Source organism: Kribbella solani, from assembly GCF_014205295.1.
GTDB lineage: Bacteria > Actinomycetota > Actinomycetes > Propionibacteriales > Kribbellaceae > Kribbella > Kribbella solani.
Map to the genome: position 1 here is coordinate 1,031,018 of NZ_JACHNF010000001.1, position 230,686 is coordinate 1,261,703.

The window sequence follows — 230,686 nt, forward strand, 5'->3', positions numbered from 1 at the left end:
CTCGCGCACCGAGCCCCGCGCCAGTACCAGCACCCGGCGCCCTTGCGAAGCGATCTCGTCGGCTTGTGCGCGCGCATCCGCGGTGGCTGCGTCGTCCGTACGCGTCAAGACCATCTCGGGCGCGCCCAGCACCCACGTGTCGGTCGCGGTGGTCACGGACTGCCATTTGCGCGCCGACGAGAACGGTACGCGGGCGAGCGCGGTCAGCGTGGTGGAGGCGTACGACTCGGCGATCGCCTGCCCGGTAGCGTTCGGCCGATCGCTCACCGCGGCCAAGGCCAGCGCCTGCTCGGTCCGGTCGTCCGCCGCGAGCGGTACGAGTCGGTCGAGCACGATCTCACCGCTGGTCAGCGTGCCGGTCTTGTCCAGGCACACCACGTCCACGCGAGCGAGTCCCTCAACCGCCGGCAGCTCCTGGACGAGCGTCTTGCGACGGGCCAGCGTGATGATCGCCAGCATGAACGCCAGTGACGTCAGCAGGACCAGACCCTCGGGAATCATGCCGACCAGCCCGGCGACCGTACCGGTGACAGCCTCCTGCCAGGTCTTGTTGTCCTTGCTGCGGAACTGTGCCCACAGCAGTAACGGCCCGACCACCAGCAGGATCAGCGAGATCCGCCGCAGTAGCAGCGTCGTGCCGGCGACCAGCTCGGACCGGGTGACCTGGTACTTGCGCGCCTCGGACGCGAGCTTGGCGGCGTACGTCTCCGCACCAACTGACGTCGCAGTGAAGTCACCCTCGCCGGCGACCACGATCGCACCGGATCGCACCTCGTCACCGGGGCGCTTGTGCACCGGATCGGACTCGCCGGTCAGCAGCGACTCGTCCAGCTCCAGCCCTTCGGACCGCAGCACCGGTCCGTCCGCCGGCACCTGGTCGCCACTGCCGATCCGGACCAGGTCGTCCTGGACGACATCGGCGATGCCGACCTCGCTGACCTCGCCGTCGCGTACCACGCGGACATGCGTGACGTTCAGCAGCGCCAGCCGGTCCAGTGTCCGCTTGGCCCGGACCTCCTGGAAGATGCCGATCCCGGAGTTCGTCAGGATGACCAGACCGAACAGTGCGTTCTGCCAGCTGCCGGTGGCGATGACGGCGACCAGCAACGTACCCAGCAGGCCGTTGAAGAAGGTGAACACGTTCGCCCGGACGATCTGCCCGAACGTACGGCTCGTGCGTACCTGGATCGCGTTCGTCCTTCCGGCCGCGACCCGCTCCGCCACTTCCGCGGCGCTCAGCCCACGACCCATCAGACGTCCTCCTCGGTAGCGGGGGCGGGCGCGCACCACAGTACCGGGGTGACCGTGGCGGACGCCGGATTTGAGCTACTTGGCGTCGGCGTAGGTTTGCACGGTTGCCGTGGTGAAAGCGAAGTTGGTGGGGGTCGAGCCGAAGGTGAGCGTGCCGGCCAGATTGCCGGCTTGCTGGATGGCAGCTGTAACTTCCTCAGCTTCGCCGGCGGGGCAGTGGACGATCACCTCGTCGTGCTGGAAGAAGACCAGCTCGGCGGTGAGACCAGCCAGCGCCTGCCGGAGCGCGGCGAGCATCAGCAGCGCCCAGTCCGCGGCGGAGCCCTGGACGACGAAGTTGCGGGTGAAGCGACCCCGGGCGCGGGCGTGCCGCGGGTCCGTCGGCGGGACCTCCGTGTCCGGGTCGTCCAGCAGCACATCGTCCAGCCGGTGGCCGGCCGGCGGGCAGGTGCGGCCCAGGTAGGTACGGACCAAGCGGCCGTCTTCGCCGGCGCGCGCGGCGGCGTCCACGTACTCGACTGCTGTGGGGAACCGTTTGCGCAGCATCGCGAGGTTCTTCAGGCCATCGCCCGACGTCTGCCCGTAGATCGCCCCGAGAACGGCGAGTTTCGCCTGCGCCCGGTCCCCGGAGAACGCCCGGTCGGACACCGACTTGTAGAGGTCGCCAGGATCGCTCGCGACCTCCATGAGGGCGCGATCCCGGGAGATCGCGGCCAGGATCCGCGGCTCGAGCTGGGACGCGTCCGCGACGACCAGCCGCCAGCCGGGGTCGGCGACGACGGCACGCCGGATCACCTTCGGGATCTGCAGACCGCCACCACCGTTGGTGATCCAGCGCCCGGACACCGTCCCGCCCGGCACGAACCCCGGCCGGAACCGCCCGTCGCGGACCCAGTCGTTCAGCCAGCTCCACCCGTTCGCGGTGTAGATCCGGTACAGCTTCTTGTACTCCAGCAGCGGCGCGACCGCCGGATGGCCGAGATGTTCGAGCTCCCATTTCCGCGTCGACTTCACCTGGAACCCGGCCTGCTTGAACGCCTTCAGCACATCGGCCGGCAGCTCCGGCCGGACCCGATGCCCGAAGGCCGCGGAGATCTCGTCGGCCAGCTCGGTCAGCCGGCGCGGCTCGCCGGTACCGGCGAAGCGTTCGCCGAGCAGTTCGCTCAGTACGGCCCGGTGCTCGTCGGCGCTCCACGGCAGCCCGGCCAGATCCATCTCGGCGGCAATCAGCATCGCCGACGATTCCGATGCCGTGAGCAACCGCATCCGGTCCGGGTACTCGGTGGTGGTGTGCCGCTTCAGCTGATCCGCGTACACCCGGAGGAGCGCTTCGAACGGGATCGGCTCGGTCGGGAGGTCGAAGAGCGACGACTGATCGCCTGGTACGACAGCGCGGAGCGGGGGATCGGCCGGTACCGGAGCGCCGGTGAGCCGGGCCCACGCCGCGGCGGCCGATCGCGGCTGGCCGAGCCGGCCGGCATGACCGAGCAGCAGGCCCTCGGTGTTCTCGATGTCGTAACAGCGCTCGACCCGAACCCCCGCGGCGAGCAACCGCGGGTACACCTCAGCCGTCGACCGCCACACCCACCGCGTCACCGACGGCCGCGACGCCACCGCCGCCACCAGATCCACCTCGTGCCGAACCTCGCCCACGGGCTCCCCATCCGCCCGCAACCCCACCAGCACCGCGCCCCGACCGCCCTCCGGCGCGATCCCCCACCTCTCATCCACCCCCCGATCCTCACACCCGCCCCCGACACTTTGAGAACCCACCGCGCGTTTTCGCTGCCGGAAAGTGCGTGGTGGGTTCCCAGAGTCGGGTTGTAAGGCCAGTTGTGGCACGCTGGACTTATGTGGCGGGTGGGGGATTTGGATGCGATGGACGGGACGAAGACTGAGCAGGTCGAGGGGCTCGTCCTGCGGCGGATCGAGCGCGGCGAGCTGTCGATCGGTTCGCGGCTGCCCTCCGAGCGCGTACTGGCGGAGCGGCTTGGGGTGAGCCGGGTCACCGTGGTCCGCGCACTGGAGAACCTGCGCCGAGACGGCGTACTGGAGACCAAACGCGGTTCCGGAACTGTCGTACGCCCACTGGACCGCCTACTCGACCCGGTCGCGCCGGTGTCCACTGTCACGGCAGGGGACCAACCGGTGCTCGACCTGCGGTTCGCCACGACCGCTGCACCACATGACGTGGCTGAGGCAGCCGTGCAGATCATCGAGGACGGACTGCCGCAGGCAATGGGTGGCGACGGACCGCCACCGGGTGGCTCGCAAGAGCTACGGGTAGCACTGGCGGAGCGCCTGACCCAGGAGGGCGTACCGACTGAACCGAGTCAGCTGACGCTCACTGTCGGCGCAGCAGCCGGTCTGAACGCAGCGCTGGCCGGGCTGGACCTCGGGCCGGGCGTAGCGATCACCGAAAGCCCTACGTACCCGGCTGCCTTCGATCTGTTGCGTAAGCACCGGCTGGACGTTGCCGGTTGGCCGGCGGGTGTCTGGGACACCGACCAGCTCGCCCACCTGTGCAGACGGCACCGGCCGAAGGTCATCTATCTCCAGGCGGACAACCACAACCCCACTGGCCTCAGCCTGCCCGCAGATCGGCGTACGGCAGTAGTGGAGATCGCCCGACGCTACGGCGCTGCACTGATCAGCGACGAGACCATGCGGCCACTCTGGTTGGCGAGTGGGAAACAGGCCGAGCCACTCAGCCGGTACCCACGGACTGTCAGTGTCGGCTCGCTGTCCAAGACAGTGTGGGGCGGACTACGGGTCGGATGGGTACGAACCGGCAAGCAGCTGAGGCGGCGCATCAACACGGCCGCACAGCTCAGCGTGGCCTCACCAAGTGCGCTGGATGACCTGCTGGCACAGGCGATCATTCCAAAGCTCGACAAGGTCATCAGCCGGCGGCGTACGCGACTGCGCACCAATCTGAACGCGCTGGAGACAGGGCTCAAGTCACTCGATGGTGTGGTGTGGCCAACGCCTACAGGTGGCATGACGCTCTGGCTGGAGCTCACCGAGACCAGAGCACGGCGCGTACTGGAAGCTGCCCGTGAACAAGGGCTGCTGCTCGGTGCGGGCGACCTGTTCACGCCGGACGCGACCGACCGTCGGCACATCCGGATCCCGTTCACCGCGCCGCCGGCCACGCTCCGGATGGTGGTCGCCCGGCTGGGTACGGCGATCAGTCAGTCCACTTGATCCAGAGTGGACTGAAGATAGCTGCTGAGAAGCTCCTAACCTGGATGTGAGGACAGACCAGCAGAAGGAGTCGCAGTGACCGAGAACCAGAGCCCGCCCGAGACCGGTACCGCGAAGGTCAAGCGCGGGATGGCGGAGATGCTCAAGGGCGGCGTGATCATGGACGTCGTCACCGCCGAGCAGGCGAAGATCGCCGAGGACGCCGGCGCGGTCGCGGTGATGGCGCTGGAGCGGGTGCCGGCCGACATCCGGGCCCAGGGCGGCGTCTCCCGGATGAGCGACCCGGACATGATCGACAGCATCATCGGCGCGGTCTCGATCCCGGTGATGGCCAAGGCCCGGATCGGTCACTTCGTCGAGGCGCAGGTGCTGCAGAGCCTCGGGGTCGACTACATCGACGAGTCCGAGGTGCTCACCCCGGCCGACTACGCGAACCACATCGACAAGTGGCAGTTCACCGTGCCGTTCGTCTGCGGCGCGACCAACCTCGGCGAGGCGCTGCGCCGGATCACCGAGGGCGCGGCGATGATCCGCTCCAAGGGCGAGGCCGGTACCGGTGACGTGTCGAACGCGACCACCCACATGCGCCAGATCCGCCAGGAGCTCCGCAAGCTGCAGAACCTGCCGGAGGACGAGCTGTACGTCGCGGCCAAGGAACTGCAGGCCCCGTACGAGCTGGTCAAGGAGGTCGCCGCGCTCGGCAAGCTCCCGGTCGTCCTCTTCACCGCCGGCGGCATCGCCACCCCGGCCGACGCCGCGATGATGATGCAGCTCGGCGCCGAGGGCGTCTTCGTCGGCTCCGGCATCTTCAAGTCCGGCAACCCGGCCCAGCGCGCCGAGGCCATCGTCAAGGCCACCACCTTCCACGACGACCCCGACGTCATCGCCAAGGTCTCCCGCGGCCTGGGCGAGGCAATGGTCGGCATCAACGTCGACGAGATTCCGCAGCCGCATCGGCTGGCTGAGCGGGGCTGGTAGGTGGCGCGGCGCCGCTGAAGGTGTTGGCACTGCCCCAGGAGTTCCTGGGGCAGTGCCTTGTTTCAGGCTGTGCGGGGGCGGGTGGTGGACAGTTCCGGGGTTCGGCGGAGCATTTGGAGGGCTCGCATGCGCATGGGGCCGATGCTGCCGATCGGGAGGTTCAGGGCTTCCGCGATCTCCGTGTACGACGGGCAGCTGTCGGACATCAGCGCGCGGATCAGGCGCTGGTAGCGCGTCGGAAGCCGGCGGAGCGCCTGCTCGGTGGACGGTTCGTATTCGCCGTCGACCGGATAGATGTCCAGGACCGCCATCCGCAGGCCGTCGCTGTGTTCGGCGGTCGGGTCGGCGTACAGGAGGTACCGCTTGCGGCTGATGGCGAAGCGGAGCCCTTCGCGCCGGGCGGTGGCGGCCAGCCAGGCGGGCAGACATTCAGGGTCGCGGATCTGGCGGCCGTGCTGCCACAACCTTAGCCAGGTGAGCTGGGCGACGTCACCGGCGTCGCTGTGGCTGAGGCCGACGCCGCGGGCCGCGTGGGTGAGCAGGTGTCCGTAGCGTGCCTCCAGTTCCTTCCAGGCCGACCAGTCGGAGGCCAGGGCCCGGCGCAGGAGTGCCTCCAAGGAGTCTCCGGAATCGTAGTGATGGCGATTCCCGTCGGGTGTGCGTTCGATTGTGGGTGGCGAGATCGTCGACACGTTCCACGTCCTTTCGCTGAATTCCGCAAATGGGCGAACGACGTGGGAGCAAATGACGCAGGTAGGTCGGCCGAGGGCCGGCGGACGGTCGGCAGGCAGCCACCGGAATCCGCGCCGGATGAATCCTCACTCGGCATTACCGACCGTTGCCTCACCCGCCCCCAGCGGCCGTCGTCAGTGCTGCCTTCGCCGCCTATTCGATCACCGGGCCCGTCACCCAGGCGTAGTCACGCCGTCACGGAAGGCGTGTTCTCGCGTCACCGCTCGCGTACTCATCACCGGTCGGTAATTGCGCCGTCGCGCTGGGTTCGCGAACCGACGGTCCGAGCAGCCGGAGCAGCGGCAGCGTCATCATCGTGGTGACCAGCGCCATCATCACCAGGACGGTGAACGCGCCCGCGTTGATCAGTCCCGCGCCGAGACCCGCGGACAGCACCACTATTTCGGTGATTCCCCGCGCGTTCATCAGTACGCCGAGCCCGATCGCCGACCGGATCGGCAAACCGCCGGTGAGGGCCACCGGGGTGGCGCCGAGGAATTTGCCGGCCACCGCAACCACCAGCAGCAAGGCGCCGGCCGCGAAGACCTCGGGATGCGAGCCGGCCGCGTTGACGTCGGTCTTCAGACCGATCGAGGCGAAGAAGACAGGTACCAGGATGGCCTGGTTCAGCCCGCTGAGCTGCCCGGCGACGCGGGCCACCGCGGGGTTGTCCTTGGGCAGCACCAGGCCGGCCAGGAAGCCACCGAAGATCGCGTGCACCCCGATCGCGTCGGTGGCCGCGGCCAGCCCGAAGATCAGGGCCAGGACGGCCAGTACGAGGATCGCGCTGGGTAGGTGGCCGGCGTACCGGTCGGCGAGCAGGCGAGCAGCGGGTTTGAGTACGAAGACCGCCAGCGCGCCGACCAGGACTGTCAGGGTCAGGGCGACCAAGGACGTGGTGATGTCAGGTGACTTGATCATTGCCAGCACGATCGCGAGCGCACACCAGGCGAGTACGTCGGCGACCGCCGCGCAGAGCATCGCCAGCGAGCCGAGCCGGGTGCCGACCAGGTCGAAGTCCTGCACGATCCGGGCGAGTACCGGGAACGCGGTGATCGCCAGCGCGGTGCCGACGAAGATCACGAACGGCAGCCGCCCGGCCGCCGGACCGGCCAGGGTGGAGTACAACGGCAGTGCCGCCAGGACGCCGAGCGCGAACGGTACCGCCATGATTGCGAGGCTCGCGCCCGCGATCGCGCCGCGATCGCGGCCCAGTTTGCCGCGGCCGAACTCGGCGCCGACGGTGAACATGAAGATGGCCAGGCCTGCCTGGGCAAGCAGGTTCAGGTTCGGCAGGACTTCCGTCGGGATGATGGCGTCGAACAGCCTGGGCGCCAGCGTCGCGAGCAGGGACGGGCCGAGGACCAGCCCGGCGATGATCTCGCCGACCACCGCGGGCTGACCGAGCAGCTTGGCGAGGCGGCCGAACACGGTGGCCAGCGCGCAGACGACCGCGACGGCGATCAGCAGCCGCCACATCAGTGCGGCCGGGGAGGTGGACGCGGTCGGGCCGGTCGTGCCGGGCGGGGGTTGGTGATCGTTGTCGAGCCAGCCGAGGGCCGACGCGACGCCGAGCAGGATCGCGGCGGCCGCGACCAGCCCACCGGCAACCACCAGTCCACGACCGGGTTTGGGCAGCAAGGAACCATCAGTTACGGACATGGCGACCTGTCTGTTGCGCGGGTTCGGCGCGGCGGTGCGGTTCAGCGGCAGGCCGGACCGGCGCCGCCGTGTTCAGGAGGCGATCGTGCGGATCAGCGGTGCGGTTCGGCGGCCGCCGCAGCCAGTTCGTCCGCGGTGTCCAGTTCGTCCGCGGCGATCTGTTCGTTCGGGGCGGTGCGGTGGGCGAGGAGGTCGTCGGCGATGTCGCCGGCGCGGTTGCCTAGCACGCTGAGCAGGGAGTCCGCGATGCCGTGTGTCGCCTCGTTGACGCCCTGCAGGTAGCAGGCCGCGTCGGACGGTTCGTTCAGCTCCAGCCGGTACCGCCGGGTCACGTCGATCCGGTCCAGGCCGATCGCCGCGCTCAGGTCGCGGACCATCGCCGGCATCTCGCGGACGAACCCGGTACCTAGGAACACATAGTCGAGCCGGAGCTCATTCACCTGACCGGTACGCCGATCGGTCAGCTCGACGACGATCTCGTCGCCCTCCTCGCGGGCACCGGTGATGTCGGTCATCGTCACCAGCCGGCGCCGGTCGACGCCGTGCAGCTTGTCGAGGTACATCCCGGCGTACAGATCCTCCAGCAGGTCGGTCTCCACGCCGGAGTAGTTGGTCAGATGCATCTCGCGCAGGATCTGGTCCCGGCCTTCGGGCCGTGCCTCGAAGACCTTGTCGATGAACGACGGGTAGTACAGCTCGTTGGTGAACTTGTTCGTGTCGTACGAGCGCAGCCCGATCGACCGCATCACCCAGCTCACGTCGGCGGCCGGAAGATCGTTGCCCAGCGAGCGGAACATCTCGGCCGCGCTCTGCGCCGCGCCGATCACGGCGACCCGGTGCGGCGCGTCCGTGGCCAGCTCGGCGATCCGGTACCGGTACTGCGTACTGTGCACCAGCCGGTCGGCGGGCAGACCGGCCAGCACCGGCGGCACGTACGGATCCCGCCCCGCGCCGATCACCAGGTACCGGCTGGAGATCGTGCTGCCGTCGGCGAGCTTGGTCAGCCACCCGGTCAGTACGCCGGACGCGTCCCGCGCCGGCGCGACCGAGGTGCACTCGACGCCGAGCTCGAACTTCACCTTGCGCAGCGTCCGGGCGACCCAGCTGAGATAGCCCGAGATCTCGACCCGGTACGGCGTGAAGCTGCCCATGTTGATGAAGTCGTCGAGCCGGCCGACGCAGCGCAGGTAGTTCAGGAAGGTGAACTCGCTGCGCGGGTTCCGCAACGTGACCAGGTCCTTGGCGAACGCGACCTGGCTCTTCGTCCAGGGCAGCAGCAGGCCGCGCTGCCACTCGACGGTCCGGCCGCGTTCGATCACGAGCGAGTTCTCGGCCAGGCCGTCGATGCCGAGTTCTTCGAGCGCGACCGCCAGCGCCAGGTTTGCGGGACCGCCGCCGATGGCGAGCAGCTCGACCTCACGGTTTGTCATTCGGGCTCCTGGTCTCTCCGCTGGGTTCCGGCCGGTCGTGGATCACCACGGCCGGCCGGAGTACTCGGTCTCGTTCAGCGCTTCGTACTTCAGTTCGACCAGCCCGGCCGCGGCTGTCAGCCGGTCGGCGCAGGTGGCCGGGTCGGCGGCGGTACAGATCACGTACGCGTGCCGGCCGAGGTGGGCCCGTGGTGGCAGCCGCACGGTCGCGCCGGCCGGCGCCATCGCGCGCGCCTCCAGCAGGCCGGGGACGGCACCCGGCGCGGGCACGGTGATCTCCACCACCCGGGCGTCCTCGGGTGGGTAGCAGAACCGGATCCCGACACATTCGCGGCGATCCGGCGCGAGCCCGGGCTGCTTGCCCTGGGCGACGCCGACCAGGATCTCGCCAGGTTCGATGCCGGTGGCAAGCTTTCCCAGGTACGGAATCAGGTCGCCGCCGAGCCGGCCGTTCACCTCGATCACGACCGGCCCACGCGAGCCGAGGCGGAGCTCGGTGTGCGTGACTCCGAACCGTACGCCGAGGGCCGCGTGGGTCCGGCGCAGGAGTTCGCGCAGCGCCGGATCGGTCAGCAAGGGGTCGTTGCCGTCGACAACGTGGCCGGTCTCCTCGAAGTACGGAGGCGGCCCGAGTTCCTTGTGTGCCACGCAGAACGGCGTGTACTCGCCATCGACCACCGCTCCGTCGACGCTGATCTCCGGTCCGTCGGCGAACTCCTCGATCAGGGCGCCGCCTTGATAGGCGGCTGGTCCGCTGCGACTCGACTCGTCGGCCCGCGCGTATGCGTCGGCTAGGCCGTCCGCGCCGGCCACCATGGCGACGCCGATGCTGGCCGCCATGCCGCGCGGTTTGACCACCACCGGATAGCCGATCCCGGCGGCCGCGGTGGCGGCCGCTTCGGCTGTCGCGGCCACCGCGAACCGGGGTTGCGGAAGGCCGGCCGCGGTCAGGGCCTGTCTGGTCAGGGCCTTGTTCCGGCAGCCTTCGGCGCCCGCGGCGGTCAGGCCGGGGACGCCGAGCCGGTCGGCGACAAGGGCGGCGATGATCACCGACGGCTCGTCGTACGTGCAGGTGCCGACGACCCGATGCGACCGCGCGACCGCCTCGGCAGCAGCGAACAGCGCGTCGTGGTCGAGTACCAGACCCGCTCCGGTGAGCGGAGGGACGACAGTGCTGCCGACAACGTACGGCAGTTGCCAGTCGGCCGGCTCGTCGTCGATCAGCCAGAGGTGACTGCGCTTGGCGGCCGCCTCCAGCAGGTACTGGCGGTAGGGCTGGAAGCCGCTGCCGAACAGCAGTACGACTCCGTCGCCGGTGTCCTCGTCCACGTGGTTGCCTCCCGGGCTAGCACTCCCCAACGAGAGCGAACCGGGCGCCACGGGTGATACAGCGACCTGCCGAACGAATTCTCCTGGAACTGCCGGGCCCAATGCCTTGTCACCCATTAGCAGACGCTTCAGACTTCACGGCAGGTAATGCATGCGTCACTGCCGAGGAGGTCTCCGATGTCCGTGGGGGGAGAGGAATCCGGCAATGCCCGGCACGGTAACAGGGCGTCGCCTGTCAATTACACGAAGTGGGATTTTCGGCCCATGGGGGGCAAATGATTGATTTAATCGGTCCGGCCGGGAATCCGGATTCCGATTCCGATCCGGACGACAGTCCGCCGGCCGCGAAACTGCTGCTGCTGGACGGATTCCAGGTGCTGGTGGACGACCAGCCGCTGGCGATTCCGCTCAGCGCCCGCCGGGTGGTCGCGTACGTCGCGCTCCGCAGCCGTTCCAGCCGTGCGGAGGTGGCCGGAACGCTGTGGCCGGAGGTACCGGACTCGAAGGCGCAGGCCTGTCTGCGTACCGCGCTGTGGCGGCTGCGGCAGTTGAGTGACCATCCACTGGTGACCGGCGACGAGACGCTCTGGCTGGACGAATCGCTCGACGTCGACGTGAGTACGCTGATCGCCGCGATCCAGCGGGTGATCAACGAGGGGGAGTGCGGTGCCGATCGGGGCCTGCTGCCGACGCTGGCCACGATGGGCGAGCTGCTACCTGGCTGGTACGACGACTGGGTTCTGCTCGGCCGTGAGCGGCTGCGCCAGCTGCAACTGCATGCGCTCGAGCTGACCGCGCAGGGGCTGACGTGCGACGGCCGGTACGCCGAGGCGATCGAGGCCGCGATGGCCGCGGTCCGGCTGGAGCCGTTGCGGGAGAGCGCGACCCGGGTACTGATCGAGGTCCACCTGGCCGAGGACAACGTGGTGGAGGCGATGCGGCGGCTCGAATTCTTCCGCCGGAGCCTGGCCACCGAGCTCGGCGTCGAGCCGACCGAGGAGCTGGTGGAGCTCGTCCGCAGCCGGCAAACCGTCACGCATGCACGCCGCGACCGCCCGCGCATCCTCCGCCGCCACCGCAACCTGGCCTGAGGTCCTGGGTCAGCCCGGCGGGCTCCACAGGTCCTCGGCGCCCAGTGCTTCCACGTGGTACTTGCCGAGTGCGCTGGTGATCAACCGAAGCTCCAACGCCAAACACTCGACCAGATTGACCAGACCGTTGTCCGGGTCGGTGTCGACCGACAGCAGGGCGGCCCGCCCGAGCCCAGCCGCAGTGGCGCCCAGTGCCAGTGTCTTCGCGACCCGTGCCCCTTCCCACATCCGGCCGGACACCAGTAGGCAATTGCTGGTCGCACCGATCCGGTCGAGGCATTCACCGAGTGGTAGCCCGACCTGGTCGAGGAATGCGCGCGGCGCCCAGCCCGTACCGCCCTCTGCTCCGTCGACCGTGACCGCGTCGGCACCTGCCGCCCACGCGACCCGTGCGGCGGCCGCGATGTCCCGGGCCGGTGGCAGCTTCACCCAGATCCGGGCGCGCGGGTAGTTGTTCCGCATCAGCCGGACCTGCTGGCGCAGGATCTCTTCGGTGAAGCTTCCGGGGCTGCTGCTGCGTAGCACCTGGCCATTACCGACGACCGGGTCGAGTAGGTAGGCACCGGCCAGCCGAGTGGCCGCTTCGGCGCCCAACAAAGTCATTCCACCCAGGCCGGGCTTCGCTCCTTGGCCGACCTTGAGTTCGAACGCGAGCCGCCTGGATTCCAGCAGGGACAGGGCGTTCGGGTCGCTGTAGACCAGGTTCCACACCTCGGCATCGGCGTCTTCGGTGCTCTGCTGGACGACGACACCGCCGTACCCGCCGACGGCCTCGGCCTGGTACGCGGCGATCCGGCCGAGCAGCGAGCGTTCGGCGTCCTCGTCCAACCGGCCGTAGCTGTTCACCGGCATCACGTTCTCGCCGATCACCAACGGGATGCCGAGCCGCGCGGCCTGACGGCCGGCCGCGATGCCGAGCGCGACGCTCGCCGCCTCGGTCGACCCGAAGGCGGACACGTACACCGGCAGGGCCGACCGAAGCCCGCCGATCGTGGTCTCCAGCACGACGTCCTGGTACGTGGGTTCGCGCGCCAGCTCGACCAGCTTGGCGAACCTCTGCGGTACGAAGACCGGTGGCACCAGTCGTTGCCGGTCGATCGGGCAGTACGACTCACGGCCGCCCGCACCGAACAGCGCCTGACCGTACTGGTTCGCGGGCGGGAATGCGTCGGCGGCGCCGAGCTTGGCGCGGGCCCGGACGGCCGCCTCGGGGAACGTCTCGGCGTACAGGATGCCCTCCTCGGTGGATCGAACCTCCACCCGGACAGAGGCGGCGCGCGGCACCGGAAAATACCGGCCCGCCGTGACAGTCGCCGTGACAGTCGCCGGACGTTCGCCGTGACATTCGCCGGCCACTCGTATCAGCCGTGCCGATTCGTCCCCTCAGCATCAGCGGATCTGTTACCGATTTGGGCCGGGGGCAACAACGATGAAGTCTTTGCGCGCGACCACGTTGACGGTCGTCGTCTCCTTGAGCATTGGCAGCGTGGTGGCCGTCGGCGGCACCGCGGCCGCCTCGAATCCCTGCAGGCTGCCCTCGGGTGTCCTGGCGGCGAGCACGCTCGCGCAGCGCTCCGCGGTCGAGTGCGGCGCCGTCGGCCGGCTGGTCGACGCGGGCAACGGCGTCGCGCTGACCGTCCAGCCGCCGGGCAGCAGCGTCACGATGGACCTGCTGTTCCCGTCCGGTGACCGCACCTACACCGTGACCACCGACGACCAGGGCCGAGTGACCACCGCGTCAGCTCCCGCCCCGAACCAGGCCGCGAACTCGAACCAGCCGGCCAGTACGCGGCAACCGGCAAGCAGGCAGCAGTCGGCAAGTAAGGGACAGCCGGTGGGTAAGCATCCTCCGGTCAGTCAGTTCCCGGACCTGCCTGGCCCGACTGCCTGTGACCGGTCCACCTACGTGCTCCGCGACTACAAGTGGAACTCGCCCTGGTTGTTCCGGACGACGAAGGGCACCACCCTGGCGACCAACCGGCAGCGCGACTTCGACGCGGCGGTCCGCCGCTCACTGGCGAACCTGATCGACGGCCACAACACCTGCGGTATGGACGGGCGGACCCGTGCGAGAGGCGCCTTCCTCGGCCACACCCGGACCACAGGCAACTTCGTGTACGCCGACGGCCAAACCACCTGTGGCCGGCGAGACCACCAGAGCGTGATCGACGAAGGTGATCTACCGGGCGGATTCCTCGAAGCCACACTGGCGTGGACGTGTACCTGGTCGGAGACCCGGCACGGCGTGACCCGCGCGGTCGAGGCAGACATCCGGCTCAACAGCGCCGACTACAACTGGACCTACGACCCGGCCAACGACCCCAAGTGCCAACCGGCCCAGCCGCCCGACCAGGACCGCTGGCGGTACGACGTGGAGTCGGTAGTGACCCACGAGATGGGCCACGTGTACGGGCTGGTCAACCTCAGCGCCATCGAGGATCTCAACCTGACCATGTACCCGGGTGTCCGGCGCTGCACCGGACACATGCGTACCCTCGGCCGCGGCGATGTACTGGGCATGCGGGCGCTCTACGGACGCCGCTGACGTGTACTGAACCAGCGATAGCCCAATGCGGCCGTGGTGACGATGAGCGGCCAGATCAGGTACCGGCCGGACATCAGCAGGAGGACTACGACGGCCGCCTGCGCGAGGAGGGCAGCGAGGCGAGCCTTGCTGCCCTTCGGGAGCAGCTTGACCGCCGCGGCGACGCCGACCGCGTACACAGTGACGAACAAGCCAGTGGTGAGCAGTACCAGGGCTGATGGCGTGATGCCGACGGCAACGACTACCAAGGCGGTCAGCGTGGACATGCCGGCCAGTAGGGCGAGGCTGCGGCGCGGGATCTCTCCGGCGGCGCTACCGTGGGCCAGCCACGTCGGGAGTGAGCCGTCACGGGCCAGGGCGGCGCCGAGCTTGGAGGCGCCCGCGTAGTACGCGTTCATGGCGCCGAAGCTGAGCAGGAGCGCGGCGCACGCGGCCAGGACGCTGGGGTTGCCACCGAGGCCGATCGCCAACAGGTCACCGAGTGGTGCGTCGGTCTCGCCGGCGCCGGTACCGAGGACCGTGATGGTGGCGAACGCGACACTGAGGTAGAGAACGCCGACGACCACGACCGCGATGGCAGTAGCGCGTGGCACGTCGCGGTCAGGTCTACGGAACTCACCGGTCAGGTGGGTGACCGCCTCCCAACCGACGAAGCTCCAGACCAGTAGTGCCGCGGCCGATCCGATCGCCTGCCAGCCATGTGGCGCGAACGGGTGCAGGTTCGCCAGGTCCGCGTGCGGCAACGACAGAGCGACCGCCCCGACCAGGAAGATGGCGAGCAGTGCCGCCAGCGCGATCTGCACCCGGCCGGTCACCTGGATTCCGAACGCGTTCGTAGCCGGCACAGCGAGGATCAGGACGAGCATGGTCGCCAGTACGGTCCGGTCACCGCCACCGATGCCTGCCTCGACGTAGCCGCCGGCCCAGAGCGCGGCGGCCGGTCCACCAACAGGTACGGACAGGTAGAAGCACCAGCCGACGACAGCCGCCGCTTTGTCGCCGAACGCCAGCCGCGCGTACGTCGCGACGCCACCGGAGTCCGGGTAGCGGGCGCCGAGCGCCGCGAACGTCGCCGCCAGGGGAGCGGACACGATCGCCAGACCGAGCCAGGCGAGCAGCGAAGCCGGGCCGGCCACCTCGGCGGCCAATGCGGGCAGGGCGATCACCCCGGTCGCCAGGACGGCCCCGACGTACAGTGCGGTGCCCTGCCCCAGACTGAGCCGGCCGCCGGGTCGAGCGCTTGTCATGCGGGACATCTTCGCCCCATCCCGGGCGTCACGGCGACGCGATGCCCGGGACCTTCGGGAACGCGCTCGCCTGCCAGACCGAGTCCAGGCCCGCGACGTACCGGGTGAACCGCTCCAGCCCGAGCCCGAACCCCGCGCTCGGCGGTACGCCGTCCTTGAGCAGTTGCAGATACCAGGCGTACTTCGCGGGGTTCTCGGCTGTCTCGCGCATCCGGGCGACGACGGTCGCGTAGTCCTGCTCGCGCTCGGAGCCACTGCACAGCTCGCCGTAGCCCTCGGCCGCGATCAGGTCGAAGTTCCGCAGCGTCCCGGGCTGGTCCTTGCTCTCCTTGTCGTAGAAACCGCGCGAGCCCTTGGGGTAGTCGGTGACGAAGAACGGCCGGTCGGCCGGCTCCGACAGTTTCGCTTCGCCGACCCAGTCGAGTTCCGCGTCCGGGCTCTGGTCGTGGCCGAGGGCGCGCAACTCGGCAACGGCCCGCGCGTGCGTCCGCCGGCCGAACGATCCGGTCAGTACCTCGGCCAGCGCGCCGGCGTCGCGTCCCAGCGCATGCAACTCGGCAGGCAGGTCGGTGAGTACGCGCTCGACGACGTGCCGGACCAGGCCCTCGGCGAGCTCGATCGCGTCGTCGCGGCCGGCGTCGGCCAGCTCGCAGTCGATCTGGTGGAACTCGGCCAGGTGCCGGCTCGTGGACGTCGTCTCCAGCGGTTCGAGCCGGACGTTCGGGGCGATGAAGAAGACCTTGCCGAACGAGGTCAGCGCGGCCTGTTTGTAGAGGATCGCGCTCGTCATCAGCTTGTACCGGTGGCCGTAGTAGTCCACGTCGACCTGTTTGGCGCCGCGGGCACCGGGATCGGTGACCGGGCCGATGATCGGCGGCAGCAGCTCGATGAAGCCCCGGCCGGTGAGGAACTCGCGGGTGGCGGCCAGGATCCGGTTCTGGATCACCAGTACTGCTCGGGTGGCGGGCGAGGTCAGGTGCGCGCGTGGACCGGGCGGCAGCGCGGCCGGCGCGGGTGGGCTCCAGGTCTCGGTCATCTGTTGCTCCCTGTTGTTCGTCCGGTCAGATCGTCCGGGATGGCCCGGTACTCCTGCTCCAGGCCGGCGCTGTCGAACTTCCGCTCGATGTACGACAACGTGGCCAGCAGTCCCATCGCGGTCAGCTCGGTGGTACCGGTGCGGCGGACCGATGCGCGGATCGGCATCGACCCGACCGACGACCACTGCAGCCGGCCGTCGTCGTCGAGGTAGCTGCGCGCCCGGCCGGCGTTGTCCGGGTGCAGGCAGTAGGGCACGTCGAGGTAGCCGCGGCGAAAGGCGATCCCCAGCGCGGTACCGAGGTCCGCGTGCAGGTTGACCACCGCGTCGATCAGAGCGCTCGCCTCGGCGTGGATTCCGGTGTCCTCGGCCGCGCCGATGATCCTGGTACAGCTCGCCGCGGCCGCGGCCGCGGTCTCCAGGGCGGCGACGTTCTCGGCGAAGGTCGGGATTCGGTAGCCCTCGGCAACCGTCTTCACGATCAGCCGGGCCGACGCGGTCCGTACGGCCAGCCGCGTCGCCGCTTCGAGCAGCCGGGTGGCGCCTTCGGGGGTCCGTGGATAGACGCCCATGTAGGTGTAGACGACCACATGCCACTCGACGTCCGGCAGCCACTGCGCGGCCAGGCGGCGCATCGCGAGGATCGCCTCGGCGTCCTGATCCGGATCGGTCTGCTGGGCGTAGCTCAGTGACACGCTGCGCAGGCCGTGCTGACGGAAGAACATGCATTCCAGCACGCTCAGCGCGACCAGCAGGCCGGGCGGGCAGAGCTGGCCCATCGTGCAGCCGCCGAAGGTCTCCAGATGCGGTTCGACCCCGGTCTCGCGGATCTGGGTCAACAGTTCGCAACTGAGCGCCCAGTTCGGGATCGATTCACTCAGCGGTACGCGGCTGTACGGCAGGCAGTACGAGACCGGACCGCCTTCTGTTGCGTGCAGGCCGGCGGCCGTCAGCGAGCTGATGATTGCTGCCGGCAACGGTGAGCCGTGCCGCACCTGGACCGGGAAGCCGGGACCGGCGACGCCGTCCAGTACGCCCCGGGTGGTGGCCACGTCGTGCGCGACGATCGGATACCCGTTGAGGTCGATCCCGGCCGCCAGCGCGGCACTGGCGCTGTCGTGGTCGCCCACTCGGGTGTAGCTGTCCAGAGTGATCGTACCGACGGTGGTGGCCGCCGCGGCCTTGGTCAGCTGGAGGCCGGCGCGCATCTCGGCAGCGTCGCTGACACCCATCCGGGGCTGCACCACCAGTCGGCCGGCTTGCTGGGCACGTGCGACGAACTCGCCGAGGGCACCGGTGCCGGGCCGGCTCACGAAGTGACGCCCGTGGTCAGCTGACGTACGTACGCCTGGAACGCGGTCAGACCAGTACCGTCGTCGAAGACCGCGTCGAACCCGGCGGACAACAGCCTCGCGCGGCTGCCGTCGGAGCCAGGTCCGGTGATGCCGAGCTTGCCGCCGATCACCGCCGGGAGCTGAGTCAGCTCCGGCAGTGCCCGCAACTGGGTGATCACCCGGAGGCCGTCGTGGAAGCCGTGCCCGTTGACCGTGCTCACCACGATCAGGTCTGGCCGTAACCGCTCCGCCTCCGCGATCAGCAGCTCGTCCGGGACACAGGCGCCGAGGTTGTGTACCCGGTGGCCGAGTTCTTCGAGGACGAGTTGCAGGAAGACCAGGTTCCAGGTGTGCGAGTCCGACGAGACGCTGGTCAGCAGCGCGGTCAGGTGGCCGGTCCCGGCGACACTGCCGGCCGGGACGGCGGCGACATGATCCATGACAGGCAGAGCATCGATCCGCGCTGACCTGATACATCGTTGGTCCGTGGGCCGTTCAGTCCGCGGCGATCTCGTCGAGCTGGGAGACACCGGTGTCCGCCTGGGCGCCGTACCGCTGCCAGCGTTCGTGCAGCCGGATTCGCCCGTCGGGCAAGGTCTCGGGCGTACTCGCGCAGTGTCCGGCCAGTACGGACCCGTCGGCGAGCGTCATCGTGTACGTGAACTCGATCGACCCGTCCGGGTGACACAGCCCGGTCAGCGCGCCACGCCGTACGCTGCCTCCGCTGAAGTCGCCCCACAGCAGGTCACCACGCTGCCGGTACGTCGCGGACGGACCGTCACCCGCGGAGTACGCGACATCGCGGAAGCGCCTCCCGTCGTAGTCGATCACCAGATCGCTGACTGGTCGTGGAGTTCGAGGGTGCAGCACTTGACGCCGCCCCCGGCCAGGAGCAACTCGGACACGTCCATGCCGAAGGTCTCGAACCCGGCGTCGCGCAGCTGGGCGGTCAGACCGGCGGCGCCTTCGGGCATCAGCACGTGTTTGCCGTCCGAGACGGCGTTCAGGCCGAACGCCTCGGCGTCCTCGTAGCCGGCCCGGATCGCGGTCGGGAAGAGCTCGCGCAGTATCGCCTGACTGCCCGGGGTGAAGGCGCCGGGGTAGTACATGATCGTGCGGTCGTCGAGTACCGCGAGCGCCGTGTCCAGGTGGTAGAACTTGTCGTTCACCAGGGTCAGGCCGACCACCGGGCGGCCGAAGTACTCCTCGGACTCGACATGGCTGCGGCGGTCGGTCCGGAAGCCGTTGCCGGCCAGGAGCCACGGGCCGGCCGCCAGGTAGTCGCCCTCGCCCTCGTTCGGCAGCGTCGCCTGGCGGACCTTGAGGCCCTTGGCGGCGAACCAGTCGAGGTACTCCGCCGATTCCGCGTCCCGCTCCGGGAACCGGAACCGGGCCACCAGCGCGCGGTCCCCGTACACGGTGGCGCCGTTGGCGGCGAAGACCATGTCCGGCAGTCCTTCGAGCGGCGGGACGATGTCGACCGCGTGGCCGAGTCCGACCAGCTGGTCGTGAATCCGTTGCCATTGGTCGACGGCGATCGATCGGTCGGCCGGCTTGCCCGGATCCATCCAAGGGTTGATCGAATAGGTGACGTCGAAGTGGGTCGGCGGGCACATCAGGTAGTGGCGGGCGGTGGCCTGCCGCGTGGTTTTCTCCATGCCCACCAGAGGACGCCGGGGTCGCCCACAGATACCACCGCCGGCAAGGGTATTTCCCGCCGCCGGTGCCGGCCTCTTGCGAGTAGGAGCGGTCTGCTCCGCCCAGCCCACCCGGAGGTTCCGAACTATGACCAGCGGCTTGAGCCGAGCTGAACTCACTGCGCAGTACCTGGACGAGGTCAAGCGGCGCGGGATCTCGGCCGGCCAACTCACCAGCACCCATCCGGAGTCCGTCGGCCTGCGGTCGCTGTACGGCGGCCGCTTCCTGTCCCGGCCGCTCTTCCTCGGTGCCGAGGAGACCGAGCAGCTCGCGCACGACATGCTGACGATGCGCGCGGCCCTGGTCAGCCTGCCCGACAAGCTGTACGGCGGTGACTTCGCCGCGTTCGGCCGGGCCGTCGGGCTGAACGAGGCGCAGGTCTCGGCCGTACTGCGCAGCCGCGGTACGACCGTCACCATGCAGAGCCGGGGCGACCTGTACCTCGACGAGACCGGGTTCAAGCTGCTCGAGTTCAACATGGGCAGCGCGCTCGGCGGCATCGACCAGTCCGACATGGCGACCGCGTTGCTGGATCAGCCGGTGCTGCTCGAGTTCGCCCGCAAGCACCGGCTGAGTTTCGTCGACACGATGCGCGAGCAGGTCAACGACATGCTGGTGGAGTGCGGCTTCGCGCCCGGGTCGCGGCCGAAGATGGCGACCGTCGACTGGCCGAGCAGTTACGAGACGCTCGAACCGTACATGCGGCACTTCGCCGGACGGTTGACCGAGATGGGGATCGACACCGTCTTCGGGCACATCGGGCAGCTCGAGGTCCGTGACGGGGGTGTGTGGCTGGGCGACGTCCGGCTGGACATCATCCAGCGGCTGTTCATGCTGGAGGATCTGGCCGACCCCGAGTCGCTGGCGCTGGCCGAGCCGATCCTGGACGCGGCGGCCCGCGGTGAGGTGAAGATCTTCACGCCGCTGGACGCGGAGATGTTCGCCAGCAAGCGCGCGCTGGCGATGCTGTCCGACGAGGCCAACCGCAAGTACTTCGACACCGAGACGCTGGCGAGTCTGGACCGGATCCTTCCGTGGACCCGGGCGGTCCGCTCGGGTCCGGTCACGTTGGAGGACGGCAGCCAGGTCGAGCTGATCGACTACGTACTCAGTCATCGCGACGAGCTGGTGATCAAGCCGACCCAGCTGCACGGTGGGGACGGTGTACTGCTCGGCTGGCGCACTGACACCAGCGCCGAGCTTTGGGAAGAGCGCGTTCGGGCGGCCGTCGACGGTCCGTGGATCGTCCAGCGCCGGATCCGCCCGCTGTTCGAGTACTTCCCGATGCCCGACGGCGATCCCGAGCCCTGGGTGGTGAACTGGGGTGTCTACACCGTCGTCAACGGCTACGGCGGCGTGTACGCCCGGGCTGGCACGGTCGAGTCCGACCTGGAAGTGATCCGGCTGTACGGCGGCGCGTCGGTCGGCTGCGCCTTGCACGTGCTGCCCGAAGACTCCGACGTTGAACCAGGCACCGCGCTGCCCGTCAGGTAGCCCTTCAGCGAGAACGGCCGGCCCCGAAAGGGACCGGCCGTTTCGTCGTCGCGGAGTGCTTCAGGCTGCCGGTTCGGTGCTGGGGTCCGTGGTCGGGGTTGGCGCCGGCACCTTGGCCGGCTCGGCGTCCGGGCGGCGCATGCCGATCCGGGCACAGACGGCGGAGAGCACGGCGACGGCGGCGGCCCAGAGCCAGAAGCTCTGGCCGAGCTTGGACCAGGCCCAGACCCCGACGGCCGGGCCGACCGCGTTGCCGAGGCCGAACACGGTCAGCATGGCGCCGGAGTAGCGGCCCATCAGGTGCGGCGGCGCGACCATACCCGGGTACGCGAAAGTGGTGGGCGCGCCGATGATCTCCGAGGCGGTCCAGATGATCGTTCCGACGATCAGCAGGGCCGGGATCAGGGCGATCGCGTAGACGCCGTAGCCGACGGCGACCAGGCCGAAGCCGGCGATGGCGGTGATCCGCAACGGCCAGGTCTGCACGTACTTCGTCGCCGGGACCTCGCAGACCGCGACCACGATCGCGTTCGCCGACACGACCAGGCTGTACCACCACAGGCTCAGCCCGTCATCCACGATCGCCAGCGGCAGGACCGCGAGGTACTGGCAGTAGACCACCGTCACCAGGAACACGGCAGCCAGGTAGAAGTCGTAGCGCCAGTCGGCCAGGACCGCGCGGTAGCCATGCCTCTTCTCGGCCGCCCGCGCCGCGGCCTTGGCGGCGGCCTCCTCCGCGGTCGGCTTGCCGGGCAGGAACTTCCAGGCGATCGCGCTGTACAGCACCGCGGCGAACGCCTCGGCCCAGAACAGCAGGTCGTACGAGACCGACACCAGCGCCACGCCCAGGATCGGGGTGACCGCGGTGCCCAGGTTGATGGCCAGCCGGTACATCGCCATCGTCATCACCAGCTGACCGGGCTTGGTCAGCTCGGCCAGCATCGCCTGCGCGGCCGGCCGGTTCAGCATGCTGACCGTGCTCACCACCAGGATCGCGACCAGGATCAGCCAGTACGGCCGGATGTACAGGATCGAGACGATCAGTACGCCGGAGCCGAGCATGCTGATCAAGGTGGCTGCCCGGGCGCTCAGCCGGTCGGTCAGCCAGCCGCCGACGAACGTGCCGAGTACGTGCCCGGCGCCGTACACGCCGAGGGCGAAACCGGCCTGGCCGGCCGTGAACCCCTTGTGCGTCATGAACAGCACCAGGAAGATCTGCAGGAAGGCCCCGAGCCGGTTCACGAACACGCCGAACAACAGCGCCTTCGACGTGAGCGACGTCTGGCGCCAGATGGCGATCGGGCCGAGCCCGGCCCCGGGTCGTTCGGCCGGTGCCGGGTCGCGGTCGGCTTCTTCACTCATCGGTTCCATCACCCCAAGGTCTCGGGCCCGCTGTCGACGGGGCGCGTTCGGTGCCGCACGCTACTCCGCCGAACGCCACCCGGACAGGCCTTGTGGGCAACGAAAACTGACGTATCAGTGCCTTGTCACGAACGCCTCTCATGGGATGACGGCGACACATCCCGGAGCGCGGGTACGCCCTGCCGGCATGCCCCGCAAGGCTGGAGGATCGGACCACATGACCATCGAAATCCACCAGGGACTCGACCGGATCCCGGACGACTTCATGCAGCGGCCGTACGAGATCCTCGAGCCCTATCGCAAGGCCGGGCGCGTACATCATGTGGTCTTCCCGCACGGGGCGGACGTCTGGCTGGTGACCAAGTACGCCGACGTGCGCGCCCTGCTCCAGGACCCGCGCGTCAGCAAGGACGGGACCCGGATGAACGAGATGTTCGCCCGGCACACCGGTACCTACGTCGAGACCGGCAAACCCGACGTGGGCTTCGACGACGACCTGTCCCAGCACATGCTGAACACCGACGCGCCCCGGCACACCCGGCTGCGTTCGCTGGTCAGCAAGGCGTTCACGCTGAAGCGGATGGAGAACTTCCGCGATCGGATCGAGGAGCTGGTCGCGCGGTACCTGGACAAGCTGGAGGGCCGCGACGACGTCGACCTGGTCACCGAGTTCGCCCAGCCACTGCCGATCGTGATCATCTGCGACGTACTCGGCATCCCGTTCGAGGACCGGGAACGGTTCCAGCAGTGGGCGGTCGAACTGGTCGGCGCCGGGCATCCGCCGGAGGTGGTCGAGCAGGCGTCGAAGAACGTTCTGGAGTACGGCCAGGCGATCATCGAGATGAAGCGCCGGAACCCGGCCGACGACATGGTCAGCGCGATGATCGAGGGCTCGCCGAACGGTGACCGGCTGACCGACGACGAACTGGTCGCGATGATCTTCCTGTACACCGTGGCCGGGCACATCACCTCGCAGCACACGCTCTCGAACGCGATCCTCAGCCTGCTCAGCAACCCGGACGCGATGGAACGGCTGCGTGGTGAGCCGGAGATCATGCCGCAGGCGATCGACGAGCTGATGCGGTACGACGGCGGCGTCGGGGTGGCCACCTTCAGGTTCTCGCTGGTCGACCTCGAGATCGGCGACACGGCGGTCCCGGAGAACAGCATCCTGGCGTTGTCGATCCTGTCCGCGCACCGCGACGACGACCAGTTCCCGAACGCGAACACGCTCGACCTGGACCGCCGGCCGAACGGCGTACTGGGCTTCGGGCACGGCCCGCACTTCTGTATCGGCCAGCCGCTGGCCAAGATGCAGACCAACATCGCGCTGACCCGGTTGCTGGAACGTTTCCCGCACCTGCGGATGACGGCCGACCCGAGTTTCCTCGAGTGGGAGCCGAGCACGCTGCTGCGCGGCATGCACCACTTGCCGGCGGCAACCACCGCGCCGAAGAGCTGAACAGCGAAGAACCGCCGCCCGATCACCGGGCGGCGGTTCTTTCGTGTGGCTGGTGGATCAGTCCTCGACGTAGTACCAGTCCTCGGGGGTGATCAGCCCGTACGGGTTGCATGGCTCGACGCCGCGCAGGTTCTTCGCCACCTCGAACATCCGGTTCGGGAAGCCCGGCGACCAGATCGTCGGGACCTGCTCGGCGAGGTAGTCCTGGTACGCGTACATCGCCTCGGGATCGTCGCTGTGCACGGTCGCGTCGATCAGCTTGTCGGCGGTCGGATCGGAGTAGTCGCCGAAGTTGCTGCCGCCGCCGGTGGCGAACAGCATCTCGCCGGTCAGGTGCCCGTAGAACGACCAGCCGCCGTTCCAGGTGTTGAGCTGCCAGCGCCGCTTGGCCGGCTGGTTCGGCGCGTGGTCCTCGGCCACCATCACCGAGCCGTAAACGGGCTCCAGTTTCAGCTCGATCCCGGCCTTGGCCGCGTCCTCCCGGAAGATCTCCAGCAGCCTGAGCAACGCGTCCTTGCCCTCGACGTACCGGATCGTGAACGACAGCCGCGCGCCGATCTCGACGCCCTCGCCGGCGCACCCGTCGACCTCACCGGGCTGCACGCAACCGGCCGGCATCGTGCTGGTGTCCCAGCCGTGTTCCTCCAGCAACGCGCCGGCCGCCGCCGGGTCGAAGGGCATCGGGTTGTCGCGTTGTTTGGGCGAGACGTACGGGTTCGGCGGCGACTGCGGCACCGGCCCGTCCGTCCGGTAGGCGTTGCCGTTGAAGACCTCGGCGATGATCCGGTCCTGGTCCAGGCACAGCTGCAGCGCCTGCCGGACGTACGCGTGCCGGTAGATCGCCGCGGCGTCGGAGTCGTTGTCGAAGTTGAACGGCATGTACCGGAGCACGAACACGTCCTGCGGTACCACCCGGTACAGGTCCGCGAGCGGGTCCGGGTCGTCGCCGGTGGTCTCGAAACCTGGTGGTAGGTAGCCGATCTGGATGCCGTCCTCGGCGTCCGGGCCGGCCAGCAGCCGCTTGTACATCAGCTCGTCGGTGTCGTTCTGCACCTGCCGGAACTCGGCCAGCCGCGGCTTGTGCGGACCGGAGTAGTTCTCGTTCGGTACGAAGGTGACGAGCCCGTCGATCGAGTAGTCCTTCAGCTTCCACGGACCGCTGACGACGCTCCAGACCGGACTGTCGGCCCAGCGGCCCCGATGCAGGTTGGCCTCCTCGGTCCAGTCGCCGTTCTCCGACACCAGGTAGTCGTAGACGGCCGGGATGTCGGCCCGGTCGAAGGACGCCCGGGCCGGCCCGTGGGCGGTCCGGTCCCAGGCCTTCGGCATCGGGGTGATCAGGGTCAGCTGGTTCATCTCGACCCAGGTGCGGGAGTACACCTCGGCGAAGGTGAACCGGACCGAGTTCTCGGCGACTTTCTCGAACGACGTTAGGTTGTCCGGGAAGTACCCGGGCACGTAGTACCCGAGCCGATCGCCCTTGACCGCCATCATGTTGACCCAGAACATCACGTTGTCGGCGCAGATCGGCTCGCCGTTGGACCACTGCCAGTCCTTGAGCGTGACGGTGACGCTCAGGCCGTCCGCGCTCCATTCCGGCGGGTACGCCAGGCTGCGGTCGTGGTCGACCCCGGCGGCGCCGTCCTTGCCGAGCCAGTACAGCGGGCGGAACATCAGGATCTGGAACTCGTACAGGTTCCGGATGCCGATCCGTTCCCGCGGGGTGAACGGGAAGATCGCGGCCGGCGGGAAGCCCGGGTTGCAGGCCCAGGTGACGACACCACCCTCGACCGGCCGCCCGGAACTCGCTGTTGTGGACATCAGGTCACCTTTCGGGTCAGGGGTTTCAGGCCGTGGCGGGTTGCGTCAGCCGCACGTCGATCCGCCCGGCGAACTCGAACGCCGTGGCGATCGCCTCGTCGAACGTCGCGCCACTGGTACACAGGAAGCCGAGGATGTTGTTGCCGTCCGGTGGCCGCCGGACCAGGTCGCCGGGCTGCGCGGTGATCTTGAGGAAGAACACCCGCTCGGACCCCGCCACTTCGGGCGGGACGGTGATTTGCTCGATCCGGCCGGGTGCGGTGATCAAGCAGGTCCCGGCCAGGTGTACTCCGGTAGGATGGTAGTGCTGGACCGCGGGCTTCACGCCGGCGGCGACCGCCATCGTGGCGCGGATCGGGCAGTACCCCGTACTCAGCCGGGCGAAGTAGTCCAGCCCACCACCGCCCGGCCGGACCGCGATCTCCAGTAGATGCGGTTTGCCTTGGTGGAAACGCACTTCGGCGTGCAGCACGCTCCGTCGCAGCCCTTGCGCGTGGGCCGCGACGGTGACCACCTGGTGTACGGCGGCGAGCTGATCGGGGTCGAGAGTGGTCGGCGCCTGATGCGCGTCGTCGTCGAAGGTATCGCCCTCGATCGTGATCCGGTCGACGATCGAACCTAGGTACACCTCGCCGTCCCAGGCGAGCGCCTCGATCTGCAGCTCGCGCCCGTCCAGGAACGACTCGACCAGCAGCCCGTACGGCCCGAGGTCGATCCCGTCGGCCTCCATCCGGAACCACGACATCGCGGCCATCCCGTCGACCGCCTGCGGGAACCGGGTGCGCAGTTCGTCCGCGTCATTGACCTTGAAGACGAAGTTGCTCGCGGCACCTAACGTCGGCTTCAGGACGATCGGGTAGCCGAACTCGTCCGCGGCGGCCAGCGCGGCCGCCAGGTCGGGCACCAGCCGGTACTTCGGTACCGGCGCGCCGCCGCGTTCCTGGGCCTCGCGCATCAGTAGCTTGTTCCGGCTGACCCGCGCCGCCGCGATCCCGACGGTGGGCAGGCCGAGCGCCTCGGCGACCGCCGCGACGGTGAGGACACCGGACTCGGAGAAGGTCAGCACACCGTCGAACCGCTCGACCGCATGCCAGTTCCGGGCCGCCTCGACGATGTCGTCGAGGTGCTTGGAACCGGCGATCCGGTACCGCTCGGCCGGCCAGTAGCCCTCCTCGCCGAGGCCGTTGAGGACGAACAGCGTGCCCCCGAACTCTTCCACCTGCTGATAACGGGACAGGTAGTAGCCGGCGTTCTGCACGGCCTCCAGCGCGAGCAGTTTCATGACGACCTACTCCTCACCGACCGCGGCGAGCCGCCGCGGTCTGTCGATCGGGTCGAGGCCGGTCGGCCGCGGCGGCTGCCCGACGGCGCGATCGGCGATCGCCCGGGCGATCTGGGGTGCGAACTTGAACGACATTCCGCCACACGCCGCGTACGCCCAGACCACGCCGGCCTCGTACGCCGCGAGCAGCGGGCCGCCGCGAGTACGTTCGGCCAGGTAGTAGCCGTCGGTGGCGCCGACGACGCCGGCCGGGTCGAAGCCGTCGATCAGCTGGGCGAACAGCTCGATCAGGTGCCGGCGCTGCTGATCCGGTGTCTCGTGGCCGGCCAGCTTGTCGACCGGTCGGCAGGCGCTCGCCGCGCTCAGTCGCATCGGAGCATCCGACCGCGGCACCGTCGGCATGATCCAGGCGTCGCGGGCCGCGCCGAGTGCGAGCACCACAGGCATCCCGGCCCAGTTCCGCCGGTCGGTCGGTGGGCGGTACGACAGCACGCTCTGCCGGTACAGGATGAGTTCTGGCCCGACCACGTCAGCCAGTAGGTCGCGCGACCACGGCCCGGCCGCTACGACGACCCGGTCCGCCGACCGGGCCGACCCATCGGCGAACCGGACCACAGCGTCACTGCCGTCCTCGGATACCGCGACGACTTGCTGGTGGGGGAGCAGCCGCGTACGAGGGTGCTGGCCGAGCCAGCGGGCCATCGCGACCAGCGCGTGGTCGGCCAGCAGTACACCGGCGCTGGCTTCTAGTACGGCCGCGCTGCCGGCCGGGAAACGGACGTGCGGGTACCGCCTGGCCAGGTCCCGTGCTGACAGCGTCCAGGCGTTCACGCCTGTCTCGGTCAGCCCGGCGAGCTCACTGGATGCCTCCTCAGTGGGCAGCGCAGTGAGCGCGCCGGACGGGTGGTAGAACCGGGTGCCGAGCAGCCGCTCGACCTCCAGCCAGGCAGCGTGCGCGCCTGCGCCTGCTGCCGTCAGTACCGGGTCGCCTCGGTGTAGTGCGCGGGTCACCCGGAGGCGGTCGTTCGACGTGGCCAATGGTGACGGGATCGGGCCGGCGTCCACCAGGTCGACCTGATGTGCGCCGGGCGCGCGAACACATTCGATCGCGGTGAGCAGCCCGATCACGCCGCCACCGACCACCGTGATCCGCATCCGGGTTCACCCACCTCAGGCGAGCGCGCCGGCCGGCTCTGACGGCCCGAGGGGTGTCGTCGGCAGTAGTGGTGGGGCGAACGGCCGCACGTCGGCCACGTCGTACGCACCGGTGACCAGGACACCGCTGCCGTCGAAGACTCCAGCCTCCTGAGCTGCCGCGACCAGGTCGATCAGCAGCGGCGAGGCCGACGCCAGCAGTACCTTGACCTCCAGGAACAACTCGCCCCACGCCTCCGGATGCTCGTCAAGACCAACACCGTCCAGCACCGCCGCACGCTGCCGCAGCCGCTCGATGTGGACCAGGACCGTCTCGGCCGAGCGGTTCAGGTTGAACGTCGGCATCTCGTACCCGAGGTCGAACCGTTCCAGCATGGTGGCGACCCGCTCCCGCGCCCCCGGGGAGACCGGGAGCCGGATACTGTCGTCACCGGCGTTGGCAACCGCCTTGGCCAGTGATCCGGCCAGCTGGTTCCACGGACCGACCAGCCGTTCCTCGGCCAGCTTGTCCAGACCGGCCCGGCTGAAGGTGGACCGTTGGTACTCCGGCGCGGTCAGCGCCAGGTACAGCCGCGCGACATCACGCGGTACCTCGGTCAGCAACTCCTGCGGAGTCAGCACATGCCGCTTGCTGGTGGAGAACTTCGAACTCTCCAGTTCGTAGAACTCGTTGTTGATGATCGATTCCGGCCAGACGTACTTGTCGCCGTGCGCCATCAGCATCGCAATGTGCGGTAGGCAGAAGTAGTACGCGTTGTCGAAGCCGAGGAAGTGCACGATCCGGAGGTTCTCCGCCCGCTGCCACAGCTCGCCGGGTACGGTGTCGCGGCCGAGGTTGTTCGCGGCGTACGCGGTGGTGAACATGCCGGCCGGGATCAGTTCGAGCCACGCGTTCAGCACCTGGCCGGGGACCTCGGGGAACTGCGCGTCGATACCCCAGTTCAGCGGGAACGTGATCGGCACGTCCTGCAACGGCTGGGCCAGCAACTCGGCGATCATCTGCCGGACGTGCGGCCGGCGGTGCTCGGCGAGCCGTTCGTGGTACTCGGTCAGCCGCTCGCGGTACTCCTCCAGCGGCAGCACCATGATGGTCGCCTCGCGGTAGGTGAGCTTGTCGTCCGGGTTGATCGTCGAGTGTGGATTGAGCAGCTGGTCGAAGTTGTTCGGATGGCAGCAGGTCTCGCACAGGCCGCCGCGGCTGCTGGCCAGACAGACCGGGCAGTCGCCCTCGATCAGGCCCTCCACCATGTACTCGCCGGTCCGTTCCAGGTACGGCAGCCGGACGGTCTTGAGCTTGAAGACCCCGGCCGCGTGCAGCGCGCCGAAGTACTGCAGGACTGTTGCCTTGTACATCGAATCGAACGGACCGAACCCGTCGTACGAGATGCCGATCGCCCGCAGTGCCTCCTGAATCTCGGCCGTCGACCGTTTGCACAGCGCCTCGGGCGTGATCCCTTCGCGGCCGGCCGACGCGACCACGTACGTCTGGCTGTCGTCGGTCTCGGTGGTGAAGACGACCTTGCGGCCGCGGGCCCGTTGGTAGCGGGCGTAGACGTCACCGGCCAGGTACGGCCCGGCGATGTGCCCCAGATGCATGCCGCCATTGGGAGTCGGGTTGGGTCCCAGGACCAGGACCGGACGGTCGTCGTTCGTGGGCAGTACGCCGGTCACGCGCTGACTCCTTCACGCTCGGACTTCTCGATCGCCGCGGCCGTCGCCGCGTTCTCGGTTTCCTGCTCGCGGGCCGCGGCAGCGAGCCGTTCGGTCTCGGACCCGGCGTACTCGGCCAGGAACCGGTGCGCCATCTCCGGGTCCCACCAGATGCTGGTGAACACGAAGTCCTCGTTGCTGTGGTTGTGCACCCGGTGCAGCTGGCCGGGGGTGAAGTAGCAGACGTCCCCGGCGGCGAACGGCTGTCGTTCGCCGCCGCACTCGACCTCGACCCGGCCGGACACGGCGACGAAGATCTCCTGCTCGTGATGCGTGTGCAGCTTGGAGACCGTGTTCGCCCGGCAGACGGCGTAGGACAGTTCGAACGGCGCGTTCAGTACCGGCCACGGCAGCAGCCGCTGGGTATCCACGCTGTACTCGTGCAGCAGGTTGTCCCGGTCCAGCCGGGAGATGTGTACGACCATGGGTTACCGTCCCGAAATCTGCTCGAAGGTGTTCGGCCCGTTCTGGGTGTGCTTGGTCTCGATCACTGCCTTGTGCGGATCGCCCCGCAGAATCAGGTCGATCACCGGACCCTGCGTCGGGCGGCCGTACAGGACCTGGAGCCGCTCGCACTCCAGCCCGCTGAGGTCCTCGAGCCGGGCCGCGAGCTCCTGATCGGCGGTCACGCCCGCCAGCAGGTCGCGGATCTCGGTGAGCCGGCCGGCCAGGTCCGGGTGCTCGCGTTCGAGGAACTGTTCGAGGCCGGCGCCCTGCCCGATGAACGGCGAGTAGGTCATGCAGACCAGGTGCGATTCGGTCAGGGCGAAGGTCTCCAGCGCGTACTCCGCGGCCAGCTTCCGCATCCGCCGGAGCGCGTCGGGACTGTCGTACCGGGCCCGCATCATTTCGATCAGCCCGGCCGGGATGTCCTTCTTACGCATCAACCCGAGCGCGAACTCGACGTACTCGGTCATGCCCTCGTCGTACGAACGCTGGAACAGCCGCTCGGCCTTCAGCCCGCGCAGGTGCGCCATCAACGCCGGGTTGGCGCAGTCGGACTCGGTGAAGCTGAACGCCAGGTCGTCGAACTGGAAACCGAGGAAACCGGTCAGCAGCTCGAAGTGGTCACCGGCCGCGTAGTCCGTCTCGTCGTAGATGGAGAAGAACCGCAACCGCCGCGGCACGTCGGTACGAACCTGCCGTTCCGCGATCGCGGAGCTCGCGTCGGGGCCGAGGATGTCGGTGAAGTACGCGCCGGCGATGTCGTCGAGCTGGCCGAGCACGGTGCCGAAGCCGTTGCCGGTACTGGCGTGCTGCTTCGCCGGATTGTTGCCCGTGGCCCGGATCTGCCGCGCCAGCCGGCCGACCCACGCGGTGTACTGACGCTGCTCGCGCGGCGAATCGCCGGTGATGATCAGATCGGCTCCGGTACCGGACGAAGCGGCGACGCCGAATGCGTTGAAAACACTGAGATTGCAGGAATTGCAGAACGTCGGCCGGCCGTCGGCGAACGTCCGGTGGCCGGTCATCAGGATATCGAGCCGATTGCGCCGGATCACCTGCTCGCGCTGCGGTGAATCGACGAAGAATTCCGATACCTCGTCACCGTCGACCAAGAGCAGTTCGCAGTCCGGGTCGTCGTACAAACGTAGCGCCTGGTACTCGCGGTCGATGTTCTCCATCACCGCCCGGGGCATACCGGCATGCCGGTTCGTGGCGACCCGCATCCGGAAAGTACGGCCGTGTACGCGGTACAGAATGAGCTGCATCGCGCGGACAAACGCCAGTGTGTACGAGCTGTCCTTCCCGCCGCCGTACGCGACCATCACCAGATTGCGCTCGAGTTCCTCCCGGTACGGGAGCTCGGCCTCAAGCCGTACGGCGCAGCGCAAGGCCTCGGCCAGCGACATCGCGGCCCGCAGTCCTGCGAACGCCTCGTCACGGGATCGGGTCACATCGTCGAGCGGAGTCCGTTCCAGTTCGACCATTGCCATCCGGGCTCTCCTCGGGGTGCGTGGTTCTGCCACCCGTTAGAGCCCGGCGGCTCCGGTGCCTGATACAGCCGTGGCCGGAACCCGCGCGCGGTGCGCGATGAGGTCGCGGCAGATCTCCTCCGCCCGTTGCGCCAGCACGCTGAGCAGGGTGTCGGAGATGCCGTGGGTCTGCTCGTTCACGCCTTGCAGATAACAGGCCGCGGCACCGCCGGCACCACGTACGCCGAGTTCGAGCTGGTAGTTGCGGGTGACGTCGACCCGGTCCAGTTCCAGATCCGCGGCCAGGTCGCGGACCAGTCGTGGCATCCGGGTGTCGAAACCCGTACCCAGGAAGACCACGTCGCGGTGCAGCTCGGTGACGGCGCCCGTGCGGCGGTCGGTGAGGTCCAGTACCAACTCGTCGCCCTGCTCGCGGGCGGCGGTGATGTCGACCATCGTGACGAGCCGGCGCTCGGTGCGCTGGTTGAAGCGGTCGAGGTAGCGGTCGGCGTACAGGTGCTCCAGCATCGGGGGAGTGACGACCGAGTAGTTGGTGCGGTACATCTCCTTCAGGATCTGCTCGCGCGCGGCCGGCTGGGTCTGGTAGAACTCGTCCACGAAGGCCGGGTAGTACAACTCATTCGTGAACTTGCTCGACGCGTCGGAGCTGAGCCCGATCGAGCGCATCAGCCAGGCCACGTCGCTGTCAGGCAGGTCCTCTCTCAGCGCCCGGAACATCTCGGCCGCACTCTGCGAGCTCCCGACCACAGCCACCCGGTACGGCAGTTCGCCGGACAACTGGGCGACCCGTTGGCGGTACTCAGTGCTGTGGATGACTCGGTCGCGGGGCAGTCCGGCCAGTACAGGTGGGATGTTGGCCTCGCGGCTGCCGCCGTACACGAGGTATCGGCTGTTGATCTTTGCGCCGTCCGCGAGGGTGGTGATCCAGCCGGTCACCGCGCCGTGCCCGTCCCGCCGGGCGCGCATACTGACGACTTCCCGGCCGAGCTCGATCCGTACCTTATGCAAAGATTTGGCGACCCAGCGCAGGTATTCGGTGAACTCCACCCGATACGGAGTGAACGTACTCAGATTGACGAAGTCGTCCAACCGGCCGGTCTCGTAAAGATGATTCAGAAACGAAAACCTGCTGCGCGGATCGCGCTGGGTGACCAGGTCCTTCAAGAACGAAACCTGACTGGTCGCCCACGGCATCAACATCCCCTGCTGCCACCCGATCACCGCGTTCCGGTCGATCAGCAGACTGCTCTCCGCCAGCTCCGGCGCCAATTCCTCCAACGCGACCGCCAGCCCCAAATTGGACGGCCCGGCCCCGACCGCCAGCAATTCGACCTGCCCGACCTGACCCGTCATCCGCGCCACCTCAGCTCGAAATCCCGTACCTCCCATCGAGAGCCCGTGACCCCGTCCGGCTGATACATACCCGGACGCCGGCGAAACCGGTTGTTCTGCTGAGATTCCGGAGCCGGTCAGGTTACGAAATGGGATCGGATTCGGCGCGTCGGCCCGCTGGTTCGGTCCAGGACGGTAAGCGTTGAGTCGTGGATTGGGGAAGTTGTTCGGGGCGAATCGGCCTGCGGTTGCGGGGAGGACCCGGCACCGATACCTTGACGCCGAACGATTTTGGTCAAGACAATGCGTAATGCCTCGGGGAGCAGCGTGGCGGAGCTTGCCTGCTGCCGATCGGGTGGCTGGAACCTGGGCGGTCCGCGGCTAGTGCCGGTCGCCCGGTACGGACGGGGGACGCTGACCATCAGGGGCGGGCGTCATCAGCACCGTCGGGAATCGAGCGAGAAGAGGCGGGACCAATGAGCGAGACCAGCAAGTTCGGGCGACGGAGTCTCCTGAAGGGGAGTCTGGCGGCGGCCGCGGTGCTGCCCCTGAGTGGCACGCTCGCCAGTTGCGCGAGCAGTGGCAACTCGAACAGCAACAGCTCGTCGGGCGGGACGAAGAGCGACAGCAACCCGTTCGGGATGGCGGACAAGTCGACCGTGGACGCGGTCATCTTCAACGGTGGTTACGGCTACGACTACGTGTCGTTCGCGGCCAACATCGCGCAGCAGAAGCAGTCCGGCTCGACCTTCAAGGTCGCGCCGTCCACGCAGATCGCGCAGCAGCTGCAGCCGCGCTTCGTCGGCGGCAACCCGCCGGACCTGATCGACAACTCCGGCGCGAACCAGATCGGCTTCAACACGATCCTGGACCAGTTGGAGACCCTCGACGACGTCTTCGAGGCGAAGAACTACGAAGGCACGAAGATCGCCGACACGCTGTACGCCGGGGTCAAGGCGCCCGGTACGTTCGGCGACAAGTTCGTCGCGATCAACTACGTCCTCACGCTGTACGGCCTCTGGTACTCCGACAGCCTGTTCAAGGCGAACGGGTGGGAGCCGCCGAAGACGTACGAGGACCTGCTCGCCCTGGGCGCCAAGGCGAAGGCCAAGGGCAAGTACCTGTTCGTCTGGGGCAAGGAAGCCGCCACCTACTACCAGACCCTGGCCGTCGACTCGGCGATCAAGGAAGGTGGCGACCCGGTCCGGCTGTCGCTCGGCAACCTCGAGGCCGACTGCTGGTCCAAGCCGGAGATCCAGGGCGTGTTCAAGGCCATGGAGACGATGGTCAAGAGCGGCTACTTCGTGCCCGGTGGCGCCGGTACGCAGTTCACCGCCGCGCAGGCGAAGTGGAGCAACGACCAGCAGGCGATCCTGTACCCGTCGGGGTCCTGGATCGAGAACGAGATGAAGAAGGCCACCAAGGCCGGCTTCGACATGAAGGGCATCCCGGAGCCGACGCTGACGGCGAACTCGAAGCTGCCGTACGCGGCCCTGCGCAGCGCGGCCGGCGAGCCGTACATCGTTCCGTCCAAGGGCAAGAACGTGGCCGGCGGCAAGGAACTGCTGCGGGCGATGCTGTCCAAGGACGCGGCGACGAACTTCTCCAAGACGCGGCTGGCGCCGACGATCGTCAAGGGCCTGGTGCCCGCCGACGGCTTCGGCTCGACCGCGCTGCAGTCGCAGACGCAGATGCTGGACGCGGCCGGCACCGACGTCTTCGACTACCAGTTCGTCAACCTGTACGGCACGAACCCGGACCAGCTGGTGGTCTGGAACTCGTTCCTGTCCGGTCAGACCGACGCGGCCGGCCTCACGAAGGGCCTGCAGCAGATCACTGACAAGGTGCGCAACGACAGCTCCGTCAAGAAGATCCCGGTCACGAAGTGACCGCGACGCACGACGTCGCCCCGGGTGCCGGACCCAAGCGGTCCGGCACCCGGCGGCGCCGGCCGCTGACCTTCGACCGGGTCAGCTTCATGGTGGTGTTTCTGGGCCTGCCGCTGGCGATCTTCGTGATCTTCGTGATCTCGCCGTTCGTGCAGGCGCTGTACTACTCGCTGACCGACTGGTCGGGGTTCAGCTCGGGGATGAACTTCGTCGGTTTCGACAACTACGTGAAGCTGTTCCACGACGACATCTTCCTGCGGGCCGTACGCAACAACGTCGAGCTCGCGATCGTCGTACCGCTGGTGACGATCGTGCTGTCGCTGACCCTGGCCACGCTGGTCACGGTCGGCGGCTCGGGTACGGGTACGGTGCGTGGACTGCGCAACTCCGGCTTCTACCGGATCGTCTCGTTCTTCCCGTACGTGATCCCGGCGATCGTGATCGGCCTGATCTGGGCGCAGGTGTTCACGCCGGGCTCGGGCATCCTGGACGCGGTACTGTCCAAGATCGGGCTCAGCGGGTTCGCGAACTATGCCTGGCTGGGTGACGCGCGGACCGCGATGCCGGCCTCGATGTTCGTGATGATCTGGGGCGGCGTCGGTTTCTACATGGTGCTGTTCATCGCCGCCATCCGGGGCATCGACCCGGAGGTGTTCGAGGCGGCCCGGATCGACGGGGCCGGCCGGTTCCGGACCGCGATCTTCCTGACCATTCCGCTGATCCGCGACAACGTGCAGACCGCGTACATCTATCTGGGTATCGCCGCGCTGGACGCGTTCGTCTACATGCAGGCGCTGAACCCCGGTGGTGGCCCGCAGAACACGACGCTCGTGATGCCGCAGCAACTGTTCACCACGGCCTTCACCAAGGGGCAGTTCGGCTACTCGACGGCGATGGGCGTGATCCTGGCCGCCGTCACGATGCTGTTCGCCCTGCTGGTGTTCCTGGTGAACCGCCTGACCGGCGGAAGTGACCGGAAAGTGAAGGTGCGCCGATGACAACCACAGCCGGCGAGGCCGACGTCGTCGTACGCCCCCGGGCCTCCGGCAAGCGGGACGGGGAGGGCAAGGGCGTCGCCACCACTGCCCACATCGCGCTGATCCTGTGGTCGCTGCTGGTGATCCTGCCGCTGGTGTGGACGCTGCTGTCCTCGTTCAAATCGACACAGGAGATCCTCGGCAACCCGCTGTCGCTGCCGAGCAAGCTGCGCTTCGGCAACTACGCCAACGCGTGGACCACGGCCGGCATCGGCCAGTACTTCCTGAACACGGTGATCGTGGTCGGGTCCGCGCTGGTGCTGGTGATGGTCCTCGGCGCGATGTGCGCGTACGTACTCGCCAGGTTCCAGTTCTTCGGCAACCGGGTGATCTACTACTCGATGCTGGGCGGGCTCACGTTCCCGGTGTTCCTGGCGATCGTGCCGCTGTTCTTCGTACTGAAGAACTTCGGGCTGCTGAACACGCTGCCCGGGCTGATCATCACGTACGTCGCGTTCGCGCTTCCGTTCACCGTCTTCTTCCTGCACTCGTTCTTCAAGGCCCTGCCGGGTGAGGTGTACGAGGCGGCGCAGATCGACGGCGCGGGGGAGTGGCGGTCGTTCTTCTCGGTGATGCTGCCGATGGCCCGGCCGGGGATGGCGTCGGTCGCCATCTTCAACTTCCTCGGGCTGTGGAACCAGTTCCTGCTGCCGGTCGCCCTGAACACGAACTCGAACAACTACGTGCTCTCGCAGGGCATGGCGTCGTTCGCGTCGCAGGCCGGGTACGCGGTGGACTTCGGCGCGTTGTTCGCGGCCGTGGTGATCACCGTGGCGCCGGTCCTGGTCGTGTACATCTTCTTCCAGCGTCAGCTGCAGGTGTCCGTGACTGCCGGAGGCGTGAAGTAGGTACCTGAGGCTCGACTACGCTGATCACATGCACGTGGATGAGCGGACCGCACGGGAGTTGCGTGGGCTGGCCCGCGTCCTGGTGCGGTCCGGGTACGCCGACCATGCAGCGATCACGGCTGCGCTGACGGAAGCGGTCTCGGAAGACGCGCCGGCGATGGACCCGGACGCGTTGGTGCCGTTGCTGATCGGTGAGGCCGTGATGGACCTCTCCGAAGAGGCGAAGGGCTGGCCCGAGGCGACCGACCCGGACCGGCTGGACGCGGTACTGGACGAACTGCAGCGGCTCGGACTGGTGGTGGTTCGGTACACATCGGACCACCACGCCGCCCGGCAAGTGCTGGAGGCAGCCGAGCAGCCGCGGGGCCTGGTGTTCTTCACCGACACCGATGTCTGGCACGCGGTGGACTTCGGGATGCTGGAGCTGAAGCTGTGGCACCCCGACACCGCCAACGTAGCGCCCGGCGAGCCGCTGCTGGAGGACGTCTTGGCGTTGCTGCGGCAGCACGGTCTCCCCGCCGCCTTTGACGAGGGCCGCATCGAGGTGACGCTCGAATGGCACCGCCGGGTGACGTTGTGAAGCCGGTGATCGGCGTGTTCGCGCTGCAGGGGAACGTACGCGAGCACCTGGCGATGCTGACCGCGGTCGGCGCCGACGCGCGGCCGGTACGGCGGGAGTCCGAGCTCGCCCAGGTCGACGCGATGGTGCTTCCGGGCGGCGAGTCGACCACGATGTACAAGCTGGCCCGCTCGTTCGAGCTGTTCGAGCCGTTGCAGAAGCGGATCGCGGACGGGATGCCGGCCTTCGGTACGTGCGCCGGGATGATCATGCTGGCGAACGAGATCACCGGCGGGATCGACGGACAGGAGACGCTCGGCGGGCTGGACGTGACGGTCCGCCGGAACGCGTTCGGGCGGCAGGTGGACTCGTTCGAGGCGGACCTGGAGTTCCCTGATCTGGGGCCGACGTTCGCTACGCCGTACCACGCCGTGTTCATCCGGGCACCGTGGGTGGAGCGGGTCGGCGCGGACGTACAGGTGTTGTCTAGAGTGGGGACGGGCCTCGGCGCAGGGTGGGCAGGGCTGGGGCCGGAGGCAGGGCGCAGTAGGATCGTCGCGGTTCGCCACGATCGGTTGCTGGCCACGTCGTTCCACCCGGAAATGACCGGGGACGTCAGGCTGCACGGCTACTTCGCCGAGCTGGTCCGCGGCCTCTGAGTCAGTAGCAGCGGTAGAAGGGTTGGGTTTGCCATGTCGGGCCACTCCAAATGGGCCACCACGAAGCACAAGAAGGCCGTCATCGACGCGAAGCGCGGCAAGCTCTTCGCGAAGCTGATCAAGAACATCGAGGTGGCCGCCCGGATGGGCGGTGGTGACCCCGGCGGGAACCCGACCCTGTACGACGCCATCCAGAAGGCGAAGAAGTCCTCGGTCCCGAACGACAACATCGACCGCGCGGTCAAGCGTGGCTCGGGCGCCGAGGCCGGTGGCGCCGAGTACCAGACGATCATGTACGAGGGGTACGGCCCGAACGGCGTGGCGATGCTGGTCGAGTGCCTGACCGACAACCGGAACCGGGCCGCGGCGGATGTCCGGACCGCGATGTCCCGCAACGGCGGCTCGCTCGCCGACCCGAATTCGGTCGCCTACCTGTTCAGCCGCAAGGGCGTGATCGTCGTCGCCAAGGACCAGGACGGCAAGTCCCTGTCCGAGGACGACGTGATGGAGGCGGTGCTCGACTCCGGCGCGGACGAGGTGAACGACCTGGGCGAGTCCTGGGAGGTCGTCACCGAGGCCACCGACCTGGTCCCGGCCCGCTCCGCGCTGCAGGACGCCGGCATCGACTACGAGTCCGCCGACGTGCAGTTCGTCCCGTCCCAGACGATCGAACTGGACGCCGACGGCGCCGGCAAGATCTTCCGCCTGATCGACGCCCTCGAAGACAGCGACGACGTCCAGAACGTCTACGCCAACTTCGACGTCTCCGACGAAATCATGGCCGAGGTCGGCTGAACCACACATCTACAGAACGCTCGGCTGGGGATCCCCCGCCGAGCGTTCTGTTGTGGTGCCCGGCATCTCGACAGTACGTATACGTCCACTGAACCCACCCACCCCGCTCCACTGAGCGTACCGACCACCACAGCCCCCAGTACCTCCTGTCGCCCTGCCGATCCACCGCCGGACCCCTGACCGGACAGCAATCAGTCGGCAAGAAGCTGTCGCAGTGCGCTTGGGATGACCAGCTCGGGGAATTCTGACTGCTTGTCCGCAAACGCGCGTCGCAGCAACGGCACGTTGAAGCGGGCCGGCGTGATGGCGGCGATGGTTGCGTCGATCCGGTCGTGCTGTGCCCGCGCAACCATGGTGGCGAGCTGCGCCTCAATCGGGACTGTCGGCACGGGATGCCCACCACACGACAGCACGTCCTGCTCCGTCCAGACCAGCGGCGAGCGCGTCTCCAGCATCAGATCAGCCACCGCCGGCGCGACTATGTGTGCAAGCTCGACCTTCGTCCCGTCGATGATCCAACGCCCGAACGTCCACCGCTCGTCAGGCGATCCCCAACACGTCGTCGGCTCTGTCACGGTGCTCAACCAGACACCCAGCGCGGAGGCGCCGGGGGCTGGCAGCGCTGGGCTGGCGGGTGTTGGCGGCGCTGGGGTGGCGGGAGTTGGGAGTACCGCGGCGGCGCGGGTGAGGTCGGTGGCGGAGCGGATGGCGATGTCGATGTCTCCCGGGACGATCGCCACGCCGCGTAGGGCGGTTGCCGCGCTGCCGAGAAGCATCCAGTCGATTCGGTGCCTGTTGAGCACCTCGGCAACAGCGGTCAGCGCGGCAGTCCAGTGAACACTCACACCGCCGAACGTAACCGCCACCACCGACACCACATGCCCCGCGCCCCGCACGCGGTGCGTCACTGTTCGGTGGGGTTATCCATCCGTGTTGTGGGTTCTCCACTGGTGTATCGGTGGAGAACCCACAAGAACGGTGGATATCCGGCAGTACGTACCCGGACAGTGGCGGGCCTGTCGTTTCGGGGAGTGCCCGCTTGGTGCCAGGTGGGCGGTTCACGCAGGATGTGACTGGTGGGTAACCTTGGGGGATGGGTAGCCAGGTGCTGGGGTTGTGGGAGCGGTTGCGGGGGGTGCCGGGTGGGGAGTGGGTGTTTTCTTGGGGGTTTGCCTGGAAGGCGCCGTACTTTCGGTCGGTTCGGCCTCGGTTCGTGCAGGTGGGGGCGAACTACGCGGCGTTGACGGTGCGGAAGCGGCGGGCGGTGCTGAATCACCTCGGGACCGTGCATGCGATTGCCGTCTGCAACGGGTTGGAGGCGGCGATGGGGGCGCTGGCGGAGGCGACGGTGCCGCCGGGGAAGCGGTGGTTGCCGAAGGGGATGGAGGTCGCGTACCTGGCGAAGTCGACCTCGGACCTGACCTGCACGGCCGAGACCGATCCGGACGCGTGGGAAGCCGGGCCGGATGTGCCGGTACGGGTGCGCGCGACGCGCGCCGACGGGACGGTCGTCGTCGAGGGCACGATCCACCTCTGGGTGACTGCCAAGAAGACATAAATCATCACCTGCGTGCTGGAAATTGGTCGGCGGGGGCGGGCTGGTTGGACGTAGGGTCTGGGGGTGACTGGGTTGCGGGTGGTGGATGTTGTCGCGGAGCAGTTGGACGCCGTGTGGGAGGTTCGGATCCGGTCGTTCGGACCGGGTGGGGATCGGGAGGAGTGGCAGAAGAACGCTCGTCCGTTCCTGGACGACGGCCGGCTGCTCGGTGTGGTGGACGGGGATCGACTGGTCGCGGCCGCGCGGATCTGGCCGTTCGAGCAGTGGTGGCACGGCCGGCGCGTACCGATGGGTGGTGTGGCCGGTGTCGTGGTCGCCCCGGAGTACCGCGGGCGTGGTGTCGGCAGCCTGCTGATGCGCGGCGTACTGGACCGCTGCGCCGACAAGGGCTACCCGCTGACAGCGCTCTACCCGGCGACCACCGTGCTGTACCGGCATCTCGGGTACGAGTTCGCCGGCAACAGGTACAAGTTCTCCTTCGAGGCTGCCGATCTGCGTACGCTCGGCGGCAAGAACGTGCCGGTACGAAAGGCCACGAAGGCCGACGCGCAACTCCTGATCGACCTGGCGGGACAGGCGCATGCCGCACGCCGGTCGAGTGGTCCGCTGATCTGGCCGTTGAGTGAGATCGAGTCGTGGCTGGACGACGAGGACAACTTCGCGTACGTCGCCGATGACGGGTTCGTGGTCTACAACTGGTCCGACGGGAATCTGGCGGTGGACGAGTTGATCGCCGGTTCCGAGGAGACCGCCCGCGCGCTGTGGGCGACGGTCGGGTCCGGAGCGTCGATCGCGAAGAGCGTGCAGGCGTTCTGCGCACCGTTCGATCCGATTCACCTGATGGCCGAGCACGAGGCGGAGGCCGATACGCGGATCAACCGCTGGATGCTGCGGCTGGTCGACGCGCCGGCCGCGATCGCGGGGCGTGGATTCCCGGCGGGTGTCACCGCGGAGCTCGGCCTGCGCATCGACGACCCCGAGCTGCCGAAGAACGCCGGGGACTGGCAGCTGTCAGTCACCAACGGCACCGGCCGCCTCGCCCCAGCCGAATCGACGTCGAGCACCGCGACGACCGAGAGCACGCCGACCTCGGCAGGCGCGGGAGGTGCGGTAGGCGCGGGAGGCGCGGGAGGTGCAGGAGGTGCGGTAGGCGCGGCGCCTCGGGCGCCGGGTGATGCGGTTCGGCTCGGGCCGCGGGGTCTCGCCGCCCTGTACGCCGGTACACCGATGGCAACCCTGCGCGCCGCGGGGCTCGCGGCTGGTGGCGTACCTGTGGCTGAGGGTGCTGATTCGGGTGCCGTGGACGCGGTGCTGGATGCGGTGTTCGGGGGGTCTGAGCCGTACGTGCTCGACTACTTCTGAGTCGGCGCGTCGATTTCTGTCCGTGTGGTCGCTCCGACTAGGGTTGTCGAACAAACGTTCGGAGGTGGTCCATGCGGGTGCTCGGCGTCGACCCGGGACTGACTCGGTGTGGCCTCGGTGTGGTCGAGGGGACGCCGGGGAAGCCGCCGGCGCTGGTTGCCGTGGGCGTGATCCGGACGCCGGCCGACCTGGACGTGTCCAAGCGGCTGGTCCGGATCGAGGCCGAGCTGGACGAGTGGATCGCGCGGCATCAGCCGGACGCGGTCGCGGTCGAGCGGGTGTTCGCGCAGCACAACGTGCGGACGGTGATGGGTACGGCGCAGGCGTCCGGGGTGGCGATGGTGGTTGCCGCGCGGCGGGGGTTGCCGGTGGCGCTGCATACGCCGAGCGAGGTGAAGGCGGCGGTCACCGGGTCCGGGCGGGCGGACAAGGAGCAGGTGACGACGATGGTCACCCGGATTCTCCGCTTGAGCGAGCGGCCGACGCCGGCCGACGCGGCGGACGCGCTGGCGCTGGCGATCTGCCATGTCTGGCGCGGCGCCGTGACCACCAAGCTGCAGCAAGCCGCCGCGGGCCGGTCGAACCTGGAAGCCGCCGCCGAAGCACAATCACGTCTGCAGGTAGCCCGCCTCCGCGCAGCCGTCGCAGCCCAGCAGGGCAAAAGATGAGCCGTCCCACAGGCAAACGCAGGGTCGGCGGTGGGTTCGTGGTTTGTGGTGTTGAAGGGTTTGGTGGTTGGGGATGATCGCGTTCGTGCGGGGGCCGGTGGCGGCCGTCGGGGTGGACAGTGCGGTGGTCGAGGTCGGTGGAGTCGGCCTGCTGGTGTACTGCGATCCGGGCACGCTGGCCGGGTTGCGGCCGGGGCAGGAGGCGCGGATCTCGACCTCGATGGTGGTTCGTGAGGACTCCCTGACGCTGTACGGGTTCGCCGACGACGACGCGAAGCAGACCTTCGAGCTGCTGCAGACCGCTTCCGGCGTGGGTCCGAAGCTGGCGCAGGCCGCGCTGGCGGTGCTGAGTCCGGACCAGCTGCGGCACGCGGTCGCGACCGAGGACCTCGCCGTGCTGGTGAAGGTCCCGGGCATCGGCAAGAAGGGCGCGCAGCGGATAGTGCTGGAGCTGAAGGACAAGATCGGCGCGCCGTCCAAGACGGTGACCGGCCGGCCGCTGCAGGCTCAGGAGGCCTGGCGGGATCAGGTGCAGGCCGGCCTGGTCGGTCTCGGCTGGTCCGCGCGGGATGCCGAGGACGCGGTCACGGCGGTGTCTCCGCTGGCCGCGGACAGCCCCAACCCGTCGGTTCCCGACCTGCTCCGCGCCGCGCTCCGCGTGCTGTCCAAGGCGTAACGAATGGAAGACAACGTACGGCCGCTGGTCTCCGCGGATGCCGTGGACCTCGAGGAACGCAAGATCGAGTCGGCGCTGCGCCCGCGTACGCTCGGCGAGTTCGGCGGGCAGCGGCGGGTCAGCGAGCAGCTCGAGCTGGTGCTGCACGCGGCCCGCGGCCGGAACCGCACGCCTGACCACGTGCTGCTCTCCGGCCCGCCGGGGCTCGGGAAGACGACGCTGGCGATGATCATCGCCGCCGAGATGTCCGCGCCGCTGCGCGTCACCAGCGGCCCGGCGATCCAGCACGCCGGCGATCTGGCCGCGATCCTGTCGGGGCTGAGCGAGGGCGAAGTGCTGTTCCTGGACGAGATCCACCGGATGTCCCGGCCGGCCGAAGAGCTGCTGTACATGGCGATGGAGGACTTCCGGGTCGACGTGATCGTCGGCAAGGGGCCGGGCGCGACCGCGATCCCGCTGGAGATTCCGCCGTTCACGCTGGTCGGGGCGACCACCCGGGCCGGTCTGCTGCCGGGTCCGCTGCGGGACCGGTTCGGGTTCACCGGGCACCTGGAGTTCTACGAGGCGGCCGAGCTGGAGAAGATCGTGAACCGGTCGGCGGCCCTGCTGGAGGTCGACATCACCGCGGAAGGCGCGACCGAGATCGCGTCCCGGTCCCGCGGTACGCCCCGGATCGCGAACCGGCTGCTCCGCCGGGTCCGCGACTACGCCGAGGTCCGCGCGGACGGGATCATCACGCTCGCGCTGTCGAAGGCGGCCCTGGATCTGTACGAGGTCGACAAGATGGGCCTGGACCGGCTGGACCGGTCGGTGCTGGACGCGCTGTGCCGGCGGTTCGGCGGCGGTCCGGTCGGTCTTTCCACGCTCGCGGTTGCGGTCGGCGAAGAACGTGAGACCGTGGAAGAGGTGGCCGAACCGTTCCTGGTCCGGTCCGGGTACCTGGCGCGTACGCCGCGTGGCCGCGTCGCGACACCCGCCGCCTGGCGGCACATCGGCCTCAAGGTACCGAAGGGCGCGACCTTCGCGGACACGCTTTTCGAGACCGACGAGGACTGAGCCGTTGTTCAACAGTTCGGCCGCAATTGAACAGTGAAGCCGCCGGGGAACGACTGCCGGTGCCGGTACGTAGACACTCAGTAGGCCAGTAGGGCGAGTAACGCAAACGTGACCCGGTGTCATGAGGCACTTGTTGCCGCTCAGGGTTAGACTCCCCGGTGGCCTGACCTGCAGGTCATTCCGCTGCGACCTGCGCGCTTCAGCAGAGCGTGCGGGACGCCCGTACACCCGACCCGACGAAGGATTCTGAGACCCGATGCAACTCCTCGCCGTACCGATGGCCTCCTCCGGGGGTGGCGGCATCACGCTGCTGCTGCCGCTGATCCTGATCGTCGGAATGATTTGGTTCATGAGCCGCACGCAGCGTAAGCAGCGTGACCGGCAGGCAAAGACGGTCGCCGCGCTCACCCCGGGCACCAAGGTGATCACCACCAGCGGAATGGTCGGCATCGTCGAAGAGACCGACGACGAGTACGTGACGCTGGAGATCTCCGACGGCGTGCTGATCCAGGTCGTCAAGGCCGCGATCGGCCGGGTGATCCCGGAAGAGGACACCACCGACGAGGTGACCGCCGCCGACGCCGCCCCGGCCACCGCCGACGCGCGGCCGACCGCCGACGGCGAGTCCGCCGGCGACCAGGCCGGCGACCAGGCCGAGGCCGAGAAGGTCGACGTACCGGACACGGCGCGCGACCAGGCCGCGGCGAAGGCGGACGGCAAGGTGCAGGACGCGCCGAAGCTGCCGCCGACGCACACCGAGAACTGATTTCCGTCCCAACGGCCTGTGGCGCGGTGTTCGGCCCCCGGTGATGATCCAGTGCCTGTGATGATTCGGTGCTCGGGATGTCCGGTGACGGTGTGGCGCGCCCAGAAGTACAAAGGTTGAAACTGACGTGGCAACGAGTTCACCCACCCGCCCCGGGCGGAGCCTGATCGCCTTGGCGGTGGTCGTGGTCCTGCTGTTCGGGATCATGGCGCTGACCAAGACCTGGAAGCCGAAGCTCGGCCTGGACCTGCGTGGTGGCACCACCATCACGCTGACCGCCAGCACGCTCGACGGCAGCGGGAAGGTCACCGCCGACCAGCTGAACGAGGCCAAGAACATCATCGGCCAGCGGGTCAACGGTGCCGGCGTCGCGGAGTCCGACATCACCACCTCCGGCGGTACCCACATCAATGTGGCTGTCCCCGGTGCCACGAAGGAATCCCTGGTGGAGCAGGTCGGTCAGACCGCCCTGCTCTACTTCCGGATCGTCTACAGCGCGGACCAGGTCGCCCCGGCGACCCCGCCCAGTACGACGCCGAAACCCAGCACCACCCCGAAACCCAGTACCACCCCGAAGCCGAGCACCACGCCGAAGGCCAGTACGACGCCGAAGCCGAGTGCCACCGTCAAGCCCGGCACCCCGAGCGCCACGCCGAAGGGCCGGGGCTGGAGCAGCGTGCTGGCCGACGCGACGCCGACCCCCAGTGCCACGCCGAAGCCCAGCGCGGCGCCGAGTTCGGCGCCGAGCACGCCGGCCGCGACGCCAAGTACGCCGGCCACGAACGGCGACCCGCTGAAGTACACGCCGGACGCGGCCACGCAGGCCGGGTTCGCGGCGTACAAGTGCGGTGACAAGCAGAGCGACTCGCCGAGCCAGCCGCTGTTCTCCTGCGACCGGAACAAGCAGTACAAGTACCTGCTCGGCCCGGCGATCATGGCCGGTACGGACCTGTCGGACGCGAGCGCCGGCATCCCGCAGAACGGCCTGCAGTGGCAGGTCAACCTGAAGTTCACCGGCGCCGGTGGCGACAAGTTCCTGAAGGCCACCACCGCGATCTCGCAGCGCGGCCAGGGCCAGAACCTGTTCGCGATCGTGCTGGACGGCGAGACCATCTCGACCCCGAGCGTGAACAACCCGATCCCGGGTGGTCAGGCCGAGATCACCGGTACGTTCACCGAGTCCGAGGCCCGCGACCTGGCGAACGTGCTGAAGTACGGTTCGCTGCCGGTCAAGTTCGACATCTCCTCGGTGGAGACGGTGTCGCCGCAGCTCGGTGGTGACCAGCTGTCCGCGGGCATCTGGGCCGGTCTGATCGGCCTCGGCCTGGTGGTGCTGTTCTGCTTCCTGTACTACCGCGGTCTCGGCCTGGTCGTCGTACTGTCCCTCGGGGCCGCCGGCGTCCTGACCGGATCGCTGGTGATCCTGCTCGGCAAGGCGATCGGGTTCACCCTGACGCTGGCCGGTATCGCCGGTCTGATCGTTGCCGTCGGCATCACCGCGGACTCGTTCATCATCTACTTCGAACGGCTCCGTGACGAAGTGCGGGAAGGCCGCAGTCTGCGGTCCTCGGTGGAGACCGGCTGGGCCCGCGCCAAGCACACCATCATCGCGGCGGACTCGATCTCGCTGCTGGCCGCGATCGTGCTGTACGTGCTGGCGATCGGCAGCGTCCGGGGCTTCGCGTTCACGCTCGGCCTGACCACGCTGATCGACCTGGTGGTGGTCTTCCTGTTCACCAAGCCGGTGGTCACGCTGCTGGCCCGGACCGACTTCTTCGGCCACGGCCACAAGCTGTCCGGCCTCGATCCCGAGCATCTCGGCGTCGAACGACTGCCAGGCCAGACGAAACCGTCGGCCCGGCCGGCCCGGAAGCCGAAGACGCCGACGCGCAAGCCGGTGGGAGGCGAGATCTGATGTCGAAGCTCGGACAGATCGGTGCCAAGCTGCACCGCGGCGAGGTCTCCTACGACTTCATCGGCCACCGCAAGTTCTGGTTCGGCCTCTCGATCGCGCTGGTCGTGATCTCGCTCGGCGGCCTGTTCGCCCGCGGCCTGGCGCTCGGTATCGAGTTCCGCGGCGGCGTCGAGTACGAGGCGAAGGTCAAGGTCACCGATGCCACCGTGCAGGACTTCGGCGACGTGGTGAAGGCGACCAACGCCAAGGGCCTCGGCGACCCGGTCGTGACCACGATCAACAACGACAAGGTCCGGGTCCAGACCAAGCCGCTGGAGCAGAACGACATCGGCCGGGTCCGGGACGCGATCGCCAAGGAGGCGGGCGTACCGTCCGAACAGGTCACGTCGCAGCAGATCGGCGCGTCCTGGGGTCAGCAGATCGCGGACAAGGCGATCGTGGCGCTGATCGTGTTCCTGGTGCTGGTGTTCGCGGTGATCTGGCTGTACTTCCGCGAGGCGAAAGCCTCGATGGCGGCCATCATCGCGTTGATCCACGACGTCACGATCACGGTCGGTGTGTACGCGCTGATCGGCTTCGACGTGACGCCCGCGACGGTGATCGGCGTACTGACGATTCTCGGTTACTCCCTGTACGACACCGTGGTCGTGTTCGACAAGGTCCGGGAGAACACCCGCGGTATCACCGGGTCGAACCGGTTCACCTACTCGGACGCCACCAACCTGGCCGTGAACCAGACGGTGGTCCGGTCGATCAACACGACGGTCACCGCACTGCTTCCGGTCGGCGCGATTCTGGTCGTCGGTACGGTCGTGCTCGGCACCGGGCCGTTGAAGGACCTCTCGCTGGCGTTGTTCGTCGGTATCGCCGTCGGTGCGTACTCGTCGATCTTCATCGCCCCGTCGCTGCTCGCGGTGTTCAAGGAGCGCGAGCCGGGGATGCAGGCGCTGAGCAAGCGGGTGGCCTCGAAGAAGGCGCAGGTAGCTGCCGCCGCGGCCGCTCCGGCGGCGGTCGCGACCGCCGGCGCCGCGTCCCGTACAGCGGTGCAGGACACGCCACGGAAGGCGGAGCGGGCCACTGGCTCGGCGCCGACGCCGTCGGCGCGCCCGATGAAGGCGGCCGCGGCCGGACGCCCGCAGCCGACTCGCAAGCCGCGCTCGAAGCGCGGTAAGTGATGCGGACGCTGGAGCGGGTCCTCGCCGACGGCATCCGGGACATTCCGGACTATCCGAAGCCGGGGGTGGTGTTCAAGGACATCACCCCGCTGCTCGCCGATCACACCGGGTTCACGCAGGTCGTGGAGGCGCTGGCGGCGTTCGGCAAGGACGACGACGGGCGCGTGGTGGTCGACAAGGTGGTCGGGATCGAGGCGCGCGGGTTCATCCTGGCCGCCCCGGTCGCGCTCGCGCTCGGCGCCGGGTTCGTGCCGGTACGGAAGAAGGGCAAGCTGCCGGCGGCGACGTACGAGGAGTCGTACGCGCTGGAGTACGGCGAGGCAACGATCGAAGTACACCAGGACGCGTTCGTACCCGGTGACCGCGTGCTGGTCATCGACGACGTACTGGCCACGGGCGGCACCGTCGAGGCATGCCTGCGGCTGATCCGCCGCTGCGACGCCAAGGTGATCGGCACGGCGGTGCTGCTCGAGCTGTCGTTCCTGCCGGGCCGGGAACGCCTGCAGGGCGAGGAAGTCAGCGCGCTCGTCACCGTTTGAACGACCGATCCGGCCAGGTCAGTGCGACCTGGCCGGATCGTTGCCTTCCGGTAAGTATTTTCCGAACAGGCCGTGACGTTTCGTTGACCCGGCGTGTTGTCCACAGGTGGGTCTGCCGCGTTGGGCGCGGGCCTCTAGACTGGTGGTCTGTCGGCGGAGGGACACAGCGTGGGCGAAGACCCGGCAATGACTTCAGCGGTACCGAATGCAGTACCGCCGGAGCCTCCGCGCGCGCCGTCACCGGTGCGCCCGGCGCCCGTGTCGCCGCCACCCGTGTCACCGCCTCCTGGCCAGCAACCGCCACGGATCGCCCCGGCCCGGGTCCGGGCCCGGCTGGCCCGCCTCGGCGGCACCCGGCACCCGAACCGGGCGCCGATGCTCGAGCCGTTGTTCCGGGTGGTCCGCGCGACCCACCCGAAGGCCGATCTCGGCATGATCGAGCGGGCGTACCGGACGGCGGAGAAATACCACACCGGCCAGATGCGCAAGAGCGGCGACGCGTACATCACCCATCCGCTCGCCGTCGCCACCATCCTGGCCGAGCTCGGTATGACCCCGACCACGCTCTGCGCGGCCCTGCTGCACGACACGGTCGAGGACACGCCGTACACGGTCGAGGATCTGACCCGTGACTTCGGCGAAGAGATCGCCATGCTGGTCGACGGCGTCACCAAGCTGGACAAGGTGCGGTACGGCGAGTCCGCGCAGGCCGAGACCATCCGCAAGATGGTGGTCGCGATGTCGAAGGACATCCGGGTCCTGGTGATCAAGCTGTCCGACCGGCTGCACAACATGCGTACGCTCGGCTCGCTCCGGCAGGAGAAGCAGGAGCGGATCGCCCGCGAGACGCTGGAGATCTACGCCCCGCTGGCGCACCGGCTGGGTATGAACACGATCAAGTGGGAGCTCGAGGACCTGTCCTTCTCGACCCTGCACCCGAAGGTGTACGACGAGATCGTCCGCCTGGTCGCCGAGCGCGCGCCGTCCCGGGACGAGTACCTGGCGACCGTGATCGACCAGGTGCACGAGGACCTGCGGTCGGCCAAGGTGAAGGCCACCGTCACCGGCCGGCCGAAGCACTACTACTCGATCTACCAGAAGATGATCGTCCGCGGCCGCGAGTTCGGGGACATCTACGACCTGGTCGGCATCCGGGTCCTGGTCGAGTCGGTCCGGGACTGCTACGCCGCCCTCGGCATCATGCACGCGCGCTGGAACCCGGTCCCCGGCCGGTTCAAGGACTACATCGCGATGCCGAAGTTCAACATGTACCAGTCGCTGCACACCACGGTGATCGGTCCGCAGGGCAAGCCGGTCGAGCTGCAGATCCGCTCGTTCTCGATGCACCGCCGCGCCGAGTACGGCATCGCCGCGCACTGGAAGTACAAGGAGGACCCGACCTCCGTGGTGCCGGCCACGCCGAGCACCGACATCGGCGGGCCGAACGACATGCCCTGGGTGCGGCAGCTCGTCGACTGGCAGCGCGAGACGTCGGACCCGTCAGAGTTCCTGGACTCGCTGCGCTTCGAGATCAACAACGCCGAGGTGTACGTCTTCACGCCGCGCGGTGACGTGATGTCGCTGCCGGTCGGTTCGTCACCGGTCGACTTCGCGTACGCCGTGCACACCGAGGTCGGGCACCGCTGCATCGGCGCCCGCGTGAACGGGCGGCTGGTGCCGCTGGAGAGCACCCTCGAGAACGGCGACGTCGTCGAGGTGTTCACCTCGAAGGCGCAGGGCGCGGGGCCGTCGCGTGACTGGCTGACGTTCGTCAAGAGCCCGCGCGCGCGGAACAAGATCAAGCACTGGTTCTCCAAGGAGCGCCGGGACGAGGCGATCGAACACGGCAAGGACGCGATCGCGAAACAGCTCCGCAAGGAGGGCCTGCCTCTGCAGCGGCTGCTGTCGCACGAAACCCTCACCGCGGTGGCGAACTCGCTGCGCTACCCGGACGTGACCGGCCTGTACGCCGCCGTCGGCGAGCAGCACGTGAGCGCGCAGGCGGTCGTACGCCGCCTGATCGAGACGTACGGTGGCGAGGAGGGCGCGGCCGAGGACCTGGCCGAAGGCCTGCGGCTGCCGCAGTCCCGCGAGCGGCGGAAACGGACCGCGCGCGGCGACGCCGGTGTGATCGTCAAGGGCGCGACGGACGTCCTCTCGAAGCTCGCCCGGTGCTGTACGCCGGTGCCTGGTGACGAGATCATCGGCTGGATCACCCGGGGCGCGGGTGTTTCCGTACACCGGGCCGACTGCGCCAACGTGGAGAACCTGAAGACCCAGCCGGAGCGGATCGTCGAGGTCGAGTGGGCGCCTACTGCTCAGTCGGTGTTCCTGGTGGCTATCCAGGTCGAGGCGCTGGATCGGGCGCGGTTGCTGTCGGACATCACGCGGGTGCTTTCCGACTATCACGTGAACATCTTGTCGGCGGCGCTGACTACTACCCGGGACCGGATCGCGAAGTCGCGGTTCACGTTCGAGATGGGTGATCCTACGCATCTGGGTCACGTGTTGAAGGCGGTGCGGTCGGTGGAGGGCGTGTTCGACGTTTATCGGGTGACGCAGTAGGACAGCAGGTATGGGTGGTTTCGGGCGGCGGGTGTTGTTGATCGGTGGGACTGGGGTGCTGGCGGGATGCAGTGCTTCCGGCGGCAGCACCTCGGCAACCGCGCCGCCCACTTCAGCGCCCGCCTCCTCGGCACCAGCACCCTCCTCGGCGCCTTCGGCATCTCCTGGCTCGGCGCCTGCCACCTCCGCGCCTGTTAGCTCGGTGCCGGCGGTTGCTTTGCCGGCTGTTCGTGCCTGGACGCCCGGGGCGGGTGAGATCGAGCCGGCCGCGAAGGCGGTTGCCGTCGCGGCGGTGGTGAAGCTGCTGCAACCGGCCGGTACGCGGTCCGCGGTCGACGTCATCGACGCCCAGTACGGCGGCATCCTGACCGACACGGCCAGCGTGCTCGTACCGTGCCGCGTGTACACCATCTCCGGCGGCAAGGTGATCACCGGCGGCACCACGGTCGACGTACGCCTCAGCAAAACCAACGGCAGTTGGCGAGTCACCGCGCTGCACCCGGCCCAGCCCGGCAAGGCGATCACCGCATTGTCGACCGCGGCCCGGCAGGTGCTGAGCAACGGGCAGATCACCCTGCCGCCCGCGTCAGCCGCCGACATCCGCTCCGGTCAGGTCCACGACAGCGTCCTGACCACGATGCTGGAACTCGCCAAGACCTACCGGATCGGCGTCAGCGTGATCCGTTCCGGGCACCCGCTCGACGTCTTCGGCACCACCCGCCCGAGCGACCACCCGCGCGGCCGCGCCTTCGACACCTGGCAGCTCAACGGCCGTGCGGTGGTGTCACCAACGACCTCCCGATCGCTGATCACCGGCTACATGCACGCCGCCGAATCCATTGGCTCGTACAACGTTGGCGGTCCCTATCAGTTGAGCGGCGCCGCCTTCTTCTCCGACCGCACCCACCACGACCACGTACACGCCGGGTTCCGGACCTAGTCCCACTCCCAGGCGAGGCCGATGGTTCCGGCGGTCGCGGCCGGTTCGATCAGGTGGGCGCGGTTGTCCGGCGTGAGCATCAGTTCCCGGTGTACGAGGTAAACCCACCCCCCCCCACGCCTAACCCAGCCCCGTGGCGCCCGGCGCAACCCCGGGCGCCACCCCTTTCCGGAACAAAACCGCCGCCCACCGGCGCAACGCGCAGTACAACAGGTAGTACACCCGCGTACACCGTACGCGCCGTCGGCTGCCGTGCTCGGGTGTACTAGCTGCCGCCCGGGTACCACCTGTCGTTCGGCGCACCGCCGGCCAGCCGTGTGGACGACAGGGTTGCTGCGTCAGGCGGTGGGTGTAGTGCGTGTGCGGCGTACGACCTGGCCACGATTGCGCTCAGGTGTGCTGGGCGTGCCCAGGCACTACCCGTTGTTCGGTACGGGGGGCTACCAGCGGCGGGGGAGGCGGGGGTGTTGGCAGAGGAAGGCGCCTACGGCTAGTTCTAGGGCTGGGTAGGAGCCCCAGAGGTCGGGGCGGCGGATTTGGAGGATGTGCCAGCCGAGGGTGTCCAGTTCGGTGCGGCGGGTTTCGTCGCGGAGTTGCTGGCGGGTAGACGAGTGCCACTGGTCACTGTCGTACTCCAGCCCCAGGCGCCGGCCATCCACCGGGCGATCGGGGTAGCCGAGGTCCAGGCGGTACGCCCGGCCGTGGCCTTCAACGGGCACCTGTAGCTCGGGGCGGGGGAAGCCGGCGTCGAACAGGCGCAGCCGGAGCCAGGATTCGGCGGGGGAGGCGGCGCGGCCGTCGGCCAGGCGCAGGAGTTGGGCTGCTTGTGAGGTGCTGTCAGGCGCGAAGTACCTGGCTGCGGCGGCTTCGAGGTCCTGCGCTCGCATGCCGGACCGGAGCAGCGCGTCCACGGCCGAGAGCGCGAACGGGCGCGGGAGATGGCGTGCGAGCTCGATCGCGGTGGCGGCTCGGGTGGTGACCTTCAGGCCGTGGATTTCGGTACTTGGGCGCTCGGCGAAGGTCCATTGCGGCCGGAACGTGTCAGGGCCCAGCGCGGTGGTGTCGATGCCGTGCAGCCAGGCGGCGGCGCGGCCGCAGACGGTGGCGTCGGCGGGTACGAGGAGCTGCAGCGCGTCCGCTCGCAACTGCACGGTGTCAGGCACCCGGGTGTCTACGTAGATCCCCGGGATGAGTTGGCGGATGTCTCCTTGGGCGAGCAGCCAGTTGAGTTTTCGGCCCACCTGGTGTGCGCGGAAGGGGAGGCCGCAGAAGAAGTATGGGAAGTCGGCGGGGAGCATGCGGACAGGATCGCCCGAAGACCTGGTTCGGTGCTTGAAGTTGTCCACAGGTGACGCGCGGGTGCGCGTCACCTGTCTCAGCTGAAGTCGGTGAGGGCGTTTTGGGCCTGGGTGAGCCATTCGCGGCGGGCGGTGATGGCTTCGCGGGCTTCGGTGGCTTTGCGGGTGTTGCCCTGGGACTCGTACTTCGCGGCCTGTTTCTCCAGGTCGGCGATCAGCGACTGGAGTTGTTTGACGGTGGCTTCGGCGCGGGCGCGGGCCTCGGGGTTGCTGCGGTTCCAGACCTCGTCCTCGGCGGACTTGACGGCTTGTTCGACGGCGCGCAGGCGGCCGTCGATGGCGCGCATCGAGTCGCGCGGGACCTTGCCGATCTGGTCCCAGCGGTCCAGGTAGTCGCGGAGCTGGTCGCGGGCGGCCTTGGCGTCGCTGACCGGGAGGATGCCTTCGATCTCGGCCAGCAGGGCCTCCTTGGCCTGCAGGTTCTCGATCTGTTCGGCGTTCTCTTCGGCCTGGACGGCGTCGCGGGCGCCGAAGAACAGGTCCTGCGCGGCCCGGAAGCGCGCCCAGAGCTTGTCGTCGACCTCGCGCGGCGCGGGGCCGGCGGCTTTCCACTGCCGCATCAGGTCCCGGAAGCGGCCGGAGGTCGGGCCCCAGTCGGTGGACGACGCGAGCGTCTCCGCTTCGGCGGCGAGCCGTTCCTTCACCACCGCGGCCTCTTCACGCTTGGAGGAGAGCTCGGCGAAGTGCTGCTTGCGGTGGCGCGTGTACGTGGTGCGCGCCGACGAGAACCGGTGCCACAACTCGTCGTCGGACGACTTGTCGAGCCGGGGAAGGGCCTTCCACTCTTCGAGCAGCTCCCGCAGGCGGGTGACGCCGTGCCGCCAGTCCGTACCGGCCGCGATGGTTTCGGCCTCGGTGGCGATCTTGGTCTTCGCGGAGCGGGCTTCCTCGACCTTCGCGGCGCGTTCGGCCTTGCGGCGTTCGCGCTGCTGCGCGACCAGCGGGGACAGCGCCTCGAGCCGGCCGCGGAGGCCGTCCAGGTCGCCGACCGCCTGCGCGTCCTCGAGGGCGCTGCTGACCTTCTTCACCGCGGCGCGGGCGTCGTCGGGCGAGACGGTACCGGCCTGGACGCGCTGTTCCAGCAGTTCCACCTCGAACGCCAGCGCGTCGTACCGGCGGGTGTAGAAGGCGAGTGCTTCTTCGGGGTTCGCGTCCGGCCACTGGCCGACCGCCCGTTCACCGTCCTTCGTCCGTACGAAGACCGTTCCGTCCTCGGCTACCCGGCCCCAGTTCTCTCCGGCCACAACTCGCCCCTTCCGGCGGTATGCACTGCGCTCATGCCCATTCTGGTCAGTCCCCGGTCCAACCGCGCGAACAGGGCCTGTCCGGGCGCGTCGAGCCCGTATCTCGACGCTTATCCCTGAACAATCACAAACTCCCAGCTCAGGCGCAACGGTGTTGCGTCACAATCCGGTTCGTTCTCACCGTACGCAGACCGGTAGCCTTGGTGGGTCCCGAACCGTTCCAGGAAGGTGTGTCGTGCTCATCGCCGGGTTCCCCGCGGGGTCGTGGGGTACGAACTGCTACGTCGTCGCCACCGGCCAGGGCGCGGAATGCCTCGTCATCGACCCGGGGATGGACGCCGCCGCGGGGGTCGAGCAGGTGGTCCGGGAGAACAAGCTGAAACCGGTCGCGGTGCTGCTCACGCACGGTCACATCGACCACATGTTCTCGGTCCTCCCGGTCTGCGGTACGTACGACGCGACCGCCTGGATTCACCCGGACGACCGGCACCTGCTGGCCGATCCGATGGCCGGGGTCAGCCCGGAGACGGCCCGGATGCTGCTCGGCGGCAAGCACGAGTTCGCCGAGCCGGACGAGGTCGCCGAGCTGACCGACGGGCAGCGCGTCCAGCTCGCGGGCCTGGACTTCACCGTCGACCACACCCCCGGGCACACCCGGGGTTCGGTCACGTTCACCACGCCGTACGACGGGCCGGAGGACGTACCGGCCGTGCTGTTCTCCGGTGACGTGTTGTTCGCCGGGTCGATCGGCCGGACGGATCTGCCTGGCGGCGATCATCCGGCGATGCTGCATACGTTGGCCACCAAGATCCTGCCGATGCGCGACGAGATCGTCGTCCTGCCGGGTCATGGTGGCCAGACCACGATCGGCCGGGAGAAGGCGACCAACCCCTACTTGCAGGACCTGGAGATTCAGAACATATGAGCAGCAAGGTGACCCCACTGAGCGGGTTTCCCGAATTCCTACCGAGTGACCGGATCGTCGAGCTGGAGTTCCTCGACACCATCCGGGAGACGTTCGAGCTGCACGGTTTCGCGTCCGTCGAGAACCGCGCGGTCGAGCCGGTCGAGCGCCTGTCCAACCAGGGCGAGGACGCCGACAAGGAGATCTACGGCGTACGCCGGCTGGCCGCGAACGCCGATGAGGACGCGGCCCTCGGGCTGCACTTCGACCTGACCGTGCCGTTCGCCCGGTACGTACTGGAGCACAGCGGGAAGCTGGTGTTCCCGTTCCGGCGCTACTCGATCCAGAAGGTGTGGCGTGGTGAGCGGCCGCAGGAGGGCCGGTACCGCGAGTTCACCCAGGCGGACATCGACATCATCGACAGCGGCGAGCTGCCGTTCCACTACGAGGCCGAGCTGCCGCTGGTGATCGCGGACGCGTTCCGCAAGCTGCCGATCCCGGCGTTCCGGATTCAGGTGAACACGCGGCAGATCCCGGAGGGCTTCTACCGCGGCCTCGGCATCGAGGACATCGTCGGTACGCTCCGGGTCGTCGACAAGCTGGACAAGATCGGCCCGGACAAGGTCACGGACCTGCTGACCGCGGCCGGGCTGTCGGCGGAGACCGCGAAGCAGGTGCTGCGGCTGGCCGAGATCTCGAGTACGGACGCGTCCTTCGCGGATCAGGTGCGCGCGCTGGGCGTGCGGCACGACGTACTCGACGAGGGTCTCGAGCGGTTGTCGCGGATCATGACCGCGGCGAGCGAGCACGCGCCGGGCCTGCTGGTGGCTGACCTGAAGGTCGCCCGCGGTCTCGATTACTACACCGGCACGGTCTACGAGACCCAGCTGATCGGCGACGAGGGGTACGGGTCGATCTGCTCCGGCGGACGGTACGACTCGCTCGCGTCGGACGGCAAGACGACGTACCCCGGGGTCGGGATTTCGATCGGGGTGTCGCGGCTCGTGCACCGGCTGGTCGGCAAGGGCCTGGTGCGCGCGAGCCGGCGTACGCCGACCGCCGTGCTGATCGCGCTGAACTCGGAGGACGACCGGCCGGAGGCGATGCGGACGGCGAGCCGGCTCCGCGGCCGCGGGATTCCGGTCGAGGTCGCGCCGGCGGCGGCAAAGTTCGGGAAGCAGATCAAGTTCGCCGATCGGCGCGGGATTCCGTTCGTCTGGTTCAGTACCGGCGACGGCGCCGAAGTGAAGGACATCCGGAGTGGTGAGCAGGTGCCGGCCGATGCCGGGACCTGGGCGCCGCCCGCCGAAGACGTACGTCCGAGCATCATCGAAGAGGAGAAGTCGTGATCCGTAACCGTTCCGCAGGTTCGCTGCGCGCGTCCCACGCCGGCGAGACCGTGATCCTGGCGGGCTGGGTGGCGCGGCGGCGCGATCACGGCGGCGTGGCGTTCATCGACCTGCGCGATTCGAGCGGCACCGTCCAGGTGGTGATCCGGGACGAGGAGGCCGCGCACGGGCTGCGGTCGGAGTACTGCCTGAAGATCGTCGGCGAGGTGTCGCCGCGCCCGGAGGGCAACGCGAACCCGAACCTGCCGACCGGTGAGATCGAGATCATCGCGAGCGAGGTCGAGGTACTGAACGAGGCCGCGCCGCTGCCGTTCCCGGTCGAGGAGCACCACGCGACGCCGGTGAACGAGGAGATCCGGCTGAAGTACCGCTACCTGGACCTGCGCCGGCAGGGCCCGGGTGCGGCGATCCGACTGCGCAGCGAGGTGAACAAGGCGGCCCGCGACGTACTGGCCAAGCACGACTTCGTCGAGATCGAGACGCCGACGCTGACCCGGTCGACGCCGGAAGGCGCCCGCGACTTCCTGGTCCCGGCCCGCCTGCAGCCAGGCAGCTGGTACGCGCTGCCGCAGTCGCCGCAGTTGTTCAAGCAGCTGCTGATGGTGGCCGGCATGGAGCGGTACTACCAGATCGCGCGCTGCTACCGGGACGAGGATTTCCGCGCCGACCGGCAGCCGGAGTTCACCCAGCTCGACATCGAGATGAGCTTCGTCGACCAGGACGACGTGATCGCGCTCGCCGAGGAGATCCTGGCCGGGCTGTGGAAGCTCGTCGGGTACGAGGTGCAGACGCCGATTCCGCGGATGACCTACGGCGAGGCGATGGCCCGGTTCGGGTCCGACAAGCCGGACCTGCGGATGGGCCTGGAGCTGGTGGAGTGCACCGAGTACTTCAAGAACACGCCGTTCCGGGTGTTCCAGGCGCCGTACGTCGGCGCGGTCGTGATGCCGGGCGGCGCGGACCAGCCGCGTAAGCAGCTGGACGCGTGGCAGGACTGGGCCAAGCAGCGCGGCGCTCGCGGGCTCGCCTATGTCCTCGTGGGGCAGGACGGTGAGCTGGCCGGTCCGGTCGCCAAGAACCTGTCCGAGGAAGAGCGCGCGGGCATCGCCGACCACGTCGGCGCGAAGCCGGGTGACTGCATCTTCTTCGCCGCCGGTCCGGTCAAGTCGTCGCGGGCGCTGCTCGGGGCGGCCCGGCTGGAGATCGGCCGTCGGGGCGGGCTGATCGACGAGTCGGCCTGGTCGTTCGTCTGGGTTGTGGATGCGCCGCTGTTCGAGCCGGCCGACGAAGCGACCGCCGCCGGCGACGTCGCGGTCGGTTCCGGCGCCTGGACCGCGGTACATCACGCGTTCACGTCGCCGAAGCCGGATTCGCTGGACACGTTCGACACCGACCCGGGTTCGGCGCTGGCGTACGCGTACGACATCGTCTGCAACGGCAACGAGATCGGTGGTGGGTCGATCCGTATCCACCGCGAGGACGTGCAGAAGCGGGTCTTCAAGGTGATGGGTCTGACCGACGAGGAGGCGACCGAGAAGTTCGGCTTCCTGCTCGACGCGTTCAAGTTCGGCGCGCCGCCGCACGGCGGGATCGCGTTCGGCTGGGACCGGATCACCGCGCTGCTGGCCGGTACCGAGTCGATCCGGGACGTGATCGCGTTCCCGAAGTCCGGTGGTGGGTTCGACCCGCTGACCGCGGCGCCGGCCGCGATCACGGCGGCCCAGCGCAAGGAAGCCGGCGTGGACGCGAAGCCGGAACAGAAGGCGGAGAAGAAGGCCGAGCAGAAGGCCGAGTAGTTCAGCGCGGACTGCCGTACATCCCGGGATGTACGGCAGTCGGTCGCGCGCCTGACGACAACGGATCGTTCGGTCACTTAGCGTCATGACGTGACTTCTTCGAACCGTACGCGGGTCCTGCTGGTTGTCCTGGGCGCGATCGTCGCCCCGGTGGCCGGCCTGCTCGCGATGCTGCTGATGGCGGCGGTGGTGCCGGTGCCCGTGGTGTTCCTGGGCGCCGGGTTGCTGGTGCTGTTCCTGGTCGGCTGGCTGATGGCGCGGCTCGGCCGGTTACGCGGCGGGGTGCTCTTCGCGGCTGGGTGGTCGGTTGCGCTGGGGCTCGTGTTCTCGTTGCTGTTCCTGCGTCCGTTCCCGGATCAGCCCGTGGCGGCGGTCCCGGCTGGGGTCGCGTTCTGGTCGTTGCCGGACGGTACGCGACTCGCGTACGTACACAGTCCAGCGACGGGCGACGCGCGACAGCCGGTTCCGGTGGTGTTCTTGCATGGTGGGCCTGGTACGCCGCATGAAGGGCTGCCGTACGGCACGAAAGAGCTGAACGCGGCCGGGTACGACGTTTACAGCTATGACCAGATCGGCGCTGGGCGGTCGACCCGGTTGAAGGACGTCACCAAGTACACGGTGGCGCGCAACGTTGCCGATCTGGACACCGTCCGGACCGCGATCAAGGCCGATCGGATGATTGTGATCGGGCAGTCCTGGGGTGGGTCGCTGGCCGCGCAGTACTTGGCCGCGCATCCGGATCGGGTCGCGAAGGTCGCTTTCACGTCGCCCGGTGAGATCTGGCCGAAGGCGCATCCCGAGACCGAGGTGTCGCCGTGGAACCGGCTGACCGGGGCGGACAAGCAGCGGTACGACTCGTTGGTGTCGGCGCCGCGGTTCTTGTTCCAGGCGGTGTTGCTGGGGATCAATCCGCGGGCGGCGCATGCGGTCGTAGGCGATGCCGAGGCGGACTCGCGGTTGCATGAGATCGCGCTGACCGGACGGGGGCTCGGTGGGTGTACGGGCGGTCCTGAAGGTACGGGGCACAACAATCCGCAGGGGTTCTACACGAATCAGTTGACGAACGCTGACTTCGACCAGATCGCTGATCCGCGGCCGGTGCTTCGTACGCTCAAGACGCCGGCGCTGGTGCTGCGGGCCGAGTGCGACTACGTGCCGTGGGTGGACACCCGGGAGTACCGCGATACGTTGCCTGGGGCCACGATGGTGTACATCCCCGGGGCTGGGCACGGGATCACCGGGCAGGCCGGGCCGGCGTACCTGAACGCGATCACGCGCTTTCTGGCGGGGCAGCCGCTGACGGCCTACAAGGGCGAGGCCGACCCGGCTGGATGATCGACGGTGCCGAGCTGGTGGGGTGATCAGGCGCCGGGGCCGGGCTGAGCGTCAGGAGGCTGGGTCGGTCGCGGCGTTGGGGTCCGCGTTGGCGTCCGCCAGGCCGGCGCGGTGGCCAAGGATAACGAGTTGGACGCGGTCGCGGGCGGCGACCTTGGTCAGGATGCGGCTGACGTGGGTTTTGGCCGTGCCGAGGCTGATGTGCAGGTCGGCGGCGAGTTCGGCGTTGGTGCGGCCGCGGGCGACGAGGGCGAGTACTTCGCGTTCGCGGTCGGTCAGGCCGGCGAGCAGGCGTTCGGTCGCCGGGTCGGTTCGGGGCGCGCCGGGTGGGGTCCAGGTGGCGGCGATCCGGCGGGCGATACCCGGGGCGAGCAGCGCGTCGCCGGCCGCCGCGGTACGGATCGCCTGCAGGAGCGCGGGTGCCTCGAAGTCCTTCAGCAGGTACCCGCTCGCGCCTGAACGCAGCGCGATCAGTACCGAGTCGTCGGTGTCGTACCCGGTCAGCACGATGATCTTCGTACCGGCGAGCGCGGGGTCGTCGGTGATTGCTCGTGTCGCGGCCAGCCCTTCACCACCAGGCATGCGGATGTCCATCAGCACGACATCCGGCCGAAGCGCACGCGCGAGCCGCACACCCGCGGGCCCGTCCGCCGCCTCCCCAACTACTTCAAGATCGCCCTCAGCCGAAATCAGCGCCCGCAATCCACTCCGAACCAGCTCCTGATCATCAACAACCAAAACCCCAATCACAAACCCTCCACCCCAGTCGGCACGGTTGCGTGGACGCGAAAGCCGCCGCCCGGTCCGGGGCCGAGCTCCAGCCTGCCGTCGACCAGCGCGAGCCGCTCCCGCATCCCGCGCAACCCATGCCCACCGTCACTGAACTCATCAGCATTCGGGCCGGTGCCGTCGTCGGTGATGGTCAGTTCGATCGACTCGGCTGTCCAGGTCAGCTCGACCTGTACGGAGCGGGCCCGAGCGTGGCGGCGGGTGTTGTTCAACGCCTCCTGGGTTACGCGGTACAGGGTTACTGCAGCTAGCGCGTCGCCGGGCCGGGGTTCTCCGGTGACTTGATAACTGGCAGGCGGACCGTCAACACCGCTCGATTTCACCAGCTCCGGCAGATCGTCCAGACCCGGCATCGGGCCGGTTTCTTCGCTCCGGAGCACGCCGAGCAGTTCCCGGATCTCTCGCGACGCCCCACTGCCCGCGGTACGGATCCGCTGCAGCGCCGCCCGCGCCTCGTCGGGCCGGCTGTCGAAGAGCTGCAGTCCGACCATCGCCTGCATCGACACCGCCTCGACCGACTGGGTGATCACATCGTGCAGATCACGCGCGATCGCGAGCCGTTCCTCGGTCACGCGTCGCTCGATCGCCTGCTCGCGCGCGGTGCGTTCCGCGTCAGCCCGTGCAGTCAGCGCCGTACGCCGGAAGGCCAGCGCCCGCCCGATCGTTAACGCCAGCACCAGCCACCCGGCCGTACCGATCAGATCGCTGCCGGCCCGGGTCGTCGCGGCCGCGATCGCGAACGCCGGGAGCGCGGCGAGCGTGGTCCAGCCGATCGATCGCAGCCGAAGGTCCAGCGCGCCAACGGTGCCTACGGCAACAGCGAACGACAGCAGGAACGGCCCGTCCAGCAGGGGAGTGATCGGCGAGAGCTGACCGGCCGCGCCAAGCAGACCGATCAGCCAGGTCACGGGCAGCGGAGCGTACCGCCGCCACACCAGCGGCAAGCTCACGATCACGGCGTACGCGACGGCGGCCAACTGTTCGCCGGTCGATGCCTGATGCCCGCGCAGGGTGACGACGCCGATCAGCGCGATGAGCACGGCGAGGCCGGCATCGAGGAGTCGCGGTTTCGCCATGACGATCCTGAGTGTACGACGGCCTGTCGCGATGAAGTTGTTGTGGAAAGGGTTGAGGTATTCGAACGTTTGGAGGAAACTGGCGACATTGTGGGAATGCTTGGTTAGGTTTTCACAAGACCGCCTCCTCCTACCGCCCCAGGAGTTCTTCGATGCGTCGTCTTTTCACGGCTGTTCTTGCCTGTCTCGGCATCACCGCGACCGCACTGGTCGACAGCGCACCCGCGTACGCGACCGGGTTCACGACCTACGGCAGCGGCGTCAACGTCCGCGCCGACGCGTACCTGTCCGCCGCGGTCGTTCGTACGCTGAGCGGACCCACCTCGATCGACGTGGACTGTCAGAAGCACGGCGACCGGGTCAGCAACTCGGACGGAACCAGCGAGTGGTGGGCACACGTGCCCGCGCTCGGCGGTTACGTCACCGTCGTGTACGTCTCGGTTCCGCAGGACAAGCTCCCGGGCGTACCGGAGTGCGGTACGGACAACCCGCCGCCGGCCGGTGGCGACATCACCCTGGCCGACGTCCAGGCCATGTTCGGTACGCGGATCGCGAACCCGTCGATCGTCGAGACCGGGCTGCCGTCGCTGAACCAGGCGATGCGGGACGCGAACATCAACACCGCGTACCGCAAGGCGGCCTTCCTGGCGACGCTGGTGCACGAGTCGCGGCTGGAGTACAACATCCGCGAGATCGGCGACACCCGGCTGTACGGCGGCCGCGGGTACATCCAGCTCACCGGCGACTTCAACTACGGCCCGGCCGGTCAGTACTTCGGTATCGACCTGCTCGGCAACCCGGATCTCGCGATGTCGCTGCAGTGGAGCGCGCCGATCGCCCGCTGGTACTGGACGGTTGCCCGCAACATCAACCCGTACGCCGACAACCTGGACATGGGCCGGGTGAACGCGGCGATCGGCTACCCGGCCGGCGCGGAGGACCAGCGGCGCTGCGACTCGTTCAAGAACGCGATTCGCTACTTGACCGGGTCGGTGCCGTCCGGTGTGATCTGCACGCGTCCGTCGGCGCTGAAGGGTGACACCAGCAAGCTCACCCGCACCCAGTTCGACGACCTCGCCAAGAACGGCGGGGGACTGGGCTGAGCGTCCCGTAAGGGCCTGCGGCCGGCCGGTTGCCACCAGAGCACCCGGCCGGTCCAACGGCCGCTCCAGCTCAGACCGGCCGCTCCAGCTCAGACCGGCCGCTCCAGCTCAGACCGGCCGCTCCAGCTCAGACCGGCCGCTCCGGCCTAGGCCGGCCGCTCCAGGCCGGTTGGTCCGGCTCAGGCTGGTTGGGCGACGACCCAGACCTGGTCCGGGGTGAGGTAGCGGGTGCGTCGCAGGCCCGCCTCGGCCAGCTGAGTGGCCAGCTGGTCCTCGGTGAGGTTCTGGGTGAGGATCTGCTGCGACCAGGACCTGCCGCCGACGGTGTGGGTGAGCGTCGCGGCCTGGCGTCCGCCGGGGAGTTCTTCGAGGTCGGAGATCACCATCGTGCCGCGGTCGCTCGTCATCACGACCGGTCCACGCAACATGCCCGGAGTCTGCTGCTGAAGGATCACCGAACCACCAGGGCGTACGCGGTGGGCGCAGGTCCGCAGCAGGCGGAGCCGCTCCGCGTCGTCGGCGACGTTGATCAGGTACGACATCATCAGTACGAGATCGAACCGCCGCTCCAACCGCAACTCCCCAATGGTCGAACAGATCGTCTCGACACTTGGCACCCGGACGCGGGCGATCATGTCGGGTGACTCGTCGACCGCGACGACGTGATGTCCGAGTGCGGTCAGCGCGCGGGTGATCCGCCCGGTGCCGCAGCCGAGTTCCAGCACGCTGCTGCCGGGGGCGATTGCCCCGTCGATCAGTTCGTCCTCGCCGTGCACCGGCGTGACCTCGTACAACTCGACCGCGCTGCCGTCCGGCGTGTGCGGTCCCGGCCCACTACCACCCTGTCCGACTCTCATCGTTCCACCCTCGCGAAAGCTCCGCCCCACGCCGATTCTTTCGGCTCAGACCGAAGGCCGGGATCAGACCGAAGGTCCGGGTGATCAGGCCGAAGGGCCGGTGACGAGCGCGACCGTTCCGTCGACCGCCGACGCGAGCTCCGCCGCCGACTGGCCGGCGCGCTCGCGGACGCGCAGCCCCAGCACGAGCGTGAACACGAGGTCGGCCACCTGATCGACGTCCAGGTCGGCCGGAAGCTCGCCCGTACGGCGACCGCGGTCCAGCAGCGCCGTCAGCGCTGCCCGGGTCGTGCCGAACGCCGCGCCGATCCGCTCGCTCGCCCGCGCGTCGGAGTTGCCGAGCTCGGTCGCCGAGTTCACCACCAGACAGCCGCGCCCGTCCACGTGGCTGACCGTCCACACCAGCCAGTCGCGCAGCACCTCCGCGACCGGGCCGTCGGCGCCGAGCCGTTCCGCGGCCTCGGCCGACTCCGTCTCGCGGTAGTGATCGAGCGCGCGCAGGAACAGCGAATGCTTGTCGGTGAAGGTCCGGTACAGGCTGCTCGACGTCAGCTCCAGCTCACTGCCGAGGTCCCGGACCGAGGTCGCGTTGTAGCCGCGCCGCCAGAACAGGTCGGTCGCCCGCGCCACCACGTCCTGCTCGTCGAACTGCCGGGGTCGTGCCATCCGCTTGCCCTCACCTCAGTTGTGGATCGATCGTTTCCATATTATCGTACCGGTTTGGAAACGATCGATCCCAAACTAGAGTGGAGCTTCGAACGATGACAGTTACCGGCGTTGAGGTGGCGGTTCGTACGCGCTGGCCGGCGGTACTCGTGGTGACCCTTGGCACCTTCCTGCTGGTGACCGCCGAGCAGCTGCCGATCGGGCTGCTGACGTCGATCGGTTCGGCGCTCGCGGTGAGCGAAGGGACCGCCGGCCTGTTGGTGACCGTCCCGAGCATCGTCGCCGCGGTGTCCGCGGTGGCCGTTCCGCTGGCGGTTCGCGGGCTGGATCGGCGGCTGCTGCTGATCGGTCTGATGGGGCTGATGGTCGTCGCCAACGCGGTGTGCGCGCTGGCGCCCAACTTTTCGGTACTGCTCGCCGCCCGGGTCGGTGTCGGCATCGCCATCGGCGGCTTCTGGGCGGTGGCCGGTGGACTGGCGGTGCGGCTCGTACCGGCCGTGACCGTGCCGCGGGCGACGGCCGTCATCTTCGGCGGGGTCGGCGCCGCCAACGTCTTCGGCGTACCGCTCGGCACCGTGGTCGGCAACTGGGTGGGCTGGCGGGCCGCCTTCGCCGGGCTCGGTGGGCTCGCCCTGCTGACGCTGCTCGCGTTGACGATGGTGCTGCCCCGGCTGATCGCCGACGAGCCGATCGCCGTCCGCAAACTGGCCGACCAGTTCGGCAACCCGGGCGTACGCATCGGCATCCTCGTCACGGTCCTGGTCGTGACGGGGCACTTCGCGGCGTACACCTTCGTGAGTCCGGTGCTGCAGGACCTCGGCGGGGTCGACGAAAGACTGGTCGGTCCGCTGCTGTTCGGCTTCGGCATCGCCGGTCTGACCGGCAACTTCATCGCGCCGTGGGGGCTCGCCCGGGGCGTACGCGCGACCGTCGCGGTGATCGTGATCGCGCTGGCGGCGATCCTGCTCGCCTTCCCCTGGCTCGGAACCGGGGCGGCCGGCGCGATCATCCTGCTGATCGCGTGGGGACTCGTGTACGGCGGGGTGTCGGTCAGCCTGCAGACCTGGATGATCCGGGCCGCGCCGCAGGCCGTCGAGACGGCGTCCGCGCTCTGGGTAGCGATGTTCAACCTGGCGATCGGCCTCGGCGCGCTTGGCGGCGGCCTCGTCGTCGACGCGTTGCCACTCCGGGGCGTACTGCTCCTGGCCGGCGTCCTCGTACTCCTGGCCGGCGGGGCGGTAGCAGCCGCGCGAACCAGAACCTGACCTCGTTGCATGGGCGGCGTCGACGTTCCGATGCAGGAGTTCTACACCGAGAAGCTCGGGTGGTGGGTGGTGTGGGGTGGGGGTACGGCATGCTTGGTGGATGGAGATTTCTGTCGATCCGGTTGGGCTGACGCCGCCGTACGAGCAGGTGCGTTCGCAGATCGAGAACCTGATCCGGAGCGGCGAGCTGGCGCGTGGTACGCGGTTACCCACCGTCCGGCAGCTCTCCCTGGATCTGGGGCTGGCGGTGAACACGGTTGCCCGCGCGTACAAGGAACTCGAAGCTGATCACCTGATCGAAACCCGCGGCCGCAACGGCACCTTCGTACTCGCGTCCCGCAGCCGCGTAGACGACGAACCGTCCCAGACCGCCGCGACCGCCCTCGCCCAGGCCGCCCACCGCGCCGAACTCTCCCTGGCCGAAGCAACCGAACTACTCCGCCGCGCCTGGTAACCACGCTCCAGGAGTTACGAAGTCCACGCTGATCTCCAGACCACCTGATGGCAACGCCTGCACGGTCAGCGCGGCGTTGTGCGCGCGGGCGATCGCGGCGACGATCGCCAGGCCCAGCCCGTGCCCGTCGGCGTGTTCGTCGGTGTGCCCGGTGCGGGTGGCGTCAAGTCGCTGGAACGGCTCCGTCAGACGGGCTACTTCGGTCGGTGGGACGAATGGCCCGGTGTTGCTGATGGTGAGCCGGCCGGTGGCCGAGGTGGTCAGCTCCACCGATCCGTCGCGGTGGTTGTGGCGGATGGCGTTCTCGATCAGATTCGTGATCAGGCTCGTCGCCAGTGGGATGTCGCCCATCACTGTGCTCGGGGCGAGAGCGGAGTGGATGCGGACACCACGCTGCTCAGCCGCTGCCTGGTGCTCCACAGCCAGCTGCGCGGCCAGGTCAGCAAGGTCGAACCGCGTCCAGTGCTCGACACCTCGTTGACCGTTGGCGAGTGCGAGCAGTGCGGCGATCAGCTCCTCCTGCTGGCGTCCAAGTGCAAGCAGGTCGTTGCAGGCCGAGCGGAGGGTGGTGGCTGTGGCATCAGGGTCGGCCAGCGCGAGTTGCAGCAGCGTACGTTGCACGGTGAGCGGTGTACGCAGCTCATGAGATGCGTTCGCGACGAACTGGCGCTGTGCGGTGAAGGACTCGTGCAGCCGTAGCAACAGCCCGTCCAACGTGTCGGCGAGCTCGGTGAGCTCGCGGTACGCAGGTGGCGTCGGCAGTCGCGTAGCGAGGTCATCGGCGGACAGGCGCCTGGCGGACAAGGTCATCGCGTGCAGCGGCCGCAAAGCGCGCCCAGCGCTCATCCAGCCGACAGTAACCGACAGACCGGCCAGTACGAGGCATGCAAGGGCGGAGACGCGGAGTACTGTGGACAGGTTGCTGGTGTTGTTAGCGGCAGCCGTCTGTCCTGGGCCGGCGATCGTGTTGCTGCCGCCGTACAGTGCGACCGCCACGACGGTCAGTAGGACCACACCGATTCCGAAGACCAGACCGGAGTGCACAAACGCCAGCCGGGTACGCAGCCGGGGAAGTGTGTCTGGACTGGTCGCTGTGCTGGTCATCGGTCACCGATCCGGTAGCCGCCTTCGCGGACAGTCTCGATGGACGGCGGCTGTCCGAGCTTGCCGCGCAGCCGTCCGATGGTCGTCTTCACCGTGGTCGTGAACGGATCGGTTGCCTCGTCCCACACCCGCTCCAGCAGTTCTTCCGCGGACACCACCCGGCCGCCGGCGGCTAGCAGGTACTCCAGGACCGCGAACTCCTTCGGGCTCAGGTCGAGCCGCCGCCCGGCCCGCGAGGCGACCCGATGGCCCGGATCGACGATCAGGTCACCATTGTCAAGCACTGGCGGCACTGCCTGCGCGGAGCGGCGACCCAGCGCGCGGACCCGGGCCACCAGCTCGGCGAAATCGAAGGGCTTGGGCAGGTAGTCGTCCGCGCCGAGTCCGAGCCCTTCGACCCGGTCGCGGACGGTGCCCGCGGCGGTCAGCATCAGTACGCGCGTGGTGCCGGTGCCGGCGACGACCTGGCGGCACACCTCGTCGCCGTGCACCCCGGGCAGGTCCCGGTCCAGCACCACGACGTCGTACCTGGTGCCGGCCAGCCGCTCCAGCGCCGCATGCCCGTCCAGCGCGGTGTCCACCGCCATCGCCTCCCGGCGCAGACCGGTGGTGATCAAGGTGTTCAACGTTCGGTGATCCTCCACCACCAGCACTCTCATGTGCTCCACGATGCCAGGCCGTGGGTGACAGCGCGGTGACAGGTGAGCGCACCAGGCTGTCACCGGCTCCGGCGTACAAATCCGTGCCATGAGTGATGCAACGATCGAGGTCGCCGGACTGCGGAAGCGGTACGGGTCGGCGACCGCACTGGACAACATGACGTTCACTGCCCAGGCGGGCCGCGTGACCGGGCTGATCGGGCCGAACGGCGCCGGCAAGTCCACCACCATGCGGATCATTCTTGGGCTGCACCGCGCTGACTCGGGGAGAGCACTGGTCGGCGGACAGCCGTACCAGTCGTACCCGTGTCCACCGCGGTCACTGGGCGCGCTGCTGGACGCATCCGCGGTGCATCCGGCGCGGAGCGGGCGTAATCACCTGCTCTGGCTGGCGCAGTCGCAGGGCTTGGGGCATCGCCGCGTCGACCAGGTCCTCGAACAGGTAGGACTGGCGGGGGCGGGCCGGCGTGGCGTCGGTGGGTACTCGCTGGGCATGCGGCAGCGGCTTGGTATCGCGGCCGCGCTGCTGGGCGATCCACCGACGCTGATGCTGGACGAGCCGTTCAACGGCATGGACCCCGAGGGCATCGTCTGGCTGCGTGGCTACCTGCGCGGGCTGGCGGCGGAGGGGAGAGCCGTACTGGTTTCCAGCCACCTGATGAGCGAGCTGCAAGACATGGCGGACCACGTTGTCGTCGTCGGCCGCGGCCGGGTGATTGCCGACTCCAGTGTCGCGGCGCTGATCGCAGGTGTCTCCGATGGCCAGGTGAGAGTGCGCACGACCGCACCCGAGTCGGCAGCAGCGGTTCTGTCAACGCTCGGCGGGCAGGTGACGTACGCCGAGCCGCAGGTCCTCCTGGTGCGCGGACCGGGCGCCGAACAAGTCGCGGAAGCGCTGTCTGCCGCCGGACTCGGTTTCTCTGAGCTGGCACCACACCGGGCCACGCTGGAGGAGGCGTACTTCGCACTGACCGGAGACGCCGCCGACTACCGCGCGACGGGCGGTGTGGCGTCGTGAAGCTGCTGAAGGCTGAGTGGACCAAGCTGCGCTCGGTACCGGGATGGGTGCGCGGTCTGGCGGTGGCGACGCTGATGATTCTGCTCTTCCCCGTCGCCGGGTTGGCCAGCGGCGCGGCGGACCGGCCTGCACCACCACAGAGCGGACCGAACAACCAGCCGGTCAGCGCCGCGTTCTACTTCGTCCACCGGCAGCTGGCCGGCGACGGACAGCTCACCGTCGCGGTGAACCAGCTGGATGCCGACGCACCTTGGGCGAAGGCTGGTCTGATCCTCACCGTGGGACGAGAACCCGGCGCGCGCTACGCGGCGATCATGGTCACCAGAAAGCACGGCGTGCGGATGCAATACGACTACACGCACGATCGCGCCGCGCAGTCGGCCGTCAGCTCGGCGCGGTGGCTTCGGCTGACCCGTACCGGCGACACCGTCACAGGTGAAGCCTCGACGGACGGCATGAGCTGGAGTCGCGTCGACAGCGTCCGGCTTCCTGGACTGGCCGCTACTGTTCAGGCAGGTCTGTTCGTCGCCTCGCCACAGCTCGTGAACGGACTCGGTACTGCAGGCTCCGCAGCGACAGCGGAGTTCGGTACGCCGCGGGTGTCCGGCGACTGGTCTGCTGCCGAGTGGCGTGGTGAACAGGTGGGTGCCAAGACCAGCAGTTTCGCGGGCTATCCACCAGGAGCCTCAGGCGGATTCACCAGCTCCGGCAGCGGATTCACGGTGACTGGTGCGGGTGATCTGGCTCCGGCAACACGGGCAGACATACCAGTCGCCGCCGCGGCGGGTGACCTGCTTCTCGGTACGTTCCCGGCGCTGATCGTGATTGTCGTCATCGCCACGCTGGCGATCACCACCGAGTACCGGTACGGGCTGATCCGCACCACCTTGAGCGTCGGGGCATCCCGGCTTCGAACGCTCGCTGCGAAGGCCGCCGTGCTCGCCGGAGCCACGTTCGTCGCCGCCCTGGTTGGTCTGGCCATCGGATTGCCGGTCTGGTTGCGGCTGGTACGCAAGTTCGGCCTGTACGTCTTCCCAGCTACACCGGGCGATCAGCTCCGCCTGGTGGTTGGTACGGCGGCAGTACTTGCTCTGATTGCTGTCTTCGCACTGGGCGTCGGCACAATCCTGCGACGTAGCGCCACTGCTGTCACGACAGTGGTTGTTGTCACGGTGCTGCCGTACTTGCTTGCCATGACCCCGTTCCTGCCTGCGTCCATTGCATTGTGGCTGACCCGGTTCACTCCAGCCGCCGCCTTCGCTGTGCAGCAGACGCTGACCCGCTATCCGCAGGTCGATGCCGTGTACACGCCGGCGAACGGCTACTACCCACTGTCGGCTTGGGCGGGCTTAGCGGTGCTGTGCGCCTACACCGCTGTCACCCTGCTCGTGGCGGCCGTACTGCTGAACCGGAGGGATGCATGAAGCGGGCAGCCCACGCGGAGTGGACGAAGCTGCGCACCACCTCGGGTACCGCCTGGCTGCTGGTGGTGACAGCAATTGTCACGGCCGCACTGGGTGCCGCGGTTTCGGCCGCGTCCCAGTGCGCGGAGGCTGGTTGCGGGATCGATGCGAGCCGCCTTCTCCTCAGCGGCGTGTATCTAGGTCAGGCACCGGTCGCGGTGCTGGCGGTCCTCGCGGTCAGCGGCGAGTACAGCACCTCGCTGATCCGTACCACGCTGACCGCCGTACCAGCTCGTACGACCGTGCTTGTCGCCAAGGCGGGGGTTGTAGGCGCCGTTGTCCTGGTCGCGGGAGCGCTGATACTGCTGATCGCGCTACAGGTCACCGGCTTCGTCCTCGGCCGCCACGGATTCACTGCCGCGCACGGTTACCCGCACCTCTCCCTGGCCGACCCGGCGATCCGGCGAGCGACCGCGGCCGCCCTCGCGAACCTTGTCTTGCTTGCCGTCCTCAGCACCGGCATCGCCGCTGTCGTCCGCGATTCGGCCGCCGCGATCGGTGCCGTTCTCGGGTTGCTTTACCTGCCGCCGATCCTCACTCCGCTGATCGCCGCTCCGGCCGTCCGGCACGCTGTGGAGCGGCTTGCCCCGCTCACCGCCACCCCGCTCGTCCTGTCCGGCTGGGCGGCGGTCGGGTTGCTGGCCGGCGCGATGCTGCTGCGCCGTCGCGACACCTGAGCACGGATGCCACTTGCCCGCCAGGGGCGGAAACGATTCCAGGTTGCTTGCGACGATGCCGTGACGAACTCTGTACAGGCTGTCGCCGGGTTGCTACTGTCCGGCCAGATTTGACATCGATGTCAACCTCAGGGAGTGGTCACGATGGTTTCGAGACGGACGTTCCTGGCGGGCGGCGGCGCGGCGACGGCGGGTGGGTTCGGGTTGCTGCCCGGCCTCGCGACCGAGGCGCAGGCCGCGGTTTCATCGACGTCCGGCAGCCCCGCCCGGCTGCTGCCGGTGTTCAACCGCCCACGACACCTGGACTACGGCGACGTCAGCAAACTCAGCGGGGGAGACCAGACCCTGCTGACAACGTTGCAAGGCGTCGTCAACCGCACTGAGCCGGAGCTCTACTTCATCTACGACACCGGTACCACGAGCGTTCCGGACACCAAGTGGCTGGCCGACATGCGCCTGCCGACCAAGTTGTCCAAGAACCCGCTCGACCTGGTCGCCAAGTACCGGAACCGCATCCGCGGCGCGATCGTCCACGACCCGGCCGTACCGGACTCGCTGAACGTGGCGACGACCCTGGCCGGCCTGGAGAACGCGGTCGTCGCCGATGCGGATCAGGCCAAGGCGCACGGCCTGAAGATCGTGAAGGACCTGCGCGGGATGTTCGACGACGACCGCGTGAAGACGTACCGGTGGCAGCTGGACAACCTGTTCCCACGTGTCACCAAGCAACTGCTGGCGGGCCTGCCACCGACCCGAGTGGTGGACGTGGAGAACGTCCAGTGGCTGGAGATCGCCCGCGAGACCAGGCAGATCCGCGACTCGTCCAACCGCGGCACGTACAACCTGGACGTCTCCGCCAAGCTCGGTCAGGAGGCCGCGTACGTACGGTTCGCGGACTCGTTCGCCGATGACGGGTGGGGTGCGTCGGTACGGCACGTGGTGGTGACCGCGAACGGTACAGAGTTCGCCCGCTTCGAGCCGAACAGTCCGGAGGAGGCGCCGTACCTGTTCGACGGATCGCACTCCTCGATCGGCGGTGAGGGGAACCGGTTCGCCGACGGCGGCAACTACTGGATCTACCGCTTCGCACCACCCGCCGGTACTACATCCCTGGTGGTCACCGTGGAGATGTGGAACCAGTACCTGGTGTCCGCCACCGACACCGCGCCGACCCGGATCGAGCCGTTCGCGTACTTCCGGGACTACGTGGTGGCTACCAAGGCCATGGTGAGCTGGTTGCCGCCTGGTGGTGCTACGGGTGACTTGTTGATCGAGCACTTCGCGAAGTACCCGACGCTGGCTCCGTACATGGGCTGGTTCGCGAACGACGTCTCTGGTGAGTGGGACGGTGTGGACCTGGCTTCGAAGGGCGGCTCGCCAGTAGTGGCTGCCGACTTCTACATGAACGGCACAGTGCACGCCGGCTTCACCGCACCGATCTCCGACAAGCCACGTCCGATCCGGCGGATCAGCAAGCCGCAGAACAAGGTGTACCTCACGCTGACGTTCGGTGAGGGGGACAATATCCAGTACTGCCAACGGCGGCTTCGGGACATCTGGGATGATCCGAAGCGCGGTCAGGTTCCTACTAACTGGACGATCAGCCCACTGCTGGCGGAGACAGGTCCTGGTCTGTACAGCCACTTCCAGCGGACTGCCACGACAAACGACCTCCTGGTCTGTGGACCATCCGGTGGCGGCTACACGTACCCGGCGTCGTGGAAGGCGACCGAACTGACGCAGTACCTCAAGATGACCGGTGGGTTCATGCAGCGCACCGGACTGGACCTGGTGTACGCGTACAGCGGCCGGCAGAACGACCAGTGGATCCTGCTCTCAAAGGAGATCGCCGAGGGGTACGCCAAGTACACGCCGACCAAGGGGATCATGCAGACGTGGGACGGTGACCCGCTGACGACCCGCCAGGGCGGTATCCCCGTGACTGGTGGCTGGGGCCCGCCCGGTAAGGCAGCGGAGTTCAAAGCCGCTCTGGACCAGCGGATCGCCGGTTGGGACGGTGCGAGCCCGCTGTTCATCTCCGGGATGATCGGTGCGTGGTCCTGGACCCCGTCCGACATGGCTGAACTAGGGCCACTGCTGACCGGCCCGTACGAGTTGGTGCTGGCGAACGCGTTCTACGACCTGCTGAACCGCGTACTCGCGTAAACAGGTTGCGGTGGTGGAGCACGATGAGCAGATGACCCCTGACGAACTGCTAGACGTGTTCCACCGCCGCATCCGGCTGCCGGATGCCGATGCGATCCCAGGGTGGAAACAGGAGCATGTCGGCCTGGTGCATCGGTCGTACGTGGAGGGTGGCGAAGGCGCCGGCTTCGTCGAGACACCACGTGGTCTCGGTACTGATCCGGAGGCGGTGATCGCCCAGGAGCTGACGTTCTTCCGGGAGCGGGGTCTGCCGTTCGAGTGGAAGACCTACGCGTACGACGAGCCGCACGATCTGGGTGCGCGGCTGCTCCGGGCCGGGCTCACGAAAGGTGATCCGGAAACGCTGATCCTCGGTGAGGTGGACCGCATCCTGGAGCGCCCGTACGCGCTGCCGTCGAAGGTGCGGCTGCGTGAGGTCGAGGGGCCGGACGACTACCACCGGATCGGCGTACTCACCGACACGCTCTGGGGCAACGGCCTGGAGCGGATCGTGGAGCGGCTGGCGGGGGAGGCGCGGATGTTCCCGGACCGCTTGTCCGTGTTCCTGGTCGAGGACGCGCTGAAGGGACCGGACGGGCCGGCCGTGTCAGCGGCGTGGGTCCGGTTCCACCCCGGCACTGGGTTCGCCAGCCTGTGGGGTGGCGGCACGCTGCCCGGGTGGCGCCGGCAGGGCCTGTACAGCGCGCTGCTCGTCCACCGCGCCCGCCTCGCGAAGGACCGCGGCTACGAGTTCCTCCGCGTCGACGCGTCCGAAGACTCCCGCCCGATCCTGCAAAAACTCGGCCTGCACGCTGCTACAACCACAACACCGTACGAGTGGACACCCTGACTTAGGGCATGGCGGGTGCCCTGACCTGCGGAACGACGCACGGAGGCTGTACGTTGCCTGCATCATGGCCCTGAAAATCGCTTCCCGCTTCCGCCGGCTGCTGCAGCGCCCCGGCTCGATCGATCTCGGCCCGTACGAGCGGCTCACCCAGCTGGTCGGCGAGGCGGAGGAATCCGTCCAGTCCCTGACCGACGAAGAGCTCACCGAGGCGGTCGCGGAGCTGCGGACCACCGGCGGCCTGCACGAGGACGAGCAGATCGAGTTCCTCGCGCTGGCCCGGGACGCCGGCAAGCGGGCCATCGGCGAGCGGGCGTTCGACGGCCAGGTCGTCGGCGCGCTGGCGATGCTGCAGGGCCGGATCGTCGAGATGGCCACCGGTGAGGGCAAGACGCTGGCCGGCGCGATCGCTGCCGCCGGGTACGCCGTCGGTGGCCGCAAGGTGCACGTGCTCGCGGTCAACGACTACCTCGCCAAGCGCGACGCCGAGTGGATGGGCCCGGTGTACGAGCTGCTCGGCGTCACCGTGGGACACGTCGGTCAGGCGTCCACGCCGGAAGAGCGGCGCGCGGCGTACCAGGCCGACGTCTGCTACGTACCGGTGAACGAGATCGGCTTCGACGTACTGCGGGACCGGCTCGTCACCGACGTCACCGACCGGGTCACCGTGGAAGCCGATGTGGCGCTGGTCGACGAGGCGGACTCCGTCCTGATCGACGAGGCCCGCGTCCCGATGGTGCTCGCCGGGGCGACCCGCTCCGAGGCGCTGGACGACGACGTGGTGCAGCTGGTGCGTACGCTCCGGGCCGGTGTCGACTACGAGATCGACGGCGACGGGCGGACCGTCGCGCTGACCGACAAGGGCACCGACAAGGTCGAGGCGGCGCTCGACGGCATCAACCTGTACGACGACGAGAACCTCGACCGCCTCACCCAGGTGAACGTCGCGCTGCACGCCGAGGTGCTGCTGCGCAAGGACGTCGACTACCTGGTGCGCGACGGCAAGGTCAGCCTGATCAACAACAACCGCGGCCGGGTCGCCAAGCTGCAGCGCTGGCCGGACGGTCTGCAGGCCGCTGTCGAGGCCAAGGAAGCTGTTCCGGTCAGTGACTCCGGTGAGGTGCTGGACAGCATCACCGTGCAGGCACTGGTCAAGCGGTACAAGTCGCTGTGTGGCATGACCGGTACGGCAGTGGTGGTCGGCGAGTCGCTCGCGGAGTTCTACGAGGTCGACGTGGCAGTCGTACCGCCGAACAAGCCGAACGTCCGCAAGGACGACGAGGACCGGCTGTACCTGACGGTCGCGCAGAAGAACGAGGCGCTGGTCAAGCACATCGGCGTCGTCCACGAAAGCGGCCGGCCGATCCTGATCGGTACGCACAGCGTCGAGGAGTCCGAGCAGCTGAGTGACCTGCTGCAGGCGGCCGAGATCGAGCACGTGGTGCTGAACGCGAAGAACGATGCCGAAGAGGCGGCGATCATCGCGGAGGCCGGCGTACCCGGCACGGTGACCGTGTCGACGCAGATGGCCGGCCGGGGTACGGACATCCGGCTCGGCGGCAAGGACGAGACGCACGACAAGGAGAAGGCACTCGAGCTCGGCGGGCTGTACGTGATCGGTACCGGTCTGCACGCGTCGCGGCGGCTGGACGACCAGCTCCGCGGGCGTGCCGGGCGGCAGGGCGATCCGGGCGGCTCACTGTTCTTCGCGTCGCTCGCCGACGAGCTGGTCAGCCGGTACTCGGTGTCGTCCGGTCTGCGGCCGCATCCCGACGACACCGGGCGGCTCACCGACCGGAAGTCGATCGCGATGCTTGAGCATGCGCAGCGGGTGGCTGACGGCGCGAACGCGGAGCTGCACCGGACGACGTGGCAGTACAACCGGCTGACCGGGCAGCAGCGCGCGATTCTGCTTGAGACGCGCGAGAAGGTGCTGGCCGACGATCTGGCCGCGACCGAGCTCGCCGCGCGGGCCAAGGAGCGGTACGACGAGCTCGTCGACGAGGTTGGCGAGGACGTCGTCCAGAGCGCGGCCCGGCGGATCGCGCTCGGGCATCTGGATCGGCGATGGACCGACCACCTGGCGTACCTGGCTGATCTGCGCGAGGGGATTCACCTGCGGTCACTGGCCGGCGGGATCGTGCATCTGAAGCCGATCGACGAGTTCAACAAGTCGGCGATCGCCTCGTTCGAGACGCTGATCGAGGACGCCTGGAAGGACGCGGCCGAGACGTTCGCGGACGCCGAGATCACCACCGACGGCCTGAACGAGGAAGCCAGCGGCATCCCGCGGCCCACCGCCACCTGGACGTACCTGGTCAACGACAACCCGTTCGGCACCGAAGCCGACCGAATCCTCGGCCGCCTCCGCAACGCCATCAAGCCCGGCTCCGCCGCCGAACCCGAGGAAATCCTCCCCGAGGACTTCGACGAGGCCGACCTCCCCGAGGAACTCCGCGACGCGGACGACCTCCCGGAGGAGCTGCGGGACGCGGAGGATCTCCCCGAGGAACTGCGCGGGTCCGGCGGGTCCGGCGACGACGACCTGCCCGACGAGCTGCGGGACGCTGACGACAAGCCCAAGCGGTAAGGGCCGGACCTCCAGGTCACCGGGCTGGTTCCGGGTGCGGCCGGGGGATTCGACTTTGGTCTAGGGGTGTACGGCCGTCGGCCCGATGCTGGTCGGCGGTGGGGCGCGGGAGGCTGCGGGTATGCCCCGAACGAACCGTGGTCCCTGGTTGCTGATCGTCGACATCGGCGTACCGCTGGCGCTCTTCTACGGCCTCCGGGCACTCGGCGCGAGTGACCTGATCGCATTGCTCGCCGGGATCATCCCCGGGTTGATCAGTTCGGGCATCTCATTGGTCCGCGAACGCCGTACCGATCTGGTCGGCATGGCCGTCATCCTCAGCATGGTGGGCAGTTCGGTGGTCGCGGTCATCGGCGGCGACGCGCGGCTGCTGCTCGTACGCAACGCGTGGATCAGCCTCCCGTTCGCCGGCATCACGCTGTGGTCACTCCGGCACCCGCGACCCCTCTGCTACACCGTCACCCAGGCGATGATGCCGCGCCGGGCAGCCGTGATGGACGAGCTGTGGGAGACGAACCCCGGCTTCCGGCACGCGTGGAAGTGGATCACGATCTACTGGGGCATCGCGTCGATCGCCGACGCGGTCATCCGGGTCGTGCTGTCGTACACCCTGCCGATCTCGATCGTCCCAGCCACCGATCCGATCATCACGGTACTCACCATCGTCGTACTACAGATCCCCACCCAGGTACTCCTCCGCCGAACCGGCACCTGGCACCAGGTCTTCGCCCCCCGCCGCCCAACCCCCGCATAACCCTCCAGGTCAGGGGGCGGGGTGTGGTCGGGGTGGGTGGGGTGTCGGTGGGGGTGGTTAGGCTGCTGGGGTGAGTGATGGGTTGTTTGATCTGCCTGGGGTGCCGGCGCCGTCTCGTGGTGGCGGGAGCTTGGCCGACATGGATCACACGGCGGCTCCGCTGGCCGTGCGGATGCGGCCGCGTGGGCTGGACGAGCTGGTCGGGCAGCAGCATCTGCTCGCGCCCGGGTCGCCGTTGCGGCGGCTGGTCGAGGGGGATCAGCCGATGTCGCTGCTGCTCTGGGGCCCGCCTGGTACCGGGAAGACGACGATCGCGGCGGTGGTCTCGCACCAGACGAACCGGAAGTTCGTCGAGCTGTCCGCGGTGACGGCGGGAGTGAAGGACGTACGCCAGGTGATCGACGGCGCCCGGCGTGATCTCGCGCGGGCGGCCGGTCCGGTCGAGACCGTGCTGTTCATCGACGAGGTGCATCGGTTCACCAAGGCACAGCAGGACGCGCTGCTGCCAGGCGTGGAGAACCGGTGGGTGACGCTGGTCGCGGCTACTACCGAGAACCCGTTCTTTTCGGTCATCTCACCGCTGCTGTCGCGCAGTCTGCTGCTCACGCTGGAGTCGCTCACCGACGACGACATCTCCAAGCTGCTCGACCGGGCGCTGGTGGATGAGCGAGGCCTGAACGACGAGTTCACGCTGGCCGACGACGCGCGGGACCACCTGTTGCGGATGGCTGGGGGAGACGCACGGCGGGCGCTCACGTACCTGGAGGCTGCCGCCGGTGGGGCCCGCGCCAAGCACGAGCAGGCCCAGAAGTACGAAGCAGCAAGCGACGCCCGAGGCTCTGAACCGGTCAGCAAAACGGCAGAGGACGCGGCGCCGACCGGCGAGGGACCGGATGAGGCAGTAAGGCGCGACCGGGCGGAGTCGCCGGAGGCTCAGTCGGGTGGGGCGCCCGACAGCGGTGCGGGCCAGGTGGTGCCGGACGAGGTCGTACCGGGCCAAGTCGTGTCGGACCAGGTGGTGTCCGACCAGGTCGTGCCGGATGGGCTGGTGCCGGGGCGGGCGGTTATTGATTTGGTGACGTTGGAGACGGCGGTTGATCGGGCGGCGGTGCGGTACGACCGGGCGGGGGATCAGCATTACGACGTGGCGTCGGCGTTGATCAAGTCGATTCGGGGGTCCGACGTCGACGCGGCGATGCATTACCTGGCGCGGATGATCGTGGCGGGGGAGGACCCGCGGTTCATCGCGCGGCGGCTGGTGATCTCGGCGAGTGAGGACATCGGGATGGGTGACCCGGCCGCGCTCGGGGTCGCGGTCGCGGCCGCCGACGCGGTGCAGCTGATCGGGATGCCGGAGGCGCGGATCAACCTCGCGCAGGCGGTCGTCGCGCTCGCCCTGGCGCCGAAGTCGAACGCGGTGATCACCGCCGTCGACGCCGCGATCGCGGACGTGAAGGCCGGCAAGGTCGGTCCGGTGCCGCCGCATCTGCGGGACGCGCATTACGCCGGCGCGAAGAAGATCGGCCACGGAGCCACGTACCAGTACTCGCATGACGATCCACGCGGCGTGCTCCCACAGCAGTACGCGCCGGACGTGATCGACGGCACCGACTACTACACCCCGACCCGTCGCGGCGGTGAGGCCGCGTACGCCGACCGGGTCGCCGCGATCCGCAAGATCCTCCGCGACCGCAAGTAGTCCGCCGGCCACCGCGGGTGAGTTGGGTAGGCTGCTTCACGGCCTGGGGTGAAAGGTTCGGTTGTGAGGCAGCCTCGTCCACGGCATGTCCGGCGGCGCCCGTTGGTGCTGAAGTCGATCGCTGGCACGGCAGGCGCGTTCCTGCTTGCCGGTGTCCTGTATTTCGTTCCGTTCGGCGCGCATCAGTCCCGCGAGTCGGCGACGTCGCCGCCGGTGAGCAGTACACCCGCGCCGACGGCGGAGCGTACGGAAAGCACGTCGCGATCCACTACCCGGCAGACTCTTCCCGTCGGCAAACCCCTCGGCCCTTCGCCGGCCGCTTCCACGACACCGTCCACCAACTGGCCCCCGACAGCAGACCCCGGCACACCGGGCAACTCCAGCTCGCCGGGCAACTCCAGCTCGCCGGGCGACCCGGGCACGCCGGGCAGCCCCGCCACGCGCGGCACCAGTCGGCCGACCACCTCCTCCGGCGGCGCGACCACATCGCCTCCAAGCCCACCCTGGAGCCCGACCCGCCCCACACCGGCCACACCGTCGCCGACCCCCACCTTCTTCCCCACGCCGGCAACCACCCCGGCGTCCACCCCGACGCCCCCGCCCTCTCCCACAGCACCCGCCAGCACGCCCACCCAGAGCACTTCACCAACCCCATCACCAAGCCCAGGCTCCAGCACCACACCCGAGCCATCCACAACTCCCAGCAGCAGCACCGGCCCCGCACCAGGCTGAGAATGCACTCAACCGGCGAGGGGTGCAGCGTGGGGTTCTCCACTCGTGTTGTGGGTTCTCCACTCTCATACCGATGGAGAACCCACAACACGGGTGGATATCCACTCGCAGGTCGGGCCCGGGCGCGTGGGGCCGGGTGGTTTGGTGAGGGACTGTGATGTGCGGGATGGTGTCCTGGAGCGGGGTGGGATATGGCCGCGCGATAAGGTCGGGCGGTCCATGAGGTCGCTAGCGGAAGGCGGATCGTTTTCATGAGCGTCGGTGAAGTCGCGGGGCTGATAGCTGCCTGCGCGCTGCTCATCCTGGTGGGTCTGCTGGCCTATCCGATCCTGAAGCTCGGCAAGGTGTTCGACGAGACCCGGATCATGGTGAAGGGTGTCTCGGACTCCAGCGTGCCGCTGCTCGGCGAGGTGACCACCACGGTCGCGACCACGAACGCCCAGCTGGCGAAGGTGGACACGATCACCGACAACGCGACCACGGTGACCACGAACGCGGCGGCGCTGATGTCGCTGTTCTCCGCGACCGCTGGCGGTCCGCTGGTGAAGGCGGCCGCGTTCACGTACGGGGTCCGGCGCGCGCTCGGTGAGCAGCAGCGCAAGGACGTGTCCCGGCGGGTCAAGGACGAGATGAAGGCCGAGCGGAAGGCACGGAAGCGGTGAAGCGGATCTTCTGGCTGATCATCGGGATCGCCGTCGGCGTGTATGCCGTCACCAGGCTGAAGAAGAAGGCTCAGATCCTCGCTCCGGAGAGTGTCCAGGAGTCCACTGCCAAGCTGGCGGCGGCGGTCCGGCACTTCGGCGACCAGGTCCGCGAGGGCATGGCGGAGCGGGAGACCGAGCTCCGGGACGCGCTCGGCATCGAGAACACCAACGATCGTGAGGACTACCGGTAACACCCATGGAAACCAGTGAGATCAGGCGGCGGTTCCTGCAGTTCTTCGAGGACCGCGGCCACACCGTGGTGCCGAGCGCGCCACTGCCGTCGCCGGACCCGAACCTGTTGTTCAACGTGGCCGGGATGGCCCAGTTCGTGCCGTACTTCGTCGGTCAGCAGACGCCGCCGTACCCGCGCGCGACCAGCGTGCAGAAGTGCGTCCGGACGCTCGACATCGAAGAGGTCGGCAAGACCACCCGGCACGGCACGTTCTTCCAGATGAACGGCAACTTCTCCTTCGGCGACTACTTCAAGGAGAAGGCCATCGAGTACGCCTGGGAGCTGGTCACCAAGCCCCAGAATCAAGGCGGCTACGGCTTCGACGAGTCGGTCCTGTATGCGTCGGTGTACTACGAGGACGACGAGGCGATCGAGATCTGGAAGCGGGTCGCGGGGCTGCCCGACGACCGGATCGTCCGGCTCGGGATGAAGGACAACTTCTGGTCGATGGGCATCCCGGGTCCGTGCGGCCCGTGCTCGGAGATCCTGATCGACCGCGGCCCGGAGTTCGGCGCGGACCGGGACTGGGAGGCGGGCGACCGCTACCTGGAGTTCTGGAACCTGGTCTTCATGCAGAACATCCGCGGTGAGGGTGGCGGCAAGGACGGCTACCCGATCCTCGGCGAGCTGCCGAAGAAGAACATCGACACCGGCCTCGGCCTGGAGCGGGTCGCGTACCTGCTGCAGGGCGTCGACAACATGTACGAGATCGACGAGATCTACCCGGTGATCGAGAAGGCGTCCGAGCTGAGCGGCCGCAAGTACGGCGCCGAGCAGGTCGACGATGTCCGCTTCCGGGTGATCGCGGACCACGTCCGCAGCGCGCTGATGCTGATCGGCGACGGTGTCACGCCGGGCAACGAGCAGGGCGGGTACGTACTGCGCCGGCTGCTCCGCCGGGCGATCCGCTCGATGCGGCTGCTGGGCTACGAGGACCCGAGCCTGGTCGAGCTGCTTCCGGTCAGCCTGGAGCAGATGAAGAAGTCGTACCCGGAGCTGGTCACCGACTTCGGCCGGATCAGCCAGGTCGCGTACGCGGAGGAGGAGGCGTTCCGGCGCACGCTGACGGCCGGCACGACCATCTTCGACGTGGCGGTCCGGGACACCAAGGCGTCCGGAGCGCACCAGTTGGAGGGCGCGAAGGCGTTCCAGCTGCACGACACGTACGGCTTCCCGATCGACCTGACCGTCGAGATGGCCGCCGAGCAGGGCCTGAACGTCGACACCGAGGGCTTCCGCTCGCTGATGAAGGAGCAGCGCGAGCGGGCCAAGGCGGACGCGCGGGCGAAGAAAGCCGGTCACGCGGACACCTCGGGGTACCGGGAGCTGCGGGAGAAGGGCGTCACCGAGTTCACCGGGTACCAGGAGCTGGCCAGCGACTCGCAGGTGCGTGGTCTGCTCCGCGACGGCGCGGTCGCCCAGTTCGCCGAGCCGGGCGAGACGGTTGAGGTCGTACTCGAGAAGACCCCGTTCTACGCCGAGTCCGGTGGTCAGATCGCCGATGAGGGCGTGATCGTCGCCGACGGCGTGAGGCTGAAGGTGCTGGACGTGCAGCGCCCGGTCAAGGGCCTGATCGTGCACAAGGCCGAGATCCTCGAAGGCGTACTGCGCCCGGGTCTGGACGTGCACGCCGAGGTGGATCACGAGTGGCGCGTCTCGGCCTGCCAAGCACATTCGGGTACGCACGTCGTACACGCCGCGCTTCGTCAGGTGCTCGGGCCGAACGCGCTGCAGAGCGGTTCGTACAACAAGCCCGGGTACCTGCGGCTCGACTTCGCCTGGTCGTCGGCGCTGGACCCGGCGACCCGGTCCGAGATCGAAGAGGTCGCCAACCTGGCCGTACGCCAGGATCTGCCGGTGTCCGCGCAGTACATGACGCTGCCGGAGGCCCGCGAGTGGGGCGCGCTGGCGCTGTTCGGCGAGACGTACGACGAGCAGGTCCGCGTGGTCGAGATCGGTGGACCATGGTCACGTGAGCTCTGTGGTGGTACGCACGTGAAGCACTCGTCGCAGGTCGGCGCGGTGACGGTGACCGGCGAGTCGTCGGTCGGCGCGGGCGTACGCCGGATCGAGGCGTTCGTCGGCATGGAGGCGCTGCACTACCTCGGCCGCGAGCGGGCGCTGGTCCGGCTGCTGAGCGAGAACCTGAAGACCCGTCCGGAGGAGCTGCCGGCCAAGGTCGCCGACCTTGCCGAAAGGTTGCGTACGGCCGAGAAGGAGCTCGAGAAGGTCCGCGCCGCGGCGGTGCTGCAGGCCGCGGGTGAGCTGTCGGCCAACCCCAAGGACGTCTTCGGCGTCCAGTACGTCGGGCACCGCGCGCCAGACGGCGTGAACGGCGGCGACCTGCGCAAGCTGGCGCTGGACGTCCGCGGCCGGATCCCGAACGACAAGCCGGCCGTGGTCGCGGTGCTGAGCGTCAACGACGGCAAGCCCGGCGTGGTGATCGCGCTCAACGACACCGCCCGCGAGTGGCGGCTGAAGGCCGGTGACCTGGTCCGGGTGGCGGCCGAGAAGCTCGGCGGCCGGGGCGGCGGCAAGGACGACGTCGCGCAGGGTGGCGGTACCGATCCGGCCGGTGCCGACGCGGCGCTGGCGGCGGTCGAGCACGCCATCGGTCACCAGGTGACAGGCTAGATGAGACGTGGCGTGCGGATCGCGCTGGACATCGGGGACGCCCGGATCGGCGTCGCCAGCAGCGATCCGCACGGAATCCTTGCCACGCCGGTGGAGACGGTCCGGCGCGGGCCGGGCGATCTGGATAGGATCGCGGCACTCGCCGCCGAACTGGAGGCGTTCGAGATCGTGGTCGGGCTGCCGCGTTCCCTGTCCGGGGGCGAGGGTCCGGCCGCGGTGAAGATCCGGGAGACGGCGGAACAGGTGCGGGCCAAGGTGCACGAAGGCAACGCGGCGACGACGGTGCGGCTGGTGGACGAACGGTTCACCACGGTCACCGCCGAACGGATGCTCCGGGAACGCGGTAAGAAGGGTTCCAAGCGACGGGCGGTGGTCGACCAGGCCGCCGCGGTCGTGATTCTGCAGCATGCGCTCGACGTCGAGCGCGAGACCGGCAACCCGCCGGGGAGGCCCCTGTGAACGGACCATCGGTGGACTCGGACCTGAACGAGAGCGACGGCCTGGACGAGCGGGACGGCCGCGTTGGTCAGGGCGAGGGCGACGACCTCGGCAGCGGCCTCGGGCTGCGGGCCGAGTCGCGGGTCGAGCGCCGGGCGAACCGGCGCCGGGCCCGGTCCCGCCGCGCCTTCGGCTGTTTCGCCGGCCTGGTGTCGCTGATCGTCGTCGGCGCCCTGGTCGCCGGCGCGGTGCTCGGCTTCGGCAAGGGCAAGGACGCGCTGGCCAACCTCTTCTCCGCGCCCGACTACAAGGGCGAGGGCACCGGCACGGTGACGGTGCAGATCACCGCAGGTCAGAGCGTCTCGTCGATCGCGGACACGCTGGAGAAGAAGGAAGTCGTGAAGAGTGCCCGCGCGTTCGAGCGGGTGGCCCGCGACGATCCGCGGTCGCTGCAGATCCAGGCCGCGACGTACACGCTGCGCAAGCACATGTCCGCGAAGGCGGCGCTCGCGCTGATGCTGGACACGAGCAAGTCGGTGCTGGTGATGCGGATCAGCTTCCCGGCCGGCAAGACCAAGGCCGAGATCGCGCAGATCCTGCAGAACTCGAAGCTGAAACTGCCGGCGAACGCGGCCGCGGGCGCGCTGAACAAGCCGGCCTCGCTGGGCCTGCCGGCGTACGCGCACGGCAACGCGGAGGGCTTCCTCTACCCGGGTACGTACGACGTGCCGAAGGGCGCGACCGCGTACACGATGCTCAAGCTGATGACCGCGAACTACGCCAAGAACGCCGCTTCGCTGGATCTGGTGAACACCGCGTCCCGGAAGAAGCTCGATCCGTACCAGGCGGTGATCGTCGCCAGCATCATCGGCGCGGAGACGAACCGGCCGCAGGACTACGCGAAGGTCGCGCGGGTCATCTACAACCGGCTCCAGGCCGGGATGAAGCTGCAGATGGACTCGACCATCCACTACGTGGTCGGCCGGGACGGTGGCGTGTTCACCACGACGGAGCAGCGGCAGACGGACTCGCCGTACAACACGTACAAGTACAAGGGCCTGCCGCCGACGCCGATCAACTCGCCGACCCGGGACGAGTTGCGCGCGGCGATCAACCCGGCGCAGGGTTCCTGGCTGTACTTCACGCTGGTCAACCTGGACACCGGCGAGACCGCGTTCGCGAGCTCGGCCGCGGATCACCAGGCGAACGTGAAGAAGCTGCAGACCTGGTGCCAGGCGCACAAGGGCCGGTGTTAGGTGACGCGTTGTGCGGTGCTCGGTTCGCCGATCGCGCATTCGTTGTCGCCGGCGATGCACCGGGCCGCGTACGCCGAGCTGGGGCTGGACTGGGCGTACGACGCGTACGAGGTGGACGAGAACGAGCTGCGCGGTTTCGTCGCGTCGCTCGATGCGGACGTGCGCGGGCTTTCGCTGACGATGCCGTTGAAGCGGGTCGCGCTGGAGCTGGCTGACTCGGTCGATCCGGTGGCGGAGCTGATCGGCGCGGCGAACACGATGCTGTTCGAGCCGGACGGTACGCGATCCGTACACAACACCGACGTACCCGGCTTGGTGAACGCGTTCGCCGAGCGCGGGATCACCGCCGCGGAGAGCGCGGTCGTGCTCGGTGGCGGCGCGACGGCCGCGTCGACGCTGGCGGCGCTGCGGGGGATGCGGGTCACCGAGGTGACCGTCGTGGTGCGGGACCTGTCGAAAGCGGAGCGGCTACTCGATCTCGCCGCGGAGCTGGGACTCCGGACGTCGGTCGCGGACTTCTCCCAGGTCGAGCAGATCGGCGGTTTCGACCTGTGCGTCTCGACCTTGCCCGGCGGCGCGGTGGATCCGTGGGCGGAGCATTTCGCCGCTGTCGCCCCGGTCGTGTTCGACGTCGCGTACCACCCGTGGCCGACCAAGCTGGCGATCGCGGCGCATCGGATCGGTACAGAGCTGTTGAACGGACTTGACCTGCTCGTGCATCAGGCGACCCTCCAGGTGGAGATGATGACGGGTAGGTCGCCGGCTCCGCTGGCGGCCATGAGGGTGGCCGCGCGTGAGGAGTTGGGGGATCGTGAGTCTGCTTGACCGCCGTACCGTACTGAAGGCCGGGGGTGCCGCCGCCGCGGTGACACTGACCGGTTGCAACGCCGCGCCGGACGAAACCGGAGCGGGTACTACCAGTCCGCCGCGGTTGACGAACAGCATGACGTCCAGCTCCGGTAACTCCGTGAGCACTGTGACTTCGGCCAGTGAGTCCGCGCCGACGCTCACCGCCGCGCCGAACTGGAACTCCTTCGCCCGTTCGCTGAAGGGCCGCGTCTACTTGCCGGCATCGTCCGGGTACGCGGCCGCGCATCAACTGTTCAACCCCCGCTGGGACAGCGTCCACCCCGCCGCGGTGGTGAAAGCGGCGGACGTGGCCGACGTCCAGAAGGCGATCAATTTCGCCCGCGCCAACAAGCTGGTCCTGGTCCCGAAGAGCGGCGGCCATTCGTACGTCGGCGCGTCCACGATCGCGAACGGGATGCAGGTCGACGTCGGCGCGCTCCGCGGCCTGAGCTACTCGAACGGCATCCTCACCGTCGGCGCGGGCGCGCGGCTGTACGACGTACACGCGTTCCTGGACCGGTACGGCCGGTCGCTGCCGACGGGTACCTGCCCGACGGTCGGGGTCGCGGGCCTCACGCTCGGCGGCGGGATGGGCATCCACACGCGTACGTTCGGTCTGACCTGTGACCGGGTCGTGTCGATGGGCGTCTTCACCGCGGACGGCAGATCGCACAATGTCAGCGCGACCTCGGATCCGGAGCTGTTCTGGGCGTTGCGTGGTGGCGGTGGTGGCAATCTCGGCGTGGTCACCTCGTTCCGGTTCGCCACGATTCCGGCGACGAAGCTCGGCTTCTTCCGGTTGACCTGGCCGGAGGCGCAGGCCGCGGCCGTGGTTCGGGGCTGGCAGAAGTTCGCGCAGGCGGCGCCGACGACGGCGTGGGGCAATCTGCATATCGATGCCAAGAGCAACGGTACGTTGTCGGTCCACGTCCTTGGTGTCTCGACCACCGGCAACGCGTCGGCCGCGGCCGCGCAGCTGGAGTCGTTCGTCGGGGCGAAGGCGTCGGCGCGGTCGATCACGGTGAAGTCGCACCTGGAAGCGGTGAAGTACCTCGGCGGCGGCACGACCAGTCCGCGGACCGGGTTCCTGGCCGGCTCCGACGTGCTCAAGGGTCCGATGGACGCGGCCACGATCACCGCGCTGCTCGGCGCGGTGAAGGCTGCGGCGCGGGCGAAGACACCGGCCTCGGCGATCCTCGACCCGCTCGGCGGGCAGGCCGCGAAACAACCCGCGGGCGGTTCGTCCTGGCCGTGGCGCGGTGCGCTCGGCGTCGTGCAGTGGTACTCGTCCGCGCAGGGTACGGCCGGGCAGACGTTCATCGCGAACGGGCATCGCGCGGTTCGCGCGGCGTCCGCCGGCGCGTACGTGAACTATCTGGAAGCCGGTCGCGCGGTGGCGTCGTACTACGGCGCGAGCGCCGCGAAGCTCGCCGCCACGAAGAAGAAGTACGACCCCGCGAACTTCTTCCACACCCCGTACACGATCCGCTAGCTGGTTATCCGGCCCGGATCGTCTAGGCTCCTGGGTCGTGCCGGCTAACGAGTTGCTCGCTGCGGGGATCGGGGTGGCCGGCTGCGGTCCCGCGGCGGCCGTGCTCGGGCCGTGGCTGTTGCGGCGGATTCCCGAGCCGGTGCTGGACGAAGGCGAGACGAAAGTCCCGTACGCGTCGCTGGCCGGGCGGCCCGGGGCGATCTGGTGTGGCGTACTGGCGGCCGTGTCGGGAGGGGTGCTCGGCTGGTTGCTCGGGCTCGACGCGGTGCTGCCGGTGTGGCTGCTGCTGGCGGTCGCGGGCGCGATCCTCGGATACATCGACGCGCGTACGCGCTTCCTGCCGTCGGCAATCATCTGGCCGACGTACCTGATGGTCATCGTCGGCCTGGTCGTGGTGGCGCTGGCGACGGGGGAGTGGGGTTCGTTGCGGCGCGCGGCGATCGCCGGCGTGATCGGGTTCGTGGTGTTCTACGTGCTGTGGTTCGCGTTTCCGCGCGGCGTCGGGTTCGGCGACGTACGCCTGTCGGGGGTACTCGGGCTGGCGCTCGGCTGGCTCGGCTGGGGTCAGTTCGCGTCCGGTCTGTACGGCGGGTTCTTCTTCGGCGCGGTCGTAGGCATCGTGCTGATCGTCACCCGGGTGATGACCCGCAAGCAGATGGTCCCGTTCGGGCCGTTCATGCTGGTCGGCGCGCTGGCCGGCGTATTCCTCGGGGCTCCGTTGGAGCGGTTGTACGCCGGATAGCTGATCCGCACACTCAGCCAGATGGTTGATGTGCGCCCACGGCCGATCTTCCTAGGGTCGAGGTATTCGAACTCTCGGGAGGGAATCTCAATGCCAGTAAGTCGTCGTGGACTGTTGGCCGGAACCGCCGTCGCCGGCGCGGCACTCGCCGTACCAGGCACCGCTTCCGCCGCCTCGCCCAGCTCCGGCGCCCAGTTCGGTGACACGCTCAGCGACAAGATTCTGCCGAACGACGCGCGGTACCAGGACCTGGTCCTGCGCGGAACGAACCGCCGCTTCGTCGGCACCCCGCAGTACGCGCGGGTGATCCGCTCGACCGCGGACGCCGTCGCGGCCGTGCAGGACGCGGTACGCAACGGGAAGCGGATCGCCGTCCGTGGTGGCGGGCACTGCTTCGAGGACTTCGTGGACAGCAGCGACATCGAGGTGCTGCTGGACATGTCGACGTTCGACGCGGTGACCTGGGACCAGCAGTACCGAGCGTTCTCGATCGGCGCGGGCGCGACGCTGGAAACCGTGTACAAGGACCTGTTCTACGGCTGGGGCCTGACCGTGCCCGGCGGCGGCTGCCTCGGCGTCGGCGTCGGCGGTCACTTCAGCGGGGGTGGGTACGGGCCGCTGTCCCGCAAGTTCGGCTCGGTCGTCGACCATCTGTACGGCGTGGAGATCGTGGTCGTGGACGCGCACGGCCGGGCGCGCTCGGTGGTGGCGACCCGTGACAACGCGTACCGCGACCTGTGGTGGGCGCACACCGGCGGCGGAGGCGGCAACTTCGGCGTCGTCACCCGGTACCTGATGCGGTCCGCCGGCGCGTCCGGCCGGGCGCCGGCCGAATCGTTGCCCAAGGCACCGGCCGCGCTCCGGGCGACGGTGCTGGCGTACGACTGGAAGACCACCACCCAGGCCGGCTTCACCCGGATCCTGCGGAACTGGTTCGACTTCTTCGAGCAGCACAACACGGCCGACTCGCCGTACGCGACGCTGTACGCGCCGTTCATCCTCGCGCACACCACCGCCGGGGGTTTCCTGCTCTCGACCCAGCTCGACGCGAACGTGCCGAACTCGGCCGGCCTGATGGACACGTTCAACGCGGCGATGATGGCCGGCGTACCGGACCCGAAGCCGCGGCTGATCGACCAGGGCGTCGGGCCGTTCCTGAACCTGACGATGCAGCGATCGATCGCGGACACACCCAACGCGCAGCGCGGGAAGTACAAGGCGGGGTACCTGCGGAAGGGGTACTCGGACGCGCAGATCCAGGCGATCCATCGCGGACTGAACGACAGCAAGTACAAGGGCCCGGGCTCGTCACTGCTACTGGTGCCGTACGGCGGGAAGGTGAACACCGTCCCGTCGAACGCGACCGCCTCCGCGCAGCGGAACGTGATGGCGAAGATGGTGCTCGCGGCCGGGTGGGACGCCGCAGGCGAGGACAAGATGCATCTGGACTGGCTGCGCAAGATGTACGAGGAGATCTACAAGGACACCGGCGGCGCACCCGTACCGAACGCGGTGAATGCCGGGTCGTACATCAACTACCCGGACGCGGATCTGGCGGACCCGGCGCACAACAAGTCGGGTGTCCCGTGGCACGACCTGTACTACTTGGGCAACTACCCGCGGCTTCAGCAGGTCAAGGCGAAGTGGGATCCGCGGAACGTGTTCAAGCACAAGCTCTCGATCGAGCCGCGGTGAGTCACCAGCCTGGGTAGCGGGTGGTCCACTCGGTGTACGGGCCCCAGTCGCCGTGCAGGCGATCGCGCTGGGTGAACTCCAGCGCGAAGTCGTCGGCGAGCTGGAGGATGACCGGCCGGCCTTCGACGGTGAAGACGAGCTCCGCGGGGAGAGCCGTCTCACCGTGGAGCGTGCCGAGCAGGTTCCCGCAGATCGCGCCGGTCGAGTCGCTGTCGCCGGAGTGCGTGACTGCCAGCGCAACCGCGTCCAGGAACTGGCCGGGTTCCGGGTACGCGAGGGCGGCGTAGACCGCGATCGCGAGCGCCTCTTCGGCGATCCATCCGCCGCCGAGGCGCTCGACGGTGACCGGGTTGGCGGGCGCGGTCGCGGCCAGGTGCCGGGCGAACGTGAGCGCGGCGCTGGTCTCGTCGTGGCCGTCGTGCTGGACGAGGACACTGATGGCTCGGGTCAGTGCCTCGTCCAGGCCGGCGCCGGCGCACAGCTCGTGGATGATCACGGCGAGGGTGCCGGCGGCGAGCTTGCCGGTCGGGTGGCCGTGCGTGTACCCGGCAGCGTCCGCGGCTGCGTCGAACACCCACTCGGTCGGGTAGACGGCCGGGAGCAGGCCGAACGGGGCGACCCGCATGACGCCGCCGCAGCCTTTCGAGTCGTTCACTGCCGCCGCGCCGAACTGCGGAATCCGGTCGCCGCCTTTGCGGGCCTCGGTCAGTGCGTTCAAGCAGGTGTTGCCCGGGGCGCGGCGCGCGTACAGCCACTGCTCGCGCTGCAGCCAACCGTCCCGTTCGCCGCTCGGTCCGGGCAGAGTCTGGGTGTCGAGCCACCGGTCGTACGCGTGCTGGACGACCGCGACCGTGAAGCCGAGCCCACGGTCGGTGCGGACGCCGGCCCGGATCAATCCCTCGGCCGTGAAGAGCGTCATTTGGGTGTCGTCGGTGATCGTCCCCGGCGGCCGGCCGGGGCCACCGTCCACGAAGGTCCGGACCAGCTCAGGATGCTTCGCCAGGATCGACCGGCTGTCCTCGAACTCGACCGGCCCACCGAGCGCGTCGCCGATCGCCCCACCCAGCAGACACCCGCGCACCCGCGCCCGCCACGCCTCTGCCTCAGCCCGCTGCATGCCAGGACCCTATCGGGGGTAGCGCTGGCACCACCCCCAAGACGGGTCTCAGAGCCAGTTCGCGCGGCGCCTTCGGCTTCTACTGTCGTTGTACAAGGCAACCGAACCGAAGAAGGAGCGCACGATGACCCCCGCTTTCCGTCGTATCGCCGGGCGCCTGGCCGTGGCGGCAGTCGCCACTACCGCCCTCACCGGTGCCGCGATCGCCGGTGGTCAGGCAGCCAACGCCAGCACCACCTGCGCCGACTCCCCGATCATCAAGACCCTCGACATGGTCCTCTCCGTCCGCACCGGCCCCACCCCGGACAGCCGCACCTGCCGCTGAATTTGCCTTTCTGTCCAGTCTGTCTAGACTGTTTCCGACGAGGAGATGGTGATGACGGTTACGGCTGGACAGTGGCAGCTGCAAGAAGCGAAGCAGCATTTCAGCGAGCTGATCCGGGCTGTCCGCACCGACGGTCCGCAGTTCGTCACGAAGCACGGGCAGCAGGTCGCTGTCGTGCTGGACATCGTGGACTACCGGCGGATGACAGGAGCGGACGTGGTGGACTTCAAGAGTTTCCTGGGCTCGGTGCCGGATCTGAGCGAGCTCGACCTCGAGCGCTCGACGGCACCCGCGCGGACGGTCGAGTTCGAGTGAGTTATCTGCTCGACACCAACGTCATCTCGGAGTTCCGCCGGAAAACGCCGAACGCGGGTGCGAGCGGCTGGCTGGACACGGTTCGGTCCGGGCAGTTGTTCCTCAGCGTGCTGGTCGTCGGCGAGCTCAGGCAGGGCGTCGAGCGGCTGGCTCGGCGCGACCCGGCGCGGGCCGCGGCCATCGAGGACTGGTGCCAACGGCTGGTGAAGGGGTACTCCGACCGCATCGTCCCGATCAGCCAGGAGATCGCCGATACCTGGGGCCGGCTGAACGCCGCGAATCCGCTGCCGGTGGTCGACGGGCTGATGGCGGCGACCGCGCTCGTACACGACTGGACCCTGGTCACCCGGAACACGGCCGACGTCGAGCGCTCGGGCGCCCGGGTGCTGAATCCGTTCGCGGCCTGAGCAGCGCCGAGGAGTGCCGGTGAGACCGCTGTCCGGGTGATGGGTTCGGCGTGAAAGGATTGGGGCATGCTGCGTTGGCTCACGGCCGGCGAGTCGCACGGACGGGCGCTCGTCGCTGTACTTGAAGGTCTTCCCGCCGGAGTAGAGGTCACGACTGATGACGTGGCCGACGCTCTTGCCCGTCGGCGGCTCGGTTACGGCCGGGGTGCCCGGATGAAGTTCGAGCGGGACGAGGTGACCTTCGTCGGCGGCTTCCGGCACGGACTGTCGCTCGGTAGCCCGTGCGCGATCCAGGTCGGTAACACCGAGTGGCCGAAGTGGGAGCAGGTGATGAGCGCCGACCCGGTCGACGCCGACACCCTCGCCGGCCTGGCCCGGAACGCGCCGCTGACCCGCCCGCGGCCTGGCCACGCCGACCTGGCCGGCATGCAGAAGTACGGGTTCGACGAAGCCCGCCCGGTGCTCGAGCGGGCCAGTGCCCGCGAGACCGCGGCCCGGGTCGCGCTCGGCGAGGTCGCGGCCCGCTTCCTCCGCCAGGCGTACGGCGTGACGATCGTCAGCCATGTGGTCGAGCTCGGCACGGTGAAGGCGCCGTACGGCGTGATCCCGGCGTACGCGGATGTCGCGAAGCTGGACGCCGACCCGGTGCGCTGCCTGGACCCGGACGCGAGCAAGCAGATGGTCGCCGAGATCGACGTCGCGCAGAAGGCCGGCGACACGCTCGGCGGCGTGGTCGAGGTGGTCGTCGACGGCCTCCCGCCGGGCCTCGGCAGCTACGTGCACTGGGACCGCCGGCTGGACTCCAAGCTGGCCGGCGCGCTGATGGGCATCCAGGCGATCAAGGGTGTCGAGGTCGGCGACGGCTTCGACCTGGCCCGGACGCCGGGTTCGCAGGCGCATGACGAGATCGTCGCCGAGGGTGGTGCGGTCCGCCGGACCAGCGGACGCTCCGGTGGCACCGAGGGCGGCATGAGTACCGGCGAGACGCTCCGGGTCCGGGCCGCGATGAAGCCGATCGCGACCGTGCCGCGAGCGCTCCGGACCATCGACACCGCCACCGGCGAGGCCGCCGCCGCGCACCACCAGCGGTCGGACGTCTGCGCCGTGCCGGCCGCCGGGATCGTCGCCGAGGCGATGGTCGCGCTGGTGCTGGCCGAGGTCGCGCTGGAGAAGTTCGGCGGCGACTCGGTCAAGGAGACTGCGCGGAACCACCAGACGTACCTGGCGAACCTGCCGGCCACGATCACCCCGCGGGAGTGGGAGTGAGCCCGACCGTAGTCCTGGTCGGCCCGCCGGGATCGGGCAAGTCGACGATCGCCGCGGTGCTGTCCGCGCGGCTCGGCGCCAAGCACCGCGACACCGACGCCGATATCGAGGCGACCGCGGGCAAGCCGATCTCGGACATCTTCGTCGACGAGGGCGAGCCGCACTTCCGCGCCCTGGAGCGGGCGGCGATCACCGCCGCGCTGCAGGCCGACGGTGAGGTGCTGTCGCTCGGCGGCGGCGCGATCCTGAACGCCGAGACCCGCGCGGACCTGGCCGGCCAGCACGTCGTGTTCCTGGACGTCAGCCTGGGCGAGGCGGTGAAGCGCGTCGGCCTCGGCGTCGCCCGGCCGCTGCTGCTCGGGAACGTCCGGACCCAGTTGCGCACGCTGATGGAAGCACGCCGACCGCTCTACGACGAGGTCGCCAGGCAAACCGTGAGCACCGACGGCAAGACCCCCGAGCAGATCGCCGGCGAGATCCTGGAGAAGCTCGGATGAGCACCACCCGCATCCGCGTCGCCGCCGCCGCGCCGTACGACGTGGTGATCGGCAACAACCTGCTCGGCGAGCTGCCCACCTTGCTCGGTGCGGAGGTGCAGCGGGTCGCGGTGATTCATCCGCGCGCGCTGCGTTCCACCGGCGACGCGATCCGCGACGACCTGACCAGCGCCGGGTACACGGCGCACGCGATCGAGATTCCGGACGCCGAGGAAGCGAAGAGCGCCGAGGTGCTCGCGTACTGCTGGTCGGTGCTCGGGCAGGCCGGGTTCACCCGCTCGGACGCGGTCGTCAGCGTCGGCGGCGGGACCACCACCGACCTGGCCGGTTTCGTCGCGGCGACCTGGCTGCGCGGCGTGAAGGTCGTGCACATCCCGACCACTCTGCTCGGCATGGTCGACGCGGCGGTCGGCGGCAAGACCGGTATCAACACCGCCGAGGGCAAGAACCTGGTCGGCGCGTTCTGGGAGCCGGCCGGCGTACTCTGCGACCTGGCCGCGCTGGAGACGCTGCCGGCGAACGACTACGTCAGCGGTCTGGCCGAGGTGGTGAAGTGCGGTTTCATCGCCGACCCGGTGATCCTCGACCTGGTCGAGAAGGATCCGGCCGGCGTCGTCAGTCCGGCGTACGCGGCGACGGAGGAGCTGATCGCCCGGTCCATCCAGGTGAAGGCGGACACCGTCGGCGCGGATCTGCGCGAGCGGACCACCGCGGCGGGCGGCGCGATCGGCCGCGAGGCGCTGAACTACGGGCACACTCTCGGCCACGCGATCGAGCGGGTCGAGCGGTACAAGTGGCGGCACGGCGCCGCGATCAGCATCGGGATGGTGTTCGTCGCCGAGCTGGCGCGCGCGGCCGGCCGGCTGGACGACGCGACCGCCGACCGGCACCGGGCGGTGCTGGAGTCGCTCGGTCTTCCGGTCGCCTACCGGGCCGACGCCTGGCCACACCTGCAGGACGCGATGAAGCTGGACAAGAAGACCCGCGCCGACCGGCTCCGCTTCGTCGTCCTGGACGCGCTGGCCAAGCCGACCGTCCTGGAGGCTCCGGACCCGAGTCTGCTGGTCGCCGCCTACGGCGAGATCAGCTGATCGGTCACATCGCGGGCACGGGGTTGTAGTTCCGGGTACAGGCGTCAAGGATGCTTGGATCGCCTCGGAAAGGGCTTTCCATATGTCTGACCGCAGCTACCGGATCGCGATCGTCGGCACCGGCGGGATCGCCGGATCGCATGCCCGGGCCGTCCAGTCCCTGCCGGAGCGGGCCGAGCTGGTCGCGGCCGTCGACGTGGACCTCGGCCGCGCGAAGGAGTTCGCCGCCCGCTGGGACATCCCCGCCACGTACCCGGACCTGACTGCTCTGCTCGCCGCGGAGCAGGTGGATCTGGTCCATCTGTGTACGCCGCCGAGCTCGCACGTACCGCTCGCGGTGGAGTGCCTCGCCGCGGACGTCGACGTGTACCTGGAGAAGCCGCCCACGCTCTCACTCGACGAACTCGACACCTTGCTGGCGGCCGAGCAGAAGTCCGCCGCGCAGGTGGCATGCGTCTTCCAGCACCGGTTCGGCTCCGGCGCGGTCCGGCTGCGTACGTTGCTCGCGGACGGCGTACTCGGGCGGCCGTTGGTTGCCTTGTGCAACACGGTTTGGTACCGCGATGACGAGTACTTCGCGGTGCCCTGGCGCGGGACCTTCGATGTGGAGGGCGGTGGTCCGACGATGGGGCACGGGATTCATCAGTACGACCTGCTGCTGTCGATCCTGGGTCCGTGGCAGAAGGTGACCGCGTTCGCGGCGCGGCAGGCGCGGCCGACGCAGACCGAGGACGTGTCGATGGCGCTCGTGACCTTCGAGAACGGCGCGGTCGCGTCGATCGTCAACTCGCTCGTGTCGCCCCGGCAGACCTCGTCGCTGCGCTTCGACTGCGAGTACGCGACGGTCGAGCTGGAGCACCTGTACGGCTACCAGAACCCCGACTGGACGATCACGCCCGCGCCGGGCCACGACGAGGTCGCGACGGCCTGGTCGACCGATCTGCCCGACGTGGCGAGCGGCCACTCGGCACAACTGGCGGCGATCCTGGACGCCAAGGCAGCGGGTACTCCGGCGCCGGTCGCTCTTGCCGAGGCCAGGAATACGATCGAGCTGGCGGCGGCCATCTACGCGTCAGCGTTCACCGACCAGCCGATCCGCCGCGGCGACCTCGCCCCCGGCACCCCGTACGCCCACCGGATGGGCGGTCCGGGAGCTCCCTGGAGCTAGTGCGCCGTGTCGGACTAGCTCGTCCGGCAGCGGCCGGCTGTGTACGACGTCCAGTCGCGACACCGCCCGAGTGAGCACGACGTACAAGCGGTTCAGCCCGCGTGGTTCGGCGGCGATGATCTCGGCGGGCTCGATCACGATCACGTGGTCGTACTCGAGGCCCTTCGCGAGCGTCGCCGGGACGGCGGCGACCCGGCCGTCGTCCTCCGGGGCAGACACCTCGATGCCGGCTGCTTTGAGCGCGTCGGTCAGCGCCGGGAGCTGGTGGTCGGCGGCGATGACCCCGATCGATCCCTCAGAGCCGAGCGCGTCCTGGACGGCGGTCACGCAGGCGACGGCGAGGTCGTCGGCCCGCGTGATCGTCAGCCGCCCGTCGGAGCGGAACGATCTGGTCGGCGGGACGTCGACGTGGAGCGCGGTGAGCAGCCGGTTCGCCAGCTCGACAACGGTCGCCGGGACGCGGTATCCGGTGCTCAGGGCAACAATCTCCGCGGCCGGTTTGCCGAAGTGCGTGAGCTGCGCACGCCAGTCGGTGGCGGCCCATGGCGTCGTGCCCTGGGCCAGGTCGCCGAGGATGGTGATCGAGCTGTGCTCGCTGCGCCGGGTGATCGCGCGGCACTGCATGGGGGAGAGGTCCTGTGCTTCGTCCACGATCACGTGGCCGTACGTCGCGCCGCGCTCCAGGAGTGCGCTGATTTCGTCGAGCAGTACCGCATCCGCCGCGGTCCAGCGCGCGCTCTTCGCCTTGCGCGGTCGCGACCAGCTGATCGCCCGCTGTTCGTCCTCGGACAACAGGCCGGCCGCCGCAGCCGCAAGTTGATCGGCGTCGCTGAGCAGTTCGGCCAGTAGCTCGTCGGCCTTGAGGTTCGGCCAGACCGCGTCCACCTGCGGTGCCACCGCCCGCGCCATCCGGCGGAGCCAGGCGCCGTTGCAGTTCTGCCCGCGAGACTCGGCCTGCCGCTGCAGCGCGGCGACCACCCGTGCGATCACTCGCTCGCGTCCGGTCAGGTACGACGTCGCGTCGGCCTCCGCTTCGCTGACCATCTCGGCGAACTCGTGCTGGTTGACCCGCCACTTGTACGACTGGTCGCTCGCGACAACTGGCTGTCCCGGCCGGCCGATCCGCGCGTACACGGCGTTCCGGAGGACCTCGGCCATCCGTATGTCGTGCTTGACCACGGCACCCGCCGGCTCGTCGGTCGCGCGGACGTCGCGATCCAGTAGCTGCTCGATCGTGGTCTGCTCGACGTCCACCTCGCCGAGTGTCGGGAGTACGGCCGAGATGTAGTGCAGGAAGGCGCGGTTCGGGCCGAGGACGAGGACGCCGTTGCGCTGCAACCGGGATCTGTACGCGTACAGGAGGAATGCCGCGCGATGCAGGCCGACCGCGGTTTTGCCGGTTCCGGGCGCGCCCTGGATGCAGACCGAGGTGTCGAGCCCGGTCCGTACCAGCGTGTCCTGCTCGGGCTGAATGGTCGCGACGATGTCCCGCATCGGGCCGACGCGGGCGCGCTCGATCTCGCGCCGGACCAGCTCGCCGGTCGCGGACGGTACGCCGGTACGCAGGTGCTCGTCCTCGAAACTGGTCAGCGTGTTGGCGGACCAGCCGAACCGGCGCCGGGTGTCGATCCCGCGCGGCCGCACGTCGGAGGCCTGGTAGAAGGTCGCCGACACCGGAGCTCGCCAGTCGATCACCATCGGCGGGCGGCCGATCGCGTCCGCGATGTGCCGGCGGCCGAGGTAGTAGGTCTGGCGGCTGTGCTCACCGGCGTCCGCGCCGTAGCTGATCAGCCCGAAGAACGGCGGGTTGTCGCCTTCCTCGGCCAGGTCCCGGGCGAGCGTCTTCAGGCAGAAGCCGAGGCTCTCGGCGGTGAAGCGGTCGCCCCAGGTGTACTCGCCGACCGCCACGTTCTCCCGCGCGCCGGTGACCATTCGCCGCAACGCCGCCCGGCACTCGTCGGCGTACGCCCGCTCGGCGTCGATGTCTCGCATTGTTCTCCTTCGAAAAGATTAACTCGGTCAATCTTTTGCCTAGGTTAACATGTCTCCGTGACCGGACTTCGCGAGCGCAAGAAGCAGCAGACGTACGACGCGCTGTCCCAGGCGGCGATCGAACTTTTCCTCGAGCACGGCTTTGATCAGGTTGCCGTCGCGGACATCGCGGCGGCGGCCGACGTGTCCAAGCCGACGCTGTTCAAGTACTTCCCGACCAAAGAAGACCTGGTCATGCACCGGATCGCGGATCACCGGCAGGAGGCGGCCCGGATCGTCGCGGCCGCCTCCGGGCCGCCGGTGCGCGCGCTCCGGGAGCACTTCCTCGCCGGACTCGCCGATCGCGAGCCGACGACCGGGCTGAACGACCGACCGCAGGTGCTCGCGTACTACCGCCTCGTCTTCACCACGCCGGCCCTCGCGACCCGGCTGCGTCAGTTCATGGACGCCGACGAGCGCGCGCTGGCCGGCGTACTGGGTGACGTCCTGGGTGTCGATCTGGAAGCGGAGTTGCTGGCCGCGGAGGTGCTGTCGGCGCAACGCATCCTGGCGTACCGGAACTGGCTCACGATCTCCGGTGGACAGTCCGCGACCGCCCGGTACGCCGCGGCTGTGGCGGAAGCCGAGACCGCCTTCGCCCGGCTAGGGTGAGTGCCGTGACGGATGCGAGCAGGCGAGTGCTGGTGCTGAACGGGCCGAACCTCGGGCGGCTGGGGTCGCGGGAACCGGAGAAGTACGGCACCACCACCTTCGCCGAGCTGGTCGGCGTGTGTGAGAAGACCGGCGCCGAGCTCGGATTCGAGGTCGAGGTGCGGCAGACCGACGACGAGGCGGAGCTGGTCGGCTGGCTGCACGAGGCGGCCGACGGCAGTACGCCGGTCGTACTCAATCCGGCGGCGTTCACGCACTACTCGTACGCGCTGCGGGATGCGATCGCGCAGCGGACCGCTCCGCTGATCGAGATCCACCTGACGAACCCGGCGACCCGTGAGGAGTTCCGGCACACCAGCGTGGTCGCCGGAGTCGCGACTGGAACGATCGCCGGCTTCGGCCTCGACTCGTACCGGCTCGCGCTCCGCGCACTCGTCAGCCTGGAGTCATAACAAACCTGCCCTTTCGGGCATCGAGTAGGTATGACGGAACAACGCATACCGGTCTGGGTGAAGGCGCTGGACCCGCTGTCGCAGTTCGGGTTGGTCCACACGCTCCGGGTACGGCCGGAGGTCTGCCTGCTCAGTGACGACGAGCTGGACGTACTGGTGTCGCGGCGCACTGCTCCGCCGGTGGTGGCGTTGGTCGCTGTCGATGCGCTGGATACCGGTGCGGTCCAGGTACTGCGCGAGGTGGCGCACCGCGGCTGCCAACGCACCGTGCTGATCGGAGGCGCGATTGACGATGACGCGCTGCTCGGTGCGGTCGACCTGGGCGTGTCCGGCGTACTGCGGCGGGCGGACGCGACACCTGATCGGGTGGTGCGCCTGGTGCAAGCTGCTGCGACTAATGACGGCAGTCTGCCGCCCATGCTGCTTGGTCGGCTGCTGGGGAATGTAACGCGTCTGCCGGTGCAGCGGTCGACACAATCAGGGCAGTCCGTCCTGTCCGACCGGGAGACACAAGTGCTTCGGCTTGTTGCTGATGGCAAAGACACCCAGGAGATCGCCCGCACGCTGTCGTACTCGGAGCGCACCGTCAAGAACGTCCTGCACGACGTGACCAGCCGTCTGCAACTACGAAACCGCTCGCACGCAGTCGCGTACGCCCTGCGGCAAGGGTTCATCTAGCACCCGCCGGCGGCGGAGCTGGGCTGATACCAGCGCCGCCAGGACGATCAGGCCGCCCACGGCCTGTAGGGCGGTCAAGTGCTGGTTGAGTACCAGCCAGCCGAGTGTGGTCGCGACGACCGGGCTGAGCAGGCCCAGGAAGGTCACCTCAGTGGGGGCGAGCTCCCGGAGCCCGCGGAACCACAGGGCGTACGCGACGGCTGAGCCGAAGAGCGCCAGGTGCGAGTAGCCGGCCAGGTTCCGCAGTGTGAGTGTGGGGATGCCGCCCTCGACCAAGAACGCGACTGGGATCAGTACGAGACCACCGGCGACCAGCTGCCAGCCAGTGGTTGCCAGCAGGGGAGCAGGTGACGTCCAGCGCTTGCTGAGTACGACGCCGAACGCCATCACGGCCGCACCACCTACGGCAGCGAGTACGCCCCACGTGTCGAGCTGGGCGGTTGCACGAAGCACTAGGAGGCCCACACCGAAGACACCGGCCAAAGCGGTGAGGATGGTGCGTACGGAGAGGCGCTGGCGGAGCAGTCCGGCCGAGAGAAGAGCAACCAGCAGCGGCTGGATCGCACCGACTGTTGCAGCGACCCCACCGGGCAACCGGTACGCGCCGACGAACAGCAGGGCGTTGAAGGCGCCGATGTTGAGGGTGCCGAGGACCAGCGAGCGCCACCACCAGCTACCCCGCGGTAGGACTCGCGTGATCGCGACCAGCAGGAGACCGGCCGGCAACGCGCGGAGCAGCGCGGCCAGCAGGGGACGGTGTGGCGGGAGGAGCTCGGTGGTGACCAGGTAGGTCGTCCCCCAGAACATCGGCGCGATGGCCGTTGCCAGCAGGAGGATGAAGCGGCGGTTGCTTAGCACTAAGACAAACTATCTCACCGCTAAGTAAGTTTCAAATCTCTCATCGCTAAGCAATCTCGCGGTAGGGTGGGTGGATGGCAGATCACGTCGATCTGGTGCTCGAGCAGTGGCGCGAGCGGCGGCCCGATCTCGACGCCTCCCCGATGGGGGTGATCGGGCGGATGAGCCGGCTCGGCGCGCTCTTCGACGCCGAGCTGCGGCGCAACTTCGCGAAGCACGACCTGGACCGCGCGTCCTTCGACGTGCTCGCGACCCTGCGGCGCAGCAACCCCGAGCACAGCCTGACGCCGGCCGGTCTGATGCACTCCTCGATGGTCACCTCGGGCGCGATCAGCCAGCGGCTCGATCGGCTGGAGGCGCGTGGACTGGTCACACGGGCGCCCAGCGAAACCGACCGCCGCGGCGTACGGGTCACTCTGACAGCGGAGGGCCTGCAGCTGATCGACAAGGTGCTACCCACCCATGTGGACACCGAGGATCAGCTACTGGCCGGCCTGTCCACGGCAGAGCGAGAGCAACTGGCGGGTCTGTTGAGAAGCCTGCTGGAGTCGCTCGGAGACAAGCGGGGCTGAGCTGCCATGGGACCGGGTGACGACTCGCGGCAAGCGGCGTCGTTGCGAGCGGCCCTGATCCGGCATCTGCTCGCGGAGGGCACCCTGCACGATGAGCGGGTCGCTGCCGCGTTCCAGGCGGTGCCTCGGCATCTGTTCGTTCCGCAGGCGCCGTTGGACGTCGCGTACGCCGATGACGTGGTGCTGATGAAGCGGGACGAGACCGGTGCCGTGATCAGCTCGGTGTCTCAGCCGAGCATCATGGCGCTGATGCTGGAGCAGGCCGCGATCCGGCCCGGCGATCGCGTACTGGAGATCGGCTCGGGTGGTTACAACGCCGCGCTGCTCCGTGAGCTGGCTGGTCCGGACGGCGCGGTGACCACCGTCGACATCGACCCGGAGGTGACGGACCGGGCGCGGGCATCCCTCGACGAGGCGGGGTACGGCGACGTACGCGTCGTGCGGGCCGATGGTGCGTACGGAGATCCGGCCGGCGCTCCGTACGACCGGATCGTGGTGACAGTGACCGCGTGGGACATCGCGTCCGCGTGGTTGCGCCAACTCCGGCCGGACGGTCGCATCGTCGTACCGCTGCGGTTGCGGGCGCAGACGCGGTCGATCGCGTTCGACCGGGTCGGTGCGCATCTGGAGAGCCGGTCCACGACGCTGTGTGGATTCGTCAGCATGCAGGGCGCCGGTGCGCATTACGAGCGGACCAGTCCGTTCGCGGAGACCGGTCTGACGTACGACGAGGACCAGGAGCACGAGCCACGCCCGCCGGAGGAGGTACTGAAGCTGCCGCCGAAGCGGATGCCGTCAGGAGTGCACGTGGGTCGCGAGGAGCCTTTGCTCGACCTGTACCTCTGGCTGGCAAGCACCCTGCCCGGGTACTGCGTGATGACCGGAGGGGAGTGGTCGTGGGTTGCTGCGGCGACTACCGCGGACAGTCTGGTCTACCTGACTACCCGCGGCCGTCCGGGCGACCTACGGGTTGAGCTGGTGTGTGTAGGGCATGGGGCAGGTGCTGGTCGACTGGCGGACCAGATGCTGGCGCAGGTGCGGCTGTGGGACCGGCGGTTGAGGCACGGCGCTGGACCGGGGTTTCAGGTGCATGCGGTTGGAGCTGCGTTGCCACCGGGGTTTCACGTCGCTCGGCGGGACAGCTGCCTCACTGTGACTTGGGCGGAGTAGCGCCTGGACGTGGTGGGTTGCCGACGGTCTGCCAGAGCTCGTCGATGTCGGACCGGTCGTCCGGCTCGGGCTTGTCCACCCAGCCGCTGGCCCAGACGTTCTCGTCCCGGTCGTCCAGGTTGAAGATCGACTCCGAGATCGCGGCCGAGCCGATGTACCTGGTGTCGTCCTGGTCGGGTTCCTCGCCGGCCGGCGTCGCGGCGGCCGGCTTGGCCGTCGGTGCGACCAGCGAACGCGCGTACTCCTGGGCCGCGAGGATGCCGAGGTCCCGCTCGTCGCTCAGCAAGCGGATCGCGCCGACCTCGTTGCCCGCTTTCATCAGCTCCCGCACCTGGGCGTCCAGATCCTGCTTAGGCCGCGGCAGGTTGTTCTGCGGCGGCACATGTCCCGGCGGCCGCTGCTGATACTGAACGGGCTGTTGGTACTGCCCCGGCTGTTGGTACTGCACGGGCTGCTGGAACGGAGCAGGCTGATACTGAGCCGGCGGCGCGTACCCGCCGGGCTGCTGTGGCACACCGGGCTGCTGTGGCGCGGCGGGCTGGGTGAACTGGCCCTGGTGCTGCTGGGGTGGCTGGTTGAGGCCCTGCTGGGCCTGCAGGCGCTCGATCAGGGCCTGCATCTTCGGGTTCGGCTGACCGTTCGGCCGGGTGGACTTCTGCCGGGCCTTGGTGATCAGGCTGACCACGATCATCACCACGACGAAGATCACGAACTCCGTCATCGTTCGCCTCCCGGGGCCTCGGTGGACGGGTCTGAGGTGTCAGCCTACGGGCCGCCGGGTCAGCTGTCCCGGAGCGAATCGGAGGAACGGGCCTCCGGCCGCTACAATCTCGTGTAAGAGGGCATCTGAGGACCCTGCACCTACTGCGCGGTACTCGGCACGGCACCTCGCCGCACGTGAGCGAAGGGCACGATGCTCCGCATCGAACCCTTCGCCCCCGCGCGCCGAGCTACCGCACCGAGCACCTGCTCGCTACGGCGCAGAGTCCTCAGACGCCCTCTGACCGCTGATCGATTTCGAAGGGCTTACCCGCGTGGCAACGACGAACGACCTCAAGAACGGCATGGTGCTCGACCTGGACGGGCAGCTGTGGTCCGTCGTCTGGTTCCAGCATCACAAGCCGGGCAAGGGCGGCGCCGTCGTCCGCACCAAGCTGAAGAACGTGCTGTCCGGCAAGGTGGTGGACAAGACCTTCAACGCCGACGTGAAGGTGGACATCGCCACCGTCGACAAGCGCGACATGACGTACCTGTACAACGACGGCGTCGCGTACGTGTTCATGGACAAGTCGACGTACGAGCAGCTCCAGATCCAGCCCGACGTGGTCGGTGAGGCCTCGCACTTCCTGCTGGAGAACCAGGACGCGATCGTCGCCGTGCACGAGGACCTCCCGCTGTACGTCGAGCTGCCGGCCTCGGTCGAGCTCCTGGTCGAGTACACCGAGCCGGGTCTGCAGGGCGACCGGTCCAGCGGCGGCACCAAGCCCGCGCGGCTGGAGACCGGGTACGACATTCAGGTCCCGCTGTTCCTGACCACCGGCGAGAAGGTCAAGGTCGACACCCGTACGGGTGACTACCTCGGTCGCGTCACCTCCTGAGCACCGGAAAGCTGACAACCGAACATGTCTGCCCGTAGCAAGGCCCGCAAGCGCGCACTGGACGTGCTGTTCGAGTCAGAGGTCAGGGGGCTGCCGGTCGGCGGCACCCTGGCCGACCGGGTGGCCGACAACGACCCGCCGGTGAACGAGTTCACGGTGGCGCTGGTCGAGGGAGTCGCGAAGCACAGCGCGCAGATCGACGAGCTGCTCGAGACGCATTCGGTCGGCTGGAGCCTGGACCGGATGCCCGCGGTGGACCGGAACATTCTCCGGATCGGCACCTACGAGCTGCTGTTCGACGACCAGGTGCCGGACGTGGTGGCGGTGAGCGAAGCCGTGGCGCTGGCGCGGGACCTGTCGACCGACGAGTCCCCGACGTTCGTGAACGGCCTGCTGGCCCGGCTGCTGCAGTTGAAGCCCACCCTCGGCGGCTGAAAGAGCGCCGCGCGGCTGAGGAGCACTGCGCCGAGGAACGAGGGGGGCGAGCCCTCTCCTGAACCTCAGGTTGTTTGAATCTCAGTGGATCTCAGGCCCGGTGACCGTCTCGATACGGTCCCGGGCCGGCATTTCGTCCCCGTGTAACTGATGTCCGACGAAGGCGGGCGGCCGCGGGCCAGCTGCTACAAGCCCCGACCGTCTAGTACCTCCGTCAGGCGCCGGCGGCCTCGGACGACTCCTCGACGTCACCCTTCGCCTCTGGGTTCAGGACACCCCAGGAGATGAAGCGTTCGGTCAGCGTCGTCGGCGACTCGTCGTAGATCACCGCGAGGGTCCGCATGTCGTCCTGACGGATCGACAGCACCTTTCCGTTGTAGTCCCCGCGCTGAGCCTGGATCGTGGCGGCGTACCGCGTCAGCGGACCCGCCTCGCTCGCGTCGAGGTGTTGCAGGGCCTCCAGGTCGAGGATCAACCGGGGCGGAGCGGCAGCCGCGGCGGCCGCGCTGGCGGAGCCTGGCAGCAGCTCCCGGATCGGCACGCCGTAGAAATCGGCGAGCTCGGCGAGCTTCTGGACAGTGACGGCTCGATCGCCACGCTCGTACGAGCCGACGACGACCGCCTTCCAGCGACCCTTGGACTTCTCTTCTACGCCATGCAGCGACAACCCTTGCTGCTGGCGGATGGCGCGCAACTTGCCACCCAGTGTCTTCGCGTATTCGCTAGGCACGCTGGTTCTTCCCTCCGACTAGTTTCCTGTCATGTCCGGCCCTCCGGAACGGGCCGGGACGCTAAACCCCCCTCGATTACCCTTCCCTCCATCGATTACACAGAGTAACAATATTCCGGGCGGGAGGCCAGAGTCAAGACGGCGTGTCACATCCGCTACCATGTCAAGCGGTCCGAACGTCCTTTAAAGACCTGTCCAGAGAGGCAGGAAAGGAGGAACGGTAGCGATGAGCCCTGCCCAGAGCGCAGCGCAACCCGAGGTCACCCGGCCGTCCGTACGCGGCAGCCGTGAGGTCCTCGACGCTTCCGACATTTCCCGGGCACTGACCCGGATCGCCCACGAGATCCTCGAGCGGAACCGCGGCGCCGACCCGGTCGTCCTGCTCGGCATCCCCACCCGCGGGGTCCCGCTGGCCCAGCGCGTCTCCGCCCGCATCCAAGCGGTCGAGGGGCAGAGCGTACCCACTGGATCACTCGATGTGACCATGTACCGGGACGACATCGGCCTCAAACCGCCGCGTGGTCTTGAGCACACCGACATCCCGGCGGACGGGATCGACGGCAAGGTCGTCGTCCTGGTCGACGACGTGCTCTTCTCCGGCCGCACCATCCGCGCCGCGCTGGACGCGCTCGGCGACCTCGGCCGGCCGCGCGCGGTCCAGCTCGCGGTCCTGGTCGACCGCGGCCACCGCGAGCTGCCGATCCGCGCCGACTACGTCGGTAAGAACCTGCCCACCTCGCTGGTGGAGCGGGTCACCGTGCACCTGACCGAGTTCGACGGCGAGGACGCCGTCCTGATCGCCGACAAGGGGGTGCAGGGCTGATGAAGCACCTGCTGAGCGCGGCCGACCTGAGCCGCGACGAGGCGCAACACATCCTCGACACCGCCGAGGAGATGCGCTCGCTGGCCGACCGCCCGATCAAGAAGCTGCCCGCGCTGCGCGGCCGGACCGTGGTGAACCTGTTCTTCGAGGACTCCACCCGGACCCGGATCTCGTTCGAGGCCGCCGCCAAGCGGCTGTCGGCGGACGTGATCAACTTCTCCGCCAAGGGTTCGAGCGTCAGCAAGGGCGAGAGCCTCAAGGACACCGCGCTGACGTTGCAGGCGATGGGCGCCGACGGGGTGGTCTGCCGGCACGGCTCGTCCGGCGCGCCGCACCTGCTCGCCTCGTCCGGCTGGCTGACCGGCTCGGTCGTGAACGCCGGCGACGGCACCCACGAGCATCCGACCCAGGCGCTGCTGGACGCGTTCACCATGCGTCGCCACCTCGGCTCGCTGGAGGGTCGCCGGATCACGATCGTCGGCGACGTCCTGCACTCGCGGGTCGCCCGCTCGAACGTACTGCTGCTGGCCACGCTGGGCGCGGACGTCACGGTGGTCGCACCGCCGACGTTGCTGCCGGTCGACATGAGCAGCTGGCCGTGCGCCACCTCGTACGACCTGGACTCGGCGCTGCCGAAGAGCGACGCGGTGATGATGCTGCGAGTGCAGCGGGAGCGGATGAACGACGCGTTCTTCCCGAGCGCCCGCGAGTACACCCGCCGGTACGGCCTGGACAAGAACCGGATGGCGCAGCTGCCCGACGAGGCGATCGTGCTGCACCCCGGCCCGATGAACCGCGGCATGGAGATCAGCGCCGAGGTCGCGGACTCGACCCGGTCGGTGATCGTCGAACAGGTCACCAACGGCGTCGCGATCCGGATGGCCGTCCTGTACCTGCTGCTGTCCGGAAGCAACGAAGGAGAAGCAACCGCATGACCGCTTACTTGATCACCGGTGCCAGGCTCGTTGGCGGTGAGGTGGCGGACCTGCTGATCGGCAACGGCGAGATCGTTGCCACCGGCACCAACCTGGACGCGCCCGCGGACGCCACCACGATCGACGCCACCGGGCTGGTCGCCCTGCCCGGGCTGGTCGACCTGCACACCCACCTGCGGGAGCCCGGCCGGGAGGACGCCGAGACGGTCTTCACCGGCACCCGCGCGGCCGCCAAGGGCGGTTTCACCGCGGTGTTCGCGATGGCCAACACCGACCCGGTCGCGGACACCGCCGGCGTGGTCGAGCAGGTCTGGCGCCTCGGCCGCGACGCCGGGTACGCCGACGTGTACCCGATCGGCGCGGTCACCGTCGGCCGGCAGGGTACGCAGCTGGCCGAGCTCGGCGCGATGGCGGACTCGGCGGCCCGGGTCCGGGTGTTCTCCGACGACGGCGACTGTGTCTGGGACGCCGCGCTGATGCGCCGCGCCTTGGAGTACGTGAAGGCGTTCGACGGTGTGATTGCCCAGCACGCGCAGGAGCCGCGGTTGACCCAGGGCGCGCAGATGAACGAAGGCGCGCTCTCCGGCGTACTCGGACTGACCGGCTGGCCGAGTGTCGCCGAGGAAGCGATCATCGCCCGCGACATCCTGCTGAACGCGCACGTCGGGTCGAAGCTGCACGTCTGCCACCTGTCCACGAAGGGTTCGGTGGAGATCGTCCGCGCGGCCAAGCGACGCGGCCTGGAGGTGACGGCCGAGGTCACGCCGCACCACCTGCTGCTGACCGAGGACCTTGCCGCCTCGTACAACCCGGTCTACAAGGTCAACCCGCCGCTGCGTACGAAGGCCGACGTCGAGGCGGTCCGGGAAGGGCTGGCCGACGGCACGATCGACATCGTCGCCACCGACCACGCGCCGCACCCGGTCGAGGACAAGGACTGCGAGTGGAGCGCGGCCGCGTTCGGGATGACCGGCCTGGAGACCGCGCTGAGCGTCGTCCAGCACGCCATGATCGACACCAAGCTGCTCACCTGGGCCGACGTCGCGGACCGGATGAGCTACCGGCCGGCCGCGATCGGGCAGGCCTCCGACCACGGACGGCCGCTCGAAGCGGGCGCACCGGCGAACATCGTGCTCTACGACCCCACGGTCGAGCAGACCGTCGTACCGGACGCGTCGGTGTCGCTGTCGCGGAACACGCCCTTCGAGGGGATGACGCTGCCCGGCAAGGTCGTCGCGACCTTCCTGCGTGGAGTGCCGACCGTACTGAATGGTGAGCTGGCCCAGTGAAGGCCGCGCTGGGCATTCTTGGCACGCTGCTGGTACTGGCAGCTGCCTACTTCGGCATGTTCCGGGGCTGGCGCAACCGCCAGTCCCGGCAGGCCGACCTCGCGCCGCTGCCCGCGGTGCCCGAGGACACAACGCGCGGTACAGAGGGCGTGTACGTCGCGACCACCGCCGCCGGCGACTGGATGGACCGGATCGCCGTACATGAACTTGGTGTCCGCAGCATCGCGGACCTGGCCGTCAGCGCGGACGGCCTGATCTTCCACCGGCAGGGCGCGGCGGACGTGTTCATCCCCGCGGACCACCTCACCGGGGTCCGGACCGACCGTGGCATCGCCGGCAAGGTGACCGCGGAGAAGTCCGGCCTGGTGGTGGTCACCTGGACCCATGACGGCCACCAGCTCGACACCGGGTTCCGCCCGCGTCGCAAGGCCGACACCGCCGCCCTGACCGCATCCATCTCGACCTTGATCGGAGCACAATGAGCCAGCCAGCGCTGCTCGTCCTCGAGGACGGCCGGTCGTTCACCGGCACGTCGTACGGGGCGACCGGAGAAACGTTCGGCGAGGCGGTGTTCACCACCGGGATGACCGGTTACCAGGAGACACTGACCGACCCGTCGTACCACCGGCAGATCGTCACCCAGACCGCGCCGCACATCGGGAACACCGGGATCAACGACGAGGACGACGAGTCGCGGAAGATCTGGGTCGCCGGGTACGTCGTCCGGGATCCGGCCCGGGTGCCGTCGAACTGGCGCGCCACCCGCTCGCTCGACGACCAGCTGCAGGCGCAGGGGATCGTCGGCATCGCCGGGATCGACACCCGCGCCCTGACTCGGCACCTGCGCGAACGCGGCGCGATGCGGGCCGGGATCTCGACCGAGATCCTGGACCCGGCCGAGCTGCTGAAGAAGGTGCTCGAGCAGCCCGCGATGGCCGGCGCCGATCTCGCCGAGCAGGTCACCACCGCGGACGCGTACGTCGTACCGGCCGAGGGCGCGAAGCGGTTCACCGTGGTCGCGCTCGACCTGGGGATCAAGTCGATGACCCCGAAGCGGATGGCCGAGCGGGGCATCGAGGTGCACGTACTGCCGGCCACCGCTTCGCTGGAGGAGGTGCTGGCGGTGAACCCGGACGGCATCTTCATGAGCAACGGCCCGGGCGACCCGGAGACCACCGAGCACCCGACCACGCTGCTCAAGCAGCTGCTGGAGCAGGGCAAGCCGTACTTCGGGATCTGCTTCGGCAACCAGGTGTTCGGCCGGGCGCTCGGCCTGGGCACGTTCAAGCTGAAGTACGGGCACCGCGGTATCAACCAGCCGGTGCTCGACCGCGCGACCGGCAAGGTCGAGATCACCGCGCAGAACCATGGCTTCGCGGTTGCCTGGCCAGGCCGCGAAAATCAGCGCAGCGCTGTGGACGCACCGCTGGACGGACCGGTGGAGACGCCGTACGGCACCGCTGAGGTCTCGCACGTGTCGCTGAACGACAACGTGGTCGAGGGGCTCAAGCTCACCGGTCGCGACGGCCGCGTGCTTGCCTTCTCGGTGCAGTACCACCCCGAGGCGGCGGCCGGCCCGCACGACTCGGCGTACCTGTTCGATCGGTTTGCAGAACTCATGGAAGGACGGAACTGATGCCGCGGCGCACAGACATCGAGTCGGTGCTGGTGATCGGCTCCGGCCCGATCGTGATCGGCCAGGCCTGCGAGTTCGACTACTCCGGTACGCAGGCCTGCCGGGTACTGCGGGAGGAAGGCTTCCGCGTCGTCCTGGTGAACTCCAACCCGGCCACGATCATGACCGACCCGGAGTTCGCCGACGCGACGTACGTCGAGCCGATCACGCCCGAGTACGTCGAGAAGGTGATCGAGAAGGAGCGCCCGAACGCGCTGCTCGCCACCCTCGGCGGCCAGACCGCGCTGAACGCGGCGATCGCCCTGCACGAGAACGGCGTGCTGGAGAAGTACGGCGTGGAGCTGATCGGTGCCTCGGTCGACGCGATCCAGCGCGGCGAGAACCGGGAGTCCTTCAAGCACATCGTCGAGAAGCTCGGCGCCTCGGTCGCCCGGTCGGTGATCTGCCACACGATCGACGACGTGATGGGTGCCGCCGGGCAGCTCGGCTACCCGCTGGTGGTGCGGCCGTCGTTCACGATGGGTGGCGTCGGCAGCGGGATGGCGTACGACGAGGCCGACCTGCGCCGGATCGCCGGCGCCGGACTCCATGCCAGCCCGACCACCGAGGTCCTGATCGAGGAGTCGATTCTCGGCTGGAAGGAGTACGAGCTGGAGGTGATGCGCGACAAGGCCGACAACGTCGTGATCATCTGCTCGATCGAGAACGTCGACCCGATGGGCGTACACACCGGTGACTCGATCACGGTCGCGCCGGCGATGACGCTGACCGACCGTGAGTACCAGGTGATGCGGGATCTGGCCATCGGCATCATCCGCGAGGTCGGGGTGGACACCGGCGGCTGCAACATCCAGTTCGCGGTGAACCCGGCGGACGGCCGGCTGATCGTGATCGAGATGAACCCGCGGGTGTCCCGGTCCTCGGCGCTGGCGTCGAAGGCGACCGGCTTCCCGATCGCGAAGATCGCCGCGAAGGTGGCGATCGGGTACACGCTGGACGAGATCCCGAACGACATCACCCGGCAGACGCCGGCCAGCTTCGAGCCGACGCTGGACTACGTGGTGGTGAAGGTGCCGCGGTTCGCGTTCGAGAAGTTCCCGGCCGCGGACTCGACGCTGACCACGCACATGAAGAGCGTCGGCGAGGCGATGGCCATCGGCCGGAACTACACCGAGGCGCTGCAGAAGGCGCTCCGGTCGCTGGAGAAGCCGGAGGCGCGGTTCTCCTGGGCCGGTCCGCCGGCCGAGCTCAGCCCGTTGCTGGAGGCAATCAAGACGCCGCGGGACGGCCGGCTGCGGCTCGTCATGGACGCGATCCGGGCCGGCGCGACGCCGGAGCAGATCTTCGCCGCGACCAAGATCGACCCGTGGTTCGTGGACCAGCTGTTCCTGATCCACGAGACCGCGCTGCAGGTGGCCGCCGCGCCCCGGCTGACGCCGGACGTGATCAAGCTGGCCAAGCGGCACGGGTTCTCCGACCTGCAACTGGCCGAGATCCGCGACCTGACCGAGGACGTCGTCCGGGGCGTCCGGCAGGCGCTCGGCATCCGGCCGGTCTACAAGACGGTCGACACCTGCGCGGCCGAGTTCAAGGCGGAGACGCCGTACCACTACTCGTCCTACGACGAGGAGTCCGAGGTCGCGCCGCGCACCGAGCCGGCCGTCCTGATCCTCGGCTCGGGACCGAACCGGATCGGGCAGGGGATCGAGTTCGACTACTCCTGCGTGCACGCGTCGATGGCGCTGCGCGAGGCCGGTTACTGCACGATCATGGTGAACTGCAACCCGGAGACGGTCTCGACCGACTACGACACCTCCGACCGGCTCTACTTCGAGCCGCTCACCTGCGAGGACGTACTCGAGATCGTGTACGCCGAGCTGCAGGCCGGCCCGGTCGCCGGAGTCATCGTCCAGCTGGGCGGTCAGACCCCGCTCGGCCTGGCGCAGCGGCTCGCCGACGCGGGCGTACCGATCGTCGGGACCTCGCCGGAGGCGATCCACCTGGCCGAGGAGCGTGGCGCGTTCGGCAAGGTGCTCGCGGACGCCGCGCTGCCGGCGCCCAAGCACGGGACGGCGCTGTCGCCCGGCGAGGCGCATCTGATCGCCGAGGAGATCGGCTTCCCGGTGCTGGTCCGGCCCTCGTACGTGCTGGGTGGCCGCGGGATGGAGATCGTGTACAGCCCGGCCGAGCTGAGCGCGGCGCTGGAACGGCTCGGCGGCGGTGAGGCGTTCGAGCACCCGGTGCTGATCGACCGGTTCCTCGACGACGCGGTCGAGATCGACGTCGACGGTCTGTTCGACGGCAACGAGCTGTTCCTCGGTGGCGTGATGGAGCACATCGAGGAGGCCGGCGTGCACTCCGGTGACTCGTCCTGCGCGCTGCCGCCGATCACGCTCGGGAACGCGGACATCGAGAACATCCGCCGCTCCACCGAGGCGATCGCGCGCGGCGTCGGCGTACGCGGCCTGCTGAACGTGCAGTACGCGCTCGCGGGCGACGTGCTGTACGTACTGGAGGCGAACCCGCGGGCGTCCCGTACCGTCCCGTTCGTTTCGAAGGCGACCGCGACGCCGCTGGCGAAGGCCGCCGCCCGGGTGATGCTCGGCGCGACCATCGCCGAGCTGCGGACCGAAGGGATGCTGCCGGCCGCCGGCGACGGTGGCACGCTGCCGCCGACGACGCCGATCGCGGTGAAGGAAGCGGTGATGCCGTTCAACCGGTTCCGGACCATCGACGGTACGTCCGTGGACACCGTGCTCGGGCCGGAGATGCGCTCCACCGGCGAGGTGATGGGCATCGACGACACGTTCGGTACCGCGTTCGCGAAGTCGCAGGCCGGGGCGTCGCAGCCGCTGCCGGGCGCCGGGAAGGTGTTCGTCTCGGTCGCGAACCGGGACAAGCGGCACATGATCTTCCCGGTCAAGCGGCTCGCCGACCTCGGCTTCCAGATCTACGCGACCGAAGGCACCGCGGACGTACTCCGGCGGAACGGGGTCGAGGCGGTCACGGTCCGGAAGAGCAGCCAGGGGCCTGGTCCGAACGGTGAGCCGACGATCGTCCAGATGGTCCAGGACGGTGAGCTGAACCTGATCGTCAACACGCCGATCGGGATCACCCAGGGCGGTTCACCCCGGCTCGACGGGTACGAGATCCGGAGTGCCGCGGTGGCGCGCAACATCCCGTGCATCACCACGGTCCAGGGCCTGGCCGCCGCGGTTCAGGGCATCGAGGCCCAGCGCTCCGGGGACATCGGCGTCCGCTCGCTCCAGGACTGGGTGACGAGGATCAACGGTGCCTGAGCAGGCAGTGCGGACAGTGCGGAAGCGGTCGGCGTACGAACGAGTGCTCCGGCCGCTCCTGTACCGCCTCGGCAAAGGCGACGCCGAGATCGCCCACGAGCAAACCCTCAAGGCCCTCCACCTCCTCGGCCAAATCCCAGCAGCACCCCGCGCAGGCGCCCGCCTGTTCGGGGGCGCCTCGGGTCGTACGGTTTTTGGTGTGCGTTTTCCGTCTCCGGTAGGGCTGGCGGCGGGGATGGACAAGAACGGGGTCGCCCTGCGCGCCTGGCCCGCGATCGGGTTCGGGTTCGTGGAAGTCGGCACCGTCACCGCGCAACCGCAGCCCGGTAACGAGAAACCGCGGCTGTTCCGCCTGGTCGAGCACGAAGCCGTCATCAACCGGATGGGCTTCAACAACCTCGGCAGCGCGGCCCTCGCCGACCGGCTGGCGGCGTACGGCGACCTCGGCTACCCGCTCGGTATCTCGATCGGCAAGTCGAAGGTCACCCCCTTGGAAGACGCGGTCAAGGACTACGTGACGTCCTTCCGCCGCCTGTACCGCCACGGCGACTACTTCGCGGTGAACGTCTCGTCCCCGAACACTCCCGGACTCCGCGAACTCCAGGACGCCGGCCACCTCCGCGAACTGCTCACTGCCCTGCACGCCGAGTCCGCCACGCTGAGCGTGTCCGGACTCGCACCGAAACCGATCCTGGTGAAGATCGCTCCCGATCTCACCACGTCGGCGATCGACGAGCTGCTGCAGGTCTGTACCGACATCGGCGTCGCCGGCATCATCGCCACCAACACCACCATCGGCCGCCCCGGCGTCACCGGCCATCCACGAGCCGGCGAGACCGGCGGCCTGTCCGGCCGCCCGCTCGCCGAGATCTCGGCCAAGGTGGTCGCCCACATCCACGCGGAGACCGGGGGAGCGCTGCCGGTGATCGGCGTCGGCGGCATTCTCGAACCGTCCGACGCGACCCGGCTGTTCGACGCCGGCGCCAGTCTCGTCCAGGTGTACAGCGGGCTGATCTACCGCGGCCCCGGCCTGATCCGCCAACTCAACAGGAGCTTGCCATGAGCAACAACAAACCGTTCGGCGCGCGGCTGCGGGCGGCGATGGACACCCGTGGTCCGCTCTGCGTCGGCATCGACCCGCACGCGCACCTGCTGGACGCCTGGGACCTGCCGGACACGGCCGAGGGCCTCGCCGCCTTCACGTACGGAGTGGTCGACGCGCTTGCCGACCAGGTCGCGGTGTTCAAGCCGCAGTCCGCGTTCTTCGAGCGCTTCGGCTCGGCCGGGATCGCGGTCCTCGAACAGGCCACGATCCAGCTGCGCGAGGCCGGCGCGCTGGTGATCATCGACGCGAAGCGCGGTGACATCGGTACGACGATGGCCGGGTACGCGTCGGCGTACCTGGCGGAGAAGGGCCCGCTCGCCTGCGACGCGCTGACGGTCAGCCCGTACCTCGGCTTCGGTTCGCTGCAACCTGCCATCGACGAGGCCCGCGCGGCGGGCGCCGGGCTGTTCGTACTGGCCCTCACGTCGAACCCCGAGGGCCCGCAGTTCCAGTCCGCCCGCACCACCGACGGCCCCACGGTCGCCGGCGCCGTCCTCGACGGTCTCCGGGAGCTGAACGCCGACACGGACGACCTGGGTTCCTTCGGCGCGGTCGTTGGCGCCACCATCAGTTCGACCACCGAAAACCTGGACATCCACGGCCCATTGCTAGCCCCCGGCCTAGGCGCCCAAGGCGGCACCCCCGAGAGCCTCACCAAGGTCTTCGGCGCCGCCGTCCGCAACGTAGTCCCCGCCAGCTCCCGAGAAATCCTCGCCGCCGGCCCCAACCCCACCGCCCTCCGGCAAGCAGCCACCCGCACCAACGACGCCTACCGCACGGTCCTGGGCTACTGACCAAGCTACCCTCTCCGGATGCTCACGGGTCTGGGGATATGTCGGCGCTTCTACGAAGACGTCGTGCGGCACGCCATCAACGTGCCGCACGGCGCAGCAGTCCTGGGCCGAGGCTCAGAGGTGCTCGGGTACGACGACGCCATGTCGACCGATCACAACTGCGAAGCACGCGTGCAGTTGTTCGTACCGGACGGCGTTGAGCTTCAACCCGATATCCCCGGCGAGTTCGAGGGCCGCGCGGCGTACGTCGAGATGCACACGGTCGGCGCGTACTTCCAGCAGCAGCTTGGCTGGGATGTGGAGCAGGAGCCGACCGCGGGGGAGTGGCTGACCTTTCCCGAGCAGAACCTGTTGATGATGACTGCGGGCGCGGTGTTTCACGACGACATCGGGCTGCAGGGCGTACGCGATCGGTTGGCGTACTACCCGGATGACGTCTGGCATTACCTGATGATCGCCGCATGGTGGCGCGTACACCCGGAAATGAACCTCGTCGGGCGCACCGGCTTTGTCGGTGACGAGGTGGGTTCGGCCTTGATCGGTGCTCAGCTCGTGCAGGACCTGATGCGACTGTGCTTTCTGATCGAGCGGACCTACGCGCCGTACTCCAAGTGGTTCGGAACCGCCTTCGGCCGACTGAGCTGTGGTCCCGCGATCGGGCCGCTGCTCCAAGCCGTGCTGCGGTCGACGACCTGGCAGGAGCGCGAGGCAGCGCTCGCCGGGGCGTACCGGGCGGTGGGGGAGTTGCACAACCAGCTGGGGATCACCGCGCCGGTGGAGCTGGGTGTGGAGCGGTTGTGGGGGCGGCCGTTTGAAGTTGTCTGGGGGGACTTTCCGGGTGTGCTGGCGGTCGGCATCGAGGATCCGGAGGTGCGCCGGCTCGCCGGTCGCTGGCCTGTCGGTGGGATCGATCAGGTACGGAACGTCCTGCATCGCACCGCGGACCGGCGTCACCTGCTCGGGCTGCTTGAGTCCCGGTAGAGCTCCGCGAGTAACCGCACGGCCGACTGGGTCGCTGGATGTGGGTCGTCGTGGGGCCAGATGAGGTGTACGTCGACCGGTGGCGCGTCTCGTAGCGGGCGGTAGGTCACGCCGTCGCGGCGGTACTGGGTGGTGGTCGCCTCCGGGGTCACCCCGACGCATCGGCCTGACGCGATCGCCGCCAGCCAGTCGTCCACGTCCTGCGTGTACTCGATCACCGGTCGTGCATCCGCCGGCCAAAGGTCAGCGGTCGTGCTCCCCGTACGCCGATCGATCACGAGCGTACGGTCCCGCAGCTGCTCCAGTGCCAGTCCCCGTTTGCGCGCGAGTGGATCGTCCGCCGGCACCGCGCAGTACCGCCGCTCGCGCGTCAGCAACACATGCCCGAACCGTTTCAGCTCGAGCTGCGTACGCACGACGGCGAGATCGCACAACCCTTCGGCCAGCCCACCCGTCGTCGTGTTGGTGCGGATCAGCTGCAGCTCGACCCCCGCATGCGCGGCCGCCCACCGCCGCTGGAATTCGCGCGTATGACTGCCGAACGCCGACCACGCGTGCCCGACCCGCAGCCGGGTGTGACCGGTGGTCGCTTCGGTGACCAGTTCGTCGAGCTCCGCGAGGATGTGCCGCGCCCGCGCCAGCACCCGTACGCCCGCCGCGGTCGGTGTCAGCGATCGGCTTGTCCGGTGCAGCAGCCGGACGCCGAGCTCGCGCTCCAGGGCCAGCAAGTTGCGCGATACCGCCGCCTGCGAAACACCCAGCGCGATCCCGGCATCGGTGAACGTACCGGAGTCCACGATCTCCACCAGGCACCGCAGCTGCCGGATATCCATGACTCCAGCGTATAGATCCGCCGGTCGATGCATTGTGCGGATCTCACCGCCGGGCCGAACCTGGTGATCGTGAGGCGAAATCGGCTGGCCGGCGTGGCGATGATGCTCGGGAGCGGGCTGTCGACGCAGATAGGCGCGTCCGTCGCGGCGCTGGCGTTCCCGGTGATCGGTCCGGCGGGCGTAGTCGCGATCCGGCAGTGGGTCGCTGCCCTCGTACTGTTCGCGGTCGGCCGTCCGCGAGTCCGAGCGATCACGGCCCGGCAGTGGCGACCGGTGATCGGCCTCGCGATGGTCTTCGCGGTCATGAACCTGTCCCTCTACACCTCCATCGACCGCGTCGGCCTCGGCCTCGCCGTCACGCTCGAGTTTCTCGGACCACTCTCGGTCGCGCTCCTGGCCTCCCGCCGTGCCCTCGACCTGATCTGCGCACTCGCGGCCGCCCCGGCGGTCATCCTCCTGACCCGCCCGCAAGCCACGACCGACTACCTCGGCATCGGCCTCGGCCTGCTCGCCGCGGTCTGCTGGGCGTTCTACATCCTGCTCAACCGTACGGTCGGAAGAGAGTTGCCCGGCGCAACCGGTTCGGCCGTAGCGGCCGGGTTGTCCGGACTCGCGTACGTGCCGGTCGGCGTGGTCGTGTTGCTGCATCACCCGCCGACGATCGCCGCGGTCTCGTACGCGCTGGTGGCCGGCCTGATGTCGTCGGCGGTGCCCTTCCTCCTTGATCTGTTGACGTTGCGCCGCGTACCGGCTCAGTTCTTCGGGGTGTTCATGAGCGTCAACCCCGTACTGGCCGCGCTCGTCGGACTGGTCGTACTGCATCAGCGCCTGGAGCTCCTGGACTGGGTGGCGATCCTGGTGATCGTGTCCGCGAACGCCGTGGCGATCTCCTTCGGACGCGACGCGGCAGATCACAAGCCGGTTCCAGTCGAGCCGTGCGATGTTCTTCACGGCGCGCCGGAGCTCGCGATGACCCCGGCGTTCGGAAAGGTGTCGGCGGACGGGGAGCAACGGGCTTCCCGCGCGACCAAGTGAAGGAACACGATGCGGAAGCTGGCAGCCCTCGCGGCCGTTGTGACGATGAGTGTTGGCGCCCTGACGGCCTGCTCGGGCGGCAACTACTGCGACAACCTGAAGGGTTACGTCGACTCGGCCAAGGACCTGGACATCAAGAACGCCGACGCCGTCGGCAAGATGCTGGACAAGGCCAAGACGGTGTCGAAGTCGGCGCCGGACGACCTGAAGGACGACTGGAAGGTTGTCATCGACTACGCCGACAAGGCGCAGAAGGCGAAGGGTGACACCAACAAGCTGATGGAGCTGGCGAAGAGCGACGGCGACAAGATCAAGCCCGCCATGGACGCGATCAGCAAGCAGGCGAAGGACACCTGCAAGATCGACCTGAACGGCTCGGGCAGCTGATCTCCCCGGCGCTGACCGGCTCGGCGGCGCGCCGCGGCTCAGCAGCAGGCTGACGGGCCTGGCACGCTGACTCCGGTGGTGATGGGACGCTCTGCCCATGCCGTCCCATCGCCGCCGTCAGCGGAACGTATTCGTTTCGGATCGGTTGGTCACACCCGGTAGCGTCGGTGCGATGAAGCGATCCCTTGCCATCCTCGCGACCGTGGCCGCCGGCGGCAGCGTACTGACCGCCTGCACCGAAGAGCAGGCGTACTGCGTGGACCTGGCCAAGTACGCGGCCAAGGCCACCGAGGTCGACCCGACGGCGCCGGGCGACTACGTCAAGATCCTGGACGACGCGAAGAAGCTCCAGGAGTCCGCGCCGGCCGGCGTGAAGGACGACTGGGGTGTCGTCGTCACGTTCGCGGAGAAGGTCCAGAAGGCCGGTTCGGACCGGGTCGAGCTGGCCAAGCTGAGTCAGCAGACCGGCGGGGTGATGACCGCGTACAAGAACATCACCAGCCAGGCCAAGGACAGCTGCAAGGTCGATCTGCCGGCCCTTAACTGAGCCGCGGCCCGACCTCGGGCTGAACCCGTGTTAGGTTCCCTTGCGAAGCCATACAACGGGACAGGTGAAACGGTGCCACTTCCTTCTTTGACTCCGGAGCAGCGAGCGGCGGCTCTGGACAAGGCCGCGGCGGCGCGGCGCGAACGAGCCGAGATCAAGAACCGGATCCGGCACTCGGGGGCGTCCCCGACGGAGGTGCTCCACGAGGGGCAGAAGAACGACGTGATCGGCAAGATGCGGGTCAGCCAGCTGCTGCAGTGCATCCCCGGTGTCGGCAAGGTCCGCGCCCAGCAGATCATGGAGCGGGCCGGGATCTCGGAGACCCGGCGGGTCCGTGGCCTGGGTTCGAACCAGATCGCGGCGCTCGAGCGCGAATTCGCCGAATGAGCCCAGTGAGCCGAACCGAAACTCTGTCCGGCTCGTTGGACACTGGTGTGACGATGACCACGCTTCCGAACGATCCTGCTTCGAACGGCGCTGCCTCGAACGACGCCGGCCCGACTGGTACCGGCGCGGCTGATACCGGCCCGACTGGTACCGGCGCGCGGCCGCCGGCCCGGCTGACGGTGCTGGCCGGACCGACCGCGGTCGGCAAGGGTACGGTCGCCGCCGACATCCGGGAGCGGTTCCCGGACATCTGGATCTCGGTGTCGGCCACCACCCGCAAGCCGCGGCCGAACGAAGTACACGGCGTGCACTACCTGTTCGTGTCGGACGCCGAGTTCGACCGGATGGTCGAAGCCGGTGAGTTGCTGGAGTGGGCGGTCGTGCACAAGGCGGCCCGGTACGGTACGCCGCGGCAGCCCGTACTCGACAAGCTCGGCACCGGCCGGCCCGCGCTGCTGGAGATCGACCTGCAGGGCGCGCGGCAGGTCCGGGAGACGATGCCGGAGGCCCAGTTCGTGTTCCTGGCGCCGCCGAGCTGGGACGAGCTGGTCCGGCGGCTGGTCGGCCGCGGCACCGAGACCGCCGAGGAGCGCGAACGCCGGCTCGAGACCGCGGTGCTGGAGCTGGCGGCCGAGAAGGAGTTCGACGTGACGATCGTGAACGCCTCGGTTCGGGAGGCGGCCGATCAGTTGGTAAAGTTGATTCGATCACCCTCCATCTCTGGAAAGAGCTGAACTTGTCTGGCAACCAGCCCGTCGCCATCGGCATCACCTCACCGCCGATCGACGACCTGCTCACCCGCACCGATTCCAAGTACAAGCTGGTGCTGTACTCGGCCAAGCGCGCGCGGCAGATCAACGCCTACTACTCGCAGCTCGGCGAGGGCCTGCTCGAGTACGTCGGACCGCTGGTCGAGACGCACGTCCAGGAGAAGCCGCTGTCGATCGCGATGCGCGAGATCAACGAGGGCGTGCTGACCTGCACCGACATCGACCCCGAGGCCGAGGCGGAAGCCGCCGCGGCCGCCGAGAAGTCCGAGTAACCCGCCGGGGATCGCCGTGCCCAGGCACAAGCCGAATGTCGTCCTCGGCGTCGGCGGCGGGATCGCGGCGTACAAGGTCTGCGATCTGCTCCGGCGGCTGACCGAGTCCGGGCACAGCGTCCGGGTGGTGCCGACCGCGGCCGCGCTGGAGTTCGTCGGCGCGGCGACCTGGGCGGCGCTGTCCGGTCAGCCGGTCACCGCCGACCCGTTCGACCACGTCGAAGAGGTCCCGCACGTCCGGATCGGCAAGGCGGCCGAGCTGGTCGTGGTCGCCCCCGCGACCGCGAACCTGATCGCCAAGGCCGCGCACGGGCTGGCCGACGACCTGCTCACGAACACCCTGCTGACCGCGCGCTGCCCGATCCTGTTCGCGGCCGCGATGCACACCGAGATGTGGGAACACCCGGCCACCCAGGCGAACGTGGCGACCCTGCGGTCCCGCGGCATCACCGTCCTCGAGCCGGCCGTCGGCCGGCTCACCGGCACCGACACCGGCCGCGGCCGGCTGCCGGAGCCGTCGGAGATCTTCGCGATCAGCCAGCTGATGCTCGCCGACGAGGCCGCCCGCGCGGCCGGCCAGTCGGTCGCCGACCTGACCGGCAAGCACGTACTGATCAGCGCCGGCGGCACCCGTGAGCACCTCGACCCGGTCCGCTACCTGGGCAACTCGTCGTCCGGCAAGCAGGGGTACGCGCTGGCCCGGATCGCGGCCGCCCGCGGCGCCAAGGTCACCCTCGTCGCGGCCAACTCCGAGCTGCCCGACCCGGCCGGCGTGCAGGTCGTACCGGTCACCAGCACCCGCGACCTGTACGACGAGATCACCGGCCGCGCCGCCGACGCCGACGCGATCGTGATGGCCGCCGCGCCCGCCGACTTCCGGCCGGCCGACGTCGCGGAGCACAAGATCAAGAAGACCGCCGACGGTTCCGTACCCGCCGTCGGCCTGGTGCAGAACCCGGACATCCTGCAGACCATCTCGCACGACCGCGCCCGCCCCGGCCAGGTCATCGTCGGCTTCGCCGCCGAAACCGGCGACGCCGAGCACTCCGTACTGGACCTCGGCCGCGCCAAACTCGAACGCAAAGGCTGCGACCTCCTCGTCGTCAACGACGTCTCCGGCGGCAAGGTCTTCGGCAGCGACCTCAACGAAGCAGTAATCCTCGACCGCTCCGGCAACGCCCTCCCCGTCCCCTCCGGCAGCAAAGACGCCCTAGCCGGCGTCATCTGGAACCTGGTAACCACCCACTGGCCCTAACCACCCCCGCCCCCACCCACCCCCAGCACCGCCGAGCCCCGGGCGCCCGCCCCGCCCGCAGCGCCGGCCCCGCCTCCGCCTCCGCCTGCGCGCCCGCCCTGCCCGCGCGCCTGCAGCCGCCGCGCGCGAGGCCATTTGAGGGGTGAACGTCTCGGCGTGCCCCTTCACCACCGGCATGCGGGCGGTGAACCAGGGCGGGGTCCAGTGGTCGAAGCAACGCCTGATGGAAGGTGTTGTGTATGCCGATGAGGTATCCGTACGGAGTGCGGGATGAGTTTTTCGCGCTGGTGGGTGGTGGGTGGTCGGTGCAGTCAGCGGCGTCGGCGGTCGGCGTGTCGTGGGATACGGGTTCGTTGTGGTGGCGAACATCGGGGCTTGTGGAGCCATCGTTGCGGCAGAACAGAGCTGGTGGGTTGCCGGGCAGCGTGCCGGCAGCAGTCCCGGGTGGGGTCGCGGGTGGGGTCGCGGGGACGCGAGCTCGGCGGCCGTTGACCAGTGAGGACCGGGCGGTGATCGCTGTGCTGTTACGGCAGGGGTTGTCGTATGCCGGGATCGGTGAGGCGATCGGGCGGGACAAGTCGGTGATCTGGCGTGAGGTGGCCCGCAATCGCGGCCGGGACGGGTCCTATTGGGCGCCGGTGGCTCACCGTGCCGCTCATGAGCGGCGGCGCCGGCCCAAGGAGTTCAAGCTGGCCGCCGATCCGGGGCTGTGCGCCCGGATCACCGGCTGGATGGACACCGGCTGGTCCCCGGGCCTGATCGCGGCAGTACTGCGCCGTGATCACCCCGGCGACAGCGCGCAGGAGAGGATGGCTCGTGTGTCGCACGAAACCATCTACCAAGCGCTGTATGTGCAGACCCGCGGCCAGCTGCGACAAGACCTGCACCGGCAGTTGAGCCTGCGCCGCACGGCCCGCAAACCCCGCGGCGGCGACCATCGCCAGGCCCGAAACCCGTACCGGGAAGCGTTCACGATCAGTCAACGCCCCGCCGAGGCCACCGACCGTGCCGTGCCCGGACATTGGGAAGGCGACCTGATCATCGGCACCGGCAACCGCTCCGCGGTCGGCACACTGGTCGAGCGCACCACCCGGTTCACCATCTTGCTGCACCTGCCCGGCCAGCACGACGCCGACACCGTGGCCGAGACCATGATCACCCAGATGCGCACCCTGCCCGACCACCTGCGCCGCTCCCTGACCTGGGACCGCGGACGCGAACTAGCCGCCTACCGGCGCATCCAGCTCGATCTGAACATGCCTGTCTACTTCTGCGACCCCCACTCCCCCTGGCAACGCGGCACCAACGAGAACACCAACCGGCTCCTGCGGTTCTGGCTCACCAAAGGCACAGACCTGTCCACCCACACCGCCGCCAGCCTCGACCAGATCGCCACCACCCTCAACCAACGACCCCGCCCTACACTCAACCTCAAAACCCCAGCCCAAGCACTGGCCGAACTACTCGTTGCTTAGACCACTGGACCCCGCCCAGCCATTTCAGGGGTTAACCACTGAAAGTGGATTTCCACAGATCGGCGGCACGGCCCCCGCTGAGTACTCTGAGCGCGGATGCTGGTCAGATGAACCCGAGGCTCACCCTGGTGGCGGAACGGCAGGCTGGTGTTTTCAGCCGCCGGCAAGCCCTCTCCAGTGGCTATACGCCGACGCAGATCCGCGCGCGGCTCAACGACGGTCGATGGGTGCGCATTCGGCACGGCCAGTACGCCGAGTGGGCGGATCTGGCGGCCATGGAGCCGTGGAGCCGAGCCCGGCAGGAGCACCTGCGCCTGGTACACGCAGTCGTCAATTCGAGGCGCCGCAGCAAGGTCGCGGTCAGTCATCAGTCCGCGCTGGCTCTGCACGGCCTGCCTCTGTGGGGCCTCGACCTGGGCCGCGTTCATCTGACCCGGCAGGACGTGACCACAAGCGGGCGGATCGCGGGCGTACACCATCACGCCGGAGAACTGGCGCCCGCTGACCTGACCCAAGTTGCCGGCCTCGTCACGACGACGGCTGCTCGGGCCGCGTTCGAGACTGCGTGTACGACGTCCTTCGAGGCCGCGGTCGTGAGCATCGACGCGGCGCTCCACGCGAACGCCGTCAGCGATGAGGAGGTGTACCGACTGCTTGCCGCAACTGAGTACTGGCCACGCAGCGCGACCGCCCGCGCCGCCTGGAACTTCAGCGATGCCCGGTCGGAGTCGGTCGGAGAATCGAGACTCCGGGTCCTGATGGCCAACCATGGTCTGCCGGAACCGGAGTTGCAGGTCGAGTTCCACGATGCCCACGGGCTCGTCGCCAGGGTGGACTTCTTCTTCGACGATTTCGACACGGTGGTCGAGTTCGACGGGAAGCTGAAGTACGCGAACGCGACCGCGGAGGTGCTGGTCCACGAGAAGTACCGCGAAGACCGGTTGCGCGCACTAGGCCTCCAGGTCGTCCGCTCCGACTGGACGGATCTCAGTCGGCCGGATCGTCTGCTGTCCCAGCTCCGAAACGCATTCGCCCGCGCCCACGACGCGGCCTGACGCCACCGGCTGATACTTGCCCGGCGCACGCCCGGCGCACGCCCGGCGCACGCCCGGCCCCCGCCGCCCGGCGCACACTCGGCCCCGCCCGCTGCTCACCGCCCGCTGCTCGCCGCCCACCGCTCGCCGCCCACCGCTCGCCGCCCACCGCTCGCCGCCCACCGCTCACCGCCGGTTGCGCGTCCGCCGCCCGCTGTTCGCTGCCGGTTGTGCGTCCGCCGTTTGAGAGGTGAACGTCCGCTCTTGCCCGTTCCAGTGCCGTACGCGACTGGTGAACGGGCGAGCGGAGACGTTCACCTCTCAAATGGCAACTGGGCAGGGGCTGATGGAGGGTCTGGTGGGGGGCGGGTGGGGGTGGGTGTGCGGGGGTGAGTGTGGGGGGTGAGTGTGGCGGGTGGGGTGGTCGTTGGGTAGGGCGCCGGTTGGGTTGGGGATGCGGGGTTGGAAGAGGTCAGGAGTTGTCCGCTTTGGTGGTTAGGGTCGGGGGATGGAGATCAGCTGGGAGGCCGTGGTTGCGCGGCGGATGCGGCGGCACTTTCTGATCGAGCCCGCGGCGACGCCGGTGGAGGCGGTGCGGGCGATGTGCGGGGCGCATGCGCAGATCGCGGCGGCCGGGGAGGTGTCGGTGGCATTGCGAGTGGCCGGCGCCACGCGAGCAACCGTGCAACAACAGGTGATGGGCGCCACGACGAGCGGGCAGCCAGCGCGTGGCGCGACGGGCGGGCGGCAAGTGGGAGCCACGACTGGCGGGCGGCAAGTGGGAGCCACGACGGGCGGGCGGCAAGTGGGAGCCACGACGGGCGGGCTGCAGGCAGGTGGTGTGTCGGTCGTGCAGGAAGCGGGTGCCGGGGCGGATGGGCAGCAGGTCGATGGTGCGCCGGGTGGGCTGCAGGTGGGTGCCGGGGTGGGTGGGCTGGCGGTGGGTGGGGTGGGGCTGGTGAAGACGTTTGGGGCTCGGGGGACTGTGCATTTGTTGCCGGTTGAGGATTTGGGGATGTGGACGGGGGCGTTGGGGGCGTTGCCATCGGTTTCGCAGCCGCAGGGGGCGATTCGGATGAGTGCGGACGAGATCGCGCAGGTGGTGGTGGCGATCGGCGAGGCACTTGCGGAGGACGATCTGACCGTGGACGAACTGTCCGCGGAGGTGATCCGGCGGACGGGGCCGTGGGCGCACGAACCGACATTTCCCGCGTTCCAGGGGGAGTGGTCGCGCTGGCGGCAGGCGATTTCGGTCGCGGCGCACGCGGGCGTGCTGTGTCACGGACCGATGCGCGGGCGGCTCACCACGTACTCGAATCCGCATCGCCGGCAACCGTTCGAGCCGATGCCGGCCGAGAAGGCGCTGACCGAGCTGCTGCACCGCTACCTCTACGCGTACGGACCCGCGACGCCGCAGCAGTTCGCCCGCTGGCTGAAGGTTCCGGCGACCGCGGTCAAGCCGTACTTCGCGGATCTTCCGTACGGGCGACTCGCGGACCAAACCGTATGGTATGCCCCGGGTGACGGCGATTTTTCGGACGAGCGGGCGGAGGGTGTACGCCTGCTGCCGTACTTCGATGCCTATGGGGTTGGCAGTTACCCGCGGGAGTTGCTCTTTCCCGGGAAGGCGTTCGCCCGTGCGACCGCACGCGGGCAGGCCGGGAACTACCCGCTGCTGCTGGTCGACGGTGTGGTCGCCGGTGTCTGGCATCAGAAGAAGGCCGGGCGCACCCTGCAGTTCACGGTCGAGGCGCTCAGCCCGTTGAACAAGCGTCGCCGTGGGTTGCTCGAGCAGGAGGTGGACCGGCTGGGCGAGATCCTCGGGGGCACGCCGTCGCTGACGCTCGGCGAGGTGACGGTCGGCGCCCACGCCTGACAGGCACCCCGCCCGAGCCGAGCAACCCGCCCGAGCCGAGCAACCCGCCCAAGCCCGAGCAACCCGCCCAAGCCCGCGCGGCGTACGCCTGATCCGGCAGCGATTGTCCGGAATGTGATCAGCTATCTCGGATTCTGGATGTTTTCGGAGCGTCAGCCCGACGTGGCTGGAAACTGCTGGCATACTTCCCAAGATGCATCGTCATCCGCCGGTGCATGGGGGGATCGTGCGGCTGTGCCAACCCGCGGTCGTGCGGCAGACGAGGAATCCGAGGGAGAACTGTGGCGAGCCGCCTTTTCACGTCCGAGTCCGTGACCGAAGGTCACCCGGACAAGATCGCTGACCAGATCAGCGACTCCATCCTCGACGCGCTGCTGGCCGAGGACCCGAAGAGCCGGGTCGCGGTCGAGACCCTGATCACCACGGGTCTGGTCGTGGTCGCGGGTGAGGTCACCACGACGGCGTACGTCGACATTCCGGGGATCGTGCGGGCCCGCATCCTGGAGATCGGCTACGACTCGTCCCTGAAGGGTTTCGACGGCGCGTCCTGTGGGGTGCAGGTCGCCATCGGGAGCCAGTCACCGGACATCGCCCAGGGCGTCGACACCGCGTACGAGACGCGCTCGTCGGCGTCGGAGGACGCGCTGGACCTGCAGGGCGCCGGCGACCAGGGCCTGATGTTCGGGTACGCGTCGAACGAGACGCCCGAGCTGATGCCGTTGCCGATCACGATCGCGCACCGGCTGTCCGAGCGGCTGTCCGAGGTGCGCAAGAACGGCACCCTGGCGTACCTGCGCCCGGACGGCAAGACCCAGGTCACGGTCGAGTACGACGGTGACAAGGCGGTACGGATCGACACCGTGGTGGTGTCCAGCCAGCACGCGGCGGACATCAACCTGGAGTCGATGCTGACGCCGGACATCAAGAAGCACGTGGTCGACCCGGTGCTGGAGCAGTTCGACATCGATTCGGCCGACTACAAGCTGCTGGTGAACCCGACCGGCCGGTTCGAGATCGGTGGCCCGATGGGCGACGCCGGGCTGACCGGCCGGAAGATCATCATCGACACGTACGGCGGGATGGCGCGGCACGGTGGTGGCGCGTTCTCCGGCAAGGACCCGTCGAAGGTGGACCGTTCGGCCGCGTACGCGATGCGCTGGGTGGCGAAGAACATCGTCGCCGCCGGGCTCGCGGACCGGGTCGAGTGCCAGGTCGCGTACGCGATCGGCAAGGCGGCGCCGGTCGGGTTCTACGTCGACACCTTCGGTACCGAGAAGGTGCCGGTGAGCAAGATCGCCGAGGCGGCGCGCGAGGTGTTCGACCTGCGGCCGGCCGCGATCATCCGCGACCTGGAGCTGCTCCGCCCGATCTACGCCCAGACCGCGAAGAACGGTCACTTCGGCCGTACCGGCGAGGACTTCACCTGGGAGCGCACCGACCGCGTCGAGGCACTGAAAGCAGCGGTCAACAAGTAAGTAGCGGGCCCGGCCGCCGAGTAAGCGACGGCCGGGCCGGCGCTTGTCCACAGCCAGGGTGTCGGCCTCCGACGGTGCGTGGTCGTGGCCGACTAGAGTTTCCCGGTGACATCGAACGGCGAGTCCCCGGAGCAGTTGACGCTGCTGCGCGACACCGTTCGCAAGTCGCGTACGAAGGAGCCCGCCGGGATCACCGCGACGCTGCCGGTGGCCCGGATCGCGGTCGATGTCTCGTTGCCGCATCTCGACCGGCCGTTCGACTACCTCGTCCCGGACGATCTGGCCGCGGCGGCGCAGCCCGGCGCGCGGGTGAAGGTGCGGTTCGCCGGCAAGGACCTGGCCGGGTACGTGCTGGAGCGGCTGGACGCGTCCGATCACGACGGCAAACTGGCCCGGCTCCGCAAGGTCGTTTCGCCTGAGCGGGTGCTGACGCCGGAGGTCGCCGACCTGTGTCGCGCGGTCGCCGATCGGTACGCCGGGGTGCTCGCCGATGTCACCCGGCTCGCCGTTCCGCCGCGGCACGCGAAGGTGGAAGGTGAGGCGCTGCGCTGCGATCAGCCCGCGCGGCCGCCGAAGTCGACGTCACGGTCCGAATGGGCGCCGTACCCGGCTGGTTTTCTGGACGCGATCTCCCGCGCGGAGTCGCCGCGCGCTGTCTGGACCGCGGTGCCTGGCGCCGACTGGGCGCTCGCGTTCGCGCAGGCCGCGGCCGTATGCGCCGCGTCCGGCCGTGGCGCGCTGCTGCTCGCTCCGGACGCCCGCGATCTCGAGCGGCTCGCTGCCGCGTGTAAGTCCGTGCTCGGCGAAACCGGCTTTGTCACGCTGTCGGCGGACCTCGGCCCGACCGCGCGCTACCGCGCCTTCCTCGCCGCCGTACGCGGATGCGCGCGCGTCGTCATCGGCACCCGCGCGGCCGCGTTCGCGCCGGTCGCGGACCTCGGTTTGGTGGCGATGTGGGACGACGGCGACGAGTCGTACGCCGAGCCGCGCGCCCCGTACCCGCATGCCCGGGAAGTCCTGCTTTTGCGGGCGTTCCGGCAGCAATGCGCCGCGCTGCTCGGTGGGTACGCGCGGTCGGCGGAGGCGGCGGCGTTGCTGGAGTCCGGGTTCGCGCACGAGCTGATCGCGGACCGTACGGCGATCCGCGCGGCCGCGCCGGCCGTACACATCGCGGGGGAGTCGGACATCGACCTGGCCCGCGACCCGGGCGCGCGGGCGGCGCGGTTGCCGCACCGGGCGTTCGAGATCGCGCGGGACGGGTTGCGTACGGGGCCGGTGCTCGTGCAGGTTCCACGAGCCGGGTACTTGCCGAGTCTGGTCTGCCAAACCTGCCGCGCGCCGTCGCGATGTACGACCTGCGGCGGAACGTTGCGGCGTACGGGCGGCTCCGGTCCGGCGAGTTGCAGTATGTGCGGACGGCCCGCGACCGACCACCGGTGCCCGGAGTGCGGTGACACCCGGATGCGCGCGGCGGTGATCGGCGCACGTCGGACCGCGGAGGAGCTCGGCCGTGCCTTTCCCGGAGTCGTGGTGCGTACGTCGGGTGGTGACAACATGCTCGACGTCGTTTCGGATGCGGCCGCGCTGATCGTGAGTACGCCAGGCGCCGAGCCGGTCGCGGAAGGTGGTTACAGCGCCGCGCTGCTTCTGGACACGTGGCTGATGCTGTCCCGCCCTGACCTCCGTGCACCGGAAGAGGCCGTCCGCCGCTGGTTCAACGCCGCCGCGCTGGTACGCCCGGCCAGCTCCGGCGGCACCGTCATCCTGGTCGGCGACCCGTCCGCGCTGCCCCTCCAGGCCATCGTCCGCTGGAGCCCCGAAGGCTACGCGGCCCGCGAAATCGAGGACCGCCGCACCGCCCGCCTCGCCCCCGCCGCCAAACTCGCCGAACTCACCGGCCCCGGCGAGTCCGTCAACGACCTGATCACCCGCCTCCGCGACACCATCCCACCGTCCGCCGGCCTGGAGGTCCTCGGCCCGGTAGACGTCGACGACGAAACCGTCCGCGCCGTCGTCCGCACCCCCCGCCCCCAAGGCCCCACCCTCGTCCGCTCCCTCAAAGACGCCCAATCAGCCCGCACCACCAAAAAGAACCCCGGCACCGTCCGAATCCAGGTAGACCCACCGACCTTCGGCTGACCTCTCGGGCCTGTGGATAGACCGCAGTGGCTGACCAGTCTTCCTGTACGACGATTGCGGTCCGGGAACGCACGGACGGACGAGGACGATGGAGTGCGACCAGTTCGGTCGTGAGTACCAGCGCCGGCGCCGCCGGACCAGTCACCCGAGTTGAGGCAACTTCGGGCAACAGGTACGGCAGCTTGGCGCGAGACAGCACGCTGAGTGCAGCAGACGCAGGTTCTTGGCCTGCTCGCGCCCATGACCGACGACGGTTGTTGGACGACCTCCTCGCGGTCGGAGGGTGGGCAGGCGCCGGCTGTTCAGGCTGGGGTTTTGAGGGTGGCGGCGGTGAGCAGTTGGTGGCCCAGGGGAGTGCGGTGGTAGAGGACGGCGCGGCCGTCGCGGCGGGAGGTTACGACGCCGGCGTTGCGGAGGATGGTGAGGTGGACGCTGAGGGTGGGGGCGGACAGGCCTAGTTGGTGGGCCAGGTGGGTGGTGGACATGGGGAGGTCGAGGTGGCTGACGATGGCGGCTCGGGTGCGGCCGACCAGGTCGGCCAAGGGGGAGTCGGTGGTGTCTTGGCGGTCTTCCCACAGGCGGCCCAGACCGCGGGGTGGGTACGTGATGGTCGGGACGTGGGGCGCGCCGGTGACTGCCAGGCCGGCCGGCCAGGTGAAGACGCACGGGACCAGGAGTACGCCTTGGCCGGTCATCGGTTCGCCGTCGCAGCAGAACGGGCGGTTGATTTCGATTCGGTCGCTGCTGTAGCTGATCGACGGATGCAGGTTGCGGAACAGCCGTTCGATGCCGCCGCTGGCGAGTTCGTCCAGCCGGAACGCAAGGTCCTCCTGCAGTAGCGAGCGCATCCGTCGCCAGTCCGGCTCGATGGCTCGTTGCCAGTACGTCTCCAGCGCCGTGGTGATCAGGCCGAGCGCCTTCGCGGGCCGGGTGATCAAGTCCGGGAGCATCGGGTGTGGCGTGTCGTGGTGCAGCCGGCCGAGCTCGTCGACCACCAGGTCGTGCGGTGTCGCGGCGATCGCGGCGAGGCCCGACTCGAAGCTGGTCGACCGTCGCGGCGGCGCGGGGGTGAGGAAGTCGGGGATGTAGCCGTACGACGGAATCAGTGCCCTGAGCAACGTCAGGTCGTCGCCCTCGATCACCGGCCGTACCTTCTGCAGCCACGGCCCGTGTACGCTCCGCGCGGTGTTGTTGCTGAGCGCCCGCACGCTCGTCACGGCTTCCCACACCGGCGACAGCGCGAACCGGATCCGCCCGACGTCGCCGGCGCTCAACCTGATCGTGATCACCACCCCACCATAGACGATTAGGCCTGACCCTAATCATCGACAGCGCGCCGGGCCGGGCCGGACAGTTGTTCCCATGAGTGCAGTCGCCGTCGGCAGCCCGGCCTCCACCGCCCTTCCGCGGGCGTTCTGGGCGCTCTGGGTGTGCCAACTGGTCAACCGGCTCGGCAGCTTCGTCCAGCCGTTCCTCGTCCTCTACCTCACCCACGACCGCCACCTGTCCGCCGGCACGGCGGGCGCGGTCGCGGCAGCAGTCGGCGCCGGTACGGTAGCCGCGCAGCTCGTCGGCGGCCTGCTCGCCGACCGCGTCGGCCGCCGGCTGACGATGCTGATCTGCTTCTTCGGTACCGGCGCCGCGCTGGTCCTGCTCGGGTCGGCCCGCGAGATGGTGATGATCTGGATCGCGGCGTTCCTGGTCGGCCTGCTCGGCGACCTGTTCCGCCCGGCCGTCCAGGCCACCGTCGCCGATCTGCTCCAGCCGAACGAGCGGGTCCGCGCGTACGGCCTGCTGTTCTGGGCGATCAACCTCGGTTTCTCGGTCTCCACCGTCAGCGCCGGCGTCCTGGCGTCCATCGGGTACGGCCTGCTCTTCTGGCTGAACGCCGCGACCTCGGTGATCGCCGGGGTGGTGATCTGGACGATGGTCCCGGAGACCCGTCCGGTACTCGACGAAGGTACGCCGCGCCGCCCGCTGCTCGGCGTCGTACTGCGTGACACCGTGTTCCTGTTCATGATCCTGATCCAGATCGGGTACGCGACCATCTACTTCCAGGGCTACTCGACGCTCCCGTTGGCGATGGCCGCGGACGGACTGCGTTCCGAGACGTACGGTCTGGTGATCGCGCTGAACGGTGTCGTGATCGTGCTCCTCCAGCCTTTCCTCGGCCGCTGGCTGGTCAAGCTCGACCGCCCGAAGCTCCTGGCCGCATCGATGCTCGTGGTCGGGCTCGGCTTCGGTCTGGGCGCGGTCGTGCACGGCTGGTGGGGGTACGGCCTGTCGGTCGTGGTGTGGACGATCGGCGAGATCGGGTTCGCCGCGGTGATCGGTGCCGTGTTCGCCGACCTCGCACCGATCGACCTGCGCGGCCGGTACATGGGTCTGTCCGGCATGGCGTTCGGCATCGGCACGGTGATCGGCCCGCTGGCCGGTACGAACGCCCTGCAGCACCTCGGCGCAACGGTGACCTGGATCGGGTGTGGCGTACTCGGTGTGCTGATCTTCATCGGCCAGTACGCACTGGCTCCTGCACTGCACGCCCGAGCGCTAGCCAACGCGGCGACCGCATGAGGTGCGCGGTCGCGAACGTCACCGCGACCACCGCGACCGCCACCCAAACCGTCCGATCGAGACCGGCCGGGTGATGCAGGAACAGCGACCCGAACGCCGCGACGCCGAACGTGCCACCGAACTGCTGCACCGCATTCAGCAACCCAGCAGCTGAGCCGGTCTCATGCGGTTCGACCCGGTGCAACGCCTCGGTGAAGAACGCGGTGGTGAACAGCCCCACCCCGATACCACCAACAGCCAGCCCAAGCACCAGCGCGTACGGCGTAACAGCCAGCCCTGCGACCAGTACGCCGAGCCCCACGTACATCAACCGGGAACCGAACCGTGCGACCAGCCACTGACCCGCGACGAGTGACGCGACACCGGATGCGGCGGACCACGGCAGCAGGGTGAGGCTCGACTGCATCACGCTGTGGTGCAGGGTGAGCTGCTGATGCAGCACGACAACCAGCGTGACGCCACTCAGCACCGCGAAGAACAGCGTCGAGGTAATCAGCGCCGGTGCGAACCCCCGATGCGCGAACAGACTCGTCTCGATCAACCGCCCTTCGCTCCGCCGCCCTTGCTGGACGGCACAGACACCGAGCACTGCCACACCGACCGCGAGCAGGACCCAGTCGCGCGACTGCAGCACCGGATAGACGACCAGCGCGGTACCAACCGTCAGCAGCACTGTCCCAACAGCATCGATGCCCGGCGGCCGAGGCGACGCTGACTCCGGCAGTAGCCGTGACAGCGCCAGCACAGCCAGCCCGAGCGGTACGTTGACCAGGAAGACCGCACGCCAGGAGCTGACTTCGGTGATGAGGCCGCCGAGTAGTGGCCCGGAGATGCCGGCCAGTCCCATCACCGGTCCGATCGTGCCGAGCGCTTTGGCGAGCTGTCCGCCGCTGAAGCTGGACTTGATCAGCCCGATCGTCTGTGGAATCACCAACGCGGCCGCCGCGCCCTGCACGGCCCGCGCGCCGATCAGCAGGCCCGCGTCGGATACCACCGCACAAACGGCTGAGGTCAGCACGAAAGCGGTGACGCCGAGGACAAAGACCCGCCGCCGCCCGTACCGGTCGCCGAGCCGGCCGCCGGTGATCAGCAACGCGGCGAAAGGCAGCGTGTACGCCGCGCTGAACCACTGGATGTCCGAGGTACGGCCGCCGAGCTCACTGTGGATGACCGGCGCCGCCACCTGGACGATCGTCGCGTCGAGCAGATTCATCGCCTCCGCGACCAGGAGCGCGATCAGCCCGATCCATCGCTTGTTCGTCATGCCGCCACGATGCGCCCATGACGGCGAAACATTCCATTTTGCATGCCAACATTGGCGAAAGGTTCCATCATGACCGCCAATAGGCGAAGATTCGTGCATGGTTGATGCGATCGACCGGGCCTTGATCCATGCGTTGCAGCTGGACAGCAGGGCGCCGTACAGCCGGATCGGTGAAGTGCTCGGCGTCTCGACGCAGACCGTCGCGCGGCGGTTCAACCGGCTGCGCGCCGAAGCCGGTCTGCGGGTGGTCGGCCTGCCCGACTCCCAGGCGGCCGGTCAGGCGCAGTGGTTGCTCCGGTTGACCGCGGCGCCGCAGGCAGCGCGGGAGCTGGCCGGCGCGCTCGCCCGGCGCCCGGACACGAGCTGGGTCAAGCTGGCGTCCGGCGGTACCGAGATCGTCGCGACCGTGCACAGCTCTCCCTCTGACGGCAACCAGCTGCTCCTGCACGACATCCCACGCACTGCCGGCATCACAGCGGTCTCCGCGCACTATCTGCTGCACCTGTACGTAGGCGGTCCGACGGCCTGGCGCGGGCGGGTGAAGAGCCTCACTGCCGCACAACAGGCGGCCCTGCGGACGACTGCACCGGATCGCGGATCGGCGCGTGAGCTCAACGCAGGTGACGCCAAGTTGTTGACCGCGCTCGGTGAGGACGGGCGGATGACGCTGGCTGATCTCTCCGAACGCACCGGCTGGTCCGCGGCGACTGTCGCGCGGCGGCTCGAGGAACTGCAGCAGAGCGGCGCGCTGTACTACGACGTGGACGTCGATCCCGTAGTGCTCGGCTACACCACCAGCGCGATGCTGTGGCTGTCGGTACAGCCCGCGTACCTGGACGCCGTCGGGCGGGCGCTGGCCGAACACGACGAACTGCCCTTCGTCGCGGCCACCACCGGCCGGACGAATCTCGTCGCGCAGGCGCTCTGTGACAGTCCGGGCGCGCTGCACTCGTACCTGGTCGATCGGGTCGGCGCGATCGAGCACATCACCGCGATCGAGACCACTCCGGTGCTGCGTACGGTGAAAGCGGCGGCGCCCTTCTCGTAGGGTTGCGGGCATGACTGAGGCGACGATCGACGCGGTGGTGTTCGACATCGGCGGCGTACTTCTGGACTGGAGCCCGACCTACCTGTACGCGGACCTGATCCCGGACGAGGACGAGCGGACGCACTTCCTGACCAACATCGCCAGCCCGGCGTGGAACCACCGGCAGGACGAAGGGCGGCCGTGGGCCGAGGCGGTCGCGGAGCTGACCAGCCTGCATCCGGAGCACGCCGAGTGGATCGCCGCGTACGACCACGGCTGGCTGAAGATGGTCAAGGGCGTGTTCGAGGACACGGCCGTGGTGCTCGGCGAGCTCCAGGCGCTGGGCCTGCCGACGTACGCGCTGACGAACTTCTCCGGCGAGAAGTGGGAGGTGGCGAAGGACGCGTTCCCGGTACTGACCAGCTTCGACGGCGAGGTGGTTTCCGGCGTCGAGCAGACGGCGAAACCGGACGAGAAGATCTATCGCATCCTGATCGACCGGTTCGGTCTCGACCCGGCGCGGACCTTCTACACCGACGACATGGCGTACAACGTCGACGGTGCCCGCGCGGCCGGGCTGGATGCCGAGGTCTTCACCGGCGCCGCGGATCTGCGTATCCAGCTCCGGAGCCGCGGTCTGGCACTACAGTGAGCCGGTGACCTCCGTGCCAGAAGATCGTTCGCCGTCGGCCCGTGAAGGCGACCGCGACGCCGCCGTACAGCGCGTGCAGGAGGCCTACACCGATGGGCTGCTCACGCACGAGGAGATGGACGAGCGGCTGCATCAGGTGCTGTCCGCGAAGACCGGGCAGGACATCGAGGTGGCGCTCGCGTCGCTGCCCGTGCCGGATCCGGGCCGCTCGGCCGGCATCGCGGCGGCGACCGGCCGGATCAAACGGACCGGCGCCTGGCGGGTGCCGCGCAAACTCAAGGTCAACTCCGAGTTCGGCCGGGTCAAGCTGGACCTGTCCCGGGCGGTCTGGGAGTACCCGGAGCTCGACCTCGAGCTGAACCTCGGCACCGGCAGCGCGAAGATCCGGGTGCCCCGGGACGCGGTCGTCGACCTCGACGGCCTGACGACCGCGTTGAAGGACTCGCCGTACCAGCCGCCGCGCCGATCCGACGGGACCGGTCCGCGGATCCGGATCACCGGCACCATCGGTTTCGGCAAGGTGAAGATCCGGCACGCGAAGCGCTAGGCGACCGCGGCGGCGATCGTTTCGGTGTACGTGGGGGAGCTGGCCAAGTGCGCCGCCTCCACGTACACGGTGTTGTCCTGGCACGTCATCGGAGTCAGCGCGACGCCCGGCGCGGCGGCGTACAAGCGTTGTGGGGTCGCGATCCCGGGCCGCCAGCGGTTGATCTGGTAGGACTCGACGCCGGCCGTGCTGACCGTCCGCGTCTCCCAGAGAATCCAGTTGCCACAGGCAAGGATCGTGTCGGTGATCACGGTGCCGAGCGGCCGGGCGGGGGAGTCGCCGGACTCGCGGACGTACGCCTTGCTCTGGTACTGGTCCGGGTCGGACGCGCCGACCTCCGACCAGACCGTTGCGCCGCGCAACGACACGCCACTCCACTGAATGCAGTTGGTTGCCGCCGGCACCGGCTTGACCGCGCCGCCGGACAGGGGAGTGGTGAGGACGCGTTTGCATCGGCGCGAGGTTTCCGGCGCGGCGATCTCGCTGAACGTGACCGAGTCCGCCGACACCACCGGATCGGCGACGTACCCGGGCGCCGCCACGCAGGTGACGCTGCGGTACTTCAGCGTGGACAGCTCCGCGATGATCAGGCAGGAGCGGTTCTTCGCGTCGGTCGAGCTGTACGCGAACGTGCCGTCGTACGCGCCGATCTCCGGCTCGGACACCGGCGGCAGCCCAGCCGGCGCGGTCGCCTTTCCGGTACTGAGGTCGTAGCGGACCACCTTGATCTGCGGATCCGGCCCGTCGGAACGGATGTCCTGGACCAAGGCCCAGCGATCGTCGATGACAACGGGGGACTGGGCAACGAACCCGGCCGGCGGTACGTGGCGGACGATCACCTTTTGCGTACCGCGGTCCGCGATCGTGGTCGTACCCGCCTCGTCGCTGCCGCGGGTGACGACGTATTTGCGTTGCCGCGTGACCAGGTGCTGACTGTCGACCGGCTGGCGAAGCACATTCGCCCAGGTGGGCAGCGCCGTACCCGAGTCGCTCGGTTTCGCCGGGGTGGTTGGAGCAGGTGACGGCGGTGGGGTGCTGCTCGGGGACGGGCTGCTCTCCGGCTTGGCGGAGGAGCAGCCCGCCACGAGCAGGACCAGAAGGGTGCCTACGGCAACTGTACGGCGACGCATCGTGGAGTGATCACAGCCCGATGTTCTGGAAGGAGTTGGCCAGGGTCGCGTTGAACAGGGCACTGGCCGGGATGTTCTTCGGGCCGTCGGTGACGTTGCCGCGGCTGTTGAAGCGGCGCTCGTTGAACACCTCGAAGATCGCGATCGTCCCGTTCGCCTTGTTGTAGCCGCGGCCGACCTGGTAGTGGCCGCTGTGGTTGAAGGCCAGATACGGGAAGTACCGCTTGAGCAGCTGGACGTGCTCGATCACCGGCGCCTTGTACACGCCGAGGTGCTTCTGGTGCACCGCGAAGAAGGTCTGCGCGTTCCAGCCGGAGACGTTCTGCACGATGTACGTACCGGCCGACTTCGGCCAGCCCGTCTTCAGGTTGGTCTGCTGCACCATCGCGGAGATCGCGGTACCGCCGGTGGTCGACCCGAGATCCTTCGCCCAGGACGCCTGGGTGTCCTTCTGCTTGTCGTCCGCCCAGTCAATCGACTGGAAGGTCGCGGGCCCACACCAGTACCCCTTCTCCTGAGAGGTCTGGTACCCCTTCATGATGTACGCCGAGCTCGGCGCGGCAAGCGGCGCCGCCGGAGTCTGCGGGCCGGCCGGTGTCGAGGTGCCTACCGGCGTCGTGGGGGCGGTCGGTTTGGGCGACGACGGACCGACGGTCGGAGCGGTGCGCGTGGGCGCCGAGGTGGGGCCTGGTGTCGCGCCCGGGGTTTGGGCGGGTGATCCGGCCGGGGCTGGCTCTGGGTTGGGCGGGGGTGTGTTTGCTTCGGCGATCTCGCGGAGTTCGCGGGCCTTTTCGCGGCCGTTCCAGGCGGCGCGCATTTCGTCGAGTTCGACCGCCACGCGGCTGCTCTTCGGCAGCGCGGCCCGCTGGGCGACGAACGCGGCAGCGGTCAGATCACCGGTGGGGATGTCCTGCTCGGCGTTCATCTCATCCGCGGCACGCGGATCGGGCTGGCTCATCAGCGCATGCCGCTGAGCCCCGGTCGGCACCTTGTCGACGAACCCGAGCCCGAGACAGTAGTTCTCGGTGTCGAGCTTGAAACACCGCAGCATCGACGCAGCCTGCGCGGACGTGTCAGCCGACCGCAGCTGCACGTCACCGGGTGAGGTCCGCGTGACCTCCGTCACCACGTCGCCCCACGACTTCGCCACCGGCTCGTCGGAGGAGGTGCCAGGACCATCGGTCGGCCGCGTGGTCGGGGTGGCGGTCGGCGATCCGGTCGGTGTCGGATCGCCTGTCGGATCACTCGTCGGCGACCAGGACGGTGCGCCGGTCGCGGCGCCGGCGGGGGTCTGCGAAGCCGAGGGGTCACCGGCTGGATCACCGGTTGGATCAACGGCTGGATCGGTGGTGGGGCGGCCGGTGTACTCGCGGTAACCGGGGTCTTGGGGCTGGTAGGCCTGGGCGGTGAGGGGCGCCTGCGCAAGCAGGGCACCCAGGAGGATCAGAGTTGCCCCCCGTGCTGCAGTGAGCATTGGGTCTCCCGAGCGGCGTGTGACGGCAGTGACTGAGGGTACGCCTGGGACCACAGTACGTGCTTGAGGCAACAATGGGGAGGGGGCCTAGCTCCTGAATCCCAGCAGGGCCCGCACTAGACTTGCCCGGTCCCGGTCCGTGGAACCTGTGTGGAGAGTCTGTGTCGGTCCAACCCATCCGCCTGTTCGGCGACCCCGTGCTGATCACCAAGGCAGAACCGGTAGTCGATTTCGACGCCGAGCTGCGCCGCCTGGTCGCGGACCTGACCGACACCATGCAGGACGCGCCCGGATCCGGCCTGGCCGCGCCGCAGATCGGCGTCGGGCTGCGGGTGTTCACGTACCACGTGGAGGGTGAACTCGGGCACCTGATCAACCCCGAGCTGTCCCTGTCGGCCGACGAGCAGTTCGGCCCCGAGGGCTGCCTCTCGATCCCCGGCCTGACCTTCGACTGCCGCCGCGCCCAGGCGGTGATCGCGAAGGGCTTCAACATGTACGGCGACCCGGTGGTGATCGAGGGTTCGGACCTGCTCGCCCGCTGCATCCAGCACGAGACCGACCACCTGGACGGCGTCCTGTTCGTCGACCGGCTCGACCGGGAGACCCGCAAACAGGCGATGAAGGCGATCCGCGAGGCCGAATGGTCCGGTCTCTCCGGGCTGTACGGTCAACCGCAGATCAAGGTCTCGCCCCACCCCACGAACGGATTCGGCCTTTGAGAGTCGTCTTTGCCGGTACCCCTGAGCCCGCCGTCACCGCGCTCAAGGCGATCGTTGCCGGCCGCCACGAGTTGGTCGGCGTCGTCACCCGCCCGGACGCGCCCGCGGGCCGCGGCCGGAAGCTGGTCGCGTCGCCGGTCGCGCAGTACGCGGAGGAACTCGGCGGCATCGAGATCCTGAAGCCGGTGAAGCCCAGTGACCCGGAGTTCCTGGCCCGGCTGCGGGAGATCGCGCCGGACTGCTGCCCGGTGGTCGCGTACGGCGGTCTCCTGCCGCAGGCCGCGCTCGACATTCCGCCGCACGGCTGGATCAACCTGCACTTCTCGGTACTGCCCGCCTGGCGTGGTGCCGCGCCGGTGCAGCATTCGATCATCTCCGGTGACGACGTGACCGGCGCGAGTACGTTCCGGATCGTGAAGGCGCTCGACGCCGGCCCGGTGTACGGCGTACTCACCGAACCGATCGGCCCGGAGGACACGTCCGGTGACTTGCTGAACCGGCTCGCGGTGTCCGGCGCGAAGCTGCTGGTCGACACGCTCGACGGGATCGAGGCGGGTGTGCTGGAGGCGCGCGAGCAGCCGGCCGACGGGGTGACGCTGGCGCCGAAGCTCAATGTCGAGGACGCGGAGCTGGATCTGACCGCGCCGGCGCGGCGGGTGGATCGGCTGGTTCGCGGGTGCAACCCGGCGCCGGGCGCGTGGACGACGTTCCGCGGCGAGCGGCTGAAGGTGCTGGCCGTACGCCTCACCGACGACGACCTGAAACCGGGCGAGTTGCAGGCGACGAAGTCGAGCGTCAAGGCCGGGACCGGAAGCAAGGCGGTCGAGCTGGTGACGGTGCAGCCGCAGGGCAAGAAGCCGATGGCCGCGGCGGACTGGGCGCGCGGCATCCGGCTGACCGGCGAGGATCGGCTGGGTCCGAGCGCGTGAGTGATCGGTCTCCTCGAAATCGCGGGGCGCAGCGCGGGCCGGATCGGGTCCGGAAGGTCGCGTACCAGGTCATCCGGCAGGTCACCGCGGAAGGTGGGTACGCGAACCTCGCGCTGAACAAGGCGCTGCGCGAGGCGCGGCTCGGTGGGCGCGACGCCGCGTTCTGTACGGAGCTGGTGCACGGGACCTTGCGTTGGCAAGGCACGTACGACGTGTTCCTGGCGCGGAGTGTTTCGCGGCGGCTGGAGGATCTGGATCCAGAGCTGCTCGATCTGTTGCGGCTCGGTGGTCATCAGCTGCTGAACATGCGCGTCGACTCGTACGCGGCGGTGTCCGAGATGGTCACGCTGACGCGCTCGGAGCTGGGTCAGAAGCGTACGGGGCTGGTGAACGCTGTTCTTCGCAAGATCAGCCAGCGGTCGCTGGATCAGTGGATTGCGGCTGCTGCTCCGTCGGTCGAGGAGGATCTGATCGGTCACCTGGCGGTTGCCGACGCGCATCCGCGGTGGGTGATCGAGGCGTTCGATCGGGCGCTGGGCGACGGTGCGGACGGGCTGGAAGATCTGCTTGCCGCTGACAACGAGCCGCCGCGGGTGACGTTGGTGGCCCGGCCTGGGTTGTCGGATGTGGACGAGTTGGTACGCGCTGGTGCCGCGCCGGCGCGCTGGTCACCGTACGGCGCGGTGCTCGAAGGCGGCGGTGACCCGGGCCGAATCGAGGCGGTCGCGACCGGCCGAGCAGGTGTGCAGGACGAGGGATCTCAGTTGGTCGCACTCGCCCTCGCGTCGGCACGACTCGAAGGAGACGACGCCGACTGGCTCGACCTGTGCGCAGGACCTGGTGGGAAATCCGCACTGCTCGCCGCGCTGGTTGAACAGCGTGGGGTGGGGCGCGGGGGAGCGCCTGCGGCGGGTGCTGGGCGGTTGACTGCGGTTGAGCCGTTGAAGCATCGGGCGGAGTTGGTGCGGGCCAATCTTCGTGCGATTCCGGGTGATCACAAGGTTCTGGTGGGGGACGGGACCAAGCCGACGTGGCCGGCGGGCTCGTTCGATCGGGTGCTGGCGGACGTTCCATGCAGCGGGCTGGGCGCGCTGCGGCGGCGGCCGGAGGCGCGGTGGCGGCGTACGCCGGATGACGTCCGCGAGCTGCGCCCCCTCCAGGAGAACCTGCTCGACTCGGCGATCACCTCGGTCCGCCCGGGCGGTGTCGTCGCGTACGTCACCTGCTCGCCGCACCCGGACGAAACCCGCGCCGTGGTCGACGCGGTTCTCGCCCGACGGAGCGACGCCCAGCTGGAGGACGCCCGCGACCTGTTCCCAGGCGTACCGGACCTCGGCGCCGGACCCGACGTCCAGCTCTGGCCGCACCTCCACGGCACCGACGCGATGTACCTCGCATTGATCCGTCGTACCTGACAACGCGACCTGCTGTCAGGCGCCACCCGGCGAACGGTCATGATAGTGACGTGACAACAACCGCCACCCGCCCAGCCGTCTCGACCCGGCGGCACCAGCTCGTCGGCCTGGTCGCCGCGTTCGGGATCGGCATGCTCGTCGCCGTCCAGTCGCGCTTGAACGGTGAACTCGGCGGTGTCCTCGGCGATGGCGTACCCGCGGCGCTCATCTCGTTCGGCTCCGGCCTGCTCCTCCTACTGATCGTCAGCGCGCTCATCCCGCGCGTACGCCACGCCCTCGGCATGGTCTGGACCACCATCCGCGACCCCGGAGGTGGGCTCCGCTGGTGGCAGTGTCTCGGCGGCATCGCCGGCGCCTATCTGGTCGCCACCCAGTCGATCACCGTCTCCATCATCGGCGTCGCGGTCTTCACGGTCGCGATCGTCGCGGGCCAGGGTTTCGCCAGCCTGATCGTCGACCGCGCCGGCTTCGGCCCCGCGGGCCCACAGCCGGTCACGCCCCTCCGCGTAGTCGGCGCGCTCGGCGCCCTCGCCGCGGTCGTACTCGCCGTCTCCGACCAACTCAGTCACCCCTCCGGCCTGCTGCTCGCGATCCTCCCCGCGATCGGCGGCCTCGGCACCGCGGTCCAGCAGGCCATCAACGGCCGCGTCGCCCGCACGGCCTCCCCGGACGGGTACGGCGCGATCGCCGCCGGAGTCGTGAACTTCCTGGTCGGTTTCGCCGCCTTGCTGATCGTGTTCCTGGCCGACCTGGTCGTCCGCGGCGCCCCGCACCACCTGCCCTCGGAGCCGTGGCTGTACTTCGGCGGCGCCTGCGGCGTGATCTACATCAGCGCGGCGGCCGCGGTGGTCCGGGTGGTCGGCGTCTTCATCCTCGGCCTCGCCACGATCGCCGGTCAGCTGATCGCCAGCCTGGCCGTCGACCTCTGGCTCCCGGCCGCCGACAAGGCCGTCACCTTGCCGGTCGTCGCGGGTACCTTCCTCGCGCTGGCCGCCGTCATCGTCGCGGCAGTGCCTAACCTCGTGAAGCGCGCCGCCTGAGTACGCCCTGCGAGACGGCCACGCCGAACAGGACGACCAGCCCGCCGACCGGCTGGTACCAGGTGATGTGCTCGCGGAGGACGATCACGCCGACCAGGATCGAGAACACCGGCATCAGGTACGTGACCATCGACGACCGGCTGGCTCCGATCAGCCGGATGTTGCGCATGTTCAGGACGAACGCGAGCCCGCTGCCGAGCGCGCCGAGCGCGATCACGCTCAGCACGACCTCGGGGGACAGCGACCACGGCGCGGGCGGTGCCTGGCGGGTCACCAGCGGGGCGACGATCGCCAGCTGAACCGTTGCGCAGAGCAACAAGCTGGCCGACAGCGCCGTCCCGGACAGGGTCGTGCCGGCCAGAAACCGTTTCTGGTAAGGGATCGCGAGCCCGTAGAAGACGGCTGCAAGCATGCACAGGCCCTGCCCGGTCAGGTCGGCGCCGCTGTTCACGCGCCAGGCGCCGAGGACGATCAGCATGCCGATGAAGCCGATCATCAGCCCGGCGCCGCGCTGCAGTGAGAACTTCTCGGTCCGGAAGATCAGCACCGCGATCGGCAGCACGATCAGCGGGGTGATGCCGTTCCAGATTCCGGCCAGCAAGGACGGGATGCGTTCCTCGCCGTACCCGAACAGGGTCCACGGGATCGCCGAGCCGATCGCGCCGACGACGAACGAGTGCGCCCAGACCCGCCGCGTACGCGGCAGCGGCTCGCGCTTCACCAGCAGGATCGCGAGTAGCACGACCGCGCCCGCGAGTACGCGCCCGAGGGCGAGGTAGAGCGGGGGGAGTTCGCGGACGCCCACCGAGATGAAAAGGAAGCTGCAGCCCCAGATGGCTGCCAGCGCCAGCATGGTCGGAAGCCAGGCTTTGACGGCCGGCCGGTCGATCGTGCTGTCAGGAGTCGTTACCATGCTCACTCCTGACATCCTGCACTACCGAACCGACAGTTCGTGCATCTTTATCCGGATTCGGGCAGCAGGGACGGCACAGTGGAAGGATGACGCGCATGAGTGGCTTCGACGTGGTGGCGGTCCGCAAGCAGTTCCCCGCGCTCGACGAGGGCGCCGCGCATTTCGACGGTCCGGGCGGTTCGCAGACTCCGCAGGTGGTCGCCGACGCGGTCGCGCGGACGATGACGTCGGCGCTCGCCAACCGCGGCCGGCTGACGGCGGCCGAGCGCCGCGCCGACGAGATCGTGATCGCCGCCCGGGAGGCGATGGCCGACCTGCTCGGCACCAGCGCGCGGGGCATCGTGTTCGGCCGCAGCATGACGCAGCTGACGTACGACTTCTCCCGGACCCTCGCGAAGACCTGGAACGTGGGCGACGAGGTGATCGTCACCCGGCTCGACCACGACGCGAACGTCCGGCCGTGGGTGCAGGCCGCCGACGCCGCCGGTGTCACGGTCACCTGGCTCGGTTTCGACCGCGAAACCTCCGAGTTGGACGACATCGCGCCGCTGCTCTCGGACCGCACTCGGCTGGTCGCGGTCACCGGTGCGTCCAACCTGCTCGGCACGCGGCCGGACACGCAGCGGATCGCGGAGCAGGTTCATGCCGCCGGTGCGTTGCTGTACGTCGACGGTGTGCATCTGACCGCGCACGTCCCGATCGACGCCACGTACGCGGACTTCTACGCCTGCTCGCCGTACAAGTTCTTCGGCCCGCACCTGGGCGTACTGACCGCGGCGCCCGAGCTCCTGGAATCGCTTCACCCGGACAAGTTGCTCCCGTCGACGGATGCCGTACCGGAGCGATTCGAGCTCGGCACCTTGCCGTACGAACTGCTCGCCGGCACTACCGCCGCGGTCGACTTCCTGGCCGGACTCGGCGGTACGGGCACCACCCGCCGGGAGCGCCTGACCAGCTCGCTCGAACTGGTCGAGGCGTACGAGGACGCGCTCCGCGACGATCTCGAAGCGCGTCTTGCCGCGCTTCCCGGGGTCATGCTGTACGGGCATGCCGCGCGCCGTACGCCGACCCTGCTCTTCACGGTCGACGGCCACGGCCCGGCCGCCGTCGCGGAGCATCTCGCCGCGGCCGGAGTGAACGCCCCGGCAGGTTCGTTCTACGCGTACGAGCCGGCGCGACACCTCGGCCTAGGTCCCGAAGGCGCCGTCCGGGCGGGCCTCGCCCCCTACACTGACCAGTCCGAGGTCGATCGCCTGGTGGCCGCGATTTCCGCCTTGACCGGCGCGAGAAGCACTAACTAAAGTCTCTGGGGAAAGTCGGCGTCGAGGGGGTCTGGTGCGGGAACCGAGTGCTGTCTTCGTCCAGGTCGACCCTTCGGACGAGCTCACCCGCTCGGCGGCCGGCGTCGAGGTCAGCTGGGCGGACGGCACGGTCGAGGTGACCGCGACGCGGATCAGCCGGGTCGCGCTGCGCTGGACCGAACGGCTCCCGGCCGGCGCGCTGATCCTCGGCGACGCCTGGGAACGCTCGTACGGCGACCTGCAATGGCGTCATCGGCAACCGGAACGCCTGCTGCCGTGGTACTTCCTCGTCCACGACCCGCACACCGGTACGACCACCGGCGCCGGAGTCGACGTACAGCCGAACGCGTTCTGTTCGTGGACGGTCGACGGCGACGGATTCACCTTGTGGCTCGACCTGCGAAACGGCGGCGGGCCCACGCACTTGAACGGACGCACGCTGCGCGCCGCGACCGTACGCGGCTTCGCGGACGCGGGCACGCCCTGGCAGACCCTGCAGGCGGCGGTCGCCACCATGAGCACCCGGCTACCGGCGCGACCTGAGCCCGCGCCGGTGGCCGGGCCTGTCGTCGGCGCGAACAACTGGTACTACGCGTACGGCGAGAACTTCGACGAGAAGGCCGTTCTCCAGGACGCGACCACGATCGCCGAACTCGCGGACGGTCATCCGGTCAAGCCGTTCAGCGTCGTCGACGACGGCTGGTACCCGGGCGGGATCGCGTCCGGCGGCCCGTGGGATCGCGGCACGCCGGGTGTCTTCGACGACCTCGCCGGTACGGCGGCGGCGATCAAGGCGATCGGCGCGCGACCCGGTCTGTGGTTCCGCCCGCTGCTGGTCCGCGAGCCCAGTCGATGGGCGTCGGCCGGTCCGCACGACAAGCCCGGGCGCGCGCTCGACCCGTCCCGCCCGGAGGTGCTCGACGGCGTACGCGCGGATCTGCGGCGGTTCAAGGACTGGGGTTTCGAGCTGGTCAAGCACGACTTCAGTACGTACGACGTGTTCGGCGACTTCGGACCCGCGATGGGATCACGGCTGACCGACAACGGCTGGCAGTTCCACGACCCGGCCCGGACCACCGCCGAGATCGTGCTCGCGTTCTACCGGGAGATCCGCGCCGCGGCAGACGGCGTCGTACTGATCGGATGCAACACCGTCGGTCACCTCGCCGCCGGTCTGGTCGACGTGCAGCGCACCGGCGACGACACATCCGGCCGGGACTGGGAACGGACCCGGAAGATGGGTGTGAACACACTCGCGTTCCGGCTCCCGCAGCACAACCGCTTCTTCGCGGTGGACGCCGACTGCGTGCCGTGTACGCCGGAAACGCCGTGGGAGCTGAATGAACAGTTCCTCGACCTGATCGCCCGCTCTGGTACCGCACTGTTCTTGTCGATCGATCCGGCGGCGCGGACCTCGCGGACGGACCAGGCGTTGCGGGACGGCATCCGGCTGGCGCTGGATGGTGGTACCCCCGGCGGCATCGAGCCGACGGACTGGCTGGAGAACACCACCCCGAACGCGTGGCGGGCGGGGGATGAGGCCGTTCGGTACGACTGGTCCCGTCCGTGGGGTGCGGACCCGCGTGGCTAGGCGAGGTACGAACCTGGACCGCGTCGGCGGTTTCAACGACGCGGTCGTGCTGGACGCCATCCGGCGGAGCGAGCAGCTCAGCCGGGTCGAGCTGGCCGAGGCGACCGGTCTGTCCGGCCAGGCGATCTCGAACATCGCGCGCCGGCTCCTCGACGCCGGCCTGGTCCGCGAAGCCGGCCGCCTCCGCGGCGCCGGCCTGGGCAAACCGCGAACCCTGCTCGAGCTGGAGCCGACCGGCCAGTACGCGGTCGGCGTACACCTCGACCCCTCCGTCGTCACGGTCGTACTGCTCGACCTGACCGGTGAAGTGGTCGCGCGGCGGCCGGTCGACCAGGTCGCCGACGAGCCTGGAGTTCTGATCGACGGCATCGCGAAGACGATCGAGGACGCGATCAGCGAGGCCGGCGCGGCACGCGACCGGGTCACCGGGGTCGGCATCGCGGCGCCGGGACCGATCGACGTCGAGCGTGGCATGGTCGTCGACCCGCCGAACCTTTCCGCCTGGCACCGGGTTCCGTTACGCGACGAGTTGCAGCGGCGTACCGGGCTGCCGGTCGTGCTGGACAAGGACGTCACCGCCGCCGCCTCCGCGGAGAAGTGGGCCGGGCAGGGCGGCAGCTTCGTGTTCTTCTACCTCGGTACCGGGGTCGGCGCCGGGCTGGTGATCGGCGACGAAGTGGTCCGCGGTTCGTCCAGCAATGTCGGCGAGATCGGTCACGTGATCGTCGACCCGGACGGCCCGGTCTGCTACTGCGGGCGGCGCGGTTGCGTCGGCGAGTCGAGTCAGCCGCGGTACCTGGTGCAGCAGGCGGTCCAGGCCGGAGTGCTTGCCCAGGGCATCGATCTGGACGATCGGCAGGCGGTGGACACGGCGTTCTCGCGGTTGTGCAGGCTGGCCGCGGACGGTTCCGGCGTACCCAGGGACCTCATCGCCACGCTGGCCGGGCGGATCGCGAAGGTGGTCGAAGACATCGCGAACCTGCTCGACCTGGACCGCGTGGTGTTCGGCGGACCGCACTGGGAGCAGCTTGCGCCGGTGCTCGGCGACGCGGTCCGGGCCGCGCTCGACGGGCGGTTCCTGCTCCGGTCGGTACATCCGTTCGAGGTCACCGGTACGGCGCTCGGCGCGGACGTCGGCGCGATCGGCGCCGGCAGCCTGGTACTGGATCAGACGTTCTCTCCCAACCCCTCGTTGGCACTTGTCGGTGAAAGGTGATGTGTTCATGATCGACCCCGAGGTCCTCGCCCGCGCCACGGCGGCCGTCCAGCGGGCCACCGGCGACGAGACGATCGCGGCGATGTTCCGGCGCTCGATGGCCGAGAACCTGCCCGCGGTCGCGGAGCGGCTGCCGGACGGGACCACGTTCGTGCTCACCGGCGACATCCCGGCGATGTGGCTGCGTGACTCGGCCGCGCAGCTGCGCCCGTATCTGCTGCTGTGCAAGGACGATCCGGGGTTGCAGGACGTACTGATCGGGGTGCTGCACCGGCAGCTCGAGTACGTGGTGCTCGACCCGTACGCGAATGCGTTCAACCAGGAAGCGAACGGCGCCGGGCACGTCACCGACGAGACCGAGATGTCGCCGTGGGTGTGGGAGCGGAAGTACGAGATCGACTCGCTGTGCTTCCCGCTCGAGCTGGCGTACCGGCTGTGGCGGATCACCGGGCGCGCGGACGTGATCGACCAGCGGTACCGCGCCGCCGCCGAGGCGATCGTCGAGCTGTGGACGGTGGAGCAGGACCACGAAGCGCGGTCGCCGTACCGGTTCCAGCGGCATGACGACCGGCCGTCGGACACGCTGGTACGGGATGGGCGTGGGCGGTTGACGCGGCCGACCGGGATGTCGTGGAGCGCGTTCCGGCCCAGTGACGACGCGACCGAGCTGGGATTCAACGTACCCGGCAACATGTTCGCGTCGGTGGTGCTCGGGTACTTGCAGGAGATCGCCACCGAGGTGCTCCGGGACGAGCCGCTCGCGGACCGCGCGAAGGCGCTGAAGGCGGAGATCGACGAGGGGATCGGGCAGCACGGCACTGTCGATCATCCCGTCCACGGGCGGGTGTTCGCGTACGAGGTCGACGGGCTGGGTGCTGCCCTGCTGATGGACGACGCGAACATGCCGAGCTTGCTGGGAATCCCGCTGACCGGTTACGCGGCCGCCGACGATCCGACCTACCTGGCGACCCGCAACCTCTTGCTAAGTCCCGAAAACCCCTACTACTACAGCGGAACCGCCGCGGCCGGCATCGGCAGCCCGCACACGCCCCCGCGCTACATCTGGCACATCGCGCTGGCCGTCCAGGGCATCTCCAGTACGGCCCCCGCCGAACGTCAGCACCTCCTCGAACTACTCCGAGACACCACCGGCGACACCGGCCACATGCACGAAGGCTTCGACGTGGACGACCCCACCCAGTACACCCGCGAGTGGTTCTCCTGGGCCAACGCCATGTTCTGCGAACTAGCCCTGGTGCACGCTGGTCTCGGGTAACCCCACCAACAACTCTGCCGCGCGCCGCAGCCGCCGCCCCGCGTCACCTTGGGGGAGTGCATGCACCTACCACGGCCGGAGTACTCAGGTACTGGGACTGCTCTCCAGGCGCTGGGTATCTCCGACTGCTAGTGCATCAGCTACGTGCTGCACTCCAGCGCGGATGAGGTTGCCATAGCCGTCGTCGGGTAGCTGGCCGAGGTGTTCGCGGGCGAGCAGCAGGTGCTGGTGGGCGAGTTCGGCTTGTTGCAGGCGGCGGTAGTCGTCGGCGAGGTTGAGGTGGAGTGACGGTAACCACAGCTCGTCCTCCACCGCCTCCAGCGCCCGTAGGTCCCAGCTGAGTTCGTCGGCCGTCTCGTCCTGCACATCTGCCAGGTAATGCGCGATGACACACCGCGCCTGCTGGTCATTGGCTGACTCCCAGAACAGGGTCAACCGCTCGCGAGCAGCAGCGCGATCGCCTGATCGGCCAAGCTCCACCGCGGCCATGATGTCTTCCAGATGCTCCATGCCGACCAGCCTCGGCCTTGCACCTACTAGAGGGTCAACCCAGCCAGCCGGGGCGGACCAGGCCGGTTTGGTAGGCGAGTACTACCAGTTGGGCGCGGTCGCGTACGCCGAGTTTGATCATGGCTCGGCTGACGTGGGTTTTGGCGGTTGCCGGGCTGAGTACGAGCCGGGCGGCGATCTCGTCGTTGGACAAGCCCTCGCCGACCAGAGCGACGATCTCCTTCTCGCGTTCAGTCAGTACGTCCAGCTCCTTGCTGGCATGGGGCTGTCGGCTGCGCGACGCGAACTCGGCCACCAGCGTCCGTGTCACCCCAGGTGACAGCAGCGCATCACCCCGCGCGACAACCCGTACCGCCTGCAACAGCTCGACCGGCTCGGTGTCCTTCACCAAGAACCCACTCGCCCCGACCCGCAGCGCCTCGAACACGTACTCGTCCAGATCGAACGTAGTCAGGATCACCACGTGTACGCCGGCCAGCTCCGGGTCCGCGCCGATCTCCCGGGTGGCCTCCAATCCGTCGGTCCCGGGCATCCGGATGTCCATCAGCACCACATCCGGCTTCTCGGCCCGCGCCACCACTACCGCCTCGGCGCCGTCCGACACTTCACCGATCACCGTGATGTCGTCCTCGGCGTTCAGCAGCGACCGGAACCCGGCTCGTACCAACGCCTGATCGTCCGCCAGCAGCACCCTGATCATGCCGGGAGCCTATGCCAGCCCCGCGTCATGGGCGAGCAGCGCGATCTGGGTCCGGTTCCCCAGCTCGAGCTTGGTCAGGATATGCGAGATGTGCGCCTTCACCGTGGCCAGACTCATGAACAGCTCGGTGGCGATCTGCGCGTTCGCCTTGCCCTGCGCGACGGCCAGCATCACGTCGTACTCGCGAGGTGACAGCCGCTCCAGCTTCTGCCGCGCGATCGTGTGCGCGTCGGCCTGGGTGGCGGCGCGGTCCATTAGCCGCCGGGTGATCGCGGGGGACAGGATCGGGTCACCGGCCGCGACCCGCCGGACCGCGTCGACGATCTGCGGCGGCGGCGTGTCCTTGAGCAGGAACCCACTGGCCCCGGCGCGCAGCGCGTGCAGCACGTTCTCGTCGGTGTCGAACGTGGTCAGCACCACGACTTCCGGCGGGTTGGTCCGCGCCCGCAGCCGCTTGGTCGCGACGATGCCGTCCACGCGCGGCATCCGCAGATCCATCAGTACGACATCGGGGAAGTGCGCGTCGACGGCGGCAGGTACCTCGTCGCCGTCCGCGGCCTGGCCGACAACGGAGATCCCGTTCGCTCCGTCGAGCATCATCTCCAGGCTGGCGCGGACCAGTGCGTCGTCGTCCACCACCAGGACCCGGATACCAGGCTGTTCATTCATGGGGCCACGGTAGCGAGGCCTGGAGGCGAAAGCCGCCACCGGGCACCCGTCCGTGGTCCAGCGTGCCACCGGCCAGCTGTACGCGCTCGGTCAGTCCGACGAGTCCGGTCCCGCTGCCCGGCGCCAGCGGCGTGCCGTTCACGGCGGGGTTGGTCAGCTCGATCCGCAACCCGTCGCCAGGCCGGCCTGTCACCAGCACCGTCACCGGGTGACCGGCGGCATGTTTGCGCGCGTTCGTCAGCCCTTCCTGGACGATCCGGTACGCCGTACGCCCCGTTGCGGGCGGCAACGAAGCGGAGTCGGCCACCCGGTCGTCGTACGCGACCGCGGTCCCGGCGTCGCGTGACTCGTCGACCAGCGCGCGCAGATCGCCGAACGTCGGCTGCGGCCGCCCGCCAGGCAGATCTTCGAGGTCCGTGTCGTCGCGGAGCACGCTGATCACCTCACGCAACTCGTCCAGGGCCTGGTGTACGCCGGTCCGGATCACGCCGGCCGCCTTCGCGAGCTTCGCGGGCGACGAGTCCGGCCGGTACTCGAGCGCGCCCGCGTACGTGGCCAGCAGGGACAACCGGTGCGCGAGTACGTCATGCATCTCGCGCGCCATCTTCGTACGCTCCAAGGTCCGTGCTTCCGCGACCCGGCGACCTTGCTCGGCCTCCGCGCGGACGGCGCGATCACGCAACGACATCAGCAACTGCTGCCGCGCCTGCGCGCCCTGGCCCCAACCGAGCAGGCCCGCGTGGACGACGACGTCGAGGACCGCGAACCAGAAGTACGGCAACCCCTCGATCGGTTGCCGAAGGCCCTGAATCAGATGCGCGACCGTACCGGCCGCCGCGACCAGGATCGCGGTACGCCACGGCCGCCGCAGCGCGACGTTGAGCGTCGCGGCGGTGGACGGCGGGGTGGCGGCGGGGGAGAAGACCGCGAGGACGGCAAGCGCGAGCGCGCCGGTCACCGGCCGGCGGACGATGACCGGAATCAGCGCGATCGAAAGCACCCCGGCCGTGATGTCGAGCCACAGGAACTGCCGGTGCCCCGGGTCGGACCATCGCCCGACGATCGTCATCACCACGAGTACGCCGAGCGACACGGTCGCGATCAGGTCGACCCGCTTCGACGGCTTCGGTGGCGTGCACAACTCCTCCATGCCGCCGAGAGTAGGCGCCACCACCCTCGTTCCACCACCGACCAAAGTCGAAGCTACAACTGCGCGGCCCGGTAGAACCCCCGGATGTGCGCGGCCACCAACTCACCAGCCCGCTCCGCCTCGCCACCGCGTACCGCGTCGAGGATCTCCCGGTGCTCGGCCCGTAGACCAACCGCCGTCGCTTCCCAGTCCGGCAGGTTGGGTACGGCCGCCAGCACGTACTCGTGAATCGCCGACCGCAACGACGTCATCACCGCGGCGATCAGCACATTCCCAGCCAGGCCTGCCAGCGCGACATGGAACTCCGCGTCGAGCAGATGGAACTCCTCCGGTGACAGCTCGGTGTTGTCCATCCGGTCGAGCAGCTCTTCGGCAACCTTGAGCTCATCCGCGGCGAGCTCCCGCCCGGCCGCCTCCCGCGCCGACCACGACTCCAGCAGCAACCGGGTCTGCACGACATCACCCATCGGCAGGTGGTTGGTTGCCAGGTGCAACCTCAGCACCGCGGTCAGTGGTGAGACGGGCTCGGCCACGATCACCGCGCCAGCATCCGGCCCGGAGCCGGTCGCGGTTCGTACCACGCCCATCGCCTCCAGTACCCGGACTGCCTCCCGCACCGACGGCCGGCTGATCCCGAGCTGCTCCGCCAGCACCCGTTCGCCGGGTAACCGCTCCCCGATCCGCAACCGGCCGGCGGCCAGATCCCCTTCGACCCGATGCAGGACCAGCTCGTAGTTCTTCACGCGGACAACTGTAGCTGTGTGGTCGGACCACAGGGTAGGGTGTGGTCCGACCACACGAAGCCGGGAGTTGTGATGACCGATCGCCAGATGCCCAAATGGTCCGAGCTGAAGCCGCTGCTGCGGCCGAAGCCGGTCACGGTGAACCCGACCGAGCGGCGGCTGGACAAGGCGCTGACGATCGCCGACCTGCGCGCGATCGCGAAACGCCGGACGCCGCGCTCGGTGTTCGACTACACCGACGGCGCCGCCGAGGCCGAGATCAGCCTGCGCCGGGCCCGGCGGCTGTTCGCCGAGATGGAGCTGCAGCCGTCGATCCTGCGGGACGTGTCGGCGATCGACCTCGGCACCTCGATCCTGGGCAGTCGCTCCGAGCTGCCGTTCGCGTTCGCGCCGACCGGTTTCACCCGGATGATGAACCACGAGGGCGAGAGCGCGGTGGTGAAGGTCGCGGCGGACGCCGGCATCCCGTACGCGCTGTCCACGATGGGCACCACCTCGATCGAGGACGTCGCCGCCGCCGCGCCGGACGCGCGCAAGTGGTTCCAGCTGTACGTGTGGAAGGACCGCGACGCCGGCGAGGACCTGGTCAAGCGCTCCGCCGCCGCCGGGTACGAAGCACTGATGCTGACCGTCGACGTACCGGTCGCCGGCGCCCGGCTCCGCGATGTCCGCAACGGGTTCACGATCCCGCCTTCGCTCACCGCGAAGACGGTGCTGGACGCGTCGATGCACCCCGCCTGGTGGGCCAACCTGCTGACGACCCGGCCGCTGACGTTCGCGTCGCTGTCCAGCTGGGACGGCACGGTCGCCGAGCTGCTCGACAAGCTGTTCGACCCGACGATGACGATCGACGACCTGAACTGGCTGCGGTCGATCTGGGACGGCCCGCTGATCGTGAAGGGCATCCAGACCGTCGAGGACGCCCGCCGCGTGGTCGACGCCGGCGCGGACGCGGTCGTGCTGTCCAACCACGGCGGCCGCCAGCTGGACCGCGCGCCGACACCGCTGCGGATCCTCCCGGACGTACGCAAGGCGGTCGGTGGCGACGCGGAGATCTACCTCGACACCGGCATCATGTCCGGCGCGGACATCGTCGCCGCGATCGCCCTCGGCGCGGACGCCTGCCTGGTCGGCCGCGCGTACCTGTACGGCCTGATGGCCGGCGGCCGGCGCGGCGTTGCCCGCGCCGCCGAAATCCTGACCAAGGAGGTCCGCCGCACGATGGCCCTACTCGGCGTCTCCAGCGTCGCCGACCTGAACCCGTCCCACGTCCGCCTGCCCTGACAACACCGGCACGGTCAGCTGGAAGGTCGATCCGGCACCGAGCGCGGTCCGTAGTACCAGGTCGCCACCGTGCGCCCGTGCGATGGACCGCGCGATCGCCAGACCCAGCCCGGTACTCGCGCCGGTCGCGTGATTGCGCGATCGATCCGCGCGGTAGAACCGGTCGAAGACGCGACCGGCCTGCTCCTCGGTGAGACCCTGACCACGGTCCTCGATCTCCAGTACGGCCTGCCCGTCCGACGTACCGACGCCGACCCGGACCGGGCTACCGGGCGGCGTGTGCGCGACCGCGTTGCCGACCAGGTTGGTGACGACCTGCCGCAGCCGGTCCTCGTCGCCGAGCACCGCGGCGGGACCGGGTACGCCGCCGTCTCCGAGGCCGGTCAGCGTGACCGGCCTGGACGGGTCGAGTGCCCGCAGGTCGTGCCGCGCGTCGTTGGCGATCGTGCGCAGATCCATCGGGGTTCGGTCGAGCTGGCCGTCGGGCGCCTCGTCGAGCTGCGCGAGCAGCAGCAGGTCCTCGGTCAGTCCGGTCAGCCGCGTGGCCTCGCGGTCGATCCGGCTCATCGCCTCATCGGCATCGGATCCGCCCATCCGGTACAGCTCGGTCGATCCCTTGATCCCGACCAGTGGCGTACGCAGCTCATGGCTGACGTCGGACAGGAACGTACGCATCCGCGTCTCGGCCGCCGCTCGATCAGTGAAGGCTTGCTCCAGCTGGCCGAGCATCGTGTTCAGTGAGGTCGCCAGGTGGCCGATCTCGGTTCGCGGCGCGGCGATGCCCGGTACACGTCTCGTCAGGTCACCTTCGGCGATCGCGGCCGCGGTGTGCTCGATCCGGCGAAGTGGCCGCAGGCCGCGTCCGAGCGCCCACCAGCCGACGGCGGTCAACAGGACGAGCAGCGCGGCACCGGTGATCAGGCTGCTGGTCCGCAGTTGGGTGATGGTCGCGTCGGCATCAGTGAGTGGCGCCGCGGCGACCACAGTGCCACTCCAGCCGACCCCTCGCCTCGCTAGTGCCCGCCACCGGCCCGGTCCGTTGGCCGCGGGCAGAGCTACCGCGGAGCCATCCGTCGGTAACTTCCGAAGCTCAGCGTCGGTAGGAAAGGAGGCGGCGGCAACGCGGGACGAGCGGAGCATCCCGATGATCGATCCGTTCGCGTCCAGGTACGCCAGGTAGGGTGCGCCGATCAGGTCGAGCGCGGGGTCGATCAGCTGTGGCCGCTCGGGTTGGTTCGGCTGCGGACCGCCCGGCGACACCTGCGCGATGATCTCGGTGAACGACCGCAACTGACTGTCGAGCCGGTTCAGCTGATAGCGCTCCAGCTGGTGCGACACGACCGCGCTGATGAGGCTGAGCCCGGCGAGCAGCAACCCGGTGGTCAGTAGCAGCAGCCGGGCGCGCAGTGACAGCTTCCTCATGGCTTGGGGGCCCTGAGCACGTAACCGACGCCGTGCACGGTGTGGATCAGCTTCGGCTCCGCGTCGTCGACCTTGCGCCGCAGGTACGAGATGTACGTGTCCACGATGCTGGTGTCTCCGTTGAAGTCATAGCGCCACACCTGCTCAAGGATCTGCGCTTTGGACACGACGCGTCCGGCGTTCTCCATCAGGTACCGGAGCAGGCGGAACTCGGTGGGGGAGACCCGGAGCGGGCTACCGTCCCGCGTCAGCTGGTGGCCTTCGGCATCAAGTGCGAGACGGCCTGCGGTCAGTACGTCGCTGTGCCGGCCTGTCGTACGCCGCAGCACCGCACGGATGCGCGCGATCAGCTCCTCGAGGTCGAACGGCTTGGTCACGTAGTCGTCCGCGCCGAGTGACAACCCGTGGATCTTGTCGGCCTGCCCGTCGCGGGCGGTCAGGAACAGTACGGGCACCGGGCCGTGGTCACGGAGGCGCCGTACGACATCGAAACCGTCCATGTCCGGGAGCATCACGTCCAGCAATACCAGGTCCGGCGGTTCCGCGACGGCGGCAGTGACCGCTTCGGTAGCGGTCGCTGCCGACGTCACCTCGAAGCCCGCGAACCGCAGCGTCGCCGACAGCAGCTCACGTACCGTCGCCTCGTCGTCCACCACGAGCAGCCGGGTCATGATCGCCAGGATAGACAGGTGCTCAGACGTCGCGTCGCCGGAAGACGACGAACGCCGCGGTCAGGACAACGGCGACGCCGAGCCAGAGGCCACCGAGATTGAGCCACGGGTGCGGGAAGTCCGGGTCCGGTACGGTCGCGAAGATCGCGGCCGCGCCACGGCTCGGCCAGAAGTCCAGAATCCCCTGCAGCCAGGACGGGAACAGGCCAGCCAGCGCCGGGATCAGGAACACGATCCCGACCAGCGTCGCGAGTGCGCCGGCGGTGGCCCGCAGAATGGTGCCGAGACCGACCGCCAGCAAGGCGATCGCGGCCAGGTAGAGCCCGCCGCCGACGATCGCCGGAAGTACGCCGTGGTCGCCCAGGCGTGCTGACGGAACGCCATGGCCGGCGAGAACCGCCTGACCGAGCAGGAACGACGCGAACATCAGGACCTGCCCAGCCACCGCCGCGATGGCGGTCGCGGTGACCGCTTTCGCGGCGAGCAGCCGGTTGCGGCGCGGCGTCGCGGCGAGGGTGGTCTGGATCAGGCCGGTCGCGAACTCCGAGGTCACCACAAGGATGCCAAGAACGCCGACCACGAGCTGAGCGACGATGTAGGTCTTCAGGCTGTTACCGGTCGGATCCCAGGAAGCGCGGTCGGCCGCCGTACCTTCCCAGTACTGCGCGTGCGCCCCGCTGGTCGACAGGGCGGTGATCCCTAGTCCGAACCCGAACAGACAGGCCAATGTGTACCAGGTGGAGCGCAGGCTGCGGAGCTTGATCCATTCGGCGTGCAAGGTGGTCATGCCGCCACCCCTTGGTAATCGACGCTGTCCTTGGTCAGCTCCATGAACGCGTCCTCCAGCGATGCGCGCTGCGGAGTCAGCTCGCTCAGCGGTACACCGTGGTACGCCGCCAGCTTGCCGATCTCCACCCCGGACAGGCCGGAAACGACGAGCGATCCCTCCAGCCCGTCGCGGACGGTGCCACCTGCGGCGGTCAGGTGGTACGCGAACGAGCCGGGATCAGCCGTTCGTACCAGGACCGTGCCGTTGCCGGTCGCGTGCATCAGCTCGGCAATGCCGGTATCGGCCATCAATCGGCCCCGGCCGATCACGACCAGGTGGTCGGCGGTCCGCGCCATCTCGCTCATCAGGTGGCTCGACACCAGTACCGCGCGACCCTCCGCCGCCAGCTCCCGCATGAAGTCACGAATCCAGCGGATGCCTTCGGGATCGAGGCCGTTGACCGGCTCGTCGAAGATCAGGATGCGCGGATCGCCGAGCAGCGTCGCCGCGATCCCGAGCCGCTGCCGCATCCCGAGCGAGAACCTCCCGGCCGGTCTGCCCGCCACAGCGTCCAGACCGGTCCGGCCGAGCACCTCGCCGACCCGGCGCCGGGGAAGACCGTTGCTCACGGCAAGCGCCAGCAGATGGTTGTACGCGGTCCGCGCGCCGTGCACCGCGCCGGCGTCGAGCAGCGCGCCGACCTCGGTCAGGGGGACCGGCAAGTCCCGGTAGGAGCGCCCGCCGACCGTCACCGAGCCACGAGTCGGTGCGGCCAGGCCGAGGATCATCTTCATCGTCGTGGACTTGCCGGCGCCGTTCGGCCCGAGGAAGCCGGTCACCTGACCCGGCTCGACGGAGAACGACAGATCGTCCACGACCAGGTCGGAGCCGTACTGCTTGGTCAGTCCGCGCACTTCGATCGTTGTCATGGCTCGGAGCCTGACGTGCCGATCTGGGTGCCTGGTGCGAGGTTCTGGGAGAACCCTGTGAATCCGCCGCTGCCGGGGCATATCGCCGGCGGGCATTCACAGGAAATCTACAGCGGCAGCGTCGCGGTGATCCGGAAACCACCCGCTGGGGTGCGGTTGGCGGTGAGGGTGCCGCCGAGGGCGGTGGCGCGTTCGCGCATGCCGGAGATGCCGTTGCCTTCGATCGGTTGCGCGGTGACCGAGTCGCCGTTGTCGTCGATCTGAAGTACGAGCGCCTGTTCACCGTACTGAACCCGGACCGTCGCGGACGTCGCCTTCGCATGCCGTACGACGTTGGTCAGCGACTCCTGGATGATGCGGAACGCGGCCCGGTCCAGGCCGGTGGGGAGTGGTCGCGGGTTGCCGTGGATGATCTTGTGCACCTCCAGACCGGCGCGTCCCGTACGAGTGACCAGGTGGTCCAGATGGTCCAGCCCGGCCACCGGCTGTCTGGGCGCGGACTCGCCGGACTGCCGCAGTACGCCGACGATCGAGCGCAGCTCGACCAGTGCTTCCTTGCTGGCGTCCTTGATCGCGGCCAGCGCGGGGATGGCCTGCTCGGGTTGTCGATCCGACAGGTGCAGTGCGGTTGACGCTTGGACGTTGATGAGCGAGATGTGATGCGCTACGACGTCGTGGAGTTCCTGCGCGATCCGCAGCCGTTCCTCGCCGGCGCGGCGCAGTTCCTCCTCGCGGCGGGTCTTGGTGGCCGCCATCACCCGGTCACGATGGGCGCGGAACAGTTCGGCGAGGAACCCGAGTACGCAGAAGCACGCGCCGACGAGGAGCACCTGGTACACGCCGTCCGCGTTGATACCGAGGATGATCCGGCCGCCGACATGCCCCACGTACAAGGCGATCAGACCGGCCCAGCCGGCCAGGCGGTGACCGAGCCGGATCACGGTGAAAACCGCGATCACGAACGCGATCACCACCGGGCCCCACGGGTACTCGCGGAGCATGTAGATCAGGGTTGTCGTGGCAGTTGTCCACAGGACGGCGACCGGGTGCGTACGCAGCCAGTACAACGCGATCGTGCCGATCAGCAGCAGCACGACCATCAGTACGTCGGGATGCCGCCGCTCCGGCTGACCCTGCGCCGAACCGAGCGTGCCGATCACCGAAATGAGCGACAGGATCACCGAGCGCAGAACACGACGCGTCCGATCGCCGAGGACGACGATCTCGATCGGGTCGGAGCTGCTCACAATACGCAACCGTAGAGGTCCGTGGGGACAAGTGTCATCGTCGCCACGGAGTACGTCGCGCTGCGCCCGCGGCGGTAGCTCAGTACTTGACCTTGTAGATCGACTCTTCGTACTGCGCGCCGTAGTACGTCTCGAGTGTCGCCAGGTCGGATTCCGGCCGCTCCAGCGCCTTCGAGATCGCCGCCCGGCTGGGTACGGACTCCGGGTTCCAGGTCTCGGGCTTCCACAGCTTCGAGCGCAGGAAGGATTTGGAGCAGTGGTGGAAGATCTGCTCGATCTCGACCAGCGACGCCAGCTGCGGACGGTTGCCCTTGACCACCATGTCGTCGAAGAACGGCGCTTCCTTGACGATCCGCGCGCGGCCGTTGATCCGTAGCGTGTCGGTGCGGCCGGGGATGAAGAAGATCAGCCCGACGTGCGGGTTGCCGAGCACGTTGACGAACCCGTCCACGCGGCGGTTGCCGGCCCGCTCCGGGATCGCGATCGTGGTCCGGTCCAGAACCTTGGTGAAGCCGGCCGGGTCGCCCTTGGGGGAGACGTCGCAGTTGCCGTCGGCGTCGGAGGTGGCGATCAGGCAGAACGGCGACCCGGCCAGCCAGTCGATGTCGAGGTCGTGGAGCTCCTTACGCTCCTTCTGCACGGCGGCGCCCAGCGGCGGCGGGACGACCTCGCGAAGCTCGTCGTGGGTGGTGATCTCGACCAGTCCAGGAATCTCCATCAGGCGGCGTTCTCCTCTACCAGCGACGGCGTGACGTCCTCGTTGACGGCCCTCGTCCGCACCGCCCATCGTACGGAGGGACCAGTCGCGCAACTGGTCCCCAGGAACAGCACACCGACCACCAGCCAGCCGATCGGGCCCCAGCCGAGGATCACCGTGGTGAGCATCGCCGGGCCGAGCATCCGGGCGATCGCGGGTCCGGTGCCGAAGAATCCCTGGTACTGCCCCTGCTTGTCCGCGGGCGCGAGACCGAAGCTGATTTCCCATGCTCCGGACGCCAGTTTCATCTCGCCGAGCGTGAGTAGCGCGGCAGCGACGACCAGTACGACGGCCGCGGTGGCGGAGCTCAGGTTCGCGGCCGTGGTCGCGAACACCGCGCATGCCGCCAGCATCGCGATTCCGGCGTACCGGACGGAATGGGCCGCGCTGCGAAGATCCGTGACGCTCTTCGCGATCCGGACCTGGAAGAACGTGACGCCGAGCGTGTTCACGATCATCAGCGATGCGACGACCCAGCTGGGCGCGTTCGTCCTGGTGACGATCCAGAGCGGGCCGACGAGGCTGATCAGCGGCATGAAGAGCAGCATCACCGCGTTGAGCAACGCCAGCACCGCGTACGGGCGGTCGTGCAGCACCGCGAAACGCGGCTCGCCGCTTGCCTGGCGATGGATGACGACCGGCGGTACGCGGCGGATCAGGGCGGCGGCGAGCAGAAAACTGACCGCGTCGATCGCGAACACGATCAGGTACGCGGACTCGGTGTCGAAGCGCAGCGCGATACCGCCGAGCAACGCACCGAATGCCAACCCAGCGTTGACCGTGGACTGCAGGAACGCCCGAATGCGGGTCCGCTCGGCCGGCTGCACCAGCCCCGCGAGCAGAGCCTGCCGCGCCGCGGTGAGCCCGGTCTGACTGCACGCATAGACGATCGCGGCGACCAGAAACAGCACGAACCCCCGAACCACCAGGAACGACGCCACCGCCGCCGCGGTCGTCAACGCGAGCACGATCGCCGTACCGCGCGCCCCGCGCCGATCAGCGAGATTGCCCAGTGGTACGCCGACCAGGAACCCAACCAGCCAGGCAACCGTCAGCCCAAGCCCAACCTCGGCCGTCGACAACCCGACCACCCGAGTGAAGAACAACGCCGACGTGACAACGAACGCCCCGTCCCCGACCGAGTTCGCCAGCTGCGCCATCGCGAGATCCCGCGGCGCACCAGCGGGAGGAATCATCGTCATACCCCGACCCTAAATTCCCAGCGGCCCAGACATCAGGTCCATTCCCTATGCATGGTGTTGGGCCACTTTCCCCTGTGGACAACCCGCAACCACGCCTCGAACCACGGCACCTTGTAGGTATGACCTTCGAATCCCTCTCGCCCACCTGGACCGACCACCCCCTGACCGACCCCGAACTCACCACCAACGTCATCGACCTGATGCTCTCACCCGGCGACCGCCACCACGGCACCCTCGCCGTCATCCTCTGCACCCCGACCAACCACTACCAAGCAACCCTCACCATCGCCCTCCCCCCGACCTACCTAACCGAACACCCACCCCCACCCAAGTCCCCACCCCTGCACCCAACGGACCACCCCTCCGCGCAGCCAACCAATTCCCCACCCGAGCACCCCTCAGACCGCCCACTCGATCAGCCACCCGCGCAACCAACAGAGCGCCTAGCCAAACGCCTATTGGGGAATTCAGCCGAGCGCTCGACGACGAGGAATCCGGCCGAGCGTTCGACCGGCCCTGCGATCGGCGTAGCCGGCACGACTCCCGACCACACCCGCAAGACGCCGAGCTCGGTTCCCTTCCAGCGGCCAACGACCACTTGCGGTTCCCGATGCGAGCACGGCAGACACACTCACGCCACCCCGCCCGCCGACGTCTGCTCGACCGCCCTCTCCGCAATAATCCCCGCAGTCCGAACCGCCCCCGGCACCGGCCTCATCCTCGCCCTCGGCCGCTCCGGCCCACCCCGCTGGCCCGACCTGGACGACCAATGGGCCAAAGCCGCCATCGCAATCTGCCAAGCCGCCGACATCCGCCTACTCGGCTTCTACGTAGCCACCCAAACAGCCATCTACCAGCCGGCTGCCTCTGAACCCCTAGCCGCCTGACCCCACCAGCTCACCCAACTCCCAGGCCCAACCCCATCCCCGCCCTCACCGAACTCCCCGAGGCCGGAACTGAATGCTGATCCGAGGCCCCACCCGCCCCGCCGCCTTCGGAACCGCATGCTCCCAAGTCCGCTGACAAGACCCACCCATAACAATCAAATCCCCATGCCCCAGCCCATACCGAACCGTCCCCCCACCCACCCCACGCCCCGCGTACACCCCATCCACCCCACCACTCCCACGCACCCCACCACTCCCACGCACCCCACCACTCTCACGCACCCCACCACTCCCACGCATCCCACCACTCCCACGCACGCCACCACTCACATCCACCCCACCAACGGTGTCCACCCCATCCACCCCATCCACCCCATCCACCCCATCCACCCCACCCACCACATCCGCACCACGCACCGTGTTCGCCCCACCAACCACACCAGCCCCACCTGCACCACTCACGCTGTGCGCACCACCCGCCCCGTGCGCGCTACCTGCCCCATGAACAGCATCCGCCCCATACACACCACCAGCCCCGTACGCACCACCCACTCCGTGCAAGCCACCCGCCGCGTTCAGCCCACCCGCTGCGTGCACACCATCAACCACCTGCACAGCATCGACTGCACCAGACCTACCGAACCCATTCGCACCATCCGCCCCACCTGCCACATAAGCAGCACAAGCCCCACCAACACCACCTAGCCCAAAAGCCCCATGCACATCAGCTGCCCCACCAGCGCCGTTCACATCACCTGCATTACCAAACCCGACAGCCTCACCAACCCGAGCCGCCCCACCAGCCCTGCTAGCCCCACCAGCCCGACCTGCCCCACCCTCAACACCGGCCCGCGGCCGTAGCGCCAGTACCCGAGGCTCACCGACCGACAAGATCGCAACCATCGTGTCCTCGTCGTTCCCTCGCCCAATCCGATCCCCATGCCAAGCAACACTGTCCCGCCCGTCCCGGTAGTAACACAGCCCAACCGTCCGGAACGGTTCCCCCAACTCCCCGGCGTAATACTCACTGAGCCGATCCCGAGCCTCACTCAGAATCCCCAGCGGCAACGCATCATCCTCTTCGTAAAAACACAGCAACCGCGGCACATCAACCACCCGGTCATACATCTGCCGCCGCTCCGCGTACCAAGGAACCTCCCGCGCCAACCGCTCAAAAACCTCATCGGCCCCCTGAAGCCACCCCGGCAGCACATCAACCCAAGCCCCCCGCCCCAGCACAGTCCGCCGCACCCCACCCAACGCCCCCACCGCCGGCTCCCCAAACGAGTCCAGCAACGACCCCTGAATCTCACCGCCCATCCACCCACCATACCCGAAACTCGAACACCTGTTCCCCTAATCAAACCAACCCCGCCCCACCCCACCCGCACAGCACCGCCCCACCCCGCGCACCCACCATCCCGCCCCACCGCCAACCCACACATCCCCGCCCAACGCGTCCCCGCCCAACGCGTCCCCCGCCCAAGGCATCCCTGCCCAACGCACCGCACACCCGCCAATGCACCGCACGCCGTCCAATGCACGGAACACCCGCCAATGCACTGCCAATGCACCCCCAAATGCACCGCACGCCGGCAACGCGCCGCGCACCGCCCAATGCACCCGCGCCGCCAACCACCGCACCGCGCACCGCCAACCACCGCCAACCACCGCCAACCACCGCGCACCGCCAATGCGCCGCACCGCACCGCACCGCCAAAGCACCGTGCCGCCACGCACGCCCAATGCATCGCGCACCGTCAACGCACCAGGTGTCGCCAACGCACCCCGACGTACCGACCCCGCACACCCACATCTGCGATGCAGTGAACCGCCAACATCCCCACCGATGCCCCGATGCACCGACGCCCCGCCGACCCGCGCTCGTGCCCGGACAACCTCGCGACATGCCCGTACCGCGCGCCATCGACGCGCGCTGCTACGTCGCGCACCGCCGATCGGCGCGCTCGCCCACGATCGCCTGTGCTGCCGCCATCGTCGGCCCGGGAGTCCACAAGCACGTCGCGAAGGTGCCCGACGCCGCAAGCGCGCCGCCGGCCGAACCCCGTCCAACCTCGCCCGCCCCAGCCGGTACCAACCCTGCCTCGAAGGCCGAGCCCAAGCCCAGGACGATGCACCACCCAGCTCGGCACCAAGCACCTGCACTCCGTGCTCACCCAGGCCCACGCCCGGGCTACCCGTCGCATCCCGCAGCGGTCGCGACCCTCGAGGGCAACCCCTCAGCGAGGATTGTCGAGCAGCCATACTCCTGCGCCGATGTACGCACTTCTCGCCCGCCTGGCCCACCTCGCGGCTCACCGCTGCGGCGGCGGCAATTGGCACGTACGTCGCGCACCAACGAGGACCTCGATCGCGCGTACGTACGGGCCGCGTACTTGGCGGCGACCGCAATTCACGCGTGCGCCTGGCACCGCGCAGGCATCGGTGACCGTGCTTGGGCGAAGTCAACGGCGAACCGCGAAGACTCGAGTCCGGGAGCGGACGCAACGCATGACGATGGCTGTCGTCGTCGCGGTCCGCGTCATCAGGCGCAGTGCATGCCCGCCCGCGTACACGGCGACAACCCGCCGGCGATACCCCATCGACACTCGCGGCCCACCCATGGCGCCAGCGGTATACCCGCTTCCACCCCAGCGACGACACCCGACTTTCCCCTTGTGGATAAGGGATTCCACCCACGCATCACTTTGCAGCAACCCTGAAAGAAGCGTAGAATCGAGCACATGTTCGAGAACGATCTCACCGAGCTCTCAACAGCCGACCTGCTGGAATCAGCCGCCGAACACCGCGCCCTGGCCAACCACGCCGACACCCGGCTCCTCGAACACGCCCAAACCTACGCCGACCGCTACCACCCCAACCACCACCAACCCCGCCCCAGCCAACCCGGCCACCACCCGGGCCGCCACTCATCCAACGGCCCAGGTAACCGCCCAGGCAACGGCCGCGAACGTACCGTGACCCTCGGCGGCGACGGCTGCCCCGAAATCACCGAATTCGCCATCGCCGAATTCGCGGCCATCCTCGCCATCTCACCCATGACCGCCGCCCGCCTCATCGGCGAAGCACTCGCCCTACGCCACCGCTTCCCCCACACCTGGGCCCGCGTACTCTCCGGCGACGCCACCGCCTGGAAAGCCCGCCAACTCGCCACCACCTGCCTCAAACTCACCGAAACCGCCGCCCACCACGTCGACCGCCGCGTCGCGCCCCTCATCGACACCATCACCCCCTACCGCCTCGACAAAATCATCCACGCCGCGAAACACCACGCCGACCCCGATCTCGCCCGCGCCGAAGCTGACGAGAAAGCCCGCGAACGCGGCGTGTTCATCGGACCCAGCAACCACCACGGCACCAAAACCATCTACATCAAAGCCGCCGCCGGCGCCGTCATCCGCCACAACGCCACCCTCAACGCCATCGCCAACGCCCTCAAAACCTTCGGCGACACCCGCCCCACCCAACACCGCCGCGCCGAAGCCATCGGCATCCTCGCCGACCCCACCTACACCCAAGAACTCCTCACCCAAGCCCACAACCACACCACCAACAACCAAACCAACAAGACAACCGAGGCCACCAGCCCCACCAACCAAACCACTGGCACCACCAACAACCGCACCACCGCCGCCAACGCGCCCACCAGCGCCACCACTCAAACCAACGAGACCACCAACGAGACCACCAACAACCCAACTAACGACGACACCAACGAGGCGACCACCGAGATCACCACCGACACGACCGCCGACGCACCCGCCGACACCACCGCCACCGCCCAAACCAACGACGTCACCACCGACTCCACCACCAACTCCACCAACGACACCACCGCCAATGCCAACGCCACGACCGACGCCTCCAGCCAGACCGCCGACCAAACCCACCGCCCCGCTGACCAAACCCACGACCACGCCGAACACCCCACCCAACGCAGCCAACACGACCGCCAAGTACAACCACACCTTCACCCCACCAGCACCCACCACACAGCGCCCGCGAAGCACCCCGCCGACAACCCCAGCACCACACAACCCACCGCCGCACCACCGCATGCCATCAGACCGCACACAGCACCACCAGATGCAGCACAACCGGGCACCCTTCCATCGGGTGTCCTCCCACCGGCTGCCTCGCCACGGTATGTCTCACCACGGGCAGCTGAGCGTGAGAGTGATTTGCTGGATGACTGGGCGTGGTGTGGTCGTGAGCCGAGCCTCGATGATGAGGCGGATCGTGATGCGCCGCATCCCAGTGAGCTGGACCTGCCTGATCCACTGGATGTTCCTTACCGCCTGAAGGTCGAACCGTTTGATCCATTGGAACTGGACGAGGCGACGGATGGCCGGCCGTTGGACGACGACAGTCGGCGGCTGCTGGATGCGAGGCTTGCGCGGATCAAGCTCGACGCGTACGCAAAACCCGGTGGTCGTGGCGGTGGACAGGTGCGTCCCGGGCGGACCGAGGTGTACGTACACCTCACTGATCACACGCTTGCCACCGGCAACGGTGTGCTTCGGGCTGAGTCCGTTGGACCGTTGATCGCGTCGCAGTTGGGCGAGCTGATCGGTCACGGGCCGTACGTGGTCAAGCCGGTGATCGACCTGAACGATGCAGTGAGCGTTGACGCGTATGAGATCCCGGCCGGCATCCGGGAGCGGATCAGGCTCGCGTACCCGGTTGAGCTCTTCCCGTACGGCACTCGCGAGACGAGTCAGACCATGGACCTCGATCACATCCAGCCGTACGATCCGCTCGGTCCACCAGGGCAGACCAGCACCGACAACCTTGCGCCGCTCAGTCGGTTCGGGCACAGGGTGAAGACGCATGCGCGTGGGTGGAAGGTGCGACGGGTCGATCGCACGATCCTTGAATGGACGACGCCGCACAACTTCACGTTTCGGGTTGGGCCGACCGGTACGCACCGGGTTCGGCCAGATGAATCGGCGGCCGGTTAGCCCGTCGGGCGCCAAGACCCGTGAGAGTGGTGGGCTCATGCCGCGACCGGAGGCGGGCCGCCGACGTCGGAGGCAGCTCACGGACGTGTTGGGTACGGTGCGCGCGACCGAGGTGGTTCACCGCGACACCGACCCTCTCGGTGGCCGCGGCGGCAGGCATCTGGTCCATCGTCGCCGTTGGGTTGCCCGGGTTGATGCGGCGGGCGACGGCGGCCTCACCGATTTGCTGGTGGTGGGTCGCGGGCAAGGTGATGATGACGCCGGCGGTTGATACGTGATGGCGCTGTGTTGTGTCCGGTGCGAGGCGAGTTCCGCGTGGATGAGGCGTAGCAGGTGTACGGCGAGGGTGATCGCATCGTCGCGATCGAACCGAAAGCACTGTCCGCGACATAGCAAGAGGCGGCGGAGGCAGCTACGGATTGCTCGGGAGCGGCCGGTTCGGGGTCATGCGTTTCCGTCACGTCCGAGCTCGTGTGGAGGCGGCGGCAGCAGAGGGGTTGGTGGAGTCGGAGGTAGCGGAGGGCTGGGCGCTGGCTGCGGCGGACGTTCCGCTGGCGGTGGTGGTGGCGGAGGAGTCGGTGCTGGCTGCGACGGAGTGTCCGCTGGTGGTGGTGACGGCGGGGGAGCTGGTGCTGGCCGCGAACGACTACCCGCTGGTGGCGGCGGTGGCGCTGGTGGCGGACGTGGCGGTGGCGGCGGTGGCGGTGGCGCGGTGGCGCGGGGGTTGGGGTGTTGGAGGGGTTAGACCTTCATGAGGGTTTTTAGGATTAGGTCGTTGCGGGCGGTTTGGCCGGCGGGGACGGAGGTGTGGACGCCTTCGCGTAGGTAGGTGGTTAGGTGGGAGGGGGCGGCGGCGAGTGACTCGGCCCAGCGGACGACGGTGAGGTTTGGGTACTTCTTTTCGGCGTCCAGTAGCTGGGAGTTGATCCAGGCGCTGTTTCGCTGGTCAGCTAGTTGGACGGCGGCTGACTTGGCGGTTCGGGCGCATTGGACGTTTACCCAGACGACCTCGCGCCGGCTGCCGACGATTCGCATTGTTCGGTCGACCTGGGCGGCGAAGACGGGTGGGTTGAAGATGTCGTTCGTGCCGGTTGCCATCAAGATTCGGCGCGGCATGCCGTACCGGACTGCCCAGTTCTGTAGGGCGTCGACGGCTGGGCCGGTGGGGCGGCCGGACCAGTTGTGTACTGCGATGGTCTTGCCGGTGCGGGCGATGAGTTGCGAGGCGAGGGCCTTGCCGTCCTGTACGGAGATGCTGTCACCGAACATGTAAACGCCGTCGTTGTCCCGGACGTACGTGATGGTCGCTTCCGTGGCGACCGAGTGGCTGAGGACTGTCCAGTCCCCGAGCGCACCCGAGCCGTACGGGTCGGTGGCCGCGGCGGTTTGTGCCGTTGAGGCTTCGCCGGTGGCGACGGTCGCCACGGCGGCCGCGGTGGCCGCCATCAGGACGTGGCGCCGGTTCGGTTTCATCGGTTCTTCTCCCTGGGGAAGTGGGATCGCATCAGCTGACGGTGACGATCTTGTTAGCTGTGAACGCCTGCGCGTGGTCGGCGTCGCCGGGGAACCAGACGCGGTAGGCGATCGGTCCGCGGATGGCCGGCTTGATGCCGAAGGCGTACTTGCCGGACGTGCTGAGTTTCACGGACGCGATCGACTTCCACACCTTGCTGCCGTACTGCTGCAGGTACACGGTCTGTCCGGCGTGGGCCGGCGCGACGTACCCGCTGATGGCGGTGGTCCTGCCGAGTTTGATCGCCGTCGGTGCGAGCGTGGCGGAGATCGTCGGCGCGACCTGGACGGTGATGTCGGGGGTCCGGGTACCCATCAGGTCGGTGTTGCCGGGGAACGTCATCATGAACACGGACGACACGGTCGGCTTGTACGCGTAGCTGACCGCGCCGGTCGAGGATGTCTTCAGCGCGGCGAGCAGTTTGAACGTCGACGAGTTCTTCGGCCGCACGTACAGGTTGGTCGGCAGTCCGGCGTACGCCTTGTTGTCGATCCGCACCGTGCTTCCGCGCAACGTGACGGTCCCGCCGTAGTTGAGCACTGTCGCCGTCGGGCTGAGCGTGGTCTTCATGCCGAGCAGCTGGCTGGTCGAGATCGCGCTGACCTTGCCGCCGCGGTCCTTGACCCAGGCGGCGTACGTGTACGTGACGCCCTGCGCCAGGCCGGTGTTCTTGTAGGCCGATGCGGTTCCGGCGTACACGAGCGTGCCCGTGGTCAACGTCGGCGCTTTGCTGTTGGCGTTCCGCCGGACGATGACCTGGTCGAGGTCGCTGATCGACGGGATCTTCCAGGTCAGGTTGGCCGCCAGGTACGCGCCGCTCGCGTCGAACGAGGTCAGCTTGGCCGGCGCGAGGTCCGCGGTGGCGAAGGTGCTGCTGCTCTGCGCGACCCGGCTGCCGTCGGCGGTCTGGGTGATGCCGTCGGCGATCTGGATGCGGTACGGCGTGTTCTCCGCCAGCGGCGCGGTCGGCGAGATCGTCGCGGTCCGCGTGGTCGCGTCATAGGCAACGGCAACGCCGACAGCAGCACCGCTCCGCCCGTTGACCAGCCGGACCGTGCCGGCCGTGACGGTGCTGGCGGTGACGTCCCGCGCGAACCGTACGGTCGGCTTGGTGGCCAGGTCCGACACGGTCGAGAACGCTTGCGGCTGCACGTCCATCAGGTCGTACGTCTGGTCGTTGTCGACACCGCCGTTGCCCTCTTCGGTGATGTTCAGCGAGTACGGGCGGGTGTCCCGCGAGCCGTTGTCGTTGCTGACGGCAATGAACGTCGACCCGGCCTTGGCACTGACGTTGACGGTCGCGGTCTGCGGACCCCACTTCGGCTTCTTGGTCACGGGGTCGATGTCCGGGTAGGCCTGCACCTTGCTGCCGAGCGAGACCAGGTCGCCGTCGTACACGCTGACCCGCGGTCCCATGTTGACCGCGTACACCGGCTGGTAGTCGGCGCCGGTGACCGAGATCTTCAGGTTGCGCGCGGCCTGTGAGGTGACCTCGAACCAGTCGACGTCGCCCTCGACGCCCATCGTGGTCGTCAGCGGGCTGGACTCCGGGCTGACCGAGATGGCCCGCTCGGGCTGGTCGTTGTTGTCCGGCCCGTTCATCGGGAAGTCGGTGGTGGTCTTGCCGCCGAGCGCCGCGTACGCGTCCAGGATGCCGGCGCCGTAGTACGGGTCGGTGCCGCGCGGGCCGGCGTCGCGCGCGAGGGCCTTGAGCCGTGATTCCACCTGGATCGGGGTGAACGTCGGCCACTTGTTCTTCACCAGCGCCGCGACGCCCGCGACGATCGGCGCGGAGCAGGACGTGCCGGTGCAGTACCAGTACGGCTCGTACCCGGCCGGGGTGAGCGCCCGCGATCCGGTGCTGAGGATGTCCCAGCCGGGTGCCGCGAGGTCGACCCAGTTTCCGTACGAGCTGAAGTCGGTCTTGACGCCGCCGGGGTTGGTCGCGCCGACCGCGATCACGCCGTAGAACGCCGCCGGGTACTGGACCACGTCGGTGCCTTCGTTGCCGGCCGCGGCGACCACGACGACACCACGCGCGATCGCGTTCGCGACGGCGGTCTCGAGCACCGAGTTGTACCCGGCGCCGCCGAGCGACATGTTGATCACCTTGGCGCCGTTCGCGACCGCCCAGTTGATGCCCTTGGCAATGTCGGAGTCCTTGCCGACGCCGTTGGCGTCGAGCACCTTGACCGGCATCGCCTTGACGTTCCAGCCGACCCCGGCCACGCCGGCGCCGTTGTTCGCGGCGGCGGCGATGATGCCGAGCGTCATGGTGCCGTGGCCGTTGTCGTCGACCGGGTTCGGCCGGGTGCTGGAGACGGCGTTGTAGCCGGGTACGAGGTGCCCGGCCAGGTCCGGGTGGCCGCCGTCGACGCCGGTGTCGAGCACGGCGACGATCTGGTTGCCGGTCGACTTGGACAGGTCCCAGGCCTGCGGGAGCCGGATCGTGTTGAACGAGGCCCGCTGGTCGCTGGCGTAGTAGAGGTCGTTCGGGGTCGCGGATGCCCGGCGGAGGTAGTTGAGCGAGGCCTGCTCGACCGACGGGTCGGCCTGCACCTTCTTCAGCAGCTCCGGCGCCGGCACGTCGCCCTTGAGCTCCACGACGGGTGACGAGACCGAGTCCTCGGTGGTGGCGCGCAGCCGTCCGACCGTTGCCTTCCGGGCGGAGGTGGTGCTCTTGGCCTTGAACTTGACCATCACCGAGTTCGGTACGTACTCCGCCTTCGCGGACTGGTGGCTCGGGAACGACGGCCGGTACGGGTGCGGCTGGGCCGCCGTACCGGACGAACCGCTCAAAGTCACCAGTGCGCCGGCTACCAGCGCGGCTGGTACGGCGAGGCGCAGCAGGTGGGCAGGACGGAAGGACACAGGACCCCCCCAATTTGGGTCGCGAACTGACTGTTCGCCGGGAGTATGACAGAGGTCTGGTCCGCTTCGCGCCCCACCCCCGATGTCAAAAGCTGCAAGTTACGCGGGCGTCAGGTGCCACCGCTGGCAGGAGCCGCCGTGGTACGGCCAGATGATGACGTCCGCGTCCCGGTTCGGGTTGCAGCCGGCGACGTCCAGGGACTTGCCGGAGCCGGTGCCGATGATCTTGTAGGCGCCACCCACGACCGGCTCGATCGACCAGGTCTGACAGTCACCGCCCCAGTCGTCGTACAGCTGGACCTGGGTGGCATCGGCGGTCGAACAGCCGATCACGTCCAGCGCCTTACCGGTGTTCCCGTCGAGGATCTTGAACGTGGTGCCGGTGACGTTGACGAGGTGCCATTTCTGGCAGGGACTGGTCAGGATCCGGTCCCACATCCGGACGTCGGCGCCGTTGGCGGACTGGCAGTCGCGGACGTCCAGGTCGAAGCCGCCGGCCTCGGACTTGATTCGGTACACGCCGTCGGTCATCGGTGGGGGAGCGGCGCCGGCGACGTCGAGGAAGTTGCTGTCGATGTTGATCGTGACGCCGCCCCAGGTTTCGTTGTGGTCGCCCTTGTACTGGTGCAGCCGTTGGTGGTTCGTCCACAGGTTCGCGGGGATGTACTGGCCGCCGTCGGTGTTCGCGACGTTGTTCCACCACGCGAACCACAGGTGGTCAGGCATCAGCCACCGGCCGTCACCGGCCGAGTTCGCCAGGTCACGTCCGCCGGAGCCGGCGCTGCTGTAGACGCCGCTGAGGTACCCGAGTGACCGCAGCCGTTCGGTCCAGCCGCTGATGTACGACATGATCGCGTCGCGACACGCGTTGTTGCCGGTCGGGTACGCCTCGATGTCCGAGTAGATCGCCGATCCGGCGCCGATGCCGAGGTTCTGCGCGGCCTGTACCGACGCCGACGCGGAGTCCGCGCCCTGGGTCCGGGCGGTGCCGAGGTCGGCGGACATCTTCGGGTTCCGCGTACCGCAGGGTGCCTGGTAGCCGACGTCGATCGGCATGAACGACCAGCCGTTCGCCGCGTTCGACGCCACCCACGACGCGGTCAGATTGGCCTGCGTACACGAACGTGAGGCGCCGCTGATGTAGATCCCGACGGCCTTGAACGGCGAGGCTTTCCAGGCGTTCATCGCGCCGAGCGAAGGCGCCGTGCACTGGTCGAACGCCTGCTGGTTGATCATGGTGCCGGGGGCAACGATCGACGCCGCCGGGGCGGCCGGCGCGGCGCGGGGCCGGATCAGCTTGGCCGGCGCGGCGCCTGCCACCAGGCGGGCGGTCGCGAGCACGGAGCGTACGGCGGGTTCCTCGGATGCACCGTGTACGGCGGTGACGAGGACACCGGCATCCTCGACGCCGACCTGGATTTCGTTGTCGACGGAGCGCGCGGTCGCGGCGCGTGTGGTTGCCGCTGATCGGGGGGTGGAACCGGCGAGTGGTTCGATGATGAGGCCCTCGGTGCGGCCGACCAGATGCGCCGGGCAGTTCTGCTGCGCGGCTGGCCGGCCGAGGTACACGGCGGGGCGGTCGAAGCGGACGCAGGCGGCCGGGTCCTTGGTGAGGTCAACGACCTGCCAGGACCGGGGGACGGTCACCTGGTAGCCGTGATAGGTGATGGTTCGGTCGGCGTTTGCTGCTTGGGCGGGTACGGCGAGCGTGCCGAGCGACAAGGCCGCACTGATACAGAGCGTGACGGAGCGATACATGGGCGGGTCCTCCGGGGCGGAAGGGCAGTCGTCAGCTTCAGTTCAGCCGGGTACGTCCCGGACCTCAACCCTTTCGACCGGAACGACAGCTTGTTGCCATCCGGCGACCGTGGGTGATGCCCACGTATTTCCCCTGGTCGTGGGTACCGGGCGCATGGCACGATCGTCCACCGGAAGTACTACAGGGGACGGGGCAGTATGAACGGTTTGACCGCGCAGGGTGATGAGGTCAGTGATCGCCCGCGGGTGCAAAGTCGGGCGAACTTGCGCCAGTTCAGCACTCCGGTGCGGGTGGACGAGGTCGCCGTTGCGGCGATGACGCTGGCGGAGGATCTGCAGGCGGCGACGCGGAGCCTGCCCGAGTCGGTGGAACTGCGGCGGTTCCGGCGTGAGCTGGACCAGGCCGCGACCACGTTCCGGGAGACGGCGGCCAGGCTGGAGGCGACCGCCGGGAAGCTCGTCCGGATGGCCGCGAACGAGGGCCACGCGTGTGGCGTCGGCTGGGGTGTCTGCCCGGAGCACGGCCTGACGCTGATGAACGTCGGCGAAACCGTCACCTGTCACGTACTCGGCTGCGGCCGCGAGAACGAGGGCGCGGTCGAACGCTGCGAGCACCCGGTCGCGTACCGGGTGGTCGACGCCGCGGGGCCGACCTTGCTGACCTGTTCCGGTCATGCGGTGGCTTGCCGGCTGTACTTCGACAACCCGGTCATCACCGCCGCGGCCGACAGCATGGAGCTGTTCTGACCCTTGACGCTGCCTGCCCCGCGACTTAGTTTGTTGGACCAACAGACAAAGTCGCGCGGAGGGTTGCGAGATGACGCTGAGCGATGGCCGCCGGCCGGGCAGCCGGGCCGTTGCCGCTGACCACGTCTCGCTCCGGCGGAACAACCTCTCGGTCGTACTGCGCCATGTCCGCGACCTCGGACCGCGGTCCCGCGCGCGGATCGCGGACGACACCGGACTGAACAAGGCGACCGTCAGCAGCCTCGTCGCCGAACTGGTCGAGCGCGGCCTGCTCCGGGAAGGATCGGCCGACTCGACCCGTACGCTTGGCCGGCCTGGTCAGCTGGTCGAGCTGGACGGTTCCGGCGTCTGTGGTGTCGGTGCCGAGATCAACGTCGAGTACCTCGCGGTGATCGCGCTGAACCTGTCCGGCGAGACGGTCTTCGAGCAGCGCGTGCCGGTGGATGTGGCGCACCTCGATCCAGGGGCCACGCTCGACCGGCTGACGGACCTGATCAAGCAGGCGGTCGCTGCCGTGAACGGGCAGGTCGCCGGGGTGACGCTCGCCGTGCCCGCGCTGGTCCAGGGCGAGACGGGCGCGTTGAAGCTCGCGCCCAACCTGGGCTGGAGTGAGTTCCCGGTCGCGGCCGAGCTGCGTCGCCGGTTGGGTGAGCCGCCCTACTCGGTGCACGTCGACAACGAGGCGAACCTCGCGGCGCTGGCGGCGTACGCCGAGCTGCAGGCGGACGTCCACGATCTCGTACTGCTGACCGGTGCGATCGGAGTCGGCGGTGGGGTCGTGACCGGAGGGCACTTGCTCCGGGGCAGTCAGGGGTACAGCGGGGAGGTCGGTCACATGCCGGTCGCCCCGGCCGGACGGACCTGTGGTTGCGGGCGGACCGGGTGCTGGGAAACCGTCGTCGGCCTGACCGCACTGTTGCATCAGGCAACGGATGCCGACGATCCGGTCCGGGATCCGTCGCTGGACGTGGAGCAGCGGCTGGCCGAGATCAAACGGCGCGCCGAAGCCGGCGACGTACGCACCTTGGCCGCGCTGCGGGACGTCGGCGACTGGCTGGGGATCGGCGGCGCGGTGCTGGCGAACATTCTGAACCCGGACGTGCTCGTCCTCGGCGGGTACTTCGCCGTCCTTGGTCCGTGGCTGAAAGCGCCGCTGGAGCAGGCGATCCGCGAGCGCGTGATCGCGCCGGACGGTGGCGGCTGCCGCGTTGTCCAGTCGGCGCTTGGCTTCACCGCCGCCGTGCGTGGTGGCGCGCAGATCTCACTCGACCAGGTCTTCCTCGACCCCACCGGAGTCGCGCAATGATCCTAGGAGACGCATGACACAGCTAGGCATCGGTCTGATCGGCTACGCGTTCATGGGCGCGGCCCACTCGCAGGCCTGGCGGAGCGCCCCGCGCTTCTTCGACCTGCCACTGGACCCGCGGCTGAACGTTCTCTGTGGCCGCAACGCCGAAGCGGTGCAGGCGGCAGCGAGCAAGCTCGGCTGGAAGGAAACCGAGACCGACTGGCGCAAGCTGCTCGGCCGCGACGACGTACAGCTGATCGACGTCTGCACGCCGGGAGACAGCCACGCGGAGATCGCGATCGCTGCCCTGGAAGCGGGTAAGCATGTGCTGTGCGAGAAGCCGCTGGCCAACACCGTCGCGGAGGCCGAGGCGATGACCGCCGCGGCCGAGGCAGCCGCCGCGCGGGGGATCAGGTCGATGGTCGGGTTCACCTACCGCCGGGTGCCGGCGATCGGGCTGGCCCGGCAGCTCGTTGCCGAGGGCAAGCTCGGTACCATCCGGCACGTCCGCGCCCAGTACCTGCAGGACTGGATTGCCGATCCGGAGGCGCCGCTGTCATGGCGCCTGGACAAGACGAAGGCCGGTTCGGGCGCGCTCGGTGACATCGGGGCGCACATCATCGACCTGACGCAGTACATCACCGGCGACACGATCGGCGAGGTGAGCGCGCGGCTGGAGACGTTCGTGAAGGAGCGTCCGGTGGCGGCGGAGCATTCGGGGCTGGCGGGTACGGCCGGTACCGAGCGTGGTCCTGTCACAGTGGACGACGCGGCGGTGTTCCTGGCGACGTTCCGGTCGGGGGCGCTTGGGGTGTTCGAGGCGACCCGGTTCGCGACCGGGCGGAAGAACGCCATCCGGATCGAGATCAACGGCAGTCTCGGCAGTCTCGCCTTCGACTTCGAAGACATGAACCTGCTGCACTACTACGACGCGGCCGACGACGCGCGGACGGCGGGCTTCCGCCGGATTCTCGCCACCGAGGCCGACCACCCGTACGTCGCCGCGTGGTGGCCGCCCGGCCATCTGCTCGGCTACGAGCACGGGTTCACCCATCAGGTCGTCGACCTGGTCACCGCGATCGCCGACGGTACCGACCCGGCGCCGTCGTTCGCCGACGGGCTGCGGGTGCAGCGCGTCCTCGCCGCGGTCGAGGCCAGCTCGGCATCCCGTCAATGGCAGGAGATCCCGCAATGAACGACTACACCCCGAACAAGGACGACAAGTTCTCCTTCGGCCTGTGGACCGTCGGCTGGCAGGGCGTCGACGTCTTCGGTACGGCCGTCCGCCCGGCGATGGACCCGGTCCACGCGGTCGGGAAGCTCGCCGAACTCGGCGCCGCCGCGGTCACCTTCCACGACGACGACGTGGTGCCGGACGACAGCACCCGCGGCCAGGTACTGGAGCGGTTCACCAAGGCACTGGCCGAAACCGGTATGGGCGTCGAGATGATGACCACCAACCTGTTCAGCCACCCGGTCTTCAAGGACGGTGGCCTGACCGCGAACGATCGGCAGGTCCGCCGGTACGCGTTGGCGAAGGTGCTTCGCAACATCGATCTGGCGGCGGAGCTGGGAGCCACGACGTACGTGCTGTGGGGTGGCCGGGAAGGAGCCGAGTCCGGCGGGTCGAAGGACGTGCGGGCGGCGCTGGATCGGTACAAGGAGTCGATGGACCTGCTCTGCGCCTATGTGCGGGAACAGGGCTACAACCTCCGCTTCGCGATCGAACCGAAGCCGAACGAGCCGCGCGGCGACATCCTGCTGCCGTCGATCGGGCACGCGATCGCGTTCATCAACGACCTGGCCGACCCGGAGCTGGTCGGGATCAACCCGGAGGTCGGGCACGAGCAGATGGCCGGGCTGAACTACGCGCACGGGATCGCGCAGGCGCTGTGGCACGGGAAGCTGTACCACATCGACCTCAACGGGCAGCACGGTCCGCGGTTCGACCAGGACCTGCGGTTCGGCGCCGGGAACCTGCGCGAGGCGTTCTGGACGGTCGACGTACTGCAGGGGTCGGCGGGCCGGCCGGGATACGACGGGTACGTGCACTTCGACTACAAGCCGCCGCGGACCGAGGACGAGGACGGCGTTTGGGAGACGGCACGCGCCTGCATGCGGAACTACCTGATCCTGCGGTCGAAGGTGCAGGCGTTCCGCGCCGACCCCGAGGTCGCGGAGGCGCTGGCCGCGGCGAAGGTCGCCGAGCTCGACGAACCGACGCTGGGCGCTGGTGAGTCGCTCGACGACCTTCGGAACGCGTCGTACGACCGCGAGGCGCTGGCGGATCGGGGGCTTGGGTTCGAGCGGCTCGATCAGTTGGCGATGGAGCATCTGCTCGGCGTTCGGTAGTTACAGCTTGCGGAAGAAGTTCAGGAGGTCCTCGGCGACCAGCGCGGGGACCTCCAGCGCCGCGAAGTGCCCACCGCGGTCGAACTCGGTGTAATGCACGACGTTGAACTCACGGTCGACGAGCCTGCGGACGGTGCTGTCGGTGGGGAAGACGGCGAGGCCGGTCGGTACGGGGCAGTGTGGTGTTGGTGCGCCCCACGATGCCAGCGCTTCCCGGTAAATTCGGCCGGAGGAGCCGGCGGTGCCGGTCAGCCAGGTCTGCGTGACACTGTCGAGGATGGCGTCGTTGCTGATGGCACCTATGCGGTGGCCGTAATCGTCGTACCACTCGAGGTTCCAGGCCAGTTGGCCGACCGGTGAATCGGTCAGGGCGTACGCGAGTGTCTGCGGGCGGGTGCTTTGGATCGCGGCGTACCCGGAACGTTCTTTCTGCCAGCGGTCCAGTCCGCCCAGTCGTTGCTGTTCGGTTTCGGTGAGTTCCTCGCCTTGGGGGAAGGCCAGGTAGCCGTCGAGGTGCAGGCCGATGATGCGGTCGGGTACGGCACGGGCAATCGCAGGCCCGATCCGGGCGCCCCAGTCGTAACCGTGCACGCCGTACCGCTCGTACCCGAGTTGCTCCATCAAGGCGATCCACGCGCGGGCGATGCGCTCCGTACCCCAGCCGGTTTCGCTGGTCGCACCGCTGAAACCGAAACCGGGCATTGTTGGGATGACCAACGTGAAATCCTGGGACAGCGTGTCGATCACATCCAGGTAGTCGGACGCCGCACCCGGCCAACCGTGCAGCAACAACAGCGGCGTACCTGATCCTGTCTGGACGTAGTGCACCCGCTGGCCGTCGATCTCGGTCACGTACTGCGGGTACTGATTGAGTCGCGCTTCGAAACGGCGCCAGTCGTAGGACGTACGCCAGTACTCCGTCAACTCACGCAGCCGCCCGAGCTCCACGCCGTACCCCCACTCGACACCAGGCAGTTGATCCGGCCACCGAACCCCCTCCAGCCGCCGCCCCAGCCCATCCAACTCCGCCTGCGCTACCTCTACCCGAAACTCCATACCCCGACGGTAGAACCAGTAGCGGACACCTCATGACCGCCACTGACCGCGTGGTTTGCTTTCAGTTCATGAGTTGGGCGGTTTCGTTGATGATGAAGGGGATGTTCAGTTGGTGGGCCCAGCGGTTGATTTCGGTTGCTAGGGCTTGGGAACCGGCGGTGTTGCCTTCGGTGTGGAGTAGTTCGGCGAGGAGGGTTTGCTGGCGAGAGTGGGGCGTAGGTGGCCGGCCTTCTGGAAGAGTTCGGTGGAGCGGATCAGCTGCTCTCGGGCCTGTACAAGGTCACCGGCTGCGCGGGCGTGGTAGCCGAGGTGCCGGAGGGCTTGTGCGGTCAGTAGGTCGGCGTCGTGCTTCTCAGCGAGTTCCAGTGCGACCTCGTAGTGTTTGACAGCTGCAGTGGGCTGTTCGTACACGTTGTCGGCGATCGCACCGGCCCAGAAGTTCGCCCAGCCTCGCCGGTTGTCGTCGGGTGCATCGGCGATGAGGGTCAGGAGGCGGTCGCGCAGGTCGTACTCGCCTGGCTGGGACAGCGCGGTCGCGTAGTCCTTCCGGATCTTCAGCAGCGTCAGGTCCCACGAGTCATTCGGTACGGCGGCGAGTGCGGCCGAGGCGTGGTCGGTGTCGCGGCCGAAGTCGTAGTCGACGGCGACTTCGGCCTTGGCCAGCGCGAGGGCCGCGCGTTCGGTGGGGTTGTCCGCTTGCGTGGCGGTGAGGAGGTCGATGGCGGTGGTCCATGTGGTCCGGTGAGCTGACCGAGCTGGATCGCGACGTGGAGGGCATCACGGTCCGCCTGCAGGTACTCAATCGGTACCTGGAGCGTCGCCGGGAGGCCGTGCTCGCGACGTACGGGCTGCAGCTGTGGGAGTTCAAGACACTGCACATGCTGCGGCGGGGCGGTCGTCCGTACGCCGCGACGCCGGGTGCGCTGGCGCGGCAGCTCGGCATGTCGGCGGCCGCGATGACCAACCGGCTGGACGCGCTCGAACGCCGTGGGTACGTGGAGCGTACGCATGACCGTGACGACCGGAGGAAGGTGGTCGCGACGCTGACCCGCGCCGGGAGTGAGCTGTGGAAACGCGGCATCGGCGAGATCCTCCAGGTCGAGGAGGAACTCATCCACCAGCTTCCCGCCGACGACCGCACTCGCCTCGATGATCTGCTTCGGCGCCTGGTTCTGGTAACCGAGACGGATTCTTAGCGGGCGTGTCAAGATCCGCCGATCGGGTCCGACGTCCGGGTGTAAGGAGAAATCGACCCGGAGGGCGGACCGATGGAACCGCTGAACCTGATGGTGTCGCTGAGCCACTTCGCCAACGACAACCGCGAGCACAACCACGGCCTGAGCGAACCGGCCGGCCGCCGGAGCCGGAGGCGGAAGGTCCGCGTGGCCAGAAGCATCCGGCGGATCTGGCCGGGTCGTGCACGAGAGGTGCTTATGCGGTGATGCGTCGCGCCCGTGGGTCCTGCAAGAGATCGGGGTCAGCGGAGTTCGCTGCCGGGGTCAGCACGCTCACGTCGTGCGTATCCGCTCCGTGATCAGGTCGGCGACTGCCTTCATGCCGGCGGCGGTGGGGTGGTACGGGACGAAGCTGCCGAGGTTTGGCGGCAGCATGGTGAAGCCGGTGGTCCACGGTTCCGGGGTGCCGATCGCGTGGTCCTTGCTGGCCGCGGATGCGGCGATCAGGTCGGCACCGGTGGCGGCTGCGGCCTTGGCGAAGGCATCAGCCAGGCCGTCGGCCATCATCGCGATACTCGGGAGTTGTTCCTCGTTGAGCGGGACGTCGAGGCGCGGGCGGGTGGCCGGACCGACGAGGGTCAGGTAGTCGACCAGGAGGATGCGCGCGTCCGGCGCGCGCTCCTGAGTCCGCTCGACGATGATGGTGAGTGACTCCGCGACCGCCTGGTAAGCGGCGTCGTCCTTGAGGTAACTGACCCGCGCGCGAATCCGGTTCGCGACGCGGCGGCCGAGGAGAGTGGCCGGTTTGCTGCCGCGGAGGAAGGTGCCGACGTACTCCAGGTCGTTCCCGCCGACCGTGATCGTGACCAGACTGGTGTCCGGCATGACGGCATCGAGCTGCGGTGGGGCGTCGTCCTGCGGAGTGTCCAGTACGTGCGCGGTGGTGGCGCCCGAGCACGTGACATCGGTCAGCGCCAGGCCGAGCTCAGCCGCGACGAGGTGCGGGTAGTTGCCGCCTGACCTGATACCCGGCCCGGCCGCGAACGAACTCCCGAGTGCCACGTACCGACTGCCGGATGCGATCACCGGACCACGATAGTCGAAGCGGTACGGCATACTGCCCCGGTGACTGACGACGTGTTCGGTACGGCGGCAATTCGGGATCGGGTACTGGCCGGCTGGACCGCGGCGCCGATCCGCTTCCGCGAGGACGCGAACGCGGAGGAGGAACTCGCCCTCGGCGGTTACGTCGATCGGCTGGTGATCGAGCTCGCCCAGAACGCGGCGGACGCGGCGGCACGTGCCGGGGTTCCGGGGCGGGTCCGGTATGAATTCCGGCACAACATCTTGGTGGTCGCGAACACCGGCGCCCCGCTGGACCGGGCGGGCGTCGAGTCGTTGGCGACTTTGCGAGCCTCAGCCAAACGCGACGCCGTCCATCCCGTGGGAGCCGAAGCCGGCGTGGAGCCGGGTGGTGATGAGGCGGATGTCGGCGTGGGGGTGGCGGCTGACGGTGGTGGCGTGCGCGGTTCCCTGCTGCCAGTTGGGCGGTTCGGGGTTGGGTTCTCGGCTGTGCTGGCGGTCAGTGATGAGCCGGTGGTGCTGTCGCGGGGCGGGGGAGTGCGGTTCTCGAAGGCGGATACCGCGGCCGCGATTGCCGCCGTCGGCTCGGGTGGACTCGACGATGAGTTGCGGCGGCGGGACGGGCAGGTGCCGGTGTTGCGGCTGCCGTTCGAGGCGGAGGGTGAACCGCCGACCGGATACGACACCGCCGTCATCCTCCCGCTCCGCGACGAAGCGGCCGCCGCGCTGGTACGCCGCCTCCTGTCCGAGGCCGACGACGCGCTGCTGCTCGCACTGCCCGGTCTGGAACGCATCGAGATCGAAACCGACGACACCCACCGGACGCTTGAGGATGTCGAGTCCCGCTGGTGGATTCACCGCAGCGCCGGCGTACTCGACGCCGCCGAACGCGAAGAACTCCTGGCCGACCGCCCCACCGAAGAACGTGCCCGCCCCACCTGGTCGGTCGTCTGGGCCCTGCCCCGTGGTGCCGACCAGGCAGCCACGGCCGTCGTTCATGCACCGACACCCACTGACGAACCGCTGTCCCTTGCGGCGTTGCTCTTGGCAACTTTTCCACTCGACTCGACTCGTCGACATGTTGCCAAGGGCCCCTTAACTGATCGGCTCGTACGAGAAGCAGCGTCCGCGTACGCCGAACTGCTCCACCGGCGAGCCGCCGACGGGGAAGACGTCCTGCACCTGGTACCGACCGGTCTTGCCGCCGGCGCTCTTGACCGGATGCTTCGTGAGGAGATCCTCCATCGCCTGCCCGAAGCCGAGCTGCTTCACGCGGTAACCGGCGACCTCCTGCGTCCGAAGGCTGCCGTAGTAGTAGAAGGTGCCGACGACAACTTTTCCACCATTCTCGCCCCGATCGTCGAAGGACTGATCCGCGAGCGCCGCGAAGACCGCAAAGCGCTGGATGCCTTGAAAACAAGGCGAATCGAGCTTGCCGAGATAGTCGATCAGCTCGGGGGAGAGGAGTCGCCGACGTGGTGGCGAGCGCTTTACGGCTCGTTGACGAACCTGGTCACCGACGCGCTGCTCCGTGAGTCCCTCGGCACGTTGCCGGTCCCGCTCGCCGACGGTCGCCTGGTACGCGGCGCGCGTGGTCTTCTCCTGCCCGGCCCGGAAATCCCCGTCGACATCCTGGCCGCCTTCGGCACGTACGGCGTCCGCGTCGTCCACCCCGACGCCGTCGACCCGGCTCTCGAACGACTCGGCGCGATCTCCGCTTCGCCGCGATCGCTGCTTGAAGACGGCGCGGTTCGTACCGCGGTCGAGCACTCCGCGGACGCTGACGATCCAGACGCGATCGCGCACGCCGTACTCAGTCTCGTCGCCGCTGACCCGGCGCAGGCCGGCGGTCTGTGGTGGCTGTCCGACCTCGTTCTCCGTGACGCGGATGGTGACCTCGTGCCCGCGAACGCGTTGGTGGTAACGGGTTCCGAGGCGGAAACCGTGCTTGACGCCGACGAGGTCGCGCCAGTCGCCGGTGACCTCGTCGAGCGCTACGGTCTGCCCGCGCTCGAGGCCGTCGGTGTGCTGTCGACCCTCGGTGTCGTCACCGCATCCGACGTGACGCTCGACCAGCTGCCCGAGGCTCTCCAGGACCTCGACGCGATCGACGATTGGGCGTACGACGTCGCGCCGGACGGCTCCCGGTACGGGGTGACCGTCGGCGAACTGCCCGCGATCCGTGACCTGGACTGGATCACTGACGGCAACTGGCCGAAAGCCCTGCAAATACTGGGTTCAACGCCGGAGCTGCGGCACGCGCTGGTTACCCAGGTACGGGTGGTCGGGCCGGATGATCGCGCGTTGGGCGTGCCGTCGTACGCGGCTTGGTGGATTCGCGAACACGTCCTGCTCGAGGACGGCGAACCACTCGCCGGACGTGCCGATCCGGACGCCGAAGCGGTGCTCGCGAGTTTCCTTGATCCCGCGCCGGAGTGGACGGCTGAGCTCGACCCGGAGGTACGGATCGCGGTCGGGCTGGTCCGCGAGGTCGGTGACCTTGATGCGGACGGGATCGGGCTGGTACTCGATCGGCTTGCTGATCCGGAGCGGGAGGTCGACGAGGCGTCGATGCTGCGCCTGTGGAATCGGCTTGGGACGCTCGCGTTGTTCCCGGGGGATTCGCCGGAGCAGGTTCGGGTGCTGGACCTGGACGGGCGTACTCGGGTGACCGGGACGGACGATGCGGTCGTGGTGGACGGGCCGATGTGGGTGCAGCGTGCGGACCTCGGTGGGTTCGTGGTCGGTTCGGGCGCGGCGGCGGACGGGCTTGGGGATCTGTTCGACGTACCGCTCGCGCAAGAAGTTGCTGAAGGCAAGATAGACGGAGCCGGGGCGGAGGCTGAGGTGCCGGGGCTGGTGCGTGAGCTCGTGCCGGAGGTGCCGGCGATGTGGTGGGAGCATGACGAGCTGACGGTTGACGGCGTCGAGGTGTCGTGGTGGGTGGACACCGACGGCGCGCCGCATGCGGCGACGTTCGACGGGCTGGCGAAGGCGCTGGCGTGGTCGGCCGGGCGCTGGGACCGCCGGCACGTGATCCGCGCGGTACTGAACGAGCCGCACCGCAGCGTGGAGCTCCTGCTCGACGCGGTCTACGACTGACGGGACCGCCTGCCGCCTGCCGCCTGCCCTGCCGCCGGCTGACCGGCACGCCGTGTGATCGCCGTTGGAAGCGTTTCCGCCTGCGCTGTCACGCAGAGCGAGCCAACGTTGTCAGAGGTTGGTATATCCACTGATCTGCGGATATGGCCGCAAAGTTCCAACGTGGCAATGAACTCTTGCCAACGTTGTCATCGCTACTTATAGTCCGTGACACCTCTCGGTGTGTAACAGCTGAGCCCCGTGCAACGGAAACAGAGGTGACTTTCGTCATGAGCCCTGATCACAACGACGAACCGCGTCCCCAGTACGAAGACGTCGCAGCGGTCATCCGCTACCAGTTGACCCGGCGCAGCATGATCGGCGGAGGTGCCGCGGCGCTGACCGCGTTCCTGGCCGCCTGCTCCGGTGGCGGCGGGTCGTACTCGGACAAGCCGGCCGGCACCAAGCCCGCCGCGACCAAGACCATCCAGATCGGCAAGGCGAACATCCCGGTCCCACGGGAGCAGACGGTGATCGTCGGCCAGGTCGAGTACACCGTGTTCGACAGCTTCAACGGCATGATCCCGAACGGTTCGCCGTCCGGCGCCGGCGTCGAGCTCGCCACCGAACCGTTGTTCTTCCTCAGTTTCGCCACCGGCAAGCTGACGCCGTGGCTGGCGACCGAGTACAAGTACAACGACGATCACACCGAGCTGACGCTCAAGTTCGACCCGAAGGCGCACTGGAACGACGGTGAGCCGCTGGGCGCGAAGGACTTCAAGTTCACCGTGATGATGCTGAAGGACCGGCCCGACCTGTTCGGCGGCGGTGGCGAGCTGAAGGAGTTCGTCAAGGACATCGAGGTGCCGGACCCGCAGACCGCGGTGGTCAAGTTCCTCAAGCCGACGCCGCGGTTCCACTACAACTTCATCGCCGCGATCTCCGGCGCGCCGAACAACATCATGCCGGAGCACATCTGGAAGTCGCAGGACCCGACCAAGTACAAGGACAACCCGCCCGTACGCTCCGGCCCGTACAAGCTGAAGCAGGCGATCCGGAACCAGAAGATGTTCGTCTGGGAGAAGGACCCGAACTACTGGAACAAGGACAAACTCGACGTCAAACCGCAGTACGTGGTGTTCCAGAGCACGTCGAAGCAGCTCGACCAGGCGTCACTGGCGTTCGAGCGGGCCGAGTTCGACGTCGGTTCGATCGACGCGCAGCATGCCTCGCAGCTGCGCAACACCGGCTACCCGAATCTGATCACCACGCAGTTCCACGACCCGAACCCACGGGTGATGTGGCTGAACTGCGATCCCTCCCGCGGTGTGATCGCGGAACCGAAAATGCACTGGGCGATCAACTATTGCCTGAATCGGGAGACGATCGGCAAGTCGGTCTGGCAGGTGCAGGTGCCGCCCGCGATCTATCCGTGGGCCGACTACCCGACCAACGACAAATGGAAGAACGACGAGCTCGCGAACAAGTACAAGTTCGAGTACAACCTGGACAAGGCAACGCAGTTGCTGGACGAGATCGCGCCGAAGAACGCGGCCGGCACCCGGATGTACAAGGGCAAGGAGATCAACCTCGAGATCATCACGCCGGCGCTGGTCGACAAGGACGAGTACGCGATCGCCAATGTGCTGAAGACGGATCTTGCCAAGGTCGGCGTGCCCGCGACGCTGCGAAGCCTTTCCGGCAGCGTGCACGACGACAAGTTCCAGCGCGGCGAGTACGACATCGATTCGAGCTGGGCCGGATTCGCCATCGATCCCGAGCAGCTCTACACCGACTGGGAGAGCAGCAAGGCGCAACCGATCGGCAAGAACGCCGCCAACAAGAACAGGATGCGGTTCCGGGACCCGCGGTTCGACGAGATTTCGCTGAAGCTGGCCAGTATCGACCCGAACTCCGAAGAGGCGAAGCCGCTGCTCGCCCAGGCGCTGGAGATCTACTTCCAGAAGCTTCCACTGCTTCCGGTGATTCAGACCGGCTATCCGCAGTTCTTCAACACCACGTTCTGGAAGGACTGGCCGACCGACGACAACCTGTACGAGGTGCCGTTGAACTGGTGGCCGCACTTCGCTCTCGTGCTCGGCAAGATCAGCGCGACCGGGCAGAAAGCGCCGTCGTGACGGCGGAAGCCCCGCCGGTGGCGACTGTCGACAAGCCTCAGGAGGCCGCACCCTCGTCCGGGATGCGGGCCTGGTTGTCGCGACATCCGCTGGCGGCGTACGCGATCCGGCGACTCGGCCTGTATGTGGTCGAGTTGTGGGGCGCGCTGACGATCGCGTTCTTCTTCTTCCGGCTGATGCCGGGCGACCCGATCCAGACGCTGATCCAGACCCTGCAGCAGAACTACGTGTACAACGCGCAGGCGAGCGCCGAGCTGATCGCCCGGTACCGGCACGAGTTCGGGCTCGACGGGAACATCCTGACCCAGTACCTGCGCTACATGGAGAAGCTCGTCCTGCACGGCGATCTCGGCCCGTCGCTGATCAACTATCCGACCCCGGCGCAAACGGTGATCCTCAGATCGTTGCCGTGGACAATCGGTCTGCTCGGGATCTCGGCCGTGCTGGCGTGGGTGCTCGGGATCATCATCGGCGCGATCGCCGGCTGGCGGCGCGGCAAGCTCGGGTCCGCGATCGCCACCAACTTGTCGATCGCGCTGTCACACGTACCGTACTTCTTCGTCGCGCTGATCCTGGTGTACGTGTTCGCGTACTCGATGGGCGTACTACCCGCCAGATCCGCGTACGACTCGAATCTCAGTCCGGGATTTTCGCTCGACTTCATCGGCAGCGTACTCAAGTACGGATTGCTGCCCGGCCTGTCGATCGTGATCATCGGGACGTTCAGCTGGATTCTTTCGACCCGGATGCTGATGGTCCCGATTCTCGGCGAGGACTTCCTGGTGTACGCCGAGGCGAAGGGCCTGAAGGGTTGGCGAATCCTGACCCGGTACGCGCTGCGGAACTGCTACCTGCCGCAAATCACCGCGTTCGGTATCTCACTCGGCTTCATCTTCAACGGCAACGTCCTGGTCGAGCAGTTGTTCAACTACCCAGGCCTAGGAACCACCCTGGTCACCGCGATTCAGCAACTCGACTTCAACACCATCCTCGGTGTCACCGACATGGCCATCTTCTCGGTCCTTACCGCCGTCCTCCTCCTCGACCTCGTGCTCCCGCTGCTTGACCCGCGGGTCAAGTACTGGAAGTGATGACCGATGAGAATAGTGAGCGCGGTATTACGGACGATCCGGAACAGCCGGCGGCTGGCGACCGGACTGGTGATCCTCGGGATCCTGGTATTGCTGGCATTGTTCAGTCCGTTGATTACCAAGGCGATCGGGGGTGGGCAGGACCCGGTTGAGCTGGCCGCGTACGACAAGTGGCTGATGCCTGGGCCGGGTCATCTGCTCGGGACCGATCAGTTCGGGCGGGACGTGTTCGCGATGGTGGTGAAGGCGCTGGCGGTGTCTTTGCAGATCGGCGCGATCGCGGGCGTCATCTCGACCGTAGCCGGTGTCATCGTCGCGTTCGTTGCCGGGTACAAGGGTGGCTGGATCGACAACGTGCTGTCCACGTTCACCGGAATCCTGCTGGTCATTCCGACCTTCCCGCTGCTGATCGCACTCTCCGCGTACGCGAAGAACGTGAGCCTGTTCCAGGTCGGCGTGATGATTTCGATCTTCTCCTGGCCGTTCGCGGCGAAGACGATCCGCTCCCAGGTACTCAGTCTGCGAACCCGCCCGTACGTGGATCTTGCCCGGGTCAGCAAGGCGCGCGACCTGGAGATCATCGTCACCGAGCTGCTGCCGAACCTGCTCCCGTTCATCGGCGTCGGGTTCGCGTCGTCGGCGCTGGGCGCGATCTTCGGGCTGGTCGGTCTGGAGATCATCGGGCTCGGGCCGGGTGGCGTGATCGACCTCGGCCAGATCATCTTCAACGCGATCAGCACCGGCGCGCTGACGCTCGGCGCCTGGCCGATGTTCGTGGTCCCGATCGCCTTGCTGACGTTGCTGTTCGCGGCGCTGAACATGGTGAACATCGGGCTCGAAGAGGTCTACAACCCGCGGCTGAGAGGAGTGGCCGGTGAGTAACGTTCTGGAGGTCAAAGGCCTGGAGGTCGTGTACTCCACCAACCGCGGCGATGTGAAAGCGGTCCGTGGGATCGACCTGGACGTTCGCCGTGGCGAGATCCTCGGGATCGCGGGGGAGTCCGGCAGCGGCAAGAGCACCCTCGCGGTCGCGCTGCTCCGGTTGCTGAAGGCGCCCGGCAAAGTGGCCGGTGGGTCGGTGATGTTCCACCCGTCCGGGCGCTCGCCGGTGGACCTGCTGAAGGTGCATGGCGAGCAACTGCGCGTACTGCGGTGGTCGGCGCTGTCGTACCTCCCACAGGGTTCGATGAGCTCGCTCAACCCGGTGATGCGGGTCGAGGACCAGTTCAAGGACGTGATCATCGAACATGCGCCCGGGCGGAAGGACTCGCTGGGCGAGCTGATCCCGCGCCTGCTCGGACAGGTCGGGCTGGAACCGCGCGTCGGCCGGATGTACCCGCATGAGCTGTCCGGCGGGATGAAGCAGCGGGTCCTGATGGCGATCGCGGTCGCGCTCGAACCCGATCTGGTGATCGCGGACGAACCGACGACCGCGCTGGACGTGACGATCCAGCGGGTGATCCTGCAATCGCTGGCCGATCTGCGGACCGACTTCGGCGTGACGCTGATGGTGATCTCGCACGACATGGGCGTACACGCGCAGCTCGCGGACCGGGTCGCGGTGATGTACGAGGGCCGGCTGGTCGAGGTGGGCGACGTACGGCAGGTGTTCAAGGACCCACGGGACGAGTACACCCGTCGGCTGATCGAATCGATCCCGCAGGTCGGACGGAGGGCCTCGTGAGGCGTAGTCGAGAGAACCTGGCAGAACTTGAACTTCGTGGCGTACAGCAACGGTTCCACGCGCGGGACGTACCTGGCGGGTACTTGACCGCGGTCGACGACGTGAGTTTCAAGCTGGCCGCGTCGCCGCCGCAGATCGTCAGTCTGGTCGGCCAGAGCGGCAGCGGGAAAAGCACGATCGCCCGCAACGTACTGGGTCTGCAGAAGCCGACCGCCGGGACCGTGCTGTACGGCGGCAAGGACATCTTCAAGCTGAACCGCGCCGAGTACGACGCGTACCGCCGTGATGTGCAGCCGGTGTTCCAGGACCCGTACGCGATCTTCAACCCGTTCTACCGGGTGGATCGCGTGCTGTGGAAGGCAGTGAAGAAGTTTGGGCTGGCGTCGACGCGGGCCGCCGGTCTGGAACTGATCGAGGAGTCACTCCGCGCGGTACGACTCGAACCGGAAAGCGTCCTCGGCCGGTATCCACATCAGCTGTCGGGCGGTCAACGGCAGCGCATCATGCTGGCCCGCGTACACATGCTCCGCCCGTCCTTCATCATCGCCGACGAACCGGTCTCGATGCTGGATGCCCAGGTACGCAAACACTTCCTGGACATCCTCCTCGACTTCCAGCGCGAACACGGCATGACCACCCTGTTCATCACCCACGACCTGTCAACGGTCTACTACCTCGGCGGCGAGGTCATGGTCATCACCAAGGGCCAGTTGGTCGAACGTGGCCCGGTCTCCAAAGTCATGCACGACCCATCCCACCCGTACACCAAACTCCTCCTCGACTCGATCCCCCAACCAGACCCCGACCAACGCTGGACCACCCGCATCTCGACCACCGAGCTGGGGTTCAGCGCTTGATCGCGGTGCAGGTGGCGGTGGCGGATTTGGTGGGGTTGCTTTCCGAGGTGGCGGTCAGGGTGATTTTGGCGATGGGCGAGCGGCCGGCTTTGGTGTGGACGGGGACGGTGATTTGCTGGCCGGCGTTGGCGGTGGCGAGGGCGTTGGGGAGGGCGATCGGCCAGTCGTTGCCGTTGACCTTGGCGGTGAGGCGGTAGACATCGCCCTTCAGGTACGGCGCGACCTCCTCGGGGCCCGTGCCGGGCTTGCCGGTGTTGGTGAGGCGGAAGTTGCAGGTCTGTACGCCGCTTCCGTCCGGCTTCGCGACCGTCGGCAGGAGGCGTACGCCGCGCTGCTGCGGGCCGGCGCCGTCGAGCGACCGGATCGCGACCGTGTACGAAAGGATGCCCTTGCGGTCGCGGTGCACGTTGGTGACGTAGAAGTGCAGCCGGTTCGCGGCGTCGGTGTACTCGTACTCGCTGCCCGAGTTCGTGCCGGCGTGAAACAGCGCGTCCGACAACTGCCGGTAGTCACCGATCGTGATCGGGACCTTCGTACCGTCGGGCAGCACGTAGTCCGTCATGTTGATGTCCTGCGGGTTCGCGTCGACCACCCACTCGAACGGCGCGCGATCCTGGTTCTTGGTCTTCGCGAGCAGCACCCCGGAGTCGGGCGTGAACGAGTCCGTACCCATCCGGTCCACCACTTCGACCGTGTAGTTCTGGTACCCGCGACCGTCGCACATCGGGTCCTTCGCCACGTCGCACGGCGCGCCGAGATCGCCGGCGCCGCCGAGCTCGACGTTGATGCCGGACAGCTCACTCGCGCCGGGCTGTACGCTCCGCGCCTTCACGTTGGCGATCACGACACCGGACGAGGCGAGCGCTTCGCGGGACAGCCGGAGTACGTTCTGCTCGTCGACCATCTTGAGCTTGATCTTGTTCCGCAGCATGTGTTGCGCGCCCATCGACGCGCCGCCGGTGGCCGGGATCATCCAGCGACTGTGCGGACCGCCGGGACCGTTGAAGCTGCCGCGGCTGAGCATCTCCCAGATCCCGGTGTATGCGCGTCTCGGCGGCACGCCGTACGGGTTGTTGTAGTTGTCGCCGATGCCCAGGATGTGGCTGAACTCGTGCGCGAACACGCCCATCCCGGAGCTCTCCGCCTGGGTGGACGAACCACCACCCGCGTTCGGCCAGATGGAGGCGCCGGCTGCCCATGAGGTCCAGTCGACGTAGCGAGTGTCGGACCAGTTGCGGCCCTGGGAGTTCGGCGGGCCGAAGGCGGCGCTGACGTCCTCCTTGGTCGGGAACTTCATCATCCCGAATTCTTGCCAGGTGGATGACTCGTCCTGGCCGGCGCTGAGGAAGAACACGAAGTCGTACCCGGCGGGGATCTGTGGGCCCTGGTCGGCGACCCAGGCCGCGCGGCCGTCGGTACGGATGTCCTTCGTGCAGGTGTCACCGGCCGGGCAGTCCGCGGCGCTCTGGAACTCCATCCCGTACTCGTGCGACTTCCCCGGCATCCGGTACGGGCCGAAGGCGGTGAGGTCGACGCCGTAGCGGCCGCCGGAATCCTCCATCCAGTACTCGTGCAGGGTGTGACCGTGGTTGAGTGACTCCGGCGTGTTCAGGAAGTCCTTGTAGAACTTCGCGACCTGGTCCCGCGGCACGCCGTTCGCGGCGGCGCTCGGGTTCCCGAACACGGTCGAACCCTTGGGCTTGGTGATGACGAAGTCCTGGTTCGGGTAGTCGAGCAGCACGAGCGCGCCCTTGAAGGTCCGCTCGGAACCCTTCACGGCGGGGTCGGCCCAGTTCGTCCCCGGCGGTTTGACGTAGTCGTCCCACGTCATGTGGTCGGGGTTCTCCCAGTTCTGCGGGTCGATCGGGCCGGGCAGGCCGGTGGACAGCGATTTCGCCACCCGCGCGTCCGGCCCCGACTCCTGCCAGGGCTGTTTCTGCGGCCAATGTGGGTACTGCCAAGCATTGGCCGGGTCCGGGGGCGCGCTCGCACCCGGCGACGCCAGCGCCAGCGAAGGCACCGAAACAGCGACCAGTACGGCCACCAGCCGTACCACACGACGAATCTTCCGTAGCTCAGACACGGGCAGGCATCCGATCGACGAACGGGCGGGGACATCGAGCAGTCCAGAGCATGCCTGCTCAACCCCCACCGCACAACAGATCACGGCGCGCGACATCTACCGGGAGACTGTATACAGTATGGTAGTGCTCGAGTGGGATGGAGGAGTTCATGTACTCGGTGACTGATCCGGTGACGGGTGTGCTGGTGGAGGAAGTGGCGAACTCGACGGATGCGGAGGTGCGGGACGCGGTCGGGCGGGTTCATGGTGGGTACGCGGCCTGGCGGCGGCGGGATGTCCGTGAGCGAGCGGCGATCGTGGCGCGGGCGGGGGAGTTGTTCGCGGAGCGGGCGGATGAGCTGGCGCGGATCATGACGCTGGAGATGGGGAAGCGGGTCAGCGAAGGGCTCGGTGAGGTCGGGATCGTCGCCGACATCTTCCGGTACTACGCGGAGCACGGGCCGGCGTTGGTCGCGGACGAACCGATCGAGATCAAAGGCGGCCAGGCGGTGATCAGCAAGGGACCGATCGGCGCGCTGCTCGGGATCATGCCGTGGAACTTCCCGTGCTATCAGGTCGCGCGGTTCGTGGCGCCGAACCTGGTACTGGGCAACACGATCCTGCTCAAACACGCCTCGATCTGTCCGCGGTCGGCGGCCGCGATCGAGGAGATCCTGTCTGCGGCCGGCGTACCGCGTGATGTGTACGTGAACACGTTCGCGTCCAGCCGGCAGATTCCGGCGATCCTCGCGGACCCGCGGATCGCCGGTGTGTCGCTGACCGGAAGCGAACGGGCCGGGATCGCGGTCGCCGCCGAGGCCGGGAAGAACCTGAAGCGGACCGTACTCGAGCTCGGCGGCTCCGACCCGCTGATCATTCTCGACACCGCCGACCTGGACGAGACGGTGAACGCGACCGCGACGGCCCGGATGCGGAACTGTGGTCAGTCCTGCAACGCCCCCAAGCGGATCATCGTCCTCGCCGGCCTGTACGACGAGTACGCCGACCGCCTCGCCAGGCGCGTCACCGAGTACTTCGTACCGGGCGATCCGGCTGACCCGGCGACGAAGCTCCCGCCGCTCGCCTCGATGGCGGCCGCGGACGAGGTTGCCGCCCAGGTCGCGAAGGCGGTCGAGCAGGGCGCGACGCTGCGCGCCGGAGGCAACCGGATCACCCCGGGCGCGTACCTGGAGGCGACCGTGCTGACCGACGTCACGCCGGACATGGACGCGTACGCGGAGGAGATCTTCGGCCCGGTCGCGATCGTGTTCCGGGCCGACGACGAGGACGACGCGATCCGGCTGGCCAACGACACCCCGTTCGGTCTCGGCGCATCGGTGTGGGGTACGAACGAGGAACGCAACCGCCGCGTCGCCGACCGGATCGACGCCGGCATGGTGTACCTGAACCGGGCCGGTGGTTCGCAGGCCGATCTCCCGTTCGGCGGAATCAAGCGTTCCGGTCTGGGCCGTGAGCTCGGACCGGCCGGGATCGAGGAGTTCATGAACCGCAAATCCATCCGGCTCGGCTGAGCGAGCTACCAGATCCGGGTACGAGTTCGGGCTGATCGCGTGGGGACTGCTCCAGGTAGTACACGGCTGGTTCCTCGCGTACCGGCCGATCGCCGCCACGATCCAGGACGCGTTTCGCGCGCTGGTGGTGCGGTAGTGCGCGCATACTGACGGTACGCGCGTGAGAGGGAGGCCGCGGATGAGTGGTTACTCCGTCAAGACCTATCGGTACCTGCGGATGGCGATGGTGGCGATGATCTTGCTGCTCGCCGCCGCGCTGGTGATCGAATGGTCGAAGACCGATCCGCGGTGCCTGCAGACGTCGATCAGCGCGTACTACTACACGCCGGTGCGCGCGATCTTCGTCGGCTGCCTGATCACCATCGGCGTGTGCATGGTGGTGCTCAAGGGCAACACCGAGACCGAGGACATCCTGCTGAACGTGGCCGGCATCCTCGCGCCGGGCGTCGCGCTGGTGCCGACGCCCGGACAGGGCAGCTGCCACTCGGTGCCGGTCGAGCTCGGTGACGCGGCGGCCAACGTCTCGAACAACATGCTCGCGTTGTTCGTCGTCGGCGTACCGTGCCTGCTGCTGACCGCGTACTTCATCATCCGCGACCGGATGCGCGAACCGGCCGGATGGACACCGATGTACGTCGTCGGGCTCGGCGTCGCGGTACTGATCTTCGGCGGCGGACTGGCCTGGTTCCTCGCCGACCGCTCCGGGTTCATCGGGAACGCGCACTACGCGGCGGCAATCGTGATGTTCCTGTGCATCATCGTGGTGGTGCTGGCGAACGCCGAACAGTTCCGGCGCAAGCAGCACGCCGTACCGCGATCACTCGCGAACCGGTACTCGGTGATCGCGCTGGCGATGGTGGTACTGCCGCTGCTGATGGTCGGCTGGCGCGCGCTCTTCGGCTGGGCGCACGCCGTGCTGTGGATCGAAGGCACGCTGATCGTGCTGTTCGCGGCCTTCTGGATCAGCCAGACGCAGGAGCTGTGGAACGAAGGCCTCCGTCAGGAGTTGCCGCGGTCACCACAAGCCACGCCGTCGCCGTTGCGGTCGAGCTCCCGTGAGTAGCCGGGGTCGCCGCGATACAGCGGCGCCTTGCCGGCGGCCCGGACCTCGTCGCAGTTCCGGTAGTACACGGTTGTTGGCGGGGTGCTCGGGGTCACCCGCCCTGGCCCATCGGTCGGACCCCAGGTCGGCGCTGTGGTCGGTCCCGCTGTCGGGCTCCACGTCCGGCCCCAGGTGGGACCCTGCGTCGGCACATCAGTTGGTGCATCAGTCGGTGCGCTGGTCGGGACACCAGTCGGCTTACGCGTCGGCGCACCTGTCGTCCCCGTAGTCGGCACGCTCGTGGAGGTCGGTGCATCCGTTGGCGCTGTCGTACCAGCGCTCGGTGATCCCGGCGCGGTCGCCGTCGTGCAACCCGACCGGCACCGCGACGATCCCGAGCGCGGCCACCCGGCCCGGCCCGCCGTACCTTCCGATCGGTCCGCGGACCGCCCGCCCGTGCTTGTCCACCCAGAACGCCCACCCAGCTGGTGCGGCCGGCCAGTTCTCCGGCGGCTGCCAGCGGCGGGGTGGTCGCCAGCCGCGCCGCGGCGGCTCCGGCCACTCCGGTGGTGTGTTGAAATGCCTCACGCGAACCCTCCCCGCCGGGCAGCCTAGCGAGGTCGCCGGTAGCACGACCAGCCACCCGCCGAAAGGGGTCTAAGTCTCGTTGACAGACTCAGCCAGGAGATGTGAGGCTCAGGTCATGACGGAGACTCAGGTGGATCGGAGCCGGACGTTCAGCTGGACGGATCCGGCCGAGACGGCGGCGCTGATCGGCAGCTCGACCGGGCTCGAGACGTTGCGGGCGATGCAGGAAGGCCGGTTGCCGGCGCCGCCGATCCTGCGGCTGGTGGGCGCGACCGGGTTCGAGGCCGAGGAGGGCAAGGTCACCGTCTTCATGCCGGCGGCCGAGTTCCACTACAACCCGCTCGGCTCGGTGCACGGCGGGGTGATCGCGACGCTGCTCGACACGGCCTCCGGCTGCACGGTGCATTCGACCCTGCCGGCCGGCTTCGGGTACACGTCGCTCGACCTGATGACGCGATTCATCAAGCCGGTCACGGTCGCGTCCGGTGTGCTCCGCTGCGAAGGCGGCATCATCAGCCGCGGCCGCCGGACAGCCGTGGCGGAGTCACACCTTTACGACGAGCGCGGCAAGCTGCTCGCGCACGCGACCTCGACCTGCCTGATCTTCGAGATCCCCTAGCGGGCCGCGTCCGCCAGCAGCTTCTCGGTGGCGACCAGCCGGACGCAGGTGGCCAGGCCGGTGATCGCCGCCTCGACCTCGGGCAGCTCCGGGTACGTCGGCGCGATCCGGATCACCTGGTCGGTCGGGTCGTCGCCGTACGGGTGCGTCGCGCCGGCCGGCGTGATCGCGATCCCGGCCGCCTTCGCCTTCGCGACCACCTCGCGGGCGCAGCCCGCCGGCACCTGCAGGCTGATGAAGTACCCACCGGCCGGCGCGGTCCACGAAGCCAGCCCGGTGCCACCCAGCTCGGTGGTGAGTACCTTGTCGACGACGTCGAACTTCGGCCGGATCAGTCCCGCCAGCGTGCGCATGTGCGTACGCAGCCCCTCCGCGTCGCGGAGGAACTGCACGTGCCGCAGCTGGTTGATCTTGTCCGGGCCGATGCTGCGCTTGACGGTGTGGCTCAGCCACCACTCGATGTTCGCGGGCGACGAGCCGAAGAACGCGACGCCCGATCCGGCGAAGGTGATCTTCGAGCTGGAGCCGAACACGAACGCGCGGTCCGGGTGCCCGTTCCCGGCGCACAGCGCGAGTACGTCCGCGAGCGCGACCGGCGAGTCGGTCAGGTGGTGTACGGCGTACGCGTTGTCCCAGAAGATCCGGAAGTCCGGCGCGGCGGTGTTCATCGCGGTCAGCCGCCGGACGGTCTCGTCCGAGTACACCGTGCCGTCGGGGTTGCTGTACTTCGGCACGCACCAGATGCCCTTGATCTTGGCGTCCTCGGCGACCAGCCGCTCGACCACGTCCATGTCCGGGCCTTCGGGCGTCATCGGGACCGGGATCATCTTGATGCCGTAGCGCTCGCAGATGCCGAAGTGCCGGTCGTAGCCGGGCACCGGGCAGAGGAACGCGAGCCCTTCGACGTCGGCCCAGCGCTGCTCCGCGCCCGGCACCTTCCCGAGCAGCGCGAACACGATCGCGTCGTGCATCAACTCGAGGCTGGAGTTGCCCGCCGCCAGGAGCTGATCGACCGGCACCTGCAGGTCCGCGGCGAAGATCTCGCGGACCTCCCGCAGGCCCTGCAGCCCGCCGTAGTTGCGCAGGTCGGTGCCATCCGCGGCGACCGGGTCACCGGCCAGTTCGAGTACACCGTTGGCAGCGTCGAGCTGTTTCGGCGACGGCTTCCCCCGGGTCAGATCGAGCTTCAGGCCCTTCGCCACCAGCGCCTCGTAGTCCTGGCGCGCACGCTCGGCCTGGGCAGTCAGCTCTTCGACACTCACGGGGGAGTCCTTTCACATGTACCGGTCTTCAAGACCAGCCTAGTGACTCACCTGCCCCGCTTGCATTTCGGGTACCTCGGATCCCACGGCGGACAGGGCAGCGTCGGTGGCTTGATCGTCGGCGGCGTGACCGGTGGGGTGACCGGAGGCGTCACCGGCGGCGGCGTCTTGGCCTTGCTGCCGTTCGAGATCATCAGGGTGACGATCGCGCCTTCCGGTGCGCCGTCCTCCTGCCGCGGCGTGGTCCAGGCCACCGTGCCGTTGGGCGCGTCGGAGTCGACCCGGTCGCCGTGCGACATGACCGGCTTGAAGCCGAGCTGGAGGAGCTTCGCCGCGGCGTCGGCCGGCGTCATGCCCTTCAGGTACGGCAGGTCCTTCACGTTGCCGCGGATGACCTTGTCGTCGGCCTTCACGAACTTGCTCGACGGCAGGCCCTGCAGCGCCAGCTGCATCGCGGTCTCCCAGACCGGACCGGCGGTGCCGGAGCCGGACGCGTCCTTCAGCTTCTTGCCGTTGAAGACCTGACCGATGATGTCCTTCGCGGGCGGATCGGCGTCGCCGACGACGGCCGCGCCGGCGAGCTTCGACGAGTACCCGGCGAACCAGACGGCGTGGTTCTCGTTGATCGTTCCGGTCTTGCCGGCCAGGTCACTGCTGCCGAACCGCACCTTGGCGCCGGTGCCGCCGTTCTGCATCACCTGGTTCAGGACGTAGTTGACGCCGTCCGCGACACCGGGCGAGAGCACCCGGTGGCAGTTCGGACCCGGCGTCGAGATGTTCTTGTTGGTCTTCAGCGAGGTGATCGAGGTGACGACGACCGGGGTGCAGTACATCCCGCGGGCGGCGAAGGTCGCGTACGCGTTCGACAGCATCACCGGCGTGATCAGACCGACCGAACCGAGGGTGAAGGACGGCACCTGCTTGAGCGGCTTCATCGTCTGCGCGTCGTACATGCCGAGATCCGCGGCGACCGTGGCGATCGGGCACAGGCCGATCTGCTGGGACAACTGCAGGAAGTAGGTGTTGGTGGAGGCCTTCGCGGCGTCGACCATGGACGGGTCGGCGATCGTCTTGGTCGAGTTCTTCGGCGTGTAGTTCGGGTCCGAGACGGTTCCGTTGCAGGTGCTGAACGCCTTGCCGCTCAGGTCGAGCGTCTGCGGCGAGTTGATCCGGTACGTGGTCGGGATGGTCTTCTCGATCGCGGCGGCGATGGTGAACGCCTTCATCGTCGACCCGTTCTGGAAACCGCCGAAGCCGCCGGGGTAGGACTTCTCGACGTTGTAGTTGTACGCCGTCTGTCCCTTCTTCGCGCCGTACGGCCGGCTCTGCGCCATCGCCCGGACCAGTCCGGTGCCGGGCTCGACCATGCTGACCGCGGCGACGGCCTGGTCGCCGGCCTTCGAATGCTGCTTGATCGAGGTCTCGGCGGCGGCCTGCATCTTCGGGTCGAGGGAGGTACGAACGACCAGCCCGGCGGTCTCGATGTAGTTCTCGCGCTCGTCGGTGGTCTTGCCGAAGGCCGGGTTCGCCTTCAGCTTGGCGACCACGTACTCGCAGTAGAACGGGTACCTCGAGTTCGCGCAGCCGCTCGGCACGACCTGGACCTTTGCCGGGTTGAGCACCGGCGTCTTGATCGCGTCCTGGGCCTGCTTGGCGGTGATGATGTTCAGCTCGTGCATCCGGCGCAGCACCACGTCACGGCGGTCCTTGGCCCGCTTCGGGCTGTCGATCGGGTCGTAGCCCTTCGGGTTCTTCACCAGACCGGCCAGCATCGCGGCCTGCGGCAGGTTCAGCTTCGCGGCGTGTACGCCGAAGTAGTGCATCGCGGCGGCGTCGATCCCGTACGAGCGGTCGCCGAAGAAGGCCAGGTTCAGGTACCGGGTCAGGATCTCGTTCTTGCTGAGTTCCTTCTCGACCGCGATCGCGTACCGCAGTTCGGCGATCTTGCGTTCGTACGTGTCGTTCGTGGCCTGCTTCACCTCTTCGGGCGTCCGGGCCTTGTTCACCAGGCTCAGCTTCACGTACTGCTGGGTGATGCTCGATCCACCCTGCTGTACGCCGCCGGAGGACTTGTTGCGGAGCAGCGCCCGCAGCGTGCCCTTCGCGTCCAGCGCGCCGTGCTGGTAGAACCGGTCGTCCTCGATCGCGACGATCGCCTTCAGCATGATCGGGCTGATCTGCTTCAGCGTCACCGGCGTCCGGTTCTGCTGGTACAGCGTCGCGATCGTGCTGTTGTCGGCGGCCAGGATCGTGGTCCGCTGCGCCAGTGGCGCGGTCTGCAGATCCTGCGGCAGGTACTGGACGCTGTTGTGCGCGGCCGCCGTCGTCATCCCGGCCAGACCGGCGAACGGAAGCGCCAGTCCGGCGGCCAGCGCGCCCGCGAGCGCGCTGACCAGGAGAAACACGAACACCGACCCCACGACATTCGGCCGCTTGGCTCGCCGCTCGCCTCTGTGCATGGTTGGGCAGATTACGTCAGGTCAGGCACTTCCGGGAGTCTCCTCGTTACGGAATTTACACAGTTGCCTATCGAATTCACCGTCCGTGACCAAATCTTCACCGTTGGGCGCCGATCAGCGGCTGAAACCGGCGGTCAGGCCGCTGAGCAGCTGGCGGCGGCTGACGGCGTACAGGATGACGATCGGCAGGGTGGTGAGGACGACCGAGGCGAGCACCGCCGGTACGTTGACGCTGTACTGACCCTGGAAGGTCCACAGCGCGAGCGGGAGGGTGCGTTTGCCTGGGCTCTGGGTGAGGATCAGCGGGAGCAGGAAGCCGTTCCAGACCGCGAGGCCGTTGTAGATGCTGACCGTGACCAGGGCCGGTCGCGTCAGCGGGAACGCCAGGCCGCGGAGCATGCCCCACTCGGTCGCGCCGTCGACGCGCATCGACTCGAACAGTTCCTTCGGTACGTCGCGGATGAAGTTGGACAGCACCAGTACGGACAGCGGGATCGAGAACGCGATCGACGGCAGGATCAGCGCGAGCAGACTGTCGTACAGGCGCATCCGGATGATCAGCAGGTACACCGGGATGATCGTGGCCTGGAGCGGAATCGCCAGACCCATCAGGAACAACCCGTTGACCCCGGCCAGGAACTTGCTGCCCGCGCCGCGGATGATGGCGTACGCGGCCATGAACGAGATCGCGACCGCCGGAACGATGGTGCCGATGGTGACGATCACGCTGTTCAGGAAGTAGCGCGGGAAGTCGGACTGGATCACCAGCTGGTAGTTCGTCATCGTCGGTGCCGACGGCAGCGCGAACGGGTTCTGGGTGAAGTAGGCGCTCTGGTCCTTGAAGCTGGTGACGACGATCCAGTACAGCGGGATCAGTACGATCAACAGCCACACCCAGCCGCCCAGTCCACCGAACCAGTTGAGCCGCAGCAGCTTGCGGACCCGGACGGCACGATCCATCTCAGGCACCTTCCTGCTGGCTTGCCGTCGTACTTCCGCCGAGCCGCCGCAGCAGCAGGGCCAGCGCCAGACCGAGCAGCACGATCAGCGCGGCGATCACGCTGGCCGGACCCATCTGGTTCGACATGAAGCCACGTTTGTACATGTCCAGGGCGAGTACGCGGGTGGCGTCACCAGGACCGCCCGCGGTGAGGACGAAGATCAGGTCGAAGAATGTCAGCGACCCGACCACCATCAGCGTCGACGACGTGATGATCGTGTACTTGAGTTGCGGCACGGTGATGCTGAAGAACTGCCGGACCCGGCCGGCGCCGTCGATCGAGGCGGCCTCGTACATCGTGGCCGGGATCTGCCGGACGCCACCTTGGTAGATCAGCGAGTGGAACGGGACGAACTGCCAGGACACGATGAAGATCACCACGCCGATCGCGAGGTTGCTCTGACCGAGCCAGTCCTGGGTGAGGAACCCGAGGTGCAGTCCGGCGCCGAGCCCGAAGTTCGGGTCGAGCAGCGCCTTGTACGTGATCGCGATCGCGGCCGAGCTGAGCAGCAACGGGATGAAGTACAGCACCGCGAGGAACGCCCGGTACCGCTGCCGCCCGGCCAGGAACGTACCGAGTAGCAGACTCACCGGGGTCTGGACGGCCCAGGACAGGATCATGACCTCGAAGGTGACCAGGATGCTGTGCGGCAACTGTGGATCGGTGAGCACGGACTTCCAGTTCGAGAACCCGGCCGCGTGAATCGCGCCGAGGCCGTCCCACTGCGTGAAGCTCAGCACGAGTACACCGACGAGCGGCACGACCCCGAACACGACGAACAGCAACAGCGCCGGCAACACCATCCACGCGACCGGCCCGCTCCGCCCCGCAGCGGACGACCCCGCGCGCGCCGACGCCGTACGGCCCGCCGGGGGCGCGACAGGCGGAGCGGTTGCCGTCATTGGCCGATCACTGCGTTCATGTTGCTCGCGAACTGCTGGGGTGAGATGGAGAGCTGGAAGAGCTTGGCGATGTTGTCCAGCAGAGTTTCGGCCTGGGTCGGGCTGAGGGCCTGGTCCCAGGACTGGGCGAAGTTCTTCGCGTTCGCCGACGTGTCGTAGACGAAGTTCAGCCACTCCGAATCGTTCTTGTCGGTGATCGCGGACAGCTTGTCCTTCGAGCTCTTCGCGACCGCGATGTTGCCGGACTTCACCCACGCCTCGACCGACGCGTCGTCAAGGGTGTTGTTGGCAAGGAACTTCTTCGCGGTCTCCTTGTCGGCCGCGCTTGCCTTGGACGAGATCGACAGGTATTGCCCCGGGTTGCCGACGGTGTCGGTCGGGTCGCCCTTGCCGCCGTCGACCGGCGGGAAGTTCATGTACCCGAGGTGCCCGCCGGTGACGAAGTCGCCACCGGACGACTTCATGTTGCCGTACGTCCAGGCGCCGTGCAGCATCATCGCCGCCTTGCCGGTGAAGAGCAGTGCCTGGTCCGCGTTCGAGTCGGCGGTGATCGACGAGAAGCCCTTGATGAAACCGTTCGCCTTGATCAGCTTCTGCATCTCGTCCAGTGCCTTCAGCGCGGACGGGTCCGACCAGCTGTTCGCCTTGCCGTCGTAGATGTTCTGGAAGACTTCCTTGCCGCCGATCCGGTCGAACAGGAACTCCAGCCACATCATGTTGGTCCAGCGCGACTGCCCGCCGAGCGAGAACGGCGCGATGCCCTTGGCGTTGAACTTGGGCACCAGGTCCATGATGTCGCCCCAGGACTTGGGCGGTTCGGCGCCGGCCTTCTCGAAGGCGCGCTTGTCGTAGAAGAGCACGATCGGCGTCACCGTCTCGACCGGCATCGCGTACGCCTTGCCGTTCACCGTCGCGGCGCCGAACGCGGACGGGAAGATCGAGTCCTTCAGCTTCGCGTTCTGGCTGAAGAAGTCGGTCAGATCCTCTACCTGGTTGGCTTCCACGTAGCTCTTCAGGCCGCCGCCGCCCCAGCCCCAGATCAGCGTCGGGCCCTGGCCGGCGCCGATGGCGGTCTTGATCTTCTGCTTGAACGCGTCGTTCTGGAACTCGGTGGTCTTCAGCTGCGAGCCCGAGTTCGCGTCGTTGAACCGTTTGACCTGCGCCTCCCGGATGCCCTGCTGGGGCTGGCCGGTGAGGAACCAGTAGCTGGCACCGCTGCCGGCCGCGGCGCCGGTGGTCGAACCGGGCGTGCTCTTCGGGCCGGAGCTGCCGCAGGCCGCGAGACCGGCGGCCAGCGCGCCGCCGCCGACCAGGCCCAGGAAAGTACGACGGGATGTATTCATGGGGTCCACTGTGATCTCCTCGCGGAAGCACCTGCCATGATGACTTGTTTCGAAACATAGATTTCGTGAATAGCCCTGTCAAGACTTGAATCAAGAGCACTTCAGGGTCACAGTGAGGTCACATAAGCCCTGGTGGAGCAGGTGATTCACAGCTTTCTCCGATTGGCCGGAAAGTCTCGAAAAGTTTTCGAAACTTCACCTCGGAGCTGATCGATGATCAAGGGAGATTTCTTGTGTCCAGCTCGATCGACCGGCCCTGGCTCGACCCCGCCCGGCCCGCCGCGGAACGGGTCGCGCTGCTGCTCGCGGCGATGACTCCCGCGGAGAAGATCGCCCAGCTGGGCAGTCGCTGGGCCGGCAACGACATGGCGGACGCCGAGCTGCCCGCGGACGAAACCATCAACGTGGCGCCGATGGAGGACGTGTTCGCGACCGGCGGTTCGCTGTCGCTGGAGGACGCCGGCCGGGACGGACTCGGCCACCTCACCCGCGTCTGGGGCAGTTACCCGCAGACGATCGAGCAGGGTGTCGCGGAGGTTCTTCGCCAGCACGAGGTGGTGCTGAAGGGATCACGGCTCGGCGTACCCGCGTTGGTGCACGAGGAATGCCTGACCGGCTTCACCACGTACGGCGCGACGGTCTATCCGGCGTCGATCGCGTGGGGTGCGACGTTCGATCCGGAGCTGGTCGAGCGGATGGCGGCCGCGATCGGGCGGGACCTGGCCGCGGCCGGCGTACACCAAGGACTCTCGCCGGTGCTGGACGTCGTCCGTGACTATCGGTGGGGCCGCGTCGAAGAGACGATGGGCGAAGACCCGTACCTGGTGGCGATGCTCGGATCGGCGTACGTCCGCGGCCTGCAAGGCGCCGGCGTACTGGCGACCCTGAAACACTTCGCCGGGTACTCGGCATCGCGCGCCGGGCGGAACCACGGCCCGGTGTCGATGGGCAAGCGGGAGTTGCTGGACTTCATCCTGCCCACCTTCGAGACCGCGATCGCGACCGCCGGCGCGGCCTCGGTGATGAGCTCGTACTCCGATGTGGACGGACTGCCCGCGAGCGCGGACCCGTGGTTGTTCACCGACGTGCTGCGCGACGAATGGGGATTCGAGGGGACTGTCGTCTCCGACTACTGGGCGGTGCCGTTCCTTGCGTCGATGCATCGCGTCGCCGCGGATACCGCGGATGCGGGCGTACTGGCGCTGACCGCCGGGACGGACGTGGAGCTGCCCGACACGATCGGGTACGCGGGCCTGCTGGACAAGCTGCGGTCCGGTGAACTGTCCGAGGAGCTGATCGACCGCGCGGTCCGGCGGGTGCTGTTGCAGAAGGTTCAGCTGGGTTTGCTCGATGAGGACTGGTCGCCGGAGGTGCGCGCGGACGGTGTCGACCTGGACTCGGCGGCGAACCGCGCGATCGCACGCGAGCTCGCCGAGAAGTCCGTCGTGCTGCTCGACGCCGGTTCGGCGCTGCCGCTGGCGGACAACGGGAACGCCCGCGAGGTCGGCCTGGCCGCGAAGATTGCCGTGGTCGGGCCGGTCGCGGGTGATCCGCGGACGATGATGGGCTGTTACGCGTTCCCCAACCATGTCCTGCCGCGCTATCCCGAGCGTGGTCTGGGGATCGAGGTGACCTCGCCGATCGATGCCCTGCGCAACGAACTTCCGGACGTGGAGATCGTTCAGGCCAAGGGATGTGAGGTGATCGGCGACGACCGGTCCGGGTTCGCGGCGGCGGTCGCGGCGGCGCGGCACGCCGACGTGTGTGTCGCGTACGTGGGTGATCTGTCCGGACTGTTCGGTCACGGCACGTCGGGGGAGGGGTGCGACGCCGAGGACCTGCGGCTTCCGGGGGTACAGGGCGAGTTGCTGCAGGCGCTGCTCGACACCGGGAAGCCGGTGGTGGTCGTGGTCGTGTCGGGCCGCCCGTACGCGCTGGGTGAGTTCGCGGACCGGGTGGCCGGGCTGGTGCAGGCGTTCATTCCGGGCCAGGAGGGCGCGGCGGCGATCGCGGGCGTACTGAGCGGGCGGATCGTGCCGAGCGGGAAGTTGCCGGTGCAGATTCCGCGGCACGTCGGCGGTCAGCCTGGCACGTACCTGCAGCCGGCGCTCGGCAGCGTCGAGAGCGCGGGCATCAGCGGACTCGAGGCCAGGCCGTTGTACCCGTTCGGGTACGGCGCTTCGTACACGACCTTCACCGTCGGCGAGCTGCGGTTGAGTACGGACGAGATCGCGAGTGACGGTGAGTTCACCGCGACGGTACGGGTCCGGAACACCGGTGATCGCGCGGGCGACGAGGTCGTGCAGCTGTACGTACGCGATCTGGTCGCCCGGGTGGCGCGGCCGTTGAAGCTGCTGACCGGGTTCGCGCGCGTCTCGCTCGCGCCGGGGCAGGCGGCCGACGTGACGTTCCGCGTACACGCCGATCGCACCGCGTACACGGGTCCGGAGCTGCGGCGGATCGTGGAGCCCGGGGAGCTGGACGTGATGGTGGGCACGTCGTCGCTGGACCTGCCGTGTCGCGCTACGGTGCGGATCATCGGGGATGTGAGGGTGGTGGGACACGACCGGGTGCTGACGACGCCGGTCACGATTCAGGACCCGGGCGGAGGGTGATGAGATGTCGCGGTTGAAGGGGCGCGTCACCCTGGCCACGGTGGCCGGGTCCGCGGGGGTTTCGGTCGCCACGGTGTCCAAGGTGCTGAACGGGCGCAGCGACGTCTCGGCGGCGACCCGCGCGCGGGTGCAGGAGGTGCTGGAACGGCACGGGTACGTCGGCCGCCGCCCAGAGCCGGCGCACCGCGACACCGTCGAGCTGTTCTACCAAGGCGTGCTGAACGCGTACTCGGTGCAGGTCATCCAAGGCGTGGTCGAGGCTGGGCAGACGGCCGGCGTTGATGTCGTACTGAACGCGCATCCGCCGCACCCGCAGATGGCCGGCAGCGGTCGCGCGGCGCGCTGGATCCGGGACCTGATCGGCAACGGCCGCCGCGCCGCGATCGGGCTGACGAGCCAGCTCGCCGCCGCGGACCTGGCCGCGTTGTCCCGGGCACGGCTGCCGCTGGTGGTCATCGACCCGGCGAACATCCCGGAGCCGGACGTGACGAGCGTCGGCTCGACCAACTTCGCCGGCGGGATGGCCGCCGCGCAGCATCTGCTGTCACTCGGCCACCGCCGGATCGGGTACGTCGGCGGGCAGCCGACGTCCGGCTGCAACCAGGCCCGGATGAGTGGCTTCCGGAGCGCGATGGAATCGGTCGGCGCGGAGGTGCCGCCGGAGTACGTCTGGCTGAGCGACTTCCTCTACGCCGACGGGCTGGCCGGTGGGGCATCGATGCTTGACCTGGCCGATCGGCCGACCGCGATCTTCGCGGGCAGCGACGAGGTGGCGCTCGGCGTACTGGAAGCGGCCCGGGCGCGCGGGCTGCGGGTGCCTGAGGATCTCAGCCTGGTCGGGTTCGACGACACCGAGGTGGCGCGGCTGGCGTCGCCGCCGCTGACCACGGTGCGCCAGCCGTTGCGCGAGATGGGCGCGGTGGCGTTGCGGACCGCGTTGCAGCTGGCGGCGGGGGAGCAGGTCGCGTCGCATCATGTCGAGCTGGCCACGACACTGATCGTCCGCGGCTCGGCCGCACCCCACAAGCTGTCGCCGGTGGCCTAGTCCTTCCGGTCCGACAGGCCTCTGGTCGCGAAGGTGGCGGCGACCAGGAGCGCGAGCGACAACGCGGCGAGCAACGCGAGGGGTACGGCGTTGGCGGCTGCTGTCCTCTCGTTGGACAGTACGGTCATGATCGGCCGGATCGGCGAGATCCAGCGGACCAGCAGTACGAGGAGAATCGCGGCGGCCGCGGTGAGCATCGAGATGCCGACGCGCGGGATGACCAGCCGTGAACAGAGCAGCCCGATCGCGATCCCGATCATCGCCGCGCCGAGTTGCGCGACTGCGCCGACGGCGAGGTCGGCCGTACTCAGGTCGTGCTTGCCGGTGACGATCGGGTAGGCAAGACCGATCACGAGCAGCGGAAGGCACCAGGTCACTACCACGGCGACGGTGATTGCGAGGACGCGTAAGGAGCTGCCGATCATCACCAGCGTGATCGTCCGCTGGGTCGGGTCCTCATGATTGACGATGGCAACGGTCAGCCAGGTCGTGCAGACCAGCATGGCGAGTACACAGAAGGCGTACGACGACTGGAGCGGCCCGTTGTCGGAGGTCGTACCGACTGCCATCGCGGCCAGGAAGATCAGGGTCGGTGGCAAGTACCGCTGGGAGAGCAGCGCGCTGGTGAACAGGTACCGGTAGAAGGCGCTCATTCGGGCTTCACCTGCCGTACGGTGACGACGGACCAACCGTGGTTGAGGGCGGTCAGCAGGGCGGCGTCGTGACGCCCGGTCGGGATCATCACGGTCACGCCGGCGTCGGCCGGCCGTACCTCCAGGACGTCGGGATGACGCGCCCAGTCGATCGCGGCGCCGGGTCTGAGGACGAGCTCGGTGAGCGCGGGCGTGCTGCTGACCGGCACCAACCGGCCGCGTTTGAGCTCGCAGACTCGGGTGGCGGTGGAGCGGACGGCCTCGGTCGCGTGCTCGGTGAAGGCAACCGCCGCGCCCTGCTCAGCGGTCTCGGTCAGCAGTTCGCGCAGGGTGCCGTGGGCAGTCGCATCCAGGCCGGACCACGGCTCATCCAGGACGAGCAGCTCGGGCGGCGCGAGCAGGGCCTGCGCGACGGCGACCTTCTGGGCGTTGCCTTTCGACAGCTTGCGCATCGGCGTGTCCGCGCCGCCCGCGAGCGCGAGGCGGTCGAGCAGCTCGTGCGCGCGGGTCCGCGCCGTCGTCGTACTGAGCCCGCGGATCCGGCCGAGGTGCTGCAGGTACGAGGAAGCTGACAGCCGATCGTGCGAGGCGAAGACATCGGGTACGTAGCTGACCACGCGGGCGTTTCGCTCGACCGTACCCGCCGTCGGCCGCGACAAGCCGACCATCAGGCGGAGCACCGTGGACTTCCCGGAGCCGTTCGACCCGACCAGGGCGAGCAGCTCACCCGCGTTCACCTGCAGGTCGACGTCAGTCAGGATCTCCCGTCGCCCGAACCGTTTGGAGACCTTCCGCAGGCCGACCATCGTCATGCGGTGAGCCTATCCAGCCGCTGGGCCGCATCACCCGGTGGAGTGGCCGGGTCAGGATGATCGACGTCAGCAGCGACGCGGCGGCGAAGACCACGATCGCCGGTGCGGTCGCGGTCAGATCGGCCAGCGCACCGGCCAGGATCGCGACCACGCCGAACGTGGTCGTACGCAACGCTCCTTCCAGGCCGAGCACCTGCCCGTGCAGATCGGGCGGCGTGAGATCGACCAGTACCTCCTGCTGCGCGAGCGATGCCGAGTACCCGCTGCTGCCGATCGCGACCAGTACGCAGAGCACCGCGATCGGCAGGTCGAACGCGAACCCGAGGAACGGGACCGCGAGGAGAAAGCGAAGCGCCTGCCCGGCGATCCGGCGGCCTTCGTGGGTCAGGAACCGGCCGACGACGAGATCACCGGTCATCATTCCGGCCGCACCGGCCGCGAGCAGCCAGCCCGCGCGCGAACCGGCGTACGGGACGAAGAGCGCTTCGCAGCCGACGATCAGTCCGTTCGGAAGTGCCAGCGCCAGCAAGAGCGGCCGCGTACGCCGCTGGGCGAGCAGAAAGCGGTTGGCCCGCCAGGTTTCGGCCAGGCTGGTACGCGCGACCCGGCGTGGCGCGCGATCGCGCAGGCCGAAGCGGATCACCGGCACGGAGACAGCGGCGAAACCGGTCGCGATCCAGAGCACGGTCGAGGCGCTGACGGCCTGCAGCAGGATGCCGGCGATGCCGAAGCCGGCAATCTGCATGGCGCCGACCGACAAGTTCATCGCGGACCGGCCGAGGACGAACTGATCGGTCCCGAGCACCTCGCCGAGCAGTCCCCAGCGGACGCCGGCGCCGATCGACAGGCCGTACGCGAGGGCGAGCGCCAGCCCGAGACGGACCACGGGAGACAGGTCGAAGGCGGCCTGGACGCCGACCTCGACCGCCGTCAGGGTCGCGAGCAGGATGAGAATCCGGCGTGGCCGGGCGGTGTCGGCCGCCGACATCAGCGTCGAGATCCCCAGCACCTGGGCCAGCGACGGGCCGAACATGATCGCCGCCGCGAGCAGCGCGGACCCGGTCGCGGCGTCGACCACGATCGCCAGCGTCAGGCTGATCATGGTCGCGGACGCGTTCCCGAGCGCGCTGCTGACCCACAGGTTGCGGAACTCGCGGTTGGCGAAGATCGCCCGGTAGGTGCTCATGCCGAGGAGCATCGACGGACGGGCCGGTACCGCCTACAGTTTCGGCTGGAGGCGAAACGTTGTCCGAATTCCTGGTCGATGCCGACACCCTGGCGAACGCCCGGTTCGGCACGTCCCAGCTCACCGAGACCGTGGCGGCGCTGAAGCTGCTGCGTGCTCCGGTCGAGCCTTGGTACCGGCCGTGGCGGGACGCGCACGTGGCGGCGTACCGGGAGCAACTCGCGGCGCATCCGGTGTGGGCGGCGCTCGTCGACAACGCCTTCGGTACGAGCTGGGCGGCCGACTTCCTGACCGTGCCGCCGCTCGGACCGGACCTCACCCTCGAGGACGAGCTCGAACTGATGCTGGCGCTGTCCGACGATCAGATCCGCGCCGACCTCAGCGTGGTGCGTACGCCGTTGCGGACCGTGCTGGTCGAGACCGATGGACTGGCGGCGGAGGCGGCTGACCTGCTGCGGTGGATCTGGCGCGCGACGGTCGAGCCGGAGTGGCCGCGGCGCGTCCGGCTGCTGCAGGCGGACATCGTGTCGCGCACTTCGCGGCTCAGCGAACACGGCTGGTCGGGCGTACTCAACGGGCTCGGCCAGGACGTGCGTTGGCTGGGCGACGGCCGGATTCAGGTCAACCGCTGGGACTATCCGGTGACCGATGTTCGTGGGGCAGACCTACTGTTCCTGGCCGCGCACACCCAGCGGGTGAACGTGAGCTGGCGCCTGCCGGACCGGTTCGCGTTGGCGTACCCGGTGACCGGCATCTTCGCGACCACCGCGACCCCGGACGAGCCCTTGGTGCAACTGCTCGGCCGGAACCGGGCGCACATTCTGGTCGCGGCCGCCCAGCCGGTCAGTACAACGTTGCTGGTGGCAACCACTGGCCTGTCGCTCGCCACGGTCTCCGACCACCTGCGGGTACTCACCGACGCCGGTCTGCTGGAACGGCGTCGCTCCGGCCGGTCCGTCCTGTACTGGCAATCCGACACCGGCCGCCGCGTGACGCGACGACCGGCGTCGAACCGCCCCGAGCCCCGTTGAGCTCGTGCGGCCGGGCAGCTAACGAACCTGCAGCTCCGTGGAGAGCGGCAGGTCCGAAACCGACGAGCCGGCTCGGATCGTGAAGGCACCGGGCTCGGTTGCCCAGCCCGTGCTGTCCCAGTGTTCGAAGGTGCGCTGGTGCAGGTTGACCGTGATCTCGCGGGCCTGACCGGCGTCCAGGCGGACGACGGCGAACCCGGCGAGCCAGCGCACCGGCCGGTCGATCGCGGTTTCGGAGCGTTCGGCGTACACCTGGACGACGTGCTTTCCGGCCCGCTCGCCGGTGTTGCGGACGGTCAGTGCGACCGACGACGGATCGTTGGCGCGCAGGTCGGACAGCTCCCACGTCGTGTACCCGAGACCGTGGCCGAACTCGTACGCCGGTTCGGTGCCGGCTTTCAGCCAAGCGCGGTAGCCGATGTGTACGCCCTCGTCGTACCGGACGACACCGTCCTTCGGGGTGACGTCGATGACCGGCACGTCGGCCTCGTCGCGCGGCCAGGTGGTCGGCAGGCGGCCGCCTGGTTCGGTCCTTCCTAGCAGTACGTCGGCGAGCGCGTTGCCGTACTCCTGGCCGCCGAAGTACGTCGCGAGGACGGCCTGGACGTCGTCACGCCAGGGGAGCAGCACCGGCGAGCCGGCGTTCACCACGACGACCGTACGCGGATTGGCGGCGGCGACAGCGCGGACGAGCTCGTCCTGACGGCCGGGCAGCGCGAGCGAAGTGCGGTCGTAGCCTTCGGACTCGACCCTCGAGTTGGTGCCGACGACAACCACTGCCACGTCGGCGGCCCGGGCGGCCGCGACCGCCTCGTCGATCAGGGTCTGTGGATCGTCGTCGGCGGGCTCGACCCCGACCGTGAGGCCGACGACGCCACCCAGACCGCCCTCGGCTTTCGGCGGCTCGAGCTGAATCCGGACGTCGATCGGCTGCCCGGCGGTGACGGTCAGCGGAGCGGCGATCGACGGCGGGGACAGCAGCGCGGCGCCCAGGTCCGTACCGACCGGGACCGCGACGTCCTCGCGGAGCAACTCGCCGTCGGCGAAGATCCGGCCCCGGCCGACCGACGCGAACCCGAGCTGGACGGCGCCCGACTCGGCCGGCGTCCAGGTGGTGTGGAACTCCAGCACGGCGGTCTCGCCGGTCGGCGCGCTCGTGCCGAGGTAGACCAGGGCGCTCGCGAAGCGGTCCTCGGCGAACAGCTCGGTGCCGTCGGCGGCGAGGAAGCGTACGCGGGCGCCGGGCTCGCCGGACGCCGGGTTGGTCATCGTGCTGAGAGGAAGCTCGGCGACGCCCTGCTGGACCACCGCGCCGAGCGAATAGGTGACCTCCGCGTTCGGCAGCGCGGCGCGGATGCCGTCGAGCGGCGACACGACCGATTTCGGGACGACGGTCGCGCTGCCGCCGCCTTGGGTACGGGCGTCGCGGGCGTTGTGCCCGATGACCGCGACCCGCTGCAGGGCGGCGGCCTGCCAGGGCAGCTCGTTCTCGTTGCGGACCAGGACGGTGCCTTCGGCGGCAGCCGTACGCGCGAACGCGATGCCGTCGACCTGCTGGGTGGGCGGCTTTTCGTACCCTTCGAGGGCGCCGACGCGGGCGGCGAGCGCGAGGATGCGGCGGACCTTGCGGTCGATCGCCTCCTCCTTCACCTCACCGGCGCGGACCGCCTCGACCAGCGCGTCGCCCCAGGCGCCGATCGGGCCGGGCATCGCGAGATCCTGCGAGTACTTGGCGCTCTCGACGCTGCGGACCGCGGTCCAGTCGCTCACCACGACCCCGTCGAAACCCCAATCGGTGTTCAGCGGGGTCTCCAGCAGGTCGTTCTCGGAGGCGGTCGCGCCGTTGACCGAGTTGTACGCGCTCATCACCAGCCAGGCCTTCGACTCGGTGACCGCCTGCTCGAACGCGAGCAGGTACACCTCGCGGAGCGTGCGCTCGTCGACCACCACGTTCGCGGTGAAGCGGTCGGTCTCGAAATCGTTCGCCACGTAGTGCTTCGGGGTGGCGCCGACGCCGAGCTCCTGGACACCGGCCACGTACGCGGCGGCGAGGCCGGCGGTCAGGATTGGGTCCTCGCTGAATGCCTCGAAGTGCCGGCCGCCGAGCGGGGAGCGATGCAGGTTGATGGTCGGGCCGAGCACGACGTCGACGTTCTTCCGGCGGGCCTCCCGCGCGGACACCACGCCGTACCGGTGCGCGACGGCGAGGTCCCAGGAGGACGACAGCGCGGTCGCGGACGGGAGGTTGAGCGACGGGTCGCGCTCGTCCCAGACCGCGCCGCGGACACCGCTCGGCCCGTCCGACAGCACCATCGAGCGCAGCCCGATCGACGGCAGCGGGTGGGTCGACCAGAAGTCCTGGCCGGTCAGAACCCGGACCTTCTCCGCCAGGGAGAGCCGGCCGAGCAGGTCGTCGAAATCCGTCACGGCGTTCATGCCGAAAACTGTACGACCGAAAACCGAGTGATGCTAGGTTTTGGATATGACGAGTTCCCGGGGTCCGTACGCGAAGGGGGTCGCGAAGCGCGCCGAACTGCTGCGGGCGGTGCTGGCGGTGATCGCGCGGCACGGGTACCGGAAGACGTCGACGCGCGAGCTGGCCGCGGCGGCCGGGCTGAGCGAGGCCGGGATGCTGCACTACTTCGGGTCCAAGGAGAAGCTGTTCGAGGCGGTGCTCCGGGCGCGGGACGAGGCCGACCTGGAGCGGTTCGACGTCGACGATTCGATCGAGGGGCTGGCGGTGGTGATCCGGCACAACCGGACGGTGCCTGGGCTGGTCCAGCTGTACTCCACGTTCTCCGCCGAGGCCGGTGACCCCGAGCATCACGCGCACGACTTCTTCGTCGACCGCTACGCGCACCTGCGCGCCGCGCTCGCCGACGCCGTACGCGCCCGGCAGGCCGCCGGCACCTTCACCCCGACCGCCGACCCCGATGCCATCGCCACCCTCCTGATAGCCGTCTCCGACGGCCTCCAGATCCAGTCCCAGTACAACCTCACCACCAACCCAGGCGACCTCTTCGACCACCTCCTAACCCTCCTGACCACCCCACCGCGCAATAGTTGACCCATGAGCACTCCTGCTGAACCACCCACCGCAGCGGGTGGTTCGGTGCCGCCGCCTGCTCCGCTGGACGGCGCCGCCTCGCGGGCGCTCGGTCGGGAAGTTTGGTTGGTGTTTGCTCTGTCTTTGGGGGCTTCAGGGGTTGCCGCGGTTATCTCGTTTACTGGGGTGCTGACCTCCTCCAAGCCGATCAGCGGGCAGACGGCCGTGATCGTCGGGTCCCGGGCGCCGGGGCGGCCCTGGCTGGATCTGGCGTGGCAGTTGTTCGCGGTGGTGACGGCGCTGGTGCCGGTCGCGCTGGTCGGGCATTTTCTGGTCCGCGGGCAGGAGTCCTTCCGGAGCATCGGGTTCGACCTGAGGGACCGGCTGCGGGACCTCGGGCGCGGCACGGGGATCGCGGCCGTGATCGGCGGCGCCGGACTGCTGTTCTATCTCGGCGCCCACGCGACCGGTACGAACCTGACCGTCGACCCGTCCCAGCTCCCCGACTACTGGTGGCGGATCCCGATCCTGGTCCTGGTCTCGGCGCAGAACGCGATCCTCGAAGAAGTCATCGTCCTCGGCTACCTGAACCACCGCCTGGACCAGCTCGGCTGGTCGGTCCGCCAGGCCACCGCGACGAGCGCCCTGGTACGCGGTTCGTACCACCTCTACCAGGGTCTCGGCGGCTTCTTCGGCAACGTGATCATGGGCGTGATCTTCACCTACCTGTACCGCCGCTGGGGCCGGATCATGCCGCTGGTGGTCGCGCACACGCTGATCGACATCGGCGCGCTGATCGGCGCCACGTACCTGCTCGGGAAGGTTTCCTGGCTGCCGGGCTGAGAACTTCCTGAGAAAGTGTTTACATCCTGAGACGACTGACACGTAACCGATCGGCCCCGGAACGGGTTGAGGGTGTCGTGACAGTCAACGGGGAAATCACGAATCCGCCAGAAATCGATGCCGGGCTGGCCGCCGCCGCGCTGGCCGTGTTCGCGCATCGGCACGAGGTGGTCCATCTGCTGTACGCCGCCACCGACGAGCCGGACGCCCTGGCCCGGATCGGTGGCCTGCTCCGGGTCGACGAGGCGACCATCACCCGCGTACTCGACCAGCCGCTGCGCTGGATGCTGCCGCAGTTCCGGAGCGAGCTGGAAACGATCGCCGCCATGCCCGCCCCACCGACCGCCGGCACCGCCCCGGCGCCCGCGCAATCCGCGGCGGACAGCACGCCGGACGAGCCCACGGACGCGGCGGACAACCTGGAATCGGCATCCGCCCGGACCAACTGACCCGGCCGCTAGGGTGGAGCGGTGCGTACGTATGGGCGGGACATCCTGGACATCGCCGACGAGCTGACCACGGCGTACGTGGAGGTGTTCACCGGCCCGCCGTTCGAGCATCGTGATCGCGCGCAAACCGGCGCCGCGTTCCGTACCCGACTGGAAACCGATGCCGCGCGGGACGGTTTCCAGGCCTGGGTCGAACGCTCGGACGACGGGCAGATCGCCGGGTTCCTGACCGGATGGACGACGCCCGCGCCGTTCCGCACCGACCGGGCGTACGGCAGCGTGCTCGACCGGATCGGCCCGGAACAGGTCGAGGAGCTCCTGATCGGTGCGTTCGAGGTGGACGAACTCGGCGTACTCCCGCCGGCCCGCGGCACCGGGCTGGCCCGCCGGCTGCTCGAAACCGCCACCCGCGACCGGTCCCGCGCCTGGCTGCTGGCGTGGAACCAGAACCACGACGCGCTCGCGTTCTACCGCCACCTCGGCTGGCACGAGCCCGAGGTCCGCGGCCCCGAACACGACATCGTCGTCTTCACCACCACCTGACCCTCAGATCCCGAAGAGTGCCTGCGCATTGAGGTGCATGATCGCCTCGTGCTCCGCCGGGGTCAGCTCCGCGGCCTCGAACGCTCCGAGCGCGACCGAGGGATCGATCAGCGTCGCGTCGGTGCCGAACATCAACCGGTCCGGCCCGATCCGATCGAGCACCCAGCGAATCCGGTTCGCCTCCGGCGCGGACCAGCACGGTTCGAACCAGATCCGGTCCGACCGGTCCGCCGCCTCCGGTACGCGCGGCCACCCCGACGCGCCCATGTGACCGGCCAGCACCCGCGCTCCCGGCACCCGCGCCGCCACGTCGGCAAGGTCGACGACGGTGTCACCCCAGGTGTGTACGAGCGTGGGCAGACCGTATTCCGTGGTCAGCTCGATCGCCGCTTGCATGGCCGGCGTACTGATCGGCGTCCGGCTGTACTCACTGTGGATCTTCGCGCCGACCCACCGGCTCCGGCCCTCGCCCGCGAGCAGTTCGTCGAGGTCGGCGCGGGCCGCGTCCAGCCGGCGCGGGTCGACGACGAGCATGCCGCGCAGCCGTGGGTCCGCGGGCAGTTGCTCGGCGAGCGAGCGGTTGCCGGCCGGCGCGTCGTACACGATGGCCTCGATCGCGGAGACGAGCTGGAGGTCGATCCCGAACCGGTCCATCCCGTCGCGGTTGACGCCGATGCTCGCGACGTCCATCGAGAAGAACCACGGGCCCCAGTGGGCGTGGACGTCGATCAGCATGACGGCTCCAGGAGAGTGGTGAGACTGCGGCTGCCGGCCTGGGCGATCTCGTCCGGGCTGAGCTTGGCGGACAGCAACCGGCGGAGCACCGAGCGGGTCTCGTGGAACGGCGTCCGGCACCCGAGGACGAGTCGCTCGGCGCCGACCTCGGCGGCGACGATCTCCAGTGAGTCCGGGCCGGTGAGCATCCGGGTGGAGGTGTGGAACCCGGGCTCGGATCGCGCCATCACGACGAAGTCGCCGAGGTAGTAGAAGTGCGTGTCCAGGAACACCACCCGCGCCCCGAGATCGCGCAGCGCGGGCCCGATCGTGCGGACGTCACCCTCGGTGAAGATCGTCAGCCCGGCATCGACCAGGAGTCGCACGACGTGACCGAACGCCGGGTAGACCGGCTCCACGTGCTGCGCGGTCGGCGCCAGCCGGACGGCGCGCGGCGGGGCGTCGCTCGCCATTTGCCGCTCCAGCTCCTTCTCCGCGCCGAGCGGGTCACGCAGGTCGAGCACCGGGCACGCGGTCCACCCGTTGCCTTCAGCAACTTTCGCGGCTTCGTCGTTCCCGGACGGTACGTCGAAGTGCACCGCCCGCAGCGCCGACACGACCCCGCCGGAGATCCCGCCCGCGGCGAACACCTCCCGCACCCGCTCCGGTTCACCCCAGCGCCCGGTCGTCACGTCGTGCCCGACCAGAATGTCGCAGTCGAGCAGCACCGGCTCCGTACTCATGACGCCTCCAAAGCGCGGTGGACCTTCCGGATCGCGGTGACGATGTCGTCGACATCGCGATCGGAGTAGTTCTCGTTCCAGGGCAGGACGAGGAGACGGTTGTCGATCAGTTCCTCGGCGTTCGGGCAGAGACCAGGCGGGTACGACACGTCGCGCAGCGGGAACCCGGACTTGCCGTACGTGACGCGCTCCCGGACGGCCGGCGCGGCGTACAGCGGGCTGGTCAGGTAGCCACCGTTCGCCGGAATGCCCTCGGCGGTGAGCGCGGCGGCCCACTCGCGCATGTCCCCGGCCGCTTCGGAAATGATCAGCGGGTACTGCCAGTACACGTGATCGTGCCCGTCCGGCGGCGCGGTCACGCCGGCCAGGTCCGCGATCGCGGCCGTCGCCCGTAGCGCGGCGGCGCGCCGGTCCTGCACCACGCCGCGGACGCGGTTCAGTTGGGCGCGCGTGACGGACGCGACCAGCTCGGTCATCCGGTAGTTCAGCGCGAGGAACAGGTACGTACGCTCATCGGTGTCGCGCGGCCAGCCTTTGTCGGCGAACAACCGCATCCGCCGGGCGTGCTGGGCGTCGTCCGTGACCGTGAGTCCGCCGTCACCGGCGCTGATGTGCTTGGTCTGTTGCAGGCTGAAGCAACCGATGTGCCCGATCCGCCCGACGTACGTGTCGCCGACGGGCGCGAGGTACGCCTGGGCACAGTCCTCGATCAGCAGAATGCCGTGCTCGTCACACAGCGCACGCAGCTCCCGTACCGCGGCCGGCTTGCCGAAGAGGTGTACGACGATGACGGCCTTTGTCCGCGGCGTGATCGCCGCCGCGACCGTCTCCGGTGTGAGGTTGCCGGTGATCGGATCGACGTCCGCGAACACCGGCACCGCGTTCTGCATCAGGATCGGGAAGACGGTACCCATGTCGCTGATCGGCGTGGTGATGATCTCGTCGCCTGGCTCCGGGTTCACCGCGGCCACGGCCAAGTGCAGTGCGGCCGTACCGGAGCTGCACGCGACCGCGTACCCGGCGCCGAGCAGGCTCGCGAACTCCAGCTCCAGCGCGGGCACCTCGGTACCCCAGGTCGCCGACAGCATGCCGCTGCGGAGCACCCGCTCGACCGCCTTGATCTCGTCGTCGCCGAACCGCCGGCCGCTGGCATCCATCACCGACGGCAGCGGATCGGTCCGGACCGGCGGGCCACCGTCCTTGGCGAGCTGACTGTTGTCCATTCCGGCAATCCCTTCAGGGCAGCTTCGTGATCCGGACCAGGTCGCGGCCCTTGATCGTGTACAGCGCGTCGCCGGTGTGCGATGCGGTGATCAGCGGGTAGCTGTAGATCTGCGCGCCGAGTCCCTCGACCACAGTAGTGACCGTCGGGGCGCCGGTGCGCGCGGGCGTGAGCTTGAAGACCCGCCGGCTGTCGGTGCCGTACAAGCCGGCGCGGGCGATCACGAGACGGCTCTGACTGGTCCCGATGGTCGTGCTGGTCACGACCTTGCCGGTGCGCGGGTCGAGTACGACGAGCCGGCCGTCGTCGGTGGTCGCGTACAGGCGGCCGCGGTACAGGACGACGTCGCTGTAGCTCTGCGCTTTCGTCAGCGGCGTGGTCTCCCAGAGCGTCTTGTTCCGGCGCAGGTCGAACGCGACGATGGTTGCCGCCGGCAAGATCGGGTCGGTGCCGAGGCTGTTCCGGGTCGCGCCGCCGAGGTACGCGATCCCGTCGCCGGTGGCGACCGAGCGGACGGACTGATGCGGTACGACGCCGCGGTGCACCTCGCGCTGTCCCGTGTCCAGGTGCTGCTCGACCAGAGTGCCGTCGAACTTGCCGTAGTCCGGCTCGGTCGAGATCAGCCACGTCCGCGAGCGCGCGTCGTACGCCTCGTCGGTCGGGCGGGTCTGTTCGTTGCCGATCTGACCGAGCTCGTGCAGGTCCGAGCCGTCCGGTTTCATCTGCCACAGCCGGGCCAGCGTGTACACACCGAGGTAGACGCTGCGACCGACCGGCGTGAGGGTCTTGGCCTCGCCGGGCAGGAACGCGCGGGTGCTGGCGCCGGTCGCGAGGTCGTGGACCTGGATACCGGCCTTGCCGGTGACCAGTACGGACGTCGAGGTGGCCGCGATCGCCATCGCCTGCTCCGGCGCGGGCGGCAGTCCGGCCTGGCCGAGATCGGTGCCGGTGAAGGTGCCGGTCGCCTGATCGAAGTCGACGACCTGGCTGGTGAGTTCGGCGCGGATCGTCGCGCCGTCGACGAAGATCCGGTTGAAGTACGCCCCGTCGTACGGCGAACCGAGCCGCGTCAGCGTGTTGTCGCGGTACCGGAACAGCGACCCGGACGGGCGCGTACCGAGATAGAGGTCGGCTCCGGCGAAGGTGATCGCGGTGATGTACTGATCGCCGCCCGGCGTCTGCACCTCGACCGGATTGCTCAGGTCGCGGGTGTCGTACACGAGCATCGTGCCGGTGGGGGAGAGGCTCGCGGCGAGCCTCGTCCCGTCCAGCGCGAGAGTGGCGACGAACGTCCGGTCGGCGTACTTCGCGGGCAGCACGTCACGGCGTTCGCCGGTGGCGCGGTCGATCGCGATCAGGTGCGCCTTGGTGCCGACGCCCGCGTAGATCGTGGTCGCGTCGGCGGCGATGCTGCGGACGTACTGCTCACCGGCGACCGCTGCGCCGTACGCGCGGGTCGCGCCGGTCGCGGGGTCGTACTCGTGCACGGCGCCGTCCGGATAGGTGCCGGCGACGATCTTGCCGTCGGGCGTGGCGGCGATCGACCAGATGAACGAGCCGAACCGCGCGACCTTCGTGGCGGTGCCGGTGGTGGTGTCGACCTTGTAGACATCGCCGGGCGTGTACAGGCCGATGTAGAGGTCCGTGCCGATGTGCGTCATCGCCCACGCGCCGGCGCCGGTGGGCAGCGAGAGTTTGCGGTCGACGGTCTTGGCGACCGGGTCGAAGGCGCCGACCTGGACCGGCGAGACGCCGGAGGTGATGGTCCAGATCCGGTCGCCGACCTGCTCGGCGACGCTGGTCGAAGTGACGGCGGACGCCGGCCCGAGGCTGGTGACCACGGGAGTTTCGGTCGTGGCCGGAATCGAGGCGCCGGCCGGGGCCGAAACGCTCACGGCGAGGGTGAGTCCGAGCAAGGCGGTGATCAGTCGTCGTGCGAATCGCTTGTCCACAAGGCCTCCCGGGCCAGCGCGCACCTAATTACGGTCATGGCTGAAATTAGCCGGACGTGCATTGGTGCGTCAACCGTTCGGGAACTGATCAGAGATGAACGCGGTAAACGACCAGCGGGCGGCCGCTGCCGGTACCGAGCTGGGTCCCGGTCGCGTCGGCCAGGCCGGCCCGCTCCAGCCGGTTCAGGACCCGCCGGGCGGTCCGCGGCTGGATGCCCAGGTGGTCGGCGACCGAGCGGGTGGTCAGACCGTCCTCCGGCGTGGCGCGGACGAGCTCCTGGAGCCGTTCGAGGGTCGCCTTCGAGAGACCGGCCCGCTGCGCGAGCAGATGCAGCTTCGACCGTTGCTGGGCACGCGGCGGGGCACCGCCGACCAGTACCAGGTCGATGTCGTTGCGCAGCGACACGACGGCGGCCGTACGCCCCGCGGTCTTCGCGCGGCCGAGCGCGCGCCGGGCCAGCGCCTCGGTCTCGGTGCCGGACCCGCCGATGCCGAACCCAATCCGGACCGGACCGAACTGCTCCTTCAACCGCGTCAGCATGCCGAGCTCGGTGAACGCGGCGGTCGCCTGCTCGAGCGGTCCGCGGGTCGCGATCACCAGCCAGCGTTTGTCGTCGTACCGGATCACGCTGCCGCCGAGCGTGCCGGCCTCGCGGTGCAGCGCGGCCTCGGCGTCCGGCGAGATCTCGACCAGGCCGAGGGCGATCTGCGCGTCATCACTGCGCAGTGCGTCATGCCTGAGCAGCAGGCTGTTGACCGCCGTACGCACCGAGTGAACCGATGGCGCCAGGCGTAGCGTTGCCTGTTCGGTACGCAGCTTCTCGTACGCGGATCGCAGGCAGGTGATCGCGACGGTCGCCTTGGCCTGGTGGTGGAAGGCGAGGATGTCGTCAAGACTCAGACCAGGGCGGTACGGGAGTACGCGGACGCCCTTCGTCGGCAGACCGACCTCGTCGAACGTCTCGCGGACCTCGGCCTCATCGAGTACGTCGATGCTGAGCGAAGTCACGTCCCGCCCCTCGCGGAGCAGCTGGACCAGGGCGCGCATCAGCGTCGCGCCGGTGTACTCCACGTGGGCGGCCGGCCGATCGAGCAGGTCCTGCGCGGCGGCGATCTGGTACGGGACGACGCCCGTGAACAGCCAGGCGTCGACACTGCCCGGCGCGCCGGCCATCACCTTCGGCGTGTCGGTCTCGCGCCGGTACCGCAGCGGAACGACCTCGACCCCACGCAACCCCTTGACGATCCGGCTACTGGAGGTGACCAGGTCAGCCGGCCCCACCACTCCGATCGTCGTCACCATCAGCGGCCATCCTTCACCGGCTCAGTCTCACCAGATCACCCCACCGCCGCAACAACCCGCGCCGTCGTCGGCTACGTTCCCCTCATGGACCGGGTGCACGAGTGGATCGACGAAGGTACCGAGCTGTGCCGCGGCGCGCTGGCGGAGCTCGACGGAGAATCGCTGTTGCCGGGGTGGACACGCGGTCACGTGGCCGCGCATCTGTCGCTGAACGCGGCGGCGCTCGGCAATCTGGTGCATTGGGCCCGCACCGGCGAGGAGCGGCCGATGTACCCGTCGCGCGAGGCCCGCAACGCCGACATCGAGGCGGCGTCGGGCCGCCCGGCCGACGAGCTGCGGACCTGGTTCGACTCGTCGGCGCGGGTGCTGTCCGAGGCGTTCGGTGAGCTGACGGACGAGCAGTGGCAGGCGCGGATCCGGACCGCTCAGGGCGCGGTGGTCCCGGCGACCCGGATCCCGTGGATGCGGTCGCGTGAGGTGCTGATCCACGCGGTCGACCTGGGCACGGGCATCACCTTCGCCGACCTGCCCGCTGATTTCCTGGACGCCCTGTGCACGGACATCCGCCAGCAACGCGGCGACGTACCCGACCTCACCGCCCCACTCCCGGAGCTCGCCGCCTACCTCGCCGGTCGCCCGTACGCGGATGTCCTCACCGCCGACGGGGCCCCCGCCGCGCCGCTCCCACCCTGGCTCTAGTGCGCCGCGCACTAGCAGGTTGTTCGACCGCTGGCGGGTTGTAACGTGCCAGCGGTCACATAACCCGTCAGTGGCGAGGAGCAGCCGTGGCGCGGAAGGCGGCGATGAGGGCGAGAGCGGTGAAGGCGGCGATGCCGAGGGCCATCAGGCGGGCGCCGTCCACGTGGGAGGTGCCGCCCAGGCTGACCAAGGTGCCGGCGATGGCTGAGGCGACGGTGTTGGCGATCAGCTCGGTCGTGTTGAGGCCGGCGGCTGCTTTCGCGCCTTCGCCCGGGTCGTCCGAGCTGCTCAGCGCGGCGACGCTCAGGTGCGGGAACGCCAGGCCGATGCCGACGCCGCCGACGAACAACGAGGCGGCCCAGGCCACCACGAGCACGGCCGACGCGTTGTTCGCCTGCAGCAGGCCGTAGGCGACCAGACCCACCGTCAGCAGTGCCGGGGCGACCCGGATCGCGCGGCGGGCGGCGCGGTCGCCGAAGTTGACGCTGAACACCTGCACGGCCACCCAGCCGACCGAGATCCCGGCGCCGACCAGCCCGGCGAGCAGCGGCGAGAGCCCGGCGAGCTTCTGGCCGAACAGCGGAATGAAGGCCTCCGTCATGACGCCGGCGCAGAGCGCGGCGACGGTGAGGTACACCCACTTCAGTGGGCTGCCGCGCCGGTACGTCCGCGCGGGCAGCACGCTGGTCCGGCCGCGCATCTCGACCAGCAGGAACGCGACGAGCAGCAGGACACCGGCGATCAGCGCCGCCACCAGCGGCGCACCGTGCGGCACCGTCGAGCTGACGCTGAAAGCGGCCGCCGTCAGCGTCAGCAGCACCAGCGACCAGACCGGCAGCGGCGTACGGTCGGGCGAGCCGCCGCCGTGCGGAAGCGCTCGCCGGGTCAGCACCGCGAGAACGATCGCGACCAGCAGCAGGAAGCCGTACGCCCCGCGCCACGCGCCCAGCTCGGCGAACAGACCGCCGAGGGTCGGCCCGACCAGCGTGCCGACGCCCCACATCGCCGAGATCAAGCCGGTGGCGCGAGTCCACAGCCGCGCGGGCAGCGCCGCGCTGATGACGGCGTATCCGAGCCCCGCGAGCAGGCCGCCGCCGAATCCCTGCACGATCCGGCCCGCGACCAGCAATTCCATGGTCGGGCTCAGCAGGTTCGCGAGGGTGCCGAGCCCGAACACGCCGAAGCCGATCAGGTACGCCGTCGACGCGCCCCAGGCGCCGACGATCCGGCTGACCAGCATCGAGGCGATCACCGCCGCCATCAGGAAGCCGGTCGAGACCCAGGCGTAGTACGCCGCGCCGCCGATGTCGTCGACGATCGACGGCATCAGCGCGGCGGTGAAGTACAGGTTGATCGCGTACAGCGCGACGCCGCCGGCCAGGACCGAAACACTGGCCAGGTAGGTCCGCGAGAACAGCTCGCCCCAACTGCCCGCGGACGATTCGTCAACGTCCGCGGGGGGTTCGGAGAAATCGGTGGTCATGAGCCGAAACGCTAAAGGCTCAAGTTAAGTTGAAGTCAAACGTGGTCAGACCTCGACGTGCGAGCCGATGATGACGGTCCGGTCGCGGGGCAGGCTGAAGGCCTCGGCGGCGTCCGCGGTGATGTGCGAGGTGGCCAGGAACAACTGCTTGCGCCAGCCGGCCATCGTCCGCGCCTTGCCGCGCCGGAGCTCGATCTTGGACAGGAAGTACGACGCCTGGTCGAGATCCAGCGGTCCCTCGGAGTCGGCCGGATCCAGCAGCGCCAGCGCGGCCGGTACGTTCGGGCGCTCCATGTAGCCGAACTTGATCGTGACGTGGGTGATCCCGTCGTCGCCGTACCCGAGGTCGTTCACCGTCACCCGGTTCTCGTCGGCGACCCGCGGCACCGGCTCGGTGTCGATCGCGACGATCACCACATGCTCGTGCCGGACCTCGTTGTGCCGGACGTTGGCGCGCAGCGCCAGCGGGGCGCTGACGCCACCACGGTTCAGGAAGATCGCCGTCCCCGGGACCGTCCGGACGGCCAGCTTGCCGGAGCTCAGCTCGTCGATGAACTCCTGCAGCGAACCTTCGGCCCGCTCCCGCTCGCGGGTGACGACCTCGCGACCGCGCTGCCAGGTAGTCATCACGATGAACGCGGTCAGCGCGATCAGCAGGGGCAGCCACGCGCCGTGCAGCAGCTTGGTCAGGTTGGCCGCGATGAACAGCAGGTCGACCGTGAGCAGCGGGACCGCGCCGAGCGCGATCAGCCACTTCGGGACGTTCCAGCGGTAGTGCGCGACATAGAAGAACAGCAGCGTCGTGATGCTGATCGTCCCGGTCACGGTCATCCCGTACGCGTACGCCAACGCGGCCGAACTGCGGAACGCGAAGATCAGCGTCAGCACCGACACGAACAGCAGCCAGTTGACGAACGGTACGTAGATCTGGCCGATCGTGGTCGCTGAGGTGTGCGTGACCCGCAACCGCGGCAGGTACCCGAGGCGGGCGGCCTGCGCCATCACCGAGTAGGCGCCGGTGATCACCGCCTGCGACGCGATCACGGTCGCGGCCGTGGCCAGCAGCACCAGCGGCAGCCGGCCCCAACTCGGCACCAGCAGGAAGAACGGGCCGCTGATGTTCGCGTGGTCTTTCAGGATCAGCGCGCCCTGGCCCATGTAGCTGAGGGTGCAGGCCGGCAGCACCAGGAACAGCCAGCCGCGACTGATCGCCTTGCGGCCGAAGTGCCCCATGTCCGCGTACAGCGCCTCGGCGCCGGTGATCGACAGCACGATCGCCGCGAGCGCGAAGAACGCGATGTGGAAGTGCCCGGCCAGGAACCCGATCGCGTACGTCGGGGAGAGCGCCTTGAGGATCTGCGGGTGCGTGAAGATGCCGCCGATCCCGGCCACGCCGATGACCGTGAACCAGGCGATCATGACCGGCCCGAAGACCCGGCCGACCGATTCGGTACCCCGGCGCTGGGCCATGAACAGCAAGGTGATGATGACCGCGGTGATCGGGATGACGTACTGGCCGAGTGACGGCTCGACCAGTTTGAGTCCCTCGACCGCCGACAGCACCGAGATCGCCGGGGTGATCATGCCGTCGCCGAAGAACAACGACGCCCCGAACAGGCCCACCGTCGCCAGCACCGCGGCGGCCCGCCGGCCGGGGTGCGTGGAGCGCCATTTGCGCAGCAGCGTGATGAGCGCCATCACGCCGCCCTCACCGTCGTTGTCGGCGCGCATCGTGAGCATCACGTACGTGACGGTGACGATGATCATCACCGACCAGAAGATCAGCGACACCACGCCGTACACGTTGTTGTCGCTGACCGGCACCGGGTGCGGGTCAGCCGGGTTGAACACCGTCTGCAGGGTGTAGATCGGGCTGGTGCCGATGTCCCCGAACACGACCCCGAGCGCACCGACGATCACCGCCAGCCGGGCCGTGTCGTGCAGGGTGCTGCCGGTGCCCGCGGGCTCGGTGGCCGCCGCGGTGGAGTCCGGCCCGGCAGGCTCTTTCTGATCCGTCACATCCTCGGACGATACCCGTCCGAAGAGCTACCGGGCCGGACGTCGGGGCCGCTTCCGCCACCGGGCTCGGTGCGCGCGGTTAATCTGGCGCGGTGACAGCTCGATTGATCATCGTCAACGGTGGGTCCAGCTCGGGGAAGACCGGGATCGTGCGATGCCTCCAGGCCGTACTGGACGAGCCGTGGCTGGCGTTCAGCGTCGACGACTTCGTGGACGCGCTGCCGGCCGGGATGGACGGCTCCGCCGACGGGATCGTGATCGGTCCGGACGGCGAGGTGACGGTCGGGCCCGGATTCCGCCGGCTGGACGCGGCCTGGCTCGCGGGCATCGTCGCGATGTGCCGCGCCGGCGGGCGGGTGATCGTCGACGACGTGTTCCTCGGCGGCCCGTCCTCGCAACAGCGGTGGAAGGACGCGATCGGCGACCTGGAGACGGTCTGGGCCGGCGTCCACTGTGACCCTGCCGTCGCCGCCGGCCGCGAGATCGCCCGTGGCGACCGCGCCAAGGGCATGGCCGCACAGCAGGCCGTCGTGGTGCACGAGGGCGTGAAGTACGACGTCGAGGTCGACACGTCCCACGCCGAGTCGATCGACTGCGCCCGCACGATCGCCGCGTACGTGATGCGCTGACTGGCGTACTGAAGGACAGGTAGTGCACTGCTGAGACGGTGTACGCGTGGCGGGTCGCGCGCTCAGGTGCACTAGCTGGGCCGAAACACCTCCTGTTCTTCGGTACGCGTTGGGCGTGGAAGGATTTGGGGGTGCGGCTTACTGAAGAGCAGCGGGGATTGCTGGAGTGGTTGGCGGATGTGGTCGTGCCGGGGGACGAGAGTCCGTCGGCGGCCGGCGGAGTGGTGGAGTTCGTCGAGCGGGTGCTGACGACGGACCGGCCGGACTGGCTCCCGCGGGTCGAACGCGGCCTCGCGGTCGCCGCCGAAGCCCGCGCGGGGGAGGCGCTGGGTGGGTTGTTGGGTGGTGGGGATGTCGGGTGGTTGGTGTGGCTGGTGGTGCAGGGGTACTACTCAAGCGCGGCGGGCTGGGAGTCGGTGGGGTGGCGGTCGCGGGAGTTCGAGGCGGCCGGCGCGCGGCTGGTGGTGACGGCCAGGGACGCGTTGGCGGAGCGGTACGACTGTGTGGTGATCGGCTCGGGAGCGGGCGGGGGAGCGGCCGCGCAGGTGTTGGCTGAGTCGGGGCGTTCGGTCCTGGTCGTGGAGTTGGGCAGCTATCCGGCGACGTCCGACCTCGCCCGCGACCACCTGCGAAACCCACGCTCCGTCGCCGGACTACCCGCGCCGACCGACCCGGACCCGCACGGCCGCCCGCGGATCTCGGTGGTCGACGGCGTGCGGACCCGCGTACTCCCACCGGACGGTGGCTGGGGAAACAACGCGTTCACGGTCGGCGGCGGCACCCGGGTGTACGGCGCGCAGGCCTGGCGTTTCGTACCACTGGACTTCCGGATGGCGTCGACGTACGGCGTACCCGAAGGCAGCGCCCTGTCCGACTGGCCGATCTCGTACGAAGACCTGGACCCGTACTACTCCCTCGCCGAACAACGCTTCGGCGTGAGCGGCGGCGGCACCGACCCGTGGCACGAGCCGCGGTCGCTGCCCATGCCTGCACTTCCACGCACCGGGCCAACACACCGATTGGCGGAGGCGGCCGAACGGCTCGGCTGGGGCACGCTCGACGTACCTCTACTGATCAACTCGACCGACTACCAAGGACGGTCCGCCTGCGTACGTTGCGCGCAGTGCGTCGGCTTCGCCTGCCCGGTCGAGGCGAAGGGCGGTACGCACAACACTGCCCTTCCGGCCGCGCTCGCCACCGGCAACTGCACTCTCGTCATTGAGACAACCGCCGAACGGCTGGTGACGGATTCAGCCGGCCGAGTCGTCGGCGTCGCGCTGGTGGCCACCGATGCGTACGGCCAGCTTTGGCGACGCACCGTTTCCTGCGCCGAGGTGGTTGTGGCCGCGGGTGCCTCCGAGACGCCGCGGTTGTTGCTGAACAGCGCGCACGACGGCGAGCCGGACGGGATCGGCAACAACCAGGATCAGGTCGGCCGCCACCTGCAGGCACACGTGTACGCGGGCGCGGTCGGGCTGTTCGACGACGAAGTGACCGATTTCGCCGGGCCGGGGGTGTCGATCGCGACCTGCGACTTCCGGCACGGGAACGATGGGATCGTCGGCGGTGGGATGCTCGCGAACGAGTTCGTGCCGACGCCCGCCGCCACGTACGACTATCTGACGAGTGCCGGGTTGATCCCGCGGACCGGCCTGGCGAGCAAGCAGGCGCTGCGGCGGGAACTGCAGCGGATGGTGCGGGTGGTCGGGCCGATCCAGGAGATGTCGTCGGCGGAGTCGCGGGTACGGGTCGATCGGTCCGTGGTCGACCGGTTCGGGAATCCGGTGGTGGTGACGAGTGGGTCGATCCATCCGGAGGATGTTCGCGCGCATGCGTTCATGAGCGCGAAGGCGAAGGCGTGGCTGGAGGAGGCCGGCGCCGTGCGGACGGCGGTCGGGGAGGCTGGCAGCCGGGGTCAGGCGAGTACCGGTCAGCATCAGGCCGGCAGCTGCCGGATGGGCACGGACCCGGCCCGGTCGGTGACCGATCCGAACGGCCGGGTGTGGGGTCACGACAACGTCTGGATCGCCGACGCCTCGCTCCACGTCACCAACGGCGGCGTCAACCCGGTCCTCACCGTCCTCGCCAACTCACTCCGCATCGCCGAGCGGATCACCCGCGGCTGAACCCCGCCGCGTGGCTTACCCCGTGTCGCCTGGCGGATCGCCTACGGCTGAGGTCAGGCGTTGGTGCGGGAGATCCCGACGCCGCTGTGGGTCTCGCGGCCGTACTTGGCGATCTCGGCCTGGAGGTCCAGGCGCGCGATGCCGGTCTTGTTCCGGTCCTCGTCGGTGAGCAGCGCGGCCGGGATGATCCAGACGATCTCGAACTCGAGCCCGTCCGGGTCCCGCCCGTACAGCGACTTGGTGGTGCCGTGGTCGGATGCGCCGACAAGAGCGCTGTGCGCGCCGAGCGCCGCGGCCAGCTCTTCCAGGTCACCGAGCGTGTCCACCTCCCAGGCGAGGTGGTACAGCCCGACCGACGTCCGCCCGGCACCGGACGGCGCCGCCTGCGAACCGATCTGGAACAGCCCGAGGTCGTGGTCGTTGCTGGACCCCGGCGCCCGCAGGAACGCCGCGCCGGGAATGGCGTCGCCGGTCTCGGTGTACCCGAAGCCGAGGACGTCTCGGTAGAACGCGACGCTCGCCGCGACGTCGCGTACGTACAGGACCGCGTGGTTCAACCGGAAGATCGCCATGCCGCCATAGTAGTTGAAGACTCAACCGAATTCTAGCGACGCCGTTTCTTCCCGCGCGGACCGCTCACCTTGGCACCCTTCCGGGGCGCGCCCTCCTTCCGGGGCGCGGCGGGCTTCTGGGGTTTCGTGGCCGGCGTGCTTCCGCGGGTGCTGTTCACCGTCCGTCCGCGGACGATCCCGATCAGCTGCTCGACCAGCTCGGAAGTCGAGTCCTCCGGCCAGCTCAGTGCCACCTGCGACTCGGGTACGCCCACCATCGGCCGGTACGTGAGGTCCTTCCGGTGATGCAGTCTTGCCAGCGACTGCGGTACGACCAGTACGCCGGTGCCCATGGCAACGAGCTCGATCGCCTCCCCGGTGCGTACCGGCCGGTCCTCGATCACTCGCCCGGGCGGCCCGTCCCACTCGAGTACGTCATCCAGCGGATGCAGTGTGAGCTCGTCGGCGAGATCGTCCACCGTGACCTCGTCCGCCGCGGTGATCAGGTGGTCCTTGGGTACGACGACCACCGACTGCTCCACGTACAGCGGGATCGCGTGCAGCCCGGCGCGGTCGATCGGCAACCGCAGCAACGCCGCGCCGATCTCCGCGGCCCGGATCAGTCCGGGCGCCTCCGCGGCGGTGACCTGGACCAGTTCGAGCGGAACCCGGGGCAGCCGCTCGGCCCAGATCCGGGCCCATTTGGCGGGTGTCACGCCGGGAACGTAGCCCAGCCGGAATCCGGTCACGGTGCTGAGGTTACCGGGCGTTACGCTGCTGCCATGACGGCGCGCAATACTCCCCGGAAAACCACGCAGACGATGAAGCCTGCCACCGCGGCGAAGAAACTCGAGGTGTACCTGCCGGCGACGCCCGCGGAGTTCCAGGACGGGGTGGTTTCGCGCGACGAACTGGACGCGCTGCAGGCGGACCCGCCGGAGTGGCTGCGGGATCTCCGGCGCGACGGCCCGCACCCGCGCCCGGTGGTCGCGGCCAAGCTCGGGGTGTCGATCAGCGGCCTGGCCCGGGCCGGCGTCACGGACGCGCTGACCACGGCCGAGATCGAGGAGATCAAGGCCGCCGACCCGGACTGGCTGCAACACGAGCGCGCGACGCAGGCCGACGTCCGCCGCCTGGCCGCGGAGCAGAAGCAGGCCGGCCAGGACAAGGCCGAGCCGCGGCGGACCGGTCGCCGGTAACCACTCGGCGTCGGGTCGCCACCAGGTGTTGACTGCACGGGGTTCTTCCGCTGTATTTTCGGTCATGGCCGAAAAGAGAGCAGCGGGAGGTCGGATGCGCCGCAACCGGTTCGTGAGCCTGGTGACCGTCGCCGCGATCGCCCTGGCGGCGGCCGGCTGCCAGGGGAAGACGGCGGCCAAACCGGCCGTCACCGTCTGGATGTACCCGGTGATCGCGAACGAGCAGAAGTCGACCGCGTACTGGGGATCGATCGAGAAGGACTTCGAGGCGGCGAACCCGGACGTCGACCTGCGGATCGAGCAGCAGCCGTGGGCGAACCGGGACCAGAAACTGGCGACCGCGTTCTCCGGCGGCAAGGGCCCGGACGTCCTGCTGCTCGGTCCGGACCAGATCCCGCAGTTCGTCACCGGTGGTTCGCTGGCGCCGGTCGACAAGGTGCTGGAGAAGGACAAGGACAAGTTCCTGCCCGGTGCGCTCGATGCGCTGACCGTCGACGGCAAGCTGTACGCCGTGCCGATCTACCACACGGTCACCACCACGATCTACAACAAGTTGCTGCTCGACAAGGCCGGGATCAGCAAACCGCCGGACACCTGGGACGAGATCAAGGCCGCCGCGCCGAAGCTCAAGCAGGCCGGGGTCGCGACGCTCGACTACTCCGCCTCGCCGGAGACCTCGCTGAACCTGAGCTTCTACCCGCTGCTCTGGCAGGCCGGCGGTTCGGTGTTCGCCGCGGACGGCAAGAAGGTCGCGTTCGACCAGGCGCCCGGTGTCGAGGCGCTGACGTTCCTGAAGGGCCTGTACGACGAGGGCGCCGTACCGAAGACCGCGCTGAGCAACACCAACCTGGTCGCCGATCAGGCGCTCGGCCGTGGGCAGGTCGCGATGGGTTTCACGAACACGCTGACCGACGTACGGACGGTGTCCGCGAGCTGGGGCGCCGCGAACGTAATCGTCGGCGTACCACTGCAGAACAAGAAGCGGGTCGGTTTCGGCCTGCCCGGGGGACTGGCGGTGAACGCGGGCTCGAAGAACGTCGACGCCGCCGAGAAGTTCCTCAGCTTCATGACGCAGCCGAAGCAGGAGATCAGCATGGCGACCGCGTCGGACTTCCTGTCACCGCGGACCGATGCGCCCGTACCGGCGGCCGACGCGCGGTCGAAGAAGTTCGACGACGCGTTGCAGTACGCGTACTCGGGTGAGGTGAATCCGGCGGCGCGGCAGATCATGGCCCTGCTGGCGGTGCAGATCCAGGCCGTACTGACCGGGAAGAAGACGCCGCGGCAAGGGCTGGACGACGCGGCGAAGCAGGCGAACGACCTGCTCGCCAGGCAGCGCTGATGCGGGTCGTCGATGTCAACCGCATCATCGGCCCGGTGCCGACGGACGACGTACCGAGCAAGGACGCACCGGGCCTGCTGGCCGAGCTCGACCGGATCGCGATCGACGCGGCCTGCGTCGTGCACTCCCACGACCTGTACTACGACCCGACCGCGATGGCCGAGCTTCCGGTCGATCCACGGTTGATCCGCGTACCGATCGTCGTACCCGGTCCGCTTGGACGCGAGGCGCCGGCCGACGCGCGGCTCGTACGGTTATGTCCTTCGGAGCACAGGTTCTTGCTGACCGGG

Annotated in this window: 207 protein-coding genes and 1 pseudogene (2 of these 208 cut by a window edge); 126 read left to right on the forward strand and 82 right to left on the reverse strand. The window is 68.7% G+C overall.

Features of this window, described 5'->3' with window-relative positions; all coding sequences use genetic code 11:
* Both HDA44_RS04485 and HDA44_RS04490 read right to left on the reverse strand, forming a co-directional pair.
* Positions 1–1,251: the 5' portion of an HAD-IC family P-type ATPase gene (locus HDA44_RS04485; RefSeq protein WP_184831577.1), read on the reverse strand. The gene continues 1,089 nt to the left of window position 1, outside the view; the window shows 1,251 of its 2,340 coding nt (coding positions 1–1,251); it begins with the start codon at positions 1,249–1,251; its stop codon lies off the left edge, out of view.
* Positions 1,252–1,326: 75 nt separating this feature from the next.
* Positions 1,327–2,982 (reverse strand): bifunctional 3'-5' exonuclease/DNA polymerase, encoded by a 1,656-nt coding sequence (locus tag HDA44_RS04490; RefSeq protein ID WP_184831579.1) that lies wholly within the window; start codon positions 2,980–2,982, stop codon positions 1,327–1,329.
* Positions 2,983–3,129: 147 nt separating this feature from the next.
* Between HDA44_RS04490 and HDA44_RS04495 the strand changes: the two genes are divergently transcribed.
* On the forward strand, positions 3,130–4,458 hold the full coding sequence (locus HDA44_RS04495) for an aminotransferase-like domain-containing protein (RefSeq protein ID WP_238352358.1): 1,329 nt from the start codon (positions 3,130–3,132) through the stop codon (positions 4,456–4,458).
* 75 nt (positions 4,459–4,533) lie between these two features.
* Positions 4,534–5,436 carry a pyridoxal 5'-phosphate synthase lyase subunit PdxS gene (gene pdxS / locus HDA44_RS04500; RefSeq protein WP_184831583.1) on the forward strand — a complete coding sequence of 301 codons (903 nt, stop codon included), beginning with the start codon at positions 4,534–4,536 and terminating at the stop codon, positions 5,434–5,436.
* Positions 5,437–5,498: 62 nt separating this feature from the next.
* Here pdxS and HDA44_RS04505 read toward each other — a convergent pair whose 3' ends face one another.
* The 4 genes from HDA44_RS04505 to HDA44_RS04520 all read right to left on the reverse strand — a co-directional run bounded on the left by HDA44_RS04505 (position 5,499) and on the right by HDA44_RS04520 (position 10,589).
* Positions 5,499–6,053, reverse strand: coding sequence for an RNA polymerase sigma factor (locus HDA44_RS04505; RefSeq protein WP_184831585.1), 555 nt, complete (start codon positions 6,051–6,053; stop codon positions 5,499–5,501).
* Between the two features lie 310 nt (positions 6,054–6,363).
* Positions 6,364–7,830: a cation:proton antiporter gene (locus HDA44_RS04510; protein WP_184831587.1), complete on the reverse strand. Its 1,467-nt coding sequence runs from the start codon at positions 7,828–7,830 to the stop codon at positions 6,364–6,366.
* 92 nt (positions 7,831–7,922) lie between these two features.
* A complete protein-coding gene (locus tag HDA44_RS04515) occupies positions 7,923–9,260 on the reverse strand; it encodes a SidA/IucD/PvdA family monooxygenase (protein WP_184831589.1) in 1,338 nt (445 codons plus the stop codon).
* Between the two features lie 42 nt (positions 9,261–9,302).
* Positions 9,303–10,589: an ATP-grasp domain-containing protein gene (locus HDA44_RS04520; protein ID WP_337905627.1), complete on the reverse strand. Its 1,287-nt coding sequence runs from the start codon at positions 10,587–10,589 to the stop codon at positions 9,303–9,305.
* Between the two features lie 275 nt (positions 10,590–10,864).
* On the opposite strand from HDA44_RS04520, the gene HDA44_RS04525 reads away from it, so the two are divergent.
* Positions 10,865–11,680, forward strand: coding sequence for an AfsR/SARP family transcriptional regulator (locus tag HDA44_RS04525; RefSeq protein ID WP_184831593.1), 816 nt, complete (start codon positions 10,865–10,867; stop codon positions 11,678–11,680).
* 9 nt (positions 11,681–11,689) lie between these two features.
* Here the strand turns inward: HDA44_RS04525 and HDA44_RS04530 are convergent, their stop codons facing one another.
* Complete coding sequence (locus HDA44_RS04530; protein WP_337905628.1) at positions 11,690–12,940, reverse strand: glutamate synthase-related protein; 1,251 nt, start codon at positions 12,938–12,940, stop codon at positions 11,690–11,692.
* 169 nt (positions 12,941–13,109) lie between these two features.
* Here HDA44_RS04530 and HDA44_RS04535 point away from each other — a divergent pair, with 169 nt between their 5' ends.
* Positions 13,110–14,225, forward strand: coding sequence for a zinc metalloprotease (locus HDA44_RS04535; RefSeq protein WP_184831595.1), 1,116 nt, complete (start codon positions 13,110–13,112; stop codon positions 14,223–14,225).
* Here HDA44_RS04535 and HDA44_RS04540 read toward each other — a convergent pair.
* Genes HDA44_RS04540 through ddaH form a run of 6 tightly spaced genes read right to left on the reverse strand, consistent with a single transcriptional unit; the run spans position 14,210 to position 19,500 of the window.
* Positions 14,210–15,472: an amino acid permease gene (locus HDA44_RS04540; protein WP_238352359.1), complete on the reverse strand. Its 1,263-nt coding sequence runs from the start codon at positions 15,470–15,472 to the stop codon at positions 14,210–14,212. The two genes, HDA44_RS04535 and HDA44_RS04540, sit on opposite strands and share 16 nt — an antisense overlap.
* Before the next feature lie 28 nt (positions 15,473–15,500).
* Positions 15,501–16,508 (reverse strand): asparagine synthetase A, encoded by a 1,008-nt coding sequence (locus tag HDA44_RS04545; protein ID WP_184831599.1) that lies wholly within the window; start codon positions 16,506–16,508, stop codon positions 15,501–15,503.
* A complete protein-coding gene (locus HDA44_RS04550; RefSeq protein ID WP_184831602.1) occupies positions 16,505–17,821 on the reverse strand; it encodes a methylaspartate mutase in 1,317 nt (438 codons plus the stop codon). The genes HDA44_RS04545 and HDA44_RS04550 overlap by 4 nt, the downstream gene beginning before the upstream one ends.
* Complete coding sequence (locus HDA44_RS04555) at positions 17,818–18,282, reverse strand: cobalamin B12-binding domain-containing protein (protein ID WP_184831603.1); 465 nt, start codon at positions 18,280–18,282, stop codon at positions 17,818–17,820. The genes HDA44_RS04550 and HDA44_RS04555 overlap by 4 nt, the downstream gene beginning before the upstream one ends.
* 55 nt (positions 18,283–18,337) lie before the next feature.
* The gene (locus tag HDA44_RS04560; protein WP_184831604.1) at positions 18,338–18,673 is read right to left on the reverse strand and encodes an avidin-fold protein; all 336 of its coding nucleotides are present in this window, start codon (positions 18,671–18,673) and stop codon (positions 18,338–18,340) included.
* Positions 18,670–19,500 (reverse strand): dimethylargininase, encoded by an 831-nt coding sequence (gene ddaH, locus HDA44_RS04565; protein WP_184831605.1) that lies wholly within the window; start codon positions 19,498–19,500, stop codon positions 18,670–18,672. The genes HDA44_RS04560 and ddaH overlap by 4 nt, the downstream gene beginning before the upstream one ends.
* Before the next feature lie 127 nt (positions 19,501–19,627).
* Here ddaH and HDA44_RS04570 point away from each other — a divergent pair, with 127 nt between their 5' ends.
* The gene (locus HDA44_RS04570) at positions 19,628–21,034 is read left to right on the forward strand and encodes a hypothetical protein (protein WP_184831606.1); all 1,407 of its coding nucleotides are present in this window, start codon (positions 19,628–19,630) and stop codon (positions 21,032–21,034) included.
* 60 nt (positions 21,035–21,094) lie between these two features.
* Here the strand turns inward: HDA44_RS04570 and HDA44_RS04575 are convergent, their stop codons facing one another.
* A complete protein-coding gene (locus HDA44_RS04575) occupies positions 21,095–22,396 on the reverse strand; it encodes an MFS transporter (RefSeq protein WP_184831607.1) in 1,302 nt (433 codons plus the stop codon).
* A gap of 217 nt (positions 22,397–22,613) precedes the next feature.
* Between HDA44_RS04575 and HDA44_RS04580 the strand changes: the two genes are divergently transcribed.
* Positions 22,614–23,858, forward strand: coding sequence for a cytochrome P450 family protein (locus HDA44_RS04580; RefSeq protein WP_184831608.1), 1,245 nt, complete (start codon positions 22,614–22,616; stop codon positions 23,856–23,858).
* 57 nt (positions 23,859–23,915) lie between these two features.
* Here the strand turns inward: HDA44_RS04580 and HDA44_RS04585 are convergent, their stop codons facing one another.
* The 7 genes from HDA44_RS04585 to HDA44_RS04615 are packed head-to-tail and all read right to left on the reverse strand — an operon-like array spanning position 23,916 to position 33,116.
* Positions 23,916–25,679, reverse strand: a complete 1,764-nt coding sequence (locus HDA44_RS04585; RefSeq protein ID WP_184831610.1) for an ABC transporter substrate-binding protein — start codon at positions 25,677–25,679, stop codon at positions 23,916–23,918.
* 25 nt (positions 25,680–25,704) lie between these two features.
* The gene (locus tag HDA44_RS04590) at positions 25,705–26,961 is read right to left on the reverse strand and encodes an ATP-grasp domain-containing protein (RefSeq protein WP_184831612.1); all 1,257 of its coding nucleotides are present in this window, start codon (positions 26,959–26,961) and stop codon (positions 25,705–25,707) included.
* 6 nt (positions 26,962–26,967) lie between these two features.
* A complete protein-coding gene (locus HDA44_RS04595; protein WP_184831614.1) occupies positions 26,968–28,116 on the reverse strand; it encodes an NAD(P)/FAD-dependent oxidoreductase in 1,149 nt (382 codons plus the stop codon).
* A 15-nt stretch (positions 28,117–28,131) separates the two neighbouring features.
* Positions 28,132–29,787 (reverse strand): class I tRNA ligase family protein, encoded by a 1,656-nt coding sequence (locus HDA44_RS04600; RefSeq protein WP_184831616.1) that lies wholly within the window; start codon positions 29,785–29,787, stop codon positions 28,132–28,134.
* Positions 29,784–30,251: a cupin domain-containing protein gene (locus HDA44_RS04605; RefSeq protein WP_184831618.1), complete on the reverse strand. Its 468-nt coding sequence runs from the start codon at positions 30,249–30,251 to the stop codon at positions 29,784–29,786. Before HDA44_RS04605 ends, HDA44_RS04600 begins: the two co-directional genes overlap by 4 nt.
* Positions 30,252–30,254: 3 nt before the next feature.
* The gene (locus HDA44_RS04610; RefSeq protein WP_184831620.1) at positions 30,255–31,763 is read right to left on the reverse strand and encodes a PqqD family protein; all 1,509 of its coding nucleotides are present in this window, start codon (positions 31,761–31,763) and stop codon (positions 30,255–30,257) included.
* Positions 31,764–31,799: 36 nt separating this feature from the next.
* The gene (locus HDA44_RS04615; RefSeq protein ID WP_184831622.1) at positions 31,800–33,116 is read right to left on the reverse strand and encodes a SidA/IucD/PvdA family monooxygenase; all 1,317 of its coding nucleotides are present in this window, start codon (positions 33,114–33,116) and stop codon (positions 31,800–31,802) included.
* A gap of 455 nt (positions 33,117–33,571) precedes the next feature.
* Between HDA44_RS04615 and ngcE the strand changes: the two genes are divergently transcribed.
* Genes ngcE through HDA44_RS04645 form a run of 6 tightly spaced genes read left to right on the forward strand, consistent with a single transcriptional unit; the run spans position 33,572 to position 38,882 of the window.
* Positions 33,572–34,984 (forward strand): N-acetylglucosamine/diacetylchitobiose ABC transporter substrate-binding protein, encoded by a 1,413-nt coding sequence (ngcE, locus tag HDA44_RS04620; RefSeq protein WP_184831624.1) that lies wholly within the window; start codon positions 33,572–33,574, stop codon positions 34,982–34,984.
* The gene (locus HDA44_RS04625) at positions 34,981–35,982 is read left to right on the forward strand and encodes a carbohydrate ABC transporter permease (RefSeq protein WP_319037066.1); all 1,002 of its coding nucleotides are present in this window, start codon (positions 34,981–34,983) and stop codon (positions 35,980–35,982) included. The genes ngcE and HDA44_RS04625 overlap by 4 nt, the downstream gene beginning before the upstream one ends.
* Positions 35,979–36,869 (forward strand): carbohydrate ABC transporter permease, encoded by an 891-nt coding sequence (locus HDA44_RS04630; protein WP_184831626.1) that lies wholly within the window; start codon positions 35,979–35,981, stop codon positions 36,867–36,869. Before HDA44_RS04625 ends, HDA44_RS04630 begins: the two co-directional genes overlap by 4 nt.
* 28 nt (positions 36,870–36,897) lie before the next feature.
* Positions 36,898–37,449: a DUF6891 domain-containing protein gene (locus HDA44_RS04635; RefSeq protein WP_184831628.1), complete on the forward strand. Its 552-nt coding sequence runs from the start codon at positions 36,898–36,900 to the stop codon at positions 37,447–37,449.
* Positions 37,425–38,087 carry a pyridoxal 5'-phosphate synthase glutaminase subunit PdxT gene (gene pdxT / locus HDA44_RS04640; RefSeq protein ID WP_184831630.1) on the forward strand — a complete coding sequence of 221 codons (663 nt, stop codon included), beginning with the start codon at positions 37,425–37,427 and terminating at the stop codon, positions 38,085–38,087. Before HDA44_RS04635 ends, pdxT begins: the two co-directional genes overlap by 25 nt.
* A gap of 33 nt (positions 38,088–38,120) precedes the next feature.
* Positions 38,121–38,882 carry a YebC/PmpR family DNA-binding transcriptional regulator gene (locus tag HDA44_RS04645; protein ID WP_184831632.1) on the forward strand — a complete coding sequence of 254 codons (762 nt, stop codon included), beginning with the start codon at positions 38,121–38,123 and terminating at the stop codon, positions 38,880–38,882.
* Positions 38,883–39,073: 191 nt separating this feature from the next.
* Here HDA44_RS04645 and HDA44_RS04650 read toward each other — a convergent pair whose 3' ends face one another.
* Positions 39,074–39,727: a nucleotidyltransferase family protein gene (locus HDA44_RS04650; protein WP_184831634.1), complete on the reverse strand. Its 654-nt coding sequence runs from the start codon at positions 39,725–39,727 to the stop codon at positions 39,074–39,076.
* Between the two features lie 248 nt (positions 39,728–39,975).
* Between HDA44_RS04650 and HDA44_RS04655 the strand changes: the two genes are divergently transcribed.
* The 12 genes from HDA44_RS04655 (at position 39,976) to HDA44_RS04705 (ending at position 52,102) form a co-directional block, all read left to right on the forward strand.
* On the forward strand, positions 39,976–40,440 hold the full coding sequence (locus HDA44_RS04655) for a hotdog fold domain-containing protein (protein ID WP_184831636.1): 465 nt from the start codon (positions 39,976–39,978) through the stop codon (positions 40,438–40,440).
* Positions 40,441–40,503: 63 nt separating this feature from the next.
* Positions 40,504–41,802, forward strand: coding sequence for a GNAT family N-acetyltransferase (locus HDA44_RS04660; protein WP_337905630.1), 1,299 nt, complete (start codon positions 40,504–40,506; stop codon positions 41,800–41,802).
* 71 nt (positions 41,803–41,873) lie between these two features.
* Positions 41,874–42,470 (forward strand): crossover junction endodeoxyribonuclease RuvC, encoded by a 597-nt coding sequence (ruvC, locus tag HDA44_RS04665; protein ID WP_184831638.1) that lies wholly within the window; start codon positions 41,874–41,876, stop codon positions 42,468–42,470.
* A gap of 73 nt (positions 42,471–42,543) precedes the next feature.
* On the forward strand, positions 42,544–43,146 hold the full coding sequence (gene ruvA, locus HDA44_RS04670; RefSeq protein WP_184831640.1) for a Holliday junction branch migration protein RuvA: 603 nt from the start codon (positions 42,544–42,546) through the stop codon (positions 43,144–43,146).
* Positions 43,147–43,149: 3 nt separating this feature from the next.
* Positions 43,150–44,202 (forward strand): Holliday junction branch migration DNA helicase RuvB, encoded by a 1,053-nt coding sequence (gene ruvB, locus HDA44_RS04675; protein ID WP_184831642.1) that lies wholly within the window; start codon positions 43,150–43,152, stop codon positions 44,200–44,202.
* A 256-nt stretch (positions 44,203–44,458) separates the two neighbouring features.
* Positions 44,459–44,968, forward strand: a complete 510-nt coding sequence (gene yajC / locus HDA44_RS04680) for a preprotein translocase subunit YajC (protein ID WP_184831644.1) — start codon at positions 44,459–44,461, stop codon at positions 44,966–44,968.
* A 127-nt stretch (positions 44,969–45,095) separates the two neighbouring features.
* The gene (gene secD / locus HDA44_RS04685) at positions 45,096–46,883 is read left to right on the forward strand and encodes a protein translocase subunit SecD (protein ID WP_184831646.1); all 1,788 of its coding nucleotides are present in this window, start codon (positions 45,096–45,098) and stop codon (positions 46,881–46,883) included.
* The gene (secF, locus tag HDA44_RS04690; RefSeq protein WP_184831648.1) at positions 46,883–48,058 is read left to right on the forward strand and encodes a protein translocase subunit SecF; all 1,176 of its coding nucleotides are present in this window, start codon (positions 46,883–46,885) and stop codon (positions 48,056–48,058) included. The genes secD and secF overlap by 1 nt, the downstream gene beginning before the upstream one ends.
* Complete coding sequence (locus tag HDA44_RS04695) at positions 48,058–48,597, forward strand: adenine phosphoribosyltransferase (protein ID WP_184831650.1); 540 nt, start codon at positions 48,058–48,060, stop codon at positions 48,595–48,597. Before secF ends, HDA44_RS04695 begins: the two co-directional genes overlap by 1 nt.
* Positions 48,598–48,972: 375 nt before the next feature.
* Entirely contained in the window at positions 48,973–51,162 is a 2,190-nt protein-coding gene (locus tag HDA44_RS04700) for a RelA/SpoT family protein (RefSeq protein WP_202887908.1), read from the forward strand.
* 66 nt (positions 51,163–51,228) lie between these two features.
* The gene (locus HDA44_RS37880) at positions 51,229–51,360 is read left to right on the forward strand and encodes a hypothetical protein (protein ID WP_272956403.1); all 132 of its coding nucleotides are present in this window, start codon (positions 51,229–51,231) and stop codon (positions 51,358–51,360) included.
* 4 nt (positions 51,361–51,364) lie between these two features.
* Positions 51,365–52,102, forward strand: a complete 738-nt coding sequence (locus HDA44_RS04705; protein WP_337905633.1) for a hypothetical protein — start codon at positions 51,365–51,367, stop codon at positions 52,100–52,102.
* A gap of 440 nt (positions 52,103–52,542) precedes the next feature.
* On the opposite strand, the gene HDA44_RS04710 is transcribed toward HDA44_RS04705, so the two are convergent.
* Together HDA44_RS04710 and HDA44_RS04715 are read right to left on the reverse strand one after the other, a co-directional pair.
* Positions 52,543–53,400 (reverse strand): hypothetical protein, encoded by an 858-nt coding sequence (locus HDA44_RS04710; protein ID WP_184831654.1) that lies wholly within the window; start codon positions 53,398–53,400, stop codon positions 52,543–52,545.
* Positions 53,401–53,477: 77 nt separating this feature from the next.
* On the reverse strand, positions 53,478–54,704 hold the full coding sequence (locus HDA44_RS04715; RefSeq protein WP_184831657.1) for a DUF349 domain-containing protein: 1,227 nt from the start codon (positions 54,702–54,704) through the stop codon (positions 53,478–53,480).
* Between the two features lie 235 nt (positions 54,705–54,939).
* Here HDA44_RS04715 and HDA44_RS04720 point away from each other — a divergent pair, with 235 nt between their 5' ends.
* The 4 genes from HDA44_RS04720 (at position 54,940) to HDA44_RS04735 (ending at position 60,088) form a co-directional block, all read left to right on the forward strand.
* Positions 54,940–55,629, forward strand: coding sequence for an MBL fold metallo-hydrolase (locus tag HDA44_RS04720; RefSeq protein ID WP_184831659.1), 690 nt, complete (start codon positions 54,940–54,942; stop codon positions 55,627–55,629).
* A complete protein-coding gene (gene hisS / locus HDA44_RS04725; RefSeq protein ID WP_184831661.1) occupies positions 55,626–56,957 on the forward strand; it encodes a histidine--tRNA ligase in 1,332 nt (443 codons plus the stop codon). Before HDA44_RS04720 ends, hisS begins: the two co-directional genes overlap by 4 nt.
* Positions 56,954–58,753, forward strand: a complete 1,800-nt coding sequence (gene aspS / locus HDA44_RS04730) for an aspartate--tRNA ligase (RefSeq protein ID WP_184831663.1) — start codon at positions 56,954–56,956, stop codon at positions 58,751–58,753. The genes hisS and aspS overlap by 4 nt, the downstream gene beginning before the upstream one ends.
* A 90-nt stretch (positions 58,754–58,843) precedes the next feature.
* Positions 58,844–60,088, forward strand: a complete 1,245-nt coding sequence (locus HDA44_RS04735) for an alpha/beta fold hydrolase (RefSeq protein WP_184831665.1) — start codon at positions 58,844–58,846, stop codon at positions 60,086–60,088.
* 51 nt (positions 60,089–60,139) lie between these two features.
* Here the strand turns inward: HDA44_RS04735 and HDA44_RS04740 are convergent, their stop codons facing one another.
* Entirely contained in the window at positions 60,140–60,838 is a 699-nt protein-coding gene (locus HDA44_RS04740; protein ID WP_184831667.1) for a response regulator, read from the reverse strand.
* Entirely contained in the window at positions 60,835–61,953 is a 1,119-nt protein-coding gene (locus HDA44_RS04745) for a sensor histidine kinase (RefSeq protein WP_184831669.1), read from the reverse strand. Before HDA44_RS04745 ends, HDA44_RS04740 begins: the two co-directional genes overlap by 4 nt.
* Before the next feature lie 152 nt (positions 61,954–62,105).
* Between HDA44_RS04745 and HDA44_RS04750 the strand changes: the two genes are divergently transcribed.
* A complete protein-coding gene (locus tag HDA44_RS04750; RefSeq protein ID WP_184831671.1) occupies positions 62,106–63,056 on the forward strand; it encodes a glycoside hydrolase family 19 protein in 951 nt (316 codons plus the stop codon).
* A 179-nt stretch (positions 63,057–63,235) separates the two neighbouring features.
* Here the strand turns inward: HDA44_RS04750 and HDA44_RS04755 are convergent, their stop codons facing one another.
* Together HDA44_RS04755 and HDA44_RS04760 are read right to left on the reverse strand one after the other, a co-directional pair.
* A complete protein-coding gene (locus HDA44_RS04755; RefSeq protein ID WP_184831673.1) occupies positions 63,236–63,913 on the reverse strand; it encodes a class I SAM-dependent methyltransferase in 678 nt (225 codons plus the stop codon).
* An 84-nt stretch (positions 63,914–63,997) separates the two neighbouring features.
* On the reverse strand, positions 63,998–64,579 hold the full coding sequence (locus tag HDA44_RS04760; protein WP_184831675.1) for a TetR/AcrR family transcriptional regulator: 582 nt from the start codon (positions 64,577–64,579) through the stop codon (positions 63,998–64,000).
* A 95-nt stretch (positions 64,580–64,674) separates the two neighbouring features.
* Here HDA44_RS04760 and HDA44_RS04765 point away from each other — a divergent pair, with 95 nt between their 5' ends.
* Both HDA44_RS04765 and HDA44_RS04770 read left to right on the forward strand, forming a co-directional pair.
* Positions 64,675–65,844: an MFS transporter gene (locus tag HDA44_RS04765; protein ID WP_184831677.1), complete on the forward strand. Its 1,170-nt coding sequence runs from the start codon at positions 64,675–64,677 to the stop codon at positions 65,842–65,844.
* A gap of 100 nt (positions 65,845–65,944) precedes the next feature.
* Positions 65,945–66,298, forward strand: a complete 354-nt coding sequence (locus HDA44_RS04770; RefSeq protein ID WP_184831679.1) for a GntR family transcriptional regulator — start codon at positions 65,945–65,947, stop codon at positions 66,296–66,298.
* Here the strand turns inward: HDA44_RS04770 and HDA44_RS04775 are convergent.
* On the reverse strand, positions 66,278–67,402 hold the full coding sequence (locus HDA44_RS04775) for a HAMP domain-containing sensor histidine kinase (RefSeq protein WP_184831681.1): 1,125 nt from the start codon (positions 67,400–67,402) through the stop codon (positions 66,278–66,280). The two genes, HDA44_RS04770 and HDA44_RS04775, sit on opposite strands and share 21 nt — an antisense overlap.
* Positions 67,399–68,061, reverse strand: a complete 663-nt coding sequence (locus HDA44_RS04780) for a response regulator transcription factor (RefSeq protein ID WP_184831682.1) — start codon at positions 68,059–68,061, stop codon at positions 67,399–67,401. The genes HDA44_RS04775 and HDA44_RS04780 overlap by 4 nt, the downstream gene beginning before the upstream one ends.
* Positions 68,062–68,149: 88 nt before the next feature.
* On the opposite strand from HDA44_RS04780, the gene HDA44_RS04785 reads away from it, so the two are divergent.
* The 8 genes from HDA44_RS04785 (at position 68,150) to HDA44_RS39075 (ending at position 79,254) form a co-directional block, all read left to right on the forward strand.
* Entirely contained in the window at positions 68,150–69,079 is a 930-nt protein-coding gene (locus tag HDA44_RS04785; protein ID WP_184831683.1) for an ATP-binding cassette domain-containing protein, read from the forward strand.
* Positions 69,076–70,503, forward strand: a complete 1,428-nt coding sequence (locus HDA44_RS04790) for an ABC transporter permease subunit (protein WP_337905636.1) — start codon at positions 69,076–69,078, stop codon at positions 70,501–70,503. The genes HDA44_RS04785 and HDA44_RS04790 overlap by 4 nt, the downstream gene beginning before the upstream one ends.
* Entirely contained in the window at positions 70,500–71,219 is a 720-nt protein-coding gene (locus HDA44_RS04795; RefSeq protein ID WP_184831684.1) for an ABC transporter permease, read from the forward strand. The genes HDA44_RS04790 and HDA44_RS04795 overlap by 4 nt, the downstream gene beginning before the upstream one ends.
* 144 nt (positions 71,220–71,363) lie before the next feature.
* Positions 71,364–73,385 carry a GxGYxYP domain-containing protein gene (locus HDA44_RS04800; protein WP_184831685.1) on the forward strand — a complete coding sequence of 674 codons (2,022 nt, stop codon included), beginning with the start codon at positions 71,364–71,366 and terminating at the stop codon, positions 73,383–73,385.
* Positions 73,386–73,416: 31 nt separating this feature from the next.
* On the forward strand, positions 73,417–74,214 hold the full coding sequence (locus HDA44_RS04805; protein WP_184831686.1) for a GNAT family N-acetyltransferase: 798 nt from the start codon (positions 73,417–73,419) through the stop codon (positions 74,212–74,214).
* A gap of 64 nt (positions 74,215–74,278) precedes the next feature.
* The gene (gene secA2 / locus HDA44_RS04810) at positions 74,279–76,801 is read left to right on the forward strand and encodes an accessory Sec system translocase SecA2 (protein WP_184831687.1); all 2,523 of its coding nucleotides are present in this window, start codon (positions 74,279–74,281) and stop codon (positions 76,799–76,801) included.
* A gap of 121 nt (positions 76,802–76,922) precedes the next feature.
* A complete protein-coding gene (locus tag HDA44_RS04815; protein WP_184831688.1) occupies positions 76,923–77,555 on the forward strand; it encodes a VC0807 family protein in 633 nt (210 codons plus the stop codon).
* A 172-nt stretch (positions 77,556–77,727) separates the two neighbouring features.
* Complete coding sequence (locus tag HDA44_RS39075; protein WP_475584083.1) at positions 77,728–79,254, forward strand: AAA family ATPase; 1,527 nt, start codon at positions 77,728–77,730, stop codon at positions 79,252–79,254.
* Positions 79,255–79,436: 182 nt separating this feature from the next.
* Here the strand turns inward: HDA44_RS39075 and HDA44_RS04825 are convergent, their stop codons facing one another.
* On the reverse strand, positions 79,437–79,967 hold the full coding sequence (locus tag HDA44_RS04825) for a hypothetical protein (protein ID WP_184831691.1): 531 nt from the start codon (positions 79,965–79,967) through the stop codon (positions 79,437–79,439).
* 270 nt (positions 79,968–80,237) lie between these two features.
* Between HDA44_RS04825 and HDA44_RS04830 the strand changes: the two genes are divergently transcribed.
* The 9 genes from HDA44_RS04830 to HDA44_RS04870 all read left to right on the forward strand — a co-directional run bounded on the left by HDA44_RS04830 (position 80,238) and on the right by HDA44_RS04870 (position 90,028).
* A complete protein-coding gene (locus HDA44_RS04830) occupies positions 80,238–80,648 on the forward strand; it encodes a DUF948 domain-containing protein (protein ID WP_184831693.1) in 411 nt (136 codons plus the stop codon).
* Positions 80,645–80,881: a DUF6167 family protein gene (locus HDA44_RS04835; RefSeq protein WP_184831695.1), complete on the forward strand. Its 237-nt coding sequence runs from the start codon at positions 80,645–80,647 to the stop codon at positions 80,879–80,881. The genes HDA44_RS04830 and HDA44_RS04835 overlap by 4 nt, the downstream gene beginning before the upstream one ends.
* Positions 80,882–80,886: 5 nt before the next feature.
* On the forward strand, positions 80,887–83,556 hold the full coding sequence (gene alaS, locus HDA44_RS04840) for an alanine--tRNA ligase (protein WP_184831697.1): 2,670 nt from the start codon (positions 80,887–80,889) through the stop codon (positions 83,554–83,556).
* Positions 83,557–84,015, forward strand: a complete 459-nt coding sequence (gene ruvX / locus HDA44_RS04845) for a Holliday junction resolvase RuvX (protein ID WP_184831700.1) — start codon at positions 83,557–83,559, stop codon at positions 84,013–84,015.
* Positions 84,012–85,250: an endolytic transglycosylase MltG gene (mltG, locus tag HDA44_RS04850; RefSeq protein WP_337905637.1), complete on the forward strand. Its 1,239-nt coding sequence runs from the start codon at positions 84,012–84,014 to the stop codon at positions 85,248–85,250. Before ruvX ends, mltG begins: the two co-directional genes overlap by 4 nt.
* The gene (locus HDA44_RS04855; RefSeq protein ID WP_184831701.1) at positions 85,251–86,075 is read left to right on the forward strand and encodes a shikimate dehydrogenase; all 825 of its coding nucleotides are present in this window, start codon (positions 85,251–85,253) and stop codon (positions 86,073–86,075) included.
* Positions 86,062–87,591, forward strand: a complete 1,530-nt coding sequence (locus HDA44_RS04860) for an FAD-binding protein (protein ID WP_184831703.1) — start codon at positions 86,062–86,064, stop codon at positions 87,589–87,591. Before HDA44_RS04855 ends, HDA44_RS04860 begins: the two co-directional genes overlap by 14 nt.
* A 37-nt stretch (positions 87,592–87,628) precedes the next feature.
* The gene (locus HDA44_RS04865; RefSeq protein ID WP_184831705.1) at positions 87,629–88,333 is read left to right on the forward strand and encodes a prepilin peptidase; all 705 of its coding nucleotides are present in this window, start codon (positions 87,629–87,631) and stop codon (positions 88,331–88,333) included.
* Positions 88,334–88,423: 90 nt separating this feature from the next.
* Positions 88,424–90,028: an FAD-binding oxidoreductase gene (locus HDA44_RS04870; protein WP_184831707.1), complete on the forward strand. Its 1,605-nt coding sequence runs from the start codon at positions 88,424–88,426 to the stop codon at positions 90,026–90,028.
* 1 nt (position 90,029) lies between these two features.
* On the opposite strand, the gene HDA44_RS04875 is transcribed toward HDA44_RS04870, so the two are convergent.
* Entirely contained in the window at positions 90,030–91,145 is a 1,116-nt protein-coding gene (locus HDA44_RS04875; protein WP_184831708.1) for an ADP-ribosylglycohydrolase family protein, read from the reverse strand.
* 124 nt (positions 91,146–91,269) lie between these two features.
* On the opposite strand from HDA44_RS04875, the gene HDA44_RS04880 reads away from it, so the two are divergent.
* The 7 genes from HDA44_RS04880 to HDA44_RS04910 all read left to right on the forward strand — a co-directional run bounded on the left by HDA44_RS04880 (position 91,270) and on the right by HDA44_RS04910 (position 96,214).
* On the forward strand, positions 91,270–91,470 hold the full coding sequence (locus tag HDA44_RS04880) for a hypothetical protein (protein WP_184831709.1): 201 nt from the start codon (positions 91,270–91,272) through the stop codon (positions 91,468–91,470).
* Between the two features lie 51 nt (positions 91,471–91,521).
* The gene (locus tag HDA44_RS04885; protein WP_184831710.1) at positions 91,522–91,785 is read left to right on the forward strand and encodes a type II toxin-antitoxin system Phd/YefM family antitoxin; all 264 of its coding nucleotides are present in this window, start codon (positions 91,522–91,524) and stop codon (positions 91,783–91,785) included.
* Positions 91,782–92,192 carry a PIN domain-containing protein gene (locus HDA44_RS04890; RefSeq protein ID WP_184831711.1) on the forward strand — a complete coding sequence of 137 codons (411 nt, stop codon included), beginning with the start codon at positions 91,782–91,784 and terminating at the stop codon, positions 92,190–92,192. The genes HDA44_RS04885 and HDA44_RS04890 overlap by 4 nt, the downstream gene beginning before the upstream one ends.
* 66 nt (positions 92,193–92,258) lie before the next feature.
* Positions 92,259–93,458: a chorismate synthase gene (aroC, locus tag HDA44_RS04895; protein WP_184831712.1), complete on the forward strand. Its 1,200-nt coding sequence runs from the start codon at positions 92,259–92,261 to the stop codon at positions 93,456–93,458.
* Complete coding sequence (locus tag HDA44_RS04900; RefSeq protein WP_184831714.1) at positions 93,455–93,955, forward strand: shikimate kinase; 501 nt, start codon at positions 93,455–93,457, stop codon at positions 93,953–93,955. The genes aroC and HDA44_RS04900 overlap by 4 nt, the downstream gene beginning before the upstream one ends.
* The gene (aroB, locus tag HDA44_RS04905) at positions 93,952–95,046 is read left to right on the forward strand and encodes a 3-dehydroquinate synthase (protein WP_184831716.1); all 1,095 of its coding nucleotides are present in this window, start codon (positions 93,952–93,954) and stop codon (positions 95,044–95,046) included. The genes HDA44_RS04900 and aroB overlap by 4 nt, the downstream gene beginning before the upstream one ends.
* An 82-nt stretch (positions 95,047–95,128) precedes the next feature.
* Positions 95,129–96,214 carry a Gfo/Idh/MocA family protein gene (locus tag HDA44_RS04910; RefSeq protein WP_184831718.1) on the forward strand — a complete coding sequence of 362 codons (1,086 nt, stop codon included), beginning with the start codon at positions 95,129–95,131 and terminating at the stop codon, positions 96,212–96,214.
* Here the strand turns inward: HDA44_RS04910 and HDA44_RS04915 are convergent.
* Entirely contained in the window at positions 96,119–98,206 is a 2,088-nt protein-coding gene (locus HDA44_RS04915) for a HelD family protein (protein ID WP_184831720.1), read from the reverse strand. The genes HDA44_RS04910 and HDA44_RS04915 overlap by 96 nt on opposite strands.
* Before the next feature lie 57 nt (positions 98,207–98,263).
* Between HDA44_RS04915 and HDA44_RS04920 the strand changes: the two genes are divergently transcribed.
* From HDA44_RS04920 to HDA44_RS04930, 3 genes are read left to right on the forward strand one after another with little or no spacing between them, the layout of a single operon-like run.
* Positions 98,264–98,857, forward strand: a complete 594-nt coding sequence (locus HDA44_RS04920; RefSeq protein ID WP_184831721.1) for a TetR/AcrR family transcriptional regulator — start codon at positions 98,264–98,266, stop codon at positions 98,855–98,857.
* Positions 98,858–98,862: 5 nt separating this feature from the next.
* Positions 98,863–99,309: a type II 3-dehydroquinate dehydratase gene (gene aroQ / locus HDA44_RS04925; RefSeq protein WP_184831722.1), complete on the forward strand. Its 447-nt coding sequence runs from the start codon at positions 98,863–98,865 to the stop codon at positions 99,307–99,309.
* Positions 99,310–99,339: 30 nt separating this feature from the next.
* Positions 99,340–99,987 (forward strand): helix-turn-helix transcriptional regulator, encoded by a 648-nt coding sequence (locus HDA44_RS04930; RefSeq protein WP_184831723.1) that lies wholly within the window; start codon positions 99,340–99,342, stop codon positions 99,985–99,987.
* Here the strand turns inward: HDA44_RS04930 and HDA44_RS04935 are convergent.
* Positions 99,934–100,845 (reverse strand): EamA family transporter, encoded by a 912-nt coding sequence (locus HDA44_RS04935; protein WP_184831724.1) that lies wholly within the window; start codon positions 100,843–100,845, stop codon positions 99,934–99,936. The two genes, HDA44_RS04930 and HDA44_RS04935, sit on opposite strands and share 54 nt — an antisense overlap.
* A gap of 74 nt (positions 100,846–100,919) precedes the next feature.
* Between HDA44_RS04935 and HDA44_RS04940 the strand changes: the two genes are divergently transcribed.
* Positions 100,920–101,417, forward strand: coding sequence for a MarR family winged helix-turn-helix transcriptional regulator (locus HDA44_RS04940; RefSeq protein ID WP_184831725.1), 498 nt, complete (start codon positions 100,920–100,922; stop codon positions 101,415–101,417).
* Between the two features lie 6 nt (positions 101,418–101,423).
* Positions 101,424–102,587: a methyltransferase, FxLD system gene (gene fxlM / locus HDA44_RS04945; protein ID WP_184831726.1), complete on the forward strand. Its 1,164-nt coding sequence runs from the start codon at positions 101,424–101,426 to the stop codon at positions 102,585–102,587.
* Here fxlM and HDA44_RS04950 read toward each other — a convergent pair.
* A complete protein-coding gene (locus tag HDA44_RS04950) occupies positions 102,565–103,308 on the reverse strand; it encodes a hypothetical protein (RefSeq protein WP_184831727.1) in 744 nt (247 codons plus the stop codon). The two genes, fxlM and HDA44_RS04950, sit on opposite strands and share 23 nt — an antisense overlap.
* A gap of 313 nt (positions 103,309–103,621) precedes the next feature.
* On the opposite strand from HDA44_RS04950, the gene efp reads away from it, so the two are divergent.
* Positions 103,622–104,185, forward strand: coding sequence for an elongation factor P (gene efp, locus HDA44_RS04955; protein ID WP_184831728.1), 564 nt, complete (start codon positions 103,622–103,624; stop codon positions 104,183–104,185).
* Between the two features lie 24 nt (positions 104,186–104,209).
* Positions 104,210–104,620, forward strand: a complete 411-nt coding sequence (nusB, locus tag HDA44_RS04960; protein ID WP_184831730.1) for a transcription antitermination factor NusB — start codon at positions 104,210–104,212, stop codon at positions 104,618–104,620.
* 214 nt (positions 104,621–104,834) lie between these two features.
* Here the strand turns inward: nusB and bldD are convergent, their stop codons facing one another.
* Positions 104,835–105,350: a transcriptional regulator BldD gene (bldD, locus tag HDA44_RS04965; RefSeq protein WP_130388461.1), complete on the reverse strand. Its 516-nt coding sequence runs from the start codon at positions 105,348–105,350 to the stop codon at positions 104,835–104,837.
* Positions 105,351–105,576: 226 nt separating this feature from the next.
* Between bldD and pyrR the strand changes: the two genes are divergently transcribed.
* The 9 genes from pyrR to HDA44_RS05010 are packed head-to-tail and all read left to right on the forward strand — an operon-like array spanning position 105,577 to position 116,212.
* Complete coding sequence (gene pyrR / locus HDA44_RS04970; RefSeq protein ID WP_184831731.1) at positions 105,577–106,173, forward strand: bifunctional pyr operon transcriptional regulator/uracil phosphoribosyltransferase PyrR; 597 nt, start codon at positions 105,577–105,579, stop codon at positions 106,171–106,173.
* Entirely contained in the window at positions 106,173–107,108 is a 936-nt protein-coding gene (locus tag HDA44_RS04975) for an aspartate carbamoyltransferase catalytic subunit (RefSeq protein ID WP_202887172.1), read from the forward strand. The genes pyrR and HDA44_RS04975 overlap by 1 nt, the downstream gene beginning before the upstream one ends.
* Complete coding sequence (locus tag HDA44_RS04980; protein WP_184831732.1) at positions 107,105–108,397, forward strand: dihydroorotase; 1,293 nt, start codon at positions 107,105–107,107, stop codon at positions 108,395–108,397. The genes HDA44_RS04975 and HDA44_RS04980 overlap by 4 nt, the downstream gene beginning before the upstream one ends.
* Positions 108,394–108,879 (forward strand): PH-like domain-containing protein, encoded by a 486-nt coding sequence (locus HDA44_RS04985; RefSeq protein WP_184831733.1) that lies wholly within the window; start codon positions 108,394–108,396, stop codon positions 108,877–108,879. The genes HDA44_RS04980 and HDA44_RS04985 overlap by 4 nt, the downstream gene beginning before the upstream one ends.
* Positions 108,876–110,033 (forward strand): glutamine-hydrolyzing carbamoyl-phosphate synthase small subunit, encoded by a 1,158-nt coding sequence (carA, locus tag HDA44_RS04990; RefSeq protein ID WP_184831734.1) that lies wholly within the window; start codon positions 108,876–108,878, stop codon positions 110,031–110,033. Before HDA44_RS04985 ends, carA begins: the two co-directional genes overlap by 4 nt.
* Positions 110,033–113,332: a carbamoyl-phosphate synthase large subunit gene (gene carB / locus HDA44_RS04995; protein ID WP_184831735.1), complete on the forward strand. Its 3,300-nt coding sequence runs from the start codon at positions 110,033–110,035 to the stop codon at positions 113,330–113,332. The genes carA and carB overlap by 1 nt, the downstream gene beginning before the upstream one ends.
* Complete coding sequence (locus HDA44_RS05000) at positions 113,325–114,395, forward strand: quinone-dependent dihydroorotate dehydrogenase (RefSeq protein WP_337905638.1); 1,071 nt, start codon at positions 113,325–113,327, stop codon at positions 114,393–114,395. The genes carB and HDA44_RS05000 overlap by 8 nt, the downstream gene beginning before the upstream one ends.
* Positions 114,392–115,231 carry an orotidine-5'-phosphate decarboxylase gene (gene pyrF, locus HDA44_RS05005; protein ID WP_184831737.1) on the forward strand — a complete coding sequence of 280 codons (840 nt, stop codon included), beginning with the start codon at positions 114,392–114,394 and terminating at the stop codon, positions 115,229–115,231. Before HDA44_RS05000 ends, pyrF begins: the two co-directional genes overlap by 4 nt.
* An 18-nt stretch (positions 115,232–115,249) precedes the next feature.
* A complete protein-coding gene (locus tag HDA44_RS05010; RefSeq protein ID WP_184831739.1) occupies positions 115,250–116,212 on the forward strand; it encodes a DUF4037 domain-containing protein in 963 nt (320 codons plus the stop codon).
* Here the strand turns inward: HDA44_RS05010 and HDA44_RS05015 are convergent.
* Positions 116,182–117,045: a LysR family transcriptional regulator gene (locus tag HDA44_RS05015; RefSeq protein WP_184831741.1), complete on the reverse strand. Its 864-nt coding sequence runs from the start codon at positions 117,043–117,045 to the stop codon at positions 116,182–116,184. The two genes, HDA44_RS05010 and HDA44_RS05015, sit on opposite strands and share 31 nt — an antisense overlap.
* Positions 117,046–117,114: 69 nt before the next feature.
* Here HDA44_RS05015 and HDA44_RS05020 point away from each other — a divergent pair, with 69 nt between their 5' ends.
* The 12 genes from HDA44_RS05020 to HDA44_RS05075 all read left to right on the forward strand — a co-directional run bounded on the left by HDA44_RS05020 (position 117,115) and on the right by HDA44_RS05075 (position 129,697).
* Positions 117,115–118,080 (forward strand): EamA family transporter, encoded by a 966-nt coding sequence (locus tag HDA44_RS05020; RefSeq protein ID WP_337905640.1) that lies wholly within the window; start codon positions 117,115–117,117, stop codon positions 118,078–118,080.
* A gap of 9 nt (positions 118,081–118,089) precedes the next feature.
* Entirely contained in the window at positions 118,090–118,467 is a 378-nt protein-coding gene (locus HDA44_RS05025) for a hypothetical protein (protein WP_238352361.1), read from the forward strand.
* Positions 118,468–118,639: 172 nt separating this feature from the next.
* Positions 118,640–119,014 (forward strand): hypothetical protein, encoded by a 375-nt coding sequence (locus tag HDA44_RS05030; protein WP_184831743.1) that lies wholly within the window; start codon positions 118,640–118,642, stop codon positions 119,012–119,014.
* A gap of 72 nt (positions 119,015–119,086) precedes the next feature.
* Entirely contained in the window at positions 119,087–119,401 is a 315-nt protein-coding gene (gene mihF / locus HDA44_RS05035) for an integration host factor, actinobacterial type (protein ID WP_131463267.1), read from the forward strand.
* A 53-nt stretch (positions 119,402–119,454) separates the two neighbouring features.
* Positions 119,455–120,135, forward strand: a complete 681-nt coding sequence (gmk, locus tag HDA44_RS05040) for a guanylate kinase (RefSeq protein ID WP_184831744.1) — start codon at positions 119,455–119,457, stop codon at positions 120,133–120,135.
* Positions 120,136–120,137: 2 nt separating this feature from the next.
* Positions 120,138–120,443 carry a DNA-directed RNA polymerase subunit omega gene (gene rpoZ / locus HDA44_RS05045; protein WP_112238107.1) on the forward strand — a complete coding sequence of 102 codons (306 nt, stop codon included), beginning with the start codon at positions 120,138–120,140 and terminating at the stop codon, positions 120,441–120,443.
* A 16-nt stretch (positions 120,444–120,459) separates the two neighbouring features.
* Positions 120,460–121,698, forward strand: a complete 1,239-nt coding sequence (coaBC, locus tag HDA44_RS05050) for a bifunctional phosphopantothenoylcysteine decarboxylase/phosphopantothenate--cysteine ligase CoaBC (RefSeq protein ID WP_184831745.1) — start codon at positions 120,460–120,462, stop codon at positions 121,696–121,698.
* 239 nt (positions 121,699–121,937) lie between these two features.
* A complete protein-coding gene (locus tag HDA44_RS05055; protein ID WP_184830484.1) occupies positions 121,938–123,173 on the forward strand; it encodes an IS30 family transposase in 1,236 nt (411 codons plus the stop codon).
* A 107-nt stretch (positions 123,174–123,280) separates the two neighbouring features.
* Complete coding sequence (locus HDA44_RS05060) at positions 123,281–124,228, forward strand: type IV toxin-antitoxin system AbiEi family antitoxin domain-containing protein (protein WP_184831746.1); 948 nt, start codon at positions 123,281–123,283, stop codon at positions 124,226–124,228.
* Positions 124,229–124,715: 487 nt separating this feature from the next.
* The gene (locus HDA44_RS05065) at positions 124,716–126,083 is read left to right on the forward strand and encodes a winged helix DNA-binding domain-containing protein (protein ID WP_238352362.1); all 1,368 of its coding nucleotides are present in this window, start codon (positions 124,716–124,718) and stop codon (positions 126,081–126,083) included.
* A 281-nt stretch (positions 126,084–126,364) separates the two neighbouring features.
* Positions 126,365–127,558 carry a methionine adenosyltransferase gene (gene metK / locus HDA44_RS05070; protein ID WP_184831747.1) on the forward strand — a complete coding sequence of 398 codons (1,194 nt, stop codon included), beginning with the start codon at positions 126,365–126,367 and terminating at the stop codon, positions 127,556–127,558.
* Positions 127,559–127,663: 105 nt separating this feature from the next.
* Positions 127,664–129,697, forward strand: coding sequence for a primosomal protein N' (locus HDA44_RS05075; RefSeq protein ID WP_184831749.1), 2,034 nt, complete (start codon positions 127,664–127,666; stop codon positions 129,695–129,697).
* A gap of 302 nt (positions 129,698–129,999) precedes the next feature.
* Here the strand turns inward: HDA44_RS05075 and HDA44_RS05080 are convergent, their stop codons facing one another.
* Positions 130,000–130,986: a helix-turn-helix domain-containing protein gene (locus HDA44_RS05080; RefSeq protein ID WP_184831751.1), complete on the reverse strand. Its 987-nt coding sequence runs from the start codon at positions 130,984–130,986 to the stop codon at positions 130,000–130,002.
* A 73-nt stretch (positions 130,987–131,059) separates the two neighbouring features.
* Here HDA44_RS05080 and HDA44_RS05085 point away from each other — a divergent pair, with 73 nt between their 5' ends.
* On the forward strand, positions 131,060–132,271 hold the full coding sequence (locus HDA44_RS05085) for an MDR family MFS transporter (protein WP_184831753.1): 1,212 nt from the start codon (positions 131,060–131,062) through the stop codon (positions 132,269–132,271).
* Here the strand turns inward: HDA44_RS05085 and HDA44_RS05090 are convergent.
* Positions 132,204–133,535: an MFS transporter gene (locus HDA44_RS05090; protein ID WP_184831755.1), complete on the reverse strand. Its 1,332-nt coding sequence runs from the start codon at positions 133,533–133,535 to the stop codon at positions 132,204–132,206. The two genes, HDA44_RS05085 and HDA44_RS05090, sit on opposite strands and share 68 nt — an antisense overlap.
* 97 nt (positions 133,536–133,632) lie before the next feature.
* Here HDA44_RS05090 and HDA44_RS05095 point away from each other — a divergent pair, with 97 nt between their 5' ends.
* From HDA44_RS05095 to HDA44_RS05105, 3 genes are read left to right on the forward strand one after another with little or no spacing between them, the layout of a single operon-like run.
* Positions 133,633–134,583: an Lrp/AsnC family transcriptional regulator gene (locus HDA44_RS05095; protein ID WP_184831757.1), complete on the forward strand. Its 951-nt coding sequence runs from the start codon at positions 133,633–133,635 to the stop codon at positions 134,581–134,583.
* A gap of 10 nt (positions 134,584–134,593) precedes the next feature.
* Positions 134,594–135,214, forward strand: coding sequence for an HAD family hydrolase (locus HDA44_RS05100; RefSeq protein ID WP_184831759.1), 621 nt, complete (start codon positions 134,594–134,596; stop codon positions 135,212–135,214).
* A gap of 4 nt (positions 135,215–135,218) precedes the next feature.
* The gene (locus HDA44_RS05105) at positions 135,219–135,761 is read left to right on the forward strand and encodes a DUF1707 domain-containing protein (RefSeq protein ID WP_184831761.1); all 543 of its coding nucleotides are present in this window, start codon (positions 135,219–135,221) and stop codon (positions 135,759–135,761) included.
* On the opposite strand, the gene HDA44_RS05110 is transcribed toward HDA44_RS05105, so the two are convergent.
* Positions 135,758–136,891 (reverse strand): hypothetical protein, encoded by a 1,134-nt coding sequence (locus HDA44_RS05110; RefSeq protein ID WP_184831763.1) that lies wholly within the window; start codon positions 136,889–136,891, stop codon positions 135,758–135,760. The two genes, HDA44_RS05105 and HDA44_RS05110, sit on opposite strands and share 4 nt — an antisense overlap.
* 10 nt (positions 136,892–136,901) lie before the next feature.
* Positions 136,902–138,365, reverse strand: coding sequence for a hypothetical protein (locus tag HDA44_RS05115; RefSeq protein ID WP_184831765.1), 1,464 nt, complete (start codon positions 138,363–138,365; stop codon positions 136,902–136,904).
* 161 nt (positions 138,366–138,526) lie between these two features.
* On the opposite strand from HDA44_RS05115, the gene def reads away from it, so the two are divergent.
* The 4 genes from def to HDA44_RS05135 are packed head-to-tail and all read left to right on the forward strand — an operon-like array spanning position 138,527 to position 142,468.
* Positions 138,527–139,084 (forward strand): peptide deformylase, encoded by a 558-nt coding sequence (gene def, locus HDA44_RS05120; protein WP_184831767.1) that lies wholly within the window; start codon positions 138,527–138,529, stop codon positions 139,082–139,084.
* Positions 139,081–140,013 carry a methionyl-tRNA formyltransferase gene (fmt, locus tag HDA44_RS05125; protein ID WP_184831769.1) on the forward strand — a complete coding sequence of 311 codons (933 nt, stop codon included), beginning with the start codon at positions 139,081–139,083 and terminating at the stop codon, positions 140,011–140,013. The genes def and fmt overlap by 4 nt, the downstream gene beginning before the upstream one ends.
* Complete coding sequence (locus HDA44_RS05130) at positions 140,010–141,428, forward strand: RsmB/NOP family class I SAM-dependent RNA methyltransferase (protein WP_184831771.1); 1,419 nt, start codon at positions 140,010–140,012, stop codon at positions 141,426–141,428. Before fmt ends, HDA44_RS05130 begins: the two co-directional genes overlap by 4 nt.
* A gap of 50 nt (positions 141,429–141,478) precedes the next feature.
* Positions 141,479–142,468 (forward strand): DMT family transporter, encoded by a 990-nt coding sequence (locus HDA44_RS05135; RefSeq protein ID WP_184831773.1) that lies wholly within the window; start codon positions 141,479–141,481, stop codon positions 142,466–142,468.
* Here the strand turns inward: HDA44_RS05135 and HDA44_RS05140 are convergent.
* Positions 142,443–143,381 carry a DMT family transporter gene (locus HDA44_RS05140; protein ID WP_238352364.1) on the reverse strand — a complete coding sequence of 313 codons (939 nt, stop codon included), beginning with the start codon at positions 143,379–143,381 and terminating at the stop codon, positions 142,443–142,445. The two genes, HDA44_RS05135 and HDA44_RS05140, sit on opposite strands and share 26 nt — an antisense overlap.
* An 86-nt stretch (positions 143,382–143,467) precedes the next feature.
* On the opposite strand from HDA44_RS05140, the gene HDA44_RS05145 reads away from it, so the two are divergent.
* From HDA44_RS05145 to HDA44_RS05160, 4 genes are read left to right on the forward strand one after another with little or no spacing between them, the layout of a single operon-like run.
* Positions 143,468–144,682 carry a cysteine desulfurase-like protein gene (locus tag HDA44_RS05145; protein WP_238352365.1) on the forward strand — a complete coding sequence of 405 codons (1,215 nt, stop codon included), beginning with the start codon at positions 143,468–143,470 and terminating at the stop codon, positions 144,680–144,682.
* 34 nt (positions 144,683–144,716) lie between these two features.
* The gene (locus HDA44_RS05150; protein WP_184831776.1) at positions 144,717–146,273 is read left to right on the forward strand and encodes an alpha-amylase family protein; all 1,557 of its coding nucleotides are present in this window, start codon (positions 144,717–144,719) and stop codon (positions 146,271–146,273) included.
* Positions 146,266–147,489: an ROK family transcriptional regulator gene (locus tag HDA44_RS05155; RefSeq protein ID WP_337905643.1), complete on the forward strand. Its 1,224-nt coding sequence runs from the start codon at positions 146,266–146,268 to the stop codon at positions 147,487–147,489. Before HDA44_RS05150 ends, HDA44_RS05155 begins: the two co-directional genes overlap by 8 nt.
* A gap of 7 nt (positions 147,490–147,496) precedes the next feature.
* On the forward strand, positions 147,497–148,765 hold the full coding sequence (locus HDA44_RS05160) for a glycoside hydrolase family 125 protein (protein WP_184831779.1): 1,269 nt from the start codon (positions 147,497–147,499) through the stop codon (positions 148,763–148,765).
* Between the two features lie 84 nt (positions 148,766–148,849).
* On the opposite strand, the gene HDA44_RS05165 is transcribed toward HDA44_RS05160, so the two are convergent.
* From HDA44_RS05165 to HDA44_RS05185, 5 genes are read right to left on the reverse strand one after another with little or no spacing between them, the layout of a single operon-like run.
* On the reverse strand, positions 148,850–149,275 hold the full coding sequence (locus tag HDA44_RS05165) for a hypothetical protein (protein WP_184831781.1): 426 nt from the start codon (positions 149,273–149,275) through the stop codon (positions 148,850–148,852).
* Between the two features lie 34 nt (positions 149,276–149,309).
* Positions 149,310–149,975, reverse strand: a complete 666-nt coding sequence (locus HDA44_RS05170; protein ID WP_184831783.1) for a response regulator — start codon at positions 149,973–149,975, stop codon at positions 149,310–149,312.
* 9 nt (positions 149,976–149,984) lie between these two features.
* Positions 149,985–150,644, reverse strand: coding sequence for a response regulator (locus HDA44_RS05175; protein ID WP_184831785.1), 660 nt, complete (start codon positions 150,642–150,644; stop codon positions 149,985–149,987).
* A complete protein-coding gene (locus HDA44_RS05180; protein WP_184831787.1) occupies positions 150,637–151,794 on the reverse strand; it encodes a sensor histidine kinase in 1,158 nt (385 codons plus the stop codon). The genes HDA44_RS05175 and HDA44_RS05180 overlap by 8 nt, the downstream gene beginning before the upstream one ends.
* Positions 151,795–151,847: 53 nt before the next feature.
* Positions 151,848–152,537, reverse strand: coding sequence for an FCD domain-containing protein (locus HDA44_RS05185; protein ID WP_184831789.1), 690 nt, complete (start codon positions 152,535–152,537; stop codon positions 151,848–151,850).
* Between the two features lie 72 nt (positions 152,538–152,609).
* Between HDA44_RS05185 and HDA44_RS05190 the strand changes: the two genes are divergently transcribed.
* The gene (locus tag HDA44_RS05190) at positions 152,610–153,821 is read left to right on the forward strand and encodes an alpha-hydroxy acid oxidase (RefSeq protein WP_202887174.1); all 1,212 of its coding nucleotides are present in this window, start codon (positions 152,610–152,612) and stop codon (positions 153,819–153,821) included.
* On the opposite strand, the gene HDA44_RS05195 is transcribed toward HDA44_RS05190, so the two are convergent.
* The 8 genes and pseudogenes from HDA44_RS05195 to HDA44_RS38410 all read right to left on the reverse strand — a co-directional run.
* Positions 153,765–155,243, reverse strand: coding sequence for a sensor histidine kinase (locus HDA44_RS05195; RefSeq protein WP_184831793.1), 1,479 nt, complete (start codon positions 155,241–155,243; stop codon positions 153,765–153,767). The genes HDA44_RS05190 and HDA44_RS05195 overlap by 57 nt on opposite strands.
* Positions 155,240–155,914: a response regulator transcription factor gene (locus HDA44_RS05200; protein WP_184831795.1), complete on the reverse strand. Its 675-nt coding sequence runs from the start codon at positions 155,912–155,914 to the stop codon at positions 155,240–155,242. The genes HDA44_RS05195 and HDA44_RS05200 overlap by 4 nt, the downstream gene beginning before the upstream one ends.
* Before the next feature lie 22 nt (positions 155,915–155,936).
* Positions 155,937–156,701: an ABC transporter permease gene (locus HDA44_RS05205; RefSeq protein ID WP_184831797.1), complete on the reverse strand. Its 765-nt coding sequence runs from the start codon at positions 156,699–156,701 to the stop codon at positions 155,937–155,939.
* Positions 156,698–157,612 carry an ABC transporter ATP-binding protein gene (locus HDA44_RS05210; RefSeq protein WP_184831799.1) on the reverse strand — a complete coding sequence of 305 codons (915 nt, stop codon included), beginning with the start codon at positions 157,610–157,612 and terminating at the stop codon, positions 156,698–156,700. Before HDA44_RS05210 ends, HDA44_RS05205 begins: the two co-directional genes overlap by 4 nt.
* Before the next feature lie 107 nt (positions 157,613–157,719).
* Positions 157,720–158,859, reverse strand: a complete 1,140-nt coding sequence (locus HDA44_RS05215; protein ID WP_319037152.1) for a sensor histidine kinase — start codon at positions 158,857–158,859, stop codon at positions 157,720–157,722.
* Between the two features lie 79 nt (positions 158,860–158,938).
* A complete protein-coding gene (locus HDA44_RS05220; protein WP_184831801.1) occupies positions 158,939–159,577 on the reverse strand; it encodes a pyridoxamine 5'-phosphate oxidase family protein in 639 nt (212 codons plus the stop codon).
* Positions 159,577–160,818, reverse strand: a complete 1,242-nt coding sequence (locus tag HDA44_RS05225; protein ID WP_184831803.1) for an MFS transporter — start codon at positions 160,816–160,818, stop codon at positions 159,577–159,579. Before HDA44_RS05225 ends, HDA44_RS05220 begins: the two co-directional genes overlap by 1 nt.
* Before the next feature lie 932 nt (positions 160,819–161,750).
* Positions 161,751–161,894, reverse strand: a pseudogene (locus tag HDA44_RS38410) (alpha-ketoglutarate-dependent dioxygenase AlkB); the annotation flags it as partial.
* Between the two features lie 2,555 nt (positions 161,895–164,449).
* On the opposite strand from HDA44_RS38410, the gene HDA44_RS37885 reads away from it, so the two are divergent.
* Positions 164,450–166,687: a 13E12 repeat family protein gene (locus tag HDA44_RS37885; protein ID WP_184831806.1), complete on the forward strand. Its 2,238-nt coding sequence runs from the start codon at positions 164,450–164,452 to the stop codon at positions 166,685–166,687.
* Between the two features lie 497 nt (positions 166,688–167,184).
* Positions 167,185–167,442: a hypothetical protein gene (locus HDA44_RS05240; RefSeq protein ID WP_238352367.1), complete on the forward strand. Its 258-nt coding sequence runs from the start codon at positions 167,185–167,187 to the stop codon at positions 167,440–167,442.
* Here the strand turns inward: HDA44_RS05240 and HDA44_RS05245 are convergent.
* The 3 genes from HDA44_RS05245 to HDA44_RS05255 all read right to left on the reverse strand — a co-directional run bounded on the left by HDA44_RS05245 (position 167,429) and on the right by HDA44_RS05255 (position 172,829).
* Positions 167,429–168,160 carry an SGNH/GDSL hydrolase family protein gene (locus tag HDA44_RS05245; protein WP_238352368.1) on the reverse strand — a complete coding sequence of 244 codons (732 nt, stop codon included), beginning with the start codon at positions 168,158–168,160 and terminating at the stop codon, positions 167,429–167,431. The genes HDA44_RS05240 and HDA44_RS05245 overlap by 14 nt on opposite strands.
* Before the next feature lie 31 nt (positions 168,161–168,191).
* On the reverse strand, positions 168,192–171,071 hold the full coding sequence (locus HDA44_RS05250; RefSeq protein WP_337905645.1) for a S8 family serine peptidase: 2,880 nt from the start codon (positions 171,069–171,071) through the stop codon (positions 168,192–168,194).
* A 99-nt stretch (positions 171,072–171,170) separates the two neighbouring features.
* Entirely contained in the window at positions 171,171–172,829 is a 1,659-nt protein-coding gene (locus HDA44_RS05255; RefSeq protein WP_184831808.1) for a glycoside hydrolase domain-containing protein, read from the reverse strand.
* A 198-nt stretch (positions 172,830–173,027) separates the two neighbouring features.
* On the opposite strand from HDA44_RS05255, the gene HDA44_RS05260 reads away from it, so the two are divergent.
* The 4 genes from HDA44_RS05260 to xylA all read left to right on the forward strand — a co-directional run bounded on the left by HDA44_RS05260 (position 173,028) and on the right by xylA (position 177,216).
* Positions 173,028–173,576, forward strand: coding sequence for a hypothetical protein (locus HDA44_RS05260; RefSeq protein WP_184831809.1), 549 nt, complete (start codon positions 173,028–173,030; stop codon positions 173,574–173,576).
* A gap of 70 nt (positions 173,577–173,646) precedes the next feature.
* Complete coding sequence (locus tag HDA44_RS05265; RefSeq protein WP_184831810.1) at positions 173,647–174,882, forward strand: ROK family transcriptional regulator; 1,236 nt, start codon at positions 173,647–173,649, stop codon at positions 174,880–174,882.
* Positions 174,883–174,895: 13 nt separating this feature from the next.
* Positions 174,896–176,059, forward strand: coding sequence for a Gfo/Idh/MocA family protein (locus HDA44_RS05270; RefSeq protein WP_184831811.1), 1,164 nt, complete (start codon positions 174,896–174,898; stop codon positions 176,057–176,059).
* Positions 176,056–177,216 (forward strand): xylose isomerase, encoded by a 1,161-nt coding sequence (gene xylA / locus HDA44_RS05275; protein ID WP_184831812.1) that lies wholly within the window; start codon positions 176,056–176,058, stop codon positions 177,214–177,216. Before HDA44_RS05270 ends, xylA begins: the two co-directional genes overlap by 4 nt.
* Here the strand turns inward: xylA and HDA44_RS05280 are convergent, their stop codons facing one another.
* Both HDA44_RS05280 and HDA44_RS05285 read right to left on the reverse strand, forming a co-directional pair.
* Positions 177,217–178,272: an epoxide hydrolase family protein gene (locus HDA44_RS05280; protein ID WP_184831814.1), complete on the reverse strand. Its 1,056-nt coding sequence runs from the start codon at positions 178,270–178,272 to the stop codon at positions 177,217–177,219.
* Between the two features lie 138 nt (positions 178,273–178,410).
* Positions 178,411–178,683 carry a tetratricopeptide repeat protein gene (locus tag HDA44_RS05285; RefSeq protein WP_184831816.1) on the reverse strand — a complete coding sequence of 91 codons (273 nt, stop codon included), beginning with the start codon at positions 178,681–178,683 and terminating at the stop codon, positions 178,411–178,413.
* A 320-nt stretch (positions 178,684–179,003) separates the two neighbouring features.
* Here HDA44_RS05285 and HDA44_RS05290 point away from each other — a divergent pair, with 320 nt between their 5' ends.
* Positions 179,004–179,468, forward strand: a complete 465-nt coding sequence (locus HDA44_RS05290) for a MarR family winged helix-turn-helix transcriptional regulator (RefSeq protein ID WP_184831818.1) — start codon at positions 179,004–179,006, stop codon at positions 179,466–179,468.
* A gap of 72 nt (positions 179,469–179,540) precedes the next feature.
* Positions 179,541–179,714 carry a hypothetical protein gene (locus HDA44_RS05295; protein ID WP_184831820.1) on the forward strand — a complete coding sequence of 58 codons (174 nt, stop codon included), beginning with the start codon at positions 179,541–179,543 and terminating at the stop codon, positions 179,712–179,714.
* A gap of 66 nt (positions 179,715–179,780) precedes the next feature.
* On the opposite strand, the gene HDA44_RS05300 is transcribed toward HDA44_RS05295, so the two are convergent.
* On the reverse strand, positions 179,781–180,533 hold the full coding sequence (locus HDA44_RS05300) for a GDSL-type esterase/lipase family protein (RefSeq protein ID WP_184831822.1): 753 nt from the start codon (positions 180,531–180,533) through the stop codon (positions 179,781–179,783).
* Positions 180,534–180,572: 39 nt separating this feature from the next.
* Between HDA44_RS05300 and HDA44_RS05305 the strand changes: the two genes are divergently transcribed.
* The 6 genes from HDA44_RS05305 to HDA44_RS05330 all read left to right on the forward strand — a co-directional run bounded on the left by HDA44_RS05305 (position 180,573) and on the right by HDA44_RS05330 (position 189,381).
* Positions 180,573–183,632 carry a hypothetical protein gene (locus tag HDA44_RS05305; RefSeq protein ID WP_184831824.1) on the forward strand — a complete coding sequence of 1,020 codons (3,060 nt, stop codon included), beginning with the start codon at positions 180,573–180,575 and terminating at the stop codon, positions 183,630–183,632.
* Positions 183,633–183,901: 269 nt separating this feature from the next.
* Positions 183,902–185,749, forward strand: coding sequence for an ABC transporter substrate-binding protein (locus HDA44_RS05310; RefSeq protein ID WP_184831826.1), 1,848 nt, complete (start codon positions 183,902–183,904; stop codon positions 185,747–185,749).
* Entirely contained in the window at positions 185,746–186,840 is a 1,095-nt protein-coding gene (locus tag HDA44_RS05315) for an ABC transporter permease subunit (protein ID WP_184831828.1), read from the forward strand. The genes HDA44_RS05310 and HDA44_RS05315 overlap by 4 nt, the downstream gene beginning before the upstream one ends.
* Before the next feature lie 6 nt (positions 186,841–186,846).
* Positions 186,847–187,722 (forward strand): ABC transporter permease, encoded by an 876-nt coding sequence (locus HDA44_RS05320; protein WP_184831830.1) that lies wholly within the window; start codon positions 186,847–186,849, stop codon positions 187,720–187,722.
* A complete protein-coding gene (locus HDA44_RS05325) occupies positions 187,715–188,524 on the forward strand; it encodes an ATP-binding cassette domain-containing protein (RefSeq protein ID WP_184831832.1) in 810 nt (269 codons plus the stop codon). Before HDA44_RS05320 ends, HDA44_RS05325 begins: the two co-directional genes overlap by 8 nt.
* Entirely contained in the window at positions 188,521–189,381 is an 861-nt protein-coding gene (locus tag HDA44_RS05330; protein WP_184831834.1) for an ATP-binding cassette domain-containing protein, read from the forward strand. The genes HDA44_RS05325 and HDA44_RS05330 overlap by 4 nt, the downstream gene beginning before the upstream one ends.
* On the opposite strand, the gene HDA44_RS05335 is transcribed toward HDA44_RS05330, so the two are convergent.
* On the reverse strand, positions 189,371–191,437 hold the full coding sequence (locus HDA44_RS05335) for a M6 family metalloprotease domain-containing protein (RefSeq protein WP_337905646.1): 2,067 nt from the start codon (positions 191,435–191,437) through the stop codon (positions 189,371–189,373). The two genes, HDA44_RS05330 and HDA44_RS05335, sit on opposite strands and share 11 nt — an antisense overlap.
* 176 nt (positions 191,438–191,613) lie before the next feature.
* Here HDA44_RS05335 and HDA44_RS05340 point away from each other — a divergent pair, with 176 nt between their 5' ends.
* Positions 191,614–192,975, forward strand: a complete 1,362-nt coding sequence (locus HDA44_RS05340) for an NAD-dependent succinate-semialdehyde dehydrogenase (protein ID WP_184831838.1) — start codon at positions 191,614–191,616, stop codon at positions 192,973–192,975.
* 178 nt (positions 192,976–193,153) lie between these two features.
* Positions 193,154–194,038, forward strand: coding sequence for a DUF998 domain-containing protein (locus tag HDA44_RS05345; protein ID WP_184831840.1), 885 nt, complete (start codon positions 193,154–193,156; stop codon positions 194,036–194,038).
* Here HDA44_RS05345 and HDA44_RS38825 read toward each other — a convergent pair.
* Positions 193,975–194,313: an excalibur calcium-binding domain-containing protein gene (locus HDA44_RS38825; RefSeq protein ID WP_184831841.1), complete on the reverse strand. Its 339-nt coding sequence runs from the start codon at positions 194,311–194,313 to the stop codon at positions 193,975–193,977. The genes HDA44_RS05345 and HDA44_RS38825 overlap by 64 nt on opposite strands.
* Complete coding sequence (locus HDA44_RS36985; RefSeq protein WP_184831842.1) at positions 194,276–194,605, reverse strand: hypothetical protein; 330 nt, start codon at positions 194,603–194,605, stop codon at positions 194,276–194,278. Before HDA44_RS36985 ends, HDA44_RS38825 begins: the two co-directional genes overlap by 38 nt.
* A 115-nt stretch (positions 194,606–194,720) precedes the next feature.
* On the opposite strand from HDA44_RS36985, the gene HDA44_RS05360 reads away from it, so the two are divergent.
* On the forward strand, positions 194,721–195,224 hold the full coding sequence (locus HDA44_RS05360; protein WP_184831843.1) for a PaaI family thioesterase: 504 nt from the start codon (positions 194,721–194,723) through the stop codon (positions 195,222–195,224).
* On the opposite strand, the gene HDA44_RS05365 is transcribed toward HDA44_RS05360, so the two are convergent.
* From HDA44_RS05365 to HDA44_RS05385, 5 genes are all read right to left on the reverse strand, one after another.
* Positions 195,221–196,486, reverse strand: a complete 1,266-nt coding sequence (locus HDA44_RS05365; protein WP_184831844.1) for an aspartate aminotransferase type Ic — start codon at positions 196,484–196,486, stop codon at positions 195,221–195,223. The two genes, HDA44_RS05360 and HDA44_RS05365, sit on opposite strands and share 4 nt — an antisense overlap.
* A gap of 47 nt (positions 196,487–196,533) precedes the next feature.
* Positions 196,534–198,945: a penicillin-binding protein gene (locus tag HDA44_RS05370; RefSeq protein WP_184831845.1), complete on the reverse strand. Its 2,412-nt coding sequence runs from the start codon at positions 198,943–198,945 to the stop codon at positions 196,534–196,536.
* A 114-nt stretch (positions 198,946–199,059) separates the two neighbouring features.
* A complete protein-coding gene (locus tag HDA44_RS05375) occupies positions 199,060–199,905 on the reverse strand; it encodes a carbohydrate ABC transporter permease (RefSeq protein WP_184831846.1) in 846 nt (281 codons plus the stop codon).
* Position 199,906: 1 nt separating this feature from the next.
* Positions 199,907–200,848 (reverse strand): carbohydrate ABC transporter permease, encoded by a 942-nt coding sequence (locus tag HDA44_RS05380; protein ID WP_184831847.1) that lies wholly within the window; start codon positions 200,846–200,848, stop codon positions 199,907–199,909.
* Positions 200,845–202,191 (reverse strand): extracellular solute-binding protein, encoded by a 1,347-nt coding sequence (locus HDA44_RS05385; RefSeq protein WP_184831848.1) that lies wholly within the window; start codon positions 202,189–202,191, stop codon positions 200,845–200,847. The genes HDA44_RS05380 and HDA44_RS05385 overlap by 4 nt, the downstream gene beginning before the upstream one ends.
* Positions 202,192–202,424: 233 nt before the next feature.
* On the opposite strand from HDA44_RS05385, the gene HDA44_RS05390 reads away from it, so the two are divergent.
* Both HDA44_RS05390 and HDA44_RS05395 read left to right on the forward strand, forming a co-directional pair.
* On the forward strand, positions 202,425–204,806 hold the full coding sequence (locus tag HDA44_RS05390; protein WP_337905650.1) for a glycoside hydrolase family 3 N-terminal domain-containing protein: 2,382 nt from the start codon (positions 202,425–202,427) through the stop codon (positions 204,804–204,806).
* Positions 204,807–204,810: 4 nt separating this feature from the next.
* Entirely contained in the window at positions 204,811–205,851 is a 1,041-nt protein-coding gene (locus tag HDA44_RS05395; RefSeq protein ID WP_184831849.1) for a LacI family DNA-binding transcriptional regulator, read from the forward strand.
* Here HDA44_RS05395 and HDA44_RS05400 read toward each other — a convergent pair.
* Genes HDA44_RS05400 through HDA44_RS05410 form a run of 3 tightly spaced genes read right to left on the reverse strand, consistent with a single transcriptional unit; the run spans position 205,848 to position 208,502 of the window.
* The gene (locus HDA44_RS05400) at positions 205,848–206,504 is read right to left on the reverse strand and encodes a hypothetical protein (protein WP_184831851.1); all 657 of its coding nucleotides are present in this window, start codon (positions 206,502–206,504) and stop codon (positions 205,848–205,850) included. The two genes, HDA44_RS05395 and HDA44_RS05400, sit on opposite strands and share 4 nt — an antisense overlap.
* Positions 206,501–207,316 carry an ABC transporter ATP-binding protein gene (locus HDA44_RS05405; protein WP_202887181.1) on the reverse strand — a complete coding sequence of 272 codons (816 nt, stop codon included), beginning with the start codon at positions 207,314–207,316 and terminating at the stop codon, positions 206,501–206,503. The genes HDA44_RS05400 and HDA44_RS05405 overlap by 4 nt, the downstream gene beginning before the upstream one ends.
* Positions 207,255–208,502: an MFS transporter gene (locus tag HDA44_RS05410; RefSeq protein ID WP_184831853.1), complete on the reverse strand. Its 1,248-nt coding sequence runs from the start codon at positions 208,500–208,502 to the stop codon at positions 207,255–207,257. The genes HDA44_RS05405 and HDA44_RS05410 overlap by 62 nt, the downstream gene beginning before the upstream one ends.
* Positions 208,503–208,561: 59 nt before the next feature.
* Between HDA44_RS05410 and HDA44_RS05415 the strand changes: the two genes are divergently transcribed.
* Complete coding sequence (locus HDA44_RS05415) at positions 208,562–209,533, forward strand: ArsR/SmtB family transcription factor (RefSeq protein ID WP_184831855.1); 972 nt, start codon at positions 208,562–208,564, stop codon at positions 209,531–209,533.
* Between the two features lie 18 nt (positions 209,534–209,551).
* On the opposite strand, the gene HDA44_RS05420 is transcribed toward HDA44_RS05415, so the two are convergent.
* A complete protein-coding gene (locus HDA44_RS05420; RefSeq protein ID WP_184831857.1) occupies positions 209,552–211,969 on the reverse strand; it encodes a beta-glucosidase in 2,418 nt (805 codons plus the stop codon).
* A 46-nt stretch (positions 211,970–212,015) separates the two neighbouring features.
* Here HDA44_RS05420 and HDA44_RS05425 point away from each other — a divergent pair, with 46 nt between their 5' ends.
* The 4 genes from HDA44_RS05425 to HDA44_RS05440 all read left to right on the forward strand — a co-directional run bounded on the left by HDA44_RS05425 (position 212,016) and on the right by HDA44_RS05440 (position 214,414).
* Positions 212,016–212,600 (forward strand): TetR/AcrR family transcriptional regulator, encoded by a 585-nt coding sequence (locus tag HDA44_RS05425; RefSeq protein ID WP_184831859.1) that lies wholly within the window; start codon positions 212,016–212,018, stop codon positions 212,598–212,600.
* 165 nt (positions 212,601–212,765) lie between these two features.
* Complete coding sequence (locus HDA44_RS05430) at positions 212,766–213,422, forward strand: CPBP family intramembrane glutamic endopeptidase (RefSeq protein ID WP_319042266.1); 657 nt, start codon at positions 212,766–212,768, stop codon at positions 213,420–213,422.
* A gap of 77 nt (positions 213,423–213,499) precedes the next feature.
* Positions 213,500–213,871: a hypothetical protein gene (locus tag HDA44_RS05435; protein ID WP_184831863.1), complete on the forward strand. Its 372-nt coding sequence runs from the start codon at positions 213,500–213,502 to the stop codon at positions 213,869–213,871.
* A 21-nt stretch (positions 213,872–213,892) separates the two neighbouring features.
* Positions 213,893–214,414 carry a GNAT family N-acetyltransferase gene (locus HDA44_RS05440; RefSeq protein WP_184831865.1) on the forward strand — a complete coding sequence of 174 codons (522 nt, stop codon included), beginning with the start codon at positions 213,893–213,895 and terminating at the stop codon, positions 214,412–214,414.
* Between the two features lie 3 nt (positions 214,415–214,417).
* Here HDA44_RS05440 and HDA44_RS05445 read toward each other — a convergent pair whose 3' ends face one another.
* From HDA44_RS05445 to HDA44_RS05465, 5 genes are all read right to left on the reverse strand, one after another.
* A complete protein-coding gene (locus tag HDA44_RS05445; RefSeq protein WP_184831867.1) occupies positions 214,418–215,149 on the reverse strand; it encodes an amidohydrolase family protein in 732 nt (243 codons plus the stop codon).
* Positions 215,143–215,871, reverse strand: a complete 729-nt coding sequence (locus HDA44_RS05450; RefSeq protein ID WP_184831870.1) for an amidohydrolase family protein — start codon at positions 215,869–215,871, stop codon at positions 215,143–215,145. The genes HDA44_RS05445 and HDA44_RS05450 overlap by 7 nt, the downstream gene beginning before the upstream one ends.
* Complete coding sequence (locus tag HDA44_RS05455) at positions 215,868–217,094, reverse strand: DegT/DnrJ/EryC1/StrS family aminotransferase (RefSeq protein WP_184831872.1); 1,227 nt, start codon at positions 217,092–217,094, stop codon at positions 215,868–215,870. The genes HDA44_RS05450 and HDA44_RS05455 overlap by 4 nt, the downstream gene beginning before the upstream one ends.
* A 13-nt stretch (positions 217,095–217,107) precedes the next feature.
* Entirely contained in the window at positions 217,108–219,045 is a 1,938-nt protein-coding gene (locus HDA44_RS38420; protein ID WP_184831873.1) for an outer membrane protein assembly factor BamB family protein, read from the reverse strand.
* Positions 219,046–219,133: 88 nt separating this feature from the next.
* Complete coding sequence (locus HDA44_RS05465; protein ID WP_184831874.1) at positions 219,134–220,348, reverse strand: helix-turn-helix domain-containing protein; 1,215 nt, start codon at positions 220,346–220,348, stop codon at positions 219,134–219,136.
* A gap of 84 nt (positions 220,349–220,432) precedes the next feature.
* On the opposite strand from HDA44_RS05465, the gene HDA44_RS05470 reads away from it, so the two are divergent.
* Positions 220,433–221,047, forward strand: a complete 615-nt coding sequence (locus tag HDA44_RS05470) for a maleylpyruvate isomerase family mycothiol-dependent enzyme (protein WP_184831875.1) — start codon at positions 220,433–220,435, stop codon at positions 221,045–221,047.
* Between the two features lie 67 nt (positions 221,048–221,114).
* Here HDA44_RS05470 and HDA44_RS05475 read toward each other — a convergent pair whose 3' ends face one another.
* Together HDA44_RS05475 and HDA44_RS05480 are read right to left on the reverse strand one after the other, a co-directional pair.
* Positions 221,115–222,530 carry an MFS transporter gene (locus HDA44_RS05475; RefSeq protein WP_184831876.1) on the reverse strand — a complete coding sequence of 472 codons (1,416 nt, stop codon included), beginning with the start codon at positions 222,528–222,530 and terminating at the stop codon, positions 221,115–221,117.
* A gap of 45 nt (positions 222,531–222,575) precedes the next feature.
* Complete coding sequence (locus HDA44_RS05480) at positions 222,576–224,549, reverse strand: KUP/HAK/KT family potassium transporter (RefSeq protein WP_184831877.1); 1,974 nt, start codon at positions 224,547–224,549, stop codon at positions 222,576–222,578.
* A 92-nt stretch (positions 224,550–224,641) separates the two neighbouring features.
* Between HDA44_RS05480 and cpt the strand changes: the two genes are divergently transcribed.
* Positions 224,642–225,178 (forward strand): chloramphenicol phosphotransferase CPT, encoded by a 537-nt coding sequence (gene cpt, locus HDA44_RS05485; RefSeq protein ID WP_184831878.1) that lies wholly within the window; start codon positions 224,642–224,644, stop codon positions 225,176–225,178.
* Between the two features lie 131 nt (positions 225,179–225,309).
* Positions 225,310–227,304, forward strand: coding sequence for a GMC family oxidoreductase (locus HDA44_RS05490; RefSeq protein WP_337905652.1), 1,995 nt, complete (start codon positions 225,310–225,312; stop codon positions 227,302–227,304).
* 53 nt (positions 227,305–227,357) lie between these two features.
* Here the strand turns inward: HDA44_RS05490 and HDA44_RS05495 are convergent, their stop codons facing one another.
* Both HDA44_RS05495 and HDA44_RS05500 read right to left on the reverse strand, forming a co-directional pair.
* Positions 227,358–227,876, reverse strand: a complete 519-nt coding sequence (locus HDA44_RS05495) for a VOC family protein (protein WP_184831880.1) — start codon at positions 227,874–227,876, stop codon at positions 227,358–227,360.
* A gap of 32 nt (positions 227,877–227,908) precedes the next feature.
* Positions 227,909–228,604 carry a LysR substrate-binding domain-containing protein gene (locus HDA44_RS05500; RefSeq protein ID WP_184831882.1) on the reverse strand — a complete coding sequence of 232 codons (696 nt, stop codon included), beginning with the start codon at positions 228,602–228,604 and terminating at the stop codon, positions 227,909–227,911.
* Positions 228,605–228,637: 33 nt separating this feature from the next.
* Here HDA44_RS05500 and HDA44_RS05505 point away from each other — a divergent pair, with 33 nt between their 5' ends.
* From HDA44_RS05505 to HDA44_RS05515, 3 genes are all read left to right on the forward strand, one after another.
* Positions 228,638–229,054 carry a DUF5997 family protein gene (locus HDA44_RS05505; RefSeq protein WP_184831884.1) on the forward strand — a complete coding sequence of 139 codons (417 nt, stop codon included), beginning with the start codon at positions 228,638–228,640 and terminating at the stop codon, positions 229,052–229,054.
* A gap of 94 nt (positions 229,055–229,148) precedes the next feature.
* Positions 229,149–230,396 carry an ABC transporter substrate-binding protein gene (locus tag HDA44_RS05510; protein ID WP_184831886.1) on the forward strand — a complete coding sequence of 416 codons (1,248 nt, stop codon included), beginning with the start codon at positions 229,149–229,151 and terminating at the stop codon, positions 230,394–230,396.
* Positions 230,396–230,686, forward strand: the beginning of a protein-coding gene (locus HDA44_RS05515; protein ID WP_184831888.1) for an amidohydrolase family protein. It continues 387 nt past the right edge of the window; 291 of the gene's 678 nt are visible here — the first part of the coding sequence; the start codon lies at positions 230,396–230,398; its stop codon lies beyond the right edge, outside the window. Before HDA44_RS05510 ends, HDA44_RS05515 begins: the two co-directional genes overlap by 1 nt.

What these genes read in the sequence shown, in the direction of transcription:
- HDA44_RS05470 (WP_184831875.1), top strand. Translation starts at nt 220,433, where the DNA reads ATGGACCGGGTGCACGAGTGGATCGACGAAGGTACCGAGCTGTGCCGC.
- HDA44_RS04975 (WP_202887172.1), top strand. Translation starts at nt 106,173, where the DNA reads ATGAAGCACCTGCTGAGCGCGGCCGACCTGAGCCGCGACGAGGCGCAA.
- HDA44_RS04540 (WP_238352359.1), bottom strand. Translation starts at nt 15,472, where the DNA reads ATGACAAGCGCTCGACCCGGCGGCCGGCTCAGTCTGGGGCAGGGCACC.
- HDA44_RS05025 (WP_238352361.1), top strand. Translation starts at nt 118,090, where the DNA reads ATGCGGAAGCTGGCAGCCCTCGCGGCCGTTGTGACGATGAGTGTTGGC.
- HDA44_RS04575 (WP_184831607.1), bottom strand. Translation starts at nt 22,396, where the DNA reads ATGAGTGAAGAAGCCGACCGCGACCCGGCACCGGCCGAACGACCCGGG.
- fxlM (WP_184831726.1), top strand. Translation starts at nt 101,424, where the DNA reads ATGGGACCGGGTGACGACTCGCGGCAAGCGGCGTCGTTGCGAGCGGCC.
- HDA44_RS04700 (WP_202887908.1), top strand. Translation starts at nt 48,973, where the DNA reads ATGCTCGAGCCGTTGTTCCGGGTGGTCCGCGCGACCCACCCGAAGGCC.
- HDA44_RS05055 (WP_184830484.1), top strand. Translation starts at nt 121,938, where the DNA reads ATGCCGATGAGGTATCCGTACGGAGTGCGGGATGAGTTTTTCGCGCTG.
- HDA44_RS04760 (WP_184831675.1), bottom strand. Translation starts at nt 64,579, where the DNA reads ATGGCACGACCCCGGCAGTTCGACGAGCAGGACGTGGTGGCGCGGGCG.
- HDA44_RS04915 (WP_184831720.1), bottom strand. Translation starts at nt 98,206, where the DNA reads ATGCGAGACATCGACGCCGAGCGGGCGTACGCCGACGAGTGCCGGGCG.
- ruvC (WP_184831638.1), top strand. Translation starts at nt 41,874, where the DNA reads ATGCGGGTGCTCGGCGTCGACCCGGGACTGACTCGGTGTGGCCTCGGT.
- HDA44_RS04805 (WP_184831686.1), top strand. Translation starts at nt 73,417, where the DNA reads ATGACCCCTGACGAACTGCTAGACGTGTTCCACCGCCGCATCCGGCTG.
- HDA44_RS04770 (WP_184831679.1), top strand. Translation starts at nt 65,945, where the DNA reads ATGGAGATTTCTGTCGATCCGGTTGGGCTGACGCCGCCGTACGAGCAG.
- HDA44_RS04765 (WP_184831677.1), top strand. Translation starts at nt 64,675, where the DNA reads ATGACAGTTACCGGCGTTGAGGTGGCGGTTCGTACGCGCTGGCCGGCG.
- HDA44_RS05110 (WP_184831763.1), bottom strand. Translation starts at nt 136,891, where the DNA reads ATGCGTCGCCGTACAGTTGCCGTAGGCACCCTTCTGGTCCTGCTCGTG.
- HDA44_RS05450 (WP_184831870.1), bottom strand. Translation starts at nt 215,871, where the DNA reads ATGAGTACGGAGCCGGTGCTGCTCGACTGCGACATTCTGGTCGGGCAC.
- HDA44_RS04630 (WP_184831626.1), top strand. Translation starts at nt 35,979, where the DNA reads ATGACAACCACAGCCGGCGAGGCCGACGTCGTCGTACGCCCCCGGGCC.
- HDA44_RS05225 (WP_184831803.1), bottom strand. Translation starts at nt 160,818, where the DNA reads ATGACGATGATTCCTCCCGCTGGTGCGCCGCGGGATCTCGCGATGGCG.
- HDA44_RS04525 (WP_184831593.1), top strand. Translation starts at nt 10,865, where the DNA reads ATGATTGATTTAATCGGTCCGGCCGGGAATCCGGATTCCGATTCCGAT.
- HDA44_RS05340 (WP_184831838.1), top strand. Translation starts at nt 191,614, where the DNA reads ATGTACTCGGTGACTGATCCGGTGACGGGTGTGCTGGTGGAGGAAGTG.
- yajC (WP_184831644.1), top strand. Translation starts at nt 44,459, where the DNA reads ATGCAACTCCTCGCCGTACCGATGGCCTCCTCCGGGGGTGGCGGCATC.
- ruvX (WP_184831700.1), top strand. Translation starts at nt 83,557, where the DNA reads ATGAGACGTGGCGTGCGGATCGCGCTGGACATCGGGGACGCCCGGATC.
- HDA44_RS05145 (WP_238352365.1), top strand. Translation starts at nt 143,468, where the DNA reads ATGACGCGCATGAGTGGCTTCGACGTGGTGGCGGTCCGCAAGCAGTTC.
- aroC (WP_184831712.1), top strand. Translation starts at nt 92,259, where the DNA reads ATGCTGCGTTGGCTCACGGCCGGCGAGTCGCACGGACGGGCGCTCGTC.
- HDA44_RS05100 (WP_184831759.1), top strand. Translation starts at nt 134,594, where the DNA reads ATGACTGAGGCGACGATCGACGCGGTGGTGTTCGACATCGGCGGCGTA.
- HDA44_RS04580 (WP_184831608.1), top strand. Translation starts at nt 22,614, where the DNA reads ATGACCATCGAAATCCACCAGGGACTCGACCGGATCCCGGACGACTTC.
- secF (WP_184831648.1), top strand. Translation starts at nt 46,883, where the DNA reads ATGTCGAAGCTCGGACAGATCGGTGCCAAGCTGCACCGCGGCGAGGTC.
- carA (WP_184831734.1), top strand. Translation starts at nt 108,876, where the DNA reads ATGAGCCAGCCAGCGCTGCTCGTCCTCGAGGACGGCCGGTCGTTCACC.
- HDA44_RS04710 (WP_184831654.1), bottom strand. Translation starts at nt 53,400, where the DNA reads ATGCTCCCCGCCGACTTCCCATACTTCTTCTGCGGCCTCCCCTTCCGC.
- HDA44_RS04870 (WP_184831707.1), top strand. Translation starts at nt 88,424, where the DNA reads ATGCCAGTAAGTCGTCGTGGACTGTTGGCCGGAACCGCCGTCGCCGGC.
- carB (WP_184831735.1), top strand. Translation starts at nt 110,033, where the DNA reads ATGCCGCGGCGCACAGACATCGAGTCGGTGCTGGTGATCGGCTCCGGC.
- gmk (WP_184831744.1), top strand. Translation starts at nt 119,455, where the DNA reads ATGACCACGCTTCCGAACGATCCTGCTTCGAACGGCGCTGCCTCGAAC.
- HDA44_RS05015 (WP_184831741.1), bottom strand. Translation starts at nt 117,045, where the DNA reads ATGGATATCCGGCAGCTGCGGTGCCTGGTGGAGATCGTGGACTCCGGT.
- ddaH (WP_184831605.1), bottom strand. Translation starts at nt 19,500, where the DNA reads ATGGAGAAAACCACGCGGCAGGCCACCGCCCGCCACTACCTGATGTGC.
- HDA44_RS05220 (WP_184831801.1), bottom strand. Translation starts at nt 159,577, where the DNA reads ATGGAGATTCCTGGACTGGTCGAGATCACCACCCACGACGAGCTTCGC.
- xylA (WP_184831812.1), top strand. Translation starts at nt 176,056, where the DNA reads ATGAACGACTACACCCCGAACAAGGACGACAAGTTCTCCTTCGGCCTG.
- pyrR (WP_184831731.1), top strand. Translation starts at nt 105,577, where the DNA reads ATGAGCCCTGCCCAGAGCGCAGCGCAACCCGAGGTCACCCGGCCGTCC.
- HDA44_RS04815 (WP_184831688.1), top strand. Translation starts at nt 76,923, where the DNA reads ATGCCCCGAACGAACCGTGGTCCCTGGTTGCTGATCGTCGACATCGGC.
- HDA44_RS05140 (WP_238352364.1), bottom strand. Translation starts at nt 143,381, where the DNA reads ATGGTAACGACTCCTGACAGCACGATCGACCGGCCGGCCGTCAAAGCC.
- HDA44_RS05210 (WP_184831799.1), bottom strand. Translation starts at nt 157,612, where the DNA reads ATGACAACGATCGAAGTGCGCGGACTGACCAAGCAGTACGGCTCCGAC.
- HDA44_RS05205 (WP_184831797.1), bottom strand. Translation starts at nt 156,701, where the DNA reads ATGACCACCTTGCACGCCGAATGGATCAAGCTCCGCAGCCTGCGCTCC.
- HDA44_RS04515 (WP_184831589.1), bottom strand. Translation starts at nt 9,260, where the DNA reads ATGACAAACCGTGAGGTCGAGCTGCTCGCCATCGGCGGCGGTCCCGCA.
- pyrF (WP_184831737.1), top strand. Translation starts at nt 114,392, where the DNA reads ATGAGCAACAACAAACCGTTCGGCGCGCGGCTGCGGGCGGCGATGGAC.
- HDA44_RS05090 (WP_184831755.1), bottom strand. Translation starts at nt 133,535, where the DNA reads ATGACGAACAAGCGATGGATCGGGCTGATCGCGCTCCTGGTCGCGGAG.
- HDA44_RS05345 (WP_184831840.1), top strand. Translation starts at nt 193,154, where the DNA reads ATGAGTGGTTACTCCGTCAAGACCTATCGGTACCTGCGGATGGCGATG.
- HDA44_RS05160 (WP_184831779.1), top strand. Translation starts at nt 147,497, where the DNA reads ATGATCGACCCCGAGGTCCTCGCCCGCGCCACGGCGGCCGTCCAGCGG.
- HDA44_RS05190 (WP_202887174.1), top strand. Translation starts at nt 152,610, where the DNA reads ATGACCGATCGCCAGATGCCCAAATGGTCCGAGCTGAAGCCGCTGCTG.
- hisS (WP_184831661.1), top strand. Translation starts at nt 55,626, where the DNA reads ATGAGCAGCAAGGTGACCCCACTGAGCGGGTTTCCCGAATTCCTACCG.
- HDA44_RS05245 (WP_238352368.1), bottom strand. Translation starts at nt 168,160, where the DNA reads ATGAAACCGAACCGGCGCCACGTCCTGATGGCGGCCACCGCGGCCGCC.
- HDA44_RS04785 (WP_184831683.1), top strand. Translation starts at nt 68,150, where the DNA reads ATGAGTGATGCAACGATCGAGGTCGCCGGACTGCGGAAGCGGTACGGG.
- HDA44_RS05030 (WP_184831743.1), top strand. Translation starts at nt 118,640, where the DNA reads ATGAAGCGATCCCTTGCCATCCTCGCGACCGTGGCCGCCGGCGGCAGC.
- ruvA (WP_184831640.1), top strand. Translation starts at nt 42,544, where the DNA reads ATGATCGCGTTCGTGCGGGGGCCGGTGGCGGCCGTCGGGGTGGACAGT.
- HDA44_RS04950 (WP_184831727.1), bottom strand. Translation starts at nt 103,308, where the DNA reads ATGACGGAGTTCGTGATCTTCGTCGTGGTGATGATCGTGGTCAGCCTG.
- HDA44_RS04745 (WP_184831669.1), bottom strand. Translation starts at nt 61,953, where the DNA reads ATGGCGAAACCGCGACTCCTCGATGCCGGCCTCGCCGTGCTCATCGCG.
- HDA44_RS05195 (WP_184831793.1), bottom strand. Translation starts at nt 155,243, where the DNA reads ATGAGGAAGCTGTCACTGCGCGCCCGGCTGCTGCTACTGACCACCGGG.
- aroB (WP_184831716.1), top strand. Translation starts at nt 93,952, where the DNA reads ATGAGCACCACCCGCATCCGCGTCGCCGCCGCCGCGCCGTACGACGTG.
- HDA44_RS05320 (WP_184831830.1), top strand. Translation starts at nt 186,847, where the DNA reads ATGAGAATAGTGAGCGCGGTATTACGGACGATCCGGAACAGCCGGCGG.
- HDA44_RS05085 (WP_184831753.1), top strand. Translation starts at nt 131,060, where the DNA reads ATGAGTGCAGTCGCCGTCGGCAGCCCGGCCTCCACCGCCCTTCCGCGG.
- HDA44_RS05455 (WP_184831872.1), bottom strand. Translation starts at nt 217,094, where the DNA reads ATGGACAACAGTCAGCTCGCCAAGGACGGTGGCCCGCCGGTCCGGACC.
- HDA44_RS05510 (WP_184831886.1), top strand. Translation starts at nt 229,149, where the DNA reads ATGCGCCGCAACCGGTTCGTGAGCCTGGTGACCGTCGCCGCGATCGCC.
- HDA44_RS05175 (WP_184831785.1), bottom strand. Translation starts at nt 150,644, where the DNA reads ATGAATGAACAGCCTGGTATCCGGGTCCTGGTGGTGGACGACGACGCA.
- HDA44_RS05465 (WP_184831874.1), bottom strand. Translation starts at nt 220,348, where the DNA reads ATGGTGACGACGATCGGAGTGGTGGGGCCGGCTGACCTGGTCACCTCC.
- secA2 (WP_184831687.1), top strand. Translation starts at nt 74,279, where the DNA reads ATGGCCCTGAAAATCGCTTCCCGCTTCCGCCGGCTGCTGCAGCGCCCC.
- ruvB (WP_184831642.1), top strand. Translation starts at nt 43,150, where the DNA reads ATGGAAGACAACGTACGGCCGCTGGTCTCCGCGGATGCCGTGGACCTC.
- HDA44_RS05265 (WP_184831810.1), top strand. Translation starts at nt 173,647, where the DNA reads ATGACGCTGAGCGATGGCCGCCGGCCGGGCAGCCGGGCCGTTGCCGCT.
- HDA44_RS04880 (WP_184831709.1), top strand. Translation starts at nt 91,270, where the DNA reads ATGACCCCCGCTTTCCGTCGTATCGCCGGGCGCCTGGCCGTGGCGGCA.
- HDA44_RS05065 (WP_238352362.1), top strand. Translation starts at nt 124,716, where the DNA reads ATGGAGATCAGCTGGGAGGCCGTGGTTGCGCGGCGGATGCGGCGGCAC.
- HDA44_RS04655 (WP_184831636.1), top strand. Translation starts at nt 39,976, where the DNA reads ATGGGTAGCCAGGTGCTGGGGTTGTGGGAGCGGTTGCGGGGGGTGCCG.
- HDA44_RS05495 (WP_184831880.1), bottom strand. Translation starts at nt 227,876, where the DNA reads ATGGCGATCTTCCGGTTGAACCACGCGGTCCTGTACGTACGCGACGTC.
- HDA44_RS05405 (WP_202887181.1), bottom strand. Translation starts at nt 207,316, where the DNA reads ATGACGATGGTCGGCCTGCGGAAGGTCTCCAAACGGTTCGGGCGACGG.
- HDA44_RS39075 (WP_475584083.1), top strand. Translation starts at nt 77,728, where the DNA reads ATGCGGCCGCGTGGGCTGGACGAGCTGGTCGGGCAGCAGCATCTGCTC.
- HDA44_RS04615 (WP_184831622.1), bottom strand. Translation starts at nt 33,116, where the DNA reads ATGACGGGTCAGGTCGGGCAGGTCGAATTGCTGGCGGTCGGGGCCGGG.
- HDA44_RS05475 (WP_184831876.1), bottom strand. Translation starts at nt 222,530, where the DNA reads ATGACCACCGATTTCTCCGAACCCCCCGCGGACGTTGACGAATCGTCC.
- HDA44_RS04930 (WP_184831723.1), top strand. Translation starts at nt 99,340, where the DNA reads ATGACGGAACAACGCATACCGGTCTGGGTGAAGGCGCTGGACCCGCTG.
- HDA44_RS05420 (WP_184831857.1), bottom strand. Translation starts at nt 211,969, where the DNA reads ATGAACGCCGTGACGGATTTCGACGACCTGCTCGGCCGGCTCTCCCTG.
- HDA44_RS05280 (WP_184831814.1), bottom strand. Translation starts at nt 178,272, where the DNA reads ATGGAGTTTCGGGTAGAGGTAGCGCAGGCGGAGTTGGATGGGCTGGGG.
- HDA44_RS04755 (WP_184831673.1), bottom strand. Translation starts at nt 63,913, where the DNA reads ATGAGAGTCGGACAGGGTGGTAGTGGGCCGGGACCGCACACGCCGGAC.
- HDA44_RS04510 (WP_184831587.1), bottom strand. Translation starts at nt 7,830, where the DNA reads ATGTCCGTAACTGATGGTTCCTTGCTGCCCAAACCCGGTCGTGGACTG.
- HDA44_RS05385 (WP_184831848.1), bottom strand. Translation starts at nt 202,191, where the DNA reads ATGAATACATCCCGTCGTACTTTCCTGGGCCTGGTCGGCGGCGGCGCG.
- HDA44_RS05400 (WP_184831851.1), bottom strand. Translation starts at nt 206,504, where the DNA reads ATGAGCGCCTTCTACCGGTACCTGTTCACCAGCGCGCTGCTCTCCCAG.
- HDA44_RS04570 (WP_184831606.1), top strand. Translation starts at nt 19,628, where the DNA reads ATGACCAGCGGCTTGAGCCGAGCTGAACTCACTGCGCAGTACCTGGAC.
- HDA44_RS05115 (WP_184831765.1), bottom strand. Translation starts at nt 138,365, where the DNA reads ATGCTCACTGCAGCACGGGGGGCAACTCTGATCCTCCTGGGTGCCCTG.
- HDA44_RS04555 (WP_184831603.1), bottom strand. Translation starts at nt 18,282, where the DNA reads ATGGATCATGTCGCCGCCGTCCCGGCCGGCAGTGTCGCCGGGACCGGC.
- HDA44_RS04595 (WP_184831614.1), bottom strand. Translation starts at nt 28,116, where the DNA reads ATGCGGATCACGGTGGTCGGTGGCGGCGTGATCGGGCTGCTCACCGCG.
- HDA44_RS04635 (WP_184831628.1), top strand. Translation starts at nt 36,898, where the DNA reads ATGCACGTGGATGAGCGGACCGCACGGGAGTTGCGTGGGCTGGCCCGC.
- HDA44_RS04750 (WP_184831671.1), top strand. Translation starts at nt 62,106, where the DNA reads ATGCGTCGTCTTTTCACGGCTGTTCTTGCCTGTCTCGGCATCACCGCG.
- HDA44_RS04775 (WP_184831681.1), bottom strand. Translation starts at nt 67,402, where the DNA reads ATGACCAGCACAGCGACCAGTCCAGACACACTTCCCCGGCTGCGTACC.
- HDA44_RS04910 (WP_184831718.1), top strand. Translation starts at nt 95,129, where the DNA reads ATGTCTGACCGCAGCTACCGGATCGCGATCGTCGGCACCGGCGGGATC.
- HDA44_RS05310 (WP_184831826.1), top strand. Translation starts at nt 183,902, where the DNA reads ATGAGCCCTGATCACAACGACGAACCGCGTCCCCAGTACGAAGACGTC.
- HDA44_RS04875 (WP_184831708.1), bottom strand. Translation starts at nt 91,145, where the DNA reads ATGCAGCGGGCTGAGGCAGAGGCGTGGCGGGCGCGGGTGCGCGGGTGT.
- ngcE (WP_184831624.1), top strand. Translation starts at nt 33,572, where the DNA reads ATGAGCGAGACCAGCAAGTTCGGGCGACGGAGTCTCCTGAAGGGGAGT.
- HDA44_RS05445 (WP_184831867.1), bottom strand. Translation starts at nt 215,149, where the DNA reads ATGCTGATCGACGTCCACGCCCACTGGGGCCCGTGGTTCTTCTCGATG.
- HDA44_RS05395 (WP_184831849.1), top strand. Translation starts at nt 204,811, where the DNA reads ATGTCGCGGTTGAAGGGGCGCGTCACCCTGGCCACGGTGGCCGGGTCC.
- HDA44_RS04535 (WP_184831595.1), top strand. Translation starts at nt 13,110, where the DNA reads ATGAAGTCTTTGCGCGCGACCACGTTGACGGTCGTCGTCTCCTTGAGC.
- HDA44_RS05270 (WP_184831811.1), top strand. Translation starts at nt 174,896, where the DNA reads ATGACACAGCTAGGCATCGGTCTGATCGGCTACGCGTTCATGGGCGCG.
- HDA44_RS05060 (WP_184831746.1), top strand. Translation starts at nt 123,281, where the DNA reads ATGAACCCGAGGCTCACCCTGGTGGCGGAACGGCAGGCTGGTGTTTTC.
- HDA44_RS04940 (WP_184831725.1), top strand. Translation starts at nt 100,920, where the DNA reads ATGGCAGATCACGTCGATCTGGTGCTCGAGCAGTGGCGCGAGCGGCGG.
- HDA44_RS05410 (WP_184831853.1), bottom strand. Translation starts at nt 208,502, where the DNA reads ATGAGCACCTACCGGGCGATCTTCGCCAACCGCGAGTTCCGCAACCTG.
- HDA44_RS05095 (WP_184831757.1), top strand. Translation starts at nt 133,633, where the DNA reads ATGGTTGATGCGATCGACCGGGCCTTGATCCATGCGTTGCAGCTGGAC.
- HDA44_RS05370 (WP_184831845.1), bottom strand. Translation starts at nt 198,945, where the DNA reads ATGCACAGAGGCGAGCGGCGAGCCAAGCGGCCGAATGTCGTGGGGTCG.
- HDA44_RS05200 (WP_184831795.1), bottom strand. Translation starts at nt 155,914, where the DNA reads ATGACCCGGCTGCTCGTGGTGGACGACGAGGCGACGGTACGTGAGCTG.
- HDA44_RS05375 (WP_184831846.1), bottom strand. Translation starts at nt 199,905, where the DNA reads ATGGATCGTGCCGTCCGGGTCCGCAAGCTGCTGCGGCTCAACTGGTTC.
- HDA44_RS05255 (WP_184831808.1), bottom strand. Translation starts at nt 172,829, where the DNA reads ATGTATCGCTCCGTCACGCTCTGTATCAGTGCGGCCTTGTCGCTCGGC.
- HDA44_RS05010 (WP_184831739.1), top strand. Translation starts at nt 115,250, where the DNA reads ATGCTCACGGGTCTGGGGATATGTCGGCGCTTCTACGAAGACGTCGTG.
- HDA44_RS05295 (WP_184831820.1), top strand. Translation starts at nt 179,541, where the DNA reads ATGGAACCGCTGAACCTGATGGTGTCGCTGAGCCACTTCGCCAACGAC.
- HDA44_RS04830 (WP_184831693.1), top strand. Translation starts at nt 80,238, where the DNA reads ATGAGCGTCGGTGAAGTCGCGGGGCTGATAGCTGCCTGCGCGCTGCTC.
- HDA44_RS04590 (WP_184831612.1), bottom strand. Translation starts at nt 26,961, where the DNA reads ATGAAACTGCTCGCGCTGGAGGCCGTGCAGAACGCCGGCTACTACCTG.
- HDA44_RS04645 (WP_184831632.1), top strand. Translation starts at nt 38,121, where the DNA reads ATGTCGGGCCACTCCAAATGGGCCACCACGAAGCACAAGAAGGCCGTC.
- HDA44_RS05290 (WP_184831818.1), top strand. Translation starts at nt 179,004, where the DNA reads ATGTGGTCCGGTGAGCTGACCGAGCTGGATCGCGACGTGGAGGGCATC.
- HDA44_RS05425 (WP_184831859.1), top strand. Translation starts at nt 212,016, where the DNA reads ATGACGAGTTCCCGGGGTCCGTACGCGAAGGGGGTCGCGAAGCGCGCC.
- HDA44_RS04800 (WP_184831685.1), top strand. Translation starts at nt 71,364, where the DNA reads ATGGTTTCGAGACGGACGTTCCTGGCGGGCGGCGGCGCGGCGACGGCG.
- pdxT (WP_184831630.1), top strand. Translation starts at nt 37,425, where the DNA reads ATGGCACCGCCGGGTGACGTTGTGAAGCCGGTGATCGGCGTGTTCGCG.
- HDA44_RS04795 (WP_184831684.1), top strand. Translation starts at nt 70,500, where the DNA reads ATGAAGCGGGCAGCCCACGCGGAGTGGACGAAGCTGCGCACCACCTCG.
- HDA44_RS04585 (WP_184831610.1), bottom strand. Translation starts at nt 25,679, where the DNA reads ATGTCCACAACAGCGAGTTCCGGGCGGCCGGTCGAGGGTGGTGTCGTC.
- HDA44_RS04605 (WP_184831618.1), bottom strand. Translation starts at nt 30,251, where the DNA reads ATGGTCGTACACATCTCCCGGCTGGACCGGGACAACCTGCTGCACGAG.
- HDA44_RS04780 (WP_184831682.1), bottom strand. Translation starts at nt 68,061, where the DNA reads ATGAGAGTGCTGGTGGTGGAGGATCACCGAACGTTGAACACCTTGATC.
- HDA44_RS05180 (WP_184831787.1), bottom strand. Translation starts at nt 151,794, where the DNA reads ATGGAGGAGTTGTGCACGCCACCGAAGCCGTCGAAGCGGGTCGACCTG.
- HDA44_RS05505 (WP_184831884.1), top strand. Translation starts at nt 228,638, where the DNA reads ATGACGGCGCGCAATACTCCCCGGAAAACCACGCAGACGATGAAGCCT.
- HDA44_RS04980 (WP_184831732.1), top strand. Translation starts at nt 107,105, where the DNA reads ATGACCGCTTACTTGATCACCGGTGCCAGGCTCGTTGGCGGTGAGGTG.
- HDA44_RS04495 (WP_238352358.1), top strand. Translation starts at nt 3,130, where the DNA reads ATGGACGGGACGAAGACTGAGCAGGTCGAGGGGCTCGTCCTGCGGCGG.
- HDA44_RS05170 (WP_184831783.1), bottom strand. Translation starts at nt 149,975, where the DNA reads ATGATCAGGGTGCTGCTGGCGGACGATCAGGCGTTGGTACGAGCCGGG.
- HDA44_RS04695 (WP_184831650.1), top strand. Translation starts at nt 48,058, where the DNA reads ATGCGGACGCTGGAGCGGGTCCTCGCCGACGGCATCCGGGACATTCCG.
- HDA44_RS05380 (WP_184831847.1), bottom strand. Translation starts at nt 200,848, where the DNA reads ATGACGGCAACCGCTCCGCCTGTCGCGCCCCCGGCGGGCCGTACGGCG.
- HDA44_RS05360 (WP_184831843.1), top strand. Translation starts at nt 194,721, where the DNA reads ATGACGGAGACTCAGGTGGATCGGAGCCGGACGTTCAGCTGGACGGAT.
- HDA44_RS37880 (WP_272956403.1), top strand. Translation starts at nt 51,229, where the DNA reads ATGCAGTGCTTCCGGCGGCAGCACCTCGGCAACCGCGCCGCCCACTTC.
- HDA44_RS05260 (WP_184831809.1), top strand. Translation starts at nt 173,028, where the DNA reads ATGAACGGTTTGACCGCGCAGGGTGATGAGGTCAGTGATCGCCCGCGG.
- HDA44_RS05165 (WP_184831781.1), bottom strand. Translation starts at nt 149,275, where the DNA reads ATGGAGCATCTGGAAGACATCATGGCCGCGGTGGAGCTTGGCCGATCA.
- HDA44_RS37885 (WP_184831806.1), top strand. Translation starts at nt 164,450, where the DNA reads ATGTTCGAGAACGATCTCACCGAGCTCTCAACAGCCGACCTGCTGGAA.
- HDA44_RS04610 (WP_184831620.1), bottom strand. Translation starts at nt 31,763, where the DNA reads ATGGCAATGGTCGAACTGGAACGGACTCCGCTCGACGATGTGACCCGA.
- alaS (WP_184831697.1), top strand. Translation starts at nt 80,887, where the DNA reads ATGGAAACCAGTGAGATCAGGCGGCGGTTCCTGCAGTTCTTCGAGGAC.
- nusB (WP_184831730.1), top strand. Translation starts at nt 104,210, where the DNA reads ATGTCTGCCCGTAGCAAGGCCCGCAAGCGCGCACTGGACGTGCTGTTC.
- HDA44_RS04885 (WP_184831710.1), top strand. Translation starts at nt 91,522, where the DNA reads ATGACGGTTACGGCTGGACAGTGGCAGCTGCAAGAAGCGAAGCAGCAT.
- HDA44_RS04545 (WP_184831599.1), bottom strand. Translation starts at nt 16,508, where the DNA reads ATGACCGAGACCTGGAGCCCACCCGCGCCGGCCGCGCTGCCGCCCGGT.